This is a genomic window from Bacillus sp. FSL R7-0646, assembly GCF_037969865.1.
In the GTDB taxonomy this organism is placed as follows: domain Bacteria; phylum Bacillota; class Bacilli; order Bacillales; family Bacillaceae; genus Bacillus; species Bacillus licheniformis.
In genome coordinates this window covers 153,826-384,511 of sequence record NZ_CP150217.1, presented here as the reverse complement: position 1 = coordinate 384,511, position 230,686 = coordinate 153,826, and the positions used below count along the sequence as shown (strand labels likewise).

The 230,686-nt window shown below is 46.3% G+C and carries 213 protein-coding genes, 7 tRNA genes, 3 rRNA genes, 4 pseudogenes, 1 riboswitch and 1 other annotated feature (1 of these 229 cut by a window edge); of the genes and pseudogenes, 80 read left to right on the top strand and 147 right to left on the bottom strand.

What is annotated here, in order from left to right:
* The 7 genes from licA to MKY62_RS01990 all read right to left on the bottom strand — a co-directional run.
* On the bottom strand, positions 1 to 5,385 hold the 5' portion of the coding sequence (gene licA / locus MKY62_RS02020; RefSeq protein WP_339613900.1) for a lichenysin non-ribosomal peptide synthetase LicA. Its footprint begins 5,373 nt before the window's first position; 5,385 of the gene's 10,758 nt are visible here — the first part of the coding sequence; the start codon lies at positions 5,383 to 5,385; its stop codon lies beyond the left edge, outside the window.
* Between the two features lie 183 nt (positions 5,386 to 5,568).
* Positions 5,569 to 5,655, bottom strand: a riboswitch (cyclic di-GMP riboswitch).
* 467 nt (positions 5,656 to 6,122) lie between these two features.
* Complete coding sequence (locus MKY62_RS02015) at positions 6,123 to 6,935, bottom strand: ABC transporter permease (protein WP_016886078.1); 813 nt, start codon at positions 6,933 to 6,935, stop codon at positions 6,123 to 6,125.
* Positions 6,928 to 7,794, bottom strand: coding sequence for an ABC transporter permease (locus tag MKY62_RS02010; protein ID WP_003178827.1), 867 nt, complete (start codon positions 7,792 to 7,794; stop codon positions 6,928 to 6,930). Before MKY62_RS02010 ends, MKY62_RS02015 begins: the two co-directional genes overlap by 8 nt.
* Entirely contained in the window at positions 7,781 to 8,899 is a 1,119-nt protein-coding gene (locus tag MKY62_RS02005; RefSeq protein WP_003178825.1) for an ABC transporter ATP-binding protein, read from the bottom strand. Before MKY62_RS02005 ends, MKY62_RS02010 begins: the two co-directional genes overlap by 14 nt.
* A gap of 9 nt (positions 8,900 to 8,908) precedes the next feature.
* Positions 8,909 to 9,991, bottom strand: a complete 1,083-nt coding sequence (locus tag MKY62_RS02000) for an ABC transporter substrate-binding protein (RefSeq protein WP_003178823.1) — start codon at positions 9,989 to 9,991, stop codon at positions 8,909 to 8,911.
* 2 nt (positions 9,992 to 9,993) lie between these two features.
* Entirely contained in the window at positions 9,994 to 11,988 is a 1,995-nt protein-coding gene (locus MKY62_RS01995) for a hydantoinase B/oxoprolinase family protein (protein ID WP_003178822.1), read from the bottom strand.
* Positions 11,989 to 11,990: 2 nt separating this feature from the next.
* Positions 11,991 to 14,045, bottom strand: a complete 2,055-nt coding sequence (locus MKY62_RS01990; RefSeq protein ID WP_003178820.1) for a hydantoinase/oxoprolinase family protein — start codon at positions 14,043 to 14,045, stop codon at positions 11,991 to 11,993.
* A 403-nt stretch (positions 14,046 to 14,448) separates the two neighbouring features.
* Between MKY62_RS01990 and MKY62_RS01985 the strand changes: the two genes are divergently transcribed.
* A complete protein-coding gene (locus MKY62_RS01985; RefSeq protein WP_003178817.1) occupies positions 14,449 to 15,189 on the top strand; it encodes an LXG domain-containing protein in 741 nt (246 codons plus the stop codon).
* A gap of 115 nt (positions 15,190 to 15,304) precedes the next feature.
* Positions 15,305 to 17,008 carry a methyl-accepting chemotaxis protein gene (locus MKY62_RS01980; RefSeq protein WP_003178816.1) on the top strand — a complete coding sequence of 568 codons (1,704 nt, stop codon included), beginning with the start codon at positions 15,305 to 15,307 and terminating at the stop codon, positions 17,006 to 17,008.
* A gap of 19 nt (positions 17,009 to 17,027) precedes the next feature.
* Here the strand turns inward: MKY62_RS01980 and MKY62_RS01975 are convergent, their stop codons facing one another.
* Both MKY62_RS01975 and MKY62_RS01970 read right to left on the bottom strand, forming a co-directional pair.
* Entirely contained in the window at positions 17,028 to 17,831 is an 804-nt protein-coding gene (locus MKY62_RS01975; protein ID WP_003178814.1) for a protein kinase, read from the bottom strand.
* Between the two features lie 5 nt (positions 17,832 to 17,836).
* Positions 17,837 to 18,040 carry a hypothetical protein gene (locus MKY62_RS01970; RefSeq protein WP_003178812.1) on the bottom strand — a complete coding sequence of 68 codons (204 nt, stop codon included), beginning with the start codon at positions 18,038 to 18,040 and terminating at the stop codon, positions 17,837 to 17,839.
* Positions 18,041 to 18,306: 266 nt separating this feature from the next.
* On the opposite strand from MKY62_RS01970, the gene MKY62_RS01965 reads away from it, so the two are divergent.
* Together MKY62_RS01965 and MKY62_RS01960 are read left to right on the top strand one after the other, a co-directional pair.
* Positions 18,307 to 18,753, top strand: a complete 447-nt coding sequence (locus MKY62_RS01965) for a NucA/NucB deoxyribonuclease domain-containing protein (protein ID WP_003178810.1) — start codon at positions 18,307 to 18,309, stop codon at positions 18,751 to 18,753.
* Between the two features lie 17 nt (positions 18,754 to 18,770).
* Entirely contained in the window at positions 18,771 to 19,169 is a 399-nt protein-coding gene (locus tag MKY62_RS01960) for a competence protein ComJ (protein ID WP_003178808.1), read from the top strand.
* 38 nt (positions 19,170 to 19,207) lie between these two features.
* Here the strand turns inward: MKY62_RS01960 and MKY62_RS01955 are convergent, their stop codons facing one another.
* The 3 genes from MKY62_RS01955 to MKY62_RS01945 form a co-directional block, all read right to left on the bottom strand.
* Positions 19,208 to 20,644: a family 1 glycosylhydrolase gene (locus MKY62_RS01955; RefSeq protein WP_003178806.1), complete on the bottom strand. Its 1,437-nt coding sequence runs from the start codon at positions 20,642 to 20,644 to the stop codon at positions 19,208 to 19,210.
* 69 nt (positions 20,645 to 20,713) lie between these two features.
* Entirely contained in the window at positions 20,714 to 21,439 is a 726-nt protein-coding gene (locus MKY62_RS01950; protein ID WP_059261071.1) for an AAA family ATPase, read from the bottom strand.
* Between the two features lie 96 nt (positions 21,440 to 21,535).
* Complete coding sequence (locus MKY62_RS01945; RefSeq protein WP_003178803.1) at positions 21,536 to 22,087, bottom strand: NAD(P)H-dependent oxidoreductase; 552 nt, start codon at positions 22,085 to 22,087, stop codon at positions 21,536 to 21,538.
* Between the two features lie 183 nt (positions 22,088 to 22,270).
* Between MKY62_RS01945 and MKY62_RS01940 the strand changes: the two genes are divergently transcribed.
* The 3 genes from MKY62_RS01940 to MKY62_RS01930 all read left to right on the top strand — a co-directional run bounded on the left by MKY62_RS01940 (position 22,271) and on the right by MKY62_RS01930 (position 24,704).
* The gene (locus MKY62_RS01940; RefSeq protein ID WP_003178801.1) at positions 22,271 to 23,146 is read left to right on the top strand and encodes a transporter substrate-binding domain-containing protein; all 876 of its coding nucleotides are present in this window, start codon (positions 22,271 to 22,273) and stop codon (positions 23,144 to 23,146) included.
* An 11-nt stretch (positions 23,147 to 23,157) separates the two neighbouring features.
* Positions 23,158 to 23,841: an amino acid ABC transporter permease gene (locus tag MKY62_RS01935; RefSeq protein ID WP_003178799.1), complete on the top strand. Its 684-nt coding sequence runs from the start codon at positions 23,158 to 23,160 to the stop codon at positions 23,839 to 23,841.
* A gap of 302 nt (positions 23,842 to 24,143) precedes the next feature.
* Positions 24,144 to 24,704 carry a hypothetical protein gene (locus MKY62_RS01930; protein ID WP_003178794.1) on the top strand — a complete coding sequence of 187 codons (561 nt, stop codon included), beginning with the start codon at positions 24,144 to 24,146 and terminating at the stop codon, positions 24,702 to 24,704.
* Positions 24,705 to 24,807: 103 nt separating this feature from the next.
* On the opposite strand, the gene MKY62_RS01925 is transcribed toward MKY62_RS01930, so the two are convergent.
* The 3 genes from MKY62_RS01925 to MKY62_RS01915 form a co-directional block, all read right to left on the bottom strand.
* Positions 24,808 to 25,149 carry a DUF3147 family protein gene (locus MKY62_RS01925; protein ID WP_003178792.1) on the bottom strand — a complete coding sequence of 114 codons (342 nt, stop codon included), beginning with the start codon at positions 25,147 to 25,149 and terminating at the stop codon, positions 24,808 to 24,810.
* Positions 25,140 to 25,568 carry a MarR family winged helix-turn-helix transcriptional regulator gene (locus MKY62_RS01920; protein WP_003178790.1) on the bottom strand — a complete coding sequence of 143 codons (429 nt, stop codon included), beginning with the start codon at positions 25,566 to 25,568 and terminating at the stop codon, positions 25,140 to 25,142. The genes MKY62_RS01925 and MKY62_RS01920 overlap by 10 nt, the downstream gene beginning before the upstream one ends.
* 86 nt (positions 25,569 to 25,654) lie before the next feature.
* Positions 25,655 to 26,611, bottom strand: a complete 957-nt coding sequence (locus MKY62_RS01915) for an acetylxylan esterase (protein WP_003178789.1) — start codon at positions 26,609 to 26,611, stop codon at positions 25,655 to 25,657.
* Between the two features lie 166 nt (positions 26,612 to 26,777).
* On the opposite strand from MKY62_RS01915, the gene MKY62_RS01910 reads away from it, so the two are divergent.
* Positions 26,778 to 27,689 carry a permease gene (locus MKY62_RS01910; protein WP_003178764.1) on the top strand — a complete coding sequence of 304 codons (912 nt, stop codon included), beginning with the start codon at positions 26,778 to 26,780 and terminating at the stop codon, positions 27,687 to 27,689.
* A 4-nt stretch (positions 27,690 to 27,693) separates the two neighbouring features.
* A complete protein-coding gene (locus tag MKY62_RS01905) occupies positions 27,694 to 28,539 on the top strand; it encodes a TIGR03943 family protein (protein WP_003178762.1) in 846 nt (281 codons plus the stop codon).
* A 37-nt stretch (positions 28,540 to 28,576) separates the two neighbouring features.
* Here MKY62_RS01905 and MKY62_RS01900 read toward each other — a convergent pair whose 3' ends face one another.
* From MKY62_RS01900 to nadE, 7 genes are all read right to left on the bottom strand, one after another.
* A complete protein-coding gene (locus MKY62_RS01900; protein ID WP_003178760.1) occupies positions 28,577 to 29,821 on the bottom strand; it encodes a PucR family transcriptional regulator in 1,245 nt (414 codons plus the stop codon).
* Between the two features lie 160 nt (positions 29,822 to 29,981).
* The gene (putP, locus tag MKY62_RS01895) at positions 29,982 to 31,430 is read right to left on the bottom strand and encodes a sodium/proline symporter PutP (RefSeq protein WP_016886072.1); all 1,449 of its coding nucleotides are present in this window, start codon (positions 31,428 to 31,430) and stop codon (positions 29,982 to 29,984) included.
* A gap of 130 nt (positions 31,431 to 31,560) precedes the next feature.
* Positions 31,561 to 33,111 carry an L-glutamate gamma-semialdehyde dehydrogenase gene (gene pruA / locus MKY62_RS01890; RefSeq protein WP_003178756.1) on the bottom strand — a complete coding sequence of 517 codons (1,551 nt, stop codon included), beginning with the start codon at positions 33,109 to 33,111 and terminating at the stop codon, positions 31,561 to 31,563.
* 23 nt (positions 33,112 to 33,134) lie between these two features.
* Entirely contained in the window at positions 33,135 to 34,046 is a 912-nt protein-coding gene (locus MKY62_RS01885; protein ID WP_170865397.1) for a proline dehydrogenase, read from the bottom strand.
* Between the two features lie 355 nt (positions 34,047 to 34,401).
* Entirely contained in the window at positions 34,402 to 35,172 is a 771-nt protein-coding gene (locus MKY62_RS01880) for a nucleotidyltransferase domain-containing protein (protein ID WP_003178751.1), read from the bottom strand.
* A gap of 291 nt (positions 35,173 to 35,463) precedes the next feature.
* Entirely contained in the window at positions 35,464 to 35,997 is a 534-nt protein-coding gene (locus tag MKY62_RS01875) for a shikimate kinase (RefSeq protein WP_003178749.1), read from the bottom strand.
* Positions 35,998 to 36,119: 122 nt separating this feature from the next.
* Positions 36,120 to 36,938: an ammonia-dependent NAD(+) synthetase gene (gene nadE / locus MKY62_RS01870; RefSeq protein WP_003178747.1), complete on the bottom strand. Its 819-nt coding sequence runs from the start codon at positions 36,936 to 36,938 to the stop codon at positions 36,120 to 36,122.
* A gap of 165 nt (positions 36,939 to 37,103) precedes the next feature.
* Between nadE and MKY62_RS01865 the strand changes: the two genes are divergently transcribed.
* Complete coding sequence (locus MKY62_RS01865) at positions 37,104 to 38,438, top strand: amino acid permease (protein WP_003178746.1); 1,335 nt, start codon at positions 37,104 to 37,106, stop codon at positions 38,436 to 38,438.
* On the opposite strand, the gene MKY62_RS01860 is transcribed toward MKY62_RS01865, so the two are convergent.
* The 3 genes from MKY62_RS01860 to MKY62_RS01850 all read right to left on the bottom strand — a co-directional run bounded on the left by MKY62_RS01860 (position 38,439) and on the right by MKY62_RS01850 (position 41,818).
* Entirely contained in the window at positions 38,439 to 39,077 is a 639-nt protein-coding gene (locus MKY62_RS01860; RefSeq protein WP_025805296.1) for a LysE family translocator, read from the bottom strand.
* 109 nt (positions 39,078 to 39,186) lie between these two features.
* Complete coding sequence (locus MKY62_RS01855; RefSeq protein WP_025805298.1) at positions 39,187 to 40,809, bottom strand: L-lactate permease; 1,623 nt, start codon at positions 40,807 to 40,809, stop codon at positions 39,187 to 39,189.
* Between the two features lie 49 nt (positions 40,810 to 40,858).
* Complete coding sequence (locus tag MKY62_RS01850) at positions 40,859 to 41,818, bottom strand: L-lactate dehydrogenase (RefSeq protein WP_003178742.1); 960 nt, start codon at positions 41,816 to 41,818, stop codon at positions 40,859 to 40,861.
* A gap of 449 nt (positions 41,819 to 42,267) precedes the next feature.
* On the opposite strand from MKY62_RS01850, the gene MKY62_RS01845 reads away from it, so the two are divergent.
* Positions 42,268 to 43,473 carry a nitrate/nitrite transporter gene (locus MKY62_RS01845; RefSeq protein ID WP_003178740.1) on the top strand — a complete coding sequence of 402 codons (1,206 nt, stop codon included), beginning with the start codon at positions 42,268 to 42,270 and terminating at the stop codon, positions 43,471 to 43,473.
* A 99-nt stretch (positions 43,474 to 43,572) separates the two neighbouring features.
* Here the strand turns inward: MKY62_RS01845 and MKY62_RS01840 are convergent, their stop codons facing one another.
* Entirely contained in the window at positions 43,573 to 44,313 is a 741-nt protein-coding gene (locus MKY62_RS01840; RefSeq protein WP_003178738.1) for a MerR family transcriptional regulator, read from the bottom strand.
* Positions 44,314 to 44,396: 83 nt separating this feature from the next.
* Here MKY62_RS01840 and MKY62_RS01835 point away from each other — a divergent pair, with 83 nt between their 5' ends.
* Complete coding sequence (locus tag MKY62_RS01835; RefSeq protein ID WP_003178737.1) at positions 44,397 to 45,083, top strand: type II CAAX endopeptidase family protein; 687 nt, start codon at positions 44,397 to 44,399, stop codon at positions 45,081 to 45,083.
* Between the two features lie 19 nt (positions 45,084 to 45,102).
* Here the strand turns inward: MKY62_RS01835 and MKY62_RS01830 are convergent, their stop codons facing one another.
* The 9 genes from MKY62_RS01830 to MKY62_RS01790 form a co-directional block, all read right to left on the bottom strand.
* Positions 45,103 to 45,804 carry a cytochrome c biogenesis protein CcdA gene (locus tag MKY62_RS01830; RefSeq protein ID WP_003178735.1) on the bottom strand — a complete coding sequence of 234 codons (702 nt, stop codon included), beginning with the start codon at positions 45,802 to 45,804 and terminating at the stop codon, positions 45,103 to 45,105.
* A 150-nt stretch (positions 45,805 to 45,954) separates the two neighbouring features.
* On the bottom strand, positions 45,955 to 47,049 hold the full coding sequence (locus MKY62_RS01825) for a toxic anion resistance protein (RefSeq protein ID WP_003178733.1): 1,095 nt from the start codon (positions 47,047 to 47,049) through the stop codon (positions 45,955 to 45,957).
* A 16-nt stretch (positions 47,050 to 47,065) separates the two neighbouring features.
* Complete coding sequence (locus MKY62_RS01820; RefSeq protein ID WP_009330251.1) at positions 47,066 to 48,670, bottom strand: YceG family protein; 1,605 nt, start codon at positions 48,668 to 48,670, stop codon at positions 47,066 to 47,068.
* A gap of 5 nt (positions 48,671 to 48,675) precedes the next feature.
* Positions 48,676 to 48,897, bottom strand: a complete 222-nt coding sequence (locus tag MKY62_RS01815) for a helix-turn-helix domain-containing protein (protein WP_003178729.1) — start codon at positions 48,895 to 48,897, stop codon at positions 48,676 to 48,678.
* 144 nt (positions 48,898 to 49,041) lie between these two features.
* Entirely contained in the window at positions 49,042 to 50,223 is a 1,182-nt protein-coding gene (locus MKY62_RS01810; RefSeq protein WP_003178727.1) for an HpcH/HpaI aldolase/citrate lyase family protein, read from the bottom strand.
* A 93-nt stretch (positions 50,224 to 50,316) separates the two neighbouring features.
* A complete protein-coding gene (locus tag MKY62_RS01805; protein WP_011197525.1) occupies positions 50,317 to 51,090 on the bottom strand; it encodes a TerC family protein in 774 nt (257 codons plus the stop codon).
* A 65-nt stretch (positions 51,091 to 51,155) separates the two neighbouring features.
* On the bottom strand, positions 51,156 to 51,734 hold the full coding sequence (locus tag MKY62_RS01800) for a TerD family protein (RefSeq protein WP_003178725.1): 579 nt from the start codon (positions 51,732 to 51,734) through the stop codon (positions 51,156 to 51,158).
* Between the two features lie 75 nt (positions 51,735 to 51,809).
* Positions 51,810 to 52,391 (bottom strand): TerD family protein, encoded by a 582-nt coding sequence (locus MKY62_RS01795; RefSeq protein WP_003178723.1) that lies wholly within the window; start codon positions 52,389 to 52,391, stop codon positions 51,810 to 51,812.
* Positions 52,392 to 52,419: 28 nt separating this feature from the next.
* On the bottom strand, positions 52,420 to 53,022 hold the full coding sequence (locus MKY62_RS01790; RefSeq protein ID WP_003178721.1) for a TerD family protein: 603 nt from the start codon (positions 53,020 to 53,022) through the stop codon (positions 52,420 to 52,422).
* A 316-nt stretch (positions 53,023 to 53,338) separates the two neighbouring features.
* Here MKY62_RS01790 and MKY62_RS01785 point away from each other — a divergent pair, with 316 nt between their 5' ends.
* The gene (locus tag MKY62_RS01785; protein WP_003178719.1) at positions 53,339 to 53,902 is read left to right on the top strand and encodes a PadR family transcriptional regulator; all 564 of its coding nucleotides are present in this window, start codon (positions 53,339 to 53,341) and stop codon (positions 53,900 to 53,902) included.
* A complete protein-coding gene (locus MKY62_RS01780; protein WP_003178718.1) occupies positions 53,895 to 54,377 on the top strand; it encodes a DUF4188 domain-containing protein in 483 nt (160 codons plus the stop codon). The genes MKY62_RS01785 and MKY62_RS01780 overlap by 8 nt, the downstream gene beginning before the upstream one ends.
* A 31-nt stretch (positions 54,378 to 54,408) precedes the next feature.
* Here the strand turns inward: MKY62_RS01780 and MKY62_RS01775 are convergent, their stop codons facing one another.
* A complete protein-coding gene (locus MKY62_RS01775) occupies positions 54,409 to 56,304 on the bottom strand; it encodes a DUF2207 domain-containing protein (protein WP_009330254.1) in 1,896 nt (631 codons plus the stop codon).
* Positions 56,305 to 56,406: 102 nt separating this feature from the next.
* Positions 56,407 to 56,994 carry a TetR/AcrR family transcriptional regulator gene (locus MKY62_RS01770; RefSeq protein ID WP_003178714.1) on the bottom strand — a complete coding sequence of 196 codons (588 nt, stop codon included), beginning with the start codon at positions 56,992 to 56,994 and terminating at the stop codon, positions 56,407 to 56,409.
* Between the two features lie 149 nt (positions 56,995 to 57,143).
* Here MKY62_RS01770 and MKY62_RS01765 point away from each other — a divergent pair.
* A pseudogene (locus MKY62_RS01765) lies at positions 57,144 to 58,032 on the top strand (ABC transporter ATP-binding protein).
* On the top strand, positions 58,029 to 58,841 hold the full coding sequence (locus tag MKY62_RS01760; protein ID WP_016886068.1) for an ABC transporter permease subunit: 813 nt from the start codon (positions 58,029 to 58,031) through the stop codon (positions 58,839 to 58,841). The pseudogene MKY62_RS01765 and the gene MKY62_RS01760 overlap by 4 nt, the downstream one beginning before the upstream one ends.
* 51 nt (positions 58,842 to 58,892) lie before the next feature.
* Here the strand turns inward: MKY62_RS01760 and MKY62_RS01755 are convergent, their stop codons facing one another.
* Positions 58,893 to 60,251: a C40 family peptidase gene (locus tag MKY62_RS01755; protein WP_003178705.1), complete on the bottom strand. Its 1,359-nt coding sequence runs from the start codon at positions 60,249 to 60,251 to the stop codon at positions 58,893 to 58,895.
* A gap of 308 nt (positions 60,252 to 60,559) precedes the next feature.
* On the opposite strand from MKY62_RS01755, the gene MKY62_RS01750 reads away from it, so the two are divergent.
* Positions 60,560 to 61,552, top strand: a complete 993-nt coding sequence (locus MKY62_RS01750; protein ID WP_003178703.1) for an LLM class flavin-dependent oxidoreductase — start codon at positions 60,560 to 60,562, stop codon at positions 61,550 to 61,552.
* A gap of 46 nt (positions 61,553 to 61,598) precedes the next feature.
* On the opposite strand, the gene MKY62_RS01745 is transcribed toward MKY62_RS01750, so the two are convergent.
* Complete coding sequence (locus tag MKY62_RS01745; protein ID WP_003178702.1) at positions 61,599 to 62,027, bottom strand: cell wall hydrolase; 429 nt, start codon at positions 62,025 to 62,027, stop codon at positions 61,599 to 61,601.
* A gap of 55 nt (positions 62,028 to 62,082) precedes the next feature.
* Between MKY62_RS01745 and MKY62_RS01740 the strand changes: the two genes are divergently transcribed.
* Entirely contained in the window at positions 62,083 to 63,036 is a 954-nt protein-coding gene (locus MKY62_RS01740; protein WP_009330257.1) for a sulfurtransferase, read from the top strand.
* A 53-nt stretch (positions 63,037 to 63,089) separates the two neighbouring features.
* On the opposite strand, the gene MKY62_RS01735 is transcribed toward MKY62_RS01740, so the two are convergent.
* The 3 genes from MKY62_RS01735 to MKY62_RS01725 all read right to left on the bottom strand — a co-directional run bounded on the left by MKY62_RS01735 (position 63,090) and on the right by MKY62_RS01725 (position 66,345).
* On the bottom strand, positions 63,090 to 64,487 hold the full coding sequence (locus MKY62_RS01735; protein ID WP_003178696.1) for a YcdB/YcdC domain-containing protein: 1,398 nt from the start codon (positions 64,485 to 64,487) through the stop codon (positions 63,090 to 63,092).
* A 99-nt stretch (positions 64,488 to 64,586) separates the two neighbouring features.
* A complete protein-coding gene (locus tag MKY62_RS01730) occupies positions 64,587 to 65,405 on the bottom strand; it encodes a DUF1835 domain-containing protein (protein WP_011197523.1) in 819 nt (272 codons plus the stop codon).
* 166 nt (positions 65,406 to 65,571) lie between these two features.
* A complete protein-coding gene (locus MKY62_RS01725) occupies positions 65,572 to 66,345 on the bottom strand; it encodes a glucose 1-dehydrogenase (RefSeq protein WP_003178692.1) in 774 nt (257 codons plus the stop codon).
* A 171-nt stretch (positions 66,346 to 66,516) separates the two neighbouring features.
* On the opposite strand from MKY62_RS01725, the gene MKY62_RS01720 reads away from it, so the two are divergent.
* On the top strand, positions 66,517 to 67,467 hold the full coding sequence (locus MKY62_RS01720) for a serine protease (RefSeq protein WP_003178689.1): 951 nt from the start codon (positions 66,517 to 66,519) through the stop codon (positions 67,465 to 67,467).
* Positions 67,468 to 67,525: 58 nt separating this feature from the next.
* On the opposite strand, the gene MKY62_RS01715 is transcribed toward MKY62_RS01720, so the two are convergent.
* The 4 genes from MKY62_RS01715 to MKY62_RS01700 all read right to left on the bottom strand — a co-directional run bounded on the left by MKY62_RS01715 (position 67,526) and on the right by MKY62_RS01700 (position 73,365).
* The gene (locus MKY62_RS01715) at positions 67,526 to 69,607 is read right to left on the bottom strand and encodes a glycosyl hydrolase family 18 protein (RefSeq protein ID WP_003178684.1); all 2,082 of its coding nucleotides are present in this window, start codon (positions 69,605 to 69,607) and stop codon (positions 67,526 to 67,528) included.
* Between the two features lie 90 nt (positions 69,608 to 69,697).
* Complete coding sequence (locus MKY62_RS01710) at positions 69,698 to 71,485, bottom strand: glycosyl hydrolase family 18 protein (RefSeq protein ID WP_003178682.1); 1,788 nt, start codon at positions 71,483 to 71,485, stop codon at positions 69,698 to 69,700.
* Between the two features lie 412 nt (positions 71,486 to 71,897).
* Positions 71,898 to 72,632 carry a chitin disaccharide deacetylase gene (gene chbG / locus MKY62_RS01705; protein ID WP_003178679.1) on the bottom strand — a complete coding sequence of 245 codons (735 nt, stop codon included), beginning with the start codon at positions 72,630 to 72,632 and terminating at the stop codon, positions 71,898 to 71,900.
* 4 nt (positions 72,633 to 72,636) lie between these two features.
* Positions 72,637 to 73,365 carry a GntR family transcriptional regulator gene (locus MKY62_RS01700; RefSeq protein WP_003178677.1) on the bottom strand — a complete coding sequence of 243 codons (729 nt, stop codon included), beginning with the start codon at positions 73,363 to 73,365 and terminating at the stop codon, positions 72,637 to 72,639.
* Between the two features lie 161 nt (positions 73,366 to 73,526).
* Here MKY62_RS01700 and MKY62_RS01695 point away from each other — a divergent pair, with 161 nt between their 5' ends.
* From MKY62_RS01695 to MKY62_RS01670, 6 genes are all read left to right on the top strand, one after another.
* Entirely contained in the window at positions 73,527 to 74,861 is a 1,335-nt protein-coding gene (locus MKY62_RS01695; protein ID WP_003178675.1) for a 6-phospho-beta-glucosidase, read from the top strand.
* Positions 74,848 to 76,134 (top strand): PTS cellobiose transporter subunit IIC, encoded by a 1,287-nt coding sequence (celB, locus tag MKY62_RS01690; protein WP_003178673.1) that lies wholly within the window; start codon positions 74,848 to 74,850, stop codon positions 76,132 to 76,134. Before MKY62_RS01695 ends, celB begins: the two co-directional genes overlap by 14 nt.
* A gap of 16 nt (positions 76,135 to 76,150) precedes the next feature.
* Entirely contained in the window at positions 76,151 to 76,483 is a 333-nt protein-coding gene (locus MKY62_RS01685; protein ID WP_003178671.1) for a PTS lactose/cellobiose transporter subunit IIA, read from the top strand.
* Positions 76,480 to 76,782 carry a PTS sugar transporter subunit IIB gene (locus tag MKY62_RS01680; protein ID WP_003178669.1) on the top strand — a complete coding sequence of 101 codons (303 nt, stop codon included), beginning with the start codon at positions 76,480 to 76,482 and terminating at the stop codon, positions 76,780 to 76,782. Before MKY62_RS01685 ends, MKY62_RS01680 begins: the two co-directional genes overlap by 4 nt.
* A 123-nt stretch (positions 76,783 to 76,905) precedes the next feature.
* Complete coding sequence (glcD, locus tag MKY62_RS01675) at positions 76,906 to 78,318, top strand: glycolate oxidase subunit GlcD (protein WP_003178667.1); 1,413 nt, start codon at positions 76,906 to 76,908, stop codon at positions 78,316 to 78,318.
* Positions 78,315 to 79,637, top strand: coding sequence for a (Fe-S)-binding protein (locus MKY62_RS01670; protein WP_003178665.1), 1,323 nt, complete (start codon positions 78,315 to 78,317; stop codon positions 79,635 to 79,637). Before glcD ends, MKY62_RS01670 begins: the two co-directional genes overlap by 4 nt.
* Positions 79,638 to 79,696: 59 nt before the next feature.
* On the opposite strand, the gene MKY62_RS01665 is transcribed toward MKY62_RS01670, so the two are convergent.
* Positions 79,697 to 81,412, bottom strand: a complete 1,716-nt coding sequence (locus MKY62_RS01665) for a serine hydrolase (protein WP_003178663.1) — start codon at positions 81,410 to 81,412, stop codon at positions 79,697 to 79,699.
* Positions 81,413 to 81,582: 170 nt separating this feature from the next.
* On the opposite strand from MKY62_RS01665, the gene MKY62_RS01660 reads away from it, so the two are divergent.
* Both MKY62_RS01660 and pepF read left to right on the top strand, forming a co-directional pair.
* On the top strand, positions 81,583 to 81,852 hold the full coding sequence (locus tag MKY62_RS01660) for a GlsB/YeaQ/YmgE family stress response membrane protein (RefSeq protein ID WP_003178661.1): 270 nt from the start codon (positions 81,583 to 81,585) through the stop codon (positions 81,850 to 81,852).
* A gap of 112 nt (positions 81,853 to 81,964) precedes the next feature.
* Positions 81,965 to 83,800 carry an oligoendopeptidase F gene (gene pepF, locus MKY62_RS01655; RefSeq protein ID WP_003178658.1) on the top strand — a complete coding sequence of 612 codons (1,836 nt, stop codon included), beginning with the start codon at positions 81,965 to 81,967 and terminating at the stop codon, positions 83,798 to 83,800.
* 22 nt (positions 83,801 to 83,822) lie between these two features.
* On the opposite strand, the gene MKY62_RS01650 is transcribed toward pepF, so the two are convergent.
* Complete coding sequence (locus tag MKY62_RS01650; RefSeq protein WP_003178655.1) at positions 83,823 to 85,322, bottom strand: amidase; 1,500 nt, start codon at positions 85,320 to 85,322, stop codon at positions 83,823 to 83,825.
* Between the two features lie 99 nt (positions 85,323 to 85,421).
* On the opposite strand from MKY62_RS01650, the gene MKY62_RS01645 reads away from it, so the two are divergent.
* Positions 85,422 to 85,874, top strand: a complete 453-nt coding sequence (locus MKY62_RS01645; RefSeq protein ID WP_003178651.1) for a GNAT family N-acetyltransferase — start codon at positions 85,422 to 85,424, stop codon at positions 85,872 to 85,874.
* Positions 85,875 to 86,085: 211 nt separating this feature from the next.
* Here the strand turns inward: MKY62_RS01645 and MKY62_RS01640 are convergent, their stop codons facing one another.
* The gene (locus MKY62_RS01640) at positions 86,086 to 87,261 is read right to left on the bottom strand and encodes a M20 family metallopeptidase (protein ID WP_003178649.1); all 1,176 of its coding nucleotides are present in this window, start codon (positions 87,259 to 87,261) and stop codon (positions 86,086 to 86,088) included.
* Positions 87,262 to 87,385: 124 nt separating this feature from the next.
* Here MKY62_RS01640 and MKY62_RS01635 point away from each other — a divergent pair, with 124 nt between their 5' ends.
* Entirely contained in the window at positions 87,386 to 88,786 is a 1,401-nt protein-coding gene (locus tag MKY62_RS01635; RefSeq protein WP_003178646.1) for a Na+/H+ antiporter NhaC family protein, read from the top strand.
* A 615-nt stretch (positions 88,787 to 89,401) separates the two neighbouring features.
* Positions 89,402 to 90,478, top strand: coding sequence for a DUF4352 domain-containing protein (locus MKY62_RS01630; protein WP_003178644.1), 1,077 nt, complete (start codon positions 89,402 to 89,404; stop codon positions 90,476 to 90,478).
* 10 nt (positions 90,479 to 90,488) lie between these two features.
* Here the strand turns inward: MKY62_RS01630 and MKY62_RS01625 are convergent, their stop codons facing one another.
* The 3 genes from MKY62_RS01625 to MKY62_RS01615 form a co-directional block, all read right to left on the bottom strand.
* The gene (locus MKY62_RS01625; protein WP_003178642.1) at positions 90,489 to 92,573 is read right to left on the bottom strand and encodes a class I SAM-dependent methyltransferase; all 2,085 of its coding nucleotides are present in this window, start codon (positions 92,571 to 92,573) and stop codon (positions 90,489 to 90,491) included.
* 87 nt (positions 92,574 to 92,660) lie between these two features.
* Positions 92,661 to 93,401 carry an SDR family NAD(P)-dependent oxidoreductase gene (locus MKY62_RS01620; protein ID WP_003178641.1) on the bottom strand — a complete coding sequence of 247 codons (741 nt, stop codon included), beginning with the start codon at positions 93,399 to 93,401 and terminating at the stop codon, positions 92,661 to 92,663.
* Positions 93,385 to 93,798, bottom strand: coding sequence for a tautomerase family protein (locus MKY62_RS01615; RefSeq protein WP_003178639.1), 414 nt, complete (start codon positions 93,796 to 93,798; stop codon positions 93,385 to 93,387). Before MKY62_RS01615 ends, MKY62_RS01620 begins: the two co-directional genes overlap by 17 nt.
* A 109-nt stretch (positions 93,799 to 93,907) precedes the next feature.
* Between MKY62_RS01615 and MKY62_RS01610 the strand changes: the two genes are divergently transcribed.
* Positions 93,908 to 94,792: a LysR family transcriptional regulator gene (locus tag MKY62_RS01610; RefSeq protein ID WP_003178636.1), complete on the top strand. Its 885-nt coding sequence runs from the start codon at positions 93,908 to 93,910 to the stop codon at positions 94,790 to 94,792.
* Between the two features lie 72 nt (positions 94,793 to 94,864).
* Here the strand turns inward: MKY62_RS01610 and MKY62_RS01605 are convergent, their stop codons facing one another.
* The 6 genes from MKY62_RS01605 to MKY62_RS01580 form a co-directional block, all read right to left on the bottom strand.
* The gene (locus MKY62_RS01605) at positions 94,865 to 96,235 is read right to left on the bottom strand and encodes a sensor histidine kinase (RefSeq protein WP_003178633.1); all 1,371 of its coding nucleotides are present in this window, start codon (positions 96,233 to 96,235) and stop codon (positions 94,865 to 94,867) included.
* Positions 96,226 to 96,888: a response regulator transcription factor gene (locus tag MKY62_RS01600; protein ID WP_003178632.1), complete on the bottom strand. Its 663-nt coding sequence runs from the start codon at positions 96,886 to 96,888 to the stop codon at positions 96,226 to 96,228. The genes MKY62_RS01605 and MKY62_RS01600 overlap by 10 nt, the downstream gene beginning before the upstream one ends.
* A 21-nt stretch (positions 96,889 to 96,909) precedes the next feature.
* Positions 96,910 to 97,680, bottom strand: a complete 771-nt coding sequence (locus MKY62_RS01595) for a lantibiotic immunity ABC transporter MutG family permease subunit (RefSeq protein WP_003178631.1) — start codon at positions 97,678 to 97,680, stop codon at positions 96,910 to 96,912.
* Between the two features lies 1 nt (position 97,681).
* The gene (locus tag MKY62_RS01590; protein ID WP_003178630.1) at positions 97,682 to 98,440 is read right to left on the bottom strand and encodes a lantibiotic immunity ABC transporter MutE/EpiE family permease subunit; all 759 of its coding nucleotides are present in this window, start codon (positions 98,438 to 98,440) and stop codon (positions 97,682 to 97,684) included.
* Positions 98,437 to 99,153: a lantibiotic protection ABC transporter ATP-binding protein gene (locus MKY62_RS01585; RefSeq protein WP_011197516.1), complete on the bottom strand. Its 717-nt coding sequence runs from the start codon at positions 99,151 to 99,153 to the stop codon at positions 98,437 to 98,439. Before MKY62_RS01585 ends, MKY62_RS01590 begins: the two co-directional genes overlap by 4 nt.
* Positions 99,154 to 99,278: 125 nt before the next feature.
* Positions 99,279 to 100,346, bottom strand: coding sequence for an SEC-C metal-binding domain-containing protein (locus MKY62_RS01580; RefSeq protein ID WP_003178628.1), 1,068 nt, complete (start codon positions 100,344 to 100,346; stop codon positions 99,279 to 99,281).
* A 165-nt stretch (positions 100,347 to 100,511) separates the two neighbouring features.
* Between MKY62_RS01580 and MKY62_RS01575 the strand changes: the two genes are divergently transcribed.
* Complete coding sequence (locus MKY62_RS01575; RefSeq protein WP_009330272.1) at positions 100,512 to 100,952, top strand: RDD family protein; 441 nt, start codon at positions 100,512 to 100,514, stop codon at positions 100,950 to 100,952.
* Positions 100,953 to 101,003: 51 nt separating this feature from the next.
* Here MKY62_RS01575 and MKY62_RS01570 read toward each other — a convergent pair whose 3' ends face one another.
* The 10 genes from MKY62_RS01570 to MKY62_RS01525 all read right to left on the bottom strand — a co-directional run bounded on the left by MKY62_RS01570 (position 101,004) and on the right by MKY62_RS01525 (position 109,375).
* A complete protein-coding gene (locus tag MKY62_RS01570; protein WP_003178626.1) occupies positions 101,004 to 101,948 on the bottom strand; it encodes a DMT family transporter in 945 nt (314 codons plus the stop codon).
* A 19-nt stretch (positions 101,949 to 101,967) separates the two neighbouring features.
* Positions 101,968 to 102,129 carry a tryptophan RNA-binding attenuator protein inhibitory protein gene (locus MKY62_RS01565; RefSeq protein WP_003178625.1) on the bottom strand — a complete coding sequence of 54 codons (162 nt, stop codon included), beginning with the start codon at positions 102,127 to 102,129 and terminating at the stop codon, positions 101,968 to 101,970.
* A 100-nt stretch (positions 102,130 to 102,229) separates the two neighbouring features.
* Positions 102,230 to 102,487: a binding site (T-box leader), on the bottom strand.
* A gap of 58 nt (positions 102,488 to 102,545) precedes the next feature.
* Positions 102,546 to 103,061, bottom strand: a complete 516-nt coding sequence (locus MKY62_RS01560; protein WP_003178624.1) for a DUF2812 domain-containing protein — start codon at positions 103,059 to 103,061, stop codon at positions 102,546 to 102,548.
* Positions 103,054 to 103,398 (bottom strand): helix-turn-helix transcriptional regulator, encoded by a 345-nt coding sequence (locus MKY62_RS01555; RefSeq protein ID WP_011197515.1) that lies wholly within the window; start codon positions 103,396 to 103,398, stop codon positions 103,054 to 103,056. The genes MKY62_RS01560 and MKY62_RS01555 overlap by 8 nt, the downstream gene beginning before the upstream one ends.
* A gap of 19 nt (positions 103,399 to 103,417) precedes the next feature.
* Complete coding sequence (locus MKY62_RS01550; RefSeq protein WP_003178622.1) at positions 103,418 to 103,597, bottom strand: hypothetical protein; 180 nt, start codon at positions 103,595 to 103,597, stop codon at positions 103,418 to 103,420.
* A gap of 212 nt (positions 103,598 to 103,809) precedes the next feature.
* Entirely contained in the window at positions 103,810 to 104,562 is a 753-nt protein-coding gene (locus MKY62_RS01545; RefSeq protein ID WP_003178621.1) for a MerR family transcriptional regulator, read from the bottom strand.
* 129 nt (positions 104,563 to 104,691) lie between these two features.
* Complete coding sequence (locus MKY62_RS01540) at positions 104,692 to 105,519, bottom strand: DUF4885 family protein (RefSeq protein ID WP_003178620.1); 828 nt, start codon at positions 105,517 to 105,519, stop codon at positions 104,692 to 104,694.
* Positions 105,520 to 105,582: 63 nt separating this feature from the next.
* A complete protein-coding gene (locus MKY62_RS01535) occupies positions 105,583 to 106,410 on the bottom strand; it encodes a PPC domain-containing protein (RefSeq protein ID WP_003178619.1) in 828 nt (275 codons plus the stop codon).
* A gap of 110 nt (positions 106,411 to 106,520) precedes the next feature.
* Positions 106,521 to 107,735, bottom strand: coding sequence for a serpin family protein (locus tag MKY62_RS01530; RefSeq protein ID WP_003178618.1), 1,215 nt, complete (start codon positions 107,733 to 107,735; stop codon positions 106,521 to 106,523).
* Positions 107,736 to 107,863: 128 nt separating this feature from the next.
* A complete protein-coding gene (locus tag MKY62_RS01525; protein WP_003178617.1) occupies positions 107,864 to 109,375 on the bottom strand; it encodes a class I adenylate-forming enzyme family protein in 1,512 nt (503 codons plus the stop codon).
* Positions 109,376 to 109,652: 277 nt separating this feature from the next.
* On the opposite strand from MKY62_RS01525, the gene MKY62_RS01520 reads away from it, so the two are divergent.
* Entirely contained in the window at positions 109,653 to 110,072 is a 420-nt protein-coding gene (locus MKY62_RS01520) for a MarR family transcriptional regulator (RefSeq protein WP_003178616.1), read from the top strand.
* A gap of 33 nt (positions 110,073 to 110,105) precedes the next feature.
* On the opposite strand, the gene MKY62_RS01515 is transcribed toward MKY62_RS01520, so the two are convergent.
* From MKY62_RS01515 to blaP, 18 genes and pseudogenes are all read right to left on the bottom strand, one after another.
* A complete protein-coding gene (locus tag MKY62_RS01515) occupies positions 110,106 to 111,017 on the bottom strand; it encodes a macrolide 2'-phosphotransferase (protein WP_003178615.1) in 912 nt (303 codons plus the stop codon).
* A gap of 415 nt (positions 111,018 to 111,432) precedes the next feature.
* Complete coding sequence (locus MKY62_RS01510; RefSeq protein WP_003178614.1) at positions 111,433 to 112,617, bottom strand: DUF4885 domain-containing protein; 1,185 nt, start codon at positions 112,615 to 112,617, stop codon at positions 111,433 to 111,435.
* Positions 112,618 to 112,774: 157 nt separating this feature from the next.
* Positions 112,775 to 113,854, bottom strand: coding sequence for a DUF3900 domain-containing protein (locus MKY62_RS01505; RefSeq protein WP_003178613.1), 1,080 nt, complete (start codon positions 113,852 to 113,854; stop codon positions 112,775 to 112,777).
* A gap of 95 nt (positions 113,855 to 113,949) precedes the next feature.
* Positions 113,950 to 114,648, bottom strand: coding sequence for an ABC transporter permease (locus MKY62_RS01500; RefSeq protein ID WP_003178612.1), 699 nt, complete (start codon positions 114,646 to 114,648; stop codon positions 113,950 to 113,952).
* A 15-nt stretch (positions 114,649 to 114,663) separates the two neighbouring features.
* A complete protein-coding gene (locus MKY62_RS01495; RefSeq protein ID WP_003178611.1) occupies positions 114,664 to 115,347 on the bottom strand; it encodes an ABC transporter permease in 684 nt (227 codons plus the stop codon).
* Positions 115,348 to 115,361: 14 nt separating this feature from the next.
* Positions 115,362 to 116,285: an ABC transporter ATP-binding protein gene (locus tag MKY62_RS01490; RefSeq protein WP_016886223.1), complete on the bottom strand. Its 924-nt coding sequence runs from the start codon at positions 116,283 to 116,285 to the stop codon at positions 115,362 to 115,364.
* A 94-nt stretch (positions 116,286 to 116,379) separates the two neighbouring features.
* Positions 116,380 to 117,314 (bottom strand): annotated as a pseudogene (locus tag MKY62_RS01485) (HAMP domain-containing histidine kinase).
* A gap of 1 nt (position 117,315) precedes the next feature.
* A complete protein-coding gene (locus tag MKY62_RS01480; protein ID WP_085959544.1) occupies positions 117,316 to 117,996 on the bottom strand; it encodes a response regulator transcription factor in 681 nt (226 codons plus the stop codon).
* A gap of 174 nt (positions 117,997 to 118,170) precedes the next feature.
* A complete protein-coding gene (garD, locus tag MKY62_RS01475; RefSeq protein ID WP_025805318.1) occupies positions 118,171 to 119,703 on the bottom strand; it encodes a galactarate dehydratase in 1,533 nt (510 codons plus the stop codon).
* An 82-nt stretch (positions 119,704 to 119,785) separates the two neighbouring features.
* Positions 119,786 to 120,499 (bottom strand): FadR/GntR family transcriptional regulator, encoded by a 714-nt coding sequence (locus MKY62_RS01470; protein ID WP_003178602.1) that lies wholly within the window; start codon positions 120,497 to 120,499, stop codon positions 119,786 to 119,788.
* A 94-nt stretch (positions 120,500 to 120,593) separates the two neighbouring features.
* Entirely contained in the window at positions 120,594 to 121,961 is a 1,368-nt protein-coding gene (gene gudD, locus MKY62_RS01465) for a glucarate dehydratase (protein WP_003178600.1), read from the bottom strand.
* 37 nt (positions 121,962 to 121,998) lie between these two features.
* Positions 121,999 to 123,375, bottom strand: a complete 1,377-nt coding sequence (locus tag MKY62_RS01460) for an MFS transporter (protein ID WP_003178598.1) — start codon at positions 123,373 to 123,375, stop codon at positions 121,999 to 122,001.
* Positions 123,376 to 123,415: 40 nt separating this feature from the next.
* Positions 123,416 to 124,882: an alpha-ketoglutaric semialdehyde dehydrogenase GucD gene (gucD, locus tag MKY62_RS01455; RefSeq protein ID WP_003178596.1), complete on the bottom strand. Its 1,467-nt coding sequence runs from the start codon at positions 124,880 to 124,882 to the stop codon at positions 123,416 to 123,418.
* Between the two features lie 21 nt (positions 124,883 to 124,903).
* Complete coding sequence (gene kdgD, locus MKY62_RS01450; RefSeq protein WP_003178594.1) at positions 124,904 to 125,830, bottom strand: 5-dehydro-4-deoxyglucarate dehydratase; 927 nt, start codon at positions 125,828 to 125,830, stop codon at positions 124,904 to 124,906.
* Positions 125,831 to 126,025: 195 nt separating this feature from the next.
* The gene (gene tatC / locus MKY62_RS01445; protein ID WP_003178590.1) at positions 126,026 to 126,760 is read right to left on the bottom strand and encodes a twin-arginine translocase subunit TatC; all 735 of its coding nucleotides are present in this window, start codon (positions 126,758 to 126,760) and stop codon (positions 126,026 to 126,028) included.
* A 70-nt stretch (positions 126,761 to 126,830) separates the two neighbouring features.
* Positions 126,831 to 127,043 (bottom strand): twin-arginine translocase TatA/TatE family subunit, encoded by a 213-nt coding sequence (locus MKY62_RS01440; RefSeq protein WP_003178588.1) that lies wholly within the window; start codon positions 127,041 to 127,043, stop codon positions 126,831 to 126,833.
* 21 nt (positions 127,044 to 127,064) lie between these two features.
* The gene (locus tag MKY62_RS01435; RefSeq protein WP_003178586.1) at positions 127,065 to 128,816 is read right to left on the bottom strand and encodes an alkaline phosphatase; all 1,752 of its coding nucleotides are present in this window, start codon (positions 128,814 to 128,816) and stop codon (positions 127,065 to 127,067) included.
* Between the two features lie 344 nt (positions 128,817 to 129,160).
* Positions 129,161 to 130,084: a class A beta-lactamase BlaP gene (gene blaP, locus MKY62_RS01430; RefSeq protein ID WP_003178584.1), complete on the bottom strand. Its 924-nt coding sequence runs from the start codon at positions 130,082 to 130,084 to the stop codon at positions 129,161 to 129,163.
* Positions 130,085 to 130,323: 239 nt separating this feature from the next.
* On the opposite strand from blaP, the gene MKY62_RS01425 reads away from it, so the two are divergent.
* The 4 genes from MKY62_RS01425 to MKY62_RS01410 all read left to right on the top strand — a co-directional run bounded on the left by MKY62_RS01425 (position 130,324) and on the right by MKY62_RS01410 (position 133,326).
* Positions 130,324 to 130,446 (top strand): hypothetical protein, encoded by a 123-nt coding sequence (locus MKY62_RS01425; RefSeq protein ID WP_016886224.1) that lies wholly within the window; start codon positions 130,324 to 130,326, stop codon positions 130,444 to 130,446.
* 60 nt (positions 130,447 to 130,506) lie between these two features.
* Entirely contained in the window at positions 130,507 to 130,893 is a 387-nt protein-coding gene (locus tag MKY62_RS01420; protein WP_003178582.1) for a BlaI/MecI/CopY family transcriptional regulator, read from the top strand.
* Between the two features lies 1 nt (position 130,894).
* On the top strand, positions 130,895 to 132,694 hold the full coding sequence (locus MKY62_RS01415) for a BlaR1 family beta-lactam sensor/signal transducer (RefSeq protein ID WP_003178580.1): 1,800 nt from the start codon (positions 130,895 to 130,897) through the stop codon (positions 132,692 to 132,694).
* A 95-nt stretch (positions 132,695 to 132,789) separates the two neighbouring features.
* On the top strand, positions 132,790 to 133,326 hold the full coding sequence (locus MKY62_RS01410; protein WP_003178577.1) for a GNAT family protein: 537 nt from the start codon (positions 132,790 to 132,792) through the stop codon (positions 133,324 to 133,326).
* Between the two features lie 42 nt (positions 133,327 to 133,368).
* On the opposite strand, the gene MKY62_RS01405 is transcribed toward MKY62_RS01410, so the two are convergent.
* Together MKY62_RS01405 and MKY62_RS01400 are read right to left on the bottom strand one after the other, a co-directional pair.
* On the bottom strand, positions 133,369 to 134,304 hold the full coding sequence (locus MKY62_RS01405) for a response regulator (RefSeq protein WP_003178575.1): 936 nt from the start codon (positions 134,302 to 134,304) through the stop codon (positions 133,369 to 133,371).
* Positions 134,305 to 134,310: 6 nt separating this feature from the next.
* Positions 134,311 to 135,639, bottom strand: coding sequence for a sensor histidine kinase (locus tag MKY62_RS01400; RefSeq protein ID WP_003178573.1), 1,329 nt, complete (start codon positions 135,637 to 135,639; stop codon positions 134,311 to 134,313).
* 389 nt (positions 135,640 to 136,028) lie between these two features.
* On the opposite strand from MKY62_RS01400, the gene MKY62_RS01395 reads away from it, so the two are divergent.
* The 5 genes from MKY62_RS01395 (at position 136,029) to MKY62_RS01375 (ending at position 140,951) form a co-directional block, all read left to right on the top strand.
* A complete protein-coding gene (locus MKY62_RS01395) occupies positions 136,029 to 137,012 on the top strand; it encodes a glutaminase (RefSeq protein WP_003178571.1) in 984 nt (327 codons plus the stop codon).
* Positions 137,013 to 137,036: 24 nt separating this feature from the next.
* On the top strand, positions 137,037 to 138,467 hold the full coding sequence (locus tag MKY62_RS01390; RefSeq protein WP_003178569.1) for an alanine/glycine:cation symporter family protein: 1,431 nt from the start codon (positions 137,037 to 137,039) through the stop codon (positions 138,465 to 138,467).
* Positions 138,468 to 138,611: 144 nt separating this feature from the next.
* Positions 138,612 to 139,007, top strand: coding sequence for a DUF2809 domain-containing protein (locus MKY62_RS01385; protein WP_003178567.1), 396 nt, complete (start codon positions 138,612 to 138,614; stop codon positions 139,005 to 139,007).
* Between the two features lie 523 nt (positions 139,008 to 139,530).
* Positions 139,531 to 140,241, top strand: a complete 711-nt coding sequence (locus tag MKY62_RS01380; RefSeq protein WP_003178564.1) for a carbonic anhydrase — start codon at positions 139,531 to 139,533, stop codon at positions 140,239 to 140,241.
* Positions 140,229 to 140,951: a DUF421 domain-containing protein gene (locus MKY62_RS01375; RefSeq protein ID WP_003178560.1), complete on the top strand. Its 723-nt coding sequence runs from the start codon at positions 140,229 to 140,231 to the stop codon at positions 140,949 to 140,951. Before MKY62_RS01380 ends, MKY62_RS01375 begins: the two co-directional genes overlap by 13 nt.
* Before the next feature lie 42 nt (positions 140,952 to 140,993).
* On the opposite strand, the gene MKY62_RS01370 is transcribed toward MKY62_RS01375, so the two are convergent.
* The 3 genes from MKY62_RS01370 to chbG (MKY62_RS01360) form a co-directional block, all read right to left on the bottom strand.
* Entirely contained in the window at positions 140,994 to 141,770 is a 777-nt protein-coding gene (locus MKY62_RS01370) for a MerR family transcriptional regulator (RefSeq protein ID WP_003178558.1), read from the bottom strand.
* A 121-nt stretch (positions 141,771 to 141,891) separates the two neighbouring features.
* Entirely contained in the window at positions 141,892 to 143,265 is a 1,374-nt protein-coding gene (locus MKY62_RS01365; RefSeq protein ID WP_003178556.1) for a PTS transporter subunit EIIC, read from the bottom strand.
* A gap of 13 nt (positions 143,266 to 143,278) precedes the next feature.
* Complete coding sequence (gene chbG, locus MKY62_RS01360) at positions 143,279 to 144,019, bottom strand: chitin disaccharide deacetylase (RefSeq protein WP_009330293.1); 741 nt, start codon at positions 144,017 to 144,019, stop codon at positions 143,279 to 143,281.
* A gap of 209 nt (positions 144,020 to 144,228) precedes the next feature.
* Between chbG (MKY62_RS01360) and mmuM the strand changes: the two genes are divergently transcribed.
* The 3 genes from mmuM to MKY62_RS01345 are packed head-to-tail and all read left to right on the top strand — an operon-like array spanning position 144,229 to position 147,037.
* On the top strand, positions 144,229 to 145,176 hold the full coding sequence (mmuM, locus tag MKY62_RS01355) for a homocysteine S-methyltransferase (RefSeq protein ID WP_003178553.1): 948 nt from the start codon (positions 144,229 to 144,231) through the stop codon (positions 145,174 to 145,176).
* Entirely contained in the window at positions 145,176 to 146,630 is a 1,455-nt protein-coding gene (mmuP, locus tag MKY62_RS01350; RefSeq protein ID WP_003178551.1) for an S-methylmethionine permease, read from the top strand. The genes mmuM and mmuP overlap by 1 nt, the downstream gene beginning before the upstream one ends.
* Positions 146,631 to 146,656: 26 nt before the next feature.
* Positions 146,657 to 147,037: a DUF2512 family protein gene (locus tag MKY62_RS01345; RefSeq protein WP_003178548.1), complete on the top strand. Its 381-nt coding sequence runs from the start codon at positions 146,657 to 146,659 to the stop codon at positions 147,035 to 147,037.
* 36 nt (positions 147,038 to 147,073) lie between these two features.
* Here MKY62_RS01345 and MKY62_RS01340 read toward each other — a convergent pair whose 3' ends face one another.
* On the bottom strand, positions 147,074 to 147,961 hold the full coding sequence (locus MKY62_RS01340; protein ID WP_003178546.1) for a hypothetical protein: 888 nt from the start codon (positions 147,959 to 147,961) through the stop codon (positions 147,074 to 147,076).
* Between the two features lie 324 nt (positions 147,962 to 148,285).
* Here MKY62_RS01340 and MKY62_RS01335 point away from each other — a divergent pair, with 324 nt between their 5' ends.
* Entirely contained in the window at positions 148,286 to 149,050 is a 765-nt protein-coding gene (locus tag MKY62_RS01335) for a sulfotransferase family 2 domain-containing protein (RefSeq protein WP_003178544.1), read from the top strand.
* Positions 149,051 to 149,204: 154 nt separating this feature from the next.
* Positions 149,205 to 149,972 carry a SurA N-terminal domain-containing protein gene (locus MKY62_RS01330; RefSeq protein WP_011197500.1) on the top strand — a complete coding sequence of 256 codons (768 nt, stop codon included), beginning with the start codon at positions 149,205 to 149,207 and terminating at the stop codon, positions 149,970 to 149,972.
* 38 nt (positions 149,973 to 150,010) lie between these two features.
* Here the strand turns inward: MKY62_RS01330 and MKY62_RS01325 are convergent, their stop codons facing one another.
* From MKY62_RS01325 to MKY62_RS01315, 3 genes are all read right to left on the bottom strand, one after another.
* Positions 150,011 to 151,075 (bottom strand): substrate-binding domain-containing protein, encoded by a 1,065-nt coding sequence (locus MKY62_RS01325; RefSeq protein WP_003178540.1) that lies wholly within the window; start codon positions 151,073 to 151,075, stop codon positions 150,011 to 150,013.
* 25 nt (positions 151,076 to 151,100) lie between these two features.
* The gene (locus MKY62_RS01320) at positions 151,101 to 152,807 is read right to left on the bottom strand and encodes a HAMP domain-containing methyl-accepting chemotaxis protein (RefSeq protein WP_003178537.1); all 1,707 of its coding nucleotides are present in this window, start codon (positions 152,805 to 152,807) and stop codon (positions 151,101 to 151,103) included.
* Positions 152,808 to 152,979: 172 nt separating this feature from the next.
* Positions 152,980 to 154,035 (bottom strand): iron-containing alcohol dehydrogenase family protein, encoded by a 1,056-nt coding sequence (locus MKY62_RS01315; RefSeq protein WP_003178535.1) that lies wholly within the window; start codon positions 154,033 to 154,035, stop codon positions 152,980 to 152,982.
* A gap of 138 nt (positions 154,036 to 154,173) precedes the next feature.
* Between MKY62_RS01315 and MKY62_RS01310 the strand changes: the two genes are divergently transcribed.
* Positions 154,174 to 154,791 carry a helix-turn-helix transcriptional regulator gene (locus MKY62_RS01310; RefSeq protein ID WP_009330298.1) on the top strand — a complete coding sequence of 206 codons (618 nt, stop codon included), beginning with the start codon at positions 154,174 to 154,176 and terminating at the stop codon, positions 154,789 to 154,791.
* A 134-nt stretch (positions 154,792 to 154,925) separates the two neighbouring features.
* Here MKY62_RS01310 and MKY62_RS01305 read toward each other — a convergent pair whose 3' ends face one another.
* Positions 154,926 to 155,393 carry a helix-turn-helix domain-containing protein gene (locus MKY62_RS01305; protein ID WP_003178531.1) on the bottom strand — a complete coding sequence of 156 codons (468 nt, stop codon included), beginning with the start codon at positions 155,391 to 155,393 and terminating at the stop codon, positions 154,926 to 154,928.
* A gap of 61 nt (positions 155,394 to 155,454) precedes the next feature.
* Entirely contained in the window at positions 155,455 to 155,868 is a 414-nt protein-coding gene (locus tag MKY62_RS01300) for a hypothetical protein (protein WP_003178529.1), read from the bottom strand.
* Positions 155,869 to 155,983: 115 nt separating this feature from the next.
* Between MKY62_RS01300 and MKY62_RS01295 the strand changes: the two genes are divergently transcribed.
* From MKY62_RS01295 to MKY62_RS01270, 6 genes are all read left to right on the top strand, one after another.
* Complete coding sequence (locus MKY62_RS01295; RefSeq protein WP_003178527.1) at positions 155,984 to 156,820, top strand: AraC family transcriptional regulator; 837 nt, start codon at positions 155,984 to 155,986, stop codon at positions 156,818 to 156,820.
* On the top strand, positions 156,817 to 157,725 hold the full coding sequence (locus tag MKY62_RS01290; protein WP_003178525.1) for a DMT family transporter: 909 nt from the start codon (positions 156,817 to 156,819) through the stop codon (positions 157,723 to 157,725). Before MKY62_RS01295 ends, MKY62_RS01290 begins: the two co-directional genes overlap by 4 nt.
* Positions 157,722 to 158,141: a DUF2000 domain-containing protein gene (locus MKY62_RS01285; protein ID WP_003178523.1), complete on the top strand. Its 420-nt coding sequence runs from the start codon at positions 157,722 to 157,724 to the stop codon at positions 158,139 to 158,141. Before MKY62_RS01290 ends, MKY62_RS01285 begins: the two co-directional genes overlap by 4 nt.
* 313 nt (positions 158,142 to 158,454) lie before the next feature.
* On the top strand, positions 158,455 to 158,922 hold the full coding sequence (locus MKY62_RS01280) for a hypothetical protein (RefSeq protein WP_003178521.1): 468 nt from the start codon (positions 158,455 to 158,457) through the stop codon (positions 158,920 to 158,922).
* Positions 158,923 to 158,958: 36 nt separating this feature from the next.
* Positions 158,959 to 159,405 (top strand): hypothetical protein, encoded by a 447-nt coding sequence (locus tag MKY62_RS01275; RefSeq protein WP_003178519.1) that lies wholly within the window; start codon positions 158,959 to 158,961, stop codon positions 159,403 to 159,405.
* A 69-nt stretch (positions 159,406 to 159,474) separates the two neighbouring features.
* Positions 159,475 to 159,810: a hypothetical protein gene (locus MKY62_RS01270; protein WP_021838043.1), complete on the top strand. Its 336-nt coding sequence runs from the start codon at positions 159,475 to 159,477 to the stop codon at positions 159,808 to 159,810.
* A gap of 151 nt (positions 159,811 to 159,961) precedes the next feature.
* Here MKY62_RS01270 and MKY62_RS01265 read toward each other — a convergent pair whose 3' ends face one another.
* Entirely contained in the window at positions 159,962 to 160,222 is a 261-nt protein-coding gene (locus MKY62_RS01265) for a YiaA/YiaB family inner membrane protein (protein WP_003178515.1), read from the bottom strand.
* 150 nt (positions 160,223 to 160,372) lie between these two features.
* Positions 160,373 to 162,007: a Na/Pi cotransporter family protein gene (locus MKY62_RS01260; RefSeq protein WP_003178514.1), complete on the bottom strand. Its 1,635-nt coding sequence runs from the start codon at positions 162,005 to 162,007 to the stop codon at positions 160,373 to 160,375.
* A 237-nt stretch (positions 162,008 to 162,244) separates the two neighbouring features.
* Here MKY62_RS01260 and MKY62_RS01255 point away from each other — a divergent pair, with 237 nt between their 5' ends.
* Entirely contained in the window at positions 162,245 to 162,751 is a 507-nt protein-coding gene (locus MKY62_RS01255; RefSeq protein ID WP_003178512.1) for a DUF1648 domain-containing protein, read from the top strand.
* Between the two features lie 354 nt (positions 162,752 to 163,105).
* Here MKY62_RS01255 and MKY62_RS01250 read toward each other — a convergent pair whose 3' ends face one another.
* Complete coding sequence (locus MKY62_RS01250; protein WP_003178510.1) at positions 163,106 to 163,978, bottom strand: SDR family oxidoreductase; 873 nt, start codon at positions 163,976 to 163,978, stop codon at positions 163,106 to 163,108.
* Between the two features lie 167 nt (positions 163,979 to 164,145).
* Between MKY62_RS01250 and MKY62_RS01245 the strand changes: the two genes are divergently transcribed.
* Positions 164,146 to 164,919, top strand: coding sequence for a class I SAM-dependent methyltransferase (locus MKY62_RS01245; protein ID WP_003178508.1), 774 nt, complete (start codon positions 164,146 to 164,148; stop codon positions 164,917 to 164,919).
* Positions 164,920 to 164,943: 24 nt separating this feature from the next.
* On the opposite strand, the gene MKY62_RS01240 is transcribed toward MKY62_RS01245, so the two are convergent.
* Together MKY62_RS01240 and MKY62_RS01235 are read right to left on the bottom strand one after the other, a co-directional pair.
* On the bottom strand, positions 164,944 to 166,227 hold the full coding sequence (locus tag MKY62_RS01240; RefSeq protein WP_003178506.1) for an MFS transporter: 1,284 nt from the start codon (positions 166,225 to 166,227) through the stop codon (positions 164,944 to 164,946).
* Between the two features lie 231 nt (positions 166,228 to 166,458).
* A pseudogene (locus MKY62_RS01235) lies at positions 166,459 to 166,633 on the bottom strand (O-methyltransferase); the annotation flags it as partial.
* Positions 166,634 to 166,953: 320 nt separating this feature from the next.
* On the opposite strand from MKY62_RS01235, the gene MKY62_RS01230 reads away from it, so the two are divergent.
* The gene (locus MKY62_RS01230; RefSeq protein WP_003178504.1) at positions 166,954 to 168,999 is read left to right on the top strand and encodes a thioredoxin domain-containing protein; all 2,046 of its coding nucleotides are present in this window, start codon (positions 166,954 to 166,956) and stop codon (positions 168,997 to 168,999) included.
* A gap of 57 nt (positions 169,000 to 169,056) precedes the next feature.
* A complete protein-coding gene (locus MKY62_RS01225; RefSeq protein ID WP_003178502.1) occupies positions 169,057 to 169,323 on the top strand; it encodes a hypothetical protein in 267 nt (88 codons plus the stop codon).
* Positions 169,324 to 169,443: 120 nt separating this feature from the next.
* Here MKY62_RS01225 and MKY62_RS01220 read toward each other — a convergent pair whose 3' ends face one another.
* From MKY62_RS01220 to MKY62_RS01205, 4 genes are all read right to left on the bottom strand, one after another.
* The gene (locus tag MKY62_RS01220; protein ID WP_003178500.1) at positions 169,444 to 169,635 is read right to left on the bottom strand and encodes a YbxH family protein; all 192 of its coding nucleotides are present in this window, start codon (positions 169,633 to 169,635) and stop codon (positions 169,444 to 169,446) included.
* Positions 169,636 to 169,651: 16 nt separating this feature from the next.
* Entirely contained in the window at positions 169,652 to 169,900 is a 249-nt protein-coding gene (locus MKY62_RS01215; RefSeq protein ID WP_003178498.1) for a hypothetical protein, read from the bottom strand.
* A 70-nt stretch (positions 169,901 to 169,970) separates the two neighbouring features.
* A complete protein-coding gene (locus MKY62_RS01210) occupies positions 169,971 to 171,197 on the bottom strand; it encodes an MFS transporter (RefSeq protein ID WP_009330322.1) in 1,227 nt (408 codons plus the stop codon).
* Positions 171,181 to 172,398 (bottom strand): ATP-grasp domain-containing protein, encoded by a 1,218-nt coding sequence (locus MKY62_RS01205; protein WP_003178495.1) that lies wholly within the window; start codon positions 172,396 to 172,398, stop codon positions 171,181 to 171,183. Before MKY62_RS01205 ends, MKY62_RS01210 begins: the two co-directional genes overlap by 17 nt.
* 122 nt (positions 172,399 to 172,520) lie before the next feature.
* On the opposite strand from MKY62_RS01205, the gene MKY62_RS01200 reads away from it, so the two are divergent.
* From MKY62_RS01200 to MKY62_RS01180, 5 genes and pseudogenes are all read left to right on the top strand, one after another.
* Positions 172,521 to 173,417, top strand: a complete 897-nt coding sequence (locus tag MKY62_RS01200) for a LysR family transcriptional regulator (RefSeq protein ID WP_003178493.1) — start codon at positions 172,521 to 172,523, stop codon at positions 173,415 to 173,417.
* A 503-nt stretch (positions 173,418 to 173,920) separates the two neighbouring features.
* Positions 173,921 to 175,535, top strand: a pseudogene (locus tag MKY62_RS01195) (sensor histidine kinase).
* The gene (locus MKY62_RS01190) at positions 175,528 to 176,208 is read left to right on the top strand and encodes a response regulator (protein WP_003178489.1); all 681 of its coding nucleotides are present in this window, start codon (positions 175,528 to 175,530) and stop codon (positions 176,206 to 176,208) included. Before MKY62_RS01195 ends, MKY62_RS01190 begins: the two are co-directional and overlap by 8 nt.
* A gap of 2 nt (positions 176,209 to 176,210) precedes the next feature.
* Positions 176,211 to 177,170: a tripartite tricarboxylate transporter substrate binding protein gene (locus tag MKY62_RS01185; RefSeq protein WP_003178487.1), complete on the top strand. Its 960-nt coding sequence runs from the start codon at positions 176,211 to 176,213 to the stop codon at positions 177,168 to 177,170.
* Positions 177,171 to 177,374: 204 nt separating this feature from the next.
* Positions 177,375 to 178,673, top strand: coding sequence for a citrate:proton symporter (locus tag MKY62_RS01180; protein ID WP_003178484.1), 1,299 nt, complete (start codon positions 177,375 to 177,377; stop codon positions 178,671 to 178,673).
* Between the two features lie 383 nt (positions 178,674 to 179,056).
* Here MKY62_RS01180 and MKY62_RS01175 read toward each other — a convergent pair whose 3' ends face one another.
* From MKY62_RS01175 to MKY62_RS01145, 7 genes are all read right to left on the bottom strand, one after another.
* A complete protein-coding gene (locus MKY62_RS01175; RefSeq protein ID WP_003178482.1) occupies positions 179,057 to 180,427 on the bottom strand; it encodes an amino acid permease in 1,371 nt (456 codons plus the stop codon).
* 293 nt (positions 180,428 to 180,720) lie between these two features.
* Positions 180,721 to 181,440 (bottom strand): YjjG family noncanonical pyrimidine nucleotidase, encoded by a 720-nt coding sequence (locus MKY62_RS01170; protein ID WP_003178480.1) that lies wholly within the window; start codon positions 181,438 to 181,440, stop codon positions 180,721 to 180,723.
* Positions 181,441 to 181,462: 22 nt separating this feature from the next.
* A complete protein-coding gene (locus MKY62_RS01165; protein WP_003178478.1) occupies positions 181,463 to 182,410 on the bottom strand; it encodes a phosphotransferase in 948 nt (315 codons plus the stop codon).
* A gap of 63 nt (positions 182,411 to 182,473) precedes the next feature.
* Positions 182,474 to 183,343 (bottom strand): aminoglycoside 6-adenylyltransferase, encoded by an 870-nt coding sequence (locus tag MKY62_RS01160; RefSeq protein WP_003178476.1) that lies wholly within the window; start codon positions 183,341 to 183,343, stop codon positions 182,474 to 182,476.
* 108 nt (positions 183,344 to 183,451) lie between these two features.
* Positions 183,452 to 183,976, bottom strand: coding sequence for an SRPBCC domain-containing protein (locus MKY62_RS01155; RefSeq protein WP_003178473.1), 525 nt, complete (start codon positions 183,974 to 183,976; stop codon positions 183,452 to 183,454).
* Between the two features lie 74 nt (positions 183,977 to 184,050).
* Complete coding sequence (locus MKY62_RS01150) at positions 184,051 to 184,470, bottom strand: hypothetical protein (protein WP_003178471.1); 420 nt, start codon at positions 184,468 to 184,470, stop codon at positions 184,051 to 184,053.
* Between the two features lie 73 nt (positions 184,471 to 184,543).
* The gene (locus tag MKY62_RS01145; RefSeq protein WP_003178469.1) at positions 184,544 to 185,188 is read right to left on the bottom strand and encodes a DsbA family oxidoreductase; all 645 of its coding nucleotides are present in this window, start codon (positions 185,186 to 185,188) and stop codon (positions 184,544 to 184,546) included.
* 194 nt (positions 185,189 to 185,382) lie between these two features.
* Here MKY62_RS01145 and MKY62_RS01140 point away from each other — a divergent pair, with 194 nt between their 5' ends.
* Both MKY62_RS01140 and MKY62_RS01135 read left to right on the top strand, forming a co-directional pair.
* Positions 185,383 to 187,119, top strand: a complete 1,737-nt coding sequence (locus tag MKY62_RS01140) for an ABC transporter ATP-binding protein (RefSeq protein WP_003178468.1) — start codon at positions 185,383 to 185,385, stop codon at positions 187,117 to 187,119.
* A 28-nt stretch (positions 187,120 to 187,147) separates the two neighbouring features.
* A complete protein-coding gene (locus MKY62_RS01135; protein WP_003178466.1) occupies positions 187,148 to 187,552 on the top strand; it encodes a DinB family protein in 405 nt (134 codons plus the stop codon).
* Positions 187,553 to 187,800: 248 nt separating this feature from the next.
* Here MKY62_RS01135 and MKY62_RS01130 read toward each other — a convergent pair whose 3' ends face one another.
* The gene (locus MKY62_RS01130; RefSeq protein ID WP_003178463.1) at positions 187,801 to 188,973 is read right to left on the bottom strand and encodes an MFS transporter; all 1,173 of its coding nucleotides are present in this window, start codon (positions 188,971 to 188,973) and stop codon (positions 187,801 to 187,803) included.
* 144 nt (positions 188,974 to 189,117) lie between these two features.
* Complete coding sequence (locus MKY62_RS01125) at positions 189,118 to 189,420, bottom strand: metalloregulator ArsR/SmtB family transcription factor (protein WP_003178460.1); 303 nt, start codon at positions 189,418 to 189,420, stop codon at positions 189,118 to 189,120.
* Positions 189,421 to 189,600: 180 nt separating this feature from the next.
* Between MKY62_RS01125 and MKY62_RS01120 the strand changes: the two genes are divergently transcribed.
* Genes MKY62_RS01120 through MKY62_RS01110 form a run of 3 tightly spaced genes read left to right on the top strand, consistent with a single transcriptional unit; the run spans position 189,601 to position 191,448 of the window.
* A complete protein-coding gene (locus tag MKY62_RS01120) occupies positions 189,601 to 189,978 on the top strand; it encodes a GntR family transcriptional regulator (protein WP_003178459.1) in 378 nt (125 codons plus the stop codon).
* On the top strand, positions 189,978 to 190,859 hold the full coding sequence (locus MKY62_RS01115) for an ABC transporter ATP-binding protein (protein WP_025805337.1): 882 nt from the start codon (positions 189,978 to 189,980) through the stop codon (positions 190,857 to 190,859). The genes MKY62_RS01120 and MKY62_RS01115 overlap by 1 nt, the downstream gene beginning before the upstream one ends.
* Positions 190,840 to 191,448 (top strand): ABC-2 transporter permease, encoded by a 609-nt coding sequence (locus MKY62_RS01110; protein WP_003178454.1) that lies wholly within the window; start codon positions 190,840 to 190,842, stop codon positions 191,446 to 191,448. Before MKY62_RS01115 ends, MKY62_RS01110 begins: the two co-directional genes overlap by 20 nt.
* A gap of 142 nt (positions 191,449 to 191,590) precedes the next feature.
* Here MKY62_RS01110 and MKY62_RS01105 read toward each other — a convergent pair whose 3' ends face one another.
* The 13 genes from MKY62_RS01105 to MKY62_RS01045 form a co-directional block, all read right to left on the bottom strand.
* Complete coding sequence (locus tag MKY62_RS01105; protein ID WP_003178452.1) at positions 191,591 to 191,914, bottom strand: hypothetical protein; 324 nt, start codon at positions 191,912 to 191,914, stop codon at positions 191,591 to 191,593.
* A gap of 190 nt (positions 191,915 to 192,104) precedes the next feature.
* The gene (gene glmS / locus MKY62_RS01100) at positions 192,105 to 193,907 is read right to left on the bottom strand and encodes a glutamine--fructose-6-phosphate transaminase (isomerizing) (RefSeq protein ID WP_003178449.1); all 1,803 of its coding nucleotides are present in this window, start codon (positions 193,905 to 193,907) and stop codon (positions 192,105 to 192,107) included.
* Between the two features lie 441 nt (positions 193,908 to 194,348).
* Positions 194,349 to 195,695 (bottom strand): phosphoglucosamine mutase, encoded by a 1,347-nt coding sequence (gene glmM, locus MKY62_RS01095; RefSeq protein ID WP_011197484.1) that lies wholly within the window; start codon positions 195,693 to 195,695, stop codon positions 194,349 to 194,351.
* Positions 195,696 to 195,715: 20 nt separating this feature from the next.
* Complete coding sequence (locus MKY62_RS01090) at positions 195,716 to 197,032, bottom strand: YbbR-like domain-containing protein (RefSeq protein WP_003178444.1); 1,317 nt, start codon at positions 197,030 to 197,032, stop codon at positions 195,716 to 195,718.
* Positions 197,025 to 197,846: a diadenylate cyclase CdaA gene (gene cdaA, locus MKY62_RS01085; protein ID WP_003178443.1), complete on the bottom strand. Its 822-nt coding sequence runs from the start codon at positions 197,844 to 197,846 to the stop codon at positions 197,025 to 197,027. The genes MKY62_RS01090 and cdaA overlap by 8 nt, the downstream gene beginning before the upstream one ends.
* 165 nt (positions 197,847 to 198,011) lie before the next feature.
* A complete protein-coding gene (gene rsiW / locus MKY62_RS01080; RefSeq protein ID WP_003178441.1) occupies positions 198,012 to 198,632 on the bottom strand; it encodes an anti-sigma-W factor RsiW in 621 nt (206 codons plus the stop codon).
* A 13-nt stretch (positions 198,633 to 198,645) separates the two neighbouring features.
* On the bottom strand, positions 198,646 to 199,209 hold the full coding sequence (gene sigW, locus MKY62_RS01075; RefSeq protein WP_003178438.1) for an RNA polymerase sigma factor SigW: 564 nt from the start codon (positions 199,207 to 199,209) through the stop codon (positions 198,646 to 198,648).
* Between the two features lie 225 nt (positions 199,210 to 199,434).
* The gene (rocF, locus tag MKY62_RS01070; protein WP_003178436.1) at positions 199,435 to 200,349 is read right to left on the bottom strand and encodes an arginase; all 915 of its coding nucleotides are present in this window, start codon (positions 200,347 to 200,349) and stop codon (positions 199,435 to 199,437) included.
* A 125-nt stretch (positions 200,350 to 200,474) separates the two neighbouring features.
* Positions 200,475 to 200,546: transfer RNA gene (locus MKY62_RS01065), tRNA-Gln, on the bottom strand.
* A 4-nt stretch (positions 200,547 to 200,550) separates the two neighbouring features.
* Positions 200,551 to 200,635, bottom strand: a tRNA-Tyr gene (locus MKY62_RS01060).
* A gap of 8 nt (positions 200,636 to 200,643) precedes the next feature.
* Positions 200,644 to 200,716: transfer RNA gene (locus MKY62_RS01055), tRNA-Thr, on the bottom strand.
* Between the two features lie 58 nt (positions 200,717 to 200,774).
* Positions 200,775 to 200,850, bottom strand: a tRNA-Val gene (locus MKY62_RS01050).
* Positions 200,851 to 201,000: 150 nt separating this feature from the next.
* Positions 201,001 to 201,075 (bottom strand) — tRNA-Glu (locus MKY62_RS01045).
* Between the two features lie 183 nt (positions 201,076 to 201,258).
* Between MKY62_RS01045 and MKY62_RS01040 the strand changes: the two genes are divergently transcribed.
* Positions 201,259 to 201,711 carry a DUF523 domain-containing protein gene (locus MKY62_RS01040; RefSeq protein WP_003178435.1) on the top strand — a complete coding sequence of 151 codons (453 nt, stop codon included), beginning with the start codon at positions 201,259 to 201,261 and terminating at the stop codon, positions 201,709 to 201,711.
* Between the two features lie 31 nt (positions 201,712 to 201,742).
* Here the strand turns inward: MKY62_RS01040 and MKY62_RS01035 are convergent, their stop codons facing one another.
* Complete coding sequence (locus MKY62_RS01035; RefSeq protein ID WP_016886315.1) at positions 201,743 to 203,173, bottom strand: IS1182 family transposase; 1,431 nt, start codon at positions 203,171 to 203,173, stop codon at positions 201,743 to 201,745.
* 254 nt (positions 203,174 to 203,427) lie between these two features.
* Here MKY62_RS01035 and murQ point away from each other — a divergent pair, with 254 nt between their 5' ends.
* The 7 genes from murQ (at position 203,428) to MKY62_RS01000 (ending at position 212,168) form a co-directional block, all read left to right on the top strand.
* On the top strand, positions 203,428 to 204,342 hold the full coding sequence (murQ, locus tag MKY62_RS01030; protein ID WP_003178433.1) for an N-acetylmuramic acid 6-phosphate etherase: 915 nt from the start codon (positions 203,428 to 203,430) through the stop codon (positions 204,340 to 204,342).
* Positions 204,343 to 204,360: 18 nt separating this feature from the next.
* Entirely contained in the window at positions 204,361 to 205,209 is an 849-nt protein-coding gene (locus tag MKY62_RS01025) for a MurR/RpiR family transcriptional regulator (RefSeq protein WP_003178432.1), read from the top strand.
* A gap of 26 nt (positions 205,210 to 205,235) precedes the next feature.
* Positions 205,236 to 206,603 carry a PTS transporter subunit EIIC gene (locus MKY62_RS01020; protein ID WP_003178430.1) on the top strand — a complete coding sequence of 456 codons (1,368 nt, stop codon included), beginning with the start codon at positions 205,236 to 205,238 and terminating at the stop codon, positions 206,601 to 206,603.
* Positions 206,604 to 206,658: 55 nt separating this feature from the next.
* Entirely contained in the window at positions 206,659 to 208,017 is a 1,359-nt protein-coding gene (gene pbp4b / locus MKY62_RS01015; RefSeq protein ID WP_025807241.1) for a penicillin binding protein PBP4B, read from the top strand.
* Positions 208,018 to 208,032: 15 nt separating this feature from the next.
* Positions 208,033 to 209,964 carry a glycoside hydrolase family 3 protein gene (locus MKY62_RS01010; RefSeq protein ID WP_011197482.1) on the top strand — a complete coding sequence of 644 codons (1,932 nt, stop codon included), beginning with the start codon at positions 208,033 to 208,035 and terminating at the stop codon, positions 209,962 to 209,964.
* On the top strand, positions 209,964 to 211,193 hold the full coding sequence (locus tag MKY62_RS01005) for a DUF1343 domain-containing protein (protein ID WP_003178423.1): 1,230 nt from the start codon (positions 209,964 to 209,966) through the stop codon (positions 211,191 to 211,193). The genes MKY62_RS01010 and MKY62_RS01005 overlap by 1 nt, the downstream gene beginning before the upstream one ends.
* A 105-nt stretch (positions 211,194 to 211,298) precedes the next feature.
* The gene (locus MKY62_RS01000) at positions 211,299 to 212,168 is read left to right on the top strand and encodes a PhzF family phenazine biosynthesis protein (protein ID WP_003178421.1); all 870 of its coding nucleotides are present in this window, start codon (positions 211,299 to 211,301) and stop codon (positions 212,166 to 212,168) included.
* A gap of 15 nt (positions 212,169 to 212,183) precedes the next feature.
* On the opposite strand, the gene MKY62_RS00995 is transcribed toward MKY62_RS01000, so the two are convergent.
* The 3 genes from MKY62_RS00995 to MKY62_RS00985 all read right to left on the bottom strand — a co-directional run bounded on the left by MKY62_RS00995 (position 212,184) and on the right by MKY62_RS00985 (position 213,942).
* Entirely contained in the window at positions 212,184 to 212,597 is a 414-nt protein-coding gene (locus MKY62_RS00995) for a DUF5391 family protein (RefSeq protein ID WP_003178418.1), read from the bottom strand.
* Between the two features lie 34 nt (positions 212,598 to 212,631).
* Entirely contained in the window at positions 212,632 to 213,573 is a 942-nt protein-coding gene (locus MKY62_RS00990; protein WP_085959545.1) for a bile acid:sodium symporter family protein, read from the bottom strand.
* Between the two features lie 147 nt (positions 213,574 to 213,720).
* Positions 213,721 to 213,942 (bottom strand): hypothetical protein, encoded by a 222-nt coding sequence (locus tag MKY62_RS00985; protein WP_003178414.1) that lies wholly within the window; start codon positions 213,940 to 213,942, stop codon positions 213,721 to 213,723.
* A gap of 174 nt (positions 213,943 to 214,116) precedes the next feature.
* On the opposite strand from MKY62_RS00985, the gene MKY62_RS00980 reads away from it, so the two are divergent.
* The gene (locus MKY62_RS00980; protein WP_003178412.1) at positions 214,117 to 215,286 is read left to right on the top strand and encodes a serine hydrolase domain-containing protein; all 1,170 of its coding nucleotides are present in this window, start codon (positions 214,117 to 214,119) and stop codon (positions 215,284 to 215,286) included.
* Between the two features lie 384 nt (positions 215,287 to 215,670).
* On the opposite strand, the gene MKY62_RS00975 is transcribed toward MKY62_RS00980, so the two are convergent.
* From MKY62_RS00975 to MKY62_RS00955, 5 genes are all read right to left on the bottom strand, one after another.
* A tRNA-Thr gene (locus MKY62_RS00975) sits at positions 215,671 to 215,743 on the bottom strand.
* A gap of 2 nt (positions 215,744 to 215,745) precedes the next feature.
* Positions 215,746 to 215,820, bottom strand: a tRNA-Asn gene (locus tag MKY62_RS00970).
* Positions 215,821 to 215,862: 42 nt separating this feature from the next.
* Positions 215,863 to 215,978: ribosomal RNA gene (rrf, locus tag MKY62_RS00965) — 5S ribosomal RNA — on the bottom strand.
* 132 nt (positions 215,979 to 216,110) lie between these two features.
* A 23S ribosomal RNA gene (locus MKY62_RS00960) occupies positions 216,111 to 219,041 on the bottom strand.
* A 174-nt stretch (positions 219,042 to 219,215) separates the two neighbouring features.
* A 16S ribosomal RNA gene (locus tag MKY62_RS00955) occupies positions 219,216 to 220,765 on the bottom strand.
* The 16S, 23S and 5S rRNA genes sit together here with 2 tRNA genes alongside, the layout of an rRNA operon.
* A gap of 400 nt (positions 220,766 to 221,165) precedes the next feature.
* Between MKY62_RS00955 and pdaB the strand changes: the two genes are divergently transcribed.
* Entirely contained in the window at positions 221,166 to 221,930 is a 765-nt protein-coding gene (gene pdaB, locus MKY62_RS00950) for a polysaccharide deacetylase family sporulation protein PdaB (protein WP_003178409.1), read from the top strand.
* 8 nt (positions 221,931 to 221,938) lie between these two features.
* Here pdaB and MKY62_RS00945 read toward each other — a convergent pair whose 3' ends face one another.
* Complete coding sequence (locus MKY62_RS00945; protein WP_003178407.1) at positions 221,939 to 222,538, bottom strand: KinB-signaling pathway activation protein; 600 nt, start codon at positions 222,536 to 222,538, stop codon at positions 221,939 to 221,941.
* Between the two features lie 114 nt (positions 222,539 to 222,652).
* Here MKY62_RS00945 and gerD point away from each other — a divergent pair, with 114 nt between their 5' ends.
* On the top strand, positions 222,653 to 223,234 hold the full coding sequence (gene gerD / locus MKY62_RS00940; protein WP_003178405.1) for a spore germination lipoprotein GerD: 582 nt from the start codon (positions 222,653 to 222,655) through the stop codon (positions 223,232 to 223,234).
* Between the two features lie 53 nt (positions 223,235 to 223,287).
* On the opposite strand, the gene MKY62_RS00935 is transcribed toward gerD, so the two are convergent.
* From MKY62_RS00935 to MKY62_RS00925, 3 genes are all read right to left on the bottom strand, one after another.
* Positions 223,288 to 224,349, bottom strand: a complete 1,062-nt coding sequence (locus MKY62_RS00935; RefSeq protein ID WP_003178403.1) for an Mrp/NBP35 family ATP-binding protein — start codon at positions 224,347 to 224,349, stop codon at positions 223,288 to 223,290.
* Positions 224,350 to 224,434: 85 nt separating this feature from the next.
* Entirely contained in the window at positions 224,435 to 225,148 is a 714-nt protein-coding gene (gene cwlD / locus MKY62_RS00930; protein ID WP_003178401.1) for an N-acetylmuramoyl-L-alanine amidase CwlD, read from the bottom strand.
* Positions 225,149 to 225,240: 92 nt separating this feature from the next.
* Complete coding sequence (locus MKY62_RS00925) at positions 225,241 to 225,684, bottom strand: YbaK family protein (RefSeq protein WP_003178399.1); 444 nt, start codon at positions 225,682 to 225,684, stop codon at positions 225,241 to 225,243.
* A 111-nt stretch (positions 225,685 to 225,795) separates the two neighbouring features.
* On the opposite strand from MKY62_RS00925, the gene MKY62_RS00920 reads away from it, so the two are divergent.
* On the top strand, positions 225,796 to 226,254 hold the full coding sequence (locus MKY62_RS00920) for a DinB family protein (RefSeq protein WP_061576644.1): 459 nt from the start codon (positions 225,796 to 225,798) through the stop codon (positions 226,252 to 226,254).
* Between the two features lie 50 nt (positions 226,255 to 226,304).
* Here MKY62_RS00920 and rpsI read toward each other — a convergent pair whose 3' ends face one another.
* The 6 genes from rpsI to MKY62_RS00890 all read right to left on the bottom strand — a co-directional run bounded on the left by rpsI (position 226,305) and on the right by MKY62_RS00890 (position 230,554).
* Positions 226,305 to 226,697 carry a 30S ribosomal protein S9 gene (rpsI, locus tag MKY62_RS00915; protein WP_003178395.1) on the bottom strand — a complete coding sequence of 131 codons (393 nt, stop codon included), beginning with the start codon at positions 226,695 to 226,697 and terminating at the stop codon, positions 226,305 to 226,307.
* Between the two features lie 20 nt (positions 226,698 to 226,717).
* Entirely contained in the window at positions 226,718 to 227,155 is a 438-nt protein-coding gene (gene rplM, locus MKY62_RS00910; protein ID WP_003178393.1) for a 50S ribosomal protein L13, read from the bottom strand.
* A gap of 160 nt (positions 227,156 to 227,315) precedes the next feature.
* Positions 227,316 to 228,059: a tRNA pseudouridine(38-40) synthase TruA gene (truA, locus tag MKY62_RS00905; protein WP_003178391.1), complete on the bottom strand. Its 744-nt coding sequence runs from the start codon at positions 228,057 to 228,059 to the stop codon at positions 227,316 to 227,318.
* Positions 228,060 to 228,069: 10 nt separating this feature from the next.
* Entirely contained in the window at positions 228,070 to 228,867 is a 798-nt protein-coding gene (locus tag MKY62_RS00900) for an energy-coupling factor transporter transmembrane protein EcfT (RefSeq protein WP_003178389.1), read from the bottom strand.
* Entirely contained in the window at positions 228,864 to 229,733 is an 870-nt protein-coding gene (locus MKY62_RS00895; protein ID WP_003178387.1) for an energy-coupling factor ABC transporter ATP-binding protein, read from the bottom strand. The genes MKY62_RS00900 and MKY62_RS00895 overlap by 4 nt, the downstream gene beginning before the upstream one ends.
* Positions 229,709 to 230,554 carry an energy-coupling factor ABC transporter ATP-binding protein gene (locus tag MKY62_RS00890; RefSeq protein ID WP_003178386.1) on the bottom strand — a complete coding sequence of 282 codons (846 nt, stop codon included), beginning with the start codon at positions 230,552 to 230,554 and terminating at the stop codon, positions 229,709 to 229,711. The genes MKY62_RS00895 and MKY62_RS00890 overlap by 25 nt, the downstream gene beginning before the upstream one ends.
* Positions 230,555 to 230,686: the final 132 nt, after the last annotated feature.

Sequence of the window (230,686 nt, the reverse complement as noted above, 5' to 3'; positions counted from 1 at the left end):
GTACATATGAAGCAGCCGCCCTCTGCCAACTGTCTTCAGAGCTCTTCTGACATGATCGACAGATGCACGTTCGCCGCCGAACAGAACCCTGCGGAGTCCCTTCAAACTGTCCGGCCGCATGTCTGTCAGCAGATTGAATAATGCGGTCGTGATCATTAAAATCGTAATCTTTTCTTTTTCGAGTACATGTGCGAGCCGGCTCATATCAAGAATCGTGTCTTTTGGAGCTATCACCAGCTTGGCGCCGTTCAGCAATGAACCGAACACATCAAACATAAAGGCGTCGAACACATAATTTGAAATCGAAAGAACGATATCGGATTCCATCACTTCCAAGTAATTCGCGTTTTTTACAGTACGCAAAATATTCCGGTGAGAGACCATATTGCCCTTCGGCGTCCCTGTCGTTCCAGATGTGTACGTTAGATTTGCCATTGCTTCCGGAGAAATCGGAAGGCGCAAATCAGACGCATCTCCCATATAAAGGTTTTCATCCTCAACAAATAGGATGTCGCCGCCAAATTCCGCCGCCTCAGCGAGCGGCTTCATCGCCTTTTGCGTTAAAAGAACCGCCGCTCCGCTGTCCTTGAAGAAATGTTGCACACGCTTTTCCGGATGATCGGGATCGATCGGCACATAAGCCCCGCCGGCTTTCAGCACAGCGAGAATGCCGATGACCATTTCAGCCGACCTGGCCGTAAGAATGGCCGCCGTCGTGCCGGCTTGCACGCCACTTTCGCGGAGGCGCCTTGCCAATTGGTTCGCTTTCCGATTGAGCTCATCATATGACCATACTTTGTCTTCAAATTGCAGGGCGGGATAACCGCCTCTTTCTGCAGCCTGTTCCTCGAATAGCTGAACGATCGTTTTCTCCCGCGGATAATCGCTTGTCGCGGGGTTGAACGCGACGAGCTGGCGATTCGTTTCTTCTTCTGTCAAAAGGCTGTACTCGCCGATCCTGAGCATCGGATCAGCCGCCATGTCCTCCAGAAGGTTCAAGTATGCTTTCAGCATCCTTTCAGCCGTATCTTTTTTAAACAGCTTCGTGCTGTAATCCAAATCGAGTATCAATTCTCCCTGCTCTTCTTTTGCCTGCAGCGTCAAGTCGAATTTTGCAATATTGAAGTTCGTTTCATAAATCGAGAGGTGCAAATCGCCGAGCAGCGGAATGTCTTCCCATGCATTCTGCAAAATAAACATCGTGTCAAAGATGGGATGACGGCTTAAATCGCGCGATGCGCCAAACTTCTCCGCAAGCCGCTCAAACGGATAATCCTGATGCTCAAAAGCATCGATTACCGTTTTCTTTACATCATTCAGGAAGTCTGCGAACGTTCTGCCCGGGTCCACTTTTGAACGGATCGCCAGCGTATTGACAAACATGCCGATGATTCCTTCCAGATCGGAATGTCTGCGGCCGGCCGCCGGCGTCCCGACGATCACATCTTCCTGCCCGGAGTACTTTGCAAGAAGCATGTTGTACGCAGACAGCATGACCATGTACAATGTCGCGCCGTTTTGCTCTGCCAGCACGGCTAATTTTTCTTTCAGGTCTTTTGGCAGGACTGCGGATACCCTGTCTCCTTCAAAGCTTTGAACAGGCGGCCTCGGCTCGTCCGTCATCAGCTGCAGTACGGGAAGCTCGCCGGCAAACATGCTTTCCCAATAGGCCTCTTCTTTTTGAAAGCCTTCTTGTGCTTGCGCCCTTTGCCAGAAGGCATAATCTTTGTAATGCAAACGCAGCTCCGGCAATTCCTCCCCGTTATACAGCGCGGCCAGTTCATTCAATATGATCGAAATCGACACGCCGTCAGATACGAGATGATGCATATCGAACAACAGCAGATGTCTGCCGTCTGCAAGGCTGACGAGACCCGCTCTCATCAGCGGAGCTTTGGCGAGATCAAAGCGGCGGACAAATGATTTCGCGATTTGTTCGATCGGCTTGCCTTCCGCCTTAACCTTCTCAATCTTGAACTGAACCCTTTGATGAACGGTCTGCCTCGGCTCGCCATCCACAACTGTAAACGAAGTACGCAGCGCCTCATGCCTATCAATCAGTTTTTGAAAAGCAGCTTCAAGGCGCCCAGAGTCAAGAGTGCCTTCAAGCATCGCCGCGGCCGGCATATTGTAGCCGACTCCGGCACCCTCCAGCTGGCTGACGATATAGATTCGCTGCTGCGCCAATGAAAGAGGATAATCGTCACTTTCCGGCGCCGGTTCAATTACCGCGAATCCGTCTTTCTCGGCTTCAGAAACAAAGCCGCTCAGCGCCGCTACTGTCGGCTTTTCAAATAGGACTTGCAACGGAACTTCGACTCCGAAAGCTTTATGAATTTTTGCCAGCATGGTCATCGCTTTGAGAGAGTGGCCGCCCAGATCAAAAAACTGGTCGTGGATTCCGACTTGTTCAGCTCCGAGCACTTCCTGCCATATACCCACCATTTTTTCTTCACATTCATTTCTCGGCGCCGCATATTCTGCAGTCCCGCTGACAGACACCTCATGGCGAAGCAGCGCTTTCCGGTCGACTTTTCCGCTTGCCGTCAGCGGTATTTCATTAAGCTCGACAAAGCAGGAAGGGATCATATAATCAGGCAGGTGTTTGGATAAGTGCTCCCTCAGTCCCTGAATGTGAATCTTTCCGCCTTGTTTCGGAACGACATAAGCGCAAACCTCAAGGCTGCCGCCGGTTTCATGCCGCGCGAGGACAACTGCTTTTTCGACAGCAGGGGCTCCTTGCAGCACCGACTCTATCTCGCCAAGCTCGATCCGGAAGCCGCGGATTTTCACTTGATCGTCTCTTCGGCCGATAAAATCAACTGTACCGTCAGGAAGCCAACGTGCAGTATCCCCTGTTCGATACATGAGACCTCCGGATACAAACGGGTCTTTCAAGAACCTGTCTCTGGTCATGTCAGGCAAGTTCAAATAGCCTCGCCCGACTCCGTCTCCTGCAATATACAATTCCCCTTCGACGCCATCAGGAAGGAGTGCGCCGTTTTCATCCAAAATATAAAAACGGTTATTTCCTATCGGCCGGCCAATCGGTACATAGGCCGTATCGTATTGAAGATCTGTGCGGTTTGTAATCGTAAAAGAAGAGGCATCCACACAAGTTTCCGTCGGTCCGTAAACATTCGTAACAGCAGGCACGGATTCAGCTGTTTCTGCAAATAACTGAAGCAGCCTTTCCGTCGCAACCCTTGATAAAGCCTCTCCTCCAACAAGCATATGCCTCAATTTGACGCCTGAAAGATCATCAGCCGCAGCCAAAAGCTGCAAATGTGCCGGTGTACCGTCTGTCACATCGATTTGATGCCGGCGGTAATAATCCGATAAAGCGCGTCCGTCGGAAACCGTCTTTTTCGGTACGATGTACAACGTTTGCCCGAGCAATAGAGACGTAAAAATCTGCTGAACGGAAGCATCAAAATGAAATGGAGCCAGAAGCGCCAGTTTCAAATCATCCTGATCGTATGTACCAACGGCCTGTTGAAGTCCTCTGACAAGGTGGTGGACCTGCCTGTGTTCAATCATGACGCCTTTTGGACGGCCCGTTGTACCGGAAGTATAAATGATGTATGCAAGGTGCCCGGCGCCTGCCGCTGAAGACGGATAGCCGTTTTCCCGCGATTCAGAAAGCGCTTCGCTGAACTGCACCGTTTCAGCCGTTTCAAAAGTCAGCCCGCTGTCTGTGATAACCGCTTTCGCCTTTGAATCCTCCAGCATAAAACGGATTCTTTCTTCCGGAAATCCAGGATCGATCGGTACATAAGCTCCGCCGGCTTTCAAAACGCCCATCATCGCCGTGATGACCCGCTCTGACCGCTCCATCACTATCGCAGCCGGAGCATCAGGCCCGATGCCTCTTCTCCGAAGCGCCATTGCCAAGCGGCTCGATTGTTCATTCAACTCCCGGTACGAAAGTTTTTGTCCTTCATATACAACCGCTGTTTTTTCGGGATGATCGGCTGCTTTTTGTTCAAATAAACCGTGCAGGGTCATGTTCTTGTCATATGCAATGGTTTGGCTTGATGCACGCTTTAACAGCCGCTCTTTTTCAAAAGCGGGAACAATCTCCAGTTCAGCGATTGTTTTTTGCGGAGACAGCAGGGCATCTTCAAGCAGCGTCATCAGCCGTTCATATAACACGGCCATTTCTTCCGAAGTAAAAAGCTCCTCCCTGTAATCAAAATCAATCGCAAGCGTCCCGGTATCCCATCTCTCTTTCACATGAATGGAAATATCGTTTACTTCACTGCCGCTGAAAATCGGCTCGGTAAGAAACGACACCGTTTCTTTTTGCTGCCATTGCATAACCTGATATTCCAGTGAGACGGCGAACAATTTGCTGACATGCGGCTGTCTTTCCCGCAAATCATTAATCAGCAGATTGTACGGATACTTTTGATGCCGAATGATTTTCAGCTGGTCCTTCATTCTTTCCTGCACAAATGCACTAAAGTCTTGGTGTACTTCAATGGAGGCTTTCATCGGAATCGTCGACACAAACATCCCGAGCATCTGTTTTTCTTTTGCATTTGTCCGGTTACCCATAAATGTTCCGAGAACGACGTCTTTTTGTCCGGTTACCCGGTGCATATAGATGTGCAGAATGGATAGGAACAGGGAGAGTACACTGATGTTGTGTTCATTACAATACGTTTGAATTTTTTTATACAGGTCAGGGGAAATCTCTTTTGAAAAGCGGGCTGCATCCAATTGGATCTGATACGTATCGCTCGCTTTTAACGATACGGGCTCCGGAATCGCTTCATATTGTGCGTTCCAATATGCTTTATCCTTCTGGAAACGCTTCGAATTTTCATACTCCAATTCGCTCTGGATATGTTCCGTAAATGATGACTGTACAGGTTCAAGGTCGGTTTCCCCTTTGGCAAGCTTCAAATAAATATCTGTAATCCGGTTGCCTAGGATCGTCATAGAAATGCCGTCGGAAATGATATGATGAACTTTTGCAAAAAACCAGCTTTCTTCTTCACTAATGCGAACAACGGCAAATTTAAACAGCGGACTGTCATACAAAGGCAGGGGCCGGCGCGCCTCAGCTTGTCCCCATTTAAGAACGCCGTCTGCTCCTCCGCTTTCTGAAGCATCAAAATATTCAATTTGGAAAGGTTCGTCTTCCGCTATATACTGCTTCGGCTCATCCTCTCCTTCAAACATCAGCCTGAATCGCATCGTGTCATTCGTACGAACAAACTTGCGAATCGCTTCAGTCAATAACCCGGAATCGATTCCGGATGCAGATTTTAATTTTCCAAAGCCGCTCAAATTTGAAACACTTGTACCGGGATAGAACTTTTCCGTGTACCAAATTCGCCTTTGAGCATGTGTCAGCGGGTAAAATGTGTTTCCCATTCTTTATTCCTCCTTTATCTCTTGTTATGTATGACGATGCGAACAGCCAAGCCGCAATGCAATGTTGCGGTTTTGCGATGAGCGAAAAACGCTGTCACAGATTTGTCGTTTCCAATAAAACATTATATTGGAAATAAAAAGAAAAGAGCCCGCCCGAATAAAAACGGGCGAACTCCCTGTTTATTCGGCAACCTGTCAACCGTAGCACCGTCAGCACCTTAGGCCATGGCTTTGCGTCCCTGCGTTTCCGCAGGTTTGCCTTTATCTGCTTTTCTTGATATAAATTCATTTTCTGCTCACAGTTAACTTTAAATGAAAATTTTGTTTTTTTCACCGAAAAATAGGTGAAAAGTTTCATGCGGGATACCGAATGTTGTACATGAATGTTAATGCGCGATCCCGAAATCGACAAAAAAATATGCGGGAAAACGAAAAAAATCGTTTAAATCCGCAAAAAATTCCAAATCTTAGATAAAGAGTATATTAAAATATTAAAAAAACAGCATGGACTTCATAAATAAATCATGAAGGTCTGTTAAAGCTTCGGCGCTTCCTTTTACAATGTTCATTCAATTAAAACGTTTCTTTTACCAGGCCGTTTAAACTGACGAGAAAAGACAAACCGGCTTGCGAAAACATTGAAGCAGAATGTTAAATTTGCTGAACTGTCTCATTCTGAACGGTATCTTGAAATACTTCCGATGCTCCATACAAAAAAGCAGGCTGAGTTTCGCCTGCTACATGGTTTTTGAGAGCCCGATCGTCCGTTCGATGATGATCAGCGCAATCACTGAAACCGTGATAAAAATAACCGAAATCGCATGAACGCTCGGATCAAATGTCTGGTCAATATAGCTGAATGTACGAACCGGTACAGGCGTGACAGCCGGTGAAGAAACAAACAGACTGATTGATATTTCTCCGAATGACGTTACAGAGGCAAAAACGGCTCCCGCAATGATTCCCGGTTTAATAAGCGGCAAGATGACATGAAAAAAGGTATGCCAGGGACCTGCGCCGAGATTCATGGATGCCAGTTCAAGCTTCTGATCCACGTTTGCCATGCTGACTCCGACCGTCCGAACGACATACGGAAGGCTGATCAGCATATGCCCGGCGGCCAGCCCGGCAAACGTGCCGTTTACCCCAATCATTGTCAATAAATAGAGAAATGATACGCCTAATGCGATTTGGGGAATCATCAACGGCGATAAAACAAAAGCCTGAATCGCCTGTTTTCCCGGAAAGTTCAGCCGCGCCAATGCATAGGCTGCAACTGTTCCAAGGATCACCGCAAGAGGCGTTACAACGAGAAGCAGCATAAAGCTGACCCAAATCGATTCCATCCAGCCGCTGCTGCTGAAAACTCCGGCAAACCAGCGCAGCGAGATGCCTGATGGCGGGAACTTCGGATATTCGTCCGGGCTGAATGCCGACAGTATGATCACGAAGACGGGCAGCGCCAAAAAGAAGTATACCAATAAACCCGCTGTCCAAACACACGCATCAATCCATTTTCCCCTGCGCATACGTCGCAATCGCCTACCCATTTATTCTCGCCTCCCAACGCTTTTGGAAAATGCCAAGGATTCCAATAACCACGCTGACAACGGCTAATAAAGTAATCGACATTGCGGCTGCAAGAGGAAGATGAAAGACTTGCATGACCTGCTGATAGATGGACAACGGCAGGAGCGGCTGCATCCTTCCCCCGACGAGAAGAGGCGTAATATAGCTTCCGGCAGAAAGCGAAAACACGATCATTGCTCCTGTCAGCAATCCCGGAACCGTCATCGGCAAGGTAACGAAAAAAAATGTCCGCAGCCTGCCCGCTCCAAGGCTCATCGAAGCAAATTTAAGATCAGGTTTCACTTCGCTTAAAGAACTGGCAAGCGGCAGTACTGCAAACGGCAGCATAACCTGGACATATGCAATGATGACTGCGTTCATATTCCATAAAAGCGGCAGGGGCTTTTCAATCATCTTCATACTGATAAGCGCCTCGTTGACGATCCCGTTTTGCGAAAGCAGCACAATCCAGGAAAACGTCCGAATGACAACACTGGTCAATAAAGGGGAAACAAGCAAAATGTAAAACAAAGCCCGCAGCCTGCCGGTTGGCGCCTTAACGAGTAAATATGCCGCCGGATACGCCATCACAAGGCATAAAACAGTGGTCTTCAACGCCGTCCAAATCGTTATACCGATTGTTTTCAAATAAACGTCTGAAGAGAACACCTCGACATATTGAGAAAAACTATACGTATCGAGCGTATTCATCATAGCGTCCACGTCTCTGAAACTTAATAACAGCAGCAGAACAAGCGGCAAAACAAGAAAAACGCCGAGAAATAAAAGGACAGGAACTAGCAAAAACCAATAAAACCGTTTTTGTTCAACAGCCCTCATCTGCATCCTCCTTAACATCCAGCGGAACAAAATCGCCCGGCTCCAAAGAAAGATACACTTGATCTCCCGCCTTCGGCAATCTAGGGAATTGAGGATCGGGCGCCTGAATGATCCATTCTCCTTTGAAAACAGCGGCTTTCAGCCTGAGAGCATGCCCGGCGTAACTGACTTCGGTTATTGTTGCAGGCATTTCAATCAGCCTGTTCTTTTGCTTCTCGAAGGAGACTGAGATCCTCTCAGGCCGCACCATGAACAATACAGAAGTTTTTTTTGAGAGTTCCTGGTTGATTTCAAATGTCAGCGGAACGCCTTCATACACTTCGAAATCGACCGTTTCGTATCCATAGCCGCCCGATGAAGGCTGTATCTTCGACGCACGCGCTTTCAGTAAATTGACCTGTCCGATAAATTCGGCCACAAATTGATTGGCAGGCGTGCGGTACACGTCCAACGGAGTGCCGAGCTGCTGAAGCCTCCCGCATCCGAGAATTCCAATCCTGTCCGATAAGCTTAAAGCCTCCTCCTGGTCGTGCGTCACTAAAATCGTTGTAATGCCGACGCGCTTTTGGATGCTGCGCAGCTCCGTCTGCATTTCTTTTCGAAGTTTCGCATCCAGGTTGCTCAGCGGCTCGTCTAGCAAAAGCACAGACGGCTGAACGGCCAATGCCCGGGCAATCGCCACCCGCTGCTGCTGACCCCCGCTCAGCTGATGGGGCATGCGATTAGCAAACGCTTCAAGCCTGACAAGAGCGAGGCATTCCATCACCCGTTCTTCAATCTTGCGGCGGGGCCATTTTCGGACTTTCAAGCCGTATGCAACATTGTCAAAAACGCTGAGATGCGGGAATAAAGCATAATCCTGAAAAACCATTCCGATATGTCGGTCGTATGGCGGCAAATCAGTTACATCTCGTCCTCCTATATATACAAAACCTGACGTCGGTTCAAGGAACCCGGCAATAATATTCAGGAGCGTTGACTTTCCGCAGCCGCTCGGACCAAGGAGGGAGAAAAACTCCCCTTCTTTGACTTCAAGCTGTACGTCTTCCAATGCGATGGTGTTTCCGAAATGCCGGCTGACATGCCTAATCTGAATTGCGCTCATGTTTGTCACCTATTTTCCGCCAAGTACTTGATTCCAGCGATTTGTCCAATCGCCTAGATCTTTTGCCGCGACTTCATAGTCAACCCATTTTAAATTCCTGTAATAATCCTCCCCTACTTTGATCTTCCCTTTTAATTTATCGCTGTATTTCACTTTTTTATTGGCCATGCCGTAAAACGTTCTATCGGCAAAATCTCCTTGCACTTCTGGACTGAGCAGATGATTTAACAGCTTGTACGCATTATCCTGATTAGGACTTCCTTTCATTAAAGCCCAGCTTGCAACTGCTGCGACTGCACCTTCCTCGGGATATGCAAATCCCAGGTCAAGACCTGCATCCTGCAAAGAAAAAGCGCGGCCGTCCCAAAACGGAACAACCCATGCATCCCCACGTTCCAGAAGCGTTTGTATCGAGCCTGGATTATCGGGATAGGCCGTTATGTTGTTCTTTAAATCAGCCAAGCTGTTGAACGCTTTATCCACGTCTTTCCCGTTTGACTCCAGGCCGCCCTGGGCATTGATTAATCCTACAAAAAACTGAAGCCCCGCCGAATAAGCCGGCGATGATATGGCGACATGACCTTTATAGCTGCTGTTCCAAAGATCCGTCCAGCGCTTAGGCTCCTGTGGTACAAGATCCTTTCGGTAGACAATTCCGAGCTGTCCCATACTGAAACCGGCCGCATACTGCTTTCCATCATCGGTGAAGCGTTTCTGAACAGAGTGGTACAGATCGCGGACATTCGGAACCTTTTCCTGATCGATCGGTGCCAGCAATCCCGCCGACTGCGCTCTGTGAATCGTGTCCGGCTGCAGAATTAAGAGATCATAGGGAGCATTTCTGCCATTCGATGCCTTGAGTTTTGTGAACCACTCAGAGTCTGTCCCTGCGACAACTTTGACCTTCAGCCCTGTTTCTTTTTCAAAAGATTCGAGGCTCGGCTTGATATGTTTTTCCCAATCGCCCCCATAGACGCCGATAACGACTGTATCTGATTGTTTGCTTTCCTGACTTCCGTTTCCGCCGCATCCCGAAAGGAGGAGCACCGCTGCAAGAGACAGAATAAATAAAGCAGAAATTTTACTTTTCATTGTCATCTCACCATTCCCGTGTTATTTTTTCCAGCCAGTTTTTCCACAGCGGCCGCAACTTCGCTTTTACTGATCGGACCGTTATGTTCTTTTGAGAAATAACGATGGACTAAATGTTTAACATGTGACCTTTGATGAGCCGGAAGCTGTCGCAGAAGCCGGGCCAATGTGCTGCTGGCTTCTTCTGTCCAGCACCGTTCGTATTCTTCTCTGGCGATACCGAAATCCCATTGTTTCCGATGTTCGCCTGCTTTCTTTTTTCTGATTTCAGCTGTTTCTTCCAGATCAATAATGAAGGAGCCAGCGCCGTTTTCTTTTACAGCAACGCCGTATTGATGATATGCCGCTTCCGGGCTCAGCAAGCCCGCTTCAACTTCTCCTAAAATCGATTCAGCTTCCCGGCGGAAGGGATTTCCCCAGCCTCCGCCGCCTGGTGAATGAATGCTGATAACATCCCCTTTATTGAGCTTTAGAACATCGATCTTCGACATCGTTTTCTCCTGAGGCTGATCAGGATAAAGGCGCACCCGCCCGAGCGCTCCTGCCGTTCCCCCGGCGAGCCCCCACGGATGAAAACGCATCCTCTCCATCCCTCTTGCGGTCACAATTGATTCTGGTGCCGCCGCTTCAAACTCCAGCCCGATTGCATGGCCTCCCCTGTGAAAACCGGCTCCGGCTGTATTTTTGATCAATTCATAGCGGCGAACATGGATGTCGATGTGCTGTTCAAGGCTTTCAATCGGCGTATTTTTCAAAAATCCGGAGGCATGGTCAATTCCATCTGCTCCGTCCATGTCATGCTGGCCGCCTCCTCCGCCTCCCATCGGTTCGACCACCGACATCTTCCTGCTGCCAGTTGATTCATCGGGAACCGACAGTACGACAATCGCTGACTGACCGGCGCCTGCTGCAGGCACGGCTTTCGGAAGCGCCTTTGCCAATGCGCCCAGTACAGCATTATAAAGTCTCATCGTGATCGAATGACGAATGCCGACCGCCGCAGGATATTCCGGATGAACCAGCGTACCCTTTGGAGCGATAACTTGGATCGGCCGTGTCAGCCCCCCGTTAATCGGAATATACGGGTCTTCACTTATGATATAGTTGATCAGGCCCTGATATAGAAATGAATGTTTGCTTCCATTGGTGACAAGGTTAAATGCGGTCTTCACCTGAGGATCACAGTCTGAAAAGTCCAATGTGATCTCCCCTCCCGAGACGTTTGCCGTAACAGCCAAGCGGATCGGAACGTCAGAAACCATATCGTCATCAAGATAATCTGAAAAACTGTATGAACCTTCCGGAATCCTGCTGATTACCCGTCCGGCTCTCATCGCGGCTTGTTCGAGCAAATCATCCATTCCTTGTTGGACCGCTTCTTTTCCAAACTTTCCGACCATTTCTGTCAATCGATTCTCCGCCGTATTGACCGCGGCCACCATCGCATGAATATCCCCTTCATTTAAGTCGGGAACCCTGCTGTTTGCCCGCAAAACCTTCAATATATCGCGATTTTCTCTCCCCTTTTTGTAAATCCTTGCCGGCGGTATTCTCAGGCCTTCCTGATGGATGTCTGTCGCGGTCGGCGAAATGCTTGCCGGGACAAGGCCGCCGACATCGCTGCAATGGACAAAGCACCACGCGTAACTGATTATCTCGCCCTCCAAGAAAATCGGCTTCACCACATGAATATCAGGCAAGTGGGTCGCCAATCCGTCCGTTGTATAAGGATCGTTTGTGAGGATAATATCTCCCGGTTCAAATGGGCCGCTTTCTTCGATGACCCGTTTTAATGAAAGCCCTAAAAAAATCGTGACGCCGACCGTTTTCGGATAAACGAAAAACTCCCCTTCCGGCGTCGCAAGCGCAGTAGCGAAATCAGCCGATTCTTTTACAAATGTGGTAAAGGACGTCCGTTCAATAACGTGCCCCATTCCCGCGGCTATCGCGTTAAAGTAGCTTCTCATCATTTCCAGCCGGGCAGGATCTGTGCGCATGGTCAGCTCTCCTTCCGTTCAATGATCAAATTTCCGGCATGATCGGTTTTCCCGCTCCAATTTGGCAAAATCAGCGTCGTTGTATCGTCCTGCTCAACAATGGCCGGCCCATCTATTCTCTGCCCGCTCCTTAAATCTGGACGGCGGTATACGGAGGCTTGATATGTACCGCCTTTCATGATGATCTTTCTTTGGCTGACAGGTTCAGCTTCGGGCAGATTACTTTGACATCCTTTTCCGCCTGGCGGTTTCGGCGTCTTGCCTATAATGCGGACGCGCATATTCATCAATTCAATGCTTGCTTTCCCATCGCTGTGTCCATATTGCTTCCCATGTAAGAGATGAAAGGAGTCTGCGATTTCACTCGTACTTTCGCCTTCCAGCCATTCCGGTGAAACAGGGAGCTCAATTTCATACGCCTGACCTTTATAACGGGCATCAAGCAAGTAAAGAAGAGAGGCTTCAGTCACCATGTCCGCCCGTTGTTTCCGCAGCCATGTTTCCGCCTGTTCTTGCAGCCTCATAAACTCCACTTTTAACTCAGCCGTTTTTATTTGCTCAAGCAGCACCTGTCTTGAACATACAGCATCGTAGATAAAATCAGCCGTCAGTGCGCCCAAAGCCGATAGAGTTCCCGGATGCGGCGGGATCAGCACATTTTTGGCCTGAATTTCCTCAGCCAAAAAATTAGCAGTAACCGGGCCTGCGCCTCCAAAAGCCATAAGGCTGAATTCACGCGGGTCAAACCCGTGTTGCTCCATGACATTGCTTAGTTCCGTGTACATATTGGCAAGCGCAACTTGAATCATCTTATCCGCGGCTTGCTCCACATCTGTGCCTAAATACTCGGCAACCGGGAGGAGCGCTTTTTCGGCTCTTTCCCGGTACAGTTTCATATTTCCTGCTGCAAACCTGTTTGGGTTTAAATAATGACATATAAGAAACGCATCTGTAAGTGCGGCCTTTGTTCCTTTTCCGTAACAGGCCGGCCCCGGATCAGAGCCAACTGACTCCGGCCCTACTTTCAAGAGACCGCCGCTGTCAATCCATGCCACCGATCCTCCGCCGGCACCGATCGAATACATTGCTACAGATGGAATCGCAATCGGAAATCCCGAGATTTGATTTGACTGGGTAAAGGTCGGCTCTCCTTTTTCAACAATCGAAATATCTGCGCTGGTTCCTCCGACATCAAAGGTGATGATATTGGCCTCGCCGGCGGCTTCCGCCGTTCTGATGGATCCTATGACCCCCGCTGCCGGTCCGGAAAAAAGCGTTTTGACAGGTGCCTCGGCAGCCGATTCAATGTCCATCAGTCCTCCGTTGGACTGGGTGATAAACGGCTGCGCCGATATTCCTTCCTGGACAAGCCTCTCTTTCAGCGATCCAAAGTAGTGATGGATATTCGGTTTGATGTATAGATTCGCGACGGACATAACCGTTCGTTCGTATTCTCTCATTTGCGGCCAAAGCTCCGCAGACGTTGCCACCTCAAGCTCGGGCGCTATTTGCCTGATCCGTTCGGCAGCCTGGCGTTCATGGAGCGGATTCCGATAGCTGTGCAAAAAAGAAACAACGATTCCTTTTAAGCCTTTTCTTAAAGCTTGTCCAACCGCCTCATCGATATCTTCCATATGAAGCGGCAGCTTTTCAGAGCCGTCATAAAGCATTCTTTCTTGAATGGGAAACACGTTTTTCCGAGGAATGAGGGGCTCCGGCATTCTCGATCTAAAATCGTAGGGTACCGGAAGCCGGAGACGCTGAAGCGAAAGAATATCACGGAAACCTTCGGTTACGAATAAAGCAATATCAGCCCCTTTGCGTTGTAATAATGTGTTCAAACCGATTGTCATGCCGTGTACAAAGTGATGAATTTCTGAAGGCTGGACACCCCGAGTTTTCAAGAGAGCCAAGCCGTTGATGATTCCTCGGGCCGGATCTTCGGGAACGGTCGGCGTTTTAACTGCGGTCATGCTTCCGTCCGCCGGATTTAACAATGTAAGATCGGTAAAAGTTCCTCCAATATCAATTCCAAGCCGGTAACCTTCTTCATTCAATCCCGATCTCCCCTTTTAAAAATATCCTTTTTTTAAAATATTTTACTATCATACTAATCAAGCATGAGAAAGTAGTCAATTATGTTTAATTACAATATTCCAAGTCTTTTTTGTTTAATATTTTATTTTAAGATACCATAAAATCACATTTTCAATTGTGTTGTTCACAGTATTTCACATTTTTGGTGTTCAGCTTTTCTTCGGTCCATCGACACATTCCTGTCATAAAGAGGACTAATTAACTACTAAAGCAAAGATCATCTGTTGCGACAAAAAACCTAAACGTCTCGCAGATTTGATCATAAAGATTCATTTTCATGGATATTCAGGATTTATTGCCCAATTCCCTGTGGCAAAGTGGTACACTCTGTACTATATAAGTCGCAGGAAGGGCAGATTTCCAATGAAAGTCTACGAAGCGGAAACCCTAATTTCAGCTATGAAGCAAAGATCTGATGAATATAAAAATTTGAGAGAACAGCTCGTCAGCTTAAAAAAAGCGTTAAACAGCGTCGCAGAACTTGATGAGTTTCAAGGAAAAGGCGCCGATGCCATTAAAGCGTTTTACAGAGACCTATCAGGAGTCGTAGACGGCTGGCTGGATTTAACCGATATGCAGATTCAGTTTCTGAATGGTGTATCTTCTGCTGCCGAAAATGCCGGACTTTCAGAGGATACGTTCGTTGATGTTCAATTTCTTGAACAGGAGCTTGCAAATGTCCACATTCACTCTCAAAACATGGTCTCCGCACAGCAGCAAGAGCTGTCGAATATTTTAGGACAGATAGATGATTTAATATCGCTACAGCCGTTCTCATCCGATGAAATCAAACAGCAGCTTGACGCTGCAAACCAAAACAGAAAAGACACAATCAAGGCTGTCGAAGATCTTGATGGACTGCTCAAAAGAGAATACTCGGCCTCTGAACATATTCAGCAAATGATCCAGACCGACTATTCCGCCTTAATCGACGCAACAGGAAAAGGGAAAAATGCGTCTCCGTTAAACTACAATTCACATATCTATCAAAACAGTGAAGTCTATAAAATGAAACATCGCATGCATCAAGAGGCAAGAAGCTACATCGCAAATAAACAAAAACAGTATGAAACAGGAAAAGCCGAAAAAGCAGAGGAACTTTAGGCTTTCAGATTGTCCAAAACCCCGTTTTCACAAGCGGGGTTTTCTTTTTCATTTTGTCAACACGCCTCCGTTTTAACCGATATTGTATACAGGTGAAACAAAAGGGGGAAAAGCAGTGAAGAAAAAGCGATTTAAGCTGAAATTGGGGACGAAAATTAATCTTCTCGTGTTAGCCGTTATTCTGATCTTTTCGTCAGCACTCGGGATTTTCATTATCAAAGAGCTTTCAAAAGAGTTAGAACAGATGGCGACAGAGAAAGCCAAAAGCGATTTGAAATTGAGCTACCGTTATTTGAATGAATCTCTTGAAGGTGATTGGGAAGTCAAAGAAGACAGGCTCTACAAAGGTTCGACCCTTATTAACGGAAATGAAGAACTCGTCGACCAAATCGGCAATGATACGAAAGACACTGTCACCATCTTTCAATATGACACGCGCGTATCTACAAATGTGACGGTAGACGGAAAACGCGCTGTCGGAACGAAAGTGTCTTCTGAGGTAGCAAATGCGGTTTTAAAAGAAGGAAAAAACTTTTATGGAAAAGCAGATGTAGCGGGAAAAACATATCAAACGGCATATATGCCGATCAAAGACAAGAGCGGTGAAGTTATCGGCATCTTTTATACAGGGGCCGACCAGGATATGATCACAAGCACTCTTCAATCGTTCCTGAAAATTTTTGCTATCGTTCTGACTGCTTCAATCATCATCTCCATTTTGCTTGTCCTCATTTTCACCAAAAGGATAGGCGGAAGGCTCAGAATGCTGACTCATGCTTTTGAACAGGCGGGCAGCGGCAATTTGACAACCGAGATCCAGGATGATTCGACAGATGAACTGGGCGACTTGTCACATCATTTCAATCAAATGAATGACAGCCTAAACCGGCTGATGCAAAAAATTTCACAGTCGTCGCACAGTGTAGCTGCCGCTTCTGATCAGCTGACATCTGGAGCTGAAGAAACAAGCCTCGCTTCTGAGAAAATCACCGAAGCCGTCCAGCATATCGCAAGTTCATCGGAAATGCAGACATCGGGGATAGCAGGCAGCAAACAAGCCGTTGAACAAGTTTCCGCCGATATACAAAACATATCAGAAAACGCTGCGATCCTGAATGAAAAGAGCCAATACGCCCGCAAAAAAGCAAAACAGGGGGCAAAAGATATCTCCGAAACGATGCGGCAAATTCACACGATGCATCAATCGGTCCATGAAAGCGGAGAAATCATTGAAATGCTTAATACAAGATCATATGAAATCGGCAGCATTTCAAAAGCGATCACGGAGATTGCCGATCAAACCAACCTGCTCGCTTTGAACGCTTCAATAGAAGCTGCAAGAGCAGGAGAACACGGAAAAGGATTCGCCGTCGTTGCGGAAGAAGTTCGCCGTCTTGCCGAACAGTCGCAGCAATCAGCCAATCAGATCTCCCACCTCATTTCAGAGATTCAATCAGAAATCGCAACCACAACCGATTCAATCATGACAGTGAAAACGGAAGCGGTCAACGGCGTCAAAATGATCGAACAGAACAAAAGGACATTTGAATCTATTGACGGCTTAATGGAAGAGTTCAGCGTAAGAATTTCCGACTTGTCTTCCGACGCCCGGCATATATCGCAAAGCATTCAAAACATCACAACATCATTTACAGCAATCTCAAAAGAAGTTCAGGAAACATCTGATTATTCACAACAAGTCGCAGGTCTGACAGAAGAGCAGTTTGCGGCTATGGAAGAAGTCACCGCCTCTGCAAATGAACTCTCCAAACTGGCTGAAGATTTGCATCAGCTCATCGGTGAAGTCAAAATGAAATAGCAGGGAAAAAGGGCTGCCGTTAAAACGGCAGCTTCTTCTTTTCCGCCGTACAGGAAATCAAATCGCCGATAATGTCTTCTGCACGCTCATACGGGAGATCAATCTGCAGCATCTTCCGCAGAACAGATTTAAGCCCAGACGATATGCTGAGCTCTTCTTCCCAGCATTTTTCTTCCTCGTCGGACGGGGTAAAACCGGAGTACAGGAGAAACAATGCAAAATGCCCTAACGCATAAAAGTCACTTTTGACTGAAACTGCACGCATCAGCTTTTTTTCCGGGTGCCGGTTATCAACGCGTTCTCTCTCAGTCAGGCGGCATGCCAGTCCGAAATCTATGATGCGGATCGTTCCTCGATTCACAATCAAATTTGGGATCCTCAAGTCCCGGTGAATAATCCCCCGGCTGTGAAGAAGTGAAACGCTGTGAAGCACCTCCTTCAATATGCTGATCGTTTGCTGTTCATCAAAGACACGCCCATCATAAAAGAGCAAATCTTCAAACGTTTTTCCTTCAATATACTCCATTACGATAAACCGCTCGCCGGCCGCTCGAAGCACCTCATATAGACGGGGCGCGGCAGGCAGATCCAATTCCCGCAAAATTTCAGCCTCGCGGTTGAAAGACCGCCAGCCGGCTGATGTCCATGCTTTTGTTTTTCTCTGCTGCTTGATGACGCGGAAACCGGATCTTCCAAGTTCTTCGGCAAGATATGTGATGCCGTAGCTGCCCATCCCGAGCACACGGTTGATTCGATATCTCCCCTCCAAGACGGTTCCTTTTTTGAGCGGGCGGTCAAACAGCCATCTTATCAATGTTTTCACGTGATTTAGCTGCTGCCGAAAAATTTCTTGTGCTTTCTTTTGTAATGGCGATGACCGTACCCTTTTCTTTTATAATCGCTGCTGCTGTACTTTTTGTATGATTTCCGTCCGTAATCGCTGCTGCTGTATCGTCGGTTTTTGCCGTTTTGAAGTGCCTTCAATAGCTTGCGAAGCAACTCGATCAGCTCCTTTTCTGTCTTGTATTTCATATCATTCGCGCAGAAAGGCTTGATAAAGGGGGCTCTGAAAGTTTTTCTTTCATATGAAAAATTTAAATTTTGAACCTCTAAAACTTTCTAAACGACCGGCAAAATTTTAAAAAAAGCGATTTGATAGACGGAAACTCAGCATTTCAAGAGGAAAAACTTATTAATCTCCCCTTTATTTCTCAAATCATTTTTACGATAATAAAGTTGTATTTACTTCCGGTCCACTGCGGCCGAATGATTTAACATAAGAAAGCAGGACAACAAGAATGGACAAGATTAAATCTTTGCTGATCACCTTGCTCGCCGTCGCCGTCGTGATCATCGGTATTGTATCTGGCGACTTTTTCACTTCAGAACACCAGCCTTCGGGCCGGCAAAACGGCTCAAACTACGATGAAGTGCTGATTTTTCCTTCGGACCGCTATCCTGAAACAGGCGCACACATTCGAAAGGCTATCAAAAAAGGGCACTCCGAAATCTGTACGATCGACAGGGACGGAGCCGACGAACGCCGAAAGGATTCATTGAAAGATGTTCCTTCCAAATCAGGCTATGACCGCGACGAGTGGCCGATGGCCATGTGCGAAGAAGGCGGAACAGGTGCTTCTGTCGAGTATATCAGCCCGTCTGATAACCGTGGAGCAGGATCTTGGGTGGGCAATCAGGTAAGCGATTATCCGGACGGGACGAAAGTACTTTTCAAGATTAATTAACACTGGGGGTACGGTCTTTGATCAAAAAGTGGGAAGCACAAGAAATGACGATGTCATACCATCAGTTTACCGTTTATCAGAAAGGCGGAAAGCCGCCCGTTATGGATTGGACAGACGAGGATATTAAAAGAGGATATACAACGGGAGAGCACGCGGTCTCGTTTGAAGCTCTCGAAAACACGGCATCTTCAGTAGAAGTCCGTTTGAATGCCCAAAAACAGGTGCCCTCCTTCAACAGGCGCGTCACCGTTCCTTTCGAAGTGCTTTATGACGGGGTAGAAATTGCAAGCGTCCTATCCAAGAAATTGACATGCGATATTCCGCAAGGCGCCTATCAGCTGACATGCTATACAATAATGCCTGATCACAGCGGCACTGCACAGATCACCTATCTTCTCGATTTTAAACAGGCTTGAACAACGGATAAAGGCGCCGGTTTCATCCGGCGCCCCTCCTAAAGCTCTTCCCCGTTTGTCTGAATGACGTTTTGGTACCAGTAAAAGCTGTCTTTTTTAATTCTCTTCAAGTCCTTTACATTCTCTTCATCACGGTTAATATAAACGAAACCGTATCTTTTCTGGTAGCCGTTCAGCCAGCTCAATAAATCTGTAAATGACCAGCTGCAGTAGCCGATTAAATCGACTCCGTCGTTTAAAGCCTGTCTGCATTGTTCAAGGTGCGCACGCAAGTAGGCAATTCTGTAGTCATCATGAATCGTGCCGTCATTTTCAACCTTATCGAATTCCCCCAGCCCGTTTTCCGTTATGAAAAGCGGAAGCCCATAGCGGCTGGAAATCCTGCGAAGTCCGATTCTTAGACCGATCGGGTCAATGGCCCAATCCCAATTCGATGTCTCAAGATGAGGGTTCCTTTTTGTTTTGTATAAACCCGGCATGCCTGTTTCCTGATTGCTTCCCTTTTGGCCGGTCGTATTCATCTTTCCTTCCGATACCCCGTCAAGAGGATTCATTTCATATGTGATGGTTTGATAATAATTCACACCGACAAAATCGGGTTTTCCTTTTGCTAAAAGCTCCATATCCCCATCTTCAATTGTCGGCGCCCAGCCTTTTTCCTTCAGATACTTTAAAGGGATGTCCGGATATGTTCCCCGGCAGTACATATCAAGCCACCAATAGTTTGTAAATTCCTCGGCATTCTCGAAGGCGAGGATATCATCCGGACGGCTGGAGAGGGGATATGCAGGCGAATAAGCAAAACTCGGTCCGATTTTTCCATCGGGAACATACCGGCGAAAAGAATCGATTGCCTTTGCATTCGCTAGAAATGCAATATGGTTAGCCTCATAGAAGCGTTTTCTATCCTTCACACCCGGGGGATGCATCGCTGTGATAAAGCCGTGATTAAAGTTGTAATTTTGCTCGTTAAGGGACACCCAATATTTAACCCTGCCTCCATACCGCTTATAGAGCGTAACGCAATACGCATTGAAATCCTCTATAATTCTTCTGGATTCAAAGCCGCCGTATTCATCCATTAAAGCCTGGGGAAGATCCCAATGATAAAGCGTCAAAACAGGTTCAATATCATGAGCAAGGAGCTCATTAATCAAGTCATCGTAAAATCTCAAACCCGCTTCATTGGCTTCTCCCCTGCCCTGCGGAAAAATCCTCGGCCAGCTGACTGAAAAGCGGTATGCTTTTAACCCCATCTCAGCCATTAAAGCAACATCTTCTTTAAAACGGTGGTAATGGTCGACCGCAATGTCTCCATTGCTTCCTTTAAACGTTTTTCCGGGAATCTTTGTGAACACATCCCAAACCGAAAGCCCCTTGCCGTCTTCATTCCAGGCTCCTTCGATCTGGTAGGCTGCAGATGCTGATCCCCATAGGAAATGATCTGGAAATGGGCGTAGTCGCTGATGAATCATATAGCTCAACTCCTGTTTCATATTTTGATCCGGATGCTCCTTATCATATCCTATGAAACGCGTTTCAGATCAAACGTCATCTAAAAACAGCTCCGCCAAAAGCTTTTCCCGGTGCTGAAGAAAATACTTGGTTAAAGTGTAATGATCCGTATCCTCATAGTTCACTTCAGCGATTTGTTCACCATCAAAACTAAAGATTTCGGCTTCCGGATCCCCTAATAAAATGGGGGAGTGGGAAGCGATGATAAACTGAGCCTGGCTGGATTTCGTCAAATCATGAATGATTTTCAAGAATGCCAGCTGTCTTGCCGGAGATAAGGCCGCTTCAGGCTCATCTAGAAGATAAATCCCCTTTTCTTTAAAACGATGCTTGAAAAGCGATAAAAAAGATTCGCCGTGCGACTGCTCGTGAAGAGATCTGCCTCCGTAGCTTCGAAATCCCGTGATATCCACTTCATCAATATGAGTGGCAAAATGATAGAAAGATTCAGCGCGCAGAAAAAAGCCGTTTGTTACTTTGGGAAGCCACGACAATCTGATATAGTCTCCAAGAGCCGATCCGGAGCCGTACACTTCATATGTGTTATTTCTTCCCCCGCCGGCTGTGTTAAATTCGCATTTATCTGCGATTGCTTCAAGCAGCGTCGATTTGCCCGATCCGTTTTCCCCGACAAAAAATGTTACGTTTTTTTGAAACGTCAGTTCTTTTAAATGTTGAATAGCAGGAATTGAAAATGGATATTTTGCATAAGAAGGAACTCCTTCCCGAAGTAAAGTCAGCTTTTTTAAAAACATGCGGACACCCCCTGCTTTGCTTTTACTCAACTGTATCACGTTTTCTTGGAGGGTAACGAAAAAAAGAGGTCTGCGCTTGTGCACAAACCTCTTTACTTAAATCGAAAATACTTCTTTTAAATGGGCGTCCAGATCAGCTAAATATTGATCCACTTGCGGATTGCTGATTACATCATGGACAGAGAATGTTTTTAAAGGCTTCATGCCGATGAATTCCTGCATTTTGTGCAAATGAAACAGCGCTTCATCAAGGCTTTTACCTTCGAAGAATGTCCCCGCCTTGGAGAATACATCCTTCGGCGCGTTCCATGTGGTTGAAAACATATACTTTTTATCGGTAAACAGTCCGCCTCTTCCGTAGTCTTCAGACCCTTGATAAAAAAGCCCGTACTCATAAATTTCATCAATATATTTTTTAAATAAAGCAGGAACGCTGAACCAGTAAACAGGCGTCTGATAAATAACGGCATCAGCCCACTTGAATTTCTCGTGTTCCTCCGGGATTTGATAGCCGTCTGCCACCACTGTTTTTTTCACTTCATATTTTTCGCTCAGCTTGTCCGCCATCGCTGTAAAAATAGTGTGATTGAGCTGTCCTCTTGCATGGGGATAGGCTTCATGCCCGTTGATGATTAAAATATTTTTCATCTTTCTTATCCTCCTTATGTTTCAATTTGCCAATACCTTTATGATTCCATCTTTCACCTTAAAAAGTAAAGCAGGTTGCACAATCAATCATTTTATTTTTTCCCAATACTAATTATCTTATTGCCTAATCCCTACTTCAGTGCTATGGTTTACTTGACTAAAGGAATAGGAGGATTGTTTTAAGTGAATAAATTGCATACGTATAAGCGCATTACATTGTTGATAACTGTGTTGGCGCTTGCTCTTATAACAGCTGCATGCAGCACAGCTCAAAATAAGGCTGAAAACAAAAAAACGGCCTGGGATGAGATAAAGGAAAAAGGGAAGATCGTGGTAGCGACTTCAGGAACCCTTTACCCCACTTCATATCATGACACTGATTCCGGCAAGGACAAGCTGACCGGCTACGAAGTTGAAGTCATCCGTGAAGCGGCTGAACGGCTCGACCTGGATGTCGAATTTAAAGAAATGGGCTTTGACGGCATGCTGACTGCGGTGGGGAGCGGACAAGTAGACGCTGCCGCCAACGATATTACGATGACAGACGACCGCAAAGAAAAGTTTTTGTTCTCTACGCCTTATAAATATTCATTCGGAACGGCTATCGTCCGCAAAAAAGACTTATCAGGCATCCACACGCTTGAGGACTTAAAAGGAAAGAAAGCCGCTGGTGCAGCTACGACAGTTTACATGGATATCGCACGCAAATACGGAGCAGAGGAAGTCATTTACGACAACGCGACAAATGATCAATTTTTAAAGGATGTAGCGAATGGAAGAACCGACGTCATCTTAAACGACTACTACCTTCAAAAGCTCGCGCTCGCCGCAATGCCTGATCTGGATCTGACAATTCATCCCGATCTTAAATACTATCCGCATCAGCAAGGCATGATCATGAAAAAAGGAAACACTGAACTTAAAAAACAATTCGACAAAACGATTGATGAAATGCTGAAGGACGGCACAATCAAAAAGATTTCGAAAAAGTTTTTCGGCGGTGCCGATGTTTCGAAAAAGCAGGATATCGACTATATCGATGTCGATGTGAATAAATAGAGGGATTTAAATTGGGCTCTATTCAATGGGAGTATATTTTTAATGCAGAATTGGCTGCGAAATCGTTTCCTTATGTGATGCAAGGCATATGGAATACGCTTTTCATTTCTTTTGCGAGCATGTTTGCCGGTTTAATTCTCGGTTTTTTCATCGCGCTTGGGCGCATGTCCGGGCTCGCTTTGCTTCGTTGGCCGGCAAGAATCTATATCTCGTTTATGAGAGGCGTTCCGATCCTTGTCATACTATTTATCCTTTATTTCGGTTTTCCTTATATCGGAATCCAATTTACGGCTTTGGCTGCTGCCTTAATCGGCTTCAGCATCAACAGCGCCGCATACATTGCCGAGATTATCCGCTCGGCCCTGTCGTCCGTTGACAGAGGGCAGTGGGACGCTGCAAAATCGGTCGGATTCTCCTACTGGCAGACGATGCGCCACGTGATTGTCCCTCAATCGGTTAGGATTGCGCTCCCGCCTCTTGCGAACGTGATGCTTGATCTCGTTAAAGCGTCTTCCCTGGCCGCCATGATCACCGTGCCTGAATTGTTTCAGCAGGCAAAAATCGTCGGCGGACGGGAATTCGACTATATGACGATGTACATTTTAGTTGCCTTGATTTACTGGGCCATTTGCTCGGGGATCGCTTTGCTCCAGGATTTCCTGGAAAAGCGGACAGAGGTTTATATCAAAAAATAATATGAAGCTGCCGGGTACTCCGGCGGCTTACTATACTGTGAAACGGAGGCGGTATTATTCATTTCCTCAGATCAACTCATTTTCACGCAGAAAACCTTTATACGATCGACAGAAACAAAGTAAGCTATCAAACCGATTCATCTGGCCATTTCCAAGCCTCATACGTCTACTGCAACCATGCGAATGAGGAAGACCGAATTCATATATCCGTCTTCTTTGAAGGAAATGACCGGCCCTCGCAAACCTTTCCATTCATCGTTCCCGCTCATTCGTCCAAGGAAATCAACATCAGGCTCCAGCATGTGCCCGCGGGCAGACATATCGTTTATATCATCACCCAGACCTTCATGTTCGATCCAAAGGCTGAGTGCGATTGCAAATGGAATCGGGATGCCGACTATGTAGCGCCCTACTATTTTGAATTGATTTCACATGCTCCGCATCCTGACCGGCTGCCGGCACACCCTGCTTATATTGAACCCGTTAACTGTCAAATATACAGCGGAAGCGCATCTCAAACGGGATTGATTTACCTGTCTGACAAAGCAGGAAACCCCGTTGAAAAATCCGGCCGAGAAGGTCTGTATATCTCTTTGGTCAACCAGGAAGCGCATCGTTTAAAGGGCTATTTATATTACTTTCAAAATGGAGAATATCAAGAGTTCATGATCAGTCAAACTAAAGCTCAAGCATTCTCCTACGAACTCGCTCCTGAAACCGTCCAGACTTATCCGATAAACTTAAAAATACTCGGGAGCAATTATTTCCGATTTCTGTCGACATCCATCCCGCCGGACGGAGCATACCGGGACGCTCCTTTTCCGGCGAGGATGATTTACTACTCCAGGCTTTATACGTGGTAGACTCGGACCGGAATGTTATTCCGTTCCATCCCCCCGCCGGACCTTCTTAGGCTGCTTGTGCGGCAGCACAGGCAGCTCCTTATACCAAAGGACAACCCGCCTTTCACCCGAATATTGCATGGATGAGAGCCTTTTGCAGCATTAAACACCCGCCCCATCCGCATATTCCAAATACAACAGAAATGATAACCGGGAATGATGCTTTTAAACTCAAAACCACGATCAAAAGAAGAACCGCTGTGGCTGGAAACCCCCATAGCACGCCTTTCGCAAATTGGCTTAAATGCTTTAAAGATTCCCCTTGTACACTCAGCCAAAATAAACTCAGCAGACTGACAAGCGGCAAAGCCGCAATCATTCCGCCCATTTCAGGCGATTTTCGTGCAATCTCGGTTATAATGGCAATCAATATTGCAGAAACCCCGATTTTTACTATTAAAAACATGATTTTGCCTCCCGGCTTAACAAGGAAAATGCTGTTTTAACCATTTCGACTTCTTCCTCATTTAATTGCTCCAGCACCTTTTGCAGTTTTTTCGGATTAAGTCTCGTATGCCGTTTCACTGCTTCTTCACCTTCAGGCGTTAACGTGACGTAGACTTTGCGTTCATCGCTGCTGTCCCTGTTTTTCTGTACAAGCCCTTTTTGTATTAGTCTTTTCACATGTTCTGATGCCGTATTATGAGAGACATCCAACAATCTTGCTAAATGGCCAATGGTCACAAAGCGGTTTTTTTCGATATGCTGAAGCATCCGAACCGCTTGGTGAGACAATTGATCATCATGTTTCATGTGCAGATGGTAGTAAATATCCGTCCAGTTCTGATTCATCACTTCTATGGTTTGTTCCGTATTCACTTTCATCACCCTCTCTAATTACATCTTATAATACGATATATTCTTAAATCAAGACATAAAAAAACCCGGCTTCACCGGGTGTTCGCTTTTATTTATTTCAGATGCTTTCTCAGAAACGCCAGCTTTTCGGTTTGGAACGGCGGGATGTATTCGTGTCCAAAATAACGGTACACTTTTATTTCTTTATCCGTTTCCAAGTGATTGTAAGCCGCAAAGACGGTGGATGGCGGAGTGATGGTGTCAACCAGTCCGATCGACATGAGTACGGTCGCTTTGACCAATTGGGCAAGGTTCATGACATCGAAATAAGACAGGGTATGCATGGCCGCCTGCTCAATATCCGGACTGGTGTTTCTTCTGAAAAAGGAGTTGATTTCGAGATATGGCTGGTCGATCGCTGTATCGATCGCTCGTTGAAAATTGCTTAAATAAGGGTATTCTGACACGGCTGCTTTTGGAATATCGGACAGCGCCGAAACCGCGACGGCCAGCCCGCCTCCTTGGCTTGCCCCGATCACCCCGATCCGCTTTTCATCGACTTCAGCAAAACCGCTGACCACTTCGACTGCTCGTACGGCATCTAAATAGACCCCTCTGTAGTAATATGTTTTCGGATCGAGGATTCCTTTTGTCATCCAGCCGGGTACATGTCCGTGATGAGAGATCTCTGTATCTTCACTGCTGTTCTGTCCGCGGACCAGCATACCGAATGCCGCATAGCCGTGAAGAGCCCAATTGACAATATCGTGAATGTCTCCGTCATAGCTTGCGTTATAGCCGTGGTATTTGACGATCGCAGGATGAGGCCCTTGGCGGTCGGGTACTGCGTACCAGCCTTTAATTCGCGCTCCCCCGATGCTTCTGTATGTAAGCCAGTAGACTTTTACCCCGTCAGCCGGATATTCATGCGGTTCAAGCTGCGGTCCCGCTTTTTCATTTGCCAATTCCTCCAATGAACCCTTCCAGAACTCTTTAAAATCGGCCGGTGCCGTCCGTTCAGGTTTATACTGATAAAGCTGTTCAAGCGGCATATCATAAGGCTGCTGCATCTTTTCTTTCCCCTCTTCTTTTCATTTTTTGAATATTCTTATCATAACATTCCCTTTCAAGGCTGTGTATTGATTCTGTTACTCATGCGCCTCCCATTATCTGACCCCCGCCACACAAAACCGCTTTTTTCAATTTATGTTATAATGCTAGATTGAAACTAAAAATATGGATTTGCGCGGAGGTTTTTTTGTGGCTTCACAATCCTTTCTGCAGCTGAACTCAATATTTATCAGTATATTAATAGAAGCGATTCCGTTCGTCTTGATCGGGGTTTTTATATCAGGTTTGATTCAAATGTTTGTGACGGAGGAGATGATGGCGAAAATCATTCCGAAAAACCGATTTCTCGCCGTTTTGTCAGGAACATTTGCCGGGGTATTGTTTCCGGCTTGCGAGTGCGGCATCGTTCCGATTGCCCGCAGGCTGCTTTTAAAGGGAGTGCCGCTTCATGCGGCGGTCGCCTTCATGCTGACGGCCCCGATCATCAATCCGATTGTATTATTCTCGACATTCATCGCTTTCGGAAACAAATGGGATGTCGTGTTCTACCGGGGCGGGTTGGCGATTGCGGTGTCTCTCATTGCCGGGCTGATCATCTCTTATCAATTTAAAGGGAATCAGCTGATCGAAAACGGGACGCACGGACATCACCACCATGTCCATGAGAGCCAGTCTTTCCTGCAAAAGCTCGGCGGGACGCTCCGCCATGCAGTTGACGAGTTTTTCTCAGTCGGAAAATATTTGATCATCGGCGCATTTGTCGCAGCAGCGATGCAGACGTATATTAAAACATCGACTCTTTTGGCGATCGGGCAGAATGATGTATCTTCCTCCCTCGTTATGATGGGGCTGTCATTTGTGCTGTCCCTTTGTTCAGAGGTCGACGCTTTTATCGCTTCTTCTTTCAGCAGTACGTTTTCCCTCGGCTCCCTCATCGCCTTTCTCGTATTCGGAGCGATGGTGGACATCAAAAATCTGCTGATGATGCTCGGCATCTTCAAAAAGCGCTTTGTGTTTGTCTTAATCCCCTACATCGCCGTTATTGTCTTAGCCGGATCACTGTTGGTAAAGGGGTGAGAACATGTTTCGCACATTCATTTTAATGTTGTTTACGTTTTTCTTTTTTCATCTTCATGCATCCGGCAATCTGACAAAATATATTAATATGAAATACGCTTACCTTTCATACATCGCTATTATTCTTCTGGCCATTTTGACAGCTGTGCAATTCTACATTTATATGAAAAGCTCGGATGAAAAAGGATGTAACCATGAATGCGGATGCGGCCATGACCACGATCATGAAAAAGATAAGCCTTTTCTGCAAAGAATGTTCATTTATTTCGTGTTCTTCTTCCCTTTATGCACCGGACTTTTTCTGCCGGCAGCGACGCTTGATTCCAATATCGTCAAGTCGAAGGGCTTCTCGTTCAAAGCGATCGAACAGCCGGAGCATTATGCCCAAACCCAGTACCTGCGCCCCGACACAAGCATCTACTACGGCCAGGATGGGTATGATGAATTGATGAATAAAGCGCTGAAAAAGTATAAAGAAAAACAGCATATTACATTAAAAGATGATGATTTTTTGAAGGGCATGGAAACGATCTATCATTATCCGGGAGAATTCCTTGACCGAACGCTCGAATTCGACGGCTTTGCTTTTAAAGGGGAAGCGATCAGTGACAAACAGCTGTTTGTCCTCCGCTTCGGCATCATTCATTGCATCGCCGACTCCGGCGTCTATGGCATGCTGGTCGAGTTCCCTGAAAATATGGATATTAAAGACGACCAGTGGCTTCATGTAAAAGGAACGCTGTCTTCCGAATACTATCAGCCTTTCAAATCTACAATTCCCGTGCTGAAAGTGAAGGATTGGTCTGCAATAAAAGAGCCGAAAGATCCTTACGTTTATCGGACATATTAAAAGCCGGCACTTCATGTACCGGCTTTTCTTTTTCTGTTTACGATTTGTAGCCTGCTTTCTTCATCAGCATTAAATCGATAAACAACTGACATCTTGTATTAAAATCATTGAGATCAATCGATGTCATTTCCAATATTTGTTTAATTCGGTAGTTGAGCGTGTTTTGGTGGATAAACAGCTGTTCTGCGGATGGCTTGACCTTGCAATTGTTGACGAGATAGATTTCAAGCGTTCTTAAAAATTCGGTGTGGCTTTCTTTATCTTTTTCTTTCAGCAGCTGAAGGTCCGGGTTTACATATTGCAGATGATCGTTTTTTGCGGCGATTTGGTCAAGATATTTGAAAAGCCCGAGCTTTTGATATTCATAGGGAATGTGTTCTTGGCTTCCCGTGATCTCCGCTGCTTTCGTCACTTGGAGCGCCTCTCTGTAGCTTTTGCCGAGGGAGAGCAGGCTGCTGTACTCATTGCCGACCCCGATCAAAATAAGGGGCAGCATTTGCGAGCGCAGATGGGTCAACAGACGGTTGATCAGTTCTGAGGCAGCGGCCAGCGCGGAACGCTTGCGCGACACACTGCCGACAATGATTGCGATATTCGAATGATCCTCCAGTACGTGACTGATGTTGTCTTTCAGGTTTAAATAAGACCGGATCGTTTCCTTTAGATCTTCGAGCAGTTCATCCTCCCCGTCAACGACTTGAAGCACCATGACGGTAAACACGGCCGGCAGGACGACGTTCGCTTTATCGGCGGCGGCCTTCAGCTCTTTTTCCGTTTGAAACTGATCGTTAATTGCCTTTTTGTAAAGCTCTTCCGCCTGTTCTTCTTTTTCTTGTTTGAGGCGTTTTTTCTTATAAATGATCTTCCCGACATGAAAGGAAGCTTGATATAAGAAATCAAGCTCTTCATCAGACAGGTTGTCTTCAATCTCCTGCACCCAGATATAGCCCATTATTTCGTCTTTATGCTTGGCGCTGACGACAACCCGCTGGTTTAAGCCGATTTCTTCAATCTGTTTTACCCGAAAAGGAGTCGGAATCGTTTTCAATTGATCAATAATGCCTTCTTCGACGAACTTTTCAAAGATCGGCAGCGGACATTTTTTGGAGAAAATCGTTTGCTGGTTTGCTGCATCAAAATGGTTAATATAATAGGAGTTGTAAGCTAATAAGAAAAAATCTGCGCTTTCCAGTATGACCGGCTTTTTCAGCTCCCCGCTGATAAAGTCAATGATCTCATTAATGTTTGAAAGAGAAACAACTTGTTCTAATAGCTCTTCCATATCCTTTCTCCTACTCGTTTTTAACTTAATCATACTTCTCCTTTACACTCTTGTATAGACTTATATGCGACTTTTAAAAAAATGGGATCAATCCCCTGTTAGAAGGGGGAGAAGGCCTATAAAAAGAGAGACGGAGAATGGTTCCCCATCTCCGTCATCGTTACAGCGTTTGTTTGTATTGCTCGAATTCATCAAGCACCTGCTGCTCCGGTTTTGACGTCAATAGACTGACGACAAACACAAACAGCAAGCTGGCGGCAAAGCCCGGAATCATTTCATAAAGAACATCGGAAAGCCCGGCTTCCGCCCAAATGATGACGGTAAGCGCTCCGGCAACCATTCCGGCAAGCGCCCCCCATTTTGTCATCCTCTTCCAAAACAAACTTAAGATGACCACGGGGCCGAACGACGCTCCGAAACCCGCCCAAGCATAGCTGACAAGACCGAGAATCGTATTGTTTTTTGTCCAGGCGAGACAGAGTCCGACAATGGAAACCGCCAAAACCGAAAGCCGTCCGAAAAAGACGAGTTCTTTATCAGATGCAGAGCGCTTAAATAGTGTTTTGTATAAATCTTCAGTTAGAGAACTTGATGTCACAAGCAGCTGGGAGGAAATTGTACTCATAACCGCTGCCAAAATCGCCGAGATTAAAAATCCTGTGATTAGAGGGTGAAACAGGATGTTACCCAATTGAATGAAGATGGTCTCCGGATCATCCAAGTGAAGCCCGTTCTTCGAGTAATACGCAATACCGAGCAATCCGGTCAGCAGTGCGCCCGCACTTGAAAAGATCATCCAACCCATGCCGATCCGGCGCGCTTTCTTCGTTTCCTTGATGGAGGATATCGCCATAAAGCGCACGATAATATGAGGCTGTCCAAAATAGCCGAGGCCCCATGAGAACAAGGAGATGATGCCGAGGACGCTCGTACCTTTAAAAATATTGAGGAGGTTTGGATCGATCGACTGGATCTCGCTGAAGGCTTCTCCAGGTCCTCCCGTCTGAATGACCGTCACAATCGGAACAAGAATTAACGCGACAAACATAATGATGCCTTGGACAAAGTCCGTCCAGCTGACTGCCAAAAACCCGCCGAAAAGCGTGTAGGCCACGACAACGCCTGAAATGATCCACAGCCCTGCATGGTAATCCAAATTAAATATGCTGTTAAATAAAACGCCCCCGGAAACCATTCCAGATGATACATAAAACGTAAAAAAGGTAATAATGACGACTCCGGAAAATATTCGCAGGATCTTTGATTTGTCATGAAAACGGTTTTCTAAAAATGCAGGGATAGTGATTGAATTGCCCGCTACTTCGGTGTATGACCTTAGACGCGGCGCTACAAATATCCAGTTCGCCCAAGCGCCGAGTACGAGTCCGATGACAATCCACGAACCGCTCAGGCCTGTTGCAAACATGGCGCCCGGCAGCCCCATCAAAAGCCAGCCGCTCATGTCTGATGCGCCGGCGCTGAGCGCCGTGACAGCAGGCCCGAGCGTTCGTCCGCCAAGCATATAGTCTGAGAGGTTTGCTGTCCGTTTGTAAGCGTAATACCCAATATAAAGCATCCCTACCATGTAAATCACGATGGAAATGATCAATTGTACGTTCTGAATAAGAATCTCCCCCCAAGATGCCGTTTATCTAAATTTTTAGACTAATTTCTCTTTTTTTGAAGGCAGCCTATAATAGGCTGCCTTCGTCCCCCTGTTTAACCCCTTTTCTTACACCTTAAAACATTTCGCTGATCGTTTTCGCCTGCATGTGAAGCGCAAGATAATCAGGTCCGCCCGCTTTAGAGTCGGTTCCCGACATTTTGAAACCGCCAAACGGATGGTAGCCGACGATCGCCCCTGTACAGTTGCGGTTGAAATACAGATTTCCGACATGGAATTCTTGTTTTGCCCTGTTGATATGATCGCGGTTTTTAGTAATGACCGCGCCTGTCAGGCCGTATTCGGTGTTGTTGGCAACTTCCAGCGCCTCATCAAAGCTGCTTACTTTTGAGAAAGCAACAACAGGTCCGAAAATTTCTTCCTGCATTAACCGGGCTTTCGGATCTAAATCGGCAAAGATCGTCGGTTCGATGAAGTAGCCTTTTGAATCATCGCCTTTTCCTCCGCTGACTAAGCGGCCTTCTTCTTTTCCGATTTCGATATAGTCCATGATTTTGTTAAAGGATGCCTGATCGATGACAGGTCCCATGTAAACGTCCGCGCTGTCGGGCTCTCCGACTTTCTTGGACTCCGTAATTTCAATCACGCGCTTCAATACTTCGTCATATACCTTTTCATGCACGACAGCCCGTGAACCTGCTGAACATTTTTGGCCTGCAAAGCCGAAGGCAGATGTGAAAATTGATTGTGCAGCCAATTCAATATCACAGTCTTCATCAACGACGACCGTATCTTTTCCGCCCATCTCAGCGATCACTTGTTTTAAGTGGGTCTGACCAGGCTGAACCTTCGCTGCACGCTCAAAAATGCGCGTTCCGACTTCCCTTGAACCGGTAAACGTAATGATGCTTGTTTTCGGATGGTCCACCAAATAATCCCCGACTTCAGCTCCGCTTCCAGGGACGAAGTTGACTACTCCTTTTGGAAGTCCGCTTTCTTCAAGCACTTCAACAAACTTTGCGGCAATGACAGGCGCTGCGCTTGCAGGCTTCAGTACAACTGTGTTTCCTGTCACGATCGGCGCAACTGTCGTTCCGGCCATGATCGCGAACAGGAAGTTCCAAGGCGGAATAACAACCGTAACACCAGTCGGTGTGTACACATATTGATTTCGTTCGCCTTCACGGCTGTTAACCGGCTTTCCTTTCGCAAGCTCAATCATTTGCCGCGCATAGTATTCCATAAAATCGATCGCTTCTGCCGTATCCGCATCCGCTTCATTCCAAGGTTTTCCTGCTTCTTTGACTAAAAGCGCAGAGAACTCATGCTTTTTGCGGCGCACTTTGGCAGCCGCGCGGAATAAAACAGCCGCTCTTTCTTCAGGATCTGTGTATCTCCAAGTTTCAAACGCTTTCGCAGCCGCCTGAATGGCCTTTTCCGCATGATCCTGAGTAGCCTTGGATACCGTGCCTACAACTTCTTCTTTGTTTGCAGGGTTGATCGATACGATCTTGTTTTCCGTTTCATACCTTTCTCCATCGATAACAAGAGGATAGGACTGACCCAGCCATTCGTTATTTACCGTTTCCAGAGCTTTTTCGAATGCCTTCCGGTTTTCTTCAATCCCGAAATTTGTAAATGGTTCGTGTTTGTAAGGTGTTGTCATGCTAATCTCCCCTTTTTATCGTTTTATTTCTTCGTCATGCCTTTAAACGCAAAAGCGATGTTGGCAGGCCGCTCAGCAAGCCGTCTCATAAAGTATCCGTACCAGTCGTCTCCGTAAGGAAGATACACGCGCATATTGTAGCCTTCCTTCACCAGTTCCAGCTGAGTTTTGCTGCGCATCCCGTACAGCATTTGAAATTCGAAGCGGTCTTTGCCGATTTGATGCTCATTCGCAATTTCTTTGGCGAAATCAATCATCTTGTCGTCATGAGTTGCGATAGCTGTGTAATGGCCGCTCAGCAGCTGCTTTTTAATGAGCTTTTTGTAATTCTCATCCACATCCTTTTTGTCAGGGAAAGCCACTTTCGGCGATTCTTTATAAGCTCCCTTCACAAGACGGAAAAACGGATTTAATGAATTGAGCTCCTCCAAATCCTGTTCGGTCCGGTACAAATAAGCCTGCAGGACGGTGCTGACATACTCGTATTTCTGCCTGAACTCCTTAAAGAGGTCAAGCGTCTTTTGGCAGCGCACTTCATCCTCCATATCGATTGTGACCATCACTTGGTGCTGCTCGGCACATTCCAGAATACTGTTCATATTATCCCTGACAAGGTCAAGGTCAATATCGAGTCCCAATGACGTCATCTTTAATGAAACATGTGAATTAAGCTGTTCCTGAGCAATCAGCTGAATGGCCCGAATGCATTCCTGCGTGCGCTCCCTTGCGACTTCCCTGCTGTTCACAAATTCGCCCAAGTGATCGACTGTCACAGTCAGCCCTTGTTCGTTAAGCCCCTTAATAATCGGAATTGAAGCTTCAAAATCTTTTCCTCCGATAATTTTTCCGGTCGCGACGGAACTCCCCCAATTTCTCGCCAGGCGATTCAGGATGCTGCTTTTAGATAAGAATAGGAAAAAGTCTCTTGTTATCACTTCCATTATCACACCCCGCCATCTCATGAAATATTTCTTTATATTCTTAATTTTATAAGAGCCAAGGGTCGATTCACAATATTTCGAAAAAACAAAAAAGCTGACGATTTTTGTGGTTTTTCCACAATGTTTTACATCTGGTGGAATTTTTTCAGAAACTTTCTTCCTAAAACTTGGATGGTATACAACAATAGAATCAGGAAGAAACTTCGGTAAAGAACAGAATGCGTTTTTGGCGAATGGCCTTGCTGCCGTTCCGCCCCGCTTTTTCTGAAAACGCTTTCTGTTATACTAAACCATTTCCCTATGGATACAAAGAAAAAACCCTTTAAGAATACTTAAAGGGAATATCATTTTATGCCCACACCTCGTCTAGCGTTTCTCTAAACAGACGGTCAAGCTCCTGCGTCAGATCTTCATGATCCGTTTTATATGCTTTGGCAACTGTCTGAAGCCGCTCAAGTTCACGCTCAATAAATTCGTGGAGAATGGGGTTTTGAGGTTCAAGATTGAACTCCTCCCCTTTCTTTTTCCTTTCAAGCAGCTGATGGATTTCTGTTTTCAGCGGTCCGTCTTCCGTAAGTTCGTCAAGCAAAACCTGAAATTCAATCGGAGGAACCGTCCGGCGGCTTTCGATCCACTGGCAAGCCAGAATCGGGCGGAGTACATAAAAATATTTTTTGATTTTCACTTCTTCACGCGTCAGGTAGTCTCGGAAATTTCCCGACGCCATATTGAGATAATGGTACATACAGGAGACTGGAGAAAAGGCGCGGCTTTTGAGCCGCCTCATTTTTTCTGCCAGCGAATAGGCTTCATAATAAACGGTTCCCGAAGAGAGCCATTCGAGAAGCGGAGGATTTGATTTCCGGAACAGCCTTAACGCTTTTGTCAGCTCCCAGCCGCTGATATCGAGAGAATCGTCAATCGGCAGTTCAATCACATCGCGCTTTGCATCAATTGACAGATACCAGTCTTTTTGATGGACATAAATAAATCTGACGTCGTAATCGCTGTCCTGTGAAGGAAAGCCCCATGCCCTGCTGCCAGATTCAACGGCATAGAGGATTTTGACGCCATATGTTGCTTCAATGTTTTTCAGTTCTTCTTCAATTCGCTGTTTCATGATAAGTACACCGCCAGTCTATCGTTTCTATTATTTACATTATAGTGTCCGGGCCGGCAATAAGCGACTTTTTTAAAGCCTTAGGGGCGGAAAAACCTTATCCAGGGAAAAATTGGTGGCGGGGTGTAACGTGATGCCCATCCTGATCCCCTATACTGTATCAAACGGACAAACGGTCAAACAAGGCCGAAAAATCCGGCATTCATCTGCGGATAACGGAAAGAGCCAATGATCAGACAGACCATTGGCTCTTTGCTTATTCCGGTATATTTAGCTTAATTAAACGTTTGTTTAAGATTGACCAAGCTTTAGCATCTCCACAATATAGTCGGCCGTTTCTTCGGCAGACCGGTTATCGGTTTCCACTTTTAAATGGTGAAATGCATAAATGCTCTTTCTTTCATTGAACAGCTGTTTCATTTCTTCAATTGTGCGGTTATGAAGAACCGGCCTTTTTTCAATCAAGAGATCCATCCGCTGCTTCCAATTCTCCCATCTTAAATCAAGAAAGATGACAAAGCAGTGTTCGAGGCACTTCTTTCTGATTTCCTCCTGCTGAAAAGCGCCGCCCCCTAAGGATACGATGTTGCCCATTGTATGTTCGCACATCTGAAAAATATATTCTTTTTCCGTCTGTCTGAAAAACGCTTCCCCTTTTTGCTGAAACATCTCCGGAATGGTCATTTGAAAGTCTTTTTCGATCTCGTGGTCGATATCGATAAAGTCACGGCCTAATTTCTTTGACACAAGCTGGCCGATGGTTGTTTTTCCGACGCCCATAAACCCGATCAGCACAATATTCTTATCTCTTATTGCGGCATTCATTTCCAGCTTCTACTCCTCCCTGCATAAAGGAATCAAATATCTTAAGTATATGACAATTCCATCTGTAATGATATAGGGTGCCTGTTAATAAAAAAAGAGGCTGACTTCAGCCTCTTTTTAGCTTATTTCCACCAGTCGTCAAACATTGAAGCAGGGACTTGGCGTTTGTGCTCGGATGCCTTGTAGCGTTTTTCGATGGCCTCTGCCACCTCGCTGGAGACGGCTTTTCCTTCAAGGTAGTCGTCGATGTTATCATATGTCAGGCCGAGCTCTGTTTCATCGGATTGCTGAGGTTTTTCATCAAGCAAATCGGCGGTCGGGGACTTCGTATAAAGCCGCTCCGGCGCTCCCAGCTCTTCCAGCAGGCTTCTGCCCTGGCGCTTTGTCAGTCCTGTAAGCGGCAAAAGGTCTGCGCCCCCGTCTCCGTATTTCGTAAAAAATCCGGTAACAGCTTCTGCAGCATGATCTGTCCCAATTACCAGCAGCTGATTTTGACCTCCGATCGCATATTGGGTGATCATCCGGACTCTCGCTTTTACATTGCCTTTGTGAAAATCGGCAAGCGCCTCTCCCGTGACTGACTGATATTGAGCAGCAAATGAACCTACAGTTGAAGCAATGTCAAAAGCAAAAGACTTGTCCGGCTGGATAAATTTCAGCGCCAGCTGGGCGTCATCTTCATCCTGCTGAACACCGTAAGGCAAGCGGACCGCAATAAATTCCGCCTGAATGCCTTCTTCCCTCAATTCTTCAACAGCCAGCTGGGCCAGCCTGCCCGCCAATGTGGAGTCCTGTCCTCCGCTGATGCCTAAAACAAAGCCTTTGGCACCCGTTTTTTTCAAATAGCTTTTTAAAAAACCGACCCTTTTTTCAATTTCCTGTTTCGGTTCGATAGAAGGCTTTACATTCAGTTCCTGCATGATTTTTTCTTGTAAAGTCATCCGTCACTCCTCCTTTTGACTGAATGAACCGTAATGATTATGTCTTTAACTATAGCATATGTCTCATTTCAAAGTGAATATTGAGGTGCGCAAAGAACCTCCCCCTTTGCGAATAAAAACGGAGCCCCCTGGCAAAATAACAAGAAGATTAGAGGGGTTGAAACGATGAAACGACAAGCGAAAAAAGGAGATTTAAAATGGTGGCAGCTGTCCATGATCGGGGTCGGCTGCACAATTGGAACGGGGTTTTTCCTCGGCTCAAGCATCGCGATTAAGAAAAGCGGCTTTTCCGTATTAGCCGCCTTTCTTCTTGCTGCCCTTGGCACTTTTCTTGTTTTTCAGCAGCTGGCGAAATTAACGGCAGATCATCCTGTTGAAGGGTCTTTTTGTTCTTACGCCAGAGAGGCCTTCGGCAATTGGGCGGGGTTTAGCAATGGCTGGGTCTACTGGTCATCGGAAATGCTGATCATCGGGAGCCAGTTGACAGCGATTTCCCTGTTTACGCGCCATTGGTTTAACGAGATTCCGCTGTGGGTGTTCGCCTCTATTTATGCGATTCTCGGATTGATCGTCATTTTCACAGGGCGCAGCAGCTTTGAAAAAACGGAAAACATATTGGCCGTGTTGAAAACGGCGGCCATTTTAATGTTTATCATCATCGCTGTCTTGGCATTGTGCGGGCTGCTGCCTGGAAAAACGCCTGAAGTGCAGTTCCCCGACCGGGTTCACGAATTGTTTCCTTTCGGCTTTATGGGATTGTGGACGGGGTTGATTTATACATTTTACGCTTATGGAGGAATCGAAGTCATGGGTCTGATGGCGATTCACTTAAAAGACCCGAAGGATTCATCAAAGTCAGGCAGCCTGATGCTCATAACCCTTGCTGTGGTCTACGTCGTATCGATCGGGCTGGCCATGCTCCTTGTACCACGCGGAACATTCACCGAACAGAACAGCCCGTTTATTACGTCATTAAAAGACTTTCATCTCGATTTGATCATGGATATTTTCAACGGCATTTTTATTATTGCCGGTTTTTCAACGCTGACCGCTTCCCTGTTCGCCGTCACCACACTGATGGGAACAATGGCGAAAAACGGGGATGCACCGGCCTGCTTTGCCAAAAAAGAAAAGGCGAAAGTATCGTGGCCGGCACTCGGCCTGACAGTGCTCGTTCTCGCTGCTTCCATCGTCTTGTCGCTCATTTTGCCGAAGCAGCTTTATGAACACATGACGACGGCCGCCAGCTTGATGCTGCTCTATAACTGGATGTTTATCCTGCTTTCCAGCAAAAAGCTCACAAAACCGAAAATGAAAGGGAATGTCCAGATTGTCACAGCGCTCGTCCTGATTTTGTTCGCCGTTTCGGGTACGTTATTTGAAAAAAACAGCAGACCCGGTTTTTTTGTGAGCCTTCTCTTTCTTGCCGTTATTGCTGCTGTGACGATGCTCATGAAAAAAAAGTGGGCGGATCAGGAAGAGAAAAACGGGCAGACATGATCAGCGCCCCGCCTGCAGCAGTTCGAGAATTCCCTGATAGCCGAAGTAGCATCCAAATACGATCAGACTGATGCCCGCGAGCCAAGTCGTTCCCTGGATCATCCGCGGGCTTAAAAATGTTCTGAATGTCCCGGCTAGAAAAGACATGGCCAAGTCCCACAGAAAAAGTCCGATTAAAATGCCTGAACTGCAGATCAGCAGCTGGTATGATTCGTACGCCTCTACCGTTTTCGCGAAAATGCTTCCGTAAATGCCGAGCCAGAACATGATGCTCAGCGGGTTTGAAAGGGAGATCACCAGCCCCGACAAAAAAGATTTGCGGTATGACCCTTTCTCTCCCGCACCTCTCATCAGCGATACTTCCTTCGCCTTGACCAGGCTCTCGATCCCCGTATAGGTCAAAACAAAAAAACCAAACAGCCATAAAAACGTTTTTAAGAATGGCGCTGTCAAAAATTGCGCAACTCCAAAGTAGATTAAAGCCATATATAGGACATCCGCCGTTACAGCGCCAAGGCCAAACAGCCAGGCATGAAAGAATCCGCCTTTCATGCCTCTGTCGATCTGCGCGGCATTCACAGGTCCGACTGGTGCGGCCAATGACAAACCCAAAAACACATAGCTCAGGAAGATGTTCAACATATCGCGTCCCCCTTCCGCGGATAACTTGTACAATGTATTCAAAAAGAGGACATGATAGAACAAGCAGCTTAAAAAGCCTTTTCCCGCAATGGGAAAAGGCTCTTCTTTATATGCCAAGCTTTGATAGCGCAAACGTCCAAATGCAAATGATGAAAAGCAGAACCAGGCTGTATTTAACGGTTTGGCTGAAAAGCTTTGATTCCTGCCCTGTCTCTTTAACCGCGGCTGTTGCAATCGCAATCGACTGCGGTGAGATCAGCTTGGCCATCACGCCTCCCGCGGTATTTGCGGCAAGCAGCAAAGCCGAACTTGTCCCGATTTGCGCTCCGGTGACTGCTTGCAGGTGGCCGAATAATGCGTTGTTGCTGACGACTGAACCTGTGATAAAGACACCGATCCAGCCCAATACGGGACTGACGAACGGAAAGATATCCCCCGCTTTGGCGAGCGCCAGTCCGATGGTTGAACTCAATCCGGCATAATTGGCCAAGTTTGCAAAACCCATCACAAAGCAAATGGTGAGAACGGGAAGCCACAGTTCCTTGACCGTCTCTTTCAGACTGGAAAGTCCTCCGCGGAAACTGATGTTTCGGCTCAGCACAATCGTGATGATCACCGCGATCAGGATCGCCGTACCCGTCGCTGAAATGAAGTCAAGCTTCATCACAGCATCAAGCGGTGCCTGTTCCGGAGATATCGGCGGCGTTTTCAGCACTTCCCGGTGAAGAAAAGGCATGTTGAATAAAATTGTCGTTTGCTTCAGGAATCCGCCTTCCTGAAAAAGCCCCTTAAAACCGGGCAGGCTCCACACCGCAATGACGGCGGTCAAAATATAAAACGGTGACCAAGCGTTCATAATGTCTGCTGCACGATATTTTTCAGCGGGCACATGTTCATTCCCGGTTTCCCTGTATATGTGGCGCGGCTGCCACTTTTTCAAAAACAGCGCCAGCGCTCCCATGCTGATTAAAGCGGCCAAAATGTCGGCAAGCTCCGGCCCCAAACTAATCATTGTTAAAGTCTGCACCGCCGTATAGCTTCCGCTTAATACGAGAAGAGCCGGCAGCGTTTCCCTTATTCCTTTAAACCCGTCCAATATGAAAACGAGCAGGAACGGGACAAAGAAAGCGATGACCGGCAGCATCAAAGCGAGCGTTCTGGAAAGCTCAACCGGTGTTAAGCCTCCCATCTGCGCTCCTGTGATAACCGGAATTCCGATGGCTCCAAAGGCTCCGGATGCCGCATTCGCTATTAAACATAGGGATGCCGCTTTCAAAGGTTTAAAACCAAGCTCGACAAGAAGAACGGCGCTGATCGCAATCGGCACACCGAAGCCTGCCGCACCTTCCAAAAAGGCGTTAAAACTGAACCCGATCAGCAATAGCTGAAGCCGCTGGTCGGACGAAATTCCGGCAATGCTCGCTCTGATCACTTTAAACTTTCCGGTTTTGACAGAAATTTTGTAAAGCCATACAGCCATCAGGACAATATATCCGATCGGCCAAAGGCCGTTAGCAATTCCAAGTAAAACGGCGGAGACAGCTTTCGCAGCCGGCATGTGAAAGAAGAACACCGCTACAATAAAGCTGACCGCCAGCGTCAAAAATGACGCAATGATTCCTTTCATCTTCAACACGGTCAGTGCAAGAAGAAAGAAAAGAATCGGCAGTATGGCGGCAAAAGCGCTGATAAACAGATTTCCAAACGGATCGTATATCTGCTGCCACATTTTCATCATCTCGCAATCTTCATGATGTTAGTATCTTCATGGTGTTCAGTTACGCCTGCAGTTCAAAATGCGGTTTTAGAATTGCTTTTAACACACCTGCGCTATGCTTGAATTGTTGTTTTTCCTTTTCGTTCAGATCGAGCTCAACAATTTCCCTCGCTCCGCATCGGCCGACAACCGCCGGAACTCCGATATAAACATCATTTTCTCCAAATTCACCATCAAGATGAGCGCTCACGGTCAAAATTGCTTCTTCATTTCGATAAATCGCTTTCGTAATACGTGCGAGGCTCATGGCAACTCCGTAGTATGTCGCGCCTTTTTTCTCAATAATGTGGTAAGCGGCGTTTTTTACATTGTCAAACAGTTCATCTAGATCTTCCGCTTTGTATTTCTCATTTCTTTTCAGCAAGTCGCTGACGGGAACTCCGCCGATATTCGCATGGCTCCAGACAGGCAGCTCCGTATCTCCGTGTTCACCAATGATATAGCCGTGCGCATTGTGGGCAGCGACACCGAAATACTCGCTGAGCAAGTAGCGGAAACGGGCAGTGTCAAGCGTTGTGCCGCTTCCGATGACGCGTTCTTTCGGAAGGCCGCTGAATTTCCAAGTCGCATAAGTCAAGATGTCGACAGGGTTTGTAGCGACGAGGAAGATGCCGTCAAAACCGCTGGCCATGACTTCTCCGATGATTCCTTTAAAAATTTTCAAGTTCTTTTCGACTAGATCAAGGCGGGTTTCACCCGGCTTTTGGTTCGCTCCGGCGCATACGCAGACAATATCAGCTTCTTTGCAGTCATCATATGTGCCGTACCATGTTTTCACAGGATGCGGAGCAAATGCTTTACCGTGGTTGAGATCCATAACATCGCCCATTGCTTTGTCTTTATTTAAATCAATGATCACAAGTTCGTCTGTGATACCTTGGTTAATTAACGTAAATGCATAGCTGCTTCCAACAAAACCCGCACCGATCAAAACTGTACGATTGACTTTTTGGTTTCTCATGACTCATCATTCCTTTGCCGTTTGTTTTAAACTAAGCTGTTTGTGAAATTCTTCACATTCATATTGTGCAATACTTCACATACTTTTTCAAGTGATATACATTTTTATTTATGTCTATTTTGTGTCTCCACGTATTTCTTCCTTAAATTTGTACATTTTCTGGTAAAAATATGCCTTATGTCTAAAGAAAAATTGATAAACGCGTTGCAAAAGACGGTTTTATCTGCAAGTGCATCGGGCCTATATCAATATAAGGTTTCCCATTTTCAGCGCTCATAACACCACTATTCTTCAGCATAATTCAATTATCGCCTGCTATAGTGCTGTCCAAACTAACATTTTAAATATTCAATCTTTTAGTTTGTTAGTAAAGCTTACAAAAATACTGCCAACCCTATTCGATTTTGTCATGATAAATTCTAGAATCTATCGGATGGGGAGTGTTGCAATTGAAATTGGCGGATTTGAGGAAGAGCGGACACGCGCCTTCCTTGTTGTCATCTTTTTTATATTTCGATGTCAGCTTTATGATTTGGGTGTTGCTGGGGGCGCTTGGTGTTTATGTTACGGCTGATTTTGATTTATCGCCTTCACAGGTCGGATTGATTGTCGCCATACCTACTTTGGCCGGATCGTTTTTCCGGATTGCGCTCGGCATTTTAACCGACCGTTTCGGACCGAAAAAGACGGCTGTTGGCGGAATGCTGGTGACGATGATTCCGTTGTTATGGGGATGGCAGTTCGGTTCATCGGTCGCCGAGCTGTATATCATCGGAATTTTACTCGGTGTGGCAGGCGCAAGCTTTTCCGCTTCCCTTCCTATGGCGAGCCGCTGGTATCCGCCGCACTTGCAAGGTCTTGCCATGGGGATCGCCGGGGCGGGAAACAGCGGAACACTGCTTGCTACGCTATTCGGCCCTCGCCTTGCGGAGCAAGTGGGCTGGAACGGCGTCATGGGACTGGCGCTTATTCCTTTAACCCTCGTGTTATTCAGCTATTTCCTTATGGCTAAAGAACCTCCGAATCAGCCGGCTCCTAAACCGCTCAAAGACTATTTTGCCGTTTTCAAAGAAAGGGACACTTGGTATTTTTGCCTTCTCTACAGCGTGACATTCGGGGGTTTTGTCGGCCTGTCCAACTTTTTAAGCTACTTTTTTGCATCCCAGTATGCCGTTCCGGCGGTAAGAGCCGGCGAATTTGTCACGCTTGTCGTTGCATCCGGAAGCTGCCTCCGCCCTGTCGGCGGATTGATTGCCGATAAAATCGGCGGCGTGCGTCTGCTTCAATTCCTCTTTATCGGAGTGGCTCTGTGCATGTTCTCGGTCAGTATGCTCCCGTCTCTAGGCGTTGTCACAGCCGCATTATTTATCGGCATGGGCTGCCTCGGAATGGGGAACGGCGCGATATTCCAGCTTGTACCGCAGCGATTTCAACAAGAGATCGGGATGGTGACGGGGATCGTCGGCGCTGCGGGGGGAATCGGCGGATTCTTCCTTCCGAATATCCTCGGAACGCTGAAGCAAATTACAGGTACGTATTCAAGCGGGTTCCTAACCTTTACCGTTATTGCATTTTTAGCGCTCGGTCTGCTTTTGTTTGCTCAGGCCGGATGGAAAAAACAGTGGAAAGCCGAGGAGAAATCAATCCGAATTTAAGGGGTAGCCGCTCGATTCTTTTCGGGCGGTTTTCTATGCGGCATATCCTGTTTGATCTTTTGGTTATCCGGCCCGATCATGACAATTGGATGCTCATCATCACCCTGATCCTCCTGAATCATGAAATGCAGATTCAATCGCTCTCTCCGCAAATTCCATAATCCCGCTGTCAAGCGGATAAAGCCCGTTTGGCTCCTCAGACTTGCGAACCTCCCAGAATCGATCGGCTAAATCCTCATGTCCCTTAAACGAATGATCAGACAGGCATATGATATCCTCCGCAATTTGCTTTCCCCATTCAGATTCAGGCGGCACCTCTTGTTTTAAACACAGCTTAATCCGCTTGATGATAGAGAGCCATTGCTTTGTGATGAAATCGTCACTCTCCGCCTTCGGAAGCCTTTCTGCTAAAATCTCAGCCTCCTCTTCAGAGAATGATTCCTTCCATGGTTTATGCCGGGGCTGTCTGACGAGCTTGAGAAGGTCTTCCCAGCTCAAGCTTCCTTCGATTTGATACATGTTCAGCAAAGTATTTGTATGCTCCAGGCTCTTCGTCAGCTGTTCGATCTCCGAATTAAGGCGCCTTTTATGCATTTCGATGATACTAATTGTATCCAATTGATTCATTAACGTCTTGATATGCTCCAATGAAAATTGAGCAGATTTCAAGATCATAATTTTTTCGAGCTCTAACAAATCTTCCTTCGAATATTGCCTTCGCCCATTCGGCAGTGTAGAGCCCGGTTTTAATAAACCGATTTGATCGTAGTAGCGGAGCGTCCTTACGGATATCCCCATCATCTTCGCCACCCGCCCGGTTGTCAGTTCCTCTTTCACCATATCTCCCTCCTAAAATATTGCTTGAAGATTACGTTACGTCACCATTTAAAATGATTTTATCTTAAAAACAGGAGGGTTTTGTGATGGAATGGAAAAATCCTTGGAACAAAAAGCAGCTGGTCTGCTTGTTTTTGATCGCATTTGCAGCCGTGCCGATTTTCATTGAATATTTATTAAAGAATGCTTTGGATCTGCTTTTAGGCGAAGGCATGCTTTCAGCCATGTTGATGAGTATCGCAATGGCGGCCGTTTTTATTCTAAGCTTGTACTATATCGCCTTAAAGCCGGACCGTCTGTCTTGGCGGGAAATCGGAATCTCCCGGTTCGCCCCTGCATACTTGATTCAAATAGCGGGATGGACGGTTTTTTTAATCGTGATGACGTTTGCCGTTATGGAAATCCTGATTTGGTTCGGCGCAGGCTACGAAAATACAAAAACAAAAACGATCACTGCCGATCCTTCATGGTTGAGCATTGCAATGTCTTTCGCTTCTGCCTGCATCGTTTCTCCCATCTACGAAGAATTGTTTTACCGCGGTTTTCTTTACCGCTGGTTCCGCGCTGAATTCGGGGTTGTATGGGCACTTGTTGCAAGCAGCGCCCTCTTTATGATCGCTCATATCCCCACATACAACACCCTGGCCGTTAACTTTGGAACAGGGCTCGTGTTTGCCTGGACATACGAAAAAACACGATCGATTATACCTGCGATGATCATCCATAGTTTATTTAACGCGATTTTGCTGTTTTTCACAATCTTACTCACATAATGCAGCATGCGGAAGTTTTTCAAAAGAGATTCGTCAAATTCGAATACCAGATGTTAATCCATATCATGTTGTCCGTATAAAGCAGGATGCCGATGACGATCATCAGCGCGCCTCCGATCTTCATGAGCATATTCGAATATTTCATAAGCGGCCTGATGTTTCCGATAAAAAACGCCATGAGCAAAAAAGGAATGGCAAAGCCTAAAGAATATGCGGTGATCATCATGAATGCGCTCCCAAAATCAGGGTTCTGAAAATTTGCGTATGCGATCGTTCCGAATATAGGCCCGATGCACGGCGTCCAGCCCGCCGCAAAAATCATTCCGACCAGCATTGAATTCAGCAGGCCTATTTTTCCCTTTCTAATCGAAAAGCGCCGCTCCTTCATCATAAAAGCCGGCCGGAAAACGCCGAGTAAGAACAGTCCCATGACGACGAAAAATATCCCGCCCAGCATGCGGATTAAGTTATGGTATTGCAAAAACAGCAGACCAACCGAGCTGGCAGAGAAACCCAATATGTAAAAAATCACAGAAAAACCGGCCAAAAAAGCCGCTGCGTGAATCATCACCGATTGTTTGATATGCTTTGCATGCCGGTTTTTCAAATCGCCGACCGAAATCCCGGTGATGTAGGAAATAAATGATGGATACAAAGGCAGGCAGCAAGGAGAAATAAACGACAGGAAACCGCCGCCGAATGCCAGCCATAAAGCGGCCATATACTTCCACCTCTTTCATGTTTATATATTTTTTACCATGCGATTCTCTTTCTCTAGCATAACATAAAAAACCGCCTATCATGGCGGTGATTTTTTGTATATTTGAAGCCGCCGCCAGCTGATCTGGGGGCGGCTTCTTCTTTATCCTTTTTAACCGTTTAAAGCGGCTTTTTTCATATTGTCCTGAAGTTCCAATATGCGTTTTGCCCCTTCTTCGCGCAGGCGTTTGTTCTCATCTTCAATCTGCTTCGTCTCCTGCATGCCTTTGACAATCGTATTCCAAGATTGTTCGATCGTTTCAATATCGATGCTCGGTCTTCCGGACATTCTGGCGATTTCGACGGACTGGCTTGAAATATTTTCCGCGTTGCGCTTCAGCATTTCGTTGGTGCGGCGGTCGAGTTCGCTCATTGAATCGGCGACAAGTTTTTGGCGCTTGGCGGTAACGGCCTGGATGATGCCGTTTTTGAAAATCGGAATCGTAATGATGAATGCCGAGTTGATTTTTCCGATCAGCTTTGTGTTGCCGCGCTGGAGCAGGCGGATTTGCGGCGCCGTTTGAATTGCGACCATCCGCGCCATATCGAGATCATACACCCGTTCTTCCAGCGCTTGAATGCCGTTTCGAAGCGTATCAAGCTCCATCTGCGCCATCTGGTTTCCGCTGGCCGCTTTCGCTTCATATTCGGGGATGAGCCGCTGCAATTCTTCTATTTTCATCTGGCCGGCTACGACGTATTTTTCCAGCTCCACATAGTATTTAAGGTTGCTTTCATACATTTCATCAAGCGTCACGGTCGATTTTGTCATTTCATCTTTATATTTTGAAATTTCGACATTGATTTTTTCGATTTCACCGCCGAGCGTTTGATATTTTTTAAATATTTTCTCGATCATGCTGTTGCCGCGCTTAAATAATTTAGAGAGCAAGCCTTTTTGTTCTTCAAAGTCATTCTTGTCAAAGCGGTCCATGATTTTTCCGAGCTGCGTCAACATCGCGCCTGAATCTGTCACACTGTTCGTTCTCATCATGGAAAGAATGCGGTCAGAGAACTTGGATATTTCAAGAGCGGGCTCCTTACCGAATTCTAAAAGCTCCACTTGGTTTTTCACGTCAATTTGTCGGGCCAGAGCTTGCACATCCGGCTCCTGGCGGAGTTTCGCACGGATGTCCTCCGCTTTTTCAACCGTGATCTCTTCCTCTTTGCTAATATTGACGATGCTTGTTTCATTTGGATTTGCCATCAGAATGGCCCCCTCCTTAAAAGATTTTATTGATGAACTTCCGGACGATTGACGGCTCTTTAAACTCCTGGTTGAAGGACATTTCATCAAGCCAATGGGTATCAAAGTGCTGCCTGTCGATATAGTGGTCAATACACTTATGGCCCGGCGGATTATAGATGATAATGTCAATGCCGATTTCATTTAACAAAAGCAAGGCGGCCGCGTCCGACCGGGTGAGTGTCCCCGTCTGTTCCGTGTGATACAAGATCAGCTTCGGCACGGTCTGTGAATAGTCAAATGTCTGAATCATATTCAATAGCGCTGCCGGAAGCTGTACCGCTTGGGTAAACAAATACAGCTGTACATCGGCTGTCTTTTCATTGTTCAAAGCCAGCATCTTCGGGCTTTTGCACATCCTGGAAACCGCTTGGGCAATGCCTCGCTGTACTCCCTCAGGCAGATGCTTGTAGCGCCATATATTGCTCTCCATTAAACGGCCTGGATCGATCATCCCCGTTTGATCAAGCGCATCGCTGTAATGGAATTGATAATTCGACGTCTCTTCCTTTGTAAACGGGAAGCGCCGGATCGTATGCGACTCCTTATACTCCGTCAGTGTCTGCAGACGGTCCCAGTACTCTTTTTCATTGCTGGAGACGCCCATGACCATCGCGAATAAATTCGGAATGTTAACCGTTGATTTAGACGCCTGAAAATTAGGTCTGATAAAGGCTCGTTCCTTCGCAATTAAAAACAGTTCATCATATGTTGTCTTCAAAGTCACAGAGGCCGGAGTATGCTCCCTGAACTGCCAAGGTTTGTACATTAGCGAATCCTCATTGTGCAGGACAGTATCCAGCTCCTTCGCGGAACGGTACGCCACCGTTGCTTTGCGCTGGGGCTTTTCAGTCGGGAACGGCTCTAATGCAGACGTGTCCGGGTATGTGAAGACAAAAGAAAGCTTTTGCTCGGGATCAAGCTGGCGAAATTCGTCTTTTCCCTCCGGATGAAACAGCAGCACATCGCATCCGACAAGCATCAAATAGTATAAAAAATACCGTTGGCTTTTGGTGGTGTCCCCGTACCAAACCACTTTCGGCATCGCCGTTTCGCAGTCGGCCCCTTTCAGCCACTTCTCCAAATGGTTGCCCATCCATTTGACAAGGTCAAGGAGGACCCGGCGAAAATCCGGATCGTTCAATCCTTTTTCATGAAAGGACTGAAACAGCTGCAGCACTTCGATAAGCGCCTTCCTTAAATGCCGGTGCATAGCGGGATCAGGGTGCTTAGGAATCAGCTGCTCCCCGTCAAGAAAAGCGGCAAACCGATTGACGGAAAGTCCTTTTTCTTTCTGGTTCACCATATGGATCCGCTGTATGGCCTGAAACCTTTCCGGAGAAATGGTCTTATCAAGCGTCTCGCTTAACACATGCACATCACCGGACGCATACAGCTCATGGAGATATATGTAGTAATCCGTTTCATCGTGCGGAGTTCCAAGAATCCGTCCCGCCAGACGGCTTATCGTCAAATGACTGTTTTTTTCATACGGGGTTCTCTCCGGGAGCGGCTTCTTGATGATCTGCTTCCATTCATCATCATTGACCAGGGCGTTTTGAATATTAATCTCTTGATTCATAGCGCTCAGCCGTCTCCCCTTTCTTCTGAGTCAGTGTCGCTCTTACGTCCAAATACGGCACACATGCCCGCTCTTGTCACGGCATAGGTTGTCCCGAACTTTCTGATTGTTCCCGCAGGAAAATCATGCGCTCTCTTTCGGAGCGTAGACGAATCAATCCCCCACTCTTCACATGCCTGCTGGGAACTGAGAATCTCGCTGCTCGTGAGATCGACTATTTTCATCATGGCTGTTCATCCTAAAATTTCATTTGTTTTCTCCTGAGAAATTCACAATGTCTGCCTTTGAGATCATGGTGGTAGTGCGGCTCTTTTACAGTAGAAGCACTGATCTTTTAAACGTTTTGCCCATTTCCAATCACCCGTCCCAGACTAACTCCCGAACGATCCAAGGTTTGAAAACGGTTTGGACGCTCTAAGTATATCCGTATAGCTGCGGTTTTCATGATATACCCCGTAGATTTCAGCCTTTAATAATATTTTTTTGGCCCAGCTAAGGTACGGCTTGATTTCGATCATTTTATTTGAGAAAGAACTTTTTACAACGCCGCGGGTGCCGTCGGCACTTTCGACGATGCTTAAGGCATCCAGATAATCCTCCATTGATATAACATGCAGGCTTTGGACCGCTTTTATTTGTGACGGATGAATCACGCTTTTTCCGTGAATGCCGTTGGCCAGGTCAAGAAGCGTTTCATTGATCAATCCGTCCATATACCGATTGATCACAAGCGAAGATTCCCCCGCCTCAGCCCAATTCGGCGCAAAAGGCGGAACCGTTCGCGAAGCATCTCCAAAGTACTCCCAGACAGGCCCCGAAATCACGAATTGCAAGCCGAAATAATTGACGATATCTTTGATGAAATCAGAGATGACCAAAATGTCGTAAATCGGCGTTTCCGGTTTTCTTCTTAAGCCGTAGAGACCGCACAAATCAGTCGCCCCGATTCTGATATTCAGAATGATATCCTGATAAAAGCCAAGCGTTGATTTTAATTCCTGCAGCGCCTTTGCCCTCGTTTCCATCGCCAGCAGATCAGGTGTCTCAAAGATCGGCATTCCGTATAGCACAATGCCGGATTCTTGCGACAGCTTCGTTAAAGTATCAAGGTAGTGCTCTGCATTCAACATCGAAAACTTCGGAAATACGAATCCGGCAAACAAGTGAAGCGCGCGGCCGAGCTTGTTGCCCAATTCGAGCATCTGCTCAGGTTCCCGCACTCGGATAAACATCAGCGGCAGCACATCGCTGTTGATGTTCTGCAGTTTTTGCGCCTGATAAATCATATCGGCCTGACTGACAAGATTGTTTTCAGCCTGTAGAACCTCACAATCGCCGATCGAATCTTCAAGGCAAAAAACGACCGAGCACAGTTCTGGATACTTGTTATTGATGATGACATCTGCTATATCTTTTCGGTTCCCCGGAACATAGAGCGCAGCTCCAAGCGCATACTCGAGAATGCGCTTCGGAGAGTCCTTTGTAACCGTACCCGGCAGTTTGAAAAAGACATCTTCTTTTTGAGAGGCGGATAAAAAATCAAAGTATTGCACATGGGTCACCTTCTTTGAATAGGAATCATACACCCCTTTGATGTAAAAAAAGGGCGGAGCAGATCTACTCCCCCCTTTATGTTTTGCAGTTTGTTATTCTTCCTTTGAAGCCGCCGTTTGCTCTTTTACAGCTTTTTGCTTGTTCATATAGTGAATGATAAATGTTGCGGCAAAAGCAATAATCAGAATGATAAAGAAGACGCTGTGCGGCATTTCAATATGCCATACACTCGCAGCCATTTTCAGTGCGATGATTCCGATTAAAACAAAGGCCGTTGTTTCAAGTTCAGGCACTTTGTCAATCAGCGTCAAGAAGAATTTCGCAACGGTTCTCATCATCAAGATGCCGAGCATGCCGCCGATCAGAAGCACCCATACCTTTTCAGATACGGCAAATGCCGCCAGGATGCTGTCGACCGAAAATGCAAGGTCCATGAGCTCTACCGAAATGACAGTCGCCCAGAAGACCCCGAAAACGCGTACCATCCAGCTGTCTTTTTTGATGGCGTTTGCTTCATCATCGCCCTCACCGATGAAGAAGTGCTTGATGACGAGCCATGCCAGATATGCGGCTCCGAGCAGTTTGATCCACCAGAATTTAATCAGGATCATACCGAGTCCAATGAATAGAAATCTAAAGAAGTAGGCCCCGATTAAACCGTATGTCAACGCTTTTTTGCGTTGTTTTTCCGGAAGGTGCTTCACCATGACGGCGAGAACGAGGGCGTTATCCGCAGATAAAAGCCCCTCCAGCACGACCAGCGAGCCGATCAGCCCCCAGGAAACAGGGTCCGTTAATACTTCCACCCACATTTCCCAATCGAAAAATGAGGCGTAAATTGACATAATATGATGAAATAAATCCACTTTCGTTACCTCCTAATGATGAAAAAGCAAGACTGAATCACGCAAAGGTGACTCAGCCGGCAAAACTAGACTTGCAGGCCGTAGTTGCGGCAAAGCGATGCCAATCCGCCGGAAAACCCGCTGCCGATGGCATTGAATTTCCAATCTCCTCCGTGACGGTACAATTCGCAAACAACAACCGCTGTCTCAATTGAAAAATCCTCTCCCAAGTCAAAGCGAAGCAGCTCTTCATTTGTTGATTCATCTACGAGCCGGACAAACGCATTTGAGACTTGTCCAAAGTTCTGGCTGCGGCTTTCCGCCTCGTGAATCGTCACCGTGATGCCGATCTTTTCAACATGAGCGGGGATTTTTGAGAAATCGACGATGATTTGCTCGTCATCGCCTTCACCTTCTCCTGTCCGGTTGTCGCCCGTATGAATCACGGCGCCGCTTGGATGCTCGAGGTTGTTGTAAAAAACGAAGTCGTGATCATTGATGCATCGATCGTTCTGATCGACAAGAAAAGCCGACGCGTCCAAGTCAAAATCGGCGCCGCCGGTATATTTGTTTGTATCCCAGCCTAAACCGATCAGCGCTTTCGTCAAACCGGGGTTCGTTTTCGTTAAATCGATCCTTTGTCCTTTAGATAATTGAATCGCCATCGATACTACCTCCTTAAGAAAATGTCAGCCGGACCAACGGACGCCATCCGGCGCCTGCTGTCCGGATCTTCAAAATCAGCCGACCTGCAGGCCGAAATCGGTGGCGATCCTCGCCAGCCCGCCTTGATAGCCTGAGCCGATCGCTGAGAACTTCCATTCCCCTCCGTGGCGGTACAGCTCTCCCGTGATCAGCGCTGTTTCAATCGAGAAATCTTCACCCAGATCATAGCGGATTAACTCTTCGTTCGAGTCTTCATTGATCACGCGAACGTAAGCATTTGACACCTGTCCGAAATTTTGGCGGCGAGCCTCCGCTTCATGAATCGTAATCACAAAAGAAATCTTTTGAATATCGGCCGGCACTGCATTCAAATTGATTTTTACCTGCTCATCGTCTCCTTCGCCTTCCCCTGTCCGATTGTCGCCTGTATGTATGACAGCTCCGCCTGCGCCCTCGGTCTGATTATAGAAAATAAAGTCCTTTTCAGAAGAGCACTTGCCTTCTGCGTTGAGCAGGAACACGCTAGCATCCAGGTCAAAATCAGCACCGCCGTCATATTGATTGACATCCCAGCCAAGGCCGACGACAACTTTCGACAATCCGGGATTTGTTTTTGTTAAATCGATTTTTTGTCCTTTTGCTAATGAAATTGCCATGTTGATCTCCCCATTTCTTATATGAATGTCAGGCGTAGCGTTTAACGATTTCCGTAATGCTCGTATCGTTTGTGCCTTCTCCGACAGCGGTGAATTTCCACTCGGCGCCGTCACGGTAAATTTCGCCCGCAATCAGGCTTGTCCGCCCAGAATAATCGTCCCGCAGATTGTACTTGACCATCTCACTGCGATCATTCATGTTGACGATGCGTATAAAGGCATTTTCGATCATTCCGAAATGCTGGCTTCGTTTCACGCAATCGTATATATTCACGACAAAGACAAGCTTATGAATATGCGAAGGAACTTTTTGCAAATCTACAATGATTTGTTCATCATCTCCGCTGCCTTCGCCTGTCAGATTATCTCCGGTATGTTCGATGCTGCCGCATCTGCTCCTCAAGTTTCCGAAATAAATGACGTTCTTGTTCTCTGTGACTCTTCCGTTTTCCAGCATCAGCACGGATGCGTCACAATCAATATTCGGGGTTCCTCCCCCAAACAGCTTTCCAAAAAAACCGCCGCTTCCGGACGCTACCGGATCCCAGCCGAGACCGACTAAAATCTTCGAAAGCCCCGCTTTTCCTTTTGTTAAATCAATCCGCTGACCTTTCTCTAAAGAAATAGCCAAACTGTTCACTCCTCCGTTGAATCATAACCTTAAAGATCACAGTGCTGGATGAGAATAAGAGTTTGAAAGATCCAATTATCACGCCAGCGTGATTCATATCTTTACAAATACAAGACCAATGAATCATTATTTAACCTGCTTAACTATATATACGGAAAGATTCAGAGAAAAGTTTCGCGGTTTTTCGATATTTTTTTATCACATTTTCATCCCGGTCAAATTATCGACAACAATAGTAGCGATTGCACGAAGTCAGCGCCTTTGATATGATGTATCTAAAAGATATATATCAAATAGATATAGAAAGGCGGTTTGTATGACAAAAAGAAATCACACGACTTACGCGCTGCTTGGATTGATTACGGCCGGCTACCGAACGGGTTACGAAATGAAACGAATGATCGACCAAAGTTTGAATCATTTTTGGAAAATCAGCTACGGGCAAATTTATCCCGCACTGCGTCAATTAACGGAAGCAGGCTGGGCCGCGGCTTCTCCGGCGCTCTCGGACAAAAAGCAGGACAGAAAAGAGTACATGATTACCGCTGAAGGTCAAAAAGCGCTGCAGAGCTGGCTTGAAGAACCGATCAATGACATCGCTTCAGAAAAAAACGAGTTTTTGCTGAAGCTGTTTTTCAGCAAGGAAGAATCGCGGGAGAAAACCGCTTTGAAAGTGAAGGAGTACCAACAAAAGCTTGAAGAACGGCTTGAAGCATATAAAGCAATCGAGCAGTCAATTCTTTCGTGCAGCTCCCATTCAAAGGACAGAGAGTACTGGCTTTTCACGTTGGATTATGGAAAACGCACCACCTCGGCCGGAATTGAATGGTGTGAGGCCACAATCAATCGGCTGAATGGAAAGGAAGGGACCAATGGGTAAAACGATCATCAACAAGCCTTTTACGGCCGCCCCTGAAGATGAAGTCGTTGTATTTGTGATCGGGATGAGAGTAAACAAGTGGCATGCTGTTCATAAATGGTGGCCGGTTTTTACCGCCATGCCCCCTATGATAAAGGAGCTTTATCAAAACAAAAACCTCGGCTTTTTAGCAATGGAATCATTCATCAATTTCAGGACGATTTGTCTTATTCAATATTGGCGTTCTTTCGAAGATTTGACAGCATATGCAAAGGGTGATAAACATATGGCGGCTTGGCGCCGTTTTTATCAGAAAACAGCCGCATCAGGCGCTGTCGGCATCTATCATGAAACGTATTCGGTTCCAAAAGGGCGCTATGAGGCTTTTTACCATAACATGCCGGTGTTCGGCTTGGCAAAAGCGTACGGACATCAACCTGTCACCCGCGGAACCAAAACTGCTGAACAGCGAATGCGGGGAACTGAAATAATCTGAAGGGGCTGTCGTTGCGACAGCCCCTTTCAACTTAAAAAGCTCCTGCCCCGTCGCCTCCGCCCGCTCCGGAACCGCCTGCATCATATGCACCGGCGTGCTGCTGCGAATCCGGCAGCTGCCAGCTGTAAAACGGATAATGCAAACAGCCGGCTGCAGCCATACCCAGTACAGGGGAAGCGTAATCAAGCCTGTTTGCTGATTGATTGAGCCACACGGCAGATTCATCCTCCACTTCAAGCACAATTGCAAAGATCATCGTTTTTTCGTTTTGTGACAGGCTTCTCCCTGAGAACAAATCTTCTTTTCTCAGATGGTTCCTCCAGGAAAGAATCGATCTTCGGCAGATGGAGGCATACCTGCTTTCTTTCACGGCCGGAATGAAGGCAATTAATAAAATAGACAGCCCGACGCATATGCCGTAATACAAAATGGTATGAACGCTGTCGGTAAAAACAGACGCCAAAAACAATCCGGCCAAAAACAGAATCGTATACAGCTTTGACTTCGCAAGAACAATGCCTGCCGACAGTGCAAAACCAAATATGACGCAAGCCGCCATGAATCCGGCCTGATGTACCACATCTGCATACAGAATAAAGAGCAGGAGCCCGGTATGGACTGAAAGCAGTGAAAGCGACAGCATTCTCAGCCAGCGGTTTTCTTGAAACAGTTCCCTGAATTCAGGCGCTTGTCTGACGCTTTCCGTCCATTTTTGAACCACGTTTTGAAGAATGATCCTCTTTCGTTCATATTTTCCCAGCTGCTCCTTGTGCTTGCATTCCTCCTCAGTCGGCCCGCTGAGGGAATCCAGCCTGAACATATAGGTATCGCTGCCCGTCTGCTCAAAAAGTTTTTCGATTAAGAGCTGATCAGGCTTTGGCAAATCTGCCTTGCTTCCGGAGAATTCAAATTCATATGTGTCATCAGGCGCCTTAGGATCGTCGAGAAACCTCTCTTCAGCCTGCACCTTCTGCATAGTGACCAATCCCCGCTGATAAAGCGAAAGCAGGCCGGCCAGGAGATCGCGGTCTGTGAAACGGCCTTTTTTGTAAAGAAATGCGACAAGCACGGGATCAAAGGACTCGAGTTCTTCAAACGAAAGCATGGCGCGGCGTCTCTTCTTCAAAAACGAAAGCATGACAGCCATGATGACCATGAACCCCACAATCCCCGAAAAAATCAAAATCATCCTTTCAGCGCCGGCAATTCGTTCATCCCGCTCAGCGTAGCGTTTCGCCTCGTCTCTCTCCTCCTTCAGCAGCTCATCCTTTGTCTGGTAAGAAGGGTGCCGGACCGCCTCCTTCAAGGCGCTTTGCGGAAAATATATCCTCAGCTCGGAGCCCGTGCCTGCGCGATAGAGTCCTGTCTCATAGGTGACCGATGAATCGTTCACCTTCGTAATCTTTCCGTTTCCTTTTTCACGCAAAAACGCATGAATATCCCGTGCCTTTACCGAATCAGGCAGGCGCACTTCAATCTTTACGCGGCCGAAATCGGTATTTGCCTTTTGGTAAAATGAATGGATCAAAATCGACGTATCTTCAAACTTTTGTGCGGCATCTTCGATCACATAGCGAAACATCACATTTTTCGTTTCATCCTTTGATGCCGAATAAGCAAAATAAGTCCCGTCTTCCTTCTTTGTCTTTAACGGGATGGCTTGACCGCCTTTTCTCCGGTGGTCGGGAAGGAGATAGGCTTTAAAATTCTTCAGGCGGCTCGCGGTTTCTTCGCTGAACGATCTTGTCGCCCCTTCAAAAGAACCTTTAAAATCGTATCTGTAAACTTCCTCTACACTTAAATCGCCGTTTTCTTTTACTGTTGCGCGTATATCAGCCCGCTCGATCGAAAAGGATTTGCCTGCTTCAGAAAAACCAGTGACGAGAAAAAAGGCAATGAACATAAAAAAGAAAAAGGAGTGCTTCATCGTTTAGTAAATCCTTTCGTTTTTTGTATCTGCCTTATATACGGAAAAGCAAGGAAATTGTTTCAAGCGTTCACAGAAATGACAGAGATGTCAAATTTATCACTACGGTCTGCCGCACAAGCCATAGAAGAAAATGTGCAGCATTTCCTCTGTAAACTTCCTGTTTTTTTCAAAGGCTTTACCCAATGTTTTTGAATGTTCAATGATCATATTCATAAAGATGAGAAAGCTTTCCGCGGTGATTTTGGAAGAGATTTCGCCTGTCCGATGACCTTCTTCAATCATTTGGAGCATAAGGGGAATGATTTTTTCATCGTATTGCTGCTTCACATAATCCATAATTTCACTGTCTTCGATCATCACCTCTTTGATGACCGTTAAAGCGAATTTTTGATTATTGGCTGCCCTTTTTTGCAAAATCATCAATTCAATTTTTTCTTTAACAGAAATATCTTTGTTCATATATTCTTCAAACTCGCTGATGGACTGATCGATATAATCTTTAAAAACCTCTTTCAGGAGCGCTTCTTTGCTTCCAAAGTAATTATAAATCGTCACCTGCGAAACGTTTGCCTCTTTTGCGATATCGGTTATCCGGATGCGCTTTGGCTCCCATGTTTTGAGCATATCCAAAGCCGTCTTTTTGATCTTCTCCTTAATCAGCAAAGCCCTTTTTTCAAATCCGTTCATATAACCATCCTTACTTATCTTTCTTAATGAAATTATAACATAAATATATTTCATTAATTTTCATTGACAAAAAAGTTCATAAGAACTTAAAATAAATTATGTAATTTATAATTATTAAAATTTCATTATTTTCATTACGGAGGTTCCACATGCTTACAGTTGAACGGCTCACGAAGAAGTTTTCCAATGGCAAAGGTATCTTTGATCTTTCTTTTCATGTTCAAAAAGGTGAAGTTTTTGGGTTTTTAGGGCCGAACGGAGCCGGAAAATCGACGACCATCCGACATATCATGGGGTTTATGAAGCCTGATCAAGGCGACATTAAAGTAAACGGAATGGATGTTTTGAAGCAGCAGGGCGATATTCAGCGGCATATCGGCTATCTCCCCGGAGAGATTGCATTTATCGAAGGAATGACGGGAAAACAATTTCTCGATTTCATGGCAGACATGCACGGCTTAAAAGATACAGCCAAGCGCAATGATCTTATTGAACGGCTCCAGTTCGATGTTCATACTCCGATCAGAAAAATGTCAAAAGGAATGAAGCAAAAGGTCGGGATTGTCGCCGCCTTTATGCACAGCCCCGAAGTGATTATTCTTGATGAACCGACATCAGGCCTCGATCCGCTGATGCAAAAAGTATTTATTGAAATCGTCCTCGAAGAAAAAGCGAAAGGAACGACGTTTTTAATGTCTTCCCACAGCTTTCCGGAAATCGAAAGAACCTGTGGACAGAGCAGCCATTATAAAAGACGGCATCATCATTGCCGTCAAGGATATTCATGAACTGCAGTCGATGCAGCGAAAAGTATTTGAAGTCACATTTGAAAACACGGGCGACATTCCCGCCTTCATGAATTCAAGTCTGCAAATTGAGTCCCGGACGGACAACCGCGTCAAAGTGGCCGTTTTAGGGAACCATGATCAATTTATTAAAGAAACCGCCAAATATCACATTCGGCACATTGATGCTTCATCACAAAGCTTGGAAGAAATTTTTATGAACTACTATAACAGAAAGGGGACAGCGCAATGAACCTCTCCCTGTATAAACAAATGCTGAGAACAAACATGAAAGGAATCATGAGCTACGGGGTAGGCTCCGCATTTTATATCCTTTTGATACTGGGCATTTATCCAAGCATCGCGGGCAATGCGGAGGATATTGAGAAAATGATCAAATCGATGCCGGAAGGCTTTCTCAATGCTTTTGGGTTTGAAAACGGACTTGGGAATCTTGAAGATTTTATATCTGGAGAATATTACGGATTAATCTTTATCGTGATCTTATCGATCTTCTCTGTCATGCTGTCGACAAAGCTTTTGGCAAAGCGGGTGGATCAAGGGTCAATGGCCTATATTCTGTCTGCGCCGACAACGCGCGGAAAAGTGGCTTTCACCCAAGCAGCCGTCTTAACGACAGGTCTTTTGATCATTATGGCCGTGACGACAGCGGCCGGACTGGCCGGCTACCATTTGATGCTGGGCGGTGATTACGATTTTAATGTGTCAAGGTTCCTCGTTCTGAACCTGCTTGGCTTTCTGCTCTTCTTTGCAGTCGGCGGCATTTCGTTCCTCTTTTCGGCCATTTCAAATGATGAAAAAAGAGCCCTCGGACTTTCCGGAGGCATCACGTTCTTATTCTTCAGCTTCGACTTGCTAGGCAAATTAAGCGAAAAAACAGAATGGCTGAGGAGCCTGTCGGTTTTCTCTTTATTCAGACCGGACGATATTGTGAACGGAAGCACCGACATCGCTCAAGTGTCTCTTGTTCTCGCCGCAGTCGGTTTTGCCGCCTTCGCACTCAGCATTCTCATTTTTAAAAAGCGCGACTTGCCGCTGTAAAATAAAAACGCCGCTCCCGATCGGGAACGGCGTTTGTCTCAGTATAATATTTTATTCAACGACCCGTCTTACAACTCCGTTGAAAGCTTTCTTCCAGTACGGGTTGCTCATAGAATCGACGGATACCCCGCGTGAGCTGTTATCGTTCAGGAATGTGCCATTGCCAAGATAAATGCCCACGTGGCCGTTCGTTTTGTATGTGTCAAAGAAGACCAAGTCTCCGCGCTTCATTTCAGACGCGCTGACAGCTCGTCCCTTGCCGACAAGCGTGCTTGTTGTCGCACCGAATCCAAGCTCTACGCCTGCTGATGCATAAGCCCAGCGTACGAATGATGAGCAGTCGAAGCGGCGGTTGTCGATATCAGCTTGTGAACGTCCGCCTCCCCATTTGTACGGAGATCTGCCGACAATGCTTGAACCTGTGCTGATGGCAGCTTCAATCGCGTTTCCATTGCTGCTTACAACAGAACCGGAAGAGTAGTTTCTTGACGGGCTGCTGCTTTTCTTGCTGCTTGAAGAACCGCTGTTGGACGATCCGTCAGATTTGCTGACTGAACCTGAATTTGAGCTTGATGAAGATCCTGAATCAGACTTTTCAGCCGTCGCAGATTCTTCTTTCGCTTTTGCTGCTGCAGCCGCCGCAGCTCTTTCTTCTTTAAGCTTTTGTTCAAGAGCGGCTTCTTCTTTTGTCAGAGAGCCCGCTTCTTTTTTCAGATCGCTCAGCTCTGATTCTGCTGCCGCTTGCTTCGTTTGCAGCTGCTTAGAAAGGTTTGCCTGTTCTTTCAGCTGTTTATCAAGATCCGATTTAAGCGTTTTTAAATCGGCTAGTGTTTTTTGGATTTCGTCCAGTTTTGTATTTAAATCAGACATTGCTTTTTCAAGCTTGTTTTTATCTTTCTCCTGCTCGTCAAGCAGGTCTTTGTCCGCATCAACAATTGTTGAAACAGCAGTTGCACGAGTGATAAAATCTCCGAAGCTTTGTGCGCCCAGAAGGACATTCAAATAGTTTTGGGATCCGCCGTTTTCCTGCAGGCTGCGCACGCGATTTTTAATCACTTTTGAACGCTCTTCAATCCGTTTTTCGGTTTCTTTGATTTCTTTTTTCAGAGCTTCCACTTCTTTTTTCGTTTTTTTGTTTTCTTTTTCTTTGTCTTCGATTTTGTTGCTTGTTTCAAGTGCTTTTTTATCAAGCTCTTGGATTTTACCTTCAAGCTTTTTCTGCTCGTCTTGCAGCTTGGCGATTTCTTTCCGCTTGCTCTCGATGCCTGAATTCACTTCAGAACGCTTTTGCTGAATTTCTTGTTTTTGCTGAGATGTTTCTGCCGATGCCGTGTTGTTCATAAAGGGGGTAAATAGACTAGCTGTTCCGAGAATCGACGCTAAACCAAAAGTATAAACCTTTTTCTTCACTTTCTACTCCTCTTTCCTTTATGTATTCTTGTTTTTTCATTATGTAAATTCGATTGAACATTATTAAAAAATGAATCTTATGACCTATGATTTATATATCCGTTTCTAATGTACAGACGTTATTATACCATCTATTTTCGACAATAGGCGCCAATTTATATTACATTTATATTTCGTTTTTGTTTCAACGGTGTCATGTTTTGACTAATCATGTTTTGTCTCTCGTATTCTCTTCGATTTGACCCTATCTGCTGTTTTTCATATGCTTGTCTTACTGAACAAGAAAACGAAAGGAAGGCCGGTGACAATTGATGCAGCTCAGCATTCTTGACCAGGTTCCTATATCAAAAGGCTCGGATGCGCATTCAGCTCTAAAGCATTCTGCAGAGCTGGCGGAACTTGCGGATCAATGGGGGTACAAAAGGTATTGGTTTGCCGAGCATCACAGCACACGGGGGCTTGCCAGCACCGCTCCAGAAATCATGATCGCACACATTGCGGCAAAGACGGCGAATATTCGCGTCGGTTCGGGCGGCGTTCTGCTGCCCCAATACAGTCCCTTTAAAGTGGCTGAAAACTTTCGGCAGCTTGAAGCCCTTTATCCCGGGAGAATTGACCTGGGGATCGGCCGCTCTCCGGGAGGCACAACTAAAACGAGGCTGGCGCTGACAGACGGGGTTCATAAAAGCCTGCACGAATTCCCGAGACAGTTACAAGACTTGGTTAGCTTTCTGACTGATTCCGTGCCTTCCGGACATGATTACTTCGGAATTAAAGCCTCCCCTTTGACGGATTCGCCCCCGGAGGTGTGGCTTTTAGGCCTGGGAGAAAACAGCGCAAAATTGGCCGGTAGCATGGGAGCGGGATACGTATTCGGCCATTTCATCTCTCCCGCGAGAGGAAAGAACGCCTTTCAATCATACCGTGAAAGCTTTCGGCCTTCCCCTTTCTTTAAACGCCCCCAATCATTGGCCGCCGTTTTCGTCGTTTGTGCGGAGTCCGATGAAAAAGCCGAGGAGCTCTGCTTGAGCCAAGATTTATGGCTTCTCCGGGTTGAAAAAGGGCTGGACAGCCTTGTCCCAAGCATTGAAGAGGCGAAATCGGCCGCTTACACAGCTGCCGATAAAAAGAAGCTTGCCCAAAACCGCAGCCGTATGGTGATCGGGTCTCCTCAAACAGTCAAAAGAAAACTGCTCGAGCTTTCTGAACGATATCAAACAGATGAGTTTATGATTTTAACTAACGTCTACCGGTTTGAAGATAAGAAGCAGTCTTACGAAAGACTGGCAGAATTATTTTGAACGAAAAACATCCCTTTTCAAAAACCGTTGAAAAGGGATGTTTTTGTTAGAACGTATTATAGACATTCTCACACTCTTCCGCTGTCGGCTCGTAAAAACAATGCGATTTAAAGCGGCCGACATGCGGCTGATTGTACCACTGTGCGGGACACGCCCCCGCCGGTCTGAAATACCACAAACTGAACTTTGCCGGCCAAAGCCGCTCCCCGTTGACCGCCCTGCGTGCCAAACGCCTTTCGCTTTCCCGCGCCCTTTGATAGAAATAACCGTGCGTCACGGCTTCAAAGGCATGCGGCTGATGGATCATTTGCGGAATGGTGCGAAGTCCCACAAAGTCGGAACAGTTTGCCCTGATGCGATTGATTCCGACATTTCCGACCATAAGCATACCTTGCACGCCCTCGCCTTCAGCCTCCGCTCTCAAAAGTCTTGCCAAAAGACTGATATCTTTAGAAGAAGCCTGAACGACTGCCATTTTTAGTCACCCCCATGATGTCGTCACCTTTATCATATTCTGTTTCATTTAGGTGATGACGATTTCGGGATTTATCTTTGACATTGCCCATGAAAGAAAGCTATTCTTCTATTATCAGAACCCGAGAAAAAACAAAGGGGAACGGAGGGATCGTGAATTGTCAGTATTAAAAAGCCCTGAATGGGTATACAAACGATTAATGGAAAAAACGGACCAAACAGTTATTGTCGACGTGAGGTTTCATTTGACAAAACCGGACGAAGGCCGAAAAGCGTATACGAAAGGCCATGTGCCCGGAGCCGTTTTCATTGATTTAAAAGAAGATCTGTCGCGCAACCCGGAAGAGCACGGCGGCAGACACCCGCTTCAAGACCCTGACCTTCTGGCCGCGAAGCTTGGAAAAATCGGCATTGACCGGCAAACAGATGTCGTTGTTTATGATGACAGCGGCGGCATGTTTGCAGCGCGCTTTTGGTGGCAGCTTCACTATCTCGGGCATGACAGCGTCTATATCATGGATGGGGGACTGTCCAACTGGATCAAAGCGGGCTACGAGGTGAACGCCGAGGATCCTCGTCCTAGCGAGCGCGAATTTAAGCCGGCGCTCAGAGAAAACGAACTGCTCGATGCCAAAGAAGTACTGAAGCGAATCGGCAGAGAAGGCTCCATTCTGATCGATGCGCGCGATCCTTCAAGATACACCGGGGAAACCGAGCCTCTCGATCATCGGGCCGGCCATATTCCCGGCGCTAAAAACTTTTTTTGGAAAGGCAATCTAACCGAAGGCGGATTATGGAAAAGCAAAGAACAGCTCAGACAGCATTACGCTGCTTTGGACCCGGGCAGTGAAATCGTCGTCTATTGCGGATCGGGCGTATCAGCCTGCCCGAATGTACTCGGCTTAAAAGAAGCCGGATTTGAAAATGTGAAGCTGTATGCCGGCAGCTGGAGCGATTGGATCAGCTACCCAGACCATCCGATCTCCACTGGAGCCGAGGACGATATTTGATCTTACAAGAGGCGGCGGCCGGGGGCTTTTCCACCCCAGCCAGCCGCCGTTTATTATATGTTTTTGCTCATAAACGCCTTTCCGTCATGGGCATCGATAAAGTAAGGGTATACCGGCCGGTAGACAAGCCTGTAGAAGTCATCCTTTTCCCGACTGTAGTCCCTTTCCCACTGCAGCTTCACATCAAATGCCGCTGCAAAAACGGCTTTCGCTTCCTCCTCTGAAATGGATGGCGAAGGACTCAGATCGATCAGCGTTTCCGGCTCGATTTCCGGGCCGTGATAACCGACGACCCTGCCGGTTGTCCGATTGATGCTGATATTGGCAGAGCCAAGCCTTAACGGCACCCCTTTGTATTGAAGATCAAATTGAAAAAATGCGTTTGACCTGTCCCCGTCATTTTCCGCCGGATGCATTCGAAAAAGCCGATCAGCGTCGGGATAAAGCCTGTACAAAAATTGCAGCGCCCGTTTCAAGCAGTCTTCCCCGCTCAAGACAGGGGGTCCTTCCGATTTGATAAAAGAAGCGATTCCTTTGAGCTTCCCCGAGTTTTTGTCTTTCACGATTTTCAACGTATTTTGGTTCCATGTTTCAAAGTAGCCGGCTATACTCCGATCTCTCGGCTCAGGGTCGTCTCCCAGGCGCCACACTGTTCCAATTGACTCTCCCAAATCGGTTTCGCGGATTTTTCGCATCGAAGGGGTAAAGCCGATCATGTCATCGATATCAGCATGACGGTCAGCCTCAGGCAGCACAGGGAGCGGCAATGTGTCTTCTTCTTCCTCGTCATCAGCCGCAGGCTTCATCTGGCGTTTTTCCGTGATATCGGCGGGATAGCTGAAAAACGGCAAGTCTGCTTCGTAAATAAGATGCGGGAGATCATCTCCCCCTTCATAAAGTTCACTGCGGATTTTTTCAACCGCCAATTCGAATTGAACATGTTCAAGATAATCGGCTGTTACCGATTGCTTATCAGCTATCTGCTTTGGAATGGAGAAAGAGCTCGTCCCGCCGTTATAGCGAAACTCAATCACCTCTCCGTTCTTGGCGACCCGGACATAAAAGCCCGTCTGCGGCAGCGGAAGATCAAGGACAGTCTGAACATACGTAAAACGAACGAATTGTTCTGTTACCTTCTTTTCATGGAAAACAAATTCATAAGGCGCATTCGGGTAATGCTGTTCTGTAAACTGAAGGGCGATTTGCAGCAGCCTTTCATCAGGAAGAGCTTCCTCCACCACCGGTTCATACTCTTTTGTCAAACTGATTAAGCGGCCTTGATGATCTAACTCCACCGATATGTCCCGCTCCGGCTCTTCAATGTCCTGCCAAGCGAAAAAAACCCGCCTCTCTTTTTCGTACTTCTCTCCGTAATCTTCGATCATGAGCTGATAATGTGGGGGAACCTTACTGATGGATTGCGCTTTTTGTTTTAACTGTTCACGAACCAAATCCTGTCTACCTCTCTTTCATTTTCTTCTCCTTATGTATACGAAATATACTATCAATCGTTTCATGAAAATTGAGATAATTGGATTTAACTGGTGAACTTACATGACATTTTTTAACCTGACATTAAAATATCTCATTCCTTTTGTTGTGCCTTTCATCTCAAAAATACCTTTGCGGATCAGCTCTAAAATGCGGTACTCGATAAATTCATCTCCGATGTTCTCCTCCAGATGGCCAATGACTTCGCCGATCAAGCTGAGACAGTTGATAAAGGTGTTGGCTGAACGGTTTTTTTGAAGCTGAGCCAGTTTTTCGATTATGAACGAATCAAAAAAATCCTCCTTCACGCTTTTGATTCTACCGTCTTCCCATACCCGCAACACGCTTGTCTGCTGAGACAGCGCTGTCCATTCCTCTGCAAGGCGCCGTCCTTCAGCGGCTGTCACAGCCGCCTGATCCCCTTGTTCATAAATGAATCTCAGGTTTTCATCATTCAATTCACCAGAACTCCGGGTATGGGGGAAGAACTTCGTCGTATTCAAATGGAAAACAGCCAGGTTCATTTGTCGGAGGATATGGTGTACAAACCTCAGACCAGTCTGTTCGTGTGCATGATCTCCTGTCCATATAAAGACAGAGGCTTGCTCAGGAATGCCGGACAATGCAGAAACCGCCACTTCAAAACGGCTGTATCTCTTTCCAGACTCGTGAAATCGGTCATTCAGATATGTTTTCAACCATTCATAACGATTGACCCTGCCTTCTTTGGCTTCCAGCTTTTGAAGCGGTCCGATGGAAAATAATTCAGGCAGAACGATCAGACTCTTTTCATGGGTTCCTCCCGACTGTTTGAGCATCATGTTTATACTGCCGCCGGCAGACTCGCCGAAGGCAATGTGAACGATATTGTTTTGCATCATAATCTCCTTTTATTGAAAGTTGTAATAGCAACCTGATCAGCGCGATGCACGGTATATATTAAACTCGTTTCTTTTACTATAAAATAAAAGGTAACACAATTAAAAAAGCCCCCATTCCGCCATTCAATAAAGGGCAGAACGGGAGCTGAAAAAACGGCCTTTGCTATTCCAGCTGTGATGGATACAGCGTCATGCCGCCGTCAACGAATAAAGTCGCGCCCGTTACATAGGCGGCTTCTTGCGACACAAGCCATGCCGCTGCGGAAGCCACTTGTTCAGGCTCGCCAAATTCGTTCATGGGTATCTTTTTCAGCTGTTCCGACTTGCGGCTTCCCTCCAAGTCTTCATTGCTTTCGGTCGCAATCGTTCCCGGCGCAATCGCATTGACGCGGATTCCTTTGTCCGCATAGTCTAGGGCAAGCGTTTCTGTTAACAGCTTCATTCCGCCTTTTGAAGCGGAGTAGTGAACATTTTTCGGTCTCGGAATTTGCTGATGAACGCTGGATATATTGAGTATGCTTCCTTTCATGCGGCGGTCCGCCATATATTTTAAGGCTTCGCGTGCGCAGAGAAACGCACCGGTTAAATTAACGTCGATCACTTTCTGCCACTCATCAAGCTCAAGTTCGTGCGGAAAGGCGCCCGCGCCGTTAAATCCTGAATTATTGACCATAACATCAAGTGAACCAAAGTGTTCAACTGCTGAATTAATCAGCTTTTTCACGTCCTCTTCGGAAGACACGTCAGCTTCTATCGCAAGGGCGTTTCCGCCCGCTGCTTGAATATTGTCGACGGCTTCCCGTGCGCCTCCGGGATCGCTGTGATAATTGACAACCACATTCATCTTTTCTTTTCCAAACCGTTCTGCAACCGCCTTGCCTATACCTTTTGAAGAGCCGGTCACAATTGCTGTTTTTCCTTTTAAATCACTATACAACCTAAACACCCCTCAATTTCTTTTCTCCATGTACATTACCCGGTATCAATATGATCAAACAAAATGTTAATACACACCTTTAGTATGATCTTTTTTAAACATATGGAAAATTCAGAATTATTTTGTTAATATCTAACTTGTACTTACAACAAAATAAGGAAGTGATATGATTTGGTTAGTAAAAAGAGTGTTAAACGAGGTTTGATCACAGGTCTCATTGGTATTTCTATTTATTCTTTAGGTATGCACCCGGCCCAAGCCGCGCCATCGCCTCATACTCCTGTTTCAAGCGATCCTTCATACAAAGCGGAAACATCGGTTACTTATGACCCAAACATTAAGAGCGATCAATACGGCTTGTATTCAAAAGCGTTTACAGGCACCGGCAAAGTGAATGAAACAAAGGAAAAAGCGGAAAAAAAGTCACCCGCCAAAGCTCCTTACAGCATTAAATCGGTGATTGGTTCTGATGATCGGACAAGGGTCACCAACACAACCGCATATCCGTACAGAGCGATCGTTCATATTTCAAGCAGCATCGGTTCATGCACCGGATGGATGATCGGTCCGAAAACCGTCGCAACAGCCGGACACTGCATCTATGACACATCAAGCGGTTCATTTGCCGGTACAGCCACTGTTTCGCCGGGACGGAACGGGACAAGCTATCCTTACGGCTCAGTTAAATCGACGCGCTACTTTATTCCGTCAGGATGGAGAAGCGGAAACACCAATTACGATTACGGCGCAATCGAACTAAGCGAACCGATCGGCAATACTGTCGGATACTTCGGATACTCGTACACTACTTCATCACTTGTTGGGACAACTGTTACCATCAGCGGCTACCCAGGCGATAAAACAGCAGGCACACAATGGCAGCATTCAGGACCGATTGCCATCTCCGAAACGTATAAATTGCAGTACGCAATGGACACGTACGGAGGACAAAGCGGTTCACCGGTATTCGAACAAAGCAGCTCCAGAACGAACTGCAGCGGTCCGTGCTCGCTTGCCGTACACACAAATGGAGTATACGGCGGCTCCTCGTACAACAGAGGCACCCGGATTACAAAAGAGGTGTTCGACAATTTGACCAACTGGAAAAACAGCGCACAATAATACACGAAGACAGCCCGCTTCCTTTTGGAACGGGCTGTCACATCTAACGGCCGTATACTTAATTTCCTTTAAGCCTGTACTTTTTGCCATCTATTGATATCGTGAAATTTGAAGGACCGCTGATCGGCAAATAATAGACAAGCTGAAACTCCGCTTCCTCACCAGGTTTAATGGTTTTCCAGATTGATAGAGTCACTCTGATGCGGTGGAAATCTCCTGTCAGTCCGCCAATGTTCGGTCCCGTATGCCCTTTAGAAATCACTTCAACATGATCGCCGCTCCAGCTTCTAAACCGAGGGGAAGTGGATGTCGGCGCATCAAATTCGATAAAAGAACCTCCCGTAATCGTGACATCGCTGTTGTTGATCAGCTTCATCACCGGGTGGATCGGGTAATTTTGATCTCCTAACGGAAAGTTCGTCAACTCTACTTCTGCATCTAGTGATTCATCAGGCAAAGGTGATGTGCTGAGTCGATTATCGTATGGTGTTGTATCCGAGAATTTATGATACATCGTTCTCGTTAAGGTATTGCCGATACCGTATTCTCCTTTACTGCCGTTTCGTTCGGGATACCAGTCATAATCACCGCTCAAATCCCAAAACATGACACCCCCGATTCCTTTATCAATGACATAATCCGCCTTCGTTTTGATCGATTCCTCATCCTCTGTCGATAGAAATACTTTCTTTTCTGGATTCCAAAGCCAAGGCGCTGCCAGCCCTGCGTCATAATGCCTTTTATAAACGCCTGTCAAATCAGCCTTGCTCAATCCATACCTTTCCAGATAAGAACCAGCAATGCCCTTTTCAAGGTTTTTGGCGTGCCACATCGGGTTTGCCCCTGCTCCAATTTCATTCCCCTGCTCATCTTTATCGTGCCAAATATTATCGATTCCGGTTGCTCCGTCACCGCATTGCCTGAGTCCCTGAGGGCAATCTGCGCTTTTGGCTCTTCCCCACAGCCCATTTGCTCCGCCGGTCACATTTTTCCAGCCTCTCGTATAATAAGGCACACCGATATTGATTCGTCCCGATTCTACTGCCCCTCTAAAATAATGGTAAGCCCAGTCCGTATTTAAATATCCGATCCCTTCGTATTCCGGCGTAGTATAAATGTTGGACTGCTTGAGTTCGGCATCTTCGCCGTTATCGAATAAAGAAGCGTTCGGTCCGACAAACTCATTCCAGGCTCCATGAAGATCGTAGGACATGATATTGACATAATCGACATATCGAAGCGGCTTAAACGTTTCCATCCCCCTCAGTAAATATGCCGAGGATGGTGCTGCAATGGTCAGCATGTAGTACTTTCCATCTTCAGCGGACGCTTGATCAAGCTTTTCTCTTAATGTTTTCATCAATGCCTCAAAGCTTTTATTTAACCCGTTGCGCCGCGGATTGGCGATGTTCCAATCTGCCGGATTCCCTGCATCCTGCATCGATGTAGGGTACTCATAGTCAATATCGATTCCATCGATCTCATATTTTCTGAGAAACGCAACGACCGATTCCGCAAAGGTGTGAATACCCTTGTGGTTTACAGATCCATCTCCATTCGTTGTCATCGAGTAAAAGCCGCCGCTTGGAATTCGCTTTCCGTCCTTGTCGACATAGCCGCCGGTTTCGGCCCAACCGCCGACAGCGGCCAAAACCTTCACATCCGGGTATCTATCTTTATATTGATGGATAAGGTTAAAATGCCCCTTATACGGCAAGGTTTGATCCATTTTTACATCGGGATGCTCCGGCCAAGTCATCCCGATGGACGGGTTGTTCTCATCTGCCTCTTCTCCGACTGAAATCCGATGATCTTCCCCGATGTGGGCAAACGCATAATTAATGTGGCTCAAGTACTTCCAGGGGATATCGCTTACTAAATAACGATCTTGATTTCCTTTTCCCGTACGCCAGCTCGTAAAGTAACCGATGATTCTCCGGTCTAACTGATTGGCCAGCTTTTCACGGCCGTCCTTGTCGTATACATCGCAATACGGCACATGTTCAACGCCCGAGTCCCATAGCCCTTCCGGACGGCAGTCCGGTCTTTCGCTTGAAGTCTCTGCGGAAATCTGCCGGTTCGGGATAAAAAGCGCGAGGAGCAGCATACAAGATAAAAAAGATGAAGCGGCTTTCTTCATGTTTACTCAGACTCCTTTGTCCATAAAGAGAGACGTGAGAAGCTGTTCCCCAAATCTCTCTTTATCGTTTTCTATCCATTTGACTTTCTCTTATTCGCAGCCTCCGATCAGCCGCCATACGCCCCATTCACCGGATTGATCAGGCCGGTCGCCTTTCGTCCACCATTTCGCTTCATACACTTTTCCGTTAAATGCAACCCGCTCTCCGCCTGTGTATGCGCTCGTCTCTTTCCATTCGTCATATGAACAGGCTTGGTCAGAATTCGTCGTGACCTCTACCGTTGGTCCGGCATGGAGCTTTCCATCCGCATCCTTTGCTGAAACAGTAAATGAGTAGGCCGTACCCGGCTTCAAGCCGCCTATTTCCGCTGATGTTTCTTTTACAGATATCGACCGGTTTTCAAATGACACGACATATTCCGCAATGTTTGCTCCGCTGCTCGGCGCATCCCACGCCAGGCTGACACTTGTAGCAGTTTTTCCGGTTACACGCACATTCACAGGTGCCGATGAAGGCGGCTCCGGATTGCCTCCGTCCGGTGCAAAATCTAAATCGGCTGCCAATTTATTGAGAAGCGTCCGATTGGAATCGCCGCTGAAATCCCAGAACATTGCTCCGCTTAATCCGTTTGCTTTAATAAAATCCGTTTTGTGGCCGAATGATTGTTCATCATCATAAGTGATGAAATTGCCATTTTCCGCATTATACAAAAACGGCACTTTTGCTTGATCGTTCCAATACCTTTTATAGCCGTTTTGATTCACATAGTTCCTTTCAAGATCTGAAAAATCGAATACGCCCTTTTCCCATGTCCCTTCTTTAGCCGGTCCGCATTTCTGATATTCTCCGTGCCCCCCTGGTTCACAACCGCTCCAGCCCCTTCCGTAGAACGGTGTTCCAAGCACTAATTTGTCACCCTTGACACCGGCTTCCTTGTAGCGTTTCACAGTGTTTTCAATATTGTAGGTCTCAGCGTTTGGAACGCCTGCTTCTTTCGCTTTTGGATCATAGAACAGCGGTGCATTATGGGCGCTTATGCTTTGCCATCCGCCATTAAAGTCATAGGTCATAATGTTAATCCAATCCACGGTTTGAGCGATTTTATCGAGCTCAGTGTTGCTTACATAATCGGGACTTGCGCCGGATGCGATCGTCAGCAAGTATTCCTTGCCGTCTTTTGCTTCTGCAGCGTCAAGTTTTTTGCGCACCTCTTGCAGGAGCAGCGTGTAGTTTCTTTTATCTTCCGGACGTGTGCTGTTCCCCGGCAATCCTCCGCTGACCGGATATTCCCAGTCAAGATCGACCCCGTCAAACCCGTATTTCCTTAAAAACTCAACGGCCGAAGCGGCGAAATTCTCCCTTGCCGCAGGATCTGCCGCGACATCTGAAAAGCGGTTAGACCAAGTCCACCCCCCGACCGATATGAACGTTTTCAAATGAGGGTGGCTCTTTTTCAGCTTCAACAATTGTTTAAAGTTGCCGCGGATCGGTTCATCCCAGACATCCCCGGGATTTGACTTTTGTGCGTCAATCCAGGGATCGCCCATCACGATTGTTCCATTTGGCGCGTCGATCACTCCGTTTTCATCCTGGCATGACCACGTTTGAGGATTGGGGCCTGTCGGATCAGGGTTTCCATGCCTTCCCTCCCAGCAAATATCAGCAAAGGCATAATTAATGTGGCTGACTTTCGAAACGTCCATATCCCAAACTTGAAAATCCCTTCCATAAGCACCCCATGATGGATAGTAGCCGATGATTTTATAGTTTTTTCCGGAATCGGCTTTTGCAACTTCCCCATTCACAAATGAGAGGCTCAGCATCATAACAAAAATGAAAGAAAAAACGAAAAACTTTTTGCTTTTGTTGATCAACACGATTTTCATCTCCTTTACAAGCAATTTTTTGGCAAGCTATGAAACTAGAACTCTCTTTTTCCTCACCGCCTTTTTTGCTGGTTTTATATTTTTCCTTGTCATCTAATAGCAGCAGATACATTGAAGACAACAAGGGAAAACGCTTACAAAAGTGAGATCGACAGCATGGTTTCATTAAAATTTTGGCGTTTGAAAAGCTGGTTCTGCAGAGGGTGAAACACGTATAGACGTCTATACATTTAAGTGTAAAAGAAGACTTTCCAATGGGTGAAGAATGCATAAATTTGTTATGACAAATTTATATTAATCAGAATTTTCCGAACTGTCAACATGAAGTAATTGAATAAAACAACCGCCGCTTTCTACCCCATTTCACATCTTATTAAGCCAAGGAATAGAAGCGGCATCTCTTTCATAGACCGGCGTAAGACGTGAGGCGAATATCCGGACAGTGTTGTAAAGCGGCTTTGAGAGAAGGTTCCGTCAGCAGTGAAAGTTCATATGCCCGAGGATAATGGAAGGACGATTTTTCAAGCAGACATTTATCGACATAAGCCGGATGGCACATCACTTCAATCACAGCTGCGTCTTGATAATCATTAAAGAAGCTCGATAGATCCTTCAATCGGTCGACTTTCAGCTCAAAAGCATCGTTCGACCTTACACCCTTCCACAGTGAAGGATGGTCATGATTGACCTTTCTGCAAGGCAGATCATACTCTTTCGCAACCTCTACAAACACCTCAGGGAGATTTCCGTATGTATGAATATGATGATGGCTGTCGATATGTGTCGGATTTAAACCGCAGGACAAAGCCTTCTCTATTTGCGCTTTCCACTCTCGATATACTTCCTCAAGATCAATGTCGAAAAAACCTTGGTAATACAAAAGCTTGCGAAAATTCCCTTCTTCATCTGTTATCGTATGCAGTCCGCCAAGAATCGGACGCCCGGCCGTCAATGTCAAGTGGATCCCGACTCCGAGTTCTGGATTTTGCCGTGCGAGTTCGACGGCATGATCCGCTTCTTGCATATTGACCATGAGGGTAGTCGATGTGAGGACCCCGTGCTGGAAAGCTTCAATAATGCCAAGGTTGACTCCCCTTGAAAATCCAAAATCATCTGCATTTATGATTAGAGATTTCACGCTTTCATTTCCCCCTTTGTCCATAATCGCGTTCAATGAAGAACTCAACGCGGTCACCGCGAAAATAGGCCATAGAATACTCGACAACCTCTTCAGACGCCAAAAATGTTTGCGTCGATATCTGGAAGCAAGGCGTGCCTTGTGTAATATTTAAATGGTGTGCAATCTCCTCATCAGAAATCACAATCTTGATTTGCTCCTCTGTTCTTTTAATGTTGTTTCCCTGCCTGCTGATGCACTGGTAAAGTGAGATATTCGCCATTTCTTCCGTTACTTCGGGTACGAGATCCGTTCTGATATAGGCTGTTTCAAACTGGATTTCTTCATCGTCTGCATAGCGGATTCTTTTTACTTGATAGACCATTTGTTCAGCGTCGATTCCGAGACGGGTTTGGAGTTTTTCGGACGGCTTTATTTTTTGCAAATCAACAACCTTGATTTTCGGTTTAAAGCCTTGAGCCTTCAATTGTTCTGCATAGCGGAGGCTGCTGGAGCTTAAGATCTGCTTTACTTTTCCTTTGGCGACAAATGTCCCTTTTCCCTGCTTTCGGTAAATAGCCCCTTCCATAAGCAAATGATTCAGCGCGGTCCGCAGCGTCGTCCGGCTGACATCATAAATTTTGCAAAACTCGGACTCCGTCGGCAACAGGCTGCCCGGCGGATAATAACCGCTTTCAATCTTATCTACAATATCTTGTTTAATTCGACTGTGGAGCTGTGGTTGTTTCGCCATACATTTTCTCCTTTGGGGTGAGTTCGTAATTATAGAATAACACAAAAAGTTCCCCAAAAAAACAATTTGTTATAACAAATATGTATGGACAAATTTGTTATAACATGTTAAGTTTCAATTGTGTGAAGCGCTTTCATAAAAGAGAGTTAAGGAGGGGGATTATGGCGCTGAAAGTAGTTGTTATAGGCGGAGGTTCCAGCTACACACCAGAAATCATTGAAGGCATCATCAAACGGCATCATCAATTTCCAGTGAATGAGATTGTACTGGTTGATATCGAGGAGGGCAAAGAAAAGCTTCGCATCGTCTCAGAACTCGCGAAGCGAATGATCAGACATGCGGGGGTTCCCATCGAACTGAGCCATACAATAGATCGGGCAAAAGCATTGAAAGGCGCCGATTTCGTAACGGTTCAAATCAGAGTCGGCGGACTGAAGGCGAGAGCTTTAGACGAAAAAATTCCGCTCAGCCAGGGCCTGATCGGCCAGGAAACAAACGGGGCGGGCGGCATGTTTAAAGCTTTGCGCACAATTCCCTTTATGCTGGATATCGCCCGCGATATTCATGAGATTTGTCCCGAAGCATGGCTGATTAACTTTACCAATCCGGCGGGCATCGTGACGGAAGCTTTGCTGAAGCACGGACCTCATCAAAAGGTCGTCGGGGTATGCAATATTCCTTACAACATGAAAAATAGCATCGCAGAAATTTTCGGCGTGGATGTAAACCTCGTCATGATTGAATTCGCGGGCATCAATCATTTTGTTTTCGGAAAAAGAGTTTGGATCGACGGGATCGACCGGACAGAAGAGACGATTGAGCTTCTGTTGAATGATCACTTCGGCTACTCGCCTTCCAATATTGCGGCGCTGCCGTGGAATCGCCAATTTTTGCGGTCTTTGCGAATGCTTCCGAGCCCTTATCATCAGTACTATTATCAACATGAAGATGCGCTCGCAAAAGATATCGAAGCGTACAATAACAAAGGGACGCGCGCAGAAACCGTCATGGAAGTGGAGCGGCAGCTGTTTGAGAGATACAAAGACGCCAAGATCCATGAAAAGCCTAAAGAACTGGAAAGCCGCGGCGGAGCTTACTATAGTGAATCAGCCTGCTCATTAATGAACTCGCTTTATCATCATTCAATGGATATTCAGACCGTGAACACACTGAATAAAGGAAGCATACCAGACCTTCCAGATGATGCGGTGATCGAAGTCAACAGTGTCATTACAAAAAGCGGACCGATTCCCCTGACCGTCGGAAAACTGCCCGATGCCATCAGCGGGCCGATCATCTTGATGAAAAAATTTGAACAATTAGTGATTGAAGCTGCGGTCACCGGCGACTACGATACGGCATACTTAGCCATGACCACCAATCCATTGGTCTCTTCTGATCACAAAGCTCAAAAGGTGCTCGATGAAATGCTCGAGGCTCATAAACGTTATCTCCCGCAATTTTTTGAGGAGGTCCGTGCACATGAAACAAAATAAAATGATGGCATTCATCGAATCAAACATCATGCCGATCGCCGGAAGGATCGGTTCCCAAAGGCACCTGATTGCAATACGCGACGGATTCATCGCCATTATGCCTCTTATCATCATCGGTTCCCTCGCCATCCTGGTCAATAATTTTCCAATACCGGCGTTTCAAAACTTTATGACCGGTCTTTTCGGCGAGGGATGGACGGCTGTCGGCGGAGCGATATGGAATGGCTCTTTTGCTCTGTTGAGCCTTTTAGCCGTTGCGGCTGTCAGCTTCAAGCTGGCCGAGTCATATCACACAGATGGTCTGTCTGCCGCATTAATCGGGGTTGGCGCATTCGCCGTGCTTACACCGACCACTGAAGACTTTGGCTTCTCAATGACTTGGCTGGGAGCCCAAGGTCTGTTCGTCGGCTTAATCGTGGCTTTGCTGTCGACAGAAGTCTTCCGGCTGTTTTCCAAAAATGAGAAATTGAAAATCAAAATGCCTGAAGGAGTGCCTGACGGCGTCACAAAATCCTTGAATGCTCTATTGCCGGCTGCCGTCATCTTATCCACTGCCGGGCTATGTAACGCTCTGATCGTTCACTTTTCGGGGCAAAGCATCCATGAGCTTGTTTTCAGCACGATTCAAGAGCCGCTTCAAGGCCTTTCCAACACGGTTGGGTCAGCCTTGATTTTTACTTTCTTGAATCATTTGCTCTGGTTCTTTGGGTTGCATGGAACAAACATCCTCGGGCCGATCATGGAATCCGTCTACCTCCCGCTCATTCAGGAAAATCAGCACTTATTCTCGCAAGGAATGAGCGCTTTTGAAGTGCCGTATATTGTGACAAAGCCTTTCTTCGATTCTTACGTATTTATGGGGGGATCGGGAACAACATTGGCTCTGCTTGCCGCCATTTTAATTGCCGTGAAATCGAAGCACTACAAAACGATAGGAAAGGTGTCTCTCGCACCCGGCCTTTTTAATATCAATGAACCCGTTCTGTTCGGCCTTCCTATTGTATTAAACCCGATCATGTTCATTCCGTTTATCTTGATTCCATTAATTTTGACGATTACATCATATATCGCTTTGGCTTCCGGTCTCGTCCCGAAAACTGTGGCGATCCTTCCGTGGACGACGCCTCCGATTGTCAGCGGATATCTTGTCACCGGAGGATCAGTCCGAGGGGTCTTTTTGCAAATCTTCAACCTGGTGCTGGCCACCCTGCTCTACCTCCCGTTTATAAAAGCGGCTCAACGTTCCGCCTTGCACCAGACAGAAAATGAATAAATAAGGAGTGAATGTTATGGCAGATACACTTCAATTGGAACAGGTCTCATTTGAAATCATCCTTCACGCCGGAAATGCGCGTTCTTCTGCAATGGAAGCGTTGCAGCTTGTGAAACATCACGAATGCGAAACCGGTTATCAAAAGATACAAGAAGCAGAATCGGAGCTGAACCAAGCGCATCAGGCACAAACCCGCCTCCTGCAAAAAGAAGCACAGGGCGCAGGCCTTTCACCCAATCTATTATTAATCCATGCTCAGGACCATTTAATGACAGCCATAACTGTAAAAGATTTGGCGAAAGAAATGATTGATTTATATCAAGAGCTTGGGAAAGGAAGAGAAAAATGAAGATCGCACTTGTATGTTCAGCCGGAATGTCTACGAGTATATTGGTAAAAAAAATGCGGGAAGAAGCGGAAAACCGTTCATTGAAGGCGGAAATTAATGCGTATGCTGAGGCAGATTTGCCAAGCGATCTGGATGAAATTGATGTGATACTGATTGGTCCGCAGGTCCGGTATTTAAAAGGGCAAATGACAGAGCGTGCCAAGCCGTATCATACACCCGTGGCCGTCATTGACCAAATGGCTTATGGAATGATGGACGGGGCAAAAGTGCTTAATCAAGCAATCAGCCTTGCAACCTGATGCTTTCCGCAAAGAACCTCGTTTCCTTTGAAAACGGGTTCTTTTTTATATTTGAAGTTTAAAAGAATGATTTTTTGAAAGCGTTTGATTTTGTATAATAATTGGTAAAGGATGTGATCATACATGATTTCCTCACAAGTGAGATCCAAGCTGATTGAGATTGTCGGCTCTGCCAATTATGACGATTCGAACGCCGGACGGCTCGTCTATTCCTATGATGCGACACCACAGTTTCAATCGATGCCTGACGCGGTCATTGCCCCGCGCAGCAAGGAAGAAGTATCGCGAATCGTGAAAATCTGCAACACGCACCGCATTCCGATTGTGCCGAGAGGTTCAGGTACAAACCTATGTGCCGGCACATGCCCGACTGAAGGGGGGATTGTCCTCCTGTTTAAGCATATGAATCAAATTTTAGAAATCGATGAAGAAAATTTAACGATAACCGTCCAGCCCGGTGTGATCACACTTGACTTAATTCACGCCGCTGAAGAAAAAGGATTATTTTATCCGCCCGATCCGAGCTCAATGAAGATCTCGACAATCGGCGGGAATATTAACGAAAACTCAGGCGGCCTCCGCGGCTTGAAATACGGAGTGACCCGCGATTATGTCATGGCGCTGGAAATCGTTCTTGCAAACGGGGACATCATCCGCACCGGCGGCAAGCTGGCCAAAGATGTTGCCGGCTATGATTTGACGCGTCTGTTCGTCGGTTCTGAAGGAACGCTCGGCGTCATCACTGAAGCAACATTAAAACTCATCCCGGCACCCGAAACAAAAAAAACCGTCCTCGCTCTCTATCAAGATATCGACTCTGCAGCACAAACTGTTTCAAATATCATTGCACATAAAATCATTCCGACGACACTCGAATTTCTCGACCAACCTACGATTCAGGTGATCGAAGACTTCGCGAAAATCGGCCTTCCCGTCCATGCCAAAGCGGTTCTCCTGATCGAACAGGACGGCACCGAAGATGCAGTTCGCCGTGATATCGCCGTGATTGAAGAGATTTGCAAAAAAGGAAATGCTGTGTCCGTTCAAACTGCGCAAACAGAAGCTGAAGCGGAAAATCTTCGGGAGGCCCGCCGCACCGCCCTTTCGGCTTTAGCGCGATTAAAGCCGACGACCATTCTGGAGGATGCTACGGTACCGCGTTCTGAAATTGCTGAAATGGTAAAAGCGATTAATTCGATCGCCGAAAAGCACCAAATATCGATTTGTACATTCGGGCACGCAGGCGACGGCAACCTTCATCCGACCTGTACGACAGATGTCAGAAACAGTGAAGAAATGAAACGGGTCGAACAGGCTTTTGAAGACATCTTTAAAAAAGCGGTTGAACTGGGAGGAACAATTACCGGAGAACATGGGGTCGGCGAAATGAAAGCCCCCTATTTGGAACTGAAGCTGGGCAATGCGGGAATCGCCGCCATGAAGGCGGTAAAACAGGCATTGGATCCAAACAACATCATGAATCCCGGGAAGATATTTGCGAAAGACTCCCGCAAGCGAGTGGTGGTGACAAGATGACGACAGCTGACGAAAGAAAGGTCATTGAACAGCAGTTTAAACAAAGAATGGATGAGGAAGAGCTGCTGAATTGCATGCGCTGCGGCTTCTGTCTGCCGTCATGCCCCACCTACATCGAATCCGGTTTTCAAGAAAGCCATTCTCCGCGCGGACGCATCGCGCTCATGAAAGCGGTCGTCGATGGGACGATCGAGCCTGATGAGGATGTCGAACGGTCACTCGAGCTTTGCCTCGGCTGCCGCGCGTGTGAACCTGTTTGTCCGTCAGGCGTAAACTACGGACGCTTGCTTGAAGAAGCGAGAGATATTATTCAGCAGAACAAAAAGCACGCCTTTCCGGTTAAAGTGCTTCGCCGCGCAGTATTCAAAGGGCTTTTCCCCCATCCAAACAGAATCAGGGCGCTGACCGGAATGCTCGGCTTGTATCAGCGTTCCGGCATGCAAAACGTGATTCGCAAATCCGGCTTGCTCCGGCTTTTGCCGGACCACCTCGCGAAGATGGAGGCGGTTTTGCCGAAGGTTCCTAATATGAAACAGCTGAAAAAACGGCCGCACCTGCTCCCTGCGATCGGGGAGAGAAAAAAACGGGCCGCCTTTTTCTCAGGCTGTCTCATGGATACGCTGTTTTTGGATACGAATATGGCAACCATTGAGCTGCTGCGGCTGGCTGGCTGCGAGATCATAATTCCCGAACAGCAGACCTGCTGCGGCGCCCTCCACGGACACAGCGGCGAAAAGTCTGAGGCCATCCTGCTCGCAAAACGAAATATTCAGGCATTCGAGGATTCAAACGCGGACTTTATCATAACAAATGCAGGCGGATGCGGAGCTTTTTTAAAGGAATATGATCATCTCCTGAAAGATGACTCCGAATGGCGGGAACGGGCAGCATCTTTCACAGGAAAATTGAAAGACTTTTCTTCCGTCTTGTTGGAACTGAACTTCGATCAGCAATCCCTTGAACTGCCGGAGCAAATCGTTACATACCAAGATTCGTGCCATTTGCGAAATGTCATGAAAACGTCCGCTGAGCCGAGACGCCTTATTCGCAGCATCAAGGGCATTGAATTCAAGGAAATGAAAAATGCCGAAAGCTGCTGTGGATCAGCCGGCATTTATAACATTGTCGAATCCGAAATGTCGATGAAAATTCTCGATACTAAAATGGAAGCAGCAGCAGCGACCCGGGCCGCTACGATCGTTACGGCTAATCCCGGATGTCTGCTGCAAATGAAGCTCGGCATTGAACGAGCAGGACTTACAGACCGAGTGAGAGCCGTTCATCTGGCGGATTTATTACTGGAAGCCGTCCAGAAGTGACCAGACTGGCTCACACCTGTATATTTCTCGGGAAATAAATCGAAATATGTCCTTTGCTGCTATTTCCGGACAGCAGGAAATTCTCCATTCGGCTGGATGAAGCGCAAACCTGTTACCTGTCCGGAATCGCCGGCTTCAAATCGGACGCTGAATCCCGGCAGATTTTTTATTTGAAATGTCAACTCACGGTAAGGTTCAAGTTCGTAATCACGCTGACCGGGCAATGAAACCCAGAGCGTCCGGTTGTTTCTGAGAGACACAACGACATCTGTTCCGTCTTCCAATGCATACTTCCCTGTTAAAGAAGCAAGAAATTCAGGGTCGTACAATTGCTGATCCGGCTTCCTGACAAATTCGATTTCTCTAGCGCCTTCCGCCATTTCAAACGGTATGGAAAGGCGGCTGATATGTCCGTGTATATCGGTGTCGAATGATGCGAGCATCGCCATCTCCGTGAGCGGCATTTTCATCTCGAATATATTGTAATGATAATGCTTCAAAGGCATCACAAACGAATTGAAGAGCGCCTGTAACACGCCGTCTTTAAGCTCTATTTTGATTTCGCCGTAGCCGGGATGCTCATATACACCTGTGTAGTCCTTCAGGGCATGAGAAGGATTCGTTCCTTCAATTTTGGTAAGATCCGCGGTTCGATCCACTCCTAAAGCGGCTTTCATTATTTTTTCCGCTTCGCCTTTCAGCCGGCCGCTCCAATCGATCTCTTCCAATCCAAGCAAGCGGTCAAAAATGTTGTACGCCAGAACATTTGGAAGAAAGCTGCCGTTCATATTTGTCAAAATGACAATGCCGATCTTTTCATAAGGCATGAAAGCGACAAGCGATGAAAAGCCGTCGATATTTCCGCCATGATGAATCATATGGCGACCGCGGTACGGTTCCACAAACCAGCCGAGTCCATAGCTGCAGACCGGAAGCTCCTTCGCTTTAATAATGGAGTCGCAGGAAATGCAAGGCGTATGCAGTTCATGAAGGCTTCCATCTGATAAAACCCCGTTGAATTTCTCGCTGCCAAGCTGAAGAAGCAGCCAATTTGCCATATCCACGGCATTGGAATTAATCGACCCAGCCGGCCCGATCGCATCGATATTACGAAAAGGTATTTTTTCAACCGTTCCGTTGTTCTCTTGATATGGAAAGGCAAAATCGGAAAGCTTTTGCATATCTTCGACCGAAAAGCTGCTGGATGTCATATGCAAAGGTTTGAAAAGCCGCTCATGAACAAGATCCTCCCATGTCGTCCCCGCTATTCTTCCAGCAAGATAACCAGCCGTCATATACATCAGGTTCTGATACTGCCACTTTGATCGAAAATCCTGATTCGGCTCAAGGTAGCGGATCCGTCTGAAAAGCTCCTCCCTTGAAAAGGAGGAATTGTACCACATCATTTCGTGTCTTGGGAGACCAGAACGATGGCACGCCAGATCACGGGGAGTCATCCGTTCAGTTGCTACCGGATCGTGCATCTTAAACTCAGGGAGATATTCCCTTACCGGCTTATCCCACTCCATTTTCCCTTCATCAGCCAATACCGCCATCGCCGCCGTTGTAAATGCCTTGGAGGCGGAACCGATCGCAAATACCGTTTCCGGGTTGACCTTTAATTTCCGTTCTTTATCCCTGAATCCAAACCCTTCCGCCATGATGATCTCGTCTTCCTTAATGACTGCAACCGCGGCTCCAGGAACGTTCCACTCTTTCATTTTTTCTTCGGCGAATGCCCGAAAGCCTTTTAATGCCTTTAATGACTGTTTCATCTTACTCTCCTCACTTGATTTAAGAGTCTTATGACGGTTCATGGTGTCCGTATTTCATACGTTTGTTCGCCCAAATGGTTTCATTTAGAAAAAATTTGTATATTTATTCACGAATTCCAAAAGATAGGTATAAGGCTTAAAATGTCTAAAAAACAAGGAGGTACTGTTCAATGTTTGGTTTTATTTGGTCATTGATCATTGGCGGAATTTTGGGCTGGCTGGCCGGCCTCATTATCAGACGTGATGTACCCGGAGGAATCATTGGAAATATTATTGCGGGATTTATCGGTTCATGGCTCGGCTCGATGATTTTGGGGCGCTGGGGTCCGGTGGTCGGCGGGTTTAATATCATACCGGCCTTGATCGGGGCGATCATTTTGATCTTCATCGTCAGCCTCGTCATGAGAAGCATGGGCGGTCGAAATCGCAATGCTCAATAAGCAGACGGTTTGCGACGGTTTCTTTAGAAGCCGTCGTTTTTTATTTCATTATGCTGCCGTCTTTTATATAATTAATTAGAAACACGAAATATTTTCAAGGGGAGGCTGCACATTGGAAAAAGTGGCAGAAAAAAGACCAAAGCGCTGTGAGGTGCCGGAGGAACTGACTTGGAATCTTACTGATTTATTTTCTTCTTATGAAGCTTGGGAAGACGCACTTGTGAAAATTGAGGAAGATCTCGCATCCATCGGCTCATTTAAAGGAAGGCTGCATGAAGGAGCCGGCGTATTGCTGGATTGTTTATCGCTGCGGGAGATACTGCTGAAGCGCCTAGTCCGGGCCGCCGCCTATACTCACCTCAGAAAGTCCGAAGATTTGACAAACCCCGTCAACCAAGCTGATGCTTCAAGGATGGCCGCGCTGCAAGCAAAAATAAACGCCGGGCTTTCATTTATCCAATCGGAAATTCTTGAATTCCCCGAAAATCAAGTGGAGACGTACATAAAAAACGAGAAAGGACTGGAGCCTTTCAGCAAAATGCTGACGGAGATAATGGAACTCAAGCCGTATAAACTTGCTCCCGAAACAGAGGAAGCGCTAGCCGTTTTAGGCGAAATACATGATGCCCCGTACAAAATTTTCGGGATGGCGAAGCTTGCGGATATGCAATTTTCCCCGATTCAGGACCGAAACGGCAATACACTCGCCAATTCGTTCGCGTTATATGAAGGAAAATACATGTTCTCTCCTGATACGCATATTCGCAGAACCGCATTCGACTCCTTTACCAATACCCTGCAAACATACAAAAACACCATCGCCGCCATCTATGAAACAGAGGTCAAAAAACAGGTCAGCATGTCAAGGCTGCGCGGATATGAATCCGTCACCCATATGCTTCTTCAGCCGCAAAGCGTCACGCTCGAAATGTACCGCAACCAGCTTGATGTGATTAAAAACGAACTTGCACCTCATATGCGCAAGTATGCCGCCTTGAAAAAACGCGTATTAGACCTCGACGAAATGCGCTTCTGCGATTTGCAGGCTCCGCTCGATCACGACTTCAGTCCAAAGACGACTTACGAACAGGCCGGCCGGATGATCTTGGACGCTTTACAAGTGATGGGGCCGGAGTACACGGAAGTCATGGAAACCGCCTTGACTGAGCGGTGGGTTGATCTCGCTGACAATATCGGCAAATCTACGGGCGCGTTTTGTTCAAGTCCGTACGGAGCGCATCCTTTCATTTTGATGACATGGACGGATACGATGCGGGATGCCTTTACCCTTGCCCATGAACTCGGTCATGCCGGCCATTTTTACTTTGCCAACCGAGAGCAGCGCATCATGAATGTCAGACCGTCTCTATATTTCATTGAAGCGCCTTCTACAATGAACGAAATGCTTCTCGCTCAGCATTTGTTTTCCAAAACAAATGATCCGAAAATGAAGCGCTGGGTCATCAACCAGCTGATGGGCACGTATTACCACAATTTCGTCACCCATCTGCTTGAGGGGGAATATCAGCGGAGAGTCTATGAGCTCGCCGAACAGGGGCACGCACTTACCGCTTCCGTACTGTCTGAGCAAACTAGCGCCGTGCTCTCCGAATTCTGGGGCAGCGGAGTTAAGGTTGATGAAGGAGCAAGCTTAACATGGATGCGTCAGCCACACTATTACATGGGGTTATACCCTTACACCTATTCTGCCGGGCTGACAGCATCGACGATCGTCTCGCAACAGATCAAAGAAGAAGGCCGCCCTGCCGTAGACAGATGGCTGAACGTTTTAAAAGCAGGCGGTACCATGAAGCCGCTGGACTTGTTGAAACACGCCGGTGTCGACATGTCGACAGACCAGCCGATCCGCCGGGCTGTGACGTATGTCGGAACATTGGTTGACGAGCTTGAAAAACTGTACGATAAAAAAGAAGACCGGCCTGATTAACGGGCGGTTCTCTCTTATACGGTTACAGACTGCCGAGCATTGGATTTCCTTTCATTCCGATCCATAAGTCTGATTGCTCTAATAAATGGGCGGTGCGCAGCAGCCAATGTTCCTTTCCTTTCGGAGCCGTCACTTGAACACCCAGCGGCAAACCTTCATTTGTCAGATGGACCGGGACGCTCATTGCAGGCTGTCCGGTTAAGTTGGCAAGCTGTGTGAATGGTGTATATGTCAAGCTTTTCAAAAACATTTGATAAATCAGCGACTGCTGCTCGATTTTTTCCAGCTCACTCACTTTCAGGAGAGCTTCGGCTTCTTTTTCGGTATGGGTGAGCTCGCCGACCTTTGGAGCGGGGTAAGCCGTTGCCGGGGTCACATACAGATCATAGGTCTCATGAAACGCCGCCATTTGTGCAGCTGCTCGATCCCAGGAAGCAAGGCTTGCTGTAAATTCGGCTGCCGACACTTTTTTGCCTGCTTCATTCAGCACCCATGTGACAATTTCAACGTCCTGAACAGTGATCGCTCTTCCAAGCGTTTTTTCCATTCCAAGAATCATCGCGGAAATTTCACCGCTGTTCATTAAGTAGTAGTTCTCCATTAACCGGATTCCGTCAACGCCGTTCGTCTGCTCTTCGACATGGTGTCCCTGCGCTTCCAGCCATCGAACGGTGCGGCGGACGGCTTGTTTGGCTTCATCGCTGACAGGCGTTCCGACGGGTGATTCTACAGAGAATGCGATTTTCAAAGGGCGCTCCAGCCCTTTTTTCATATCCTCTTCATACTGACCTGGAAATAAAGGCGTTTGAAAAGCGGCTTCAGGCTGAATGGTTTGCAGAATATCCAGGAGCGCCGCGCTGTCCCTGACCGTACGGGACAGCACAAAATCGATCGATGCCCCCTGCCACTGCCGTCCGGCGCCCGGTCCTACAGGCGTTCTGCCCCGGGTCGGTTTCAGACCGAATAGTCCGGTAAAGGAAGCCGGTATCCGGATGGAGCCTCCCCCGTCGCTTGCCCCTGCAAGTGGAACGATTCCGGCCGCCACCGCAGCCGCAGAACCGCCGCTTGAACCCCCGGGTGAATAATCAGTGTTCCAAGGATTTCGCGACGGCCCATACAATTCAGGCTCAGAAATATTTTTTAATCCGTATTCGGGTGTATTCGTCTGTCCGAGAAATAAAAAACCGGCGCCGCGCAATTTCGCGACGAAATTCGAATCGCGCTTTGGTTTATAAGATGAAAGCAGCTTGGCGCCGGCTGTGAGAGGCTCCCCTTTCAACGCTTGGGAAATGTCCTTTAAAAGAATCGGCACCCCGGCAAACGGCTGGTGTCTGATGTCAAGCTGTTTGGATTCAATTTTGACCTGCTCTTTTCTTGTCCGAATGACTGCATTCAGTTCTGGATTGACTTCTTCAAGACGGGAAAAAGCAGCGTCGATTAATTCGTTGACCGTTACTTCCCCATGTTTGATAAGCTTAGATAAAGCAACCGCGTCATGCTTTACATAGTCAGATATATTCATATCAGTACCTCACTTTACTGTTCGCTTGTGCTTACTATTGTGCATGAGCCTTTTGGGGATTTCAACGATTTCTGTTTAGATCAAAAGGAGATGAGTGAAATGAACATTCGGAGATTGCATCCAGAACATGAGCCGCCGCTTGATTTGCTGTTGACGGCAGACCCTTCCGAAAAACTGGTTAACGATTACCTCAAACGGGGACAGTGCTATACAGCCGAAATCGACCGCCGGATTGCCGGTGTCTATGTGCTGCTGCCGACGAGGCCTGAAACGGCAGAGCTCGTCAATATCGCCGTCAAAGAAGATCTGCAGGGAAAAGGAATCGGCAGACAATTGGTTATGCATGCGATTGAAACAGCGAAAGCTCAAGGATTTAAGACGATTGAAATCGGAACCGGGAATTCAAGCATCGGTCAGCTGGCGCTCTATCAAAAATGCGGATTTAGAATCACCGGCATCGACCGGAACTTTTTCCTGAGACATTACGAGAAGCCGATATACGAAAACGGCATGCGCTGCATCGATATGATCCGCTTATCGCTCGACCTGTAAACGACTGTTAGTTTTGGGATTTTGTCATCTTTTCAGCGTGAAACGCAATCCTTGCAGTCTAGAACAGCCAATGTTTGTAATTCCTAGGCACCGGCGCGCAGGCCTGACAACGAATGCGAGGGTTTGTCGACACGCTGAAGCCGCCGGGCTCCCCGGCGGCTTCTCGTCAATATTCATCAAAACAGGACTTGATCGTTTTCGGATCATCCGTTTAGGCCAGCGCCTTTAAAAGGTTGAATTCTTCCTTTATTTTTTTCAGCAGCTCTTCATTGATGAGCACATCATATGCGGTGAATGCCATAGATTTTGCGCCGAGCATCAAGCCTTCGAACCCCCGGCTGCTCATGGCCGCTTCACGAAACTCGGGTGTGTGGCACGCATACGGCTCATCGCAAATTTGCACATAAGGATGAATGGAAGGCGCGATCTGGCTGACATTCCCCATATCAACCGAACCTCCTCCGTCCGCTTTTTCATGAATCGAATCCGGATCGACGCCCAACTCGATCATGTTTTGTGTAAAAGCGTCTGACAGCGTTTCATTTGTTTTCAAATCATCGTAAGACAGCTCATAAAAAGAGCTCTCAAGCCGGGCTCCGGTCGCAAGTGCGGCCGCTTTTGCACAATTTTTCACTTTATCGAGCAGTTCATTGACATAAGCGCGTTCCGTTCCTCTGACGTAAAACTGGGCAACCGCGTAATCCGGCACAACATTCGCCGCTTTCCCTCCCTCCGGAATAATCCCGTGAATCCGGGCATCAGGGAGAATGTGCTGTCTGAGCGCATTAATGCCGTTGAATGTCTGAATGACGGCATCGAGCGCATTGATTCCTTCGTGAGGTGCTCCCGCCGCATGCGAGGCCTTTCCGAAGAATTCGAATTGGATCGCATCCATCGCCAGCGATGTCCCGCTTTTTTCATGCCTGCAATACGGATGAACCATCATAGCGGCGTCCAAGTGATCAAAAACCCCTTGTTCGGCCATGGTTACTTTTCCGCCTTTCGTCTCCTCCGCAGGAGTTCCGTAAACATACACTTTTCCTCCGCACGATGCAATCACTTTGCTGACGCCGATTGCGGCGCCGACCGCCATCGTGCCGATCAAATTGTGCCCGCAGGCATGGCCAAGGTCAGGCAATGCATCATATTCAGCCATAAATCCAATGGAAGGACCGGGACGGCCGCTGTCAAACTCGGCCGTAAACGCCGTCGCAAGGCCGCATGTGCCTAATTCCACCTGAAAACCGTGTTTTTTCAGCTCCTCGGACAGAATCTTTGAAGCTTTGAATTCTTCGTGCCCCAGTTCAGGATGATTGCCTATATACTGGCTGATATGCAGCAGCTCTTCACGAATATTTTCGATCTCTTTCTCAATTTGTTTTTTCATAACGGTTCTCCCTTCTCGATTACCGAAAGTTTTTTCCAGGGTTGACAAAGTAAAGCTCATATCCTCAAAATGTTTAAATATATAATTATCTGAATATTAATACATTATAAAGGAGACGAACGGAATGAGCAATGGCACCCCACAGAAAACAAAACTGCACTTCCCACATACTTATGCTTTGATTTTTTTCATTATCATTTTAGCTGCACTGGCTTCATACTTCATTCCATCAGGAGAATTTAAGCGGGTTGAAGAAGACGGCCAAACGGTTATCGTACAAGGGAGCTACAAGCAGACTGACGCAGGTCCGGTCGGTTTTTTCGAGATGTTTAAAGCCATACCGGAGGGCATGATTCAATCGGCGGATATTATTTTTTATATCTTTTTAATAGGCGGAGCTTTTGGCATCATCCATCAGACCGGTATGATTCGCGCCGGTGTCCATGTGCTCGTGCAGCGCTTGAAGAAACGCGGCTTCCTCCTGATCCCCGTCACCATGTTCGTCTTTTCCATCGGAGGCGCAACGATCGGTTTGTCTGAAGAGACGATTATTTTTATTCCGATCGGAATCGCTGTTGCGAGAGCGCTTGGCTATGATTCAATGACAGGGCTGGCGATGATTTCTCTAGGCGCGGCTGCAGGGTTCACCGGCGGCATGTTGAATCCGTTCACAGTCGGAATTGCACAGACAATTGCGGAAGTCCCGGTGTTTAGCGCCTTCGGTTATAGACTGGCCGTTTATGCCGCCATGCTCGGTTTCTCCATTTTTTATGTCATGCGTTATGCTCAACAAGTCAAAGCGCACCCGAATACCGGTTTGATGTATGGAAGCGAAACAGAGATAAATGAAGAGACAGCCGCAGGACACGCTGATCTTTCCTTCACCGGAAGACACGGCCTCGTCCTGCTGATTACAGCATTGGGCTTCGGCATCAATATGTTCGGTGTTTTTCAATGGGGATGGTTTTTAAGCGAGCTGTCGGCCGGCTTTCTCATCATCGGCTTTGCCGCCGGTCTTGCGGGAGGACGCGGCATCAACAACACCTTCCATTCGTTTGTCGACGGCATGAAACAGGTTGTATACGGAGCGCTGATCGTCGGCTTCGCCCGTGCCATCGTCATCGTATTGGAAAACGGACATATTATCGATACGATCATCAACAGCCTTGCTTCAGCAATCAGCTCGCTTCCGAATGAAATCAGCGCCATCGGCATGTTCGCCGTACAAATCGCGATTAACACGTTTATTCCATCCGGAAGCGGACAGGCAGCCACAACGATGCCGCTTATGGCGCCTCTGGCCGATTTATTGGGATTCGAACGTCAGATTGCCGTATTCGCTTATCAATACGGAGATGGGATCACCAACTCAATCATCCCGACCTCCGGCGTATTGATGGCTTCACTGTCAATCGCAGGCGTCCCTTATGAACGCTGGGTCAAGTTTGTCTGGAAGCTGATCGCAGGCTGGATTATCATCGGCGCCGCTGCGATTGTTATCGCTATGATAATTGGTATTAAGTAAACATCCGGTCCACAATATGCAGCCGGTGCCCCCGGCTGCATTCCCCCATATATGCCTCCATCTCTCTGACTATAGAAAAGCCTTACACCATCAAAACCGCCGTTTCTAAGACAATTGATCTACTAAATTTTAAGCTCAGGTTAAGGAAACCCGAAAACGGGACTTTTTATTCACTATGGCCCAAATTTGAAATTCACCAACATAAGGGCGTCTCCTAAACAAAATACTTATATTTTTAACCTGATCTGACCAGGATCTAAAGTAAAAAATGGATAAACCTCAATTAAATGCACCGAAGTGCATGTCATTAGTTTTAGTCTCTTCTTACTATCCAAAGTTTGAAAACATGCCTAATCCTGCAAATCATTGGCCAAAATTAGTATTTAACACCTATTTATTAATGATTCTTCAAACCTTAAAATGAGTGATGTTGTTTCTGTTTTTTTAAAGAAACTAAGGAAAAAGGAAGAATTATAATCAAATTTTCACTGTTAGATAAATGAAATGACCGGGACTTGAGTAAGATTTGTCCCGATGAAGGGCCTTTATGCCCTGGCCGCCTCATTCTTTTCATTTACATAACATTGAAAAAAATAATAAAAAAGGAGACAGACCATGCGAAGTAAAAAGTTTTTTCTGATGATGCTTTTGATGATTGTAGCAGTCGTGTCAACAGCCTGCGGAGGCAGCAAAAGCGCGAGCGGAGAGAAAGAAGATACGAAAAAAGCAGATAATGCAGAAGTTAAAATCCTAAGCTCCGAATATACGCTTCCTGATGATTCATCAACAAACCTGCACGAAAATGAACTTATACTAAAGATCAATGTTTCCGTGAAAAATACAGGGAAAGAACCATTAATGGTTGATAAAAGCCAATTCAGCCTTTACGAAGGCGACTCAAAAATGTCGGACGTCAGCGTATATGATGAAAGAAACAAAAGGCTTCGCTCTTCGACGCTGAATTCTGACAAAGAAGTCGACGGAAATATCTATTACATCGTTGAAAAAGGCAAAAAGTTTCAGCTTGAATACACACCTGACATGTACGGTGAAAATAAAGCCGATCCTGTCAAATTCGAGATCGACGGCGGCAGCGACGAATTACTGAAAACGGCCAAAAAACTTGAAGATCCGGCAAAAGCTTTGCTAGCTTACACAGACGTAACGATTTTCGGCAAAGACAATAATAACTTTGATAAACTGGTCGACGAAAACAAACGTGAAGTCGTTACCGATTACCTTGAAGGCGCTCAAAAATCTATCGTTCGCTCTTTAGGATATTATGATGAAGAAGATGTGGATAAAAAGAAATTGAATAAACTGATCAGCGCCATCCAAAACGCCTATCAAGAAAAATCTCAAGTCAAAGCAGTTACAAAATCAATTTCAGGCGATGAAGCAACTGTTGAGGCAACCGTTACGCCAATCGATAATACAGATGTCCAAAAGAAAGTGAAGAAAAGACTGGAAGACTATGTGAAAGACAGCGGCAAAGACTTCATGTCCAGAGATGAATTGATCAATCCTGCGATTGACATCATGAGTGAAGAAATCAAAAAAGCAGAGGCGACTTCAAGTGAGAAAACCGTTGAAGTCAAACTTGAAAAATCAAAAAATGACAAATGGAAAATTGATGCTGATAATTACAAGACCGAACAATACTTCTCAAGCTTCCTTAAAAGCAACAACTAAAAAAAGCACCCTAGAGGTGCTTTTTTTCAATTACAATAAAACAAGTGCTGTCCGGCAGCGGCACACGCCGGCCGAGCCGGTCTGTCAGCTCGATTTTAGGGTAAAGGTGTTCTTCATATCCTTCCTGCACATAGTGTTCGAACACCAGAATGTTCGCACGTTCCCCTAATTCTTTCTCGATACAGCGGCGGAATTCAGACGGCGTAAAATAGCCGAACTGCTCCTGCACTTCATGCGGATAGGCTTCTTCTCCCCATGTATATGTATAGAGGAATTCCATTGCATCATTCACAAACAGTACAGCCGCGTCCTTCTCAGCCTCAAGCATTTGCACCTTTCTCCCTTTAAAATCATGGACATACCGCTTCAAGAAATCCATTCCATCCGGGTCTTTAAACCGTATCCGCCGCGTTTCCTCTTTGTTTTCGGTCATGATTCCGTCCCTGATGATGATTCTGCCTCCCGGCTTCAGAATGTCAAAGGAGCTTTTTAACGCTTGGGCAATGACGAGATGATTAAATTTTTTCCCTTCATACGGAATGTATGAAAACAATTCGTGCAATATCGATGAGAATACGATGGTGTCGACGCTTTCCTGCTCAAAGTACTCAGGCAGGTCCAATGCATCAGCCTGTTTCACATGCCAGGGCTTATGTTCGCGCACTTTTCTTTTTTGGAGCTCCTCAATGACATTGACGGAAAGGTCGATTCCGATGACCTCTGCTTCTGGATGCTGGTCTGTCAGCAAATCAAGCATCACGCCGCCTCCGGCTCCGATGTCGAGCATTCTTTCTCCAACGGCATAATCGGCAATCTTCTTTTTATAATCTTCAGCACCGTTCATATCAGACAGATAAGCCGCTTCATTTTGCAGCCGGTCAAACGAATCCTTGCGAAACTCAAAAAAATCATAAAGCAGCACGATCGCCCGTTCATATAAAGGCGATTTCTCCGCTTCCTGGCAAAATTCAATCAGCTTCAGTCCTGCCTGCGAAAATGAAAACGTGACGCCGACAATCTCAGAAGCCTGATCAAACGGCTGAACAGCAAGCGAAACGTGTTCATTTACAGGCACCTCGCCGTAAAGCAAATCGCTGATCGACATCTCTTTTAAGCACGCTTCGATAATTCGTTTTTTATAAACATTTATATGCCTCACACCCTGGTAATCACGGTACATGTCCTTCATCAGCGGCTCAAAGCTGATGTGCTTGACTGATAAAGGGTTGACAGAACGAAGCACGAGCAGAAAGATTTTGACAAACTCTTCAAAACTGAATGATGACAAGGCGGATTCCACATACCATAAATCAATCCGCTGAAAGAAGCGTCTCAGCGTATCTTCCGCCGAATGCTCCCTCAAAAACCGCTCGTACCGGCTGCTGTCTTCACCGGAATCGAGCGCTTGTCCCCGCAGTTTTCTGATCCTTTCCGCAAACGGCCAGTCTTTATTTCTTTCTCCTGTGCAGATTTGGCCGATTACCCGGTTCACGTCTCGTTCTATCGAATCCCAAAGCGCCGGCGATACCGCTTCAATGATACATTTGTTCAGCACGTATAGAACCCGCCTGATATCGATGTGCTGAAGTTCAGATGTTTCAATCCAATCGATAAGAGGAGTGAATTGGCGATACCTTGTTTCCCCGCGGATATACTGTCCGACGAGTCCATGCGTCACAATCAAAATATGGATGAGTTCTTCAATATCCTGCCGTTCCGGCATGTACGCCTGTCTTCGATCAGCATAAATCTGCGCCGACCCGATATTATGGATCGCAAGCTGAAAACCTTTTTCACGCCATTCCTTTCTTTTATGAGGCTGGCCGCACTTAGCCGCTTCACTCCATATGAGAACCTCTTCAATGATTTCTTTTTCCAGCTCAGGAATGTCAGCTTTCTCCAAAATAGAGAGCGTCTGTTCAACATAAAGAAAAACGGGATTCTGAGGCATGTTCTCTAGCGAAGAAATCCGCTCCAGGTTGATATTTTGCTCTTCAGTTAAAACGAGATACTTCAGCCATTCGGCATCCCGCAAAACATGATAATCCCCGTTTTTTACTTTTTCAATGGCTTCTAACGATTGTAAACGCCTCATACGTTCTTCCCTCTTTTTTCTATTTCGATATGATTTATCATAAGGTAAATGGTTTCATATAGAAATAGGATAATAGGCTTATAATCGCTATAATGTTTGACCGCAGTCAGCCGTTAAGATTTGGCCTGTAACTGTTTCTTGTTCGAGCAGCGCACAAATGAGCAAGGCGATATCTTCCGGTTCCGCTATCCGCTCAAGCGGGAGCTTTTGGCTGAGCCGCTTCATTTTCTCTTCATTCCCCTCCCACCATCTCGTTGATACCGCGCCCGGTGCCACACAGCTGACTCTAATATCAGGAGCAAGCGCATGCGCCAATGATTTCGTCAGACCGTGGACCGCCGCTTTTGATACGGCATAGGGTAACGAAGAGCCTGAACCGGTAAGCCCGGCGATGCTGCCGACATTTACGATGGCGCCTTGTTTATTTCGCTTCATAAAAGGTGCCGCCGCTCTCGCACAATTAAACATCCCTTTGACATTTACCGCATACAGTTCATCCCAGACTTCTTCAGAAGCCCCTTCCAAGTCATCAAGCTCGATATGCCTGGTGATGCTTGCATTGTTGACGAGCAGATCGACGGTACCGAACTCGCCCACCGCCCGATCAAACATGTCTTGAACTTCACTGATCTTAGAAACATCGGCTTTCACCGCGAGCGCGCGGCCGCCTTGACTTTCAATCATTCCAACCGTCTCTTCAGCCTCCGCTTTGGAACGCGAATAGTTGACAACAACCGCTGCCCCTCGGTTTGCCAAAGAGAGCGATACCGCTCTGCCGATCCCTGTGCCGCCTCCTGTGACAAGGGCTGTTTTATTTTTCATTTCCATTTTTCAACGCCCTTTCAACTGATGCAAGCTGTGCTGTTCCATTCCCAAACGACCAGTTCTCTTTCACGTTTTCGGCTGCAATGATCATGACGTCCTCTTGGCGGATGCCGGCGTTTTTTTGCAAACGCTCTGCAATGCGTTGGTACAGAGCCAGCTTTTTTTCGATCGGTCTCTCTTTCATTGTGATGTGAATATAAATCAAATCCTTCGTCCGTTTGATGTTCATATAGCTAGGATCGAAAAAGAACTCTTCCTCATCGTGCTGGGTGATGACCTGAAAATAATCGTCTTCCGGAACATCGATCGCCTCCGTCATCGCCTGGTGAACTGATCTGCTGATCCGGCGAAGCTCTTCCTTTGATCTTCCTTTTAAAAGATCCATCCTGACAAATGGCATATATTCATTCCTCCTTTGTATTGTTTAATAGTGTATAACGGTTATATCATTTTGTATAATTGAATCATTTGAAGGTTTCATTCAATTTTATTGAACTTGAGGTGATGGGATGGATTTCAAAACGTTAAAGACGTTTCATAAAATCGTGGCTTGCGGAAGCTTTAACCGCGCGGCTGAAGAACTGAATTATGCGCAGTCCACGGTCACAATGCAAATCAAAAAGCTCGAGGAAGACCTCGGCATTCGTTTGCTCGAGAGGGGGAAAACATTCCGTCTGACTGAAGCCGGCAGGCTTTTTTTTGAAGAAAGCAGACATATTGTCAAGGATATAGATCACCTTCAACATCATATGGCCGACTTATTGCTTGGCGAAGGGGGAAATATCCGCCTTGGAGCGGTCGAACCGATCGCGAGCTGTGAATTGCCCCAGATTTTGGGGAGATTTTTAGCGGATTATCCGAAGATCCGGGTTTCCGTTGATATCGCCAACTCGTCGGCATTGGGGGAACGGCTGGTTCAAGGAAGCCTGGATCTTGCCGTCTGTTCGACTCCGGCAATGGGAACAGATCTTTATTTTGAACCGCTTTATGCTGAAGAACTCGTAGTGCTGCTCCCTGAGGGACACCCCGCCGGAAACAATGAACGCATTCATCTGAAAGATATTAGGGAGCACCGCCTGCTGATTACGGCCAACAATTGCACCTACCGGAAGAAAGTCGAAATCGCGTTTCAAGAGCTGCCGGGGAGCCAAATGAACACGATGGAGATCGGAAGCATGACAGCTTTGAAAAACTATGTTGCCGCAGGACTCGGCGTTGCCCTGATTCCGAAAAGCATCGTTTCCCCTCCTCCTCCCGGAACGATTGTCCGGTTTATCGACGATGACCCGATCAGCGTAACCTTCGGCATCCTTTGCAAAACCGCGGCGTTTCCGCTGAAACAGGCTGATGCAAAGCTGTACCAATATTTGAAACAGGAACTTGGAGAACCGTAAAAAACCTTCCCGGCCGATGCCGGAAGGTTTTTGATTATGAGAATGACGAGATATGGAAATGATGATCTGGTCTCAGAGGGGGATGGTCACTTGTACCTGTCCGCCTCCTGCTTCGCTGTTTTTAATCGCCAAATCGCCTTGATGAAGCTTAACAACACGAAGTGCAAAGGTAAGTCCCATCCCGTAATGACCATTCGATGTCCGGGCTTTATCTTCCATATAGAAAAGCTCGGCAGCTTTCTGCAGGCCGTCTTGAGAAAACCCTTTTCCGCTGTCAGTGATTGTGAAAATCAATTGATCAGCCGTACACACAGCTTCAAAATCGATTCTCCCGCCTTCTGGTGTGTGATCTGCGGCGTTCGTCATGATGTTCATCAACGCTCGGTGAAGCAGCTGTTTGTCAAACACTGCTTTTTTTCCTTCAAGGTTCTGCTCCTTCAACACAATGTCAATCGATTTGTTCCCTATATATGCTTCAGTCTCATGGAGAACACTTTCGACTAGCGTTTTCACAGCGCCTTCTCTGTACTCGGTATGTAATGCTTCCTCAGTTTTTGAGAGATGGATTAATTGGTCAATGTACTGTTCGATTTTTTGCCCCGCGTCAAGGATGTATCTGATATATTCCGACTGCTCTTGATTTTGCGGAGATAAGCTCAGCAACTCCGCATTTCCTTTGATGATGGTCACTGGAATTTTAATATCATGAGCCAATGCGCCGATCTGTTCTTTTTTCGTTTTCTCTAAATGCCACTGCGCCCGTAGGGAGGCTTGGAGGGCATTCCTCATGTCCATCAGGGAACTGATTACATGATCAAATTCCTTAATATTCGAGAACTCCGGAGTAAAATTTAAATTCTGTTTTTTAATTTGCTCGGCAATGGTGTTTAAAGTTTGAAAATGTTCTTTTAATCTGTTTGCAAATCGGGTTGTCACCGTAAAAACGACCGTAATTAAAAGAAGAACGATGATGCATATGCTTGTCAGCTCATAGTTCGGGAGAAACCGTCTCAGCAGTGGAGACCGAAACTCAGCGCGCAAAGGATACTCCAATACACAATACTCGTCTTTGCGTTCGATAATCATATAGCCTTTTTGACTAAAGCTGACATAAGGCCTGCTCTCTATCTTTTTCCGTACAATCGAAAGATTCGTCTCTTTCATGTTTCCCGCTGTCTTTTGTTTCGACTTTTTGTCCAGTATGGCGTACAGCATTGTATCCGGTATCATGTCTTCCGTTATCTGTTCAGCCGATTGAAGCCTGGGCTTAAGCTTTTCAGCTTCGATTTCATTGTAGTTGGCAGGATAAAACAGCCCTGCATTCATTCCTATCATATTGACCAAAACATATAAAGCCGTGATCGCGATCAGGCTGAAGCTCAAAGTGAGCATATATTTGATCAGTTCTCTGCGCAGTGTCTTTTTTTTGCGGATTATTCCCATCTGTATCCTACGCCCCATACCGTTTTGATCGGATCTCTATTGTGTTCTTTGCATTTTTTCCGAATCGTGCGGATAAATTCGGTTATCGTCGAATATAAAGCATTGCCTTCCAGCCCGTATACATGATCATAAATTTCTTCTCTTGTAAAGGTTCGTCCTTTATGCTGAGCCAATAGCTCACATATTTTAAATTCATTTTTTGTTAAATTCAGCTTTTGATCATGAATAAATACTTCTTTGCTGTCAAAGTGAAATAAAAAACCGGAAATCACCCGTTTAGTCTCGTATTTCTCTCTTCTTTCCCTTCTCAGGTGTGCATTTACTCTTGCACTGAGCTCAAGAACGCCGAAGGGTTTTGAAATATAGTCGTCTCCCCCAGTCAGGAGGCCTTTAACGATGGCCTCTTCCTCCGTCTTAGCGGTGAGAAACAGGATCGGACAATCTACCAGCGGCCGGATTTTCTCGCATAATTCAAACCCGTCCATCCCCGGCATCATCACATCAAGCAAAATTAAATCATACCCTGAAAACACGTCGAGAGATTCGGTGTTAACTTGACTTAGCGTATGAACTTGATGCTGATCGCGGCGCAAAATATTTTGTATGAGTACAAGAATATCTTTCTCATCATCTACTGCCAAAATTTTCGCCACTTGCTGACCACCCTTTTTTCATTATTCAAAAGCTTTTCTTCCTTCCCAGCGGATAAACCAAATGATGCTTAGAGCGAATACAGCTATTATAGCAAACACCATGATGAAAGCCCCCTGCTTGATTTCCCCATCTAGAACAGAGCGGAGAGACGGATCAATTTGGACAAATCGGTCAATCCCCTTATACCCTGTCAGCCTGATTCCCCATGCCCAGGGATTATATTTCCAAATGACATCGCCCAATCCCGTGTTCATCAGCGCTGTCATCAAAAGGCCTGCCCCGCCTGCTAAAATCGAAGCCCCCATTCCGAATGTACAGCTGATCAAAAAGTATATGAAATAAAGTGTGACACTTCCGGCTGCCAGCCATGCCCCAGCCTCTAAAAAAAGGGAGCTTGGCAGGTTCGGCACATGAAAAAGAGCTCTGAGCCCCAATAAGTAGAGTCCAATAGCCAAGAATACCGCAAAAATGTTCATGATCAGAAGCAGCGTGACTTTGCTTAAATAAGCCGTTAATTTGGGAGCCGTGCCGCCCAACAGCACTTGAAAACGGCCTGCCTGCTCCTCTAAGGAAGCCGTCATTCCGCACACAATTCCAATCAGAAGCGGCAATGCAATCGCAATGGCTTCAAAATACGTGCGATATAATTGATATGGATCGGGCTGTCTGTTATAGAAATAAAGCAGAAAAACACCCGCACAGATAACCGGAACACTCAAGTGAAGCCAAATAAAAGACGTACGCTTTGTTTTTTGAAAATCAGCCGCCAGGCATCTGAAAAATAACAACAAATTAAACCGCCTCCCGTTTTATCGATTTGCGATCAACGGCAGGAGAAAAAGACCGCCTAGTCAGACGCGCCAAAATAGCAAATAACAGAACAGATAGAACAACAGCCGGAGGAACGACTGCCCAGCTCGTTAAAGGATCGCCATTCTCAAGAGGCACACCGTTTGGATGGATGCCAATTGTCGGGCACATGACCCTGATCGGCCAGCTCCAAGGATTCAGCCACCAAAAAGGGCTTGATGCCGACATGATGCCCAATATGATAGTGCCCAGCATATTGAACAAAACGGCAGATATAAACCCGTACTTTCGCGCTATCCATAAACAGACGGGGATCTCCCATAGTGTCGTGAGCCAAAGCAGCAGATTCGCGGCAATGACTGTCAAATGAATGCTCGAAAATTGAGGAATGACAAACTGCATCCCAACCATGAATCCTAAAAAAACAGCTTGAGATGCTAAAGAATAGAGCGCAATGACGCTTATTTTTGCATACCAAATCTGATGCAAATCTACAGGAGAAGAAAAAATGCCGTTATAATTCGACGCTTTCTTTTCTTTCTGGTGTGATTGTGCACAAAGCAAGGCGATCATGACCGGCATTAAGATGACAGACCACCAATTATACGTACCTGCTACAAAAAATCCCGGATTCATTAAAAAGGCGAAGCAAATATTAATCAAAGGCACAATGAAGATCATTTTTCTCGAAAATGTTCTTTTAAACTTCAGGTTTTCCGCTTTTACATAATATCCGATCACTTTTCTCCGCCCTCTTTCTCCCGCGTTGATTTGACAACATCCATAAAAAGCCGCTCAAGATCGTCTCCCTTATTGATTTTCCCCTGATATCCGAGATACCCTCCGCTGATAATCCCGATATGGTCTGCGATCTGCTCGACTTCCGATAAAATGTGGCTTGATAAAATGACCGTCATCCCCTGTTCGGGAAATGACCTGATGAGTTCCCTCAACTCTTGTATACCGATCGGATCAAGACCGTTAGTAGGCTCATCAAGTATGAGTAGTTTAGGGCGATTTAAAAGAGCGATGGCGATCCCCAGCCTCTGCCTCATCCCCATAGAAAACTGCCCCGCCTTTTTCTTTCCGGTATGATGCATATCAACAGTTTTAAGCACCTCTGTTATTCTCGCATCTGGAAGGCCCAATAATGCGGCATGCACCTTGGCATTCTCGTAGGCTGTTAAATTATCATACAGAGGCGGGGATTCTATTAAAGAACCGATGTCTTTTAATACGGACCTTTTCCATTGCCGCCCCTCAAACAAAATATCCCCGGCAGTTGGGTTTAAGATTCCGGTTAAAAGTTTTAAAGTCGTTGATTTTCCTGCTCCATTCGGTCCAAGCAATCCGTAAATACTGTTCTTTTCAACTGACAATGAGACGTCTGAGACCGCTTGCGATCTTCCGAACTTTTTTTGAAGATGCCTTGTTTCCAGTAGAATTGTACTCATCATAATCTCTCCTTGTTTGATCTGATCGTACCGATATCTTAAAATATCTTTCTCAAGATTTAATCAGAATCAAACGCAAAAAACCTTCCGGTTCCCCGGAAGGTTTAGCAGTTGTGTGAGCTTTTTTAAGATGGCATAAGCTCAAGATGATGGTCAAGTTCATCCTGCAGGACGGCTTCAATATCTTTAAAACGATTCGATACGGTCGAAGCGCTGACGCCGTATTTTTTTGCAAGCTTTGCTTGGGATATCGATTTTTCCGATTTGGAGATCGTATTGATAAAATACTCCAAAGCAGCTGCAAAGGCTTCTGTTTTTTTGATGACCGGTGCTTTTTTGGCACAATACGATTTCCAAAGGCCGACCGCCCAGGACACAAATGGTTCAGAATGTCCTTCGTCAAGCATACCTTTCTCAAAAACGAGCGCTGTTTCTTTTTCCATCTCATTGGCCCATTCGATGTCTTCGGACACTTGTTCAGACGGTGTACTCTCTTCCTGCCGGCAAAGATGCATTAACACATGATGGAAATCCTCTCTCATCAGCTGCTCTTTCGTCCCGCCTTCTTCTGTAAAACGGTTCAAAGCCTCGCTTAGCCTGTCTTTGAGAGCATCCGCCATTTTTGCAGGATAGATGGTGAATTGCAAGAAGAACTCGGTATGGCTTCCGATCTTGATCGGAAAGCCGAGCACGTACTCGCCTACAAAAGGCCCTTCCCGTTTCACATTCATCCTCACGGTCAGCTCTTCATTCGTTACAGCATCCTCAAAGCGAATGCCGCCATCTGTTATATGTTTCACACGCAGCAACGCAGGGGAGAGGTCTTTCCACGATTGAACGGCTTCCTTTGTCTGCGATCTGAGAATCGAAGATCCTTTTTTCTGTAAAAAGTCTTCAAAAATCGTCAATCCTCCATCTGCCAGCGGGCGGGCAAATACTCCCCACACGCCCAGGTTAAAAACACATATCTTTTGCGCAGACTGATCCAGGTCTGACAGAAAAGAATACTGATTGAGAAATTGATCGATTGTGTCTTTATGTTCCGTAAAAGCGAATTCCATGACGTCTTTCTGGATTTGTTTCAATTCTTGCACCGCGACAGCCGGAAACGCTCCCTCTGCTTTGCCGCAGCATTTTTTATATTTCAGCCCGCTGCCGCAGGGGCAAGGCATATTTCTTTTTACTTTTCCCACGTTTAAACCTCCGTATCTTATACTACAACTTATTTATTTTATCAAAACTTTCAGGAGGGGGAAATCCGATAATGAAAATCAGTATGATTTAGCTGAAAAGTAAAATTTTATAAAAGAGGCCAAAAGGTTTATTTAAAAATAGAAAAAAAGACTATAAAATGGTTAATGTTGTGTTTTTATCATTCATTTATAATAGAGAGGATGTTATACATATTGCAATACGCTCGTTTTTGGGTTAGAGCGGGTGCATGGTTGATCGATTGCGTATTGGCGGTCGGGTTACACTTTTCATCCGCATGGATATTCGGCGACGGATCTCATGAAGTTGCTGCAGCCGCCCTGCTGGTATACGTTTTGTATCCGCTTCTGATGCCGCTGACAAAGCTCCAGGGCACGATTGGAAAAGCAATTTTTAGAATTCGTATCGTTTCTGATGATACGGGCCGACGGATTAAGCTTTGGCAGGCTTTCGTGCGCTACATCGTCTCATGGGTGCATATCTTTTTCGGTCTGCTGTATTTAACCGTCGTTTTTTCAGGAACGAAACAAGCGGTCCACGATTTCGCGGCTAGAACATATGTCATGAAAACGTCCGACACTGAGTAAACCACCTTTATTCATTTAAACAGAAATAAAAAGGGATATGAATCCCTTTCTCTATTTCCGGTATTCCAGCAGACTAACCGTCAGGTGCACTAGCAAGCACCCCAGCCACTGAACGGGAGTTAAACGTTCGTTTAAAAACAAAACACCTCCGAAGATGGTGAGGACGGGGCCGATCATGGAAATGACGGCCCCTCGTTCCGCTCCTATCCGCTTCATGCCTTCCAGCATGAATAAAAAAGGAATGACCGTCGTCACCGCCGCAATGATCATAAAAAAACCATACATTGCGGGAGGATAAGAAAGCACGATTCCCGGTTGTTCTCTCAGCGAGCGAAGCAGCGCATAACCGGCCATCGCAAGACTTGCTGCCGACATTCCATAGGCATTCATTCGAATCCCTCCGATTTGACGGACAAGTCCTCCCGCCACAACAAGATAGGCCGCATAAGCGACAGCGGACAATAGGATCAAAAAAGCCCCTGACAGGTTCGCTTCCAATGCTTGCACATCCCATCCGCCGACAGCCAAAAACAGCCCGGCATTCACAAGCAAGATGGCAGCAAACGTTTTACCCGAGACCATTTTTTTATTTACAAAGGCGGTTATGATCAATACGAACATGGGGTAGCTCATCACAATCATCCGTTCAACGGTTGCAGAAACACCGTGAAGGCCGATAAAATCAAGCAATGGCGATAGAAAAAAACAAAGCAATCCGGCCGCACAAGCTTTAAAAATCTCCGCTTTTTCAGGCTTAGCCGGAAGCTTTGAGCGATACACAATAAAAATCAGCCAAAACAGCGGCGCCGCAAATAATTGCCGGTACAACAGCACCGCTTCCGGCTGTGCACCTTGTTCATAAGCCCATTTGACAAAAATGGATTTTGAAGCAAAACACATCGTCCCAAAGACCATAAAAACGACCCCGGCCGCTTTTCGAACACCGTGTTGAATATGGCCGCTCTGCTCAGCTGTACTCTTCTCTGCTCGACTCAACTCTAAACACCCGTCCTTTTTATTCGTTGAGATGTTTTTTTATAAAATGGAGCAATGTGCTGCCCTGCACCGTCAAAATCACGCCTTTTCCCGAACATTTTGGACAAGGCTCCGGCTCTTCTCTTCCGCTTCCATTGCAATTTGGACATGTCGTTTCCAAATCGTCCGTTGCAATCACCATTTACGATCACACCTCCGTTTCCGTTTAGTATTATGCGGCCACTCCGGCCAGCCTTCCTCCATGGCCACCACCTCCTTAAAAATGCAAAAAACCCCCGTCACAAAAGGACGAGGGTCTCGCGGTACCACCTTTATTAATCGCATAAACGATTCGCTCGGAACATACGGAAAGGGGACAGTCAGCCCTTTCGATACGCTTCTCTTGATAACGGAGAGAACATCCCGGCTCCGCCTACTGCCCGTTTCAGCGAAGCGATTCAGAAGCCCATTCGGCATCAGGAGGGCATCGGTTCACACCAGCCACCGACTCTCTTAAGCCCATGCTCTGACACGTACTTGATCTTCTTCAATATCGTTTAGCCGTACATGATTTGTAAAAAATATATTACTCTGAAAATTAGCGGGTGTCAAACAGCGTCAAATTCTTGTTTTTCTACGAACCTTTAATATACACACGATCAACAGGCACAAAACAAAGAGATTGAATGCTGCTATCCAATAAAAATATCCCGGGATGCCTATGATAAGAATCGGAAGTCCCGAGCTGAGAAATACACTGGCAAGTGCAGCATATAACACTTTTAGTAAGCCATTATATTTTTCCGCTTCAGATTCACGGTCTGTATAAATCACATTTGTTTGAACTTGACTCGGATCAGCCGCAAAGTAATGCCAATTTAAAAACTGTGTCACATGCTTCCAGCCTGCATCTTCGTAAATATGAATATATTCTTCTTGATCAAGGTTTGATGTTGTCTTATAGTCGAGCCGATATACTGTATTGCTTGGTTTTGTCTTTTCAAATGTATAGATAAATAAAAAGAATGACTTTAACATCCACCCTTGTTTGGCCATTTCATTCAGCCAGTCCTCTTCCTTCCGGTCTTGCCAGGCAAGAAAAAAACGGAATTTACGCTTTCTTTTTTTACTCATTGCTTGTATCTCCCTCTTTTTGAAAAATAGATTGACTGATCGCCACCAATTTAGACAGACGTTTAAATTCGAGTTCAACAACCGCCCATCCTTCATTCGTTAAAATATACTGCTTTCTCCGATTATCGCCGGTTTCGCCTTCCTTTTTAATCAACCCCTGCTTTTCGAGTTTGCTTAATGCACCATAAAGAGTGCCAGGCCCTAGTTTGACCTCTCCCTCGCTCATGCTCTCAACCCTTTGCATAATGCCGTAGCCGTGTAATGGTTGAGTTAATGACAATAATATGTAATATGTAGCCTGCGTAAGCGGTAGATAGTTTTCCGCCGTTTTTTTCATCACTTTTCGCACCTCATTATTAAGTATGGCTTTTTTCATTTATATATCTCATGAGCAGTACAACACCTATTAGATTGAAAATGATGCTGCCCCCAAGAACCAGCCCCCACAATACACCGTTTATCCCTGATAAAACCGCTAGATTTAATAAAAGAATTCCGCTCAAAACAAATAAAATCCCGGTAAGGTATGTATTCAAATCATTTGCCTCCTCATTTTGTATCGTCTTACGATATATCGACTAACGATATAATAGCATATTAGACGATTCGACACAAATCAAACACAGCAATCAGCCTGCAAATCAAATAAGTCAGCACAGGCTATTGCCCAAAAGGAATATCTCACATTAAAATCTAAAAAAACCGCCTAAAAGGTCATTTCACAACCTTATCAGGCGGTTTCCAGCGATTATTCCTGATTTCTGTCAGCAAACACCGTCATGGCGTCGCACATGAACTTCGCCAAGCCGGCGCCGTATTGATCGATGTTTTTCGTAAAGCGCTTGTCAGCCACATACATTTGTCCTAGACCTTTGAAAGCTTCCAGCGAATAGCTGTGGCCGGTGTTATTGTTCAGAAAGTCGTACCATTCCTTTATAGCCGCCTGTGCTTCCTCTGAGTCGGGGGCGCCTTCTCTGAGAGCGGCGATTTTTCTGTAAATGGCGTCATATTGCTGTTCCATTTTTTTTCGTTCACCTTCGGACATCGATTCGATATAGGCCTTCGATCTGTCGACGGCTTCATCTCCCCAGCGTTCCCGCGCTTCTTCCTCATACGGGTTTTGACTGAAATCAAAACCCGCGAATTTTTCCTCGTTTGTCATGTTGATTTCTCCTTTCGCAAATTGGATCGTTTTATCGATTGTCGCAATCATTTGGTCAAGCCGGCTCCTTTTCTCCAGCAGCGCTTTGCGGTGGAGCTGAAGCGCCTCATTCTTGTCAAATGAAGGGTTCTCAAGAATGCTTTTAATCTTTTTTAAAGGGAAGTCAAGCTCTCTGAAAAATAAGATTTGCTGCAGCTTTTCCAGATCGTCATCTGAATACAGCCGATATCCGGCTTCGGTTGTCTCCGACGGAGCTAATAACCCGATTTCATCATAATGATGCAGTGTGCGCACACTGATGCCGACTAAATCGGCCACTTCCTTTACTTTCATTTTCATCCATCTGACCTCCCTTCGATATTGACTATAAAGTATCCCGCAACGTGAGGGTCAATGCGAAATTTGAAATTTTTTTCGTGCAATTTTTATGCAAACAAAAAACCCGGCAAAATCACTTTGCCAGGTCTTTTAAAAATTGTTCAGCAGGACTTCTCTAAGAAACGGATCATCCAGCCACTCGTTCAGCTGGCCCGCGGAGAATCCTTTTGATACATTGAGATCGATAAGCGTTCCGCCGGCATAGCCGAAAGAAGCCGACCTGTCCGGAATGGTGTCCGGCCCTTTCGCCAGGACATTCTTCAGCTTCTTCAGAATGTTTTGAAAACTCTTCTCCAAGTCGCTTTTCGGGTCTTTGGCTGATTCAATCACTCTGGTGAGCTTCTCATTTCCGCCTTCAAGCTCTCCTCTTTCATCCAAACTGACATCAGCCAAAGACAGCCCGGCGACCGTTTTCAAAAACTCATTCACATGCCATTTTTCGTAAGCCTGTTTATCCAGCGGCGTTCCGTTTTGTTCACCGATCAGTTCTGCGTGGCCCAACAGACGCGCACCGAACCGTTTATCGCTGTCGTTTAAAACAGCTTCGATACGGGTTCTTTTTTGTTCGTCTTCGATGCCTTCAACTGTAATCCGGTTATGTCCGTCAACATGCAATGTCAGATGTTCGCTTTCGGAAAGGGAAATTCCGCTCTCCCGCAGCGCCCCTTCGATCTGGCTGTTCAAACGCTGCCTGTCCACATAAAGATTATAGATCTCAAATTGAACGCCGTTCATTTGTGACCGTAATGACGGTGCATTTTTTTGGGCTGATTCAGCCTGTTTGCTGATGGAGAGAGTGTCTGTTTGGCTGGCGGGCATCCTTTTGGAGCCTTTAGTCTTTGCCGGCACATTCGCGGCGGCCGGCTTCATCAGCTGCTCGGAATAAAGCGAAAGTTTTACCCTGTCTCTAATATTCATGGGAGCTCCTTTCATGCCAATTACATTCTATTACTTTTTATATCGGCCGGGATTTGGATCTGTTTACCAGCCGTATGTTGAATCGTATTGATAATTGATCTTCAGCTGCGGCGATCTCCAAGTTGAACTGCTCCAAGCGAGCGAATAGTATCTCACATTCCATGTCGTTTTGACGGGAAGCGCAAGTTCAGGCTTTAGATCCGGAAACAGTGTGCCGCCTGAAACCGATGTGTGCCAAACGCCTTCTTCCTTGTTCAGGACTTCTCTGTAGGTGTGTCCGAGACTTGGATATATCGTTCCCTCGGCAGAAACGCTTTTCACAGTCGCTCCTTCGGGAATGGCCGAGGCATTGGCAAGATTGACGGCGGCAACCGGAGAAACGACTCCCTGTCCCGGGCTTGAGATGGATGACGGAGACAAATTCGCCGTATAAGCACCGCTCTTCATTCTGTCGATAAATTCAAGTCTGTAAAATCCCCAGCCGTCATATGAACCGTCTTTAGACATGACGACCGCAATGTATCGGCCTGTCTCGGGAACATCCAAGCGGATGATTTCATTTTGGTTTCCCATTCTTTCAGAAGATCCTACTGCGGGATAGCCGTAAGCATCTTTAAATAAATATAGATCATAATCTGTATTTGCCGGGATGTTCTTTAGGTGAATGGCAAGCTGTTCTCCCTTTGTCGCGTAAAATTTGTAATAATCTTTATCGCTTTCGCTGTGAATCGTCGCCGAAATCGTCTTGTATTTCCACAACCCTACATCGTAAGCCTCAGCGAAAGAATTGTTGGGTTCATACTCATCTTCGTAAACATTCGCCGAAGCCGAAAATGCTGGAATCGCCATCAAAAACAAACTGAACACGAACAGAAACAAACTTTTTTTCATTTGTCCTTGCCTCCTGTTTATTCATCACCATAAAGGAACTCCCTTCCTAATATCGGTAATAAAACAGGAAGTTTAATGAATTTTTATAAAATAATGGTATTTCCCCAGATTTAATCATCTTTCGGCTCTGCCACACTGCCCAAAAAGAGAATCATTCCGGATGCTTCATCAACGATCGCAAAATAAAACGGGTGGTCTGCAGTCATGGTCACTTCAGGGACGGGGGCTGATTCGATGATTTCAACCGCCGTTGCCGCGGATGCTTCAGTGCCCGCTTCATCCACTTTGATAAATGTTTTATGTCTGACTTTATTAATTTGAGCGGCGCCATGCCCGGTAAACATATTTGAAAAATTCGCGCTGCTAAACACGGTTTTCATTCCAAGGCGTTTAAGCGGTTCATTTAACATGTAGTCTGTTTGAAATGAGAAGCGCGGCAGCTTGAGCTCCACCTGTTTCATCGTCCAGCCCTTTTGCAAGGCGCGCCATTGATCATGCGTCATGCCAGTCAGAAGCTGTTCTAGATTTGCCGCTTTTTTCGGCAGAAAAACGGCTAGTGACAGGCCTTCGTCTTGAAATGGCAGCTTGACGGCTTGAAAATGTTCGTTTTCCAGATAAGGAAAGCGGTTTGTCTGCGTCATCATGGGGTGTTTTTTTGCGGAGCCGTCCGCTGAATAAAATGGCTGTTCCGCTGTCATGTGAGGATCAAATGGGTGCTTCCAGCTTTCTTTAAAATAGACGGCATTGATGATGTAGGCAATCGTATTCGACGAGACTTTATCAACGATCTGATCGATGCGGTCTTTCGTTTTCTTTTTGACCCAGCTGTTGATTTCCTCTGTTGCCCGATTAGGATCAATTTGAAGCTGATAGGCGTCGCCAAGGCCTTTGATCGCGTCTTGAAAGCTTTCTTTCAGCTCCCTTTTGGTCCATATCGAATTAGCTGATGAAAATTCACCGTGAGGCAGCGTTTCAAGAGAACGATTAACAGATTTTGATATCCCGTTGATCGATGCCATATCCGCCTGGCTGAGATGTAAAGTGCTGAGCAGTTCCTTTCTGCTGTCTCCCGCGGCACCGTTTGCCGTCATCAAAAGTGCCTGCTGAATACTGTAAGGTGAGAGGAAGATGTTTTTCCGGCTCCCTTCTTCTTTTATCATGTCTTGAAACAAGGCGAGCGCAAATCGCTGTTCAGCTTCAGAAAACGAGGCTTCCGTTTTTTGCGCTGATCTGCCGCGCGGGGGATCAGCCTCCTTCAGTGCACCGCATCCGGCCAGCAATAAAAGACCGGCAATAACCACCATTGCACTCCATTTCGATTTCAATTGTCAACACCTCCTAATGTTGTAGTGGGTTTAGCACTGGAAAACGTTACAAAAAACGGCAGCTGATGCAAGGAATCAGCAAAAAAAGCTTATCCAATGCTGGATAAGCTTTCGGTCAATCATTGCGCTCACTGCCCTTTGACTGCCAGTTCACGCAGATCTTTTTTGACGATTTTGCCGAGCCTGTTTTTCGGAAGGCTGTCGATAAAGACGATTTCAGGAATTTTATAGTCGGACAGGCGCTCTTTGCAATACGCGATAATGTCCTCCTTCTTGAGGCCGGCGCTTTCATTTTTCACCACATACGCCCTCGGAACCTCGCCGTACATTTCATCCGGGACGCCGATGACGGCAGATTCAACTACTCCGGGCACTTGATCGATGATTTCTTCCACTTGGTCCGGATAAATGTTGTCGCCTCCGTAGACAATGACGTCTTTATACCGGCCGGTAATATATAAAAATCCGTCTTCATCGAGTTTGCCGGAGTCCCCCATATAGAACCAGCCGTCTTTCAGCACCTTTTGCGTGGCGGAAGGATTTTGGTAATACCCTTCAAAAACATACGGGCTTTTGACGACGACTTCTCCGACTTCTCCCGTCGGCAGCTCTTCATGTGTATCAGGGTCTTCGATTTTTATGCTGACTTGCGGAATCGGCTTGCCGGCTGAAGTGACTTTATCCCAGCCCATGTCAGGCCGCCATACGCTGACCGTCCATGCTTCTGTGCTGCCGTACCCCTGCACCATCATGATTCCATGGTCATTGTACTCCTTAATCAGCCGCGCCGGCACCTTGGTGCCGCCGGAAACAAGCATTTTCACAGATGACAGGTCGAATGGATGTCTTTTCATTTCCTCCAGCATGTAGGTGTAGACGGAAGGAAACGCCATCATCATATGAATGCGTTTCTTCTCGATCTCCTGCAGGATTTCAAACGGTTCGGGATCCCATAAGAAATAAAGGGCAATTCCTTCAAAAGCCGCCTGAAAAACATGGTTGAGCGAGCTCATATGATAGAGCGGGTGGCTCGCTAAAAAGCGCGTGCCTTTCAGCTGCTTCGATTTCACGTTCACCTCTGTCAAGTATGCGGCCAGACTGCCGTGGTTGACCATGCAGCCTTTCGGGTTTCCCGTCGTGCCCGAGGTGAACAGCATTAAAGCCAAATCATGCTCTGTCACCTGCTCAGCTTCCACCTTCAGCGGCCTGTTTTTAAATAAGCTCTCAAACTGTTCAGTCGTGTTCATTCCCGCACCCGCTTCAATCATCAGGCAGAACTGAAGCTGTTCGCGGAGCGGCGTTAGTATATCGGCAAATTCCAAGTCATAAAACATCACCTTCGGCCGGCAGTTGTTCAAGATTCCTTTTAATTCATACGATGTCAGCTGCCAGCTTAACGGCACGACTGTCGCTCCGATTTTAAGAGACGCCAGCAAAATGACGGGAAAATGATGATTATTTTTACATAAAACCGCGATGTGGTCTCCTTTTTGAACACCCTCCTCCAGCAGATAATGAGCCAGCTGGTTCACCCGTTGGTGATACGCTTTGAACGTAAACGTTCGATCTCCTCCGGACAATGCTTCCAACCCATCTGACGTTTCCATATGATGATTGATTAATTGCTGAAGTGTACTCAAAATTTTCATCTCCAAATTTTCATTGTTTCTCACAAAACCTGGTGAGATTATGTGACGCACAAATTCATTCTAAAACAAAATATATCCATTGTAAAACTATTTCATAATAGAATTATTATCTTTATGAACTGATAACAAAAGGAATTAAACCGCTCATTTTAAAATTCACAAAATCGTTTTTTGCGGAGCATTCGCTTATGATAAAATAGACCTATGTTTGTTTGGTCAGTATGAAATTGCTGATCTACTACACGATGTCGGAAATGAGGAAACCTTCATGAATCACCATCGGATTGAAGCGAATCTATTGGACCATGCTTTCACGAAATATTTGCGGTCTTCAAAGAAATTAGACGAAGAAACGATTCCGAAAAGTATCACGAGCGGCAAAGGGTTTATTTTGCGTATCATTTACAGACACGGAACATGTACGATAAAGGAAATTTTACAGGAGGTCGCGCTGTCTCCATCAGCAACGACAACAGCTCTGAACCATTTGGAGAAAGAGGGTCTTGTGATCAGATCGAGAAATAACGATGACCGGCGCACCGTCTGGATCGAACTGTCGCAAGAAGGAACGAGGATCGCCGCACAAATGGTGGAAAACCGCCAGGCCTTGATCGACAAGCTCTTCGGCAAATTGTCAGAGGAAGAAAAAAAGGCTTTTTTTGCTGTGATTGAAAAAGTGATGATGTAAAACGGGCCGTCGATCGAAATCGACAGCCTTTTTTTATTGTGTGACGCCAAGCGCGTCCAGCGCCATTTTCAAGTGCTCTTCTTGTTTCGTTTGAAGGGCAAACATGCCGATTTCGATGCCGTAGGCGGCCTGCATTTCTTTAATATGCTCTTTCATCCGCGGCCAGACGCGTCCTCCTTCTTCTTCGTAATAAGAGATGAGCCGTGCGGTTTCGGCTTCTCCTAAAATCGTCTGGTATAACAGAAAGTCTTTAGCCGGGTCGGCGATTTTTGCTTCTGTCCAATCCAACAGCCCAGTTATGCTCTGATGCTGGTCAATCAAAATATGCGGAGGGTGCAAGTCGCCGTGGATAAACACCGTATGTTCAGGCCAATACGAGTCGTCAGACAGCCACTTTTGCCATCTTTCCCAGAGCTCGGCGCTAACCACGAGCTCACTTTTGATCCGCTCCATATGCTCTGCTTTTGTCTGCCTGACGTCATCCGGATTCATCACATGCATGCCCGCTTCTTCTGCGTCCTTATGATCGATGCCGTGCAATAGCGCGAGCGTTTTCGCCAATGACCTGGTAAACGCTTCAGCCGGAGGCTCATGCTCCATGTTCCATACGTAATTCTTGATGTCCATGTCAATGACTGCGGCAGGCACACCCGGAAGCTCCGGATATGCAATCAGTTCGGGAGTATGAATGCGCCAATCCGGCACAGCCGCGGGAAGACGGTTTTGCAGCAGCTTCAGCACTTTCCCTTCATACACTGCCCTTTCAATCACATCGTCGCGCCGCGGTTTTCTCAACACCCAACTCTTACCTGCTTCATCTTCTGCAAAAACGACTTGAAAATCCATGCCGGACTCGTTGATTTCCGCATGCTTTCGTTTCAGCCGAAGGCCGTGTTTTTCCGCAAGTTTTAATGTATGTTCAATTTGCTCATTTACAGTTGTCATATACGATTTTCCCCTTTGCTGAAGGTTTTGAATAAAAAAAGCGCAGGTCGTCTGCCTGTGCTGGAAAGTAAACGGAAAAAAGATATGGCTAATAAACTGAAGGCAAGCTTCAGAAATGCTATTTTTAAAGGCAAAAAGAGGCGCTGGAATCCGCGCCTCTCCCTCTATTACTGCATAAGGGCTCCCTAAAAACAGGCAGACTAATCCCGATTACCCTGCACACAGGCAGAGTCTTTGTTCACGATTTAGTTAGCGAGGACAAAGTTCAATCGGAATCTGATGTATGCCATTTGGGAAATCCCTCCGTTCTTAAAAGTTAGCCTTATTTTAACAGGTGTTGGGAAGACCCGCAACGAAAAATTCAATTATTAAGAAAATCACCCTGATAAAGGAAACTCGTTCCTGGCTTTTAAAACTAATCATTCACACCCGTTCGGCGCTTTAATTCTCTTAGCCAAGCCGTATCCCCGGTTCCATAGCTCTTCTTTTGCCCTGTATCCCGCAATGACCCGTTGCTGTAGTCAATAGACAAGATGAAATCCGGAACAGAATCATATTCGGCTTCCGCAAGCCTGTCCAGCTCTGCTCCATAATGAGCGATTGCGAGATGAGCCGTTTTCTTGAGGACGGGATCCTTCTCCAGCTCTTCTTTATACACTTCTAATAAATCACGGCCGGAAGGTGTTACATATCGGCCATCAACCACTTCCAAATCTTTCAGGTGATACCCTGTCACCTCATATATCTCGCGAACCGTCTGATATTTTTGGTGCGCTTCTTTGGAATATTGTGCCGAATCGCTGCTCAAGCTTTTCATGATATGCAGAAATAACTGTTTGCTGTTTTCTCCTGATTGCAATATTTGTTCAATTTGATGGATGAGTTGCTCATCATCTGTTCCGCTTACCTTTACTTGATAATCAATCGGTGTAATCGTAAAGGTGAGCGCCGCATCCGCTGGAATGGCAATATGATATTGATCCAGCAGCGCTTGAAGCTGTTTGTTGACTTGGCTGCGCTGATATACTTTCTCATTCTCCGTCTCTACTTCCCCATTAAAAGTCACATTTCGAAACGCGGCATCCTGCATATTATAGCTTTGCGCCTTTCCTTTGAACAGCCACTCAGTTTCATTGTCATATGCAGCCTGTCTTTCTGCTGCCGACAAGTCATTTCTGAAATAAGGGGAATTGGGGTTTTTGTATTTATCCTTAATGTAGCCTAAAGGGTCGGGTTTCGTTTTGTTCATTGCATTTATTTTGCTGTATTTTTCATCTAAGATTTTTTTCCTGATGTCACTTTCTGACACATAGGGGTTTTGGGCATTAATCTTCGTTTCTTTCCCTGTATCTGTGACAGTTCGATCATTTGCTGCTTCGTATGCCCGCCTGAAAGCTCCGGCATGATTCACAATACTGTCCTTTGAGTAGTTCAGCTTACTCAAACTTTCTTTCGATGCTCTCCCTGCTTGACTGCTGGCCTTCTTCGCAACGGCAGTGATATCGGAAGAGACATTTTTTAAAGTTGTATCAGCCGCATTTCTTTTCAATATATTCTGGACCATCAGCTGTGTACGGATGTATTGACTATTGAGACGCATTGGGCACCTCCCCTCAATTCTTTCTATACTCCCTATATCGGCTTGATTATGTTTATATTAACCTTATTAAACAGTAATTTACATGAAAACCTATTTAGCAGTCTCATCTATCTGGATGAAAAATCAAAAGGCATCCCAAAAAAACGGATGCCTTTTCTTATTTCTCATCTTCCCTGTCAATTTTATTCCGTATCCGCTCAATCACCTCATGCAGACCCTCAGGTTTATAAAACTCGACCGGAGAGCTGCCCTTTTCAAACGAAATCGTTTCGGCTTCAATGAGCGCCACATAGCGGCCGTTTACTTTGGCGAGGTGGATCGAGTCTCCGAACTCGGCCAGCAATCCTTTAATCTCGGTTTCTCCCAGCTTCATTTTCAGCTCTGCCTCAGGCATGTGCTCAACGATTTGGGCTGAGGCTTCGATGACTTGGTGGGTGTCAAGACGTTCCTGAATCTCCCGCTTTTCGCTCGCTTCCCAGATTTCGAGGTCGTGTTCAAACTGCTGGAGTTCTTCGCTTTTGTCTTCAAATGCTTCGTACACGTGCTCCTGCACCATGTTCATCACTTGTGACTTCATGATTTCCGGCATCGACTCGCCGTACTCGACGAATTTTAAGAAGTCTTCAAAGTAGCGGGCGTGCGAGGCCTGGTGGATTTTCACTTCGCTTTCCTCTGTCATGCCCTCTTCAGGCATGTGCGGGTACTGAATCGATTTCATGTTTTTCGTCGTAATCGCCATTTCGACCTTGCGAATCAGCGACGATTCATCGGCGATCGTAGCGACCTTCGGTTCAAAGTCGCACTTCATGACAAAGACAAATGTATCATCGAAGTATTTGCGCGGTACGGCTGTCGCCACTAAAAACACGCCTCCCCTGACGGCGCTCGTGTCGAGGTATGTGCGGACGAACTGTTCGCTCAGTTCATTGAATTCTTCCTTTGTCTCCGCCAGTTTTGTTTTGTGAAACAGATTGTAGTTCGGATTAGAATCAAGCTCATGCCCCGGCTCTGTGATGAAGCGGCCGATTTTCGTCGGCACCTGCTCCGATTTCGGATGGCGTTCGGCTTTCCGCTTGACGATTTTTTTCAATTCCCCGTCTAAGAAATCCTTCAGCTCGCTGTTTTCAAATTCCTCTGTATCCAGCGTCTGAAAATGTTTATATTGCTTGTTGGCCTGCTCATCCTTGCCGTCGACCTGGATGACGTAAAAGGAGATGTAGCGAATTTCAAATTCCATGACATGTTCACCCGTTTTCCTTGTTGTTTCAGTTCTTCAAGTATAGGTAAATGCCGGTATTCCGTCAATTTGCACCTTCAAGATATACGGAGATCTTATAATACGTCTTCCTGGTCAATTTTTCGAATCGACCAAAACGCAATGGCAATTCCGACTAGAGCCAATGAAATCGGAATGTAAATGATGGAAGCAAGTGAAAATTCATCGCTTTGCTGACCGAGCAACGTGGTCAAGATACAGGATGTCACAATGGTGGCAGGAACTGATTGTTTGCGCATCCCAAAGTATAATGGAATAAAACTCAGTCCTGTAGAGGAAGCAGCATAAATGAGCATACTGCCAATCTCATTCCCTACGTCATGCATCGTCAATTTTTCCGGGCTGAATTGATAGACATCATTGAGCTGCGAGAAAATAAATGCAAGAATCAGTTCGGACACGATCATTGTCAAAAAGGTCAATCCGCCAGTAAGCAGCAGTTTTGCTGCCATTAGTTTTTTTCTGCTGACTGGATATGTAAACATGACCGTGATGGTTCTGTTTTTATACTCTCCGATGACCAGTTTGGCAATCAGCACGCCGGCAAAGACAATAAACACAGACCTCACGAAAATTCCTATAACTAGCAGCATGGATGCGGCATCAGCCATCGACATTTTTGCTTGAGGGAGGTTTTTTTCCTCTGATCCGATCAGGCACAATAAACCGAGAATACATAGATTTGCAATTACTGCACCTTTGTAATACCACCCTAATTTTGTTTTTTTAAACTCCAATTTAATTAAATTCAGCATTGAACTTCAACTCCGTTAAAAAACATCTATTTTTTCAATACGCCTTACAGCCAAAAAGAAAAAAAACAGACCGACTGCGGCAAGAGATAAAGGTATATACACAATTGAAGAAATAGAAAAGCCAGGGCCTGTGGAACTGATCGGCATGATGATTACAACAGATGAGATGATCGTTGCCGCAGTGGAGTACTTTCTCATTCCAAAAAAGATGGGTACTAAACTCGTTCCTGCGGCGCCAAAAGCAAAAACGATCATTTTCAGAGCCTGCTGAGACGCGATAGAAGCTGTTAATTCGCCGGGGATGATCCCATAGATTGAGTTCAGCAGAAAAAAACCAACTGCAACGCATGCGTTTGATATCAATATCGTAACGAAGGTCAGCCCGCCTGCGATCAGCAGTTTAGCAGCCAGCAGTTTCTTTCGATTGATCGGATACGTGAACATCACCAGTATTGTCTTGTTTTTAAACTCTGAAATCACTAATTTTGAGATCAGCACAGCGCCGAATACGATAAAAACGGCTCTAACAAAAGTGCCGATCAATAGAAAAGTTTCATCAATCGTTTGGAACGTCTCCTTGCCTTCTGTGCAGGTCACCATCCACAGAAAACCAAAAATGATGAAATTGGCAAAGACGGCTCCGCGTATATACCATCCCAGCTTCAGCTTTTTCATTTCAATTCTCATCAAATTCAGCAAATTTCTCCGCCTCCTTATGCGTTGACCGCATTGCCGTTGATTAAGCTGAGGAAGTAGTCCTCAAGCGAAGTATGCTTTTTATTCATGGATTCAATTTCTACATCATTCAAAATCAGAGCTTTAGAAATGGCTGTTTGAGAAGCTTCGGCATCATAAATTCGGATCGTTTTATCATTTAGTATTTTAAAATTAGCAATCTGCAGCTCATGTTCAAGCACAAAGCAAGCATGCAATTGGTTCGGCGTCACGAGTTCAATGTACTCTGTGTTCCGTCCCCTTACGCTTTCCATCGATACTTCTTCAACAAGCCTGCCGTCCCGAATCACTCCGATTGTATCTGCAATTTGCTCTACTTCGTTCAAGATGTGGCTTGAGATGAGCAATGTCATGCCATACTCTTTGCTCAATACTTGAAATAAGTTTCTGATTTCTTTAATTCCGATGGGATCAAGGCCATTAATCGGCTCATCCAAGATGAGCAAGTAGGGTTTGGTGAGAATGGCCCGCGCGATTCCAAGACGCTGCTTCATACCGAGGGAAAATGTTTTGACAGGTTTGCTGTCGATATTTTTTAAATTCACCATGTCCAGCACTTCCTGAATCTTGGCTTTATTGTGATATCCCATATACTCACAATGCAGATTTAAATTTTCTTTGGCTGTCAGATTTTCATAAAAAATCGGGTATTCGATCATGCTGCCTATTTTCCCGAGAATCTCGTATGATCGATTTGTCAGCTTATGCCCAAGGATATTGATTTCGCCGCTTGTCGGTTTCACGAGGCTCGTCAGCATCTTAATGATGGTCGTTTTTCCGGCTCCGTTCGGGCCGAGAAAACCGTATATTTCTCCCTTTCGTATATGCATGCTTACATTTGAAACAACTTCTTGACCTTTGAATGTCTTGGTAAGCCCGCTTGTTTGTACGATGTAAGTCAACTCTGTTTCTCCTTTCCTGTCTCTGCTATGTGTCTATTGTAGCGATGGACGCTGTCTTTTTTATTTCTTGTTTCTTAAGAAATTCTTACGTTTGCTAATAGGTCATTCGTTTTAACGTAATGGAAAACACTGTCCGTTCATGCGGCTTGCTTTGGAGAGAGATGTTCCCTCCCATTTTCTCAATGAGCCTTTTTGTAATTGTTAAACCGAGCCCGCTTCCCTGGAACGCTTTATTTCTCGATTCCTCAAGGGTATACAGTCTTTCAAACACCCGCTGCTGATCGTACTCACTAATTCCTTTCCCACGGTCCCATACCGTAATGACAATCCACGTCTCATCATATGTAAGGGACAATCCGATCAGCTTTCCGTCTGCACCATATTGAATCGCATTTGATAAAAGGTTTTGCAAAATCCGGTCAAGCGCTTCTTCATTTCCATGTGCATAAACCGGGGTATCCGGGATGTCGATGACAGCTTTAAAACCTTTTGCCTGAACGGCATCATAGTGTTGGAGAATGTTTTTTCTGCATATTTCGTTGATATGTATTTTAGTGAGCAGTATTTGCTTATCTTCCGATTCCAGCTTGGCCAAGTCAAAGAAAGAATTCATCAGCTGAATGATTTCGCCTGTTTTTTGATAAAGCTTCTCCAGCAGTCTTTCACGCTCCTCTTCCGCCATGTCTGAATCATTTTGGATCGCCTCGATATACCCGAGCACGACGGTCAGCGGAGTTTCAGATCATGGGACATATTGGTCAGCATTCGTTTCATTGACTGCTCCGTTTTTGCAAAACGGGCTGTTATGTGCTGATGCTCCTCAACAAACAGGTTAATTTGCACGAGCAGAGCCCGCAGTACTTTATCAGCCGTTCCTAATAAAATTTGATCAGCCTCATGCTCATTTAGCATCACACTGAGCTTTTCCGTGATGTACTTCAAGTTTCGATCCCGTTGTCTTTTCATTTTATATTGAACGATATTGAGAGACGCCAAAATTATCAGAATGCCAATCCATAACATTGTCATCCTAAAACTCTCCTAATTTATAGCCGATGCCCCAAAGCGTTTTAATATATTGCGGGGAGGAAGGATCATCCTCTATCTTTTCTCTCAAGCGCCTCATATGAACGTTAATAATATTTTGATCGCCAAAATAATCATCATTCCAAACCGAACGATAGATTTGTTCTTTTGTAAACACTTTTTTAGGGTTTGTCACAAACAAAGTCAGCATTTTCCATTCCGTCGATGTCAGCTGAAGCGGTTCACCATTTTTTTGTACGGATACATTTTCTATATCAACCGTAAGCTCGTGAACACGTAATATTTTTTGATTTGCCGGTTCACTGACGGAATATTGCGTTGCCCGCCGAATGGCGGCTTTTATTCTTGCGGTCAGTTCGATCATCGAAAACGGCTTGGCAATATAATCATCCGCACCAAAGCCCAGCCCCAGCGCTTTATCGACATCCCCGTCTTTTGCGGAAATCATTAAAACCGGAACTTTGCTCTGTTCACGGATCATTTTCAGAAAATCCATTCCATTCAGCTTAGGAAGCATGATGTCGAGCAGAATCGCATCATAATTGCCTTGCTGAAACAAGCGAACGCCCTCTTCTCCGTCAAAAGCAAGCACGACCTCAAATCCTTCTTTTGTTAAATAATGATCGACCATTTCACTGATCGAATGATCATCTTCAATAAGCAATATGTGCTGCATCTTGTTCACCCATCCTTTTCAACATAAAAACACACGTGCAATTACACTCATTGTAATTGAAAAACGTGTGTTTTTTACAAAAATTATTCATATTTCTAGTTGAAACCTATTGTATCTCCGGATCTTTTGGCCGATACCAATCTACTTTCCCACTAGCACGGATCAAGTCACAGGCGCTGGGTTGAATAAACACAAGTCATTGGAGAGTCCCCAATGTTCCGCCCATGTTTTCCTTCCGCTTGCGACGTCAAGTATCGTCCGGAAGATTTCCCAGCCGACTTCCTCTATTGAAGCTTCGCCTGTAGCGATCCTTCCGGCATTGACGTCGATCAAGTCGTGCCAATCTTCTGATAATGACTGCCGGGTCGCCACTTTCAAAACCGGAGCCATTTCAAGGCCGTACGGCGTTCCCCTTCCGGTTGTAAATACCTGCAAATGCATGCCAGAAGCCAATTGCAGGGTGCCGCATACAAAATCGCTTGCAGGTGTCGCCGCAAAAATGAGTCCTTTCTGTACAGCCCTTTCACCGGGCGCAAGTACGGCACTGATCGGGCTGCTTCCCGACTTCGCGATCGACCCGAGCGATTTCTCGACCACGTTTGCCAGTCCGCCTTTTTTGTTTCCCGGCGACGGATTGGCGCTTCGGTCTGATTCGCCTCTTTCCAGATAGCGGTCATACCAAGCCATTTCCCGAATCAGGGCGCGGCCGACTTCTTCATTGACAGCGCGCGGTGTTAGGAGATGAACGGCATCGCGGACTTCGGTGACTTCCGAAAATAAAACCGTGGCCCCTGCCCGGACAAGTAAGTCGGCCGCATATCCGGACGCAGGGTTTGCGGTCACTCCTGAAAAGGCGTCGCTGCCTCCGCACTGTAGGCCGATCACCAGGTCTGAAGCGGGACATGTCATCCGCTTCCGTTCATTCAGCCTTTTTAAGCGCTCTTCGGCCATTTCCATAATCGATTGTATCATTTGCTGAAACCCTTGCCGTTCCTGCAGTGAAAGAATGTTTTCAGCGTCTCCTTCCGGCTCTATCTTCGTCGGAAGGAGCTTCTCGCAGCCGAGTCCGATCACCATCGCTTCACCGCCGAAATTAGGGTGCCTGGCGATATTTTGAATCGTTCGGATCGGGATTTTGGCTTCCGGCGCATTAATCGCCACGCCGCAGCCGTACTGATGATTTAATGCAGCGACACCGTCAACGTTCGGATATTTTGGGAGCAGTTCCTCTTTAATTCGTTTCACTGCGTAATCGAGAACGCCTGCGACGCATTGAACGCTTGTCATAATGCCAAGCACGTTTCTCGTGCCGACGCTCCCGTCTTCATTCCGGTATCCTTCAAATGTATACCCCTCAAGAAGGGGAGCGGGTTTTGGAACTTTGTTGGCGATGGGCAGTTCATCGAGCGGCGGAGCTTCCGGAAGCATGATATGCGACTCGGAAATCCACCCGCCTTTTTCGATCGGTTTGACGGCATAGCCGATAATTTCGCCGTAGCGAATAACGGCACCGCCCTGTGTGATGTCTGTTAAAGCCACTTTATGCCCTTGAGGAATCCGCTCTTGCAGCTTAAGCCCGCAAGGAAACACCGTCCCTTGCGGCAGTCCGCCGGCATTGGCGATGATTGCGGCATTGTCTTTTTCGTTCACCTTAATGTACAACGGGGTTTCAGTTTGATTGACAAGCATAAGGATTGATCAACTCCCCTTTTCGATCAGCGCCTTTCCGCGGCCCTTCTCCCGCCGCGGCACATGTTAGAAAGCGCTGTCAAACAACTTAATGATTGTTTTTTTCATCACGAAGACCATTCAGTATTTTGTCACGTACAAATTTTAAATGCTCATACATATGGTGATAGGCTTGATATGGGTCCCTTTGTTGAAGGGCTTTCAAAATATTCGTATGATATTCGACAGTCCGGTCCCTTTCCCTATATGGAATCTGGCTGTCGATTTTGGCGTGTGTGATCAAGAGCGATTGAATCATCCCTTCAAGCACCGGGTTGTTCGCGCTCAAAGCGATAATCCGGTGAAATTCCTTATCCGCTTCTCCATAATGATTATCCGTGCTGTTTGCTATAATATCGATCGTTTCCTGAAGCCTTTCGAGCTGACTGTCATTGATCTTTTCTGCGGCGATCGTGACAAGCCCGAGCTCCAGCGCCATCCTCGCTTCAATAATGGCCGGCAAATTATCGACTGCCAAAGCCAGCATGACAGAAAACGGCTGAATGCCGATTTTATCATTAAAATATGTGCCGTCCCGGGTTTTTCTTTTGATAATTCCGAGCGTTTCGAGCGATATTAAAGCTTCGCGGAGAACGGGTCTGCTGACATTCAGCTTTTCCATGAGCTCAATCTCCGTCGGCAGTTTGTCCCCCGGTTTCAACTGGCCGCTTGATAATAAATGGACGATTCGTTCAACAACCTGTTTTGCCAAAGTCTTGCGATTGACTGATTCGACCTGCAATGTTTCCATATCTTCTTCCACGACTGTGGGCCCCCTTTCAGTTGTTCATATTGTAAGACAAAATATCGCGTATGACAATGTCGGCTAGGGGCCTCTCAAACCGCTGTTTCCGCAATTATCGAACAAGACAAGGACGTTTAGGGTCGAAACGCCAATTTTCAATCAAAAACTGCATGGCAGCGGCATCATTGCGCTCGCCTGCTGTCATTTTCTCATATAGTTCATTTGCTTTTTCCACCCGTTCCATGTCGATTTCAATGCCGAGCCCAGGCTGATCAGGAACTTGGACATATCCGTCAGCAATTGAAAAAGGCTGTTTTGTGAGACGCTGTCCATCCTGCCATATCCAATGCGTATCAATCGCCGTGATATCGCCCGGAGCTGCTGCGGCAACGTGGGTGAACATGGCCAGTGAGACGTCAAAATGGTTATTGGAGTGAGAGCCCCATATCAGCCCCCATTCATGGCACATTTGAGCAACGCGGACGGATCCCTGCATCGTCCAAAAATGCGGATCTGCCAGCGGTATATCAACGGCGTGCAGCTGTATCGCATGCCCCATTTGCCGCCAGTCTGTCGCAATCATATTCGTCGCTGTCGGAATGCCTGTCGCACGGCGGAATTCGGCCATGATTTCCCGGCCTGAGTATCCGGCTTCCGCTCCGCAAGGGTCTTCCGCGTAGGCAAGTACATCCCGCTTTCCCTTACAAAGCGCAATCGCTTCCTCCAATGACCACGCCCCATTCGGGTCAAGGGTGATTCTCGCCTTAGGAAACCGCTTCGCTAAAGCGGATGCCGCCTCGATTTCTTCTTCTCCGGAAAGGACGCCGCCTTTTAATTTAAAATCGTGAAATCCGTATCGTTCTCGGGCTGCCTCCGCAAGACGGACGATCGCCTCGGGAGTCAACGCTTCTTCACGGCGGAGATGGAACCAGTCGTCATTTGCCTCTTGTTCACTGATATAGGGAAGCGTCGTGCGCTTTCGGTCCCCGATGTAAAACAAATAGCCGAGCATCTTCACTTTATCCCGCTGCTGGCCTTCCCCCAAGAGCGCCGCCACAGGGACGCCGAGAAATTTTCCGAGCAAATCGAGCAAAGCTGCTTCCAATGCGGTCACAGCGTGTATCGTCGTCCGCTGGTCAAAGGTCTGCACCCCGCGTCCTCCGGCATCCCTGTCTTTAAACCGGCGCCTGACGGACTGCAAAATCGATTGAACAGCGCCGAGCGGCTGATCGATGACGAGCGGCTTCGCCTGCTCCAGCGTCTGGCGGATCCGCTCGCCGCCCGGCACTTCGCCGACGCCGAGAGCGCCTGATGAATCCTTTAAAATCACGATATTCCGTGTGAAAAAGGGGCCGTGAGCTCCGCTCAAATTCAAAAGCATGCTGTCCCGCCCTGCCACGGGTATAACCCGCATGTCGGCAATAGACGGTGTTTGCGATGCTTTCTCCTCTTTTACATGCTGATGGATGTTTGTATTCATATCGATTTAGCCTCCCTCTTATTAAAGCGCTTACATTTCACATGGATAAAGTGGTGTCCGCAGGGTCTTTCTCTTTCTGCAGTTCGATGCGCTTGATCGGCCCGACGAGAAACAAATAGCTTAATACCGCGGCAATCGCGTTGGCTCCGACAAACACAAGCGCTCCGTTAAATGAGCCTGTCGCATTCACGATATATCCGATGATGATGGGCGTCGTGATGGACGCAATGTTTCCAAAGGTGTTGAAGATGCCGCCGCTCAAGCCGGCACACTCCTTTGGCGAGGTATCTGACACAACCGCCCAGCCCAGCGCGCCGAATCCTTTTCCGAAAAAGGCAAGCGACATGATGGAAACGACCAGCCAGGACGAATCTGCATAGTTGCATATGATCATTGAGCAGGACATCAGCATGCCGAGGATGATCGGCGTTTTTCTGGCAACCGTTATGGAGCAGCCCTTTTTCAAAAGGAAGTCTGACACGAACCCGCCCAGCAATCCTCCTAAAAATCCGCAGATTGCAGGAAGCGATGCGACAAAACCCGCTTCAAGGATCGACATGCCGCGCGCCTGAACAAGATAGACCGGAAACCATGTCAGAAAGAAATAGGTCAGCGTTGTGATGCAGTATTGGGCGATATACACCCCGAGCAGCATCCGGCTTCTTAAAAGCTGCTTAATATAAGGCCATTGCGACTCCTTTTCTTTTTTTTCCGCGTTCTTTCTCTCATCCATCGAGACAAGCGCGCCGCCTTCTTCGATGTACGCCAGTTCGGCGGCGTTTATTCTCGGGTGTTTTTTCGGTTCGTAAATCGTTTTCAGCCAAATGAACGACATCGCGATCCCCAGTGCACCCATAATGACAAAAACCGTATGCCAGCTGAAAGAGTGGGCGAGCCACCCCATCAGCGGTGAAAAAATGACGAGTGCGAAGTACTGCGCCGAGTTGAAGATCGCCGAAGCTGTTCCGCGTTCAGAACTTGGAAACCAGGAAGCCACCACCCGGCCGTTGCCGGGGAAGGACGGGGCTTCTGACAGACCGACGAGAAATCTGAGCGCAAATAAAAGGATTACGGCCGTTCCCGCGGCGAAAAAGCCAAGCGCACCCTGCAAAAGGGTAAACAATGACCAAAAGAAGATGCTGGCGGCGATGACGATTTTCGACCCAAAACGGTCGAGCAGCCAGCCTCCGGGGATTTGGCCGACAACATACGCCCAGCCAAATGCGGAAAAGACATACCCCATCGCCACCGAACTCAGCCCAAGCTCATGCTGCACAGAATCGCCGACGATCGAAAGTGTCGCACGGTCGGCATAATTAATGGATGTGACGAGAAACAGCATAGACACGACAAACCAGCGGACAGAACTTCTTTTCCCCGCGGTATCGGGGGAGGCTGCACGATTTTTTTTCATAGCATCTTCTCCTTTATTCATTTGTACCGAAACGACTGACTTACGGTTTGACAAATACGGTTTTCACGGCTGTAAAAAATTCTTTGGCTGCCTCCCCCTGTTCCCGTGAATGCGAGCTCGATTGTTTAACGCCTCCGAATGGCGCCTGCAGTTCGACACCGGCGCTTTCGGCGTTGACGCGAATGAGCCCCGCTTCGATTTCATCTGTGAATGACAGCATCCGCCTAATGTTTTGCGTAAAAATGGAGGCGCTCAGGCCAAATTTGACGTCATTTGCCGTCTCCAACGCTTCCTCAAGTGTATCCGCCTTGATTAAAGCGATGACCGGGCCGAAAATTTCTTCTTGGGCAATCGTCATGCCGGAAGTGACGTTGTCAAAAATGGCCGGCCTGATATAATAGCCGTTTTCGTATTTTCCATCTGCCAGCCTCTCACCGCCGAAAATGAGGTCCGCGCCTTCTTGCTTTCCTTTTGCAATATAGGACAGGCAGTTGTCAAGCTGCTGTTTGTTCGCAATCGGCCCCATCCAGACATCTTCTTTTAAGCTGTCGCCGATTGTAATCTCTTTTGTCTGTTGAAGCAGCTTTTCTTTAAAACGGTCATAAACACCATTTAAGACGATGACGCGGCTTGTCGCTGTACACTTTTGGCCTGTCGACCTGAACGCTCCGCTGATGACCGCTTCAACCGCAATATCAAGGTCGGCGTCATCCGCTACGATCACCGGGTTTTTGCCGCCCATCTCAAGCTGGTACTTCGCCCCTCTTTCAAACGCCGTCCGGCCGATGATTTTTCCTGTTTGATTCGATCCTGTGAACGTAATTCCGTTCACATCCGGGTGCTCGGCAAGCCTTTGGCCGGCCGATGATCCCGGTCCTGTCACCGCATTGACCACGCCTGAGGGAATCCCTGCTTCTTCAAAGCACGATATAACCTTAAGGCAGGTGACTGCGGTTTCCGTAGCCGGCTTAATGACAACCGTATTTCCATAAATAAGAGCAGGCGCCATTTTCCAAATCGGGATGGCAACAGGGAAATTCCACGGTGAGATGACGCCGACGACGCCGAGCGGCACCCTGTCTGTGTACATAAAAGCGGATGAATCGGTCGACGGAATCACATCACCTGTTTTCCGCAGCCCCTCTCCGGCATAGTATCTGAGAATCGCGATTCCCCGCGCTGTTTCGCCTTTTGCTTCAGGCAGTGTTTTGCCCATTTCACGCGTCGCACATTCGGCAATTTCATCGAGGCGCTGTTCCATGATGTCAGCGGCCTTGTAAAGGAATTGACCGCGCTCCGCGCCCGACAGCTTTCTCCACGCCTTTTTGGCCTGCTTGGCCGCTTCAACTGCCCGGTCTACATCCTCAATCGAAGATTTTTGCACAAGCCCGACGATATCCCGTGTATCTGCCGGATTCAAGCTCTGTTCCATCCCGCCCGATTCAGCCTTCACCCAGCGGCCGTTGATAAAGTTGAAATACGTTTTACTTTCAGCTGCAACAGACATCTTCAAGTTCCTCCTTTTTGTTTATAGGGCAGCGGTCGTTTTCGGATAACGCGCCATCGCGTTTTTCAGAATGTTTTCGAGCTGCCGGCAATGTTCTTTTTCCACCGGAACGATCGGCGGTCTCGCCGTGTTTTTCACATGAAGCCCCATGATTTCCATGCCGGCTTTGATCAAGGACACGGCATAGCCTTTCCGAAGTTTGCGGATCTCGTTGATCGGTATGATGACTTGCTCATAAATCTCTTTGACAAGCCGGTCATTGCCGTTTAATAATGCCTCGTAAAACATTCTGGAAATATGGGGAATATAATTGGATATCGCCGAAGAATATGATGTAAAGCCAATCGGAGCATAGGCCGGCATCGTGACTTCAGCCATCGGCATTCCGTTGAGCCAGCCCAGCCTGTCACCTATCGTATATGACAAACTGATATTCAACGCCATATCCCCTATGCCGTCTTTAAGTCCGACAAGCTGCTCGAGATCGGTCAGCCGCTGAATCTGTTCAAGCGTCAAAACCGCATTGTCTCGCTGATAAATGATTGCGTTTAAATCCGTGCTTTCAATGATTGTTTTCGTGTATTGATAGAGGCCTTCCTGCTCTCCGTGTATCAAGTACGGCGGGAGAATCAGATAGCCGTCGGCCCCTTTTTCCTCGGAAATCCGCGCCCATTCCAAAGCGGTGCTTAAGTTGCCGCCCACTCCTGTGTAAACAGGCACCTTCCCGTCCGCAGCCGAAACGGCGATTTCGACCATTTGCTCATATTCCTTTGTGCTGAGAGATTGAAACTCTCCTGAGCCGCAAGCGATAAAAACCGCCTCAAGCCCTTCATCCAATAAAAAGCGGATGTTTTCGTAAAGTGCTTCTTCCTCCAGTTTTCCTTCCCTGTTGAAGGGCGCCACCGGAAAACCCAATATGCCTTCCGGCGCCTTCCGTAAATGACTCATCTCCGTCATCCCCCTGTCGTTCATTTTCCGAGAAAGCGTTGTCATTCTGTTGAAATACGATGTCTCTGTTTTAGTAAATCCCTCCATTCATCTTTTTGTTTAATTGTAAGACAAATAAACAAATTGTCAATATCATTATTTTCTGATTTTTTCATTTCAGGCAAAAAAAAAAGAGACTGAAGACACAGTCCGTCTTCAGCCTTGGGCCTCAGCCCCTTGTTGTGCGGCGGTTTTTTTCCGGTAGATAAATGCCGATAAAGAGATGCTCAATTCGTATAATACAAGGAGCGGGACGATCACCAGCACATCTGAGATGAAATCGGGCGGCGTGATCACAACCGATACGACAATCAGCGCAAAATAAGAAATTTTTCTCATTTTACTGAGCTTGGCCGGATTTAAAATCCCGAGGCTCGTTAAAAACATCACGATGAGGGGCATTTCAAACAAAAACCCGAATGGCAGTGTGAGGTTCATCATAAAGCGAAAATAATGCTCCGCCGTAAACATCGTTTGAAAATGGCCGGCGGACAGGCCGATCAAAAACTGAAGAACGAGCGGAAAGAGTACAAAATAACCGAATACAATCCCCAAAATAAAAAAAATGAACAGCCCCGGAATATAAAATAATGCCGTCCTCCGTTCGTGGTCGGTCAGCGCAGGCGCCACAAACCGCCATGTCTGAAAAGCAGCCACCGGTATGGTGGCTGCGATCGCCAGCACCCCCGCAATCATCATATAAACCCAAAGAATATCCCCCGGCCCCAGTACAGCAAGCTTTTCATCAAGGTCTCTGATCAGCCAGTCATAGATGTCCTGAACAAACAAGAAGCCGGTGATGAGAAACAGAATAAACGTAAGAAGCGTTTTAATGATTCGCTGGCGCAGCTCTTCAAGATGGGCAATCAAATGTGTTTCCCTTTTTTTCACCTTCGCCTTCCTCCCCTTCGCATGTTAAACAGAAAAAAGAACAGACGGGTTCACCCGCCCGCTCTATTGATCATCGTGCCGATGGATCGCTTTGCTTCTTCGCATCAGACCCCTGTCCGATCTCATTGTCATCGGCAGAGACTAAAGACTTTGTCGCGCTTTTGAATTCGGTCAGCGTTTTTCCAAAAGCCCGGCCGATTTCCGGGAGCTTTGAAGGCCCGAAAATGATCAGCGCAATTACCAGAACCAAGATGAGACCAGGAATACCGATATTTGAAAGCATTTGCTGTCATCCTTTCATTGATTACTGGGTTACTTTTTTCTCCTTTTGCTTCACTTGCTTCTGATGGGCCCTTGTATGTGCGAGGAAACGGTCTTCTTCTACTTCGTTTGACTTCTTCACGCCTCCAGGCACAATGTTGGAAGCGGTCCGTTTCAGCCCTGTGTAGTCTTTATGATAAACATAGGAAGCTCTTGTCGAAACCGCCGCACCCGGCTCTGTCACATACGGGACGACGCGGTAATCTGTCCGCCATTCTTCCGGGGTGACCGTACAGCGCACATAGCCGCGGTAATCATTGAAAAACTTTATATGAGGATTGTTCGATAAAATCTTATCCGTATCCGCTCTTTTATCAGCGCCGTTTCCTCCCGATGTAATCGACGTCCCGACGAACTCCACGCCAAAGATGTCCGATTTCGGATTGTCAAAATCAACGAGCAGATTATTTGCCCAGCTGGCATGCACATCACCGGTAAGGACGACGATGTTGTTCAGTTTTTGAGATTTGATGAAGTCGATCACCCGCTTGCGCTGAGCGGGATATCCGTCCCACGAATCCATGCTGTAAATCGGCGCCGCGCTTGTCCCAAAGTTCCACTGCGCAAAGAAAATCTGCTGTGCGATAATGTTCCAGTGCGCCTCGGAGCGACTCAGATTGTCAAACAGCCAAGCCTCCTGCTCCGCTCCAAGCAGCGTCCGCTTCGGATCATTCGATTCATCAGAAGGCGGCTTATTGCCATCGCCGTTAGCCTGGTCATCGCGATACTGACGGGTATCCAGCACGCTAATGTCAGCTAAATTGCCGTAGGAAAAATTCCGGTACAATTGCATATCAGGACCGTTCGGCAAGGATTGGCGGCGGAGCGGCATATGCTCGTAATAAGCTTGGTATGCGGCGGCGCGCCGTTTAATAAACGCTTCAACTGACTGGCCTTTTTCCGGGATGACATTCGCATAGTTGTTCTCCACTTCATGGTCGTCCCATGTGACAACCCACGGGAAGGCGGCATGCGCAGCTTTCAGGTTTGCATCTGAACGGTATTGGGCATGACGGTTTCGGTAATCGAGCAGTGACATGATTTCAGGACCGCTGTGTGTTCTGACATTTCCTGTTTTCGAAACATATTCATTCGGACCGTACTCATAAATATAGTCGCCGAGATGAAAAACAAGATCGAGCTTTTCCTTTGCCATATGCTGATAGGCGGTATAATAGCCGTGTTCGTACTGCTGGCATGAAGCAAAAGCGAATGTGAATTTAGCAACATCTGCCCCGGGCGCCGGAAGCGTCTTTGTCTTGCCGACAGGACTCAGCTGGTTGCCGCATTTAAAGCGGTAATAGTATACATGATTCGGTTTCAGCCCGGATACCTCGGCATGTACCGAATGTGCAAGGTGAGGTGTTGCTTTTTCGGTTCCCCGTTTGACGACACGGCGGAAGCGTTCGTCTTCTGCGAGCTCCCATTTCACGGATACAGCTTCATTTGGCATCCCGCCCCCGTTTAGCGGATCGGGCGCCAGCCTTGTCCACAATACGACGCTGTCAGAAAGCGGATCTCCCGATGCAACGCCAAGTGTAAACGGATATTCGGAGAACCTCGGTGCTGCATTGACTTCCATTGCCCCCATCGATTGCGCGATCGCAAGTCCGAGCGAAAGCCCGGCTATTTTGCCGGCCCCTTGAATAAAGCGGCGGCGGTCAAACGTATTGTCCTTGAGGCTTTCCTCGCTCAGTTTTTTCATCCATTCCTCCAGCGGTCCTTCATGTGTCATTCGTATTACCCCTCTCTATACAAATGATTGATCGGGTTCTATTATAGGCAGAATTTATTAACGTTCTGTAAAGTATTGCAAATAGGAGAAGAAACGCGATACATGGTCGATCAAGTCACTCCGCCAGTATATATGTCGAATTTTGTCGCAAATCAATCCAATCGCCTATGATTTCGACAAAAACCCGGTCGTTTCCCGCAGACCGATTCTCCCGTTTTTCTTCACATTATCTTTAAAGAGAGAAAACAAAAAAGCCCACACCATTGCCAGACAATGATATGAGCTTGATCACCAAGTGACTTTATGTAAGACGATGTTTTAACAAAATGTATTGCAATGTTTTTTTATTTGCTTTCCATGTTTAAGGCTTTCACTACCACTTTTGTTGCCTCTGCAATAAGCTTATCATCATACTTGGCATCCTTTTTATCCCGGCTGGATAATACTGCGAGAACTACAGGATCTCCTTTTGGCGGCCAAATGATGGCAATGTCGTTCCGGGTTCCATATGATCCCGCTCCAGTTTTATCAGCCACTTCCCAGCCTTCCGGCACACCGGCGCGGATTAAGGCGTCCCCGGTGGTATTTCGTTTCATCCAATCGATTAAAAGCTCGCGTTTTTCACTTGGAAGTTTATCTTCAAGAGCAAAAGCTTGAAGGCTTGTCGCAAGTGCTCTTGCTGTACTGGTATCCTGAGTTTCTCCCGGATTCACTTCATTTAACTCCGGTTCGAATCGTTCAGGATTTGTAACCTCATCACCAATCTTCCTCAGTTCCTTTTTCAAACTTTCAGGTCCGCCAATTTGTTTAAGAATGAGGTTCTGTGCCGTATTGTCACTATATCGAAGCGAAGCATCCGCAAGCTCTTTAAGCGTCATTCCCGTATCAACATGCTTTTCCGTAATCGGGTTGTAGTTTACAAGATCATCACGTGTATATGTTATTCTCTGGTTCAGATCTTCTATTGATTTCTGTTGTAAAAGCACGCCTACGGTTAAAGCCTTAATCGTCGATGCAAAAGCGAAGCGCTCATCCGGCCGATACGTTACCGTTCGGTTTGTACCAGTATCTAATGCAAAGATCCCGAGTTTTGCATCAAATTGCTCCTCGAGTTTTGCAAAATCATCTTTCATCTCCGTCTTTTCATCTTTCTCGGCAGAATGTGAGGCATTCGAGTGATTGCTGCCGCATCCTGCAAGTGCGACGCAAGAGAAAAGCAACACAGCTGCAACTTTTTTCAGTTTTAAAGTACTGAACCATAATTTCATCAAAATCGTCTCCCTCCGTATGAATATTTGATTGATCGTGACTAGCTGTGCTAATCAAGAGGCATTTCAACTAAGGCTGGCAACATTCGTGAAAACCCCTTGCACCTGAAAACACGGACGGCCAACTCAAACATCAAATCTTACAAGTGTAGTCTTTTGAAGTATTACATACGTAAGTTTTAAATGCAACCGTTTTTTTGGAAGGAATAAAAAACGAAAAGGTCATGAGGGGAATGGCCATGAATGCCGACAGAATGATGACCTCGTTTAAACCGGTGACAAATGAATGGCTGGGGGCATCATCTTCGAGTGATGGAATAAAAAAAGGAAAAAAACATTTTATGTCACTCCAGTTAAATTGACTTCTTAACATGGCAAACCTATAATGAAAGTATTACATTTGTAAGTATAGGATGATGGAAATGAAAAAAATACCTCAAATCTCTGATGCGGAATTAGAAGTGATGAAAGTCATCTGGAAGCATTCTTCGATCAATACCAATGAGGTGATTAAAGAGTTGTCCAAAACCAGTACATGGAGCCCTAAAACCATCCAAACCATGCTGCTGCGCCTCATTAAAAAAGGAGCATTAAACCACCATAAAGAAGGCCGGGTTTTCGTTTATACGCCAAATATAGACGAAAATGATTATATAGAAGTGAAAAGTCACAGTTTTTTAAACCGGTTTTACAATGGCACTCTTAATTCGATGGTATTAAACTTTTTGGAGAATGATCAGCTGTCAGGTGAAGAAATTAATGAGTTGTATCAAATACTAGAAGAACATAAGAACAGAAAGAAGGAATGAAATGAGCAGTTCTTTCTTTATTCCCTTTTTGGTTAGTCAAATTCTATTGTCTCTGTTTTTTTCTCTCATCATACTCATAAAAAAACTGCTGAAGGCTCAAATCACTGTAGGCACCCACTATCATCTTAGCGTGATTTCTCTTTTGGCATTGATCGCTCCTTTTCTCCCCTTTCATTATCTAAAAAGCAATCATTTTGACTGGATTCTGAATTTAGGAGGAGCTAGCTCAACGCTATCTCACACCCGTTCCACAGATAAGACGGCGGAAGCAATTGGCCAACATGCAAACTGGGTGCAGGATTTTTCGATGTCGATTGAACAATCGTCCTTCAAAATGATAGATTCAGCCTTTTTCGCAGTCTGGATATTGGGCATTGCTGTTATGCTTATCGCTACTCTTTATAGCAATCGAAAAATCGGCAAAATAAAAAAGAGCCTGCAAATGGTTAACAACAAAGAGCTATTAACCCTTTTTCGTACATGTAAAGAGGAAATACGCTTTCATCAAAAAGTGATTTTAGGCTGTTCCCCATTGATAAAATCCCCCATAACATTTGGGGTTGTCCGTCCATATATTATCTTGCCAAAGGATATTTCAATGTTTTCTGCCGACGAGATGAAATGTCTTTTGCTTCATGAACTGTACCATTGTAAACGAAAAGATATGCTCATCAACTATTTTCTTTGCCTGTCCAAAATCGTCTATTGGTTTAATCCTCTCGTGTGGTATTTATCAAAGGAAGCAAAAACAGAGATGGAGATTTCTTGCGACTTTGCCGTATTAAAAACGCTTGATAAAAAATTGCATCTCAAATATGGCGAGGTGATTTTAAAATTCACTTCACTTAAGCAAAGAACGTCATCTTTGGTAGCCGCTTCTGAATTCAGCAGCTCATACAAACATATCAAAAGGCGGATTGTCACAGTTGTCAACTTCAAGGCGGCATCACCTTTGCTAAAGGTGAAAAGCGCCTTAGTGTTCGCCCTTGTTCTTGGAATCATTCTAGCCGGCACTCCTTCTGTATCTATATTGGCTATGCAAAGAGATACGCACTTTTTATCTGGTGCAAATGTAGAATACGAAGATGACAGCACCTTTTTTGATGGCTTCTCAGGAGGTTTTGTCCTGTTTGATTCTAACAGGAAAAGGTATACAATATACAATAGGAAAGAAAGCACCGCCAGATTCGCACCTGCTTCTACATACAAGGTGTTCAGCGCATTGCTCGCACTGGAATCCGGGATCATCACGAAGAACAATTCTCAAATGACGTGGGACGGTACTCAATATCCGTATAAAGAATGGAATCAAGACCAGGATTTATTCTCTGCGATGAGCAGCTCCGCAACATGGTATTTTCAAAAACTGGACCGGCAAATTGGAGAGGATCATTTGCGTCGCTATCTCAAATCTATCCATTATGGAAATGAGGATTTCTCAGGTCCGGCGAATTATTGGCTGGATGGCTCTCTTCAAATTTCCCCTCTTGAACAGGTTAATATGTTAAAAAAGTTTTATGATAACGAATTTGATTTTAAACAGTCTAATATTCAAACTGTGAAAGATTCGATACGTTTAGAAGAATCAAATGGCAGAATTCTATCCGGTAAAACCGGGACTTCAGTTATCAACGGAGAACTTCATGCCGGCTGGTTTGTCGGATATGTAGAAACTGCCGAAAATACTTTTTTCTTTGCTGTTCATATTCAAGGTGAAAAACGGGCTGCCGGAAGCACTGCTGCCGAGATTGCACTTTCCATCTTGGATAAAAAAGGGATTTATCCATCCGCTTCCCGATAACAGTTTTGCATTTTATCCTATGAACATGAATAATGCGCAGATAGATGAATGGTTCTTTCACCTTCCTAAATAAAACGGAACTTGGAGGCAAGATCATGGAAACCCTTTATACAGAAAGATTGACTTTGAGAAAGATGGAATTGGAGGATGCAGATGTCCTCTGTCAATACTGGTCAGACCCGGAAGTCACAAAATATATGAATATCGCGCCTTTTACAGACGTCTCACAAGCGCGGGACATGATCCAAATGATCAATGATTTAAGCCTTGAAGGGCAGGCAAACCGCTTTTCGATTATTGCAAAGGAAACGGGTGAAGTCATCGGGACATGCGGCTTTAATATGATCGACCAGGAAAACGGCAGAGCTGAAATCGGCTATGACTTAGGAAGAAATCATTGGGGAAAAGGCTTTGCTTCCGAAGCTGTCAAAAAACTGATCGACTACGGCTTTACAAGCTTGAACCTCAACCGAATCGAAGCGAAGGTAGAGCCCGAAAACACGCCTTCAATCAAACTTCTCAACTCGTTATCCTTTCAAAAGGAAGGACTGTTAAGAGAATACGAGAAAGCAAAAGGAAGACTGATTGACGTATACATGTTTTCACTGCTGAAAAGAGAATACGCTGGGTAACCGGCATGCAGAAGAGCTTCCTCACTTTAGAGGAAGCTCTTTTTAACCTCTTTTTCCAGCGCTTTCACTCAACCGCTTGGCTTCCAAAAAGAAAACCTGAATGAATTTTTTCGTGTTGACGCGGGCGGAGGGCAAGACGGCGGCAGAGTCTTTCTGCAGTTCTTTCATTTTTTTGCTGATGACGGTAAAGTCAAAAAACCGGGACGCATAGCTTTCAAACCGCGGATTTGAAAAGTCTGTTAAACCGAGTGATGCAAAATGGTTTAGCGAATGGCTGACCGCCCGCCGTATCCGCTGCTCAGACGCTTTAACCTCCCTGTTGATCTCTGCGGGTGAAGCAGCCGGTCCGAGCTTTTGCACGGCAATCTGATGAAAAATCTGTTTGAGCGGCGGAAAGTCCTTTTCATATAATGAGGTCTGTTCATCATCAAACAAATACTGAAGGATGGCGATTAAATCCTGGGATCCGCTCTCCCCGACGATTCCGAGTTCAGACAGGAGAAATTCGCCCGTTTCCTGAATGCTTTTTTCCCTAAAGCCGTTTTTCCCCCCGCCGCCGAGGCTCACAAGCCGGTTCAGCGAAGATTGTATGTCATGGATCGACCGTTCCAGCTCGATGCGCTCCTTGACTTTTTGAATGACATTCAAGATTTCAATGCGGTTAATCGGTTTATGTATATAATATTCGATCCCCAGGGAATAGGCTTCACCGATCATTTCCTTTGATTCCACCTGGGAGATCATGATGATCTTCCCTGAGAAAACGCCGTGCAAATGACGAACCGTTTCAATTCCGTCGCGGAGCGGCATTAAAAGATCGACAAATAAAATATCAATTTGCTGCAAATTCAGGACGTGTCCTTCCAAATCGCAGCCGTCTTCCGCTTCTCCGGCCACTTCACCCAAATCTTCGTCTTCAATGATTTGTTTTAAAATCGATCGCACAGCACGGTCATCATCTGCAATAAAAAAACGCACAGGCCTTCACCCTTTCTGAATCAATTGTTGAACCGGAAGTCTGATCGTAAACACAACACCGCTTGCATCATTCCGGAATCGAATGCTCCCTCCAAGCTCCTCGACAGTTTCCTTCACATAAGACAGACCGATTCCGGTTGAAGGAGTTCCGAATTCATCATATTTTGACGTGTATCCCGGCTCAAACACCACATCTCCGACTTTCTCGGGAATGCCCGGTCCGTCATCTTCCACGCGGCATTCCAGCATGTCATCGCCGCGCCTATAGAGGCTGAGTCTGATGGAGCCCTGCTTTTGAATCGCTTCCACCGCGTTCGCCATAATATTATTAATTACGGATAATACGGTATACACATGGTATTTCGGATGTTCTCCGTCTATCGAATAATGAAAGTCAATGTCTTTTTCGAGCGATTCAGCATACTTTCGATTTATGCCGGTCACAAGCCGGACCAGATCCTCTGCAGCCATGTAGTCTCTGAAGCTTTCTTTGGAAATTAATTTTGAAAGTCCGGCGAAAATGCGCTGATTGTCTTTTTTGACCTCATGGATTTCACCGGCGAGGCGCAGCACTTTCTGGCTGATCTGCCGGACGGAGGAATTGTTATCGCTCTGTCTATTTAAGAGCCTGTACAGCTGATAGGACTCGTTTGTAATCTCTTCAGTATTCTTCAACGTCTTTTTCAAATGAACGGTTTCTTCATATAAGTTTGAAACGATCATCAGCATGTGCTCATTTTGTTCGCGGATCTGCTTTTCCCGCGATTGCGTTTCATACAGCTTCATGACATTAAAAAAGCTCAGCACAATAAAGCTGTGGGAAAAAGCAATCGCCATCATGTCGCGGATTTTTCCCGGGGTGACGGTAGACTCGAACATCATATATTGAACGGCCAGTTCGGCTCCATCGGCAATCAGTTCGATTCCGAAGCCGAGAAACCCGATGTAGAGCGGGCGAAATTGAAATCGTTTCACTTTTGCCAAGTAGAATAGAAACGCATATGTGAAATAAAAGAAAAAAGTCGGATAATGGTAGTAAAAGGATGACAGCCAATCGATCTGCCCCGGCCCAAATCCATCAAGCAGCACACGAAATCCGACGACTGCCGCCCCCGTTAAAAAGCCGGACAGCACAGCCGGCACATTCCGCAGCAGCAGCAAAAGAAAGAAGAAAGTCGGAACCCCGAAGCTGACCCTGAAGGTCTCGTTCAGCGGATAAAACTTCAGCTCTCCTGCCAGCGGCACAGTTAACATCATCACCATTAAGATATAGCCGTCTTTTTTAACAAGCCGGGCCGCTTTTGTCATCACGCTTCCCCGATTTCCACCCATCATGCTGATCCTCCATTACAAACGTGTTGCTTTATTTTGGCGTTAATCGCACAATATCCGCAACTCCCATTTTACCCACAGTCGATTTGATTTTTAAATCAATCGGCTTATTTTTTAAATTTTTTTGTCGCTTTTTGTAGGTTTATGTAGGTTCCATTATAAATTGAATGTATATTTTCTCTATTTGAAAACGCTTATATTTTTCCGCAACTCACTCCCTTGTGCAATCCAAACCCCTTTTTCCCAGGAAAGAACAGGCTTTAAAACAACTTGTGCGGCACAGGCTTTTACCCCTTTGCCTTCTGCCGCCATGCTCAAATCACCGCTTTTAGAGCCTCGTATTTTTTCAGCAAACCTGCAGGCTTTAACAGGTCAGGATTGGAGGAATTTCGATGAATGAAGTATTGGAAGAACGCTATGACGCCCGCTTCTGGCAATCCCGCCTTGAAGATTTGGTCGAACATTACCGTCCTTTTTCCTCAAGCGGACGCAACGCCGAATACATTCCCGCTTTAGGAAAAATCGACTCTAACCAGCTCGGCATCTGTGTGATCGGCTCTGATCAAACGATGATCAAAGCAGGAAATTCGGACGTATCATTCACACTCCAGAGCATCTCGAAGGTGATCAGCTTTATCGCAGCGTGTTTGACGAAAGGGATTTCTTACGTATTAGACCGTGTTGATGTAGAACCGACGGGAGACGCGTTCAATTCAATCATCCGCCTTGAAATGCACAAGCCGGGAAAGCCGTTTAACCCGATGATCAACGCCGGAGCGCTGACCGTTTCGTCGATCCTTCCCGGTGAATCGGCACTGGGAAAAATGGAGTCGCTTCATGACGTCATTGAAAAAATGATTGGAAAACGGCTTGAGATCAATGAGGAAGTCTTTCGGTCAGAGTGGCAGACCGCCCATCGGAACAGAGCATTGGCCCATTATTTAAAGGAAACCGGCTTCCTCGAAGCAGACGTTGAAGAAACGCTTGAAGTCTATCTGAAACAATGCTCTATGGAAGGAAGCACTGAAGACATCGCCTTGATCGGCATGATTCTTGCAAATGACGGATACCATCCTTTCCGCCGTGAACATGTCATTCCGAAGGATGTCGCGCGGCTGACAAAAGCTTTAATGCTGACGTGCGGAATGTATAATGCATCAGGAAAATTCGCGGCCTTTGTCGGCATTCCGGCAAAAAGCGGCGTCTCCGGCGGAATCATGTGCGCGGTGCCCGCCAGCGTGAAAAGAGAACAGCCTTTTCAGCACGGATGCGGCATCGGCATCTATGGTCCGGCGATTGACGATTACGGAAACAGCATGACGGGCGGAATGCTTTTAAAACATATAGCCCGTGAATGGGATCTCAGTATTTTTTAAAATTACAAAAAAAGAGGTGAAAGCATGCAGCAATTCCTTCAAGAAGTCATTGGTGTCACAAATGATTTTCTTTGGTCAAAACTATTGATTATTATGCTTCTTGCTTCGGGACTGTTTTTTACTTTTAAATCTAAGTTCTTTCAAGTTCGCTTGCTGAAAGACATGTTCCGTGTTTTAAAGGAAGGAACGCCCGACAAAAACGGAATTTCGCCTTTTCAGGCTTTTTGCATCAGCATGGCCGCGAGAGTAGGAACAGGAAATATTACGGGGATTGCGATCGCCATTGCCTTGGGCGGACCCGGCGCTATCTTTTGGATGTGGATCATCGCCATCATCGGTTCGGCGTCAAGCTTTGTCGAAAGCACGCTGGCGCAAATTTATAAAATAAAGGATAAAGACGGCTTCCGCGGCGGCCCTGCTTACTATATGGAAAAGGGCTTGAAAAAACGCTGGATGGGCGCGGTTTTTGCCGTCTTGATCACATTGTCCTTCGGGATCGTGTTTAACGCGGTCCAGTCCAATACAATAACGGTCGCTTTTGAAAACTCGTTCGGGACAGACCGTCTCACACTGGGAATTATCATCACGATTGTTTTCGGCATCATTACATTCGGGGGAATCAAACGGATCGCCAAGCTGTCCGAATATATCGTCGTATGCCTGGCCGTCTTATATATCGGCGTCGCCGTTTTCGTCATGCTGATGAATATTACGAAACTGCCGGACGTCATCTCTTTGATTATCGGTCATGCGTTTGGCCTTGAACAAGCGGCGGGCGGAGCCATCGGCGCGGCCCTGATGAACGGGATCAAACGCGGCCTCTTCTCGAATGAAGCCGGGATGGGCAGCGCGCCGAATGCCGCAGCCGCAGCCACTACGAGCCACCCTGTCAAACAGGGCCTTGTCCAGGCTTTAGGAGTCTTTACGAGCACTTTGGTGATTTGTTCAAGCACGGCTTTTATCATTTTGTTTTCCGATGCGTATAAAGAGCCGGGGCTTAGCGGAATCGAGTTGACGCAAGCGTCGCTCAGCACGCACATCGGAACATGGGCCTCAGGCTTTCTCGCCATTATGGTGTTCCTGTTTTCTTTCAGCACCTTGATCGGAAACTACTACTACGGCGAGACGAATATCGAATTCCTGCACACGAACAAAGCATGGCTCTTCATTTACCGGATCTGTGTGCTTGCGATGGTCATCTTCGGATCGGTATCAAAAGTCCAGCTTGTGTGGGACCTCGCCGATTTGTTCATGGGCCTGATGGTCATCGTCAACCTGATTGCGATTTTCCTGCTGTCAAAAGTGGCATTTGCCGCCTTGAAAGACTATGTGAAACAGCGCAAAGCGGGCAAAGACCCGGTCTTTTATAAAGATGTCATTAAAAACCATGAAGGCATCGAATGCTGGGAGCACTCCGGCACCGAACAAAAATCCGAAAGAAAAAATGCGATATAACACGAAAAGCCGCCGGGTACGGCGGCTTTTTCACGTTCATTTTAAAACCGCTTCACGCCAAAAGGTATAAAACATTTTTCCTCTCGTATCCGTCATGTCTCCGAAGATTTACTTAACCTGCTTTGGCAGAAACGGGGTTCAGCCATGAATATGAAAAGAAGCCGGATAGGCCCGCTTGCGCTGACATTCGCAGCAATGGCGGCGGGGCTTGCTTCAAGAAAGACGGCCGATATGCTGCCGGACATCGTGAATGTATATTTAGGGGATGCGCTGTGGCTGATGATTTTCTTCGGCGCAGGCTTTCTGTTCAAAAACGCGAAGACGGCTTCCGCGGCGCTGATCGCGCTGGTGTTTTGTTTTTTGATCGAATGCAGCCAGCTGTATCACGCTCCATGGATTGACAATATCAGAGCCGCTCCGCTCGGAGGGCTCATTCTCGGTTATGGATTTTTGTGGAGCGATTTATTGGCTTATGTGCTCGGCGTTTCCGCAGGCGCCGAGGGCGAAATGCTGTTCCGCAAACGAAAAAGACAGCCGTAACGCCGTCTTTTTGGGGAATATTTACACACTTTGATTTTGAGTCTTTTTACGGTTTAAAACAAACATAGCAAGTCCGATAATAAGAAAGATGGGTCCAATGAGTAAAGCACGATACAGACCGGCATTTCCTGTATTCGGCAGCGGGTTGCCTCCTGTTTTTTCGACATGTCCAGTGTCTCTATCCTTTTTGGCAGGAGGAGTTGCGGTATTTGTCTCTTCCTTATGATTCTCTACCGCATGCTTTACGATTTGCCCATCTTTTTTAGCTTCAAATTCGAATCTCTCCTCATTTAAAATAGATCCTCAGGGCAATCGTTTCCGTGTGTTTGTTAAAACGGGCGATCCCGTTTTCATCGGTTTTCCCAAAATTCCCGCACCAATTGATTAGTGAAACATACTCCATTGCTTTATTAGCCGTTGTCTCCTCCATATCCTCTTTTTTGGTTTCAGACCGCCGCCGCGCTTTTATTAAATAATATTCCCGTTTTTTAGGCAGACTACCTGAATAAAGGAGGCAGGTCATATGAAATTAAGCAGCAAACTCATCCTTGGATTAACGGTTTCATCACTCGCCGGCAAGTTTCTTGAAAAGTTGCTGATTCAAGATAATGTCAGCCCCAATATCACGGCGTCATTTAATCAAGAAGCAGATATTCCGGACATTGATGCGTCCTCTTACATCCATCATTTCGCCTCGGTCATCGGCAGTGTGGTCATCGGGCGCAACGTTTTCATCGGGCCTTTCTCTTCGATCAGAGGAGACGTGGGATTAAAAATCTTCATCAGCCATGACTGCAATATCCAGGACGGAGTTGTCTTGCACGGATTGAAAAACTATGAATACAACAGCCCTGTTACTGAACATTCCGTTTTTAAGGATCGTGAATCGTATTCCATTTACATAGGCGAGAAAGTGTCACTCGCCCCGCAATGTCAAATTTACGGCCCCGTTCGAATTGACAAAAATGTTTTTGTCGGGATGCAAAGCCTTGTTTTTGATGCCTATATCCAGGAGGATACGGTGATCGAACCGGGAGCAAAAATAATCGGTGTTACAATCCCCCCAAAACGATTTGTCTCGGCGGGTCGTGTGATTTCAAACCAGGAAGATGCCAACCGGCTGCCAGAAATAACCGATTCCTATCCATATCATGATCTCAACTCCAAAATGACATCCGTCAACCTTGAATTGGCAAAAGGCTACAAAAAGGAAGAAAGACAATGGAAACTGTGAAAGAAATTTTGGTTGTCTACGGGCGAATCATTACCATCCTTCCGCTTTTATTGGTTGTCACATTGTTCATGGGAAAACGCTCAATCGGAGAATTGCCTGTGTTTGATTTTTTAATCATTATTACATTGGGTGCCGTTGTCGGAGCGGACATAGCCGATCCGAAGATTGAACATTTGCATACCGCCGCTGCGGTGGCTGCGATTGCCCTATTGCAAAGACTCGCTTCAAATCTCATGATCAAATACCGAACGCTGGGACGTCTAATTACATTTGAACCGACCATCGTCATCAAAAACGGAACGTTTATCGTCGGCAATCTGAAACGAATCAAATATTCAGTGGATAATATTCTGCAAATGCTTCGGGAAAAAGACGTTTTCAATGTCAGCGACGTAGAAATGGCGTTTGTAGAGGCGAACGGAAATTTAACGGTATACAAAAAGCCAAATAAAATGGAAATCACAGCTGAAGATATGGGAATTCAAAAAAGCAGCGGCGAATTTTCATATCCGGTCATCGTTGACGGAAAAGTGTACACGTCTGTCCTTCAGCAATTGAATGTAACAGAAAGCTGGCTCAAAAACCAGCTGAAGAAGAAAGGGCTTGAACGAATGGATGAAATCTTTTTCGCTTCGGTTAATCAAAACCATGAACTGCATGTTTCGCTCGATAATCAAACGACGAAAATTGAGCCGGAGCTTTTGCATTAAAAAGCTCCGGCGTGTTTTAAATTCCGCCGGAACTGCCTTTTTTCATCCGCCGCTTTCGGGACAGAAATCGTTGTGAATCATATAATATTCGAACACCCGCTGCAGCCACTCTTCTTCTTCTTTTGTAAATGGTGAAGGAAATTTCTCTGCCAGCTGCCGCGATTCTATTGTCTCCATCTGTCCTAAAGCCGACAGCACGCCCTCTCCGACAAACTCCAAACTCGTCTTCATATACCGGTCTGCCATGTCCTGCACCTCGGGGTCATCAACCGGTTTTCCCATGAGCCGCTTGGCTTCCTTAGATAAACGAACATACTCTTGATCCAATTTGGCCATCTCTTCCTCTGATTTGCCGAATACATCATCGGCAAAACTTTTAGACACCTGCTGTTCAAGCCATTCGCGCTGCTCCTTCTCCGTCTGGATGCTGTTCAGCAGGCTCATGAAAACAGAACTGTCGATTTCCTCTTCCTCTTCCAGAAGACCGATCGTCCTGTCGATCGCTTTCAGCCCTGTTTCAATATGCTCCTTCCTCTCCTCCAGCACCCTTTTCTGCTCCTGCAGCGCCTCAATCAGACCAGCATCGAAGCATGCATCCTTCATGAAAGCGCGAATTTGTTCAAGGCTGTACCCCAGAAACTTAAAACATATGATCTTCTGCAAATCTTTCGCATCTCTGTCTGTGTAGAGACGGCGGCCGGTTCCCGTCTCTTTTTCAGGTTTCAACAGGCCGATTTCATCGTAATAATGGAGCGTCCGAATGGATGTCCCTGTCATTTCTGAGAAAACACCGATTGAATAATACTCATCTTTTTTCATAAGAGTCACCTCCAACTGACGATTCATATCCATCATAAAGCCTCACGCTGCTGGAGGTGCAAGCTTATTTGTTCAAAAATCGTACGATGCTGCGCAGATTCCTCAAAAGCAACTTCAGTTTTTAATCCGGAGCAGATTCGTCGATCAAGTTCTGCAAGTCTTTTTTTACAGTCCCCGCATCCGTTCCAATCACAATTTGAATATGATGCCGGTCAATTATGATCACACCGTGCGCCCCCAATCGCTTTAATTGGGCTTCATCCGCCAATGACGTGTCTTTTAATTTCAGTCGCAAACGGGTAATACAGTTTTCACAAGTGACGACATTCTCACGGCCGCCGATATACTTGAGAATACCTGCCGCCATAGACTGCTGCAGCCGGTCTCCTTCAGGTGTTTCCTGCTCCCTTCCGATCACCGGAACGTTTCGCTTTATAATCACAAAGTAAAACGTAACATAATAGAGCGCGAAAAAAGCAACGCCCACCAGTATGATCAATAATCCGCCGTCTGACAAATTAAGATTCAGCAAATAATCGATGGCGCCCGCTCCCCATGAGAAGCCGTGACGAATCCCCAGCAAACAGAGCACCGCTCCGGCAAGTCCCGTATAGACCGAGTGAAGAAAATACAATAAAGGCGAAGAAAATAAAAACGTGAATTCAACCGGTTCCGTAATCCCGGTGATCAGCGATGTGGCTGCTCCGGAAGACATGAGTGCTTTCGTTTCTTTTTTTCTCGTTCTGGCTGCATGCGCTATTGCCAAAGCGATCGCCGGAATGCCGAACATCATCGTGATAAAAAACCCGCCGAGAAAGTAGCCGGCTGTCGGGTCTCCATTCAAAAACCGTGCAATTTCCCCTGTCACCGCTTCTCCGGATGCCGTCTCATAGCGTCCAAGCCCAAAATATATATACGTATTCATGACATGGTGAAGTCCGAACGGAAGCAAAAACCGGTTCAGAAATCCGAACACAAAAACACCGAAAGCGCCAAGACCAACAAGCGACTGGCTAAAAGCGTCGATCGCCGCCTCTGCGTAAGGCCAGACGACCGAAAAAAACCCTGCCACCGGAATCGTCACCAATACGATCATTGTAATCGGAAACTTCTCTCCGCCAAAAAAAGAAAACATGCTTGGCAGTCTTGCATGTTGAAATTGATTATAAATGAAAGCCGCCATCAGGCCGGCGAGCACCCCGCCGAAGACGCTCATATCAAGGTCCGGATTCAAGATGCCGATCCCCTCTTTTAACACGGTTATCGCCAAATATCCTGTCAGCGCAGGAATCCCTTTATCTTTTGAACGGGCAAAGCCCATGGCGATGCCGATCGCGATCAGGACATCCATATTGTTCAAAATCACGCCTGACGCTTGAAAAAGAGGTATATCCAGCATATCCTCCGCAGAAAGCCGCAGCAGCAGCCCGGCGATCGGAAGAACGGTAATCGGAATCAGCAAAGACTTTCCAAGCAGCTGAAGTATATGTTTCATTCCGGCATTCTCCTTATGTCAAATTCCTAAATGATACAAGCTGGACATCCGCAAGCTTGTTCAAGCGGATGACAACGTCCGGATCGGTTAAAAACTCAAGTTCATCGACTCTTGGATAAGTATATGAAGAGTTCGTCAAAAGCTCCTTATCGAGGTATGCCGGGTGGGCCATGACCTCCACGGTATTATGTTTTTCAAACAGTTCAGAGACGGCTTCTTCACCCTTTAAGGCCGCTTCAAGGACAGGTGAGAAAGAGTCTGTCGTTTTCACTCCTTTTTCCGTTATTATGGCGCTCTCCATATTACGTCTGACAGGCAGGCGATACTCCTTGGCGAGCGACAAAAATACGTCAGAGATGCCCGGATAAGCATTGATGTGATGGTGGCTGTCCAAATGATCGGGTTCCAAGCCCATGTTGATGCATGTTTCAATCTGCGTTTTCCACTCGCGGTATAATTCATCGGCATCTATTGTAAAAGCACCTTGATAAAATGCGAGATTGCGAAAACTTCCCTTTGAATCGACAATCGTCCGGTGGTCAGACAAAAGCGGCCTTCCGCAGGTCAGCACCAAATGTACGCCGATCCCAAGTCCGGGCGATTCGCGAGCCAGCCGGGCCGCGTGACCAGCGCCCGGCATATTCGTCATAAAGGTCGCTGATGTTAAAATTCCGAGCTTATAGGCATCAATAATTCCGTAGTTCACACCTCTTGAATATCCAAAATCATCAGCATTGATAATCAGTTTTTTCATCGATCCGATACCCCTTATCTGTTTTTTTAAAAAAGTATGCGGCGGCATACGGTTTTACCCTAAATAGAAAACGACAAAAGTGACTGGTGAAAACTGATGATTGGTAGATTGACAAAAACCTCCCGAGTCTTTTAAACTATTTTTCATATATTTTAAAAAACTCTAAAAAAGGAGGCCGGGGTCTCGAACGACAGAGCCTCAACAATGAGATGACAAATCCGATCCGAACTTCTTTACAACAATTTCCTGTCATTATACTTGACGGCGCGATGGCCACCGAGCTTGAACGGTACGGCTGTGATTTGAACGATAGCCTGTGGTCTGCGAAAATTCTCATCGAAAACCCCGAGCTTATCAAACAAGTCCATCTGGATTATTTCCGTGCGGGCGCCGATTGCGCGATTACAGCCAGCTATCAGTCGACGGTTGAGGGTTTCACAAAACGCGGCCTTAGCGAACAAGAAGCGCTCCACCTCATCCGGGAGTCTGTCCGTCTTGCTGCAGAAGCACGCGATGAATTCTGGGCGGCTCCGGAAAACCGCGAAGGCCGGCCTAAACCGTTTGTAGCAGCTTCAGTAGGCCCTTACGGCGCCTTTTTAGCGGATGGTTCCGAATATCGGGGAAATTATGGCGTCACAGAAGATGAATTGGCCGATTTTCACAGGCGGAGAATGGGCGCTTTAATCGAAGCAGGCGCCGATATTTTGGCATGTGAGACAATACCGTGCCTTTCAGAAGCAAAAGCTATCGTTCATTTATTAAAAGAGTTCCCGGATACACATGCGTGGATCAGTTTCAGCGCTAAAGACGGACGCCATATCAGCGATGGTACGAAAGCCGGCGAATGCGCGAAGTGGCTCGATCAGCATGACCAGGTTGCGGCAGTAGGAGTAAACTGTACGCGGCTGGAGCATGTCTCTTCGCTCATCGGCGGCATCAAAAAGCATACAGCTAAACCGATTATCGTCTATCCAAATTCCGGTGAACAGTATGACCCGGAAACGAAAACATGGCATGGCGCGGCATGTAAAACTTCTTTCGGAGAAAGCGCCCGCAGCTGGTATAACCAAGGGGCACAGCTGATCGGCGGCTGCTGCAGAACAACGCCTGAGGACATCAAAGCCGTCGCCGCCTGGGCGAGAAAGCTGGAGGTATAATGGAACAGTCAAACACCAATCGCCAGAACTTTCAAAGAAAAATGCAAACGAGACACCTTATCATGCTTTCCTTAGGAGGCGTTATCGGCACGGGCCTTTTCTTAAGTTCCGGTTATACGATCTCACAGGCTGGTCCTGCCGGAACGATTCTAGCCTACTTGGCCGGGGCTCTGATCGTCTACCTTGTCATGCTCTGCCTCGGCGAATTATCGGTCGCCATGCCTGTCACCGGATCGTTTCATATGTACGCCTCCAGATTCATCGGGCCGGGCACCGGATTCACCGTCGCCTGGCTATACTGGCTGACCTGGGCTGTCGCGCTCGGTTCGGAATTTACCGCTGCCGGGTTATTAATGCAGCGCTGGTTCCCCGATACTTCAGTCTGGATGTGGAGCGCGGTATTCGCTGCACTGATTTTCGCGCTCAATGCTGTCTCAGTGAGATTTTTCGCCGAATCCGAATTTTGGTTTTCAAGCATTAAAGTGCTTGCCATTATATTGTTTATTATATTAGGAGGAGCGGCGATATTCGGCATCATCCCGATACAAAATGCAGACGCTGCACCGCTTCTTTCAAACTTTGCAGGAGAAGGCGGTCTCTTTCCAAACGGCTTCCTTCCAATTTTTATGGCGATGCTCTCCGTGAATTTTGCGTTTTCGGGTACGGAGCTGATCGGAATTGCCGCCGGAGAAAGCGCCGAACCGGAAAAGAACATTCCAAAAGCGATCAAGACAACACTCTGGAGACTGGTGCTTTTCTTCATCGGAACGATTTTCGTGCTTTCGTGCCTCATTCCGGTTAAAGAAGCCGGTGTGATCAAAAGCCCATTTGTCGTCGTCTTTGACCGCATCGGTGTTCCATATGCGGCCGACATCATGAACTTTGTAATTCTGACGGCTCTGCTTTCCGCGGCCAACTCAGGCTTGTATGCATGCTCCCGGATGCTCTGGTCACTGTCAAAAGAAAAAACTTTGCACCCCGTATTTCAAAAGCTGACTTCACGGGGAATCCCGTTGAACGCGCTGATCTTCAGCATGCTCGGCGGCATTCTGTCGCTGCTCTCCAGCGTGTTTGCGCCTGATTCCGTCTACATCGTTCTTGTGTCGATTTCAGGGTTTGCCGTTGTTGCTGTCTGGATGAGCATTGCGGCTTCGCAGTTCATGTTCCGCAGACGCTTTTTGGCTGAGGGAAACACCGCAGACGACTTAAAATACCGGACACCGCTTTATCCGGCCGTACCGATTGCCGCTTTTCTGCTATGCCTGGCATCCTGCATTGGCATTGCCTTTGATCCGAACCAAAGGATCGCCCTTTTTTGCGGTGTGCCGTTTATGGCGTTATGCTATACCATCTATTATGCAACAAACCGAAAAAATAGCTGGAATCCGTCTGAGCCCGTTAAGAATGCAAGTTTGCATGTTTCATTTTCTGAATACGAGGAAAAGAAAAACTAAAATCCCGTATAAAGGAGCGAATGGTTATGGAACATGTGAAAGCCCTTGCCATCAAAGGCATCATGACGATTGTGATTCTGTACCTTGTTCTAGGGCTCGGGTTTAGTTTTAGTTTTGAAAACACCCTATTCATCACGATTGTTCTTGGCGCAGTATCCTATTTGCTGGGTGATTTGTTTATTCTGCCGAAAACCAACAACATCACGGCCACTTTAGCCGATTTAGGCGTCGCTTTTCTTGTCGTTTGGCTGATGGCTCTTGCGATGGGAACGGCTGCCAACACCGCTGCATTGGCCGCGTTTTTTGCAGCTGTCGCTATGGCGATCGGTGAATACATTTTCCATTTTTACTTGATGAATAAAGGCCTTGGCTCGCCCAACCGCAGAATGGAAACGAGAACGGAATAACAATAAAAAAAGAACGTCCAGTTGGCTGGACGTTTCTTAATTTTGGATAGAGATTTTCCCAATACGGCCGCACTCTTCTGCAAACCAGTTCGAATGGGCTGATCCGGCCGCTATCCCGTGCGGTTCAGAATCTGCCGTCGGGATTGGATATTCCGTAATATCCCCGTCGACTGTAATGCGGCCGATTTGACCCGCGCCCCATTCCGTAAACCACAGTGCTCCGTCACCGCCTGCGGCAATCGCGTGCGGGCGTGCATGCGCTGTCGGAAGCTGGTATTCGCTGATCTTTCCTGAGACCGTTATTCTCCCAATTTGATTTGCGTTTATTTCTGTAAACCATAAAGCCCCGTCCGGGCCGGCAGTGATCCCGACCGGGCCGGATTGTTCTTGGGGCAGCGGATACTCGCTGATGTCTCCATCTGCCGTTATTCGCCCGATGGAGCCGCTTTGGTTTTGTGTAAACCAGAGCGCGCCGTCTGCTCCCCTTGTAATAAATGACGGGAAGGCTCCTGGTTTGGGCAGTTTGTATTCTGTTATTTCGCCTGAAGAGGACAGCCTGCCGATTTGATGTCCGGCCATATCTGTATACCACATGGCGTCGTCACAGCCTGCAGCGATTCCAAACGGGGCAGCACCCGGTGGAAGAGCATACTCGGTTATTTTCCCTTGAGGCGTGATTTTGCCGATTTTCCCCGCTTTATACTCTGTAAACCAAAGCTCGCCGTCAATCCCGGACGTAATAATCGAGGCGCCTGCGCTCTCCGTCGGAATCGTATATTCGGTGATATCCCCGGACTCTGTGAGCATACCAATCCGGTTCCCCTTTTGTTCAGTAAACCAAATGCGCCCGTTTGCACATACTGTGATCCCGTACGGCCCCGATTCGGGGTCGGGAACCTGATATTCAGTCATGCGAATCTGCATGGATACCCTCCCTTCCTTTTTCCTGCAAGCTATTTTGCCCCAGGCATCTCTCATTTTTATGTTACCTCAGGGGGAGCATGCAGTGAAACAAAAAATTCCATCAATATGAATTGTACAGGCTCACTCTAGTATCATAAAATGGTTTTAAAATATAACTTAATTTTCTATATGTGGTTCAATAAGGATTTAATTGCCGGTCTTATCATTTTAAAATATTTTTATATTATCGCCCTATCAATTCATTGCCGGCGGCATATTTTGTGTATAAAGGCAGCCGCTGTCTCAAGCGCGCCCAAAACCAAGTAAGAAGTGGATGTGTTCTGTATGTTTGAAGATGAGAGACTGAATCGCTTGATTTACCTTTATACCCCTCTTTATGCTGAGGATTTTCCGATCATTCTGTTCTGGATTCCAAAAAGCGGCTGCACGACGCTGAATCGCTGGTTCTTTTTCCAAAACGGTCTGCTTGAAGATGTCAATCGAAGATGCGCCGGAGAAGTTCACCACTACAGAAATTCGATCTATACGCAGAAGCCGAATTATGTGAAGGATCTTCTGACGGATTTAAGAGAGGGTAAAAAGGACACTTACAAGGTTGTACGCAACCCTTTTCGGAGAGCAGTCAGTTCCTTTCTGGCAGCGATTTGCTCCCCGAATTTTATTTGTCTGTTCAACAGTGATATAAACACAGGGCTTTCTTTCACGCAATTTTTGCATCATCTAAAAGATCTCGGGACGGATATCAATGCCATTGACCGACACCTTGGTCCCCAGTATATCGAAGGAGAAGAAGAGTTTGTCACCAATTATATTTACCTCGAGCAATTCAGCGCACAAATCAGAGAGATTGAAAACAAATACAAATTATTGAAATCTCCGTTATCACAGCTGTCACAATCACCGCACCATCTGTCAGACATTATGATTAAAAAAGGGAAGTTTGCTGACACCGTTTTGACTATGTCAACCTTCGACTGGGCGTTTCCGACTTTTGAGAGCTTTTACAATGACGAAACAAAAGAATTGGTGCACGACATTTTTGCGAAGGACTTTGAAGTGTACGGCTTTGATTCGAAGCATATCAAGTAAACCGGAACTCGGTCATCACATTACGATCTCCTTTCAATTCGATTACATTTTGGAAAATTGATTCCAAATGGTTTCTTTTTCAGAGACGATCGTTTAGAATGCCCACTAAAGGTCATTTTAAGATTCACTTCTGTTTGAAGAAAGGAGATATATCATGAAAAAAAGCATATCATCTCTCATGATCGGATTATTGGCTGTCGTGTTGGGCGCCTGCTCTTCAAATCATGATGATCAGCAATCCCAGGCCAGCGATCAAGCGAAAACCGCACAAAGCGGGCAGCAGGATCAGGAAAAGCAAATAAAAGCAATGCAGAAAAAGCTTGATCAGCAAAAGGTTGATGACACAAAAACAGTGGCTGTCGTAAACGATGAAAAGATCACAGGCAAGGACTATAACAGCGTATTATCAACCGCTCAAATGCAATATCAGCAAACAGGACAGGACCCGACTTCTAAAGATGCGGCGCAGCAAATCAAAAAGCAGGCGATCGACAGCCTGATCGGACAGGCTTTAATTACGCAGGAAGCGGACAAAAAAGGCTACAAAGCATCTGAGAAAGAAATTGAAAAACAGCTGGACGAAAGCAAAAAGCAGTATAAAAACGAGCAAGATTTTGAGGAAGCGGTCAAAAAAGCAGGCTTAAACATGAACACGCTGAAAAGCGACATTGCCGACAGCATCAAAACAGAGAAATATATTGACAAAGAACTGCCGACAGATCAGGTTACAGACAAAGAAATCAAAGACTATTATGATCAATTTGCCGCACAGCAAAAAGACAGCGGACAGAAAAACACACCTGCGTTTGACGATGTCAAACAGCAAATCCAAGATATGCTCAAACAGCAAAAAAGACAGGAAAAACTCGGACAGCAGGTCGAAAAGCTTAAGAAAAGCGCCGATGTGAAAGTGGAAATTTAACAAAGTCAGCCATCCTGTAGCGGATGGCTGACTTCGTTTTATTTATTAATATCTTTTTTGGACAGATGGCCGTCTTTGATCACAGTCTCATTGATATTGCCTTTCGTAACGGCATACGGCTCAAGTAAAATCGCCGGTACTTTGGCTTTGCCGTTTTCGACGGTTGTATCGGTTTGAATCGCTTCGCCTTTCGCCGCTTGAACAGCCATTTCAGCGCTTTTTTTGGCAAGCGCGGGAATCGGTTTGTAAACGGTCATCGTCTGCGTACCGTTCACAATTCGTCGGACGCCTTGAATTTCCGCGTCCTGTCCGGACACCGGAATTTTCCCGGCCAGGCCCGCCTCCTGAAGCGCCTCGATCACCCCGCCAGCCGTACCGTCATTGGCGGCGATCACGGCGTCGATATCTCTCGTCTTGTTCAATGCTTTTTTCATGTTCTTTTTCGCTTCTTCTGGCAGCCAGTCTTTCGTATATTCGTCAAGCACGAGCTTGACTTTGCCCTGCCGCTTCAACGGTTCGAGCACTTTCATGGCGCCGTTCCGGAATAAGACCGCATTGTTGTCAAGAGACGATCCGCCGATATATACGAAGTTTCCTTTCTTCGCTTTTTTTACAATCGCTTCCGCCTGCAGTTCCCCGACCTTTTCGTTATCAAATGAAACGTAATAATCAACATCCGCGTTTCGAATCAGCCGGTCATACGAAATCACTTTTACACCGGCGCTGTGCGCCTTTTTCACGATCTCCGCCGCGGCATCCGCATCTGCCGGTACAACAACAAGCACGTCGACGCCTTCGCTGATCAAGAGCTCGGCCTGCTGAATCTGAACTTCTTTATTTCCGTTAGCGGCAAGCGTCTTGACTTCCCCCCCGAGGTTTTTAACTTCTTTCTCGAACGCTTCTTTATCTTTGTACCAGCGTTCTTCCTTCAGCGTATCGATGGCAAAACCGACGTACAATTTGTCGGAGTCGGCAATCAGCTTTACTTTTTCTTCACGGTTGGCGCTTTTTTCAGCAGAATTGAATGAGCACCCGGCAACAGCTGTGAGGAGACTGAACAGCGCAAGTGCCAACAGCCCTCTTTTCACATATATCGACAACATTAAAACCCCCCATTCTGTATCGGCATCAGAGCTTAAACCGTTTGATCATCACATTCATCCGTTCAACCATCTCTCCCAGAAGCCTTGCGCTTTCGTCCATCTTTTCAATCGAGCCGCTTTGCTCATGTACGGACGCTGAAATTTCTTCAGAACCGGCCGCGCTTTCTTCGGAAATCGCCGCGATATGCTCGACCGAGCCGTTAATCTCCTCGCTTGAACGTCTGAAATGCGATAATGCCTCCGAAATGTCCGATACACGGCCAGCCATATCCGTCACTTTATTTTTAATCTCTGAAAAGTATCGGCCGGAAGTCTCAATCTGGTTTTTTCCTTTATGAACTTCTGAAAAACCGGTTTTTAAATCACCGGCCATGGAAGATGTTTCGGTTTGAATCGCCGTGACGATTTCGGTGATGCTGCCGACAGAGCTTTTCACTTCTTCAGCCAGTCTTTTCACCTCGCCGGCTACAACGGCAAACCCTTTTCCGGCGTCGCCGGCCCTTGCCGCTTCTATGGACGCGTTTAATGCGAGCAAATTCGTTTGTTCGGCCATACCTGTTATCATTTCGACAAGCTTGTGGATTGACTGTGTCTGTTCCTCCAGCACACTGACTTTTTCTACGGATGCTTCCATTACATGATTGATGACATTCATTTGCTCCAATGATTGAGCCATCTGTTTGTCGCCGTCGACAGACACGTGAAGCACTTCTTTTGAAAACCGGGCCAGCGTTTCGCCGCTTTCATGAGCGTGCTGAATTTGCCCGGTGAGCTCCTGTGTCTGCTCGGAAATATTAGCTGCTTCATTTGCCTGATTCGTGGCCCCGTTTGCCAATTCTTCAACGGTGACAGCGATCTGTTCGCTTCCTTCTCTGACATCAGCCGAGACGCTCGTAAACGTAAGACATTGCTTGTCGACTTCGGCTGCGATCCCTGATACTTCGACGATCATCTCACGCAGGCTTCCGCCCATATGATTCACCGCTTGCGAAAGCTGGCCGATTTCATCTTTTCCTTTGTAATCAAGGGCTTCAAAGTTCAAATGACCCTTTGCAATTTCTTCGCTTGCTGCCACAACACGCTTCAGACTTTTCTTGATCTGCCGGCTGACAATGATCAGGAGTCCCGCCGACACAATCGCCGAAATCAGAATTGAGACGCCTAAAATATAAATGGTTTTCGTCATATTGGATTGGGCTTGTCCAATTGACTCAACATTGGTTTTGACAGCGTTTTCTTTCAAGCTTTCGCCTAACGTCATCGTCTCCTCTTTGAGCTTGTTCGCTTTTTTCTGAAGGGTTAAAAATTTCTCGGTGTTGATTTGCTGCACGTTGGGAACAATTTCGCTGAAAAAGTACTCATCCAGTGAATGATTGTTTTCAATGATTTGATCGAACATGTCAAGCTGCTCATCCGAATGAAGCTCTTTTTTCAGCTTTTTGGCCGTATCGGCAAATTCCTGGCTGTACTTCATATAATCGGTCAGCTTTTCATCCTGGGCGTTTATGATGTACTCCGGAATGTGCAAATATTTATTTTGATATAGGGACATCAGCTTTGCCGACTGAACGGCCGTTTCATTTTTCGATTTCGTATCCTGAACCGTCTGGCTCGTATCTTTTAACAGACCATATGTAATCAAAACGGATGTTAAAAACGCTGTTAACATCACAAAGAAAATAATGCCGTATTTGCCGCCGATTGTGATATTGTTCCATCTTGGGCTTTTCACATTGCTCCCCCTTCTTCCAAACAAAGTAGTTTTTATTTATATCGGCGGCAGCTGATACTTTTTTACAAAAATATAGTGATAAAGACCTTGTTTACAAGAGTGGTTTTTTTCTCAAGAAGTCGCTAAAAATAAAATACGCCTTTGAATAGTTCAAAGGCGTATAAAACCGGGTTTATTCAAGCGACTCTATCGCCGCAATCACATCCGCTTCATGAAAAGATCCCATCAAACATAAAGATTCATCCGGACGCGCGGCATGGGCGGCGATGATCCGTTTGGCCGCTTCAATATTTTCTAAAATGCCCAAATCGCTAAGTCTTCTCGGAAAACCGAGCCCTTCATAAAAGGGAATCAGTTCGGCTATTTCATCTGTCCGCCCTTCTAAAGCAAGCTGCACCAGTATCCCGTAGGCTACCTTTTGGCCGTGCAGCACACGATGGGTTTCGGGGATGAACGTCAAGCCGTTGTGAATGGCATGGGCCCCGGCCATTCTGCCGTAGCGGCCCGCATATCCGCCTACTGTGCCTGCCAGCGCAATGACCGCTTCGAGGACATTTGTGAAAGCTGGGGAGGATTCGCCTTTTTCAAGGCTCTCTATGGCTTTCAGGCTTTCTGTCAACAAAATATCCCGAATATAGACAGACTGCCTCAGCCCTGTCTGAACCATGATAGAAAGCGAATCGGCCGTATTTCTGATGATCGCTTCTGCCTCATACCATTTCGCAAGCGTATCGCCGATTCCGCTTTTCACATAAGCGACCGGTGAAGAGAGAAGCAGCAGCGGATCGACCAGTGTCAAATAGCTGGAGCGCTTCTGATATTGGACGCCCGAAAAGTTACCTTCATCGTCATAGATGACGCTTAACGGCGTGCTTGCCGCACATGTTCCCGGGATCGTCGGAATCGTCATGACTTCAATGTTCAGCAAATCGGCGGCTGCCTTCGCTGTATCTAAGACGGTTCCCCCGCCTATTCCTATGATGACGTCTGCTGATTCTGCTTCCTCTGCTGCTTTTTTAATCTTATTTAGGGAACTGCAGCCCGTATGCTGAACGACTTTCCAATCGGCTGGAGGCGTCGTATAACGTGTAAAAGCTTTAAACGATTTAACCCCTGAAATGATGACAGGACGTTCGAATGCATTCGCAAATGACGGCAGTTCTTTCACGATCCCCTCTCTGCAAACGTATTGGTTTGGACCGCTTCTGACAATATCTTCAGGCTGCATATTTCCCCACTCCTTCTATTCTTTTCTAATATTTATCATCTCACTTTCTAACAAGATGTCAAACGATATCACAAACCGCTCAGCAAGGGGCAGTGCTTGGGATACACCTCACACTGCCTGAGGAAAAGTGGACAGCCGGTGTTTACAGAAAAGGATCAGAGCCTGCTCGCTTCTCTTGCACCGCTTATCGGCCGGCATCTTCAGCAATTCAGACACCATCTGCCAAAAAAAGACGTGTTTCACATGAAACATGTCGGAGGCATTCTGATTTTGTCGGAAGACCTGCAGCTCTTGTCATGCAATCGAGCGGCCCTCCATTGGCTGAACATCTTGCGCGGCTGGGAAAGCATCGGCAGCGAAGCCGTGCCGAGACCCGTCCGAGCCGTCTGCACGCGCGCAGCGGCTGAAACTACAGCTCCGGCAAAAACGGTCATCTCGATTCCAGGCCATTCCTGCCTATCCATTAAAGCGAGCCGTTTAGACGGATTTGGACCGTCAGGCCAGATCGCCGTTTCATTTGAGCCTGCTTCACCCGCAGAAACCATTCCGCTGATAGCGGAAGCCTACAGCCTGTCCGACCGGGAAAAAGACATCGCTTACCGGGTCATCCGCGGACTATCAACAAAAGCCATCGGAGACGAATTGCATATATCGGCTTACACTGTTCAAGACCACTTGAAATCGTTTTTTTTGAAGACGGGCGCAGGAAACCGGAGGGAGCTGATGTGGAAGCTGCTTGATGATGTGCTGGAGTGAGAATAAGGCGGGCGAAAACTGTTCTCACGTCCGATTCCCCAGATGAGACACGCAGTGTTATTCCCCGTGTCTTGTCTTGCGGGGATCAAGACCAGCCAATTCAGAGGATTTTGATGCCTCTGCTATCTTTTTCATCATTCCACCCCGTCCTGCTCATTTAACAGCTCGTCCAAACGCGCAACTGCATCCTGCTTTTCAAACGTGCTGAACCATAGGTCGTCATACGAATCCAAGATGCGGTAATGGTGAGAAATCAAGTTTTGCTGAAGGCGAAACTCTCCTTTTTTCTCAATGTCCCGCCACCACACCTTTCCGCCAAGCGTCTTCCCTTTTGGTCTGTCGATGCTTCGGTGAGCAACAGTCTCCACCACCTCAAGGGGCTCATCCCCGAGGACGGCCTGCAGCACTTCACTGTTCCGAAAAAGCGCGCATACCGCGACAACATGCGCCCAGCCCGCAGCCGACCTGCCCTTTTCGATTTGCACGAGCGTTTTCTTCGACATCCCGAGCACGTTCGCCATTTTCTCCTGCGTATAGCCGCTTTCCGCCCGGATTAATCTTAATTTGGATGAGATCAGTTCGGTTATGTATTCTTTATCCATGGAGAACCTCCATTGTAACTTTTAGTGTAATTTTACACCAAAAGTTACAATGGTTCAATCTTTATAACCCGTTTTTTTCTGTCAGTTTAATCCTCTCCTTATGATATCCACCATTCTGGTTCCTTTCCACGACAGCTTCAAATTGCTCACTTTTTTCTGGGGCATCACCTAACCAGACAACATTGACTATATCAGAATGTGTTCCGCCTTCCTCTTGCTCATCCTTTTCGTAATCAACCGTCTCTCTTCCATTCACAAAAAACACGACTCTCTTTAACTCCGCATCTTCACTCGTTTTCTTCGAAACATAGCCATTCCAATATTGATCTCCCCTTTCTTTAGAATACGAGAGCTCCCATTCCCCGTCTGAAGTCAGTTCGCTCAGTTTGCTATGTTCAAAAAACAGACAGTAAATCGTGATTCCGATGCCCAGCATCATCGTGAAGGCAATTGATGCAATCCATTTCTTTTTCACTTTCAGTACCTCTTTTTTTCTTCCATTGTATCCTTTTTTTCATTAAGCAACATCATACAAGAAATCTCCCATAAACATGATAAACTTAAACATCATCACACCAAGGAGGCCCGCCATGCGAAATGAAACCCGCACGCTTTTCCTCGACCCTGATCTAAATGTTGAAGCCTACCGCTTTAAAGGCATTATCCAGAAGTTTCCGAATCACTTCCACGAGTATTTTGTGATTGGTTTTATTGAGAAGGGGCAGCGCTATTTGCTTTGCAAGGGAGAAGAATACATCATTAATCAAGGCGATCTCGTGCTTTTCAATCCTTATGACACGCACAGTTGCGAGCAGATTGACGGAAAGGCGCTCGATTACCGCTGCATTAACGTGATGCCTGATGTTATGAGAGGATTTGTGAAGGAGATCACTGGGGCCGACAGCCTCCCATATTTCACGGAGAATGTCTTGTTCCGCCATGAGCTGAACGCCAGCTTGAAGGAGCTACACATTCAAATATTGCAAAAAGAAAAAGCCTTGAAAAAAGAGGAGCTTTTTCTCAACCTTCTCGAAGAGCTGATTCGTACGTATTCTGATGTCACGTTTCTTGAAAATGCACCTGAACCGTCCGACGAAGTCAAAGCGGTGTGCAGTTATTTGGAATCCCATTACCAGGAAAACATTACGCTTGAACATTTAAGCAGGCTGACAGGCTGGAGCAAGTATCACCTCCTGCGGTCGTTTACGAAGCAGAAAGGAATTTCCCCCTACAGCTACTTGGAAACCGTTCGTATCAATCATGCGAAGAAGCTGTTGGAAGAAGGCGTAAAACCAATCGATGCGGCTTTCCAAACAGGCTTCAGTGATCAGAGCCATATGACGAAATTTTTCAAGCGGCAGGTCGGGCTGACGCCGAAACAATATATGAAAATTTTTGAATATGACAGGCAGGAGATCAAAGGATGAAGACAAGACGCGAAACCGCCGGACACCTCGCAGCTGTGATCACGATCATCATCTGGGGTACTACTTTTGTCTCAACAAAGGTGCTGCTCGAGGATTTCCCGCCCGTAGATATATTGTTTTACCGTTTTCTCATCGGGTTGATTGTGCTGATCATGGTGCATCCGCATGTGCTGACTTTCCGGAGCTGGAGGCAAGAAGCGCTGTTTGCGGGAGCAGGTTTATGCGGAGTGAGGCTTTACTTTCTGTTGGAAAACATCGCGCTTACTCTTACCTACGCCTCAAACGCCGGCATGATCGTCGCGGTTATTCCGATGATCACCGCGGTATTGGCGCATTTTCTCCTTTCGGGCGAAAAGCTGGAGCCCCGCTTTTTCATTGGGTTCGCCGCCGCTTTCACTGGACTTGCGCTCATTTTCTTTAATGGACAAATGATGCTTAAATTGAATCCGCTCGGCGACATTCTCGCTGCTGCCTCCGCATTCGTCTGGGCGGCATATGCGATTTTGATGAAAAAAATCAGCACATTCGGTTACCATACAATCCAATGCACACAGCGGATCTTTCTGTACGGTTTGCTATTCATGGTTCCCGCTCTGTTCCTGTTTGATTTCCGCTTCGACGCAAGCCCTTTTTCCTCCCCCGTCAATTGGTTGAACATCCTATTCTTAGGCGCGGGCGCATCTGCGCTTTGCTTTGTGACATGGAACTGGTCGGTCGGTGTGCTTGGAGCGGTAAAAACGAGCGCTTATATCTATATGGTGCCCGTCATCACTATTGCGGCATCCGTTATCATTCTGCAAGAAAAACTGACATGGGTTGCTTTTTGCGGAGGAGCGCTCACATTGGCCGGCCTTTATATTTCTGAAACAAAACCAAAACCGCAGCTGAAGGAGGAACAAATTTGAGGGAAGAGACAAAATGCGCACTGATCATCGATGAAAGCCTGCCGCTCGGGCTAATCGCCAATACAGCTGCCATCCTGGGGGCGGCCCTCGGCAAAAACAAACCCGATCTGATTGGAGAAACTGTAACAGACGGCTCGGGAATCGACCATTTAGGTATCGTCAAAATCCCAATCCCCATTTTAAAAGGCAATGCCGAGCTGCTTCATCAATTAAGTCAAAAGCTGCTGACCGACGAATTCAACGATATTCTGACGGTTGATTTTACCGATGTAGCGCAAAGCATTCATACATATGAAGCATATATTGAGGCATTTCAAAGCACCGCAGCTTCCGATTACCGCTATTTTGGAATCGGCATTTGCGGGGATAAGAAAAAAGTTGCGCGGCTGACAGGAAGCTTGGGGCTGTTGAGATAAACAAGATACGGAAATTGACTTCGCTTCATTTAGTGAAGGAGTCAATTTCCGTATTTTTTTATGTCATATGTTTGAGATCTATTAGTGAAAGCATAATGAAAGAAAAGAAGAACAATCGGGGATGCAGCTGTTGTAATAGCGTGCTGAAATCGCTATTGGCACGGCGTTGTCTGCTGTGTTATTTGCAATATTTGGCGAACTAATATCTCATTAATTTCCTTATTTAATGAAAACTGCATAAATACATAATATAATATATTTATGCAGTTTTTCTAATCTTTAATATATATCAAGTATCGTGGAGGCATTAACATTGAACACAGACAAACAAGTATTCATTGAAACGCAGAAAACAGCCAAAACCCTTAAAACTTACCGCGATAAGAGCGACGAAGAGCTATTAGCCTTTCTCGCTAAACAAGATTCACTGACCTTAAATCAGCTGAAAGTCTATTACTCAGATCCTTCATTTGCGCTTCATTATTTCATCAGTGCAGCATTTTTCAGTATAATATTGGCTTCGTTCATAACTGCAATTCTTTCTGGTCAAGCAGATTCGATATTCCCTTTCATTTCCGGCATCTCCATTATAATATTAGCTGTCATATTTACGGGGTGTTTATTCTGGGTGCTTAAACAGCTTGTCATCCTGAAAAAAAAGCCGATTCAATTCATTACACACTTTTCCAAGAAAGCCGAGTTTGCACGTATCGTAAAAATGATTGATTATGTTTTACAACAAAAATACAAAAAGGCATTAAAAAATATACCGAACCAATAAAATCTCATGTTTTTTATGAATAGGAGTGACAATCCAATGAGAAACGAAAAACAATTATTTCAAAAAGCTGAACATACAGCCAAACTTCTTGAGTCTCACAAAAGTGACGAAGAGCTGCTTACATACCTTGCAAATCAAGAATCTGTTACATTAAATCAGCTAAAAATCTATTTTTCAAATCCAAGTTTTACATTAACGTATTTGATTAAAGGGATTTTTTTTAGCAGTATGACTGCTGTCATTATGGCGGCCTTTTTATCTGGTCAGATCTCCTCCCTCAACCATGGTCTTTCAAGGCTATTTTCATTCTTCTTCATGTTCTATCTGATCTTCTCTTTTCTTTGGATCGTCAAGATGCTGATCTCCTCGCGAAAAGGACCGATGCAAACAATCCTGCACTTCCAAAAAAGAGCGGAATATTCCAGAATCACGGGTATGATTGATTTCATTTTAGATGAACGCTTTAAAAAGGAATTCAATTAGAAAGCAGAGGAACATTCCCCTCTGCTTTGATTCTCTATCATTCAAACTAAATAAGAAGGAGACCAAGACATGCAAACAGACAAACAACTATTCGAAGAAACAAAACAAACCGCTGAAACTCTATTGTTATCGAAAGCTGAAAACGATGAAGAGCTGATGGCATACCTCGAAAAACAAGATTTATCCACGTTAAACCGGCTGAAAGTTTATTTTTCAGGTCCTACGCTAAAACAGCCACGTGATCAAAGCTTCGCTCGCCAGTTCCATATTCGCCTCCATTGTAACTACTGTATGTTCGGGTCAAGCCAATTCCATTTTACCCGACGTTTCAAAAGGTTATTTTCCGGCTTTGTTATCGATATTACTTATCATGAGCTCCATCTGGGTGTTCGGCACGATCACTAAATCTCAAAGAAACAAAGAACAAAACTTTTTACACTTTAGAAAAAAAACGAACCATACAAAAATTATTGGAATGATTGATTTCGTTTTGGAAAATAAATATAAAAGTATTTCAAATTAAAAAAAAGCATCCCTAAAGATGCTTTTTTTATGCTTACTCGCCGCTAGACAAATTCTGTCTTCTCTCCTGCTCCGCAATGATTTCATTGTCCTCGGCATTGTCTCTCGTCACTTTCTGGGTCAAAATCGCGCCGACCGCCACTAAAATCATCACGGCTATGTAATAGCCTTTTTCATTGAGCTGCAGATTGTCCGCATTGTATAGCCCGATACCAAATAAAAAGACTCCCGCGAAAAATGTGAAATATGACATAACCGTAAAGGCCGTTGTGTTTCTTCTTCTGTATTTATGCATCTTAATACCTCCTAAAGAATAAAACCATTATACTTGATTTACGTCTCCAGAAGAAGAATGTTCTTCCTTTTTGCTCACAATTTAGTAAATATGTAACACCTTGATAAAAAAGGCCCACAAAATAAAAAACCGGGAATGACTCCCGGTTTTTTAATGCTTTTCTTCGCCTAAAACAGCTTCAGCAATATTGACGGCATGGTCGCCGATCCTTTCCAGGTTGCTGGTGATATCGACGAAGATCACGCCGGCTTGTCCGCTGCATAATCCGTCGTTTAAGCGAAGAATGTGCTTTTTGCGAAGCTTGCGTTCCATTTTATCAATCTGATTTTCTTTTTCGACTACGCGTCTTGCGGCATCTTCGTTATTTTCCCCAAGAGCGGTGATGGACTCCTTAACAGTGGAAATGGTCAGGTCAAGCATTTCCGTTAAATCAGCCATTGCCGCTTCGGAAATTTTCACCCTGTTGGATTGCTGGTACTCACCAAGCTCAACCAAGTTTTCAAAGTGATCGCCGATTCTTTCAATGTCTCTGACAGTATCCATTAACATATGATGTTCTTCAGATTCTTGTTCAGAAAGCGTAGTGGCGGACAATTCGATCAAGTAATCGGTTATCTTCCTGTCCAAATTGTTGATCGCATCTTCTATTTGAAAAGCGCTTTGCGCATGTTTTGCCTGTTTTGTATTAAAAAACTCTTTTGTTTCCTCAAGTCCCTTTACCGCAAATTCACCCATGCGCAATACTTCTTCTTTCGCCTGTCCCAGCGCAATTGAAGGAGACTGCTGAATGAACAGCGGATCAAGATGTGTTGCTTTATAGTCCACAACCGAATCTTTGCCTGGAATCAGCTTCGTAACGATCAAAGCCAATATGCCGACAAACGGAAGCTGAATCAGCGTATTCGACGTATTAAAGATCCCGTGGGCAAACGCAATCACCATCTTAGGGTCCAGCCCTAAAGAGGATTGAAGCATTAAAATCAAAGCTGTGAACGGCTTCAGCAAGATCAGGAAAATCGCTGTTCCAATCAGGTTGAACAATACGTGAACGGCCGCGGCCCGTTTGGCTGCCACTGAGGCGCCAAGAGATGCCAGTACAGCGGTAATCGTCGTACCGATATTGTCTCCGAATAATACAGGCAGAGCGCCGTTTAGATCTATTAATGAATCGGCAAACAGCCCTTGCAGGATCCCGATCGTTGCACTTGAGCTTTGGACGAGAACGGTGAAAAGGGTGCCGACGAGCACGCCGAGAATAGGATTCGCACTCATGCTGACTGTTAAATCATGAAAAGCTTCAACCGTCCGGAGCGGCTTCATCCCGCTGCTCATTAATTCCAAGCCGTAGAAAAGCGCACCAAATCCAAACAGAATTTGTCCGATGTTCTGAAATTTTTTGCTCTTTAAGAAAAACAGCAAAAATGAACCAATGGCGATGATCGGAAGCGCATATGCCCCAACGTCAAAGCCGATAATAAAGGCTGTGGCCGTCGTTCCGATGTTCGCACCCATAATGACGCCGATCGCCTGGCGGAGGGTCATAAAGCCGGCGCTGACAAGACCGACAGTGATAACGGTCGTGCCGGAACTGCTTTGAATTAAAACCGTGACAATCATACCTGCCAAAACACCCATCAGAGGGTTGCTTGTAAAACGATCTAATATGTCTCTCAGCTTATCTCCGGCTGATTTTTGAAGTCCTTCTCCCATAAACTTAATACCGAGAAGAAAGATCCCGAGACCTCCAATGAATTCAAAAAGCAATTTCTGCACATCTATTTCCAAAGTCGTGCCCCCCTAATTCGACATAAATCTACAAACCAAACACTATGATTATGATGGAGATTAAAGCCTATGTAAACGATTCAAATCGAAAATTTACAATAACTTAACATTGCCGGCTGATGATTTACATTCCCTTAACATTGCCTGGACTCACCGCAAATATACCCCATTCCAGCTGGCGAAAATCCCGAACTTTTTCATAGGTCAAACCGTATTTAAAACTAAGGAGGGGTACATATGCAGAACAGAGCCGACGGTTCTAAGATCAACATTCAAAAGACAAAAGGGGAACGGGTTTGGAACGCATTTGGCTATTTCTTTTACCTGGGATCGATCATTCTATTGGCCGCTGTCTGGGGATCGCTCCCCGAAAAGGTGCCTGCACATTACAACGCACTCGGTGAAGTGGATCGCTGGGGGTCAAAATGGGAGCTTTTCATATTGCCGGGAATCGGATTAATTATCCTTCTGTTCATGCAGTTCCTAGAAAAGCACCCTGAGATTCACAATCATCCAAAGCGCCTGAATGAAACAAACGCTGAACACTTCTACCTGCTCAGCCGAAAGTTGATCAACCGCTTAAAAAATGCATGCTTAATCATTTTTTCTCTCATATTAATTGAATCCGTGTCAATCGCTTTAGACTGGGGAAGCGGATTTGGCGGGTGGTTTCTTCCGATTGCCTTACTCGGCACTGTCATGCTTGTGGCCATAGGTTTAATACAGCAAAGGAAAATCAAATAACGGTCAGGTGCATATTTGTGAGTTTTAATAGTGAAACTGTCGCGGGGGATGATGGATGAGCCGCAATCCAAACAGAGGCTACTATCGAGGCTCTTTACAAGTTAATACACACTGCAAATTCATGCGCTGCCATCAGCTTTCAGTTTTTCTTCTCAAGCAGCCGCACATGCCTGTCTTTTTATTCCTTCATCATTAGCTCTGGAATTCAGTCGATATTTTACTTATTTTAATAAAAGTAACTTAGGCTATAAAGTATGTGCGGTGATTGTGGCGAGTCTTTTTTGATCTATCTTTTAAAAAAAGAGTGATGAACACTGTAATTCTGTTCATCACTCTTTCGAATCCTATTGATCATTATTTCGCTTCTGAGATTCTTGCAACGATTTGAGCCAATCCTTCTTTAATTGGCGTGAGCGGACGGCCGAGCACTTTTTCAAAATCATCGCTTTCGACTTCAAGTGTGCCTTCACGAATGCCTTTTTGGATATCGACAACCATCGGAATCAGAAAATCCGGCACACCCGCATTTTTCATGATATCGCGATAGGCAGCATCGTCAACATGCTGAACGGGAACTTCTTTGCCCAATACTTCCCCAAGGGCTGAAGCGATTTCTTCCTGAGTTAATAGTTTGCCTGAAAGTTCGTAAACGGTGTTTTCGTGGCCTTCGCCGGACAGAACCGCTGCCGCTGCATCCGCGTAATCCTGCTGCAGCGCCCAGCCCACTTTGCCATTCTCTGCTGATGTCACCCAAGGGGCTCCCGCCAAAACGCCTTGAATACTCGACATTTCATTTTCCAAGTACCAGTTATTGCGCAAGAAGGAGTATGGAATCCCCGTTTGCAAAATCGCTTCTTCAGTTGCTTTGTGAGTCGGCGCAAGGAAGTTTTTGCTTTCGCGGGCATTCGCAATGCTCGTATAAGCGATAAACCGAACTCCGGCGCGCTCTGCGGCAGCTACCGCATTGCCGTGCTGACGGATTCTCGTCTCATTGTCTCCATCGGCAGAGATAATCAGCAGACGGTCAATGCCTCGAAATGCGGATTCCAATGTTTCCGGGCGGTCAAAATCCCCGTGGCGCACATCGACCCCGCGCGCCCGCAGCGCTTCCGCTTTTTCCGGATTGCGCACGCTGACCGCCAGCTGATCCGCCGGTACAGTTTCCAGCAGCTTTTCCACAATTTTCGATCCTAATTTTCCGGTTGCCCCCGTTACTAGCATTTTCATATTCGAATTCCTCCTGAATGTTTTAATCTTGATCTGTAACAAATTTCGTTACACTTGATGTAACTATCATAATTACAAATAGGCTGCTTTGTCAACAGGAATGTCCTTTAACCTGGCTAAAACGTAATATGGTTTGTGGTATGATCATGTCAAAAGGAGGAAGTGATATGAGAAAAAACGCTGCCACTGAAGAAGCCATTCAAAGATGGAACCGGTTTGCAGATAGCTATGCTGCAAACCATACTGAACAAGGCGATATACATAAAGAAGTCTTTTTGAACCCCGTCATCTTTTCTCTCATTGAAACGGTGAAAAATCAAAAAGTGCTGGATGCCGGGTGCGGAGAAGGATATTTAAGCAGAATGCTGGCCGCCCGCGAAGCAGTTGTAACGGCGGTTGACTATTCGACAAGAATGCTTGAGATCGCCAAGGAAAGAACGCCGGACGGATTGCACATTCATTATCGGCACGGCAATTGTGAGGACTTGCATTTTTTAGATGAGCAAAGCTTTGATATCATCATATCGAATATGGTCATCCAAGACCTCGCAAATGATGAAAAAGCGTTTCAGGAAATGCACAGGTTATTAAAAGATGGAGGATGCTTTATTTTTTCAATATTACACCCTTGTTTCGTCACCCCGGAAAGCGGATGGGAAAGAACCAAAGACGGCCAAAAGCTCCATTGGAACGTTGATCGGTATTTTTACGAAGGCGCATATGAGCAGCCGCTGGGCGGCGAGGAGAAAATGTTTCTTTTTCACAGAACACTGACAAGCTATATCAATACGATCATCAAAGCCGGCTTTCAATTAGAAGCGGTCGAGGAACCGAGACCGTCAAAAGAGATGCTGAAAAAATACCCTTCATTTGAAGAAGATCTCAGGTGCCCCGATTTCATCGTTTTTAAATTAAGAAAGCCCGGCGGCGATGTCCGATAGGCCCCGAATCCGATAGACCTTTTCCTACCCTTTTTGAGTATTTGTTTTTCTTCGCGGCCAAATGACGGCTGGAATCAGAGCCAAGGATAACAGCCCGCCCGCCAAGGATAACACGGCATAGCTTGAATGAGCGACAACCATTCCGGAAAGAGCCCCGCCGGAAGCCCCCGCCAATGCGATCAAAACATCAAGCGTTCCCTGCACTTTCGCACGTGTTGAAGGCTCGGTCGAATCGATAATTTGTGCAGTTCCGCTGATTAATCCAAAGTTCCATCCCAATCCAAGCAGCGAAAGGGCAACGATCAATAAAACGAGCGAATCGCTGGGAGCCAGCGCCGCCACTGCACCAGCGAGCAGCAGGGTCACCCCTGAGGCGATGCTTATGGCTGTCCGGCCAATTTTATCAACAAGAATCCCTGTGACAAGTGACGGAAGATACATTGAACCGATATGAAAACCTATCACGATCCCGACATCTCCCAAGCTGTGTCCGTGGTGCTGCATATGAACGGGCGTCATGGTCATAATCGCAACCATCACAATTTGGGTAAGCACCATAACAGCGGCACCAATTGTAATCCCCTTTTGATCGTCCGAAGCACCGGCAGACTTCGATTCGTCTGCTAATTTATTTTCTTGTCTATAGGTTTCGATTTTTTTGGCGATCTCCAACGGATCCGGCCGAAGCAAAATATAAAGCACAAGCCCTGCCAGAATAAAAGCTGCCGCCGATAAAATAAACGGTCCCGCAAGTGGCGGAACGCCGATGATCGAAGCAAATTTCCCCATGACATCCACCAAATTGGGGCCCGCAACCGCTCCAAATGTTGTCATCACCATTGTGACGCTGATCGCTTTAGCCCGCTGCTTTTTATCAGCCAAGTCAGTGCCGGCATACCGCGCCTGCAAGTTTGTCGCTGTGCCCGCTCCGTAAATAAGCAGGGAAACGAACAACAATATGATGCTGTTGATCACGGCCGCAGCAACGACCCCGATTGCGCCGATCCCGCCGACCATAAAGCCGGCGGTTAAGCCCGTGCGGCGCCCGTAACGCTGAGAAAGTCTCCCGACGCCGAAAGCGGCTCCTGCCGATCCTAAAGTAAATAAGGCAGAAGGGACTCCTGAAAACGCATCCGTCCCAAGCATTTGCTTTGCTAACAGGGCGCCTACCGTAATCCCGGCAGCCAGCCCCGCACCGCCGAAAATCTGCGACAGACTCACGATGAATAATACTCTTTTGTACAATCTCTTTAATCGATCCGGAGAATCTATGTAACTCTCAACCGTTCGTTCAGAATACCCCGCCACCTCAACACCTTCTTATTTAAAATTTGTCCCCGCTTTCAATCACGGCGGTTCCTTTCGTTTATGAATAGTTTGAATTTTACTACAAAAGAACCTTTTGTCAATTTGCTAAGGGCATGTCCCCTTCAACATTTTATGAACTGAATTTATCATATTCCGATTTTAGATTGTGGCGGCATTGCGGGCATTAAAAAAACTAGTCACCGAATCAGTAACTAGTCAGATGATGTGCTTTTATTTCTTGACTTGCGACACGGTCAGTCCGTCACCGATCGGAATCAGCAGGGATTCTAATTGGGGTGGGCGGCGACGCCTTGATTGAATTTTTTCATTGATTCGGTATGTCGCTTCGGCATAGCATTATCGTCCGTGCACTACCGCATGCAAGTACGTTATCGGCAACGATTAACAACCAAAATGGCAAACAAGACGCTTCGGCGCGAGGGGTTCTTCTGCTTTTCTATTTCTCCGTCAATATATAGCCCCAATTTGTCTCATTCCTTTGTTTTGAATAATTTATAATCATACTTTAAATTCAAAACCTGAAGAAAGAGGGGCGAAAAATCTTAAGAATTAACTGAGCTCTTTTAATAACAGTTGGTCTGCTTCTCTTTCCATAAAATAAAATAGAAGAAGTTAACCTTAGAAACCTCTTCTTTTGATATTTGGTATATTAAATCATGTAAAGACAATAATGAATAAAAATTCGTTTATAAAGCAGGTGATCCCATGCCAACGAACAGATTAATCAACGAGAAGTCGCCATACCTACTCCAGCATGCACACAACCCCGTCGACTGGTACCCGTGGGGCGAAGAAGCCTTTGAAAAAGCAAAGCGCGAAAACAAGCCGGTACTTGTCAGCATCGGCTATTCGACTTGTCATTGGTGCCATGTCATGGCTCATGAAAGCTTCGAAGATGAAGAAGTTGCGAAGCTTCTGAATGAGAAATTCGTCTCCATTAAAGTGGACCGCGAGGAGCGGCCTGATGTGGATTCGATTTATATGACGATCTGCCAGATGATGACGGGGCAGGGCGGCTGGCCGCTGAATGTGTTTTTAACCCCTGATCAGAAGCCGTTTTATGCGGGTACATATTTTCCGAAGACGAGCCGTTTTAACCGTCCGGGGTTTGTTGAGGTGGTGAAGCAGCTTTCCGATACCTTCGCGAAAAACCGGGAGCATGTTGAAGATATTGCCGAAAAAGCGGCCAACAACCTGAGAATCAAAGCGAAAAGCGATGCCGGCGATTCGCTCGGCGAAGACATATTGAGGCGGACGTATCAGCAGCTGATCAACAGCTTTGATGCGGCGTACGGCGGTTTCGGCAGCGCGCCGAAATTTCCAATCCCCCATATGCTGACATTTCTGCTTCGCTATCATCAATACAGCGGCGAGGAGAACGCGCTGTACAGCGTGATGAAAACGTTGGACAGCATGGCGAACGGCGGCATTTACGACCATGTCGGCTACGGGTTTGCCCGCTATTCGACAGATGACGAATGGCTTGTTCCCCACTTTGAAAAAATGCTTTACGATAATGCTTTATTGCTGATCGCATATACTGAAGCCTATCAAATCACGAAAAACGAACGGTATAAACAGATTTCCGAGCAGATCATCACATTTGTCCGCCGCGAAATGACCGATGAGAAAGGCGCTTTTTATTCAGCGCTTGATGCCGACACGGAAGGCGTAGAGGGCAAATATTATGTGTGGTCAAAAGAAGAAGTCCTTGAAACGCTTGGAGATGAACTTGGCGAATTGTATTGCGCGGTCTACAACATCACGCAAGAAGGGAATTTTGAAGGCCATAATATTCCAAACTTGATCTACACCAGGCTGGAAGACATCAAGGATGAATTCGCGCTGACAGATGAAGAGCTTCAGAACAAGCTTGAAGAAGCGAGAACAAAGCTTTTTGAAAAACGTCAGGAAAGAACGTATCCTCATGTCGACGATAAAGTGCTGACTTCTTGGAACGCTCTGATGATCGCGGGTCTTGCCAAAGCGGCGAAAGTCTACAATGCGCCCGAATACCTGGAGATGGCGCGAGCTGCAGCCGAGTTTATCGAGAATAAATTGATTCAAGACGGTCGCATCATGGTCCGCTACCGTGACGGCGAGGTGAAAAATAAAGGATTTATCGATGACTACGCCTTCCTGCTGTGGGCCTACATCGAATTGTATGAAGCATCACTTGATTTAACCGATTTGCGAAAAGCCAAAAAGCTCGAAGCAGACATGAAGGGGCTGTTCTGGGATGAAGAGCACGGCGGTTTTTATTTTACGGGAAGCGATGCCGAGGCTTTGATCGTGCGGGATAAAGAAGTATACGACGGCGCCCTCCCGTCCGGAAACGGCGTCCTGGCCGTGCAGCTGTCCCGGCTGGGCAGGCTGACTGGCGACTTGTCGCTCCATGATCAAGCGGCAAAAATGTTTGCTGCCTTCCATGGAGACGTCTCTGCTTATCCGAGCGGCCATACAAACTTTCTCCAAGGTTTGCTGAGCCAATTCATGCCGCAAAAGGAAATCGTTGTGCTCGGAAAACGGAATGATCCGGACAGACAGAAGATCGTAAGCGCTTTGCAGCAGGCCTTCCAGCCGAATTATGCCGTCCTCGCCGCAGAATCGCCTGACGATTTCAAAGGGATTGCCGACTTTGCGGCCGAATACAAAGCAGTCGATAACAAAACGACTGTCTATATTTGTGAAAATTTCGCCTGCAGGCAGCCGACGACGAATATAGACGAAGCGCTCGATCAGCTGGTTTAACCGGCGGCAATCATGGGAATAACATTTGCAAACACCTAATCGAAAGGGGTTATGACCATGAAGCAAAAGAATCTGATCTCAGGTCTCGCCGTTGTCGCCGGAGTCACCGCATATATGCTCAAAGACGAAACAAACAGACAAAAACTGAAATCGTACTTGCAAAACGTCAAAGAAAAGATCCCTTACTTTTCGGAAAAACACAACGTAGATTCATTCCCGGTTGAAAAAGCAGGACACCCGTCTCCGCATGATATCGAAGATAACAAAATGGTATCGGAAGGATCCATGTACCCTGTTCAATACTACGACGAAAAGAAAAAATAGCGATGCATGAGCTGTCATATTTATGGCAGCTTTTCTGCTGCCGTTCTAAAAAACTGCAAGCGGATTATAGATATAAAAATCCAAAAATAAAAGCCGCCCGGTCGGCAGCCTCTTCAAGCCTTATATTTTATTTTCATAACAATAATGATTGACAAGCTCTTCAATTAAATCATGCTCTGGAAACTCCCCGTGAAACTCAAAGGGAATCTCCTCGACAAACCGGCCGCGCCGGTATACATGGATCGCACCGTTTTGTCTGGTCACGCTGTATTCCGGTTCAAACGTGTATCCGTTCCGCTCTATTGCACCCATTGATCATTCCCGCCTTTCAAAACAGCAGTTCATACACTTCGTTTAATTCTCTTGTCCGTTTATGGTCCTGTTCATTCAGCGCATATTTCATCTCATGTTCAAGCACTTGATTCAGAAATTCCATTTCCCGCTCCTCCAAGTGCTCGACAAACTCTTCCTCATTGGCATATCGCCCGGAAACGATTTTTCTGTAAATGTTTTGTCCTATGCCGTGTTCAAGGTGATTCGACAGTGACTCACGGAGGTAGCCCAATGTTGTGTCCATGATTCATACTCCTTTTTTACCTTTTAGGTTGGGTAATTCTTAATGATTCATGCATAAGCGGCCTAAATTTTCAATAAGAAAAAGGCGATACACCATAATGCTGTGCAGATAAAAACTTTCTCCTTCCCACATGGTAAGCGCCTAAAGCCAAAAAGACTGAACACGCAGCAATAAGAAAGACGGCTTTTCCCCCGTACAAGGCAAGCATCATCCCCCCCAGCCAAGGCCCTAAAAACTCACCGATGTTGTATAAGTTTTGCATGCCGTAATACGCGCCCTTCATATGATCCGGAGCCAGCTCGTCCAAAAGGACATTCATTGAAGGAAAACATAAAATTTCGCCGATTGTCAGAACAAACATCGAAAGCATAAAAACAATCCAGCCATTTGCGATAGAAAAACCGATATTCCCCAAAATGCAAAAAACGGTTCCAATTGATATTGTTGTTAAGGATTTATACCTCTCAAATAAACGGGTGAGCGGCACTTGTAAAAGGATGACCGTCACCGCGTTTAACGTGATTAAAGTCGAAAATATTTTAACTCCGTTTGCAAAGTCGTTATTTAAATACTGCAGCAAAGTGCTTTCCATTTGCGAATAGCTGAACAAAAAAAGGATGCCGCCGGCTATGTATAATCGAAGAGCCTTGTCTTGCTTTAACGTCTTCAAAACTGAACCTGCCTGGACTTTTTCAGGAGCGATTTTTGTCTCTTTCACCGTGGTCAGCCGAATCATCATCAAGCTCAAAAGTATGGCATAGCCAAAATAGACCAGCCCTGTGATGATAAACGGCGTTCCGGTTTTGGCAAGACCAAAATAAGCGCCCAGTAAAGGGCCGACAGCAGCTCCAACATTGATGGCCAAATACCGCAAAGAGAAAATGCGGAATCTCATCTCCCGTTCTGATAACTCAGCCATCAAAGCCTTTGACACAGGTTCAAAACACGAATGGCAAAGCCCGCTTAAAATATTCAGCAATAAAAACCACATGAAATCATGAACAAGTCCAAAAAGAATGAATACAAAGCTCCAGATGAAAATGGATGAAAGCATCACTTTTTTTCTGCCGATTTTATCTGAAAGCGCTCCTCCGACTACCCCTCCTACAGTGCTTGAAAAATAGCCTAAACCGATGACAAGCCCGATGGTTCCAAAATCGGCTCCCGTTTTCATATGGAGATAGAGCGCCAAAAACGGGGTTGTCATCGACTTAGCCGCCTTCGTGACAAGCGTGCCTATCAGCAAAAATCGGATCAACGGATGAAGGCGGCTGAATGCTTTAAATTGCGCAAACATCCGAATTCTTTTCCCATACGGTATGATCATGGAACCACGTTGCAAGCCGGCTGATACGGCCTCTCAATTCGGCTTCTGTGCGTCCGATAATTAAACAGCTTGCAATTGCGTCTACACTGGAAGACGAGCCGTGGAACCTGTCTCCGGCTTGAGCGGATATATTTTGTTTCGCTATCCAGTCTGCGGCTGGCGCAGGCTTGATTTCTTTCAGCACGCCGTCTTTCGGCGGAATCAACAGCCAGCCGCTTAGGCGGTCCGGATTGTTGTCCACCTCCGGTATATGAAATTCCAGGCCGCATTGCGCTTTAACACACACTTCATTGATATCAAAACCGAAAGTCTGCGCAGTTGCTTCACGGACCATAGCGCCGCCGGTTCTACTGGCCACTTCACAAAACACCAGTTCATCATCTGGTGTATGAAACACTTCAGCATGGAATGTTGTGGTATTCGGAACAGGAAGGGCAGCAAGCGCTTTTTGAACAAAATCAGTCAACCGCCGGGTAAGCGGATTTTTCAATTCAAGCTGGAGGCTGCCTAAAAACTGATGATCTTGAAACGCCAGACACCCGTTGATATAACGCGACGGCCAGCTGAGGACAATTTCTTCATCAAGGATGAGGCCGTCTATATGATACATATCCCCTTCGATAAACGACTCAACTTCCAGATGATCGGGAAGACCTTTCGCAAGAAAATTCCACACGTCCTGCCGATTCCTTAAAACGGTTGTATCAACAGACCCCGATCCGTAAATAGGCTTAACGACCACAGGAAAACCGAAAGTTTGAACAAACTTATATAAGTCGGCCGCCGAGTCGATTTTCTTAAAATCTGGAACCTTCACACCGGCTTTTCTTACTTGCTCTTTCATTAATATTTTGTTGCGGAACAGCAGAGCACTTTTGTAAGACTGCCCTTTTATCCCCAAAAGCGACCTCAGCTTCCCCGCCCTCAGCATATCAAATTCCGAGGATGCAATAATCGTTTTAAAGTGATACGTTTCATTCAGCTCCAAAGCGCGCATTTCGATGCATCCATTAACCGGATAATCGTCAAATGCTTCGATCACATCATAATTCCTGCATTCATCCGCACGATCGGTTGAGGTCAGCATCGCCACCGGTTCATCCAGTCCCTTCAGCCATACATCATACGGAGACTTGCTATAAGCTGTTTTATTTAAGATAAGCGTACTCATAACAATTTCTCCTTTCTTGTAATACATGTTTTTCAACTTTATAATAGTAAAAGTATTTAGATAACTCTAATATATCTTTATCTAGTATTAATAACTTTTATTTATAAATAGAGGTGTGAAATATGAATCTCCATGCACTGCGATTGTTCTATTCGGTCGCTGAAACAGGCAGTGTCACTCAAGCCGCCAAACAGTTAAGTATCAGCCAGCCCGCCGTCACCTCGCAAATTAAGAAATTAGAACGCGAGATCGACTGCACCTTATTCGTTCCTAAAGGCAGAGGGATCCTGCTGACACAGTCCGGCGCAGAGCTTGCAAAACAGGCCAAGCGGCTGTTTTCACTTGAAAAAGAAATTGAATCGTACGTGGAGCAGTTAAGGGAAGGGTCAATTGGAAAACTGCGTATTGCCTCCACCTTCCTCCCCGCCAATTATTTGCTGCCAAGATGGCTCAGCCGATTTAAACAGCAATTTCCGAAAACGGAAGTTGAAATCACGACAACGAATTTTCAAAAAGCTTGTGAACAGCTGATCAACTACGAAGCGGACATTGGCCTGATCGGCGGGACAACGGAATTCGGCCCCTTCTTAAAAGGAACGCTGCTTTTGGAAGATGACATGTTATTCGTAGTCAATCAAAAACATAAATTCGCCTCAAAACACGTGGCATTAGAGGAGATTGTAAAAGAACCTTTCGTCTTTCGCGAGGAAGGAAGTTTTTCGCGGGAAAAATTGATTTCGCTGTGCAACCTGCATAACGCGGGAAAACCAAATATGGGTGTACAAATAAACGGATTAAACGAAACAATCAGAACGGTTATGGAAGGATACGGTGTAACATTCGTATCCGCTCTTGAAGTAAACGAATATATCGCCCGCGGAGACATCGCAAAGGTTCATGTTGATAAAGCCGTAATAAAGAACCCGATTTCGCTATGTGTAAGGACGGAAGACCATCTATCTCCATCTGCCCTTAACTTTATTCAAATGATCGATTCGACCGATGAATATCCTCTATAACGGACGTCATCTCGATTTCCATTAAATGGGTTCTTTACAAAGCTCGACCGGCTGTGGAACGCCGTAAACTGCCGGGGGTTGTACTGTTGAATATTATTGAGCGCATGTTTGGTAAGGTGTTTTAGTAGTCAACAGCAGCAGACGGGCCGTCTCAATGTGTGAATCAATGGTTTTTCAATTTATGACAACAACACAAGGAGCCAGCAGCTATTCTCGGGGCGGTGTTCGCGAGGACAGCTGCTTCCTTCAATCGTCATGCGAAGCTCCGTCTTGTGGCCGGAGGCAGACTTTCTTCTGGATTTAGACCTATATGTGGAATAAAACCGGATCCCAGCTTAAGAAACTAACAGCACACTGTCCTACGCCTGATCCTGCATTATGAAATCATCACTTATAAGATATACTTGGGCTTTTTCGTTATCTTGCAAAGGATATTTTTAAAAATGCCAAAATTTCCGAATAAAAAGTGGTATGATTTTTGGTAGAAAGGACGGCTGGTGCCTGTGGTCAAAAAACGGGTCAATTTTTCTCTGCAAACAAAAATTATGGGCTTGATTGCAGCACTGCTTATCTTAGTAATCGGCTTGCTGACAGTCACGTTTGCCGTTCAGCAAACAAAAGAAGGAAGAAAACAGTCCGAACAGCTTGCCGTTCAGACTGCAAAAACCATTTCTTATATGCCTCCGGTAAAAGAGCTCTTTCAAAAGAAGCGCGGGCATAAGGGAGAGGCGCAAGAGGTCATTGAACAAATGAAAGAACAGACCGGTGCCTATACTATTTATGTCCTCAACGAAAAGGGAGAGATCAAAATCGCCTCGGAAAAGAGAGGTCAAACGAAGCTGACAAGAAGCAGAAAAATCTTGTTCGGCGGCTCTCACATCTCTGAAACAAAAAACGATGGCCGCATGGTGATCAGAGGAAGTGCGCCGATTATCCAGGAACAAAGTGGTTACAGCAAGGTCATCGGCAGTGTGTCTGTTGATTTTCTGTTAAACGAGACAGAACAACGTATTAAAGAGAATGTGAGAAAATTGAGCTTCATGGCTGTTCTCGTTTTGCTCATAGGATTTGCGGGTGCCGCCGCTCTTGCCAAAAGCATTAGAAAAGATACGCTTGGCCTTGAACCCCAAGAGATTGCATCTCTTTACCGTGAACGAAATGCGATGCTGCGTGCGATTAAAGAAGGGATCATTGCCACCAACCGTGAAGGAGTCGTCACAATGATGAACGTATCGGCAGCGGAAATGCTTAGGCTTCCCGAACCTGTGGTCAACCGGCCAATTGATGACATCCTGCCCGGAGCCGGAATAATGTCTGTCCTTCAGCAGCGGCAGATGTTGCTGAATCAGGAGGTCTGCGTCAACGATCAAGTGTTTATTTTAAATACAAAAATGATGCTCCAAAACGGTCAAACTTACGGAATTGTCGTAAGTTTCCGTCAAAAAACCGAGTTAAAAAGGCTCATTGACACGCTGACAGAGGTGCAAAAATACTCTGAAGATCTCCGCGCGCAAACACATGAATTCTCAAATAAGCTTTATGTGATCCTAGGCCTGCTTGAGCTAGGTGAGTATGAAGCAGCGATCGACCTGATTAAAGAGGAATACGCCATTCAAAATGAACAGCACGACATTTTATTCAAAAACATTCATTCTCAGCAGGTGCAGGCTATCCTGTTGGGCAAAATGGGAAAGGCTTCGGAGAAAAAAGTTAAGTTGTCCATTGATGAAAACAGCACGCTTGAGCCGCTTCCTGAGCATATCGGGATGTCTCATCTCATTACGATCATCGGGAATTTAATTGATAACGCTTTCGAAGCCGTAGCTGAGCAAAATGTGCGGCTTGTTTCATTTTTCATCACTGACATCGGCCGCGATATTGTCATAGAAGTGGCTGACACAGGATGCGGCGTAGCGCCTGATAAGATGAAAGCCATCTTTGAACGAGGATATTCTTCAAAGGGGATGAAGAGAGGCTACGGGCTGGCCAACGTAAAGGAATCTGTACGTGAACTTGGCGGTTGGATTGAAGTGGCCAATCAAAAAGGCGGCGGAGCGGTATTTACCGTTTTTATACCGAAGGAGAAGCAAACACGAGAGGGGGAATCCATTTGATTGATATCGTGATCGCGGAGGATGATTTCCGTGTAGCGCAAATTCATGAAAGATTGATCGAACAGCTTGATGGATTCAACATTATCGGTAAAGCGGCCAATGCCAAAGAAACAATGGAAATTCTCGAGGTCCGAAAGGCCGACTTGCTGCTGTTGGATATTTACATGCCGGATGAGATGGGCACAACATTGATTCCTGTCATTCGAAACCGGTTTCCGGAAGTGGATATCATGATCATCACAGCAGCAACCGAAACATGTCATTTACAGGAATCGCTCCGGGCGGGAATTGTGCACTATTTGATTAAGCCTGTGACTGCCGAAAAATTCAAACAGGTGCTGCTTCAATATAAGAAAAAAAGGCAAACACTGCTTTCTCAGCCACAGGTCAGCCAATCAATGATTGACCAAATCTTCGGAGACTTCTCCAGCGGATCCCGTCAGGCTGAGGATTTGCCGACAGGTATCAATTCGATTACACTGCAAAAAATCAGGGATGTTCTGCGAGACGCAGCTAAAGGAATGACAGCCGAAGAACTCGGTGAAAAAATGGGGGCTTCACGTACAACAGCCCGCCGCTATGCCGAATATCTCGTGTCAAAAGAAGAAGCGCGCGCTGAGCTGGAATACGGAATTATCGGCAGACCGGAGAGAAAATACTATTTGGCGGATGAATAAACATGAAGAACTTTGCGATTATAATGATTTGTCTATTGATCTTAATGTCGGGGGATGAAAGACAATCGTCCGCCCCGCGTCCCCCGGGAGGGCCGGTTGAAATCGTCGTACCCGCTGAGCCTTCGGGCGGCTGGGATTTAACGGCTCAGGCGATACAATCCGTCCTTAAACAAAAACAAGTGATAAAAAGCGAAGTGAAGATCGTCTATAAACCCGGAAGCGGCGGTGACAAAGGCTGGAAGTATATAAATAGCAGCGATACGTACACCATCGGCATGACATCCAGCTTAATGCTGAGCAATTACATTCTCGGACAGAGCAAACTGAAAACAGACGATTTCACCCCGCTGGCGATTCTTGCAAAAGAATGGCAGACGATCGCTCTTCCAAAAGGATCGGAAATAAAGAGCGGAAAGGATTTGCTGAATGAGATCAAAAAGAACCCCGGCAAGGTAAAAATCGGTTTTTCCCCCGGACTTGGCAATGATGACCAGCTGTCATTCGTCAGGGCGGCCGATATGTACGGAGTTGACCCTTTTAACATTCAATATTTACAGTATGAAAGCAGCGAAGAGCTCATTCAGGCGCTTATCAGACATGAAATTGACGCCGCATCGATGACTCTATCAGAAGCTAAAACATATGAAAGAAGCGGCAGCATCACACTTGGGGCTGTTACTTCAGACAAAAGGCTTCCCGCATATCCGCATGTACCGACGTGGAGAGAGCAGGGCATCCCGTTTGTATTTTCCCATTGGAGAGGTGTATTAGGCCCGAAAAATATGACCAAAGAAGAAATTTCCTACTGGGATCAAGTGTTTAAAAAGATCACATCCTCACCGGAATGGAAGCAGAAAATAAATGAACAGGAATGGGAAAGCTATTATTTAAACAGCAAGGAGACGCAACGATTCCTTGAGGAGCAATCAGCATTTTATCAAAACATCATGGCTGGGGATTAACCGGGTATTTCGCGTCTGCGGAATACTTTTTTTATGTATTTAAAAATGGTCAAAAAGAACAAAATGATTTTAAAAAATTAAAAATACATAAAAACCAAATTATTTACTTCAGAAAGTTCTTCTCATATGATGACAAAAAGGCAAGGCTTAGGGGGAACAGGAGAGAAAAAAATGTAAGCGGATTCATATGAGGGGGGAATAACTGTGTTAGCAATTTTAGGTTTTTTCATGATGCTTGTGTTTATGGTATTGATCATGACAAAACGGCTTTCTGTTCTGACGGCATTAGTCTTGACACCGATAGTGTTTGCGCTGATCGCCGGATTCGGATTCAGCGATGTCGGCGACATGATGATTTCGGGGATTCAGCAAGTCGCGCCAACCGCCGTTATGATTATGTTTGCAATTTTATATTTCGGGATTATGATTGATACTGGCCTGTTTGACCCAATGGTCACAAAAATATTAAAAATGGTCAAAGGCGATCCGTTAAAAATCGTCGTCGGCACTGCGGTGCTCACGATGCTGGTCGCATTGGACGGAGACGGATCAACAACATATATGATTACAACGAGCGCGATGCTCCCGCTCTATTTGCTGCTTGGCATCCGCCCGATTATATTAGCGGGAATCGCAGGAGTCGGCATGGGGATTATGAATACGATTCCATGGGGAGGCGCAACACCGCGGGCAGCGAGTGCGCTCGGGGTTGACCCGGCTGAATTGACCGGCCCGATGATACCTGTCATCGTAAGCGGCATGCTTTGTATGATCGGAGTTGCGTATATGCTCGGAAAAGCGGAGCGAAAACGCCTCGGCGTGATTGAACTCAAACATCCGGCTGGTGCCAATGAAACGGCCGCCGCTGCGGAGGATGAGTGGAAGCGTCCGAAGCTTTGGTGGTTCAACTTATTGTTGACGCTTTCATTGATAGGGCTTCTCATATCAGGAAAAGTAAGCTTGACCGTTCTGTTTATTATCGCGTTCTGCATCGCATTGATTGTCAATTATCCAAACCTCGATCATCAGAGACAGCGAATTTCGGCGCATTCGAGCAATGTATTGGCTATCGGTTCAATGATATTTGCCGCAGGGGTCTTTACCGGAATACTAACAGGCACAAAAATGGTAGATGAAATGGCGATTTCGCTTGCGTCTATGATTCCTGAACAAATGGGCGGCTTTATTCCGATGATAGTAGCCTTAACAAGCGGCATTTTCACTTTTCTGATGCCGAATGACGCTTATTTTTACGGAGTGCTCCCGATTTTATCAGAAACCGCTGTCGCATACGGTGTTAATAAGGTCGAAATTGCAAGAGCCTCCATCATCGGCCAGCCGATTCACATGCTGAGCCCGCTTGTGCCTTCAACACATTTGCTTGTTGGGCTTGTCGGGGTTTCCATCGACGATCATCAAAAATTTGCGATAAAGTGGGCGGTGCTCGCTGTCATCGTGATGACAGGATGCGCGCTTCTCATCGGATCCATATCAATTTATTGATGGTGTTGATCGCTTCAATGCCCTTATGAGGGCGATACACGTATCGCAGCATACCTTTTCACATAGCGGCCTTTTTAAGCTTGCAGAGACACTCCTGTTTTCTGCGGGCTTTTTCTTTTGGATAAAAAAGACCTCCCTTATACCTTTTCATAAGCCTTTACTGTGTGGCTTGGCTTCACTTGAAACACAACATCTTTCGGACCCGTTGTTTGAAATGGACCCCAGAGGCTCTCCGGAGCGGGCGGGTTTCCGCCCATCATTGGCGCCCGTATTGAAACACAGCCAAGCTTATAAAAAAAAGAACCAGGAGCTGGTTCTTGATCATAGCGCCTGAGAGGGCTGCCAATAACATCTCGACAGCCCCAAGCGCCTTAAAAATTTCATTATTTATTCCCATCAGCTGAGGCACGCTTGCCAATTCCAAACACATAATAGCTGGCGGCAACAACCGCAAGGAAAATAACCCCGACAATCAGAGACACGCGTGTGTCATTGTTGAACCACATGCCCACCAATACCATAAGAAGGAAACCAATCGTCAAATAGTTCGTCACTGGGGCGAAAGGCATTTTGAACGGATGTTTGTCAATTTCAGCTCCTTTTGCTTTTCTGAATCCGATATGGCTGAGCAGAATGACAAACCACGGAATCATCCCCGGGAGCACGCTCGCACTGTATACATACACAAAAATATTAGGCGGCGCAATATAATTTAAAACGACGCCGATTGCCAAACCGATCAAGACGGCAATCGTCCCGTATAACGGCACGCCATTTCTGGAAATCTTCGTAAAGAATTTTGGCGCTTGGCCGTTTACTCCCAATGTATAAAGCATGCGGCCCGCACTGAAAATTCCGCTGTTGCAGCCGGACATTGCCGCCGTCATGACGACGAAGTTAATAATGCCGGCTGCCGCCGTAATTCCGACTTTCGCAAAAGTGGATACAAACGGACTACCGATTGCATTCAGCTCATCCCAAGGATAGACTGTGACAATCACGAAGATGGCGCCAATATAGAAAATTAAAATACGCCAAATAATACTTTGGATCGCGTGTCTCAGCGTGTTTTGCGGATCTTTTGCCTCCCCCGCCGTAATTCCTATCAGTTCGACCCCTTGATAAGCGGCGATGACCAGCGACAGCGCAAAGAAGAATCCTGAGAATCCGCCTGTAAAGAAACCGCCGTGCGACCAAAGGTTTGAAAACCCGATCGCTTGTCCGCCGTTGCCGAATCCGAAGAAAATAATCCCGAACCCCGCTGCAATCATTAATACAATCGTAACGATTTTAATCATCGCAAACCAAAATTCAAACTCACCAAATGATTTAACAGAGACAAGGTTTGCTCCTCCGAGAATCGCCATTGCGATAATGCCCGGTATCCAAGCGGGAAGATCCGGAAACCAGTACTTCATGTACTCCCCGACGGCGATGATCTCGGACATCCCGACAATCACCCACTGAAACCAGTTGCTCCACGCGGTCATATATCCGGCCAACGGGTGTATATATTGATGGCCGAATGTCGCAAATGAACCGGTGCTTGGCTCTACATATAGCATTTCCCCCATTGCACGCATAATAAAAAAGATAAAAATTCCGCAAATGGCATAAGCAAGCAGGACGGAAGGTCCTGTCCACTTTATCGTGCTGGAAGATCCCATAAATAAACCGACGCCGATAGTGCCGCCAAGCGCAATCATTTGGATGTGGCGCGCGCCCAGGCCTCTCTTCAATTCTTTGTTCGCCACTTCTTTTCCTCCTCTTACACGGCTGATGTCACCCAAAAAACTATATGATGACAAAGCATCTTCATCGTATTAAGTAGTAATAAAAATCTGATAATTACAATTAGTATATATCTCAAAATTTACTTATTCCATCATAATAAACTCCTTCCAAAAATACAATTGTTTTTTCCAGGAGAACAAATTTTACTCTATCTATTTATTAAGAAACAACTATCCCAATATAAAGAATATTCTTATAATATCAAAAAGCAGTACGCATCTTGAATAACCAATCAAAATGCGCCCGTTTTTCCTTATAAACAATGGCCGGCGGCCGATTCTTTTTCAATGTTTAAAATATAATACAACTCATCAAGTTTTTGTATTTGATAGGTTGGTACAATACCAGTGTCATTTGCTATCATGCCCGGATTCATCCAGCATGTATCCAATCCGGCCAGCCGCCCCCCTTCTATGTCCGCTGTCAATGAATCCCCGATGATCAGCCCCTGATCGACAGAAAAATGAGGAATCCGTTCAAAAACGTAATCAAAGTATTCTTTCATCGGCTTTTGAAAACCGGTGTCTTCTGAAACAAAAATCCCTTTAAACATCGGGTACAATCCTGAAGCTTGCAGGCGCTTATACTGCGTTTTTGAAACACCGTTCGTCACGATATATAAATCATATTGATCCCGCAGGCTTTTGATTAATTCAAAAGCGCCGTCTATCAGCTGATGCCCTTCTTCAAGGAAGCTGCGATACTTCTTCTCAAGCAAAACGCCGTCAGCCTCAAGACCATATTCTTTGAATAAAAGGGAAAAGCGTGTGTTCACCACTTGGTCGCGGTCCATCTCCCCTTTTTCGAACACCCTCCATAAACCTTGATTGATTCGTTTATAATTCGCTTCTATTTCAGCTGTCAAACGAATTTGCTGCTCCTCAAAAAGCATTCGCAATGCTGACTTTTCTGCCGCACCGAAGTCTAATAGTGTATCATCCACATCAAAAAATAAAGTACGATAATTTTTCACGAGTGTTCCTCCGTTTAGCATTTTAGTAGCCGGTCTTGCTGTCTTTTATGGCTTCAAGCTCGTTTTTCAGCAAGCTCATCGTCTCTGCCTTTTCTTTCTCTGCCTGAATGTCAAACGCCAGCTGCTCTGTAAACTCCCATATGTCCTCCAGTCTTCGCCTGATCTGATAAAACCGCAAAGCGTTCTGATCGATTTCAAATCCTTTATGAGTCTCGCAGTAAACGCGCAAAAACTCTTGAGCATACGGCTGGTTAGCAAAGAACATCAGATCCGCTTCAACAGGGGCCAGTTTCAAGCCCTCCCAATCGATCAGAATCAATTCCCCGCCCGTTTTCATCAAATTCCAGCCATGAACATCTGTATGGCACAAAGCCAATCTTCTGCCGCTGCATTTCAAATCATCCGCCAGGGATAAGGCTGACTCCATCATATCGCGGATTGCTCCGCTGTAGGGTTGAATGAGTGTCGCCAGCTCACAAGGCAGGTGATCAAGCCATTGTGTCATCTCATCTAAAAACGAAATATCATATTTTTCTTTAATTCCTTCTGTCTTCACCGGGATCGTCTCATCATATCGGTGCAGCTCCGCTATGATTCCGGCGAGCTTCTCCACGCACCCTTTGCCGAGCGGCTGATCTCCAATGGTTTCACCGGCAATGTATTCATAAAGCATATACACCGCATCGTCATCTTCACACTTGTATTCTCCAGCTGTTGTCAAAAGCGGCACAGGCAGCCTCCCGTTGAGAGCGGTGTGATCCCCCAGCCACCCCAGAACAGGGATGTAATTATCGATTAAAGCTGCCCATTTCGCTGTCGATGCCCTATTTTTATCATACACTTTTAAAAAGAAAGCCGCTTCACCGTCGGTTACTTGATAAGCAAGTGCTGTCCACCCGCCTTGCTCGGGAGAAATGTTCACACTGTCGATTCCATAATGGTTCTGCAGCATTTTTTTAATACTGAACATTCCGTTCACCTCCGCAAAAAACGCACTCCCGGCTCACCTGCCGGGAGTGCGGCCATCATTTGATTAGTCAATTTCCTTTGCATCAGGTTTCAGCTGCTGAACGCGCCTCAGATACTGTCTGACTTTCTCCGCTTCTGCGAAGAGGTATTGTTCATTCAGATGTTCAGCAACTGCTGCTGCTGTCTCTTCAAACAGCTCCCACATCTTAAACAAACTGTTCCATACCCGCTTATAATCAGCTGGCGGATACGTCTCCAAAAGCCTTTCCCACGTATTTTGATCAACATAGCGATCCAAAAATTTTGCATTTTTACCTATGCTCAGCGAAAAGCCCGTTTCAAAGCCGACCTTCCATTCGAGCATTTTCAACAGCATGGCCCTGACGAGATTTAAATGATCGAGTGCATAAAGAATTTCCTGCCGCCACAAGCCTTTGGCCACATATGTCGATGTCCACCAAAATTCATTGCAGCAGTCGGCGAAGCATTGCGGGGACGGTTTTTGCACCCAATATTCCCGATCCGTCGGCGGCGGGATGACGGGCAGATCCTGATCCTTATCCAACAGGATCACGGTCAAGCCGTCTTCCCTGCTATATTCCAGCTTTTCTTCAAGCGGCACAAGAATCAAATCAATGCGGCTGCCGTCTGTAAATAACATCAAATACGAAAAGCGGTTGCCAAGCTCATTCGGAAACAGCTCCATCGCTTCCGGCGTCTGCATGATGATCCGCTCTCCAAAAACGTCCACCCAGCCCGGCTCATCGAGAAAAGACTGCATATCTGTTACAACATAGACAATATCATAATCGCGAAAAGGGTCCTTCGGGACGTTTGGGTTCGTCCGCGAGCCGTTCATGCCGACCGCTCTGACACGGCTGTCCTCCCGTGCGACCTTCAGCACCAAATCGATGATTTCCTGCTCTGTACGCATGTATATACCTCCTCTTTTTGATTGTTGTAGTAAATCTTGATGAGGAGGTCCGCGAATACACGGTTATATGAAATGCTCTAAAAACGTCATCGACATGTCCTCCTTCTTTTAGCGAATGGCTTTCAGGTAGTCTTCAAGGCGCTCCAGCTGTGAAGAAAAGCCTTCGACCATCCCCTTATCCAGCAGCTGTTGAAGCTCTTTCGGAGAAGAAAAATGTGAGCGTGTAATCAGTTTTGTCCCCACGTCGCGCTCTTGAAAATAAACCTCATTCAAAATCTCCGGCATGCCGGGAACAACATTCCCTTCCTCGTCTGTAAACATATCCGTGTACACGATCTTTTCCGGCGCCGCAATCTCTTGAAAAACAGCCTTGCCGCAAGATTTCCGGCCATAGAATTCGCCTTGGTTTTGATCTCTGCATTCCATACAGTAAAGCCATACGCCATCCGGCTGAAACTCAAACCTGCTGTTGGCAGTCTGCCATCCTTTCGGCCCCCACCAGCTTTCCAAATGCACTGACCCAGAAAAAGCCTTAAACACCAGCTCCCGTGGCGCCTCGAAACTCCGCTCCATGACCAGAGTTTTCCCTTCCGCTTTCGCTTGAACGCTGTGTACCGCTTTGTGATCGGACATCTTGATTCCTCCTTGATTGGATATCTAAATGAAACGGCGAAAAAAACCGTGAAAACCCTGTGCCAACAAGTGTTTTATTTGCGAATCTTGACCAGCTGCCGCTCCTCGAAATAAAACAGGCCGGCAATTTCATCGATGTATTTCTTTTTATCCAGCTTGACATGCTTGCCCAGCTGAAGGTTCTCTATATCAATGAAAAAGTCTAAGCGGTCGTCTTTTTCTTTGTCTTCCTCACCGTCCCAGCAAGAGTAAACTTCTATATCTTCACCCTCGGGAATATTTGAATTGATATAGCTGAATAGCGCCCTTATGTCATTTCCGGGTCTATGTAAACAGCCGGTTGCCTCATATACAAACGGCTTGCTGAGTTTTGTTTTGACCATTTCGTATCCTGGATCAAGCTTAACGATGCTAATCAAACCTTCTTCTGTTTGGTCTCGGAAGCTCCCCAGCGGAAGCTCCCGATCGGCTGCAATAAAATGATGAAGTGTCAACTGTCTTCCCTCTTCTTTCCTTTATAAAAAAGAACCCTATTAAAGGGTTCTTCAAATCGCTCATTTTTCCTGCTTAGCAGTTGTTTCCGTCAAGATCGCACTGCAAGCCGTCAACAGGTTTTTGTCTGCTTTCTTTTTCGATCGCCTGTTCAAACACTTCCTTCGCCGCGGCTCCGGCAATCCGCTCATTGCCGATGATAAAAGTCGGAACGGCCGTGATGCCGGCTTCTTCGTAAGCGTGTTGGAGCGCCTTCCGCTGCACGTCCTGATATGTTCTTGCGCTTAAAGCTTCTTTAAAAGCATGTTCATCCAGTCCGGCTTCTTTGGCCAGCGACGTTAATACGTCGATGTCGCCGATATCCTGCTCTTCCTGAAAAAACGCTTTGTAAACCCGGTCATTGTACGCTTTCCCTTTACCGTGTTCTTTTGCGAAGTGATAGCCTTCATGAGCCAGATCTGTATAAGGATGCGGAGAGACGTTCGGCAGCTTCATATTGACGCCCCAAGCCTCGATTCGCGGCTTAATGGCGCCGTCCCACATCGCCAATTTGGCCGGGTCGTTTAACGGATCAAGCTGCTCCGATGGGCGCGGCCTCAGTTCGAATGGCAGCCACTCGACTTCCACATCTTTGCCTTCGATCGCTTTTTCGAGCTGGTCTTTTCCGAGAAAACAGAATGGACAGACATAATCGGAATATACTTTAATATTTATTGTCATGTTTTTCTTCCTTTCTTGTCACCCAATCAACTATATGTAACAATAATAGTTACAATTATGTCATCTGTCAAACTTTTAGTATGGAGTTAAAATCGGCAATGATCGGGAACTTTCAGCTGTCTATATCGTATTATGATGCGTTACAGCTTGCGCCATCAACTTCTTTGACATTATATCGATAAGGAGTTTATTAAATGAAAACAGAAAACAACAATAGCATGAAACCGTTTTTCTCAATGATTCTCACATCCGGCGTACCCAGGCTGGCTTTAAGCGCCGGTTTGACCGCAAGCCTCGTCACGACTTTGGTCGGCTTGTCCATTCCGCTGTTGACAAGGGAAATGGTTGACGGCTTTTCCGCCAATTCGATCAATCTGGCCTTATCGGGAATCCTTGCGCTCGTTTTTATCGTTCAAGCGGTCTGCGACGGGTTTTCGACCTATTTTCTTTCTTACGCCGGGCAGAAAGTGGTCGCTTCCCTGCGGGAGCGCATGTGGTTCAAGCTGCTGCGCCTTCCTGTCCGCTACTTTGACGAAAAGACGAGCGGCGAAACCGTCAGCCGAGTTGTCAATGATACCGGCATTGTTGAAAGCTTGATTTCCGACCATTTTCCGCAGTTTGTTTCCGGAATCATCACCATTGTCGGATCTGTGGTCATTCTGCTGATCATGGATTGGAAAATGACGCTTCTTATGCTGATCTCCGTTCCGATCACGACCTTCATCATGATCCCGCTCGGCATGAAAATGCAGCGCATTTCCAAAACAATGCAGGATGAAACAGCTTCCTTCACCGGACATGTCCAGCAGACATTAAGCGAAATCAGATTGATGAAAGCATCAAACGCCGAGCATACAGAAAAAATGAAAGGGTTATCAGGCATTTCAAAGCTCTTTCAATACGGCCTCAAGGAAGCTCGGATATTCGCGCTCGTCTCCCCGTTCATGCACCTTGTCATTATGATTGTGATCGTCGCCATCATCGGCTACGGCGGCATCCGCGTCTCTGAAGGGACGATGTCGGCAGGCTCGCTGATCGCCTTTTTGCTTTATCTGTTTCAAATCATTTTCCCGATCACATCGTTCACAATGTTTTTCACTCAGCTGCAAAAAGCAAAAGGGGCAACAGAGCGGATCATCGAGATTATGCATTCTGAAGAGGAAGAAGGCCAGGAAGGGCTTGAGATGGACATCTCCAATCTGCCGATACATGTCGAGAATGTAACTTTCACTTACGCCGGTGGCGAGCCGGTCTTACGCGGGGTATCTTTCGACGTCGATCCCGGGCAGATGATTGCGTTTGTCGGTCCGAGCGGCGGCGGAAAAACCACGATGTTCGGCCTCTTGGAACGATTTTACGAACCGGACTCAGGAGCCATTAACATCGGGGAAACACCGATCAGCAAGCTGTCGATGAAATCGTGGCGCAGCCAGATCGGCTACGTATCTCAAGACAGCCCGATGATGTCCGGCACCATCCGTGAGAACTTATGCTACGGCTTGGATCACGCCGACAGCATTGATGATCAAGAACTGTGGAAAGTCGCGGAAATGGCGTATGCCGATACATTTATTAAACAATTCCCTGAGCAGCTTGATACAGAAGTCGGCGAACGCGGCGTCAAGCTGTCCGGCGGACAGAGACAGCGGATCGCCATCGCCCGCGCCTTCCTGCGCGACCCGAAAATTTTAATGATGGACGAAGCGACGGCCAGCCTCGACAGCCAATCAGAAGCCATCGTCCAGCAGGCGCTTGCCCGCCTCATGGAAGGCCGCACCACCTTCGTCATCGCCCACCGGCTATCGACAATCGTGAACGCGGACCAAATTATGTTTATCGAAAAAGGCGAGATTACAGGGCGGGGACGGCACCATGAGCTGATTGCTTCGCATGCGCTGTATCGGGAGTTTGCTGAGCGGCAGTTGACGTGATCTTTTATAAAAGGAGGAGGTCATTCACATGAACTTTCAACTCGAGGAAGCCATCGAAATCCTGGAGCGCACACCACAAACATTGAGTCAGCTGCTGACCGGATTATCAAACCCCTGGATCAGCTGCGATGAAGGCGAAGACACTTGGAACGCCTTTGATGTAGTCGGCCATCTGATTGAGGGAGAAAAAAACAACTGGTTGCCCCGAATCAAAATGATCGTGACAAAAGGAGCAACGGAAACTTTTCCGCCGTTCGACCGCTTCAGCCAGTTGAATCAAAACGACGGGAAAACGATTGAACAGCTGCTTAACGAATTTGCTGAAATCAGACGGGCGAATCTGAAAACATTGCGGCAGATTCTTGATCCTGAAACCGACTTCGAACAAACGGGGATGCACCCGGAGTTTGGAATCGTCAAGCTTAGAGAATAGATCTCAACTTGGGTTGCCCACGATCTCACTCACCTCTCGCAAATCGCAAGAGTGCTGGCGAAGCGGTATCAGGATGATGTCGGACCTTGGAAAGCTTATTTGCGGATTTTAGCTGAGTAAAAAAACATCCGCTCGTTTTACAGCGAGCGGATGCTAGATTTTTCGGCTCAGCGCTGCCTGTCAGGCTCAAAAAAGCAGGTAAGATATGACGAATGAAACCCTTGAATCTTCAACACCAATCAAGGCTATTATGAACTGATTTCTCTTACATGTGCTGCTTTCCGTGAACTGAAGGTCGTCAAAACAACAACAATCGCAATCATAACCCCCAATGCCCCAAACCACGTAATAGAAGCCAGCGACACTTTTTCTACAAAAATCCCTCCGATTCCTGCACCTGCGGCCATGGCGAATTGCATCATCGATTGATTGATGCCGAGCAATACACCTGACAATTCGGGTTCAAGCGTCGCTAAGTGATATTGCTGCGTCGGGCCGGTAGACCATGCGGCGAACGACCATAATATGAGAATCAACAGTACTCCGACATAGGAATGGGTGACAAGCGACAGCAAAATCAGTGCGATGATATGCAGCGCCATCCCGCCAACGAGCGTAAAAGGAACTCCCCATTTATCAGTGCTATATCCGCCAAACTTCGATCCAACCAAGCTGGCGATTCCAAATATAAGCAAAACGCCGCTGAGCAAATTGCCGCTGATCCCTGAAACGGTCAGAAGGTAAGGAGACAGATAAGTATATGCAACGGAATATCCTCCGAGCCAGAAAAAAGTGACCGATAACCCCATCGCTACTTTCCGTTTCTTTAAAAGGGAAAGCTGCTGAAGCAAAGGGACGGGCTTATCGCCTTCAGTATGCGGCAATGTTAAGAATAGAACAATCATTGCGATGAATCCCAATAAAGCAATTCCCCCAAATACAGACTTCCACCCTAATGCTTCTGCCGTCATTCTTCCGAGTGGAACACCTATAATCAAAGAAGCGGTAAACCCCATGACGACTGTAGCAATTGCACTGCCCTGCTTACCCGCCGGTGCGATCTTGGCGGCAATCGTTAAGGCCGTGACCACAACCATGCCTGCCCCCAAAGCCATAACGACACGCGCTGCAACAAACCAACCATAACCAGGCAGGGTAAAAGCCAAAATATTTCCTATCACAAACAAACCGAGAGCATACATCATTAACTTGCGCCTATCCATACTTGCCGTCAACGCCATCAGGACCGGGGTGAAAACAGCATACACCAGTGAAAAGATCGTAATGAGCTGCCCCGCTGCAGCTAAAGTTATCCCGAGTGTGTGGGCGATCTGATCCAAAATACCGGAAATGATGTACTCTGAGGTCCCTACCAAAAAACTGATGATTGCTAAAAGATAAATTTTCCAAGTGCTAAACATTATCGTTCGCTCCTTTATCACATTATACATTTACATATCACGAAATAACGATATGTAAAATTAAAAAATAAACACATCGGAATATGTCGATATGTATGGTGTAAAAATAAACATCATCAAGAGATGTTTATTTTTTAATGCTCATCATATCTCTGTTTTAAGAAAGTCAGCAAGCTTTCCAATGGCCTCTTCGTCTCTTTTGTAGTACGTATACTTTCCGATTCGCTCCGCCTTAATCAGGCCGGCTCTTAAAAGGATCGCGAGATATTGGGAAGCCGTCGATTGCGTCATTTTCAATTTGTCCGTGATTTGGCTGACACACACCCCGATTGTGTTCATATCAATCCCTTCATGGGGCTTAAAATGACGATCAGGCTCCTTCAGCCATTGCAAAATTTGCAGCCTTGATTCATTTGATAAAGCTTTGAAAATTTCAATAGGTTCCATACCAATCATTATATCTTCATATCGCAAATTGTAAATATGTGTTGTGCCCTTTTATTCTTAACATCAAATTCTGGCTGACAATTCACTCCCCAAAGAATAAAAAAATCGTTGCCATTCAAGCAATCTTTGTGTATATTGTACATATTGTGTATATTGTATATAAACAAAAGAGGGTTTAAAATGAAAATTATAATTTCGAATAGTTCAAAGCAACCCATTTATGAACAAATTTACACCCAAATTAAGGATCAAATTCTTGCGAATGAATTGAAACCCGGACAGCCGCTGCCTTCTATGCGCCAATTGGCAAAGGACATGAATGTCAGTCTTATTACGTCAAAGCGCGCTTATGAAGAACTGGAGAAGAATGGGTTCATTTATTCCGTAGTCGGGAAAGGCTCTTTTGTATCAGATCAGAATGACGAAATGATGAAAGAAGGAAAAATGAAAGCCATTGAAGAGCAATTGTCGGCAGCGATAAAAAACAGCAAAGACATAGGCGTTACCCTTACAGAATTAAAAGACTTGCTTACCATTTTATATCAGGAGGAAGAATGATGGACAATGTAATTGAACTCCGGCATGTTCATAAATCGTTCGATGGTTTCCAGCTCAAGGACTTTTCGATGAATGTAAAAAAAGGTTTTATCACCGGATTTATCGGCGGAAATGGCGTGGGAAAATCGACAACGATTAAACTGATCATGAACTTATTGCAGCCTGACAGCGGAACAATTACGGTATTTGGCATGAATTACAAGGAGCATGAGAAAGAAATCAAACAACGTATTGGCTTTGTATTTGATTCCAACATATTTTATGAACATTTAACGTTAGCTGAAATGAAAGATATTGTGAAAAGATCCTATGTCAATTGGGATGAACAAGTATTTAATGATTATGTGAACACATTTAACTTGCCGCTCACAAAAAAAATCAAGACGTTCTCAAAAGGGATGATAATGAAAGCATCATTAACCGTTGCTTTGTCCCATCATGCGGAATTAATTATTATGGATGAACCGACGTCCGGACTCGACCCGATTTTCCGCCGGGAGCTGTTGGAAATCTTGCATCAGCTCATGCAAGATGGGGATAAGACGATCTTTTTTTCGACTCATATTACAACTGATTTAGATAAGATTGCAGATTATATCACGTTCATTGATAAAGGAGAGCACATCTTTACAAAGGACTTTTACGAAATTGAGGAACAATATGCAATTGTAAAAGGCGGAATGGAGTTGTTAGACCGGGAGACCGAACAGGAATTTATAGCGGTTCGAAAATCAACTCATGGATTTGAAGCATTGACTGCGAATAAATCACGAACAGAAAAAATCTTTGGGGACATGGCGTTAATAGAAAAACCGACCCTTGAAGATATTATGTTCTATACGAAGAAAGGAGCCAAAGAACATGTTCAACTTAATTCTTAAAGATATTATCTTGCAGAAAAAAACATTGGCGGCTTCGTTTTTGGTATTATGTGTTTATTTAATGTTAGATATTTCTCCAATCTGGGTTGGGGTTGTATTTAGTATAGTTATATCGATGTATGCCTTTTCAATAGATGAAAAGTCTTCTATACATATGCTTCTCAATTCTTTGCCTTATACACGGAAAGAGATTGTCAGTTCAAAGTATATTGTCGTCGTTCTCTTTACATCTATGGTGGCTGCAGCCATATTTATCGTACACTTCATCATTCACCGGGAATTTACGATCTGGAAAGACATCTTGCTAATGGTTGCCATTGTGATGACAGCTGCTTCATTCATGCTGCCATTCTGTTATAAATTCAAAAGCAACTATCTCGTGATTGCTTCTATTGCTGCATTTGGCTTATATATGCTAACGATTAACTTTCTCGTCCAAAATTTGAACGATCAAATTAGAGAGTTCATTCACATGCTTCTAACCTTACAAAATACTTTTCTCTATCTGATCGTTGCCATATCAATTATTACGCTGTATGGGTGTTCATGGCTTCTGTCGATTCGGATTTATAGAAATAAAGTGTTTTAAATAGGATAGGGCTTTTTTCCATCATTGACACCGCTTCATATTCATCCTCGGATAAAAAAACTGCACCGTCACACTCCTAGTCAGGTTGTTACGGTGCAGCGTTTGATGGGGATGATGAAGACCAAGGCCGTCTTTCAATCGCCTATTCTTCCAGTTCAATAAACGAGTATTTCTCTGGATCGGCCAATACATAAAAAAGTCCGAAGAACATCTTCCACCCACGAACCGGACTTCCGCATCTAAACTTTAACACTTCTCCTTCATCTAAAGTAAACCTCAAAGCTTGGCTTACACACCAATCAATTTTCACTTGGATCTCATGTTCGCCAGGCTCCAAATCAATTCGCAGTCTCCCGCCATCTTTGATTTTTCCAGCCTCGACACCATCAATCAGCACTGTAAATTTTCTCATTTTATTCATAAGCTGCGATGTTCTGTTAACTTCAATGTACGTTTCATTGTTCATGGTTACACTTCCTTAAAAGATAAGTATATATACGAGCATCGTCCAAACCGCCCCGGCATTCCGCTGTGCGCTTCACTTACAATCTAGCGCACTTCGATTTTTGATAAGACTTATTCCTCTTTCAAACATAAAAATACCCCTCCAGATCATCCAATCCAAGAGGGGTACAAACTTTTATTTCAACCGACTCCTACTCCACCGTCACACTCTTCGCCAGGTTCCGTGGCTTATCAACGTCACAGCCGCGGTGCAGCGCTGCGTAGTATGCGATCAGCTGCAGCGGGATGACGGAGACGAGCGGTGCGAGCTCCGGATGCACTTCAGGCAGGACGAAGCGGTCGTCTGCTTCTTCCAGGCCTTTCAGGGAGATCACGCAAGGGTTGGCGCCGCGGGCTGTCACTTCTTTGACGTTTCCGCGGATGCTTAAGTTGACGTGCTCCTGTGTCGCAAGGGCGATGACCGGTGTGCCGTCTTCGATCAATGCGATCGTACCGTGCTTCAATTCGCCGCCGGCGAAGCCTTCAGCTTGAATGTAAGAAATCTCTTTCAGCTTCAGGGATCCTTCGAGGCAGACGAAATAGTCGAGGCCGCGGCCGATGAAAAATGCATTGCGTGTTACGGTCAAGTATTCACGGGCGATCATTTCCATTTCGTCTTTTTGGTCGCAAAGGGCTTCCATCGCGTTTCCGATAATGCCGAGCTCTTTGACAAGATCAAAGCCGAGTTCTTTGCCGCGGCTTTCCGCAGTCACGGCTGCCAAAATTGCGAGAACGGCGATTTGCGCCGTATATGCTTTTGTTGACGCTACCGCGATTTCAGGGCCGGCATTCAGTAAAAGCGTATAGTCCGCTTCACGGGAAAGCGTAGATCCCGGTACGTTGGTCAATGTCAGCGCTTTGTGTCCGAGCTTTTTCACCTGTACGAGAACCGCGCGGCTGTCAGCCGTTTCTCCGCTTTGAGAAATAAAGATAAACAGCGGCTTCTCAGAAAGCAATGGCATATTGTAAGAGAATTCGCTTGCGACATGGACTTCAGCCGGAACTTTCGCCCATGTTTCAATAAATTGCTTGCCGACAAGACCTGCATGGTAGCTAGTTCCGCAGGCGATGATATAGACGCGGTCGGCTTCAGCAACAGCGTTTGAAATGTCTCCAGGAATGGAGAGCTTGCCGTTTTCATCTTGGTACGTCTGAATGATTTTCCGCATGACAAGCGGCTGTTCATCGATTTCTTTTAACATGTAGTGAGGGTATGTGCCTTTTTCGATATCGCTCGCATCAAGCTCTGCAATATATGAGGCACGTGACATCAATTCTCCGTCGAGGTTTTTGATCACGACTTTTTTGTCTGTGACAATCACCATTTCTTTATCCATAAGCTCCACGTATTCGTTTGTCACTTGAAGCATCGCCATCGCATCAGACGCGACAACATTGAAATTGTCTCCAAGGCCAACAAGAAGCGGGCTTTTATTTTTCGCAACATAGATTGTTTCTTTGTTTTCATGATCGAATAATGCAATCGCATAAGAGCCTTTGAGCAGCATGAGCGTTTGGCGGAACGCTTCTTCTGTGTCAAGGCCGTTATTGACGAATTGCTCGATCACTTGAACGACAACCTCTGTATCCGTATCGCTTTTAAGGGTTACATCGTGTAAATATTCGCGCGTCAGTTGAACATAGTTTTCGATGACGCCGTTATGAACAAGTGTAAAACGGCCTGATGCGCTTTGATGCGGATGAGCGTTTAGACGGCTCGGTTCTCCGTGAGTCGCCCAGCGCGTGTGTCCGATTCCCGCTTGTGACTTCACGTTTGCATCAACGGCTGCGCGAAGATCGGCGATCCGTCCTTTTTCTTTAAACACGTGTACGCCGTCTTCGTTCGCTACAGCGATTCCAGCTGAATCGTAGCCGCGATACTCCAGCTTCTCCAAACCTTTAAGTAAAATTTCCTTTGCATCAAGCTGGCCAATATAACCTACAATACCACACATAATTTTCTTCCTCCTAAAGTCGCAGGCAGGAGACGAAGAAAGTCTGCTTGTCAGGCGGGGACTTTCATCGTCCCCTCCTACATGTTTTTTATGGAAGATCATGCAATTTCCCTTTGTTCAAAGAGTCGCCTCTTTGGTTTGAGGAAATCCTTGCGGCTGTGATCTTTGAGGTCAGCCGGGAGGCATCCGCCGAAAATTCGATAAACCTCCATCCTCGTCAACTAAGCTGTTTCATCCGTACGCTTAGTCCGGGCGCTATAACTATAAAAATTTTTCTGCCCTGCCTTTCCTTATAAATTAAACAAGACAAGCTGATTTTACTATACGCTAAAGGAACCGTCAAACATTTTTCAAAATGGTTCACATTTTTTCCAAGATTGAACGGTTCCCTTTATCTTATGTGAAATCAGCATGTCTCGTTCTTCAGTCTTCTGCGGAAAATTACTCTGCTCCCATTTCAGCTTTCACGACATCTGCAATGCGGCCTACGTACTTCTCGCAAAGCTCCTTCGTTTTCGCTTCAGCCATGACACGGACAAGCGGCTCGGTGCCGGATGGGCGCACAAGGATGCGGCCGTCACCGTTCATTTCCTTCTCAACTTCTTCGATGACCGCTTTTACCTTTTCGTTTTCCGTTACTTTATGTTTATCGGTTACTTTCACATTCAAGAGGAGCTGCGGAAACTTCTGCATCTCTGCCGCAAGCTCAGACAGCGGCTTGCCTGTCATTTTAATCGTGTTCATCAGCATGATCGCAGAAAGCAGTCCGTCGCCTGTCGTATTGTAATCAAGGAAAATCAGGTGTCCCGACTGTTCTCCGCCGAGGGTAAATCCGCCCTTTTTCATCGCCTCCACTACATAGCGGTCGCCGACCGCTGTCTGAACGCTTTTAATGCCTTCCGCTTCAAGCGCTTTGTAGAAACCGAGGTTGCTCATCACCGTGGAGACAACGGTATTGTCCGTCAGGCGCCCCTCGCTCTTCAAGTACTTCGCGCATATGTACATGATTTGATCGCCGTCTACGATATTCCCTTTTTCGTCGACAGCGATTAAGCGGTCGCCATCCCCGTCAAACGCCATGCCGACGTCAGCTCCCTTTTCCTTCACAAATTCTGCCAGGGCTTCAGGGTGGGTTGATCCGACTCCGTCATTGATGTTTAATCCGTTCGGAGAAGTCCCCATCGTCGATACATCTGCGTCAAGATCGGCAAACAGGTGGGTCGCCAGCGAAGATGTCGCCCCGTGCGCACAGTCAAGCGCGACATGAATGCCTGTGAAGTCTTCATCAGCAGACTGCTTAAGAAACTGCAAATATTTCTGTCCGCCTTCAAAGTAGTCGTTCACCATGCCCAGATCAGCGCCTACAGGCCTTGGCAGGTGATCTTCCGGCTGATCCATCAGACGCTCGATTTCAAGCTCCTGTTCATCGGAAAGCTTAAAGCCGTCGCCGCCGAAAAACTTAATTCCGTTGTCCTGGACAGGGTTGTGGGAAGCGGAAATCATCACACCCGCCTCCGCGTCCATAGCCTTCGTCAAATATGCGACTCCGGGCGTCGAAATCACGCCGAGACGCATGACTTCTGCTCCTATCGAAAGAAGGCCTGCTACAAGGGCCCCTTCCAGCATATGCCCTGAAATGCGCGTGTCACGGCCGATCAGAACCTTGGGACGCTCCTTATCTTTTGTTAGGACATATCCGCCAAAGCGTCCGACTTTAAAGGCCAGCTCAGGTGTAAGTTCACTGTTTGCCACGCCTCTTACACCGTCTGTACCAAAATACTTGCCCATTAATATCGCTCCTTTTTGATTCATGAAGGTTGTGAATCCTTTTCAGAATGATTCTCTTCTTCTTCATCCTGACCATTGTTTTTTTCGTTTTGGGTTGTTTGAGATGAGATTTTCACTCGAATGCTTTGCCGCGGCAGCGACCATGTCATGTTCTGCGGACCGTTTACTTCCAGCTTTACATTGTGCTCGCCGTCATCAAGATCCGCCACATTGACATAGAGCTCGACGTCGGAAGGCTGGAGTTTTTCGATCGCGGCTGTCGAGCCCTTTGCCGTGATATCCAGCTTGCCTGACTTCGGATCGAGAAATTCAAGATCCCGGCTGTCATTCAGCCCCGCGGTTTTAATTGAAACGTTTTTCAGTTTTTTCTCTTCTTCCTTGTCAACTTTCACCTGGATTTTAACTTTTTCGGGTGACACCTTTTTAGCGCCGTCCGGCACTTTAATGCCGGCTTCCAATTCAGTATCATCCTTTATTTTACTTAAATCAATCTCGTCGGCCTCGACAAATTCTAACGAATCAAGAACATTTTGCGGCCCGTAGACGGTCACCTCTCCCGGACTTATATCGAGGCTGGAAATGCTGATGCCGTCCGGAAGGCTGCCTTTCCGGTCAACTTTGACCGGAATCTTTTTGCTCGGGCTCGTCACCGGAACGGTGATTTTAACGACGGAAGGGCTGACTTCAACCGGCAGGACATTTCCGTCCTTGTCGTATACTGTAAGCTTGGCTTCTTTTTCAACCGTCTGGTCGACGCCCTCTAAATTGATCGTCGCCTTGATGTTCTGGATTCTGTCGATCACGGCTTTTGAGCCGGTGACGCTGACGTTTTTCGGGTTGATGATCGGCAGCTCCGGCGTGTAGCCGTCTTTCATTTTGTTTTTATTATAAAAATCAACCTCGACCGGGAATTCCTTCGTCGTTTTTTCTTCGATCGTCACGGTTGTCACCGATGGATTGATGGTCAGAGTGAGGCCGTCGGCAACATTTCTGGCCTTCAGCTCGACTTTATGCCTGCCTGTTTTCAGGTTTTGCATGTCGGCATAAATCTCAAAATCCTTCACTTGTCTGACCTTCTTGACGGTTCCAGTCGGGCCTTTAATCGTGACATTCACCGTCTGCGGCACGCCTGTTACGACGTAGTTTTCATCATCATAAAACGATTTGACCGGTATATCGGTGAGCGTCGCTTCGTCTGTTGTCGATGTCGGGAAAAACGATTCACCTGGTTTCTTCGGAGTCGGCGCCTGAGCGCTGTGGACCGCAAAGTAAAGAAGAAACGCGAACAATAACGCGACAACTTTGACAGCCCAGGGATTGTTTAAGAACTTATCCATTTTTCTTCGCCCTCCAATACCAGCGATTTGAGGAAGTTTCCCGCGAATTTTTCTTAAATTCCGCTTCAAGCATATTTTTCAATGCCTCTTCCGATAAATCACGGTGAAGGTCTCCGTTTTTGGCGACGCTGATGCCGCCCGTCTCTTCGGATACAACAACCGTCAGACTGTCGGTCACTTCACTGATTCCCACTGCTGCTCTGTGCCTCGTTCCAAGCTCTTTTGAAATAAAAGGGCTTTCAGAAAGCGGAAGGTAGCAGGCAGCTGCAGCAACCTCATCGTTTTTCATAATCACGGCTCCGTCATGAAGCGGAGTGTTCGGAATAAAGATGTTGATCAATAGCTCAGAGCTGACCTTTGCATTCAAAGGGATCCCCGTTTCTATGTAATCGCCCATTCCCGTCTCCCGTTCAATTGTCAGAAGCGCGCCAATCCGGCGTTTCGCCATATATTTAATCGCTTTTGTAATCGCATCAATCGTTTTCTGCTGCTGCTCTTCCTCAGGTGTTCCGCTCCTCGAAAAAAAGCGCCCCCGCCCCAGCTGTTCCAGCGCTCTCCTCAATTCAGGCTGGAAGATGATAATAATCGCCAGGAACCCCCATGTGATCGCCTGGTCAACCAGCCACTGCAGGGTGCTTAATCCTAAATATTGACTGGCCAGCCTGACGAGAACAATGACCACGATTCCCTTTAAAAGCTGAACCGCCTTTGTCCCGCGGATGACCATCATTAATTTATATATTACGTACCAAACAAGGAGAATATCAACGGCATCGCCGAGGTACTGCAAGAAAGGGATATCCTCAAAAGCCATTTCCTCGTCCTCCAAGAATTCAGTCATTAGTAAGGTTAATATGTTTCAAAATGGTATGATCTATTATTTTTATATATACAGGGGCTATTATAGCACAAATTGATTTTCCAAGTGAAATGGCGGCCCCTCATAAAAAAAGAGCAAAGCTCATTCGCCCGCTTTGCTCTACTCTTTAGACTCCTTCACACCAAAAACCGATTTTCCGGTCGATTTGATCTTATACCAGATCCAGTCGAACACCTCGTTGATCTCATGGATCTGACCGGTGACTTGTCCTGCTGAAGCCGTATATTTTTCACCGTTTACAATCGTGACATCGCCGTCGACTTTGCCCTCTATAATCAGCTTTCCGTTTTTCACGGTCACATCGCCTTTGACAACTTCGCCTTCAGGCACGATGACCGTGTTGTTTTTCACCACAAGATTAGGCTGGCTGGATACGCTGAAATCGTGATCGTTTTTCCAGCTGGAGAAAAAGCTGCCGCCCATCAAAATTGCAAATAAAGCCGCCGCCACTAAAAACGGATGGGCTTTAAGCCACCTGTTGATCGATGCCGTCCGCTTTTCTTTCGGCAGATTCGCCAGCACATTGGCTGTAAAGTTCGCCGGAGCTGTAAGATGCGACGTGCTCTGGACAAGAGCGATGGATTTTTCCATTTCATGAAGGTGCTTTTTGCAGCCTTCGCATGATTGGAGGTGCTCTTTTAAACGCGTTTCATCTTCCGGAAGTATGTCTCCGTCAAGGTATTTATGCATAAGCTGAACAATATGCTCCGGACAGCTCATTTCATCACCCCACTTAAAGATCCCTTAATTGTTTTCTGAGAGCCTCTCTGCCCCTGTGTATCCTCGTTTTCACCGTACCTACGGGAATATTGAGGATTTCACTGATCTCAATGAGTGAAAGCTCATCAATGTACTTTAATACGATGACCGTCCTGTATTTATCGGGAAGCCTTAAGATTTTTTCCTGGATGGTGCTGTGCAGCTCCAAAGAAACCACTTCATCCTCTGGAAGCGCAACATCCGCCGCAACCTGGGAATACATTGTCAGTCCTTCAGTCCCTGCCACCTCTGCATCCAAGTAATAGTCCGGCTTTTTTTTACGGATACGATCGATGGTCAAATTGGTTGCGATTCGATAAAGCCATGTGGAAAATTTCCGGTTGATATCAAAACTGTCGATATTCACGTATGCTCTGATAAACGCTTCCTGCGCAATATCTTCCGCCTCATGCGCATTGCCGAGCATACGGTAGCAAAGCTGATAAATTTTGTCTTTGTAAATATCCACGATGTCTGCAAATGCGTTACGATCGCCTTTTTTCACCTGTTTGATTCTTTTTTTAATCATTGTTTCCATATTTATCTAACCTCTGCCTTCACCGGTCTTTATGTATACGAATTGGTTTTTATAAGGTTTCATTAAATTCATAAAAATAGTTTATCAAATTTTTGGCAGGGTGTAGATGCTTTGACAGGGTTCATGCGCTTAATATTAGCTTAAAATTATTATACATCATAAATATTATGAAGTTGAGACTTCTATCATAAAAAAGAGCAGCCTGAAGCCGCTCTTCAACTGCACCTAAAGCAGCTTTTCGCCAAACAGCGATCCCATTAAGGCTACAGCCGCTTCCGCCGTCCTGTTTTTCTCATCCAATATCGGGTTTACTTCGACAAACTCGGCGGACGTAATCAGCTTCGATTCCTCAAGCATTTCCATAGCCAGATGGCTTTCCCTGTAGCTGATGCCTCCTGCTACCGGAGTTCCGACACCCGGTGCATCGTTCGGATCAAGCGCGTCCAAATCGAGTGACAGATGGACACCGTCCGTCCTGCCTCGCAAATAGTCTATCGTTTCTTCCATCACCCTTGTCATGCCGAGGCGGTCGATTTCATGCATCGTATATACTTTGATCCCTTTGTCGCGAATCAATTCTTTTTCCCCGTCATCAAGTGACCTCGCACCGATGATGACGATGTTCTCCGCTTTAATTTTAGCTTCTTTTCCATAGATGGCGGTCAGCCCTTCGTGGCCGATTCCCAGGCTGATGGCGAGCGGCATGCCGTGAATGTTGCCTGAGGGAGACGTTTCTTTTGTATTTAAATCGGCATGGGCGTCATACCAGATCACACCCAGGTTTTGATAATGCTTCGCAAGGCCGGCAAGCGTTCCGATCGCAATGCTGTGGTCACCGCCCAGCACGAGCGGAAAAGCGCCAGAAGCTACGATATTATCGACAGTCTCAGCAAGTTTTACACTCGCTTTTGTAATCGCTTTCAAATTTCTTAGCTCTTCAGATGCCGGCTCCCCGCCTTCTTTCTCATCCTCTCTTTGCCCGATCGTCATATCGCCGAGGTCTTCAATATCCTGACAAAGACATTCCAGCCGTTCATTAACACCTGCACAGCGAATCGCGCTCGGTCCCATATCGACTCCCCGCCTCAGCTGTCCAAGATCCATCGGCACGCCGATCATTGAAATCTGCTGTTTTAACATATGATATCCCCCTTTCAGACCTTCATTGTACCTTCCGATTCGGAATTGACTCAACAAGACATTTTTTTGAATAGTTATACAAAAAAGACAAAATAAAAAGGACATCCGAACAGGATGTCCAAAAACTGGGCTAGCTGGATTCGAACCAGCGCATGACGGAGTCAAAGTCCGTTGCCTTACCGCTTGGCTATAGCCCAATAATGGTGGAGGGGGACGGATTCGAACCGCCGAACCCTGAGGGAGCGGATTTACAGTCCGCCGCGTTTAGCCACTTCGCTACCCCTCCAAAAACAGTGCCGGCCAGAGGACTTGAACCCCCAACCTACTGATTACAAGTCAGTTGCTCTACCAATTGAGCTAGACCGGCATGATACGGTATCTTATGCAGTTACCGGCGCGGTTGTGTCTAAAACCGCTTCGAAAAATGGTGGAGGATGACGGGATCGAACCGCCGACCCTCTGCTTGTAAGGCAGATGCTCTCCCAGCTGAGCTAATCCTCCGAAGTACAGGACGTACAAGTGCATGCGTTGCAACAGGACGTTGCGCTTTTAGCATGCCTTCCTTGCCTTTGAAGTACAAGTGCGCGTTGCAACAGAATGTTGCTCCCTTTAGCATGCCTTCCTTTTCCCAGCGTGCCGTCCAAAAAAGAATGGTGACCCGTACGGGATTCGAACCCGTGTTACCGCCGTGAAAGGGCGGTGTCTTAACCACTTGACCAACGGGCCATCACCGTGTTTCAAGCAGCTCTCGTAAAGCTGACAAAAGTTATTATATACAGGTTCCTCCCCATTTGTAAAGAGGTAAATTAAAATTTTTATTTTCAAATTTTTTATTCATAGAGATTGAGAAAAGCGCGGAAATTTTGTTTAAAATAGGGCTATCTGATGTGCAAGAGAGGGGACCGAATAATGATACTGGTAAGTTCATGTCTGGCCGGAGTGGAATGCCGCTATAACGGTTCGCACAGCTATGTCGAAAAAATCAATAAGCTCGTTGAAGAAAAAAAAGCGGTGATGGCTTGTCCCGAGCTGCTCGGCGGATTTCAAACACCAAGGGAACCGGCCGAAATTATAGGCGGGACGGGAGAAGACGTTTTAGACGGCAAAGCGGTGATCAAGACACAATCGGGAAATGACGTAACAGACCTATATATAAAAGGGGCATATCAAACATTGGAGATGGCAAGGCAAATCAAGGCTGATACGATCGTGCTGAAGGAAAACAGCCCGTCTTGCGGCAGCAGCCATATATACGATGGAAGTTTCTCAAGCAAAAAAATAGCCGGCAACGGCCTTACGTCGGCACTTCTGAAAAAAGAAGGCTTCCGTGTGATTTCCGAACATCAAATAGACGAGCTGTAGTACCAGGACATAAGCGCAGTTCATCTGCGCTTCAGACCGTTGACAAAACAGGTCGGATTTTAAAAATCCGACCTGTTTTTGTCCATTTTATTCTATTATTTCGATCAGAAGGCTGGCGGTTAGGACCTTTCCAGGTCCAATTCGCCAGCTTTTTCAGATTCATGGCAGCGAAAACAAGCATCGCCTGCATGGACAATTTTTTCTTTCCCCGTAAGGTTGTCCAGCGCAAGCCATGCTTATGTTTTAAATCGGCAAAAACTCGTTCGATCGTCTCTTTACGTTTGGCATAGATTTGTTTATTCTCTTCCGTATGCCGAAGATGATCAGCTTCGTCTAAATGATCCTGCCAGATATGTCTGTGAATCATCTTTCGATGATCTCTACTTTCTGTACACGTATGTAGTAATGGACATTGTTTACATCGATTTGGATCTGAAGCATACTCTCGATAACCTTGCCGATTGGTTGTGCGATAGGAGAGAATATGGTCTTGCGGGCAGATATAGACATCATAAAATTCATCGTAAACATACTCGTGTTTTCTCATGAATCCTTTTTTGGTTTGCGGACGCGTGTAAGGCATAACAGGGCGAACGTTTTCTTCATGAAGAAATTTTGCGATAACCGGTGTTTTGTATCCGGCATCAACTGCGACCGTATGAGGCTTGGCGACGCGCTCTTTCACTTGTTGAAACAGGGTCGTGAACACTTGGCTGTCATGAATATTGGCAGGCTCAACAACCGTCCCCAGCACAAATCCGTTCCGGTCACAAGCTGTATGAAAACCATAAGCAAAAAGGCGTTCCCGTTCACCCTTTACAAAATAGCCGCTCTCAGGATCTGTTGTACTTTCTTTTATTTCTCGTTCTTCTGAGCATTGCCTGGGCTTTAAGGGCTTTTTGCCGTTGGCTTCGCGATCGGCATTAATTTCTTGATCTAACTGTTCCTGATAAGCTCTTGTTTCTTTTCTTACGATCTTTTTCACAAACTTTTTCTTATTGGCATTCGCTTTGACATGTGTGCTGTCGATGAAGGCAACCGAAGGATCGACGAGGCCGAGATCCATGGCCTGACGTAAAATCCTATAGAAGATTGTTTCAAATAGGTCTGTGTCATGAAAGCGACGTTCATAGTTTTTACTGAAGGTTGAAAAGTGAGGGATTTTTTCAGAGAATCCATATCCAATAAACCAGCGATAGGCTACATCAGTTTCGATTCGCTTAATGGTTTCGCGCATGGAGCGATGACCAAACACGTATTGAATGAGCACCATTTTAATCAGTACAACAGGATCAATACTTGGACGCCCTTTTGAAGAATAAAGAGGGGCAACTTTTTGATAAATAAATGAAAAATCAATGGCTTCTTCCATCTTCCTGACCAAATGGTCTTCAGGTACAAGCTCACTTAAGGCAACGACTTCAAGCTGTTCACGCTGATCTTTAGAGTGTTTGGTCAACATGGTAAAACCTCCAAAAATTAGATTCCACACACATTTTAACAAAAAAAGCTTGTCGATCAAGCCACTTTTTTGTGACTTTGTCGACAAGCTGAAGCGCAGTTCATCTGCGCTTTATTTTATTTCGGCGTTCAGATGTTTAGAACCTAATTGAAACAAAATTTTAATATTTATCTTTTGTCATTGAAATTATATTCCAGCCATAATATACTGAAAATTAAGAAATATATGCATTTTATGATCAGGAGGATTTGTCGATGGAAAACAGCCATTTAGGTTCCTTAACAACCGAACGCCGCAATGAAAGATCCAAGCGCATTCACCAGGCAGAAACGATCGATATGTTGAAAATCATGAATGATGAAGATAAAACGGTAGCCGAAGCTGTACAAGAAGTCTTGCCCGATGTTAAGACCGCCGTTGACTACGCCGTCGGGTCGTTAAAGAAAGGGGGACGGATCATCTACATCGGTGCCGGTACAAGCGGGAGGCTCGGCGTACTTGATGCAGCTGAATGCCCGCCGACATTCAGCATATCTCCCGAGTCGGTCATAGGCATCATTGCAGGGGGAGAAAAAGCTTTGTACAATGCCGTCGAAGGCGCTGAAGATCATGAGGCTTTTGGCAGACGGGATTTAGAAGCCGTTAACCTCTCAAACAATGATACCGTAATCGGAATCGCCGCCAGCGGCCGAACTCCGTACGTCCTAGGCGCCCTGAAGTATGCCAAGAAAACAGGTGCCAAGGCCATATCGCTGACATGCAATGAAAACTCGGCGATCAGCCAGGCGGCAGATCACAGCATAGAAGTAGTCGTCGGCCCTGAAGTCATTGCCGGATCGACGAGAATGAAAGCCGCAACCGCTCATAAAATGATTTTAAACATGATCTCAACGGCGGCCATGATCAAAATGGGGAAAGTCTATGAAAACCTCATGGTAGATGTAAAAGTAAGCAATGACAAATTAAAGGAGCGGGCGATCCGCATCATCCAAACGGTCACAGGTATGCCAAAAGAAACAGCGGCGCAAGCATTGGAAATGTCCAATAACCAAGTCAAAACCGCCATCATCATGCTGAAAACAAACGAAGATGCAGCCGCTGCAGAAAAACTGCTGGAGAAATCAGAAGGCGATATTGAAAAGGCCCTATCCATTTATGAAAAATCTTAAATAAGAAAGGAAGAAACAATGGCTGCAGGAGGATTGGAAATCATTCAGAATATGCTTCACAAATTGCCGCAATCTGAACGAAAGCTTGCCGAATACATTTTGAAAAACCCCCACGAGATCGTAAACGGCACCATTCAGGAGGTGAGCTCTTCGGCAAAGACAAGCGGGGCGGCGGCGATACGGCTCTGCAAATCTTTGGGGCTGAAAGGCTTTCAAGATTTAAAAATGAGAGTCGCCGGTGATTTAATGAAGCCGTCTGATCAGGGATACCGGGATATCGAACCACAGGAGCCGCTCCATTCAATCGTTCAAAAAACAACCAGCAATTCGATTCAGGCGATTCGCGATACCTTTGAAAACATTGACCACGAAGAACTTCAAAAAGCGATTCAAATATTGATCAACGCAGAAACGGTTCATTTTTGCGGGATCGGGGCTTCAGGAATCGTCGCACAAGACGCCCAGCAGAAATTTTTGCGCATCAATAAAAAGGCCACCGCTTTTAGTGATATGCATCTTGTTGCGACATTAATCGCCAATGCCGGCGAGAATGACGTTCTGTTTGCTATATCCCATTCAGGAGAAACACAGGAAATCGCCAATGCAGTCAGGCTCGCCAAAAAACATGGTATTAAAACCATTGGGCTGACGCGGTTGGGACAGTCTGCTGTCGCTTCATTAAGCGATATCGCCCTGTATACGTCATGCTCAAATGAAGCGCCGTTTCGCAGCGCCGCCACCTCCTCTCGTTTAACTCAGCTTTACATGATTGACTTACTGTTTTTAGGCATGGCCGCAGAGCGCTACGAGGACATCATTCAGTATATTGATCAAACAAAAGCGGCCATCCGCATGATGGGAATTTAGCGAATTGTAAAAAAGGGGGATATAAAATGAGCGATGAGAAAAAATATGCCGGGCTGGCAAGACTGATTTTACAACACATCGGCGGCCCGTCTAACGTCGCAGATCATACCCACTGTATGACGCGCCTGCGCATCACGCCTGTCAACAGTCAAAAAACCGACATCGACTCGATCAAAGCGCTTGAAGGCGTGATCGGCGTAGTTGAGGAGGAAACGCTTCAGATTATCCTCGGCACAGGCGTTGTACAGCACGTATCAGACGAGTTCGGGAAGCTGCTTAAATCCGCAGAACACGTTGACTTAAAAGAATCCGCAGCCAAACATAAAGCGGAGATTTCCAAGAAAAACGCGACGCCTTTCAAGCTGTTTCTCCGACGAATCGCAAGCATTTTTATACCGCTGATCCCCGCTTTGGTCGCCTCAGGCTTGATTACCGGAATCACCAAAGCCGTTATCCAGGCTGGCTGGCTCGCGGAAACCTCACAAACCGCGATTATTTTAACGGTAATAGGCTCAGGTCTATTTACGTATTTGGGTATCCTGGTGGGGATCAATACGGCGAAAGAATTCGGCGGCTCCCCCGCACTCGGCGGATTAGCCGGTATTTTAATCATTAACCCCGCCGTTGGTGAAATTTCACTTTTCGGTGAAGCGCTTTTGCCGGGACGCGGCGGTTTAATCGGCATTTTATTCGCAGCTGCATTTATCGCTTTTCTCGAAAAACGGGTCAGGCGCCTTGTACCTCACTCACTCGACATCATCATCACACCTACAGTCTCCCTTCTTATCACAGGAATCGTCACCTACGTTGTCTTCATGCCTGTCGGCGGCTTGATTTCCGACGCCATTACGTCAGGTCTTCTCGCCATCTTAGATCTTGGGGGCATTATCGCCGGCTTTGTACTGGGCGCCACCTTCCTTCCGCTCGTCGTAACCGGACTTCATCAAGGACTGACACCCGTTCATATGGAATTAATCAATTCAATCGGCGATGACCCGCTGCTGCCGATTTTGGCCATGGGGGGCGCAGGACAAGTAGGCGCCGCTTTTGCGATCTATTTCAAAACGAAAAAAGCAAAGCTAAAAAGAGCCATTGCCGGCGGACTGCCGTCAGGCCTGCTCGGCATCGGCGAACCGCTCATATTCGGTGTAACCCTTCCGCTCGGACGTCCGTTTTTAACCGCGTGCCTCGGGGCCGGAGTAGGCGGAGCATTTCAAGCGTATTTCAAAATTGCGACCGTATCGATAGGCGTATCAGGGCTCCCTTTGTCGTTTTTGGTTCATACCCACCAAGTTCTTTTGTATATTCTCGGTTTGTTTATTTCCTATGCTGCCGGCTTTGTCTTAACATACTCCTTTGGTTTCAAGTACGATATGGCAGTTGAATTTGATTAAACGTTTGTTTAAAATTTCCCACTATGCAATTTTTAACAGAAAGGAGTGAAGCAAGCTGAAAAAGTTTATGATCAGTGCGGCCGCGTCCCTATTGCTGCTGACATGCTTTTTTCCGCTTCCGTCCACAGCACAGACTGCCATCGGGAACGAGACAAAACAGCGGCTGACATATCCTGTTTTAACGAAAGCGAAAACGCCTGAAGAAGCCGGTTTTTCTTCGAAAAAGCTTAAAGCTGTGGACCGTCTGATCGAACAGGATGTCAAAGCGGGCTTTCCCGGCGCTGCCCTTATTTTGATTAAAGACGGAAAAATCATCAAAAAAGAAGTCTACGGCTACAAGCAGAAATACAACGGCCTCATAGCGCTCAAACATCCAAAAAAAATGAAAGCAAACACGATGTTCGACCTAGCCTCCAATACAAAAATGTATGCCGTCAATTTTGCCTTGCAGCATTTAGTGAGCACCGGAAAGCTTGACTTGAACAAAAACATTTCTCAATATCTCCCTGATTTCAAAGATCACCCGGAAGACGATGTAAAGGGAAAAAACCGGCTCCGCGTGATTGATTTGCTTCATCATAACGCAGGCTTCCCTGCAAGCTGGAATTATTACGACCCGAAATCAGCCGGACACCTCTACTCTCAATCACGGAGCAAAACGCTTGAATATCTTGTGAAAACCCCCTTGGCATATGAACCCGGCACAAAGCAAATTTACAGTGACATCGACTATATGCTCCTCGGGCTGATCATTGAAAAAATCACAAACGAGCGTTTAGATACCTTTGTTGAAAACCGGTTTTACCGGCCTCTCGGATTGCGGCATACTTTGTTTAATCCGCTCCAAAAGGGCTTTAAACGGTCGCATTTTGCAGCTACGGAACGATTGGGAAACACCAGAGACGGCACCATTTCGTTCCCAAACATCAGAACTTACACACTTCAGGGGGAAGTCCACGATGAAAAAGCATTCTATTCAATGGAAGGCGTTTCTGGGCATGCCGGCCTGTTTTCCACCGTTGACGACGCAGCAGTGCTCCTTCAAGTCATGCTGAACGGCGGCGGTTACGGAAGACAGCATCTATTCAGCAGTTCTGTCATTTCACAATTTACAGAGCCGTCAAAAACAAATCCCACATATGGACTAGGATGGCGGCTCAACGGCAATACCGATATGGAGTGGATGTTCGGCAAGCACGCCAGCAGCAAAGCATACGGCCATACCGGCTGGACGGGAACGGTTACTATCATTGATCCCGTGTATCAAATCGGCATTGTGTTGTTAACCAATAAAAAGCACTCTCCTGTTATCAACCCTAAAGAAAACCCGAATCAATTCGAAGGTGATGAATTTGCAACCGGAAAGTACGGCAGCGTCATTACAGCTGTTTACGAGGCGTTACATCACCAATAGGAGGCGACCCTTTATATGAAAAGATTTCTTCAATGCGCGTTGATTGCATTGCTGTTATCGTCTCTCGCTTTGCAGCCGGCCGCTCGCGAAGCAGAAGCAAAACAGCGTCCGGAACAAAACATCAAACAAATGGTCAGCAGCATGTCGCTTGAAGAGAAAATCGGGCAAATGCTGATGCCTGACTTTAGAAACTGGAAGAAAAAAGGGGAATCGAGCGCCAAAGGATTAACAGAAATGAATGACGAAGTTGCTGGAATCATTGAAAAATACCGGCTCGGGGGCGTCATTCTTTTTGCTGAAAACGTCACAGGCACAGAGCAGACTGTACGGTTAACGGACGGCCTGCAACAAGCGAGCCCTGACATTCCGCTCTTTATCACGATCGATCAGGAAGGCGGGATTGTCACGAGACTCGAATCAGGCACAAACCTGGCCGGCAATATGGCAGTCGGAGCATCGAGAAGCAGCAAAAACGCCTTCAGATCAGGAAAAATCATCGGAAAAGAATTATCATCACTGGGCATTAACGTGAATTTCAGTCCTGTACTTGATGTCAACAACAATCCCGACAACCCTGTCATCGGCGTCCGTTCTTTCAGTTCCAAGCCTGAGCTGACTTCAAAGCTCGGCATCCAGATGATGAAGGGCCTTCAGGACGAGCAAATGATCGCCACAGCAAAGCACTTTCCCGGACACGGCGATACAGCGGTTGACAGTCATTACGGATTGCCGCTTGTTCCGCATAATGAAAAAAGGCTGAGAAGTGTTGAACTTGCGCCATTTCAAAAGGCGATCGATGCAGGTATTGACATGATCATGACAGCGCATGTCCAGTTCCCCGCCTTTGACGATACTACCTATAAAAGCAAAAAAGACGGCGAGGACATCATGGTGCCTGCTACGCTTTCCAAAAAAGTCATGACAGACCTTCTCCGCAAAGATCTCAGCTTTAAGGGCGTTGTTGTAACAGACGCTTTAAATATGAAAGCCATTTCTGATAATTTCGGACAGGAGGAAGCCGTCGTCATGGCTGTTAAAGCAGGAGTCGACATCGCACTCATGCCCGCGCAAGTCACATCGCTTGAGACCGAAAAAAATCTGGCGCGTGTATTCGAAGCTCTTCTGACAGCCGTTAAAAATGGGGATATCCCCATGGAACAAATCGATCAGTCGGTGGAGCGAATCCTTCAATTAAAAATAGACCGAGGCATCATAGATCACACCGGCTCCGAACCGCTTCAGAAAAAAATCAAATACGCCTTGAAAACGGTCGGCAGCAGCAAACACATGAAATACGAAAAGAAAATGGCAAGGGATAGCGCCACTATCCTTAAAAACGACAAAAGCACCCTGCCGTTTAAACCGAAAAAAGGGGACACCGTCCTCATTCTCGCTCCATATGAAGAGCAAACAGCAGCAATCGCAAAGACCATCAGCAAAATAAGGAAAAACATCAAGGTAGTCGAATACCGCTTTGCAGAAAAAACGTTTGAGGAAGAGATTCAAAAGAAAATTGACGAAGCCGATTATGTCATCACAGGATCATACGTCATCAAAAACGATCCGGTTGTGAACGACGGTGTCATTGATGACAGCATTCAAGACTCAAGCAAGTGGGCAACCGCTTTTCCGCGCGCCGCCATGAAATACGCGCAGGCCAACGGAAAAAAATTCGTCTTAATGAGCCTGAGAAACCCTTATGACACGGCAAATTTTGAAGAAGCCGAAGCCGTGATTGCGGTATACGGCTTTAAAGGCTATGCAAACGGACGCTTCAGGCAGCCGAATATCCCGGCCGGAGTGGAAGCCATTTTCGGAAAGGCAAAGCCTAAAGGAACATTGCCCGTAGACATTCCTTCAGTCACGCGCCCCGGGGAAACCCTTTACCCGTATGGCTACGGATTGAATATTAAAAACGGCAAGCCGCTTCACAAAGGAGGGTCATGATGGGAAAAAAAGCAATCTGGCTGCTTGCTGGAATGTTTGTCTTCAGTACACTAACCGCAGCAGCTGCCTTTCCGGACAAAGAAAAAAAAGCAAAGGTCTCACCGGGTATTGAAGTGCTCATGAACAAAAAAAGCATATTAAAAGGAAAAAGGGTCGGTCTCATTACAAATCCAACCGGTGTCAATTCGACATTAACAAGCAGCATCGATTTGCTTCACCAAGCCCCCGGTATTGAGCTGACCGCTCTCTATGGTCCAGAGCACGGTGTAAGAGGAGACGCTCAAGCCGGTGACAAGGTTGACTCTTATATTGATGAAAAAACCGGTCTCCCCGTCTACAGCCTCTACGGAGATACGAGAAAGCCGACACCGGAGATGTTGAAAAACGTTGACGTCCTGCTATTTGATATCCAAGATGTCGGAACACGGTTTTACACTTACATTTACACTATGGCATATGCGATGGAAGCGGCAAAAGAAAATGATATTCCATTCATCGTCCTTGACCGCCCAAACCCGCAAAACGGCTTAAAAGTTGAAGGGCCTGTCCTAGATCCGGATTATTCTTCATTTGTCGGAATGTATCCCGTCCCTCTAAGTCACGGAATGACGGCAGGAGAATTGGCAAAGCTGTTTAATGATGAATTTAACATCGGAGCCGACCTAACCGTCATAAAAATGAAAGGCTGGAAGCGGCAGATGTTCTTTGAAGACACCGGTCTTCCTTTCGTCCTGCCTTCCCCGAACATGCCGACGCCGGATACGAGCATCGTCTACCCGGGCACAGGTTTAATTGAAGGAACCAACATGTCAGAGGGAAGGGGCACGACAAAGCCATTTGAATTGATTGGTGCGCCTTACATGAAAAGTACGGAGCTCGCCGAAAAATTAAACGGTCTGAAGCTGCCTGGCGTCAGATTCAGAGCCGCCTCCTTCAATCCGACATTTTCAAAGCATCAGAATAAACTGTGCCACGGGGTGGAGCTTTACGTGACCAACAGGTCCGCTTTTAAGCCTGTAAATACCGGTATTGCGATCATCAAAACCGTCCATGACCTCTACCCGGACGACTTTGAGTTCCTCCCTTCAGGCAATTTCAACCGTCTGATCGGGAACGGATGGGTCAAAACAATGATTGAGCAAGGCGCTTCAATTGATGAAATCGCCAAAAAATACGAAGCAGAGCAAAAACGGTTTATGAATATCAGAAAGAAGTATTTGCTTTATTAGGAAGAGCGGGAGCCGCTCTTCTTTATTTTTGATTAGACTGTTCAATCATTCCCATCTCATGTAAGATATGTGAAACTGCGTCTTATTAGAGGGGAGATACTTCAGATGGATTTTTATCTTGTGGATGTGTTTGCAGAAACAAAATATACAGGAAACCAGCTCGCTGTTTTTAAAGCAGAAAAGAACCTATCAAGTGATGAAATGCAAAAAATAGCCAGGGAAATCAATTTTTCCGAGACTACTTTTATATTGGGAAAACAGGGAAACGGCGGGTACGATGTCCGAATCTTCACCCCGGAAAAAGAAATTCCGTTTGCAGGACATCCAACGCTGGGCACAGCGTTTATCATTAAGAATGAAATCGAAACTGAACCATCTTCTAATGTCATTTTAAATGTAACAGCAGGCGCAATACCGGTGACGTTTGAAAAAGGTGCTGATCAAATCATTTGGATGAAGCAAAATCCGCCCGTGTTTAACCGAACCTTTGATAAAGAAATGATGGCGGGGGTAATTGGAATCGACACATCTGATATGGATTCGAATTTCCCGATACAGGAGGTTTCTACAGGGCTTCCAGCGGTTATCGTACCGTTAAACTCGTTAAATGCAGTTAAAAAATGCAAAATCAACAAGGATCGGTTTGAAGCTTTCATGAAAGAAACAGAAGCAAGTCTGCTCGTTTTTACTACCGAAACATATCATGAACAAAACCACATCAATGCACGAGTATTTTGCGACTGTTTCAGCGTTCCTGAAGATCCGGCAACAGGAAGCGCAATCGGGGGTCTCGCAGGGTATTTACTGCATCACGGCTATTTTAATCAACACTACCTCAGCATAAGGGCTGAACAAGGATTTGAAATAAACCGCCCTTCCCTGCTTCATCTTGAAGCCCAAATAACGGAAAACAGCACAGAAATTCACGTCGGGGGAAACGTCCACCTGATCGCTAAAGGAAGTTGGCAAATTTGAACACAACTTTGAATATCAGAAAGAGGCACTTGCTGACGTCCGGCGAAAAGCAACCACTAGCCAAATCACATTCACAATCGCTAACAGAACGCAAAGACCTGCGACACCCAGTAATGCAGAAGCATTTCCGCCAATAGCGCCAATCAACACAAACACTGGACTCATAGTCAGCGTGATGATTAACCCAATTCCGCAAAGAACAGCCATTACAAACTTCATTGCATCAAACCCGGCCATATAAACAGCGAGGGGCAGCATATAAAAGAGCAAAACGGTTCCGATTGCCGCCCACATCCCCAAAGTGCCAAACTCATTAGCATGAGGGCCTGAATGAGCGAGCGGAGAAAGTGAAGCTGCGACTATCATAGAACAAAACAGAAAAGCGGAGATTAAAGTCCAGATCATTACACTTACTCTATTGGTTTTCATTATATTTAACTCCCGCAAGATCTGAGTCTGCCAACTATGAGGGCAGACTCGTCTTTTTGTCCAAATGATGCGCTTTTTTCAGCTCGCTTCTTGCAAGCAAATGCCCAAACAGCGCGGCCAGAATCTGTTGGAACAGCATGCCAATGACAACGGGCACCGCCACTTGAGGCGGAAAAAAGCTAGTGGCCAACACAGCGCCCGCGCTAATATTCCGCATTCCTCCAGTAAAAATTAAAGCCACGATTTCCTCCTGGGGCCGCTTCATCAGCCGTCCTATCAGCCAAGCTGTCAGGTAGCCTGTAAATGCCACCAAAAAGACCGTAACGGCTATCGTTAAAAACTTTAAATCGACGTTTTTAAGGTAAGGAGCGACCACCGAGCTGTTAATCGCCACTACGGCGGCTAACCCGACTTTCGAAAACGGAGCACAATTTGCGCTTAATCGCACTGTCCGCTCCGGCGTTGAAAATTGATTGACGAGCATTCCCAATAAAGAAGGAATCACAATCATTCCAACTAACCCCTTCATCATGCCGATGACATCCATTTCAACATGCGCCCCGGCCAAGATGGAAAGACTGAATGGAACAATAAAAGGCGAAAGAATCGTGTCCACTAAAATAATTGACAGGGTTAAACCGATGTTACCTTTATACATTGCAGCCCAAATCATGCTCGTAATACCCGTCGGAATGACAACACCAAGGGTAAGCCCTGTAATCGTCAATGAATCCCCGCTAAACACAAGATGCCCCGTGCTCCATGCCAAAACAGGCATAAATATGTGCAAAACAAATAAAGCGAGAAACATCGGCAAGGGATGAGCCACCGCTGTTTTCAGCGACTGAAAATTTGCTCCCAGGCTGCCGGCAAACGTCATAAACGCAAAAATCCACGGCACAAGACTCGCCAGCCCATTTAAATAATCTGCAAGCAGTACTCCGCTGACAACGCTTAAAGGCGTCAGCAAAGGCATAATCTTACCAAGTGTTTTATTGATTGTCTGAAGCATAGATGTAAAACGCCCGCTCTCTTTAAATCGAATTTACATTCATTATAACAAAAGATGGAATATCAAAACAGGAAGGGAATACAGAAAGAAGGCAGGATGATGGTGAAGCTTTTAAGCATAATGGGCTGAATTTCTTTTTTTATATGGGAACACGGACAAAATGGACTCTATTTTAAACATTCTGATCTGTTGTTTTTGGAAGCAAAATGCTTTCACATAACCGTTTTTTATTTCTTTCACAAGAATCGCCCGCTTAGAAAAACCGCTTTTTTTCATGTATATGATTTCTACCGGAATGCCGTCTTCCATGGAACGATACAACAGCTTATTCATCGTCTCACCTCACATTCTATTTTATACGAACATTTGTTCTTGATCAAGTGTAAACAAAATGTAAATTTTGGCATTATTCGAGTTCATGTATGAAAATATTAGCATTTTGAAGAAACTTTTTAAGGGGTTATTGCGTCAGTAAATACGTCACATATAAAAGAAGGAGTACCCGACATGGCAAGAACATACAGAACGCGAATAAAGAAAAGAAAAAAGCAGAAAACAAAAAGAAGGCTTATCATATTTTCCTTTTTGGTTGTTTGTGGATTAATTTATCTTGCACTTCCAAGCGGTATGCGAGATCACCAGGAAAACCAATTGCAAGCAACTGAAAAAAAGGCACAGCCTGAAGCAAAGAAAAAGCCAACACAAAATGAAACAAAAAAGAGCAAAATCGTCACAAAAAATGATAATGCTCAATTGGATCAATATTTGAAAAGCATTGGATTCAGCGGCACAGCATTGATCGTAGAAGATGGAAAAGTGGTGACAAGCAAAGGGTATTTATATGCAAACCGCGAGGAAATGGTTCCCAATACACCAGATACCGTCTTTTATGTGGGGTCATCACAAAAAGCGATTATTGCAACGGCAATTTTACAGCTGGAGGAAAAAGGATTGCTATCTGTAAATGACCCTGTTTCTAAGTATCTTCCCAATTTTCCAAACGGCTCAAAGATCACCCTTTATCATTTCTTGACGCACACATCCGGAATTAGGGGTCACAAAGAAGGCCGCGGATATATTTCGCCGGAAGATTTAATTAAAGATATCGAAAAACGGGGTGTAAAATACCCAACAGGGAAATGGGATTATAGAGACTCCAATTACTCGGTTCTGGCATACATTGTTTCCATGGTAAGCGGTGAACCAGTCGACCAATACATCAAAAAGCATATTTTTAAACCTGCCGGTATGAAACATGCAGGCTTTTATAAAACATTTGCTAAAGAGTCAAATCCATCGACAGGATATAAATTAAACCTGCAAAAAAAGCTTTATACGCCTGACATGCCGGATTTATCACAGCTTTACGGGGCCGGTGATATTTATATGACCGCTTATGACATGTATTTGTTTGATAAAGCACTTTACGAAAGAAAAATCATTTCCAATGAAAGTTTTATGAAAATGTTTACGCCGAATAAAGCAACATACGGCATGGGCTTTTATGTGTCTCCAGGAAGCTATTCAAGCCACGGTGTCATGCCCGGCTACAACATATTAAACAGTTTCAGTCTGACAGGGAGCAGATACGTCATTCTATTTTCAAACATCCAAAACAACATTAAGTCTTTTGGCAGTGTGAATAATCGGATCTTCTCTATTTTAAATGGATTTTGAACAGCAGAGAAAGTTTTTACAGCTAAAAGGGATTTTAATTATAAATGTAGAAGATAGATGATAAATGAATTTTCAATATAAAGGAAGGTCGTCATGTCATTATTAACGCTTAGCAAAATCGTGACCATTATAGGCGTTGCTGCATTATTTATATGGACTTTTAAAGACTCAAAACAGCATGAACCTGATACGTTAAAGTACGCAAGTTATATGTTGTCTCTTCTTGTCTTTGAAGTCACACTGAACGTTTTATGGGGATAAAAATAAAAGCAGGCATTTAGCCTGCTTTTATACATTCAATAAGTCTAAAAGCAAAATATCGCAAAAACAAAAAAAGCTTTCCCCACAACAGGAGAAACCTTGTCATATCAACGTATTCACTTAAGCTTCCAAGCGGGCTCGAACCGCTGACCTCTTCCTTACCATGGAAGTGCTCTACCTGCTGAGCTATGGAAGCATTGGCTCCGCAGGCAGGATTCGAACCTGCGACCGATCGGTTAACAGCCGATAGCTCTACCACTGAGCTACTGCGGAATAAGAAAAGCTTCAATTCATGCAGGGTAAAGATATATAACAGCTTGGCGGCGTCCTACTCTCACAGGGGGAAGCCCCCAACTACCATCGGCGCTGAAGAGCTTAACTTCCGTGTTCGGCATGGGAACGGGTGTGACCTCTTCGCTATCGCCACCAAACTATGCCTTCAGGACGAAGGTACTGGGCGTTCCTCACAGGATGTGAGGGCCTTTAGCCGAGTTTCCTTGCCTTTGGCTTTCTGAGAGGTGTTCTCTCAAAACTAGATAACGGACAGACGATTCACAAATATTTAGGTTAAGTCCTCGATCGATTAGTATCTGTCAGCTCCATGTGTCGCCACACTTCCACCTCAGACCTATCAACCTGATCATCTTTCAGGGATCTTACTTCCTTATAGGAATGGGAAATCTCATCTTGAGGGGGGCTTCATGCTTAGATGCTTTCAGCACTTATCCCGTCCGCACATAGCTACCCAGCGATGCCCTTGGCAGAACAACTGGTACACCAGCGGTGCGTCCATCCCGGTCCTCTCGTACTAAGGACAGCTCCTCTCAAATTTCCTGCGCCCGCGACGGATAGGGACCGAACTGTCTCACGACGTTCTGAACCCAGCTCGCGTACCGCTTTAATGGGCGAACAGCCCAACCCTTGGGACCGACTACAGCCCCAGGATGCGATGAGCCGACATCGAGGTGCCAAACCTCCCCGTCGATGTGGACTCTTGGGGGAGATAAGCCTGTTATCCCCGGGGTAGCTTTTATCCGTTGAGCGATGGCCCTTCCATGCGGAACCACCGGATCACTAAGCCCGACTTTCGTCCCTGCTCGACTTGTAGGTCTCGCAGTCAAGCTCCCTTGTGCCTTTACACTCTGCGAATGATTTCCAACCATTCTGAGGGAACCTTTGGGCGCCTCCGTTACCTTTTAGGAGGCGACCGCCCCAGTCAAACTGCCCACCTGACACTGTCTCCCTGCCCGATAAGGGCAGCGGGTTAGAAGGTCAATACAGCCAGGGTAGTATCCCACCGATGCCTCCACCGAAGCTGGCGCTCCGGTTTCCAAGGCTCCTACCTATCCTGTACAAGCTGTACCAACATTCAATATCAGGCTGCAGTAAAGCTCCACGGGGTCTTTCCGTCCTGTCGCGGGTAACCTGCATCTTCACAGGTACTATAATTTCACCGAGTCTCTCGTTGAGACAGTGCCCAGATCGTTGCGCCTTTCGTGCGGGTCGGAACTTACCCGACAAGGAATTTCGCTACCTTAGGACCGTTATAGTTACGGCCGCCGTTTACTGGGGCTTCAATTCGCACCTTCGCTTACGCTAAGCGCTCCTCTTAACCTTCCAGCACCGGGCAGGCGTCAGCCCCTATACTTCGCCTTACGGCTTCGCAGAGACCTGTGTTTTTGCTAAACAGTCGCCTGGGCCTATTCACTGCGGCTCTCTCGGGCTTGCACCCTAACAGAGCACCCCTTCTCCCGAAGTTACGGGGTCATTTTGCCGAGTTCCTTAACGAGAGTTCTCTCGATCACCTTAGGATTCTCTCCTCGCCTACCTGTGTCGGTTTGCGGTACGGGCACCTCTCACCTCGCTAGAGGCTTTTCTTGGCAGTGTGGAATCAGGAACTTCGCTACTATATTTCGCTCGCCATCACAGCTCAGCCTTACGGGAAACGGATTTGCCTATTTCCCAGCCTAACTGCTTGGACGCGGATATCCAATACCGCGCTTGCCCTATCCTCCTGCGTCCCCCCATTGCTCAAATGGTGAGGAGGTGGTACAGGAATATCAACCTGTTGTCCATCGCCTACGCCTTTCGGCCTCGGCTTAGGTCCCGACTAACCCTGAGCGGACGAGCCTTCCTCAGGAAACCTTAGGCATTCGGTGGAGGGGATTCTCACCCCTCTTTCGCTACTCATACCGGCATTCTCACTTCTAAGCGCTCCACGAGTCCTTCCGGTCTCGCTTCACAGCCCTTAGAACGCTCTCCTACCACTGTTCGCAAGAACAGTCCGCAGCTTCGGTGATACGTTTAGCCCCGGTACATTTTCGGCGCAGAGTCACTCGACCAGTGAGCTATTACGCACTCTTTAAATGGTGGCTGCTTCTAAGCCAACATCCTGGTTGTCTAAGCAACTCCACATCCTTTTCCACTTAACGTATACTTTGGGACCTTAGCTGGCGGTCTGGGCTGTTTCCCTTTCGACTACGGATCTTATCACTCGCAGTCTGACTCCCAAGGATAAGTCTTTGGCATTCGGAGTTTGACTGAATTCGGTAACCCGGTAGGGGCCCCTAGTCCAATCAGTGCTCTACCTCCAAGACTCTTACCTTGAGGCTAGCCCTAAAGCTATTTCGGAGAGAACCAGCTATCTCCAGGTTCGATTGGCATTTCACCCCTACCCACACCTCATCCCCGCACTTTTCAACGTGCGTGGGTTCGGGCCTCCATTCAGTGTTACCTGAACTTCACCCTGGACATGGGTAGATCACCTGGTTTCGGGTCTACGACCACGTACTCATGCGCCCTATTCAGACTCGCTTTCGCTGCGGCTCCGTCTTTTCAAACTTAACCTTGCACGGGATCGTAACTCGCCGGTTCATTCTACAAAAGGCACGCCATCACCCGTTAACGGGCTCTGACTACTTGTAGGCACACGGTTTCAGGATCTCTTTCACTCCCCTTCCGGGGTGCTTTTCACCTTTCCCTCACGGTACTGGTTCACTATCGGTCACTAGGGAGTATTTAGCCTTGGGAGATGGTCCTCCCGGATTCCGACGGAATTTCACGTGTTCCGCCGTACTCAGGATCCACTCAGGAGAGAACGAAGTTTTGACTACAGGGCTGTTACCTCCTATGGCGGGCCTTTCCAGACCTCTTCATCTACCTCGTTCTTTTGTAACTCCGTACAGAGTGTCCTACAACCCCAAGAGGCAAGCCTCTTGGTTTGGGCTGTTCCCGTTTCGCTCGCCGCTACTCAGGGAATCGCATTTGCTTTCTCTTCCTCCGGGTACTTAGATGTTTCAGTTCCCCGGGTCTGCCTTCTCATATCCTATGAATTCAGATATGGATACTGCTCCATTACGAGCAGTGGGTTTCCCCATTCGGAAATCTCCGGATCAAAGCTTGCTTACAGCTCCCCGAAGCATATCGGTGTTCGTCCCGTCCTTCATCGGCTCCTAGTGCCAAGGCATCCACCGTGCGCCCTTTCTAACTTAACCGTTAAAAAGAATCACTACGTGATATCTTGCATTACAATTGAATGTGAATGTCTACTTTCGTTATCTAGTTTTCAAAGAACACGCTTTGAAGGAATGATCCTTCAAAACTAAACAAGATCCAAACGCACCTGTCTATAAGACCGCAAGGTCTTATATTCCGTATAATATCCTTAGAAAGGAGGTGATCCAGCCGCACCTTCCGATACGGCTACCTTGTTACGACTTCACCCCAATCATCTGTCCCACCTTCGGCGGCTGGCTCCAAAAGGTTACCTCACCGACTTCGGGTGTTACAAACTCTCGTGGTGTGACGGGCGGTGTGTACAAGGCCCGGGAACGTATTCACCGCGGCATGCTGATCCGCGATTACTAGCGATTCCAGCTTCACGCAGTCGAGTTGCAGACTGCGATCCGAACTGAGAACAGATTTGTGGGATTGGCTTAGCCTCGCGGCTTCGCTGCCCTTTGTTCTGCCCATTGTAGCACGTGTGTAGCCCAGGTCATAAGGGGCATGATGATTTGACGTCATCCCCACCTTCCTCCGGTTTGTCACCGGCAGTCACCTTAGAGTGCCCAACTGAATGCTGGCAACTAAGATCAAGGGTTGCGCTCGTTGCGGGACTTAACCCAACATCTCACGACACGAGCTGACGACAACCATGCACCACCTGTCACTCTGCCCCCGAAGGGGAAGCCCTATCTCTAGGGTTGTCAGAGGATGTCAAGACCTGGTAAGGTTCTTCGCGTTGCTTCGAATTAAACCACATGCTCCACCGCTTGTGCGGGCCCCCGTCAATTCCTTTGAGTTTCAGTCTTGCGACCGTACTCCCCAGGCGGAGTGCTTAATGCGTTTGCTGCAGCACTAAAGGGCGGAAACCCTCTAACACTTAGCACTCATCGTTTACGGCGTGGACTACCAGGGTATCTAATCCTGTTCGCTCCCCACGCTTTCGCGCCTCAGCGTCAGTTACAGACCAGAGAGTCGCCTTCGCCACTGGTGTTCCTCCACATCTCTACGCATTTCACCGCTACACGTGGAATTCCACTCTCCTCTTCTGCACTCAAGTTCCCCAGTTTCCAATGACCCTCCCCGGTTGAGCCGGGGGCTTTCACATCAGACTTAAGAAACCGCCTGCGCGCGCTTTACGCCCAATAATTCCGGACAACGCTTGCCACCTACGTATTACCGCGGCTGCTGGCACGTAGTTAGCCGTGGCTTTCTGGTTAGGTACCGTCAAGGTACCGCCCTATTCGAACGGTACTTGTTCTTCCCTAACAACAGAGTTTTACGATCCGAAAACCTTCATCACTCACGCGGCGTTGCTCCGTCAGACTTTCGTCCATTGCGGAAGATTCCCTACTGCTGCCTCCCGTAGGAGTCTGGGCCGTGTCTCAGTCCCAGTGTGGCCGATCACCCTCTCAGGTCGGCTACGCATCGTCGCCTTGGTGAGCCGTTACCTCACCAACTAGCTAATGCGCCGCGGGTCCATCTGTAAGTGGTAGCTAAAAGCCACCTTTTATGATTGAACCATGCGGTTCAATCAAGCATCCGGTATTAGCCCCGGTTTCCCGGAGTTATCCCAGTCTTACAGGCAGGTTACCCACGTGTTACTCACCCGTCCGCCGCTGACCTAAGGGAGCAAGCTCCCGTCGGTCCGCTCGACTTGCATGTATTAGGCACGCCGCCAGCGTTCGTCCTGAGCCAGGATCAAACTCTCCATGAAATAATGGAGCGCAGATTAAGTTCGTCACATCCTGTGACAACATCTGCATGACCTGCATCGTGCAGGCCCCTGACTACGCACACTCAAATGTGCGATTTATAAAAATGAATTAACAGGTACGTTTTGTCTTGTTTAGTTTTCAAAGATCATTTCCGCTTCGTTCAGCGGCTTTAATAATATAACATCAAGCTCACATATTTGTCAATAACTTTTCTCAAAATTATTTTTTGGAGCTTTTTCATGTCAGCTGTTTATCAGCGACGAATAACAATATAACATGTTTATTTAATTCCGGTCAACCCTCTTTTTAATTTTTTTCTTAAGATGAATTATTGTTATGTTCTATTTTAAACAAGCATAGGATGAAAACAAAGCAGCATGGACAAGGAGGAGTTTTTCTGTGAACCATTTTTATGTGTGGCATATCAAACGGATTAAGCAGCTAATCATTATTATGATAGCCGCTTTTGCGACAGCAAGTTTTTTTTATGTGCAAAACCTGCTCCCTCTTCCTGTGTTTTCTACAGAAGGCGGAGCAAAAGCGGTATATAGAGGAGATTCAGATACAAATGAAGTAGCCCTTACATTTAATATCAGCTGGGGAGATCAAAAGGCAATGCCCATTTTAGACACATTAAAAGCAAACGGTATTAAAGACGCGACCTTTTTTCTATCAGCTTCATGGGCAGAGCGCCACCCGGATGTCGTAGAAAGAATCCGTAAAGATGGTCACCAGATCGGGAGTATGGGCTATGCTTATAAAAACTATTCGCAAATGAAGAAAAGCGAGATCAAAAAAGACTTAGCAAAAGCACGACACTCCTTTCAAAAACTCGGGCTTGACGACCTTACGCTTTTAAGACCGCCGACCGGCCAGTTTAATAAAGACGTACTCGATGTTGCTAAACAGTACGGCTACACCGTTGTTCATTATAGTATTAACTCGGATGACTGGACGAACCCGGGGGTTCAAAAGATCGTCCAAAACGTAAATGGAACGGTAAACGCCGGTGACATCGTGCTCTTTCACGCTTCAGATTCCGCCAAACAAACAAAAGAAGCCCTGCCAGAGATCGTGCACCATCTCAGAAGCAAGGGGCTCAAAAACGTAACCGTCAGCGAATTAATCGCAAATACGGATGCAAAATCTTCAGAAGTAAAGTAGCAGCCGGTCTAAGCGCGTGCCTGAAATTTTGGCAGCATTAAAAGCTGAAAAGCGTTGCAGGCTAATAAAGGAAGCAGCATTAAATAGAGCCAGTCCTCTTCATTGACCCTTAACGCCGGGAACCACTCCATCACAGTAAAAACAAACATTAGAAATAATGCGGAAACGAACGTTTTTTTAGAGGACTGTTTTTGCTTTGCATAAGCGGCCGCAATGCCTACCGCCAAAATAAAGAGCGGCAGCCAAATGTACGGAATGATGGAGCCTCCATCTTTTTCAAAAAACAGAAAGCGCAAGTAAACCAAGTCAAACGCGACAAATATAATCAAAAACAGCTGAATCGAATTCCACAAAGAATGAGATCTGAAAATTTCCAGTGCAAAGCGGTGAATCGTTAAGAAAATCACAAATCCCATTTGAGCAATCACGCTAAAGATCATGCCAACCCCGATAAACCAGAAAAGAACAGACAGAATCTCCAATACCTCGAAGGAAAGAAACAGCTCCTTATATCTTCCCCACTCTATGGCAAAACCGACAATACTTGTAGTCAAAGCTCCGACACCCAATACGGAAAAGAAAAATCGGACGAGATTACGGCTTTTCATTGTAGACTTCCCAACCCCTAAATAAACCGCTGTAACAGCGATATTTTGTTATGTATAAATTTTTAAAAGACATTCATATTAAAGGTAAGACGAGTTTTCGAAAGGAGCTTAAGCATGTTCAAGACCGCAATGCTATCGATAAGCTGTTTTCTGTTTCTATCTGTAACAGCTTGTGCTCCCACGGACCAAGCAGCTGAGATGGACTATGAACAAACCAAAAAAATGGTTGTCGATATATTAAAGACAGATGACGGAAAAAAAGCGATTCAAGAAATATTAAATGATGACAAATTAAATGAAACACTTGTAATGGATGAAAAAACTGTCAAAGAAACCGTTGAAAAAACAATGACCTCCAAAAAAGGAGCTGAATTTTGGAAAAAAGTCTTTGAAGATCCAAAATTCGCTGAAGGCTTTGCCAAAACACTTCAAAATGAACATGAAAAAGTGCTGAAAAAACTGATGAAAGATCCTGAGTACCAAAAAATGCTGATGCAGGTCATGCAGGATCCTGAAATGGCCAAAAAATACGGTGAACTTGTCAGAAGCCAGGAATTCCGAAGCCACCTGCAGGAAGTCATATCTGACACTCTGACAAGCCCTCTTTACAGAAAGCAGTTTGAAGAGGAACTGAAAAAAGCTGCTGCTGAAAGCATGAAAGAAGAAATGAAAGGCGGCGAAGAAAAACAAAGCTGAGCCGCTTTTCATTCCCTAAAAGCTTCTTCTGCGGAGGAAGCTTTTTTTGCTCTTTAAGCTTTTGCGCCAATGCTTTCGTCGATTTTTTTGGCGATATCCAAATAAATGGCGCCGGTCGGGTGGCTTTCATCATAAACGGACGGCGCAAATTCGCTGTCATCCCAATCCGGCTGCTTCAGCGGAATTTTGCCCAGAATTGGAACGCCTAGTTCCTCTGCGAGCTTTTCGCCTCCGCCTTTGCCGAATACATATTCTTTCTCGCCTGTTTTGACGCTTTCGTAATAAGCCATATTTTCAACGATCCCCACGATTTCATGATCGGTCTTCAAGGCCATCGCGCCCGCTCTTGCAGCGACAAACGCGGCAGTAGGGTGCGGCGTCGACACGATCACCTCTTTGCAGCTTGGAAGCATTGAGTGAACATCAAGCGCTACATCGCCTGTTCCCGGCGGCAGGTCTAAGATAATATAATCGACATCCCCCCATTCAACCTCATGGAAGAAGTTATTCAGCATTTTTCCAAGCATGGGGCCTCTCCAAATGACAGGGGCATTGTCTTCAACAAAGAATCCCATCGAAATCACTTTGACCCCGAATCTTTCAACCGGCACGACCTTTTCTCCTTCGATCGTCGGCCGTACAGTGATTCCCATCATATCCGGAACACTGAAACCGTAAATATCGGCGTCGATTAATCCGACTTTCTTTCCGATTCGCGCCAGGGACACAGCCAAATTGACCGACACCGTCGACTTGCCGACGCCGCCTTTGCCGCTTGCCACAGCTAAAAACACAGGCTGTTTTTCACTATTCAGCAGAGATTGATCCTGCCCTTTGGCAGACTCTTGATAACTCATTACGACTTCTTCGGGCAGCTCCTCAAAACGCAGGCCGACCGTCTCTGCACCGGCTTCTTTCAACCGTATGACGATTTCCTGCTGAAGCTGCATTTGTTCGGCAGATCCCGTTTTTGCGAGCGCCACCTTTACGCTGACGTGCCGTTTTTCGGGTTTTATTTTAATTTCTTTTACGGCATCCAGCTCTCTGAGCGGCTTGTGAAGAAATGGCTCGTCCAAATCGCCGACTATCTTTTTTACATCGTCTTCTCGCAACATTGATCTCACCCTTTGTTGTATTCGTTTACAAAATAAGTATAGCATATCTTTCCTTATAGTGTCTTTGACACAAAAAGAAACCCTCTTATTCAGGAGGGTCTCTGTCTTCTGTAAAGTAGCGCAATACGCCTTTATAAACGGATGCTGCGATTTTGTCCTGATATTTGGGCTTGGCCAGCTGTTTTGCCTCTTCCGGGTTAGACAAAAACCCGATTTCGACAAGGGCCCCGGGCTTTTTAACATTTTGCATCAAATAAATTCCGTGTATCCGCTTTGCCTTCCGCGTCGTGTTTTCAAGATTATGTCTTAATTCATCCTGAATAAACTTGGCGGCCCGTTCATTCTCTTCATATTGCCCGTAATAGAAGCTTTGCGCACCGCTCCATCGCGCGGAAGGAATCGCATTCAAATGGATGCTGAGGTAAAGATCGGCTTCAGAATTGTTGATCATATCGACCCTCTTCCGCAAGTCTTCAGCTTTTCTTCTGCTGAGTCCCCTCGTTTCTTCAGGAGCGAGATCATGATCGTCCTCCCGCGTCAGCATCACCAAGGCGCCCTGCTCCTGGAGATAGTCCCTGATTCTTAGGGATACTTCAAGAGCCACGTCTTTTTCAAGGAGTTCACCGCTTGATGCCCCTCCATCGGCGCCCCCGTGTCCAGGATCAATATAAATGATTTTGCCGCTCAGCGGAAGATTCCATGACCGCCAAGAATCATCATTGTTGAATTGATATTGAAATAAACATAATAAAACGACAAAGCCGAGTAAAAACCCGAGCCATTTTATTTTTTTCTTCATCCCTTTCCCTCCCGCTCGTCCTTACTACAAGATATGGGACAAGGAAAGGAAATATGATTAAGCTTGGCCTCACTTTTTCATAAAACTTTGTTTTATCTGAGCCGAAGCTTAAAGCGTCTTTCCCGCTGGCTGAAGCCTTCCTTCCACCAGCTTTGGATGAAGTATTCGCAGGCATAATAGAGCGGTTCATAAGCAGCTTGAACATTAAAAGCCTCAGACCAGCTGACAGCATATTCATAAAGCTCGTGCAGTAGCTGTTTTTCTTCTTTTTCTGAGCGGATCATCGCTCGATGAACGGGTTCTCCGTGATAGCCGAACTTCCCGTACTCGGCTCCCAGCAAATATGCCTCAATGGCAAAGTCGATGCAGCCGTCATATAAGATATCCGTATGCTTAGAAAAAAAGTGAAAAAGAGGAGCAAAGCATTCCTCTGCAGAATTCAGCATTTTTTCCAAAGACAGTTCGCGCAGAAGCTGTTTTTCCAAATTGATCTGCTTCTTTTGTTTTTCATTGTTAAAAGATACGACCGTCCCCATAGAAACCGCCTCCTTTTTACCTTGTATTGTGCAGTCAGGAGCCGGAAATCATGCTCTTCTAAGGAAGGGAAACGGAGGAAGAAGCCGAAAATATTAGAAGAGGTGAGATGAGTGAAAGGATTGTTTCAATATAATTGGGAAGTTCGACATGCATGGTTTAAGTGGTGCCTCAGCCAGCCGCAAGAGGAGCTGGTCAAGAAGCGTTCAGGCGGAATGGGAAGCATTAAGAAAAATCTGTTTCATATTGTAGATGTGGAAGTAAGCTGGATCTACGCCATTTTAGAAAAACCGGATATTCAACCTGATTACTCTCATTACCAGACGATTCAGCAGATCGCTCGGTTTTCCGACCTGCACCGCTCAGAAATAGAAAGTGTAATTTTTAATTATTCCAGCGCCTTCGAACATCTGCCGGTTAAAGCGGCTTGGTCAGACGAAGTCTGTACGCAAGGCGATATTTTAAGGCATTTAATCGCACACGAGATCCACCATATCGGCCAAATCTCCGTCTGGGCGAGGGAATCGGGCTCTGCTCCAGTATCCGCTTCATATATAGGGCGGAAAATATAATAAAAAAACTCCCAAACCAAATGGCTTGAGAGTTTTTGAAACGCCAGAAATTAACGTTTTGAGAACTGAGGTGCACGGCGTGCGCCTTTAAGTCCGTATTTTTTACGCTCTTTCATACGTGCGTCACGAGTCAGTAGACCGGCACGTTTTAGAGTTGAACGGTATTCCGGATCTGCTTCAAGCAAAGCGCGGGCGATACCGTGACGGATTGCTCCAGCTTGACCGGAGAAGCCGCCTCCATGTACGTTTACTAAAACGTCATAAGTACCAGCTGTTTCAGTCAAAGTTAATGGTTGTTTGATATCTTCGATTAGAGCTGCAGATGGGATGTGCTCGCTGATTTCACGATTATTCACGATGATACGGCCTTCTCCTGGAACTAAACGCACGCGCGCTACAGAGCTTTTACGACGGCCAGTACCGTAATATTGAACCTGTGCCAAATTGGTAACCTCCTTTTTAATTAACCGCGAAGTTCGTAAACTTCAGGTTTTTGTGCTTGGTGTGGATGCTCAGAACCACGGTATACGTTCAATTTTTTGAACATTTGACGACCTAGAGAACCTTTTGGAAGCATGCCTTTGATCGCAAGTTCAAGCATTTTCTCAGGGTAGTTTGTACGCATTTCAAGAGCAGTTCTTGATTTTAAACCGCCTGGATGTTGAGTGTGACGGTAGTAGATTTTGTCCGTTAACTTTTTACCAGTTAACTCGATTTTTTCAGCGTTGATGATGATCACATGATCTCCAGTGTCAACGTGTGGTGTGTAAGTTGGTTTATGTTTTCCGCGAAGGATAGATGCAACTTCAGTAGAAAGACGTCCTAGCGTCTTGCCAGCAGCATCAACAACTAACCACTTGCGTTCAATATTACTTGCGTTAGCCATAGGTGTTGTACGCATTAAATTTCCCTCCTAAATGATCTGCCATTTTCAATAAACTTCAATTACGTTCTATTTCAAAACACAATAAGTTTCCGGGGCTTATCGTGGGGTTGAAATACATACCATATGATATCTTATAACTTTCTGTACTCTCTGTCAAGAAAATGTTACACCTGGTTTAGTTGTCATAGATAACACGCCATAAATATAAGCCGTGTGCCGGTGCAGTGCGCCCTGCGGCATCGCGGTTTTTGGCAAGAATCATCTTTTCAATGTCACCAGGGGAAAATTTGCCGGTTCCTACATCAAGAAGCGTACCGGCAATGATTCTAACCATGTTATACAAAAATCCGCTTCCCACAATTCTCATCTGCAGTCCGTCCCCTGTGTCAGACCATTCCAGTTCATGGACCGTTCTGACTTTATCCTTCACTTCGGTTTTGGTCGCACAAAAGCTTGTGAAGTCATGGGTTCCGACCAGATAGCGGGAGGCTTCCTTAACTTTCTCCATATCAAGGTCATAAGGAACATGGTATGCATAGTAGCGTTTAAAAACGTCCGGATGTCTGCCCCTGTATATCATATACCGGTATTCTTTTCTTTTCGCAGAAAACCTCGCATGAAATTGATCATTGACAGCTTCCGCCTTGCGGACCGATATATCATCGGGCAGCAGGGCATTCAATGCATACGGCCATTTCGCCTCAGGAATGGATAGCGGACTGTCAAAATGAATCGTCTGTCCGACTGCGTGGACGCCGCTGTCGGTGCGCCCGGATGAAACGACAGGAATACGCTCCTTCGCTTTATGGAGCGTTTGCAGCGCTTTTTCAAGCTCATCCTGAATCGTTCTTTGCCCAGGCTGCACTTGGTAGCCGTAAAAAAGGTGTCCGTCATATGAAATCGTGCACTTCATTCTCATCGTCCATCACCTAAGTCCGCAATAAAATTAGCAAAACGCCAAGAACAGCTAAAATGAGGAGCACGGAAGTATCCTTCCATTTCCATGTCAGCTGCCTGTATTTTGTACGGCCTTCTCCTCCCCTGTATCCTCGCGCCTCCATCGCGGTTGCAAGCTCTTCAGCTCTTTTAAAGGCACTGACAAAAAGCGGGACAAGGAGAGGAACGATCGCTTTGACGCGTTCTTTGACCGGGCCGTTCGCAAAATCGACGCCTCTTGCCATTTGCGCTTTCATGATCTTATCCGTCTCTTCGATCAAAGTCGGTATAAATCTGAGGGAGATGGACATCATGAGAGCGAGTTCATGGACGGGAAGCTTCAATTTTTTAAACGGACCGAGCAAATGCTCCAAACCATCGGTCACTTCGATTGGAGTCGTCGTCAATGTTAAAATCGTTGTGATCATGATGAGGTAAACAAAGCGCAGAGAAATAAAAATCCCTTGAACAAGCCCCTGTTCATAAATTTTAAACAGGCCGAGATCGGCGAGAACCGGTCCTTCCCTTGTCATAAAAATATGAAGCAGAAACGTAAACAGCACAATCCAGAACACCGGCTTCATTCCTTTTATAAGGAATCGCACCGGAACGCCTGACAAAGCGGCGGCTGCAACCGTAAACAGGCCGAGCAATGCATATGTTTCCGTATTATTCGCGAAAAAAACGATAAAGACAAAAAGGAAAATGGTTAACAGCTTTGTACGCGGATCGAGCCGATGAATGACCGATTTCCCGGGTACGTATTTGCCGATAATGATATTGTCCATCATAGGGCATTTTCCTCCTGAAAAAGAGCTTTAACTTCGGAGGCTGCTTCTTCAATCGTCAAAATCGGCGCTTTGAACGTAATCCCCAGCGTCTCTTCAAGGCGTTTTTGGAATTTAATCGTTTCCGGCAAATCAAGCCCTAAAGCGGCAATGTCGTCTTTCCTTGAAAAAAGCTCCCGCGGCGTCCCTTTTGCTTTGACCGTCCCTTTATGCATCACAATCAGTTCATCTGCATACGCTGCCGCGTCTTCCATACTGTGGGTGACGAGAATTGTCGTCAGGTTCCTCTGCTTATGGAGGCTGTAGAACATGTCCATGATCTCCTTGCGGCCTCTTGGGTCAAGCCCTGCCGTCGGTTCATCGAGGACAAGAACCTCAGGCTCCATCGCCAGCACTCCCGCAATGGCCACGCGGCGCATTTGCCCTCCGCTTAGTTCAAACGGAGACCTGTCGGACAGCTCTGCACCCAAACCTACCAGCTTCAGCATTTCCCTCGCTTTTTCTTCCGCCTTTTCCCGGCTCATGCCAAAGTTGATCGGACCGAATGCGATATCCTTTAAAATTGTTTCTTCAAACAGCTGATGTTCAGGAAACTGAAAGACAATGCCGACCTTTTTCCGCAAAGCTTTTAGATGTTTATTCTTTTTGCCTGCTTCAAGAACGTCCTCGCCGAGGCGTATCTGTCCTTTTGTCGGTTTTAAAAGCCCGTTCAGGTGCTGAAGCAAAGTCGATTTTCCCGATCCTGTATGGCCGATTACGGCGACATAGCTTCCTTCTTTAATCACAGCGTTGACATCATAGATCGCCAGGCGTTCAAAAGGCGTTTTCATCTGGTATCGGTGCTCTACATCTTTGATTTCAATGTCCATAGCTCATTCACCAATCCTTCTTGTGTCAGATGATCGCCTTTCAGAGCCAGACCGCTTTCCTTCAGCATTTGGGTGAGCTGAAAAGAAAATGGCAAATCAAGCCCGATTTTAATCAGATCTTGATTCAGACGAAAGACTTCCTGCGGCGTGCCTTCGGCAAATTTTCTACCGCTGTTCATGACGATGATCCGGTCGGCCTTCGCGGCTTCGTTTAAGTCATGGGTAATCGAAATGACCGTAACCATTCCTTGGTCTTTCAGCCTTCTGACCGTATCCAGCACTTCTTCCCGCCCCATCGGGTCGAGCATGGAAGTCGCTTCGTCGAGAATCATGATGTCAGGCCGGGCAGCAAGCACTCCCGCAATCGCAACACGCTGCTTTTGTCCTCCCGAGAGATGGTGCGGCTCTTGATCGAGAAATTCTTGCATGTTCACCTGTTGAACGGCCCAATCCACCCTTTCCACCATGTCTTCTCTTGGAACTCCGCTGTTTTCTAAACCAAAAGCCACATCATCGCGGACGGTTGTCCCGACAAATTGGTTATCCGGATTTTGAAACACCATGCCGACCTTTTTTCGGACATCCCAGACCGTCTCTTCCGTCAGCTTGATACCGCCTACTTTAATCGATCCTTCATCAGGCAGAATCAGTCCGTTTAAAGCACGGGCGAGCGTCGACTTTCCTGAACCGTTGTGACCGACGATCGCAAGCCATTCTCCTTTCGACACATGGAAAGATACGTGATCAAGCGCAGGCCTGTCTGCATCTTTCTGGTAGCGAAACGTGATATCTTCTGCAGCGATTAATCGCTCTTGATTCATTTGCCCGTCCGGCCTCCTCTCCTCTAAAGCTCTGCTTTTCTGACTATTCTTTTATCATAGAAAATTCCCCGGTATCTAAAAAAAGGGCATAGATCCAGTTAAAAACTGTCCCGCCCTTCTTTAGACACACAA

Excerpts from the sequence above, each read along its gene's own strand:
- MKY62_RS02015 (WP_016886078.1), bottom strand. The coding sequence starts at position 6,935 with ATGGGTAGGCGATTGCGACGTATGCGCAGGGGAAAATGGATTGATGCG.
- MKY62_RS02010 (WP_003178827.1), bottom strand. The coding sequence starts at position 7,794 with ATGAGGGCTGTTGAACAAAAACGGTTTTATTGGTTTTTGCTAGTTCCT.
- MKY62_RS02005 (WP_003178825.1), bottom strand. The coding sequence starts at position 8,899 with ATGAGCGCAATTCAGATTAGGCATGTCAGCCGGCATTTCGGAAACACC.
- MKY62_RS02000 (WP_003178823.1), bottom strand. The coding sequence starts at position 9,991 with ATGAAAAGTAAAATTTCTGCTTTATTTATTCTGTCTCTTGCAGCGGTG.
- MKY62_RS01995 (WP_003178822.1), bottom strand. The coding sequence starts at position 11,988 with ATGCGCACAGATCCTGCCCGGCTGGAAATGATGAGAAGCTACTTTAAC.
- MKY62_RS01985 (WP_003178817.1), top strand. The coding sequence starts at position 14,449 with ATGAAAGTCTACGAAGCGGAAACCCTAATTTCAGCTATGAAGCAAAGA.
- MKY62_RS01970 (WP_003178812.1), bottom strand. The coding sequence starts at position 18,040 with ATGAAATACAAGACAGAAAAGGAGCTGATCGAGTTGCTTCGCAAGCTA.
- MKY62_RS01965 (WP_003178810.1), top strand. The coding sequence starts at position 18,307 with ATGGACAAGATTAAATCTTTGCTGATCACCTTGCTCGCCGTCGCCGTC.
- MKY62_RS01955 (WP_003178806.1), bottom strand. The coding sequence starts at position 20,644 with ATGATTCATCAGCGACTACGCCCATTTCCAGATCATTTCCTATGGGGA.
- MKY62_RS01950 (WP_059261071.1), bottom strand. The coding sequence starts at position 21,439 with ATGTTTTTAAAAAAGCTGACTTTACTTCGGGAAGGAGTTCCTTCTTAT.
- MKY62_RS01945 (WP_003178803.1), bottom strand. The coding sequence starts at position 22,087 with ATGAAAAATATTTTAATCATCAACGGGCATGAAGCCTATCCCCATGCA.
- MKY62_RS01925 (WP_003178792.1), bottom strand. The coding sequence starts at position 25,149 with ATGTTTTTAATAGTAAAAATCGGGGTTTCTGCAATATTGATTGCCATT.
- MKY62_RS01920 (WP_003178790.1), bottom strand. The coding sequence starts at position 25,568 with ATGAAAGTGAATACGGAACAAACCATAGAAGTGATGAATCAGAACTGG.
- MKY62_RS01915 (WP_003178789.1), bottom strand. The coding sequence starts at position 26,611 with ATGCAGCAGCCTTATGATATGCCGCTTGAACAGCTTTATCAGTATAAA.
- MKY62_RS01910 (WP_003178764.1), top strand. The coding sequence starts at position 26,778 with ATGGATTTGCGCGGAGGTTTTTTTGTGGCTTCACAATCCTTTCTGCAG.
- MKY62_RS01905 (WP_003178762.1), top strand. The coding sequence starts at position 27,694 with ATGTTTCGCACATTCATTTTAATGTTGTTTACGTTTTTCTTTTTTCAT.
- MKY62_RS01900 (WP_003178760.1), bottom strand. The coding sequence starts at position 29,821 with ATGGAAGAGCTATTAGAACAAGTTGTTTCTCTTTCAAACATTAATGAG.
- pruA (WP_003178756.1), bottom strand. The coding sequence starts at position 33,111 with ATGACAACACCTTACAAACACGAACCATTTACAAATTTCGGGATTGAA.
- MKY62_RS01880 (WP_003178751.1), bottom strand. The coding sequence starts at position 35,172 with ATGAAACAGCGAATTGAAGAAGAACTGAAAAACATTGAAGCAACATAT.
- MKY62_RS01875 (WP_003178749.1), bottom strand. The coding sequence starts at position 35,997 with ATGAATGCCGCAATAAGAGATAAGAATATTGTGCTGATCGGGTTTATG.
- nadE (WP_003178747.1), bottom strand. The coding sequence starts at position 36,938 with ATGACTTTACAAGAAAAAATCATGCAGGAACTGAATGTAAAGCCTTCT.
- MKY62_RS01865 (WP_003178746.1), top strand. The coding sequence starts at position 37,104 with ATGAAACGACAAGCGAAAAAAGGAGATTTAAAATGGTGGCAGCTGTCC.
- MKY62_RS01855 (WP_025805298.1), bottom strand. The coding sequence starts at position 40,809 with ATGTGGCAGCAGATATACGATCCGTTTGGAAATCTGTTTATCAGCGCT.
- MKY62_RS01850 (WP_003178742.1), bottom strand. The coding sequence starts at position 41,818 with ATGAGAAACCAAAAAGTCAATCGTACAGTTTTGATCGGTGCGGGTTTT.
- MKY62_RS01840 (WP_003178738.1), bottom strand. The coding sequence starts at position 44,313 with ATGGTGAAAGAGGAACTGACAACCGGGCGGGTGGCGAAGATGATGGGG.
- MKY62_RS01835 (WP_003178737.1), top strand. The coding sequence starts at position 44,397 with ATGGAATGGAAAAATCCTTGGAACAAAAAGCAGCTGGTCTGCTTGTTT.
- MKY62_RS01830 (WP_003178735.1), bottom strand. The coding sequence starts at position 45,804 with ATGGCCGCTTTATGGCTGGCATTCGGCGGCGGTTTCCTGTCGTTTATT.
- MKY62_RS01825 (WP_003178733.1), bottom strand. The coding sequence starts at position 47,049 with ATGGCAAATCCAAATGAAACAAGCATCGTCAATATTAGCAAAGAGGAA.
- MKY62_RS01820 (WP_009330251.1), bottom strand. The coding sequence starts at position 48,670 with ATGAATCAAGAGATTAATATTCAAAACGCCCTGGTCAATGATGATGAA.
- MKY62_RS01815 (WP_003178729.1), bottom strand. The coding sequence starts at position 48,897 with ATGATGAAAATAGTCGATCTCACGAGCAGCGAGATTCTCAGTTCCCAG.
- MKY62_RS01800 (WP_003178725.1), bottom strand. The coding sequence starts at position 51,734 with ATGGCGATTCAATTATCTAAAGGACAAAGGATCGATTTAACGAAAACG.
- MKY62_RS01795 (WP_003178723.1), bottom strand. The coding sequence starts at position 52,391 with ATGGCAATTTCATTAGCAAAAGGACAAAAAATCGATTTAACAAAAACA.
- MKY62_RS01785 (WP_003178719.1), top strand. The coding sequence starts at position 53,339 with ATGACAAAAAGAAATCACACGACTTACGCGCTGCTTGGATTGATTACG.
- MKY62_RS01780 (WP_003178718.1), top strand. The coding sequence starts at position 53,895 with ATGGGTAAAACGATCATCAACAAGCCTTTTACGGCCGCCCCTGAAGAT.
- MKY62_RS01775 (WP_009330254.1), bottom strand. The coding sequence starts at position 56,304 with ATGAAGCACTCCTTTTTCTTTTTTATGTTCATTGCCTTTTTTCTCGTC.
- MKY62_RS01770 (WP_003178714.1), bottom strand. The coding sequence starts at position 56,994 with ATGAACGGATTTGAAAAAAGGGCTTTGCTGATTAAGGAGAAGATCAAA.
- MKY62_RS01760 (WP_016886068.1), top strand. The coding sequence starts at position 58,029 with ATGAACCTCTCCCTGTATAAACAAATGCTGAGAACAAACATGAAAGGA.
- MKY62_RS01745 (WP_003178702.1), bottom strand. The coding sequence starts at position 62,027 with ATGGCAGTCGTTCAGGCTTCTTCTAAAGATATCAGTCTTTTGGCAAGA.
- MKY62_RS01740 (WP_009330257.1), top strand. The coding sequence starts at position 62,083 with ATGACGATTTCGGGATTTATCTTTGACATTGCCCATGAAAGAAAGCTA.
- MKY62_RS01730 (WP_011197523.1), bottom strand. The coding sequence starts at position 65,405 with ATGCAAAACAATATCGTTCACATTGCCTTCGGCGAGTCTGCCGGCGGC.
- MKY62_RS01715 (WP_003178684.1), bottom strand. The coding sequence starts at position 69,607 with ATGAAGAAAGCCGCTTCATCTTTTTTATCTTGTATGCTGCTCCTCGCG.
- MKY62_RS01700 (WP_003178677.1), bottom strand. The coding sequence starts at position 73,365 with ATGGCGAAACAACCACAGCTCCACAGTCGAATTAAACAAGATATTGTA.
- MKY62_RS01695 (WP_003178675.1), top strand. The coding sequence starts at position 73,527 with ATGGCGCTGAAAGTAGTTGTTATAGGCGGAGGTTCCAGCTACACACCA.
- celB (WP_003178673.1), top strand. The coding sequence starts at position 74,848 with ATGAAACAAAATAAAATGATGGCATTCATCGAATCAAACATCATGCCG.
- MKY62_RS01685 (WP_003178671.1), top strand. The coding sequence starts at position 76,151 with ATGGCAGATACACTTCAATTGGAACAGGTCTCATTTGAAATCATCCTT.
- MKY62_RS01680 (WP_003178669.1), top strand. The coding sequence starts at position 76,480 with ATGAAGATCGCACTTGTATGTTCAGCCGGAATGTCTACGAGTATATTG.
- glcD (WP_003178667.1), top strand. The coding sequence starts at position 76,906 with ATGATTTCCTCACAAGTGAGATCCAAGCTGATTGAGATTGTCGGCTCT.
- MKY62_RS01670 (WP_003178665.1), top strand. The coding sequence starts at position 78,315 with ATGACGACAGCTGACGAAAGAAAGGTCATTGAACAGCAGTTTAAACAA.
- MKY62_RS01665 (WP_003178663.1), bottom strand. The coding sequence starts at position 81,412 with ATGAAACAGTCATTAAAGGCATTAAAAGGCTTTCGGGCATTCGCCGAA.
- MKY62_RS01660 (WP_003178661.1), top strand. The coding sequence starts at position 81,583 with ATGTTTGGTTTTATTTGGTCATTGATCATTGGCGGAATTTTGGGCTGG.
- MKY62_RS01650 (WP_003178655.1), bottom strand. The coding sequence starts at position 85,322 with ATGAATATATCTGACTATGTAAAGCATGACGCGGTTGCTTTATCTAAG.
- MKY62_RS01645 (WP_003178651.1), top strand. The coding sequence starts at position 85,422 with ATGAACATTCGGAGATTGCATCCAGAACATGAGCCGCCGCTTGATTTG.
- MKY62_RS01640 (WP_003178649.1), bottom strand. The coding sequence starts at position 87,261 with ATGAAAAAACAAATTGAGAAAGAGATCGAAAATATTCGTGAAGAGCTG.
- MKY62_RS01635 (WP_003178646.1), top strand. The coding sequence starts at position 87,386 with ATGAGCAATGGCACCCCACAGAAAACAAAACTGCACTTCCCACATACT.
- MKY62_RS01630 (WP_003178644.1), top strand. The coding sequence starts at position 89,402 with ATGCGAAGTAAAAAGTTTTTTCTGATGATGCTTTTGATGATTGTAGCA.
- MKY62_RS01625 (WP_003178642.1), bottom strand. The coding sequence starts at position 92,573 with ATGAGGCGTTTACAATCGTTAGAAGCCATTGAAAAAGTAAAAAACGGG.
- MKY62_RS01620 (WP_003178641.1), bottom strand. The coding sequence starts at position 93,401 with ATGGAAATGAAAAATAAAACAGCCCTTGTCACAGGAGGCGGCACAGGG.
- MKY62_RS01615 (WP_003178639.1), bottom strand. The coding sequence starts at position 93,798 with ATGCCATTTGTCAGGATGGATCTTTTAAAAGGAAGATCAAAGGAAGAG.
- MKY62_RS01610 (WP_003178636.1), top strand. The coding sequence starts at position 93,908 with ATGGATTTCAAAACGTTAAAGACGTTTCATAAAATCGTGGCTTGCGGA.
- MKY62_RS01605 (WP_003178633.1), bottom strand. The coding sequence starts at position 96,235 with ATGGGAATAATCCGCAAAAAAAAGACACTGCGCAGAGAACTGATCAAA.
- MKY62_RS01585 (WP_011197516.1), bottom strand. The coding sequence starts at position 99,153 with ATGAGTACAATTCTACTGGAAACAAGGCATCTTCAAAAAAAGTTCGGA.
- MKY62_RS01575 (WP_009330272.1), top strand. The coding sequence starts at position 100,512 with ATGTTGTGTTTTTATCATTCATTTATAATAGAGAGGATGTTATACATA.
- MKY62_RS01565 (WP_003178625.1), bottom strand. The coding sequence starts at position 102,129 with ATGGTGATTGCAACGGACGATTTGGAAACGACATGTCCAAATTGCAAT.
- MKY62_RS01560 (WP_003178624.1), bottom strand. The coding sequence starts at position 103,061 with ATGAGTAAAAAAAGAAAGCGTAAATTCCGTTTTTTTCTTGCCTGGCAA.
- MKY62_RS01555 (WP_011197515.1), bottom strand. The coding sequence starts at position 103,398 with ATGAAAAAAACGGCGGAAAACTATCTACCGCTTACGCAGGCTACATAT.
- MKY62_RS01545 (WP_003178621.1), bottom strand. The coding sequence starts at position 104,562 with ATGAAAATGAAAGTAAAGGAAGTGGCCGATTTAGTCGGCATCAGTGTG.
- MKY62_RS01540 (WP_003178620.1), bottom strand. The coding sequence starts at position 105,519 with ATGAATATTAGAGACAGGGTAAAACTTTCGCTTTATTCCGAGCAGCTG.
- MKY62_RS01535 (WP_003178619.1), bottom strand. The coding sequence starts at position 106,410 with ATGAAAAAAAGTTTGTTTCTGTTCGTGTTCAGTTTGTTTTTGATGGCG.
- MKY62_RS01520 (WP_003178616.1), top strand. The coding sequence starts at position 109,653 with ATGAATCACCATCGGATTGAAGCGAATCTATTGGACCATGCTTTCACG.
- MKY62_RS01515 (WP_003178615.1), bottom strand. The coding sequence starts at position 111,017 with ATGACAACTGTAAATGAGCAAATTGAACATACATTAAAACTTGCGGAA.
- MKY62_RS01510 (WP_003178614.1), bottom strand. The coding sequence starts at position 112,617 with ATGCGTCTCAATAGTCAATACATCCGTACACAGCTGATGGTCCAGAAT.
- MKY62_RS01505 (WP_003178613.1), bottom strand. The coding sequence starts at position 113,854 with ATGGAATTTGAAATTCGCTACATCTCCTTTTACGTCATCCAGGTCGAC.
- MKY62_RS01500 (WP_003178612.1), bottom strand. The coding sequence starts at position 114,648 with ATGCTGAATTTAATTAAATTGGAGTTTAAAAAAACAAAATTAGGGTGG.
- gudD (WP_003178600.1), bottom strand. The coding sequence starts at position 121,961 with ATGAATACAAACATCCATCAGCATGTAAAAGAGGAGAAAGCATCGCAA.
- MKY62_RS01460 (WP_003178598.1), bottom strand. The coding sequence starts at position 123,375 with ATGAAAAAAAATCGTGCAGCCTCCCCCGATACCGCGGGGAAAAGAAGT.
- gucD (WP_003178596.1), bottom strand. The coding sequence starts at position 124,882 with ATGTCTGTTGCAGCTGAAAGTAAAACGTATTTCAACTTTATCAACGGC.
- kdgD (WP_003178594.1), bottom strand. The coding sequence starts at position 125,830 with ATGAGTCATTTACGGAAGGCGCCGGAAGGCATATTGGGTTTTCCGGTG.
- MKY62_RS01440 (WP_003178588.1), bottom strand. The coding sequence starts at position 127,043 with ATGCTTTCAAATATCGGTATTCCTGGTCTCATCTTGGTTCTGGTAATT.
- MKY62_RS01435 (WP_003178586.1), bottom strand. The coding sequence starts at position 128,816 with ATGACACATGAAGGACCGCTGGAGGAATGGATGAAAAAACTGAGCGAG.
- blaP (WP_003178584.1), bottom strand. The coding sequence starts at position 130,084 with ATGAAATTATGGTTCAGTACTTTAAAACTGAAAAAAGTTGCAGCTGTG.
- MKY62_RS01425 (WP_016886224.1), top strand. The coding sequence starts at position 130,324 with ATGAATGCCGACAGAATGATGACCTCGTTTAAACCGGTGACAAATGAA.
- MKY62_RS01420 (WP_003178582.1), top strand. The coding sequence starts at position 130,507 with ATGAAAAAAATACCTCAAATCTCTGATGCGGAATTAGAAGTGATGAAA.
- MKY62_RS01415 (WP_003178580.1), top strand. The coding sequence starts at position 130,895 with ATGAGCAGTTCTTTCTTTATTCCCTTTTTGGTTAGTCAAATTCTATTG.
- MKY62_RS01410 (WP_003178577.1), top strand. The coding sequence starts at position 132,790 with ATGGAAACCCTTTATACAGAAAGATTGACTTTGAGAAAGATGGAATTG.
- MKY62_RS01400 (WP_003178573.1), bottom strand. The coding sequence starts at position 135,639 with ATGATGGGTGGAAATCGGGGAAGCGTGATGACAAAAGCGGCCCGGCTT.
- MKY62_RS01395 (WP_003178571.1), top strand. The coding sequence starts at position 136,029 with ATGAATGAAGTATTGGAAGAACGCTATGACGCCCGCTTCTGGCAATCC.
- MKY62_RS01390 (WP_003178569.1), top strand. The coding sequence starts at position 137,037 with ATGCAGCAATTCCTTCAAGAAGTCATTGGTGTCACAAATGATTTTCTT.
- MKY62_RS01385 (WP_003178567.1), top strand. The coding sequence starts at position 138,612 with ATGAATATGAAAAGAAGCCGGATAGGCCCGCTTGCGCTGACATTCGCA.
- MKY62_RS01380 (WP_003178564.1), top strand. The coding sequence starts at position 139,531 with ATGAAATTAAGCAGCAAACTCATCCTTGGATTAACGGTTTCATCACTC.
- MKY62_RS01375 (WP_003178560.1), top strand. The coding sequence starts at position 140,229 with ATGGAAACTGTGAAAGAAATTTTGGTTGTCTACGGGCGAATCATTACC.
- MKY62_RS01370 (WP_003178558.1), bottom strand. The coding sequence starts at position 141,770 with ATGAAAAAAGATGAGTATTATTCAATCGGTGTTTTCTCAGAAATGACA.
- MKY62_RS01365 (WP_003178556.1), bottom strand. The coding sequence starts at position 143,265 with ATGAAACATATACTTCAGCTGCTTGGAAAGTCTTTGCTGATTCCGATT.
- chbG (WP_009330293.1), bottom strand. The coding sequence starts at position 144,019 with ATGAAAAAACTGATTATCAATGCTGATGATTTTGGATATTCAAGAGGT.
- mmuM (WP_003178553.1), top strand. The coding sequence starts at position 144,229 with ATGACAAATCCGATCCGAACTTCTTTACAACAATTTCCTGTCATTATA.
- mmuP (WP_003178551.1), top strand. The coding sequence starts at position 145,176 with ATGGAACAGTCAAACACCAATCGCCAGAACTTTCAAAGAAAAATGCAA.
- MKY62_RS01345 (WP_003178548.1), top strand. The coding sequence starts at position 146,657 with ATGGAACATGTGAAAGCCCTTGCCATCAAAGGCATCATGACGATTGTG.
- MKY62_RS01340 (WP_003178546.1), bottom strand. The coding sequence starts at position 147,961 with ATGCAGATTCGCATGACTGAATATCAGGTTCCCGACCCCGAATCGGGG.
- MKY62_RS01335 (WP_003178544.1), top strand. The coding sequence starts at position 148,286 with ATGTTTGAAGATGAGAGACTGAATCGCTTGATTTACCTTTATACCCCT.
- MKY62_RS01330 (WP_011197500.1), top strand. The coding sequence starts at position 149,205 with ATGAAAAAAAGCATATCATCTCTCATGATCGGATTATTGGCTGTCGTG.
- MKY62_RS01325 (WP_003178540.1), bottom strand. The coding sequence starts at position 151,075 with ATGTTGTCGATATATGTGAAAAGAGGGCTGTTGGCACTTGCGCTGTTC.
- MKY62_RS01315 (WP_003178535.1), bottom strand. The coding sequence starts at position 154,035 with ATGCAGCCTGAAGATATTGTCAGAAGCGGTCCAAACCAATACGTTTGC.
- MKY62_RS01305 (WP_003178531.1), bottom strand. The coding sequence starts at position 155,393 with ATGGATAAAGAATACATAACCGAACTGATCTCATCCAAATTAAGATTA.
- MKY62_RS01295 (WP_003178527.1), top strand. The coding sequence starts at position 155,984 with ATGCGAAATGAAACCCGCACGCTTTTCCTCGACCCTGATCTAAATGTT.
- MKY62_RS01290 (WP_003178525.1), top strand. The coding sequence starts at position 156,817 with ATGAAGACAAGACGCGAAACCGCCGGACACCTCGCAGCTGTGATCACG.
- MKY62_RS01275 (WP_003178519.1), top strand. The coding sequence starts at position 158,959 with ATGAGAAACGAAAAACAATTATTTCAAAAAGCTGAACATACAGCCAAA.
- MKY62_RS01270 (WP_021838043.1), top strand. The coding sequence starts at position 159,475 with ATGCAAACAGACAAACAACTATTCGAAGAAACAAAACAAACCGCTGAA.
- MKY62_RS01265 (WP_003178515.1), bottom strand. The coding sequence starts at position 160,222 with ATGCATAAATACAGAAGAAGAAACACAACGGCCTTTACGGTTATGTCA.
- MKY62_RS01255 (WP_003178512.1), top strand. The coding sequence starts at position 162,245 with ATGCAGAACAGAGCCGACGGTTCTAAGATCAACATTCAAAAGACAAAA.
- MKY62_RS01250 (WP_003178510.1), bottom strand. The coding sequence starts at position 163,978 with ATGAAAATGCTAGTAACGGGGGCAACCGGAAAATTAGGATCGAAAATT.
- MKY62_RS01245 (WP_003178508.1), top strand. The coding sequence starts at position 164,146 with ATGAGAAAAAACGCTGCCACTGAAGAAGCCATTCAAAGATGGAACCGG.
- MKY62_RS01230 (WP_003178504.1), top strand. The coding sequence starts at position 166,954 with ATGCCAACGAACAGATTAATCAACGAGAAGTCGCCATACCTACTCCAG.
- MKY62_RS01225 (WP_003178502.1), top strand. The coding sequence starts at position 169,057 with ATGAAGCAAAAGAATCTGATCTCAGGTCTCGCCGTTGTCGCCGGAGTC.
- MKY62_RS01220 (WP_003178500.1), bottom strand. The coding sequence starts at position 169,635 with ATGGGTGCAATAGAGCGGAACGGATACACGTTTGAACCGGAATACAGC.
- MKY62_RS01215 (WP_003178498.1), bottom strand. The coding sequence starts at position 169,900 with ATGGACACAACATTGGGCTACCTCCGTGAGTCACTGTCGAATCACCTT.
- MKY62_RS01210 (WP_009330322.1), bottom strand. The coding sequence starts at position 171,197 with ATGTTTGCGCAATTTAAAGCATTCAGCCGCCTTCATCCGTTGATCCGA.
- MKY62_RS01205 (WP_003178495.1), bottom strand. The coding sequence starts at position 172,398 with ATGAGTACGCTTATCTTAAATAAAACAGCTTATAGCAAGTCTCCGTAT.
- MKY62_RS01200 (WP_003178493.1), top strand. The coding sequence starts at position 172,521 with ATGAATCTCCATGCACTGCGATTGTTCTATTCGGTCGCTGAAACAGGC.
- MKY62_RS01185 (WP_003178487.1), top strand. The coding sequence starts at position 176,211 with ATGAAGAACTTTGCGATTATAATGATTTGTCTATTGATCTTAATGTCG.
- MKY62_RS01165 (WP_003178478.1), bottom strand. The coding sequence starts at position 182,410 with ATGTTCAGTATTAAAAAAATGCTGCAGAACCATTATGGAATCGACAGT.
- MKY62_RS01160 (WP_003178476.1), bottom strand. The coding sequence starts at position 183,343 with ATGCGTACAGAGCAGGAAATCATCGATTTGGTGCTGAAGGTCGCACGG.
- MKY62_RS01155 (WP_003178473.1), bottom strand. The coding sequence starts at position 183,976 with ATGTCCGATCACAAAGCGGTACACAGCGTTCAAGCGAAAGCGGAAGGG.
- MKY62_RS01145 (WP_003178469.1), bottom strand. The coding sequence starts at position 185,188 with ATGACAATAAATATTAAAGTATATTCCGATTATGTCTGTCCATTCTGT.
- MKY62_RS01140 (WP_003178468.1), top strand. The coding sequence starts at position 185,383 with ATGAAAACAGAAAACAACAATAGCATGAAACCGTTTTTCTCAATGATT.
- MKY62_RS01135 (WP_003178466.1), top strand. The coding sequence starts at position 187,148 with ATGAACTTTCAACTCGAGGAAGCCATCGAAATCCTGGAGCGCACACCA.
- MKY62_RS01130 (WP_003178463.1), bottom strand. The coding sequence starts at position 188,973 with ATGTTTAGCACTTGGAAAATTTATCTTTTAGCAATCATCAGTTTTTTG.
- MKY62_RS01125 (WP_003178460.1), bottom strand. The coding sequence starts at position 189,420 with ATGGAACCTATTGAAATTTTCAAAGCTTTATCAAATGAATCAAGGCTG.
- MKY62_RS01120 (WP_003178459.1), top strand. The coding sequence starts at position 189,601 with ATGAAAATTATAATTTCGAATAGTTCAAAGCAACCCATTTATGAACAA.
- MKY62_RS01115 (WP_025805337.1), top strand. The coding sequence starts at position 189,978 with ATGGACAATGTAATTGAACTCCGGCATGTTCATAAATCGTTCGATGGT.
- MKY62_RS01110 (WP_003178454.1), top strand. The coding sequence starts at position 190,840 with ATGTTCAACTTAATTCTTAAAGATATTATCTTGCAGAAAAAAACATTG.
- MKY62_RS01105 (WP_003178452.1), bottom strand. The coding sequence starts at position 191,914 with ATGAACAATGAAACGTACATTGAAGTTAACAGAACATCGCAGCTTATG.
- glmS (WP_003178449.1), bottom strand. The coding sequence starts at position 193,907 with ATGTGTGGTATTGTAGGTTATATTGGCCAGCTTGATGCAAAGGAAATT.
- glmM (WP_011197484.1), bottom strand. The coding sequence starts at position 195,695 with ATGGGCAAGTATTTTGGTACAGACGGTGTAAGAGGCGTGGCAAACAGT.
- MKY62_RS01090 (WP_003178444.1), bottom strand. The coding sequence starts at position 197,032 with ATGGATAAGTTCTTAAACAATCCCTGGGCTGTCAAAGTTGTCGCGTTA.
- cdaA (WP_003178443.1), bottom strand. The coding sequence starts at position 197,846 with ATGGCTTTTGAGGATATCCCTTTCTTGCAGTACCTCGGCGATGCCGTT.
- rsiW (WP_003178441.1), bottom strand. The coding sequence starts at position 198,632 with ATGAGCTGTCCGGAGCATATTGTTCAGCTTATGCATAAATACCTTGAC.
- sigW (WP_003178438.1), bottom strand. The coding sequence starts at position 199,209 with ATGGAAACAATGATTAAAAAAAGAATCAAACAGGTGAAAAAAGGCGAT.
- rocF (WP_003178436.1), bottom strand. The coding sequence starts at position 200,349 with ATGTTAAAACAGCAGATTTCAATGATCGGCGTGCCGATGGATCTTGGA.
- MKY62_RS01040 (WP_003178435.1), top strand. The coding sequence starts at position 201,259 with ATGATACTGGTAAGTTCATGTCTGGCCGGAGTGGAATGCCGCTATAAC.
- MKY62_RS01035 (WP_016886315.1), bottom strand. The coding sequence starts at position 203,173 with ATGTTGACCAAACACTCTAAAGATCAGCGTGAACAGCTTGAAGTCGTT.
- murQ (WP_003178433.1), top strand. The coding sequence starts at position 203,428 with ATGGAAAACAGCCATTTAGGTTCCTTAACAACCGAACGCCGCAATGAA.
- MKY62_RS01025 (WP_003178432.1), top strand. The coding sequence starts at position 204,361 with ATGGCTGCAGGAGGATTGGAAATCATTCAGAATATGCTTCACAAATTG.
- MKY62_RS01020 (WP_003178430.1), top strand. The coding sequence starts at position 205,236 with ATGAGCGATGAGAAAAAATATGCCGGGCTGGCAAGACTGATTTTACAA.
- MKY62_RS01010 (WP_011197482.1), top strand. The coding sequence starts at position 208,033 with ATGAAAAGATTTCTTCAATGCGCGTTGATTGCATTGCTGTTATCGTCT.
- MKY62_RS01005 (WP_003178423.1), top strand. The coding sequence starts at position 209,964 with ATGGGAAAAAAAGCAATCTGGCTGCTTGCTGGAATGTTTGTCTTCAGT.
- MKY62_RS01000 (WP_003178421.1), top strand. The coding sequence starts at position 211,299 with ATGGATTTTTATCTTGTGGATGTGTTTGCAGAAACAAAATATACAGGA.
- MKY62_RS00995 (WP_003178418.1), bottom strand. The coding sequence starts at position 212,597 with ATGAAAACCAATAGAGTAAGTGTAATGATCTGGACTTTAATCTCCGCT.
- MKY62_RS00990 (WP_085959545.1), bottom strand. The coding sequence starts at position 213,573 with ATGCCTTTGCTGACGCCTTTAAGCGTTGTCAGCGGAGTACTGCTTGCA.
- MKY62_RS00985 (WP_003178414.1), bottom strand. The coding sequence starts at position 213,942 with ATGAATAAGCTGTTGTATCGTTCCATGGAAGACGGCATTCCGGTAGAA.
- MKY62_RS00980 (WP_003178412.1), top strand. The coding sequence starts at position 214,117 with ATGGCAAGAACATACAGAACGCGAATAAAGAAAAGAAAAAAGCAGAAA.
- MKY62_RS00945 (WP_003178407.1), bottom strand. The coding sequence starts at position 222,538 with ATGAAAAGCCGTAATCTCGTCCGATTTTTCTTTTCCGTATTGGGTGTC.
- gerD (WP_003178405.1), top strand. The coding sequence starts at position 222,653 with ATGTTCAAGACCGCAATGCTATCGATAAGCTGTTTTCTGTTTCTATCT.
- MKY62_RS00935 (WP_003178403.1), bottom strand. The coding sequence starts at position 224,349 with ATGTTGCGAGAAGACGATGTAAAAAAGATAGTCGGCGATTTGGACGAG.
- cwlD (WP_003178401.1), bottom strand. The coding sequence starts at position 225,148 with ATGAAGAAAAAAATAAAATGGCTCGGGTTTTTACTCGGCTTTGTCGTT.
- MKY62_RS00925 (WP_003178399.1), bottom strand. The coding sequence starts at position 225,684 with ATGGGGACGGTCGTATCTTTTAACAATGAAAAACAAAAGAAGCAGATC.
- rplM (WP_003178393.1), bottom strand. The coding sequence starts at position 227,155 with ATGCGTACAACACCTATGGCTAACGCAAGTAATATTGAACGCAAGTGG.
- truA (WP_003178391.1), bottom strand. The coding sequence starts at position 228,059 with ATGAGAATGAAGTGCACGATTTCATATGACGGACACCTTTTTTACGGC.
- MKY62_RS00900 (WP_003178389.1), bottom strand. The coding sequence starts at position 228,867 with ATGATGGACAATATCATTATCGGCAAATACGTACCCGGGAAATCGGTC.
- MKY62_RS00895 (WP_003178387.1), bottom strand. The coding sequence starts at position 229,733 with ATGGACATTGAAATCAAAGATGTAGAGCACCGATACCAGATGAAAACG.
- MKY62_RS00890 (WP_003178386.1), bottom strand. The coding sequence starts at position 230,554 with ATGAATCAAGAGCGATTAATCGCTGCAGAAGATATCACGTTTCGCTAC.